This is a genomic window from Agrobacterium sp. FDAARGOS_525, assembly GCF_003938925.1.
Lineage (GTDB): Bacteria > Pseudomonadota > Alphaproteobacteria > Rhizobiales > Rhizobiaceae > Agrobacterium > Agrobacterium pusense.
In genome coordinates this window covers 1-227,443 of sequence record NZ_RKIU01000005.1, presented here as the reverse complement: position 1 = coordinate 227,443, position 227,443 = coordinate 1, and the positions used below count along the sequence as shown (strand labels likewise).

Annotated in this window: 202 protein-coding genes, 25 pseudogenes and 1 riboswitch; of the genes and pseudogenes, 117 read left to right on the top strand and 110 right to left on the bottom strand. The window is 58.5% G+C overall.

Features of this window, described 5'->3' with window-relative positions:
• The first annotated feature begins 68 nt into the window (after window positions 1–68).
• The 3 genes from istA (EGT36_RS27980) (at window position 69) to EGT36_RS27970 (ending at window position 3,672) form a co-directional block, all read left to right on the top strand.
• Complete coding sequence (gene istA, locus EGT36_RS27980; RefSeq protein WP_125270226.1) at window positions 69–1,574, top strand: IS21 family transposase; 1,506 nt, start codon at window positions 69–71, stop codon at window positions 1,572–1,574.
• On the top strand, window positions 1,571–2,464 hold the full coding sequence (gene istB, locus EGT36_RS27975) for an IS21-like element ISRel5 family helper ATPase IstB (protein ID WP_037095010.1): 894 nt from the start codon (window positions 1,571–1,573) through the stop codon (window positions 2,462–2,464). Before istA (EGT36_RS27980) ends, istB (EGT36_RS27975) begins: the two co-directional genes overlap by 4 nt.
• Window positions 2,465–2,613: 149 nt before the next feature.
• A complete protein-coding gene (locus tag EGT36_RS27970) occupies window positions 2,614–3,672 on the top strand; it encodes a flavin-containing monooxygenase (protein WP_112828969.1) in 1,059 nt (352 codons plus the stop codon).
• A 2-nt stretch (window positions 3,673–3,674) separates the two neighbouring features.
• Here the strand turns inward: EGT36_RS27970 and EGT36_RS27965 are convergent, their stop codons facing one another.
• The 3 genes from EGT36_RS27965 to EGT36_RS27955 form a co-directional block, all read right to left on the bottom strand.
• On the bottom strand, window positions 3,675–4,598 hold the full coding sequence (locus tag EGT36_RS27965) for a cation diffusion facilitator family transporter (protein ID WP_112828968.1): 924 nt from the start codon (window positions 4,596–4,598) through the stop codon (window positions 3,675–3,677).
• A gap of 23 nt (window positions 4,599–4,621) precedes the next feature.
• On the bottom strand, window positions 4,622–5,128 hold the full coding sequence (locus EGT36_RS27960) for a DsbA family protein (RefSeq protein WP_286084366.1): 507 nt from the start codon (window positions 5,126–5,128) through the stop codon (window positions 4,622–4,624).
• Window positions 5,129–5,280: 152 nt separating this feature from the next.
• Window positions 5,281–5,706 carry a disulfide bond formation protein B gene (locus tag EGT36_RS27955; RefSeq protein ID WP_286084370.1) on the bottom strand — a complete coding sequence of 142 codons (426 nt, stop codon included), beginning with the start codon at window positions 5,704–5,706 and terminating at the stop codon, window positions 5,281–5,283.
• Window positions 5,707–5,942: 236 nt separating this feature from the next.
• Here EGT36_RS27955 and EGT36_RS27950 point away from each other — a divergent pair, with 236 nt between their 5' ends.
• The 4 genes from EGT36_RS27950 to EGT36_RS27935 all read left to right on the top strand — a co-directional run bounded on the left by EGT36_RS27950 (window position 5,943) and on the right by EGT36_RS27935 (window position 9,521).
• The gene (locus tag EGT36_RS27950) at window positions 5,943–6,557 is read left to right on the top strand and encodes an SCO family protein (RefSeq protein ID WP_112828966.1); all 615 of its coding nucleotides are present in this window, start codon (window positions 5,943–5,945) and stop codon (window positions 6,555–6,557) included.
• Between the two features lie 31 nt (window positions 6,558–6,588).
• Window positions 6,589–7,290: a L,D-transpeptidase gene (locus tag EGT36_RS27945; protein ID WP_167495009.1), complete on the top strand. Its 702-nt coding sequence runs from the start codon at window positions 6,589–6,591 to the stop codon at window positions 7,288–7,290.
• 300 nt (window positions 7,291–7,590) lie between these two features.
• Entirely contained in the window at window positions 7,591–8,187 is a 597-nt protein-coding gene (locus EGT36_RS27940; protein WP_113462171.1) for a DedA family protein, read from the top strand.
• A gap of 350 nt (window positions 8,188–8,537) precedes the next feature.
• Window positions 8,538–9,521 carry an arsenic resistance protein gene (locus EGT36_RS27935; protein WP_125271566.1) on the top strand — a complete coding sequence of 328 codons (984 nt, stop codon included), beginning with the start codon at window positions 8,538–8,540 and terminating at the stop codon, window positions 9,519–9,521.
• Between the two features lie 85 nt (window positions 9,522–9,606).
• On the opposite strand, the gene EGT36_RS27930 is transcribed toward EGT36_RS27935, so the two are convergent.
• Window positions 9,607–11,592 (bottom strand): heme lyase CcmF/NrfE family subunit, encoded by a 1,986-nt coding sequence (locus EGT36_RS27930; RefSeq protein ID WP_125271565.1) that lies wholly within the window; start codon window positions 11,590–11,592, stop codon window positions 9,607–9,609.
• Window positions 11,593–12,339: 747 nt separating this feature from the next.
• On the opposite strand from EGT36_RS27930, the pseudogene EGT36_RS27925 reads away from it, so the two are divergent.
• The 5 genes and pseudogenes from EGT36_RS27925 to EGT36_RS27905 form a co-directional block, all read left to right on the top strand.
• Window positions 12,340–13,365: pseudogene (locus EGT36_RS27925) on the top strand (plasmid partitioning protein); the annotation flags it as partial.
• Window positions 13,362–14,255, top strand: a complete 894-nt coding sequence (locus EGT36_RS27920; RefSeq protein WP_112831536.1) for a DUF7007 domain-containing protein — start codon at window positions 13,362–13,364, stop codon at window positions 14,253–14,255. The pseudogene EGT36_RS27925 and the gene EGT36_RS27920, both read left to right, overlap by 4 nt.
• Window positions 14,252–14,563: a hypothetical protein gene (locus EGT36_RS27915; RefSeq protein WP_112831535.1), complete on the top strand. Its 312-nt coding sequence runs from the start codon at window positions 14,252–14,254 to the stop codon at window positions 14,561–14,563. Before EGT36_RS27920 ends, EGT36_RS27915 begins: the two co-directional genes overlap by 4 nt.
• Window positions 14,564–14,955: 392 nt before the next feature.
• Window positions 14,956–15,543: a hypothetical protein gene (locus EGT36_RS27910; protein ID WP_112831534.1), complete on the top strand. Its 588-nt coding sequence runs from the start codon at window positions 14,956–14,958 to the stop codon at window positions 15,541–15,543.
• Between the two features lie 275 nt (window positions 15,544–15,818).
• A complete protein-coding gene (locus tag EGT36_RS27905; protein ID WP_125271564.1) occupies window positions 15,819–16,742 on the top strand; it encodes an ArdC family protein in 924 nt (307 codons plus the stop codon).
• Window positions 16,743–16,745: 3 nt separating this feature from the next.
• On the opposite strand, the gene EGT36_RS30710 is transcribed toward EGT36_RS27905, so the two are convergent.
• Window positions 16,746–16,919: a hypothetical protein gene (locus EGT36_RS30710; RefSeq protein WP_172965735.1), complete on the bottom strand. Its 174-nt coding sequence runs from the start codon at window positions 16,917–16,919 to the stop codon at window positions 16,746–16,748.
• A 460-nt stretch (window positions 16,920–17,379) separates the two neighbouring features.
• Here EGT36_RS30710 and EGT36_RS27900 point away from each other — a divergent pair, with 460 nt between their 5' ends.
• The 4 genes from EGT36_RS27900 (at window position 17,380) to EGT36_RS27890 (ending at window position 18,981) form a co-directional block, all read left to right on the top strand.
• Window positions 17,380–17,688 (top strand): DUF736 domain-containing protein, encoded by a 309-nt coding sequence (locus tag EGT36_RS27900; RefSeq protein ID WP_125271563.1) that lies wholly within the window; start codon window positions 17,380–17,382, stop codon window positions 17,686–17,688.
• A 320-nt stretch (window positions 17,689–18,008) separates the two neighbouring features.
• Window positions 18,009–18,179, top strand: coding sequence for a hypothetical protein (locus EGT36_RS30705; RefSeq protein WP_172965734.1), 171 nt, complete (start codon window positions 18,009–18,011; stop codon window positions 18,177–18,179).
• Between the two features lie 122 nt (window positions 18,180–18,301).
• Window positions 18,302–18,568, top strand: a complete 267-nt coding sequence (locus tag EGT36_RS27895; protein WP_112828831.1) for a type II toxin-antitoxin system prevent-host-death family antitoxin — start codon at window positions 18,302–18,304, stop codon at window positions 18,566–18,568.
• Window positions 18,565–18,981, top strand: a complete 417-nt coding sequence (locus EGT36_RS27890; protein ID WP_112828832.1) for a hypothetical protein — start codon at window positions 18,565–18,567, stop codon at window positions 18,979–18,981. Before EGT36_RS27895 ends, EGT36_RS27890 begins: the two co-directional genes overlap by 4 nt.
• An 86-nt stretch (window positions 18,982–19,067) precedes the next feature.
• On the opposite strand, the gene EGT36_RS30700 is transcribed toward EGT36_RS27890, so the two are convergent.
• The 4 genes from EGT36_RS30700 to traC are packed head-to-tail and all read right to left on the bottom strand — an operon-like array spanning window position 19,068 to window position 22,007.
• A complete protein-coding gene (locus EGT36_RS30700) occupies window positions 19,068–19,514 on the bottom strand; it encodes a WGR domain-containing protein (protein WP_112828833.1) in 447 nt (148 codons plus the stop codon).
• 10 nt (window positions 19,515–19,524) lie between these two features.
• Window positions 19,525–21,501, bottom strand: coding sequence for a Ti-type conjugative transfer system protein TraG (traG, locus tag EGT36_RS27880; protein ID WP_112828834.1), 1,977 nt, complete (start codon window positions 21,499–21,501; stop codon window positions 19,525–19,527).
• Window positions 21,488–21,703, bottom strand: a complete 216-nt coding sequence (gene traD, locus EGT36_RS27875; RefSeq protein ID WP_112828835.1) for a type IV conjugative transfer system coupling protein TraD — start codon at window positions 21,701–21,703, stop codon at window positions 21,488–21,490. The genes traG and traD overlap by 14 nt, the downstream gene beginning before the upstream one ends.
• Window positions 21,704–21,707: 4 nt before the next feature.
• Window positions 21,708–22,007, bottom strand: a complete 300-nt coding sequence (gene traC / locus EGT36_RS27870) for a conjugal transfer protein TraC (protein ID WP_112828836.1) — start codon at window positions 22,005–22,007, stop codon at window positions 21,708–21,710.
• Window positions 22,008–22,261: 254 nt separating this feature from the next.
• On the opposite strand from traC, the pseudogene traA reads away from it, so the two are divergent.
• Window positions 22,262–25,036 (top strand): annotated as a pseudogene (traA, locus tag EGT36_RS27865) (Ti-type conjugative transfer relaxase TraA); the annotation flags it as partial.
• 52 nt (window positions 25,037–25,088) lie between these two features.
• Here traA and EGT36_RS27860 read toward each other — a convergent pair.
• Entirely contained in the window at window positions 25,089–28,064 is a 2,976-nt protein-coding gene (locus EGT36_RS27860) for a Tn3 family transposase (RefSeq protein WP_065653655.1), read from the bottom strand.
• A gap of 332 nt (window positions 28,065–28,396) precedes the next feature.
• Here EGT36_RS27860 and EGT36_RS27855 point away from each other — a divergent pair, with 332 nt between their 5' ends.
• The 5 genes and pseudogenes from EGT36_RS27855 (at window position 28,397) to gltS (ending at window position 36,901) form a co-directional block, all read left to right on the top strand.
• Window positions 28,397–31,177 (top strand): bifunctional diguanylate cyclase/phosphodiesterase, encoded by a 2,781-nt coding sequence (locus EGT36_RS27855; protein ID WP_082186254.1) that lies wholly within the window; start codon window positions 28,397–28,399, stop codon window positions 31,175–31,177.
• Between the two features lie 271 nt (window positions 31,178–31,448).
• Window positions 31,449–33,233 carry a methyl-accepting chemotaxis protein gene (locus tag EGT36_RS27850; protein WP_125271575.1) on the top strand — a complete coding sequence of 595 codons (1,785 nt, stop codon included), beginning with the start codon at window positions 31,449–31,451 and terminating at the stop codon, window positions 33,231–33,233.
• A 272-nt stretch (window positions 33,234–33,505) separates the two neighbouring features.
• Entirely contained in the window at window positions 33,506–34,495 is a 990-nt protein-coding gene (locus EGT36_RS27840; RefSeq protein ID WP_082186256.1) for an IS5 family transposase, read from the top strand.
• 54 nt (window positions 34,496–34,549) lie between these two features.
• Window positions 34,550–35,584, top strand: a pseudogene (locus tag EGT36_RS27835) (ABC transporter permease); the annotation flags it as partial.
• A 117-nt stretch (window positions 35,585–35,701) separates the two neighbouring features.
• Window positions 35,702–36,901 (top strand): sodium/glutamate symporter, encoded by a 1,200-nt coding sequence (gene gltS / locus EGT36_RS27830; RefSeq protein WP_011983013.1) that lies wholly within the window; start codon window positions 35,702–35,704, stop codon window positions 36,899–36,901.
• Window positions 36,902–37,002: 101 nt separating this feature from the next.
• Here the strand turns inward: gltS and EGT36_RS27825 are convergent, their stop codons facing one another.
• Window positions 37,003–37,674: a TetR/AcrR family transcriptional regulator gene (locus tag EGT36_RS27825; RefSeq protein WP_286083359.1), complete on the bottom strand. Its 672-nt coding sequence runs from the start codon at window positions 37,672–37,674 to the stop codon at window positions 37,003–37,005.
• Window positions 37,675–37,854: 180 nt separating this feature from the next.
• On the opposite strand from EGT36_RS27825, the gene EGT36_RS27820 reads away from it, so the two are divergent.
• From EGT36_RS27820 to EGT36_RS27795, 6 genes are all read left to right on the top strand, one after another.
• Window positions 37,855–38,739 carry an HlyD family secretion protein gene (locus tag EGT36_RS27820; RefSeq protein WP_164056925.1) on the top strand — a complete coding sequence of 295 codons (885 nt, stop codon included), beginning with the start codon at window positions 37,855–37,857 and terminating at the stop codon, window positions 38,737–38,739.
• A gap of 2 nt (window positions 38,740–38,741) precedes the next feature.
• Window positions 38,742–39,950 carry an ABC transporter permease gene (locus tag EGT36_RS27815; protein WP_082179096.1) on the top strand — a complete coding sequence of 403 codons (1,209 nt, stop codon included), beginning with the start codon at window positions 38,742–38,744 and terminating at the stop codon, window positions 39,948–39,950.
• The gene (locus EGT36_RS27810) at window positions 39,947–41,050 is read left to right on the top strand and encodes an ABC transporter permease (protein ID WP_011983009.1); all 1,104 of its coding nucleotides are present in this window, start codon (window positions 39,947–39,949) and stop codon (window positions 41,048–41,050) included. The genes EGT36_RS27815 and EGT36_RS27810 overlap by 4 nt, the downstream gene beginning before the upstream one ends.
• 93 nt (window positions 41,051–41,143) lie before the next feature.
• Window positions 41,144–43,123, top strand: a complete 1,980-nt coding sequence (locus tag EGT36_RS27805; RefSeq protein WP_125269931.1) for an oleate hydratase — start codon at window positions 41,144–41,146, stop codon at window positions 43,121–43,123.
• A 66-nt stretch (window positions 43,124–43,189) separates the two neighbouring features.
• On the top strand, window positions 43,190–43,789 hold the full coding sequence (locus tag EGT36_RS27800) for a TetR/AcrR family transcriptional regulator (protein ID WP_035228312.1): 600 nt from the start codon (window positions 43,190–43,192) through the stop codon (window positions 43,787–43,789).
• 64 nt (window positions 43,790–43,853) lie between these two features.
• Entirely contained in the window at window positions 43,854–44,708 is an 855-nt protein-coding gene (locus EGT36_RS27795) for a 3-hydroxyacyl-CoA dehydrogenase (protein WP_011983006.1), read from the top strand.
• Between the two features lie 50 nt (window positions 44,709–44,758).
• Here EGT36_RS27795 and EGT36_RS27790 read toward each other — a convergent pair whose 3' ends face one another.
• From EGT36_RS27790 to EGT36_RS27780, 3 genes are read right to left on the bottom strand one after another with little or no spacing between them, the layout of a single operon-like run.
• The gene (locus EGT36_RS27790; protein ID WP_011983005.1) at window positions 44,759–46,135 is read right to left on the bottom strand and encodes a Dyp-type peroxidase; all 1,377 of its coding nucleotides are present in this window, start codon (window positions 46,133–46,135) and stop codon (window positions 44,759–44,761) included.
• The gene (locus EGT36_RS27785) at window positions 46,135–46,833 is read right to left on the bottom strand and encodes a hypothetical protein (RefSeq protein ID WP_011983004.1); all 699 of its coding nucleotides are present in this window, start codon (window positions 46,831–46,833) and stop codon (window positions 46,135–46,137) included. Before EGT36_RS27785 ends, EGT36_RS27790 begins: the two co-directional genes overlap by 1 nt.
• Before the next feature lie 33 nt (window positions 46,834–46,866).
• Window positions 46,867–47,775, bottom strand: coding sequence for a catalase family protein (locus EGT36_RS27780; RefSeq protein ID WP_286084364.1), 909 nt, complete (start codon window positions 47,773–47,775; stop codon window positions 46,867–46,869).
• Between the two features lie 748 nt (window positions 47,776–48,523).
• On the opposite strand from EGT36_RS27780, the gene EGT36_RS31585 reads away from it, so the two are divergent.
• The 3 genes from EGT36_RS31585 (at window position 48,524) to EGT36_RS27765 (ending at window position 54,687) form a co-directional block, all read left to right on the top strand.
• On the top strand, window positions 48,524–48,847 hold the full coding sequence (locus EGT36_RS31585; RefSeq protein ID WP_210210116.1) for a MucR family transcriptional regulator: 324 nt from the start codon (window positions 48,524–48,526) through the stop codon (window positions 48,845–48,847).
• 475 nt (window positions 48,848–49,322) lie between these two features.
• The gene (locus EGT36_RS31580) at window positions 49,323–49,769 is read left to right on the top strand and encodes a hypothetical protein (protein WP_082179093.1); all 447 of its coding nucleotides are present in this window, start codon (window positions 49,323–49,325) and stop codon (window positions 49,767–49,769) included.
• 253 nt (window positions 49,770–50,022) lie between these two features.
• The gene (locus EGT36_RS27765; protein ID WP_286084363.1) at window positions 50,023–54,687 is read left to right on the top strand and encodes a helicase-like domain-containing protein; all 4,665 of its coding nucleotides are present in this window, start codon (window positions 50,023–50,025) and stop codon (window positions 54,685–54,687) included.
• A 45-nt stretch (window positions 54,688–54,732) separates the two neighbouring features.
• Here the strand turns inward: EGT36_RS27765 and EGT36_RS27760 are convergent, their stop codons facing one another.
• Both EGT36_RS27760 and EGT36_RS27755 read right to left on the bottom strand, forming a co-directional pair.
• Window positions 54,733–55,029, bottom strand: coding sequence for a type II toxin-antitoxin system RelE/ParE family toxin (locus tag EGT36_RS27760; protein ID WP_125271561.1), 297 nt, complete (start codon window positions 55,027–55,029; stop codon window positions 54,733–54,735).
• Window positions 55,026–55,292, bottom strand: a complete 267-nt coding sequence (locus tag EGT36_RS27755; RefSeq protein WP_125271560.1) for a type II toxin-antitoxin system ParD family antitoxin — start codon at window positions 55,290–55,292, stop codon at window positions 55,026–55,028. The genes EGT36_RS27760 and EGT36_RS27755 overlap by 4 nt, the downstream gene beginning before the upstream one ends.
• Window positions 55,293–55,655: 363 nt before the next feature.
• Between EGT36_RS27755 and EGT36_RS27750 the strand changes: the two genes are divergently transcribed.
• Window positions 55,656–57,506 carry a ParB N-terminal domain-containing protein gene (locus tag EGT36_RS27750; RefSeq protein ID WP_125271559.1) on the top strand — a complete coding sequence of 617 codons (1,851 nt, stop codon included), beginning with the start codon at window positions 55,656–55,658 and terminating at the stop codon, window positions 57,504–57,506.
• Complete coding sequence (locus tag EGT36_RS27745) at window positions 57,493–58,194, top strand: IS6 family transposase (RefSeq protein WP_052821455.1); 702 nt, start codon at window positions 57,493–57,495, stop codon at window positions 58,192–58,194. The genes EGT36_RS27750 and EGT36_RS27745 overlap by 14 nt, the downstream gene beginning before the upstream one ends.
• Window positions 58,195–58,212: 18 nt before the next feature.
• On the opposite strand, the gene EGT36_RS27740 is transcribed toward EGT36_RS27745, so the two are convergent.
• Genes EGT36_RS27740 through EGT36_RS27730 form a run of 3 tightly spaced genes read right to left on the bottom strand, consistent with a single transcriptional unit; the run spans window position 58,213 to window position 59,803 of the window.
• Complete coding sequence (locus EGT36_RS27740; RefSeq protein ID WP_286084362.1) at window positions 58,213–58,530, bottom strand: hypothetical protein; 318 nt, start codon at window positions 58,528–58,530, stop codon at window positions 58,213–58,215.
• Window positions 58,527–59,240, bottom strand: coding sequence for a nucleotidyl transferase AbiEii/AbiGii toxin family protein (locus EGT36_RS27735; protein WP_125271558.1), 714 nt, complete (start codon window positions 59,238–59,240; stop codon window positions 58,527–58,529). The genes EGT36_RS27740 and EGT36_RS27735 overlap by 4 nt, the downstream gene beginning before the upstream one ends.
• Window positions 59,237–59,803: a hypothetical protein gene (locus EGT36_RS27730; RefSeq protein ID WP_125271557.1), complete on the bottom strand. Its 567-nt coding sequence runs from the start codon at window positions 59,801–59,803 to the stop codon at window positions 59,237–59,239. Before EGT36_RS27730 ends, EGT36_RS27735 begins: the two co-directional genes overlap by 4 nt.
• Window positions 59,804–60,590: 787 nt before the next feature.
• Here EGT36_RS27730 and EGT36_RS27725 point away from each other — a divergent pair.
• Entirely contained in the window at window positions 60,591–61,814 is a 1,224-nt protein-coding gene (locus tag EGT36_RS27725) for an ATP-binding protein (protein ID WP_125271556.1), read from the top strand.
• A 320-nt stretch (window positions 61,815–62,134) separates the two neighbouring features.
• Here the strand turns inward: EGT36_RS27725 and EGT36_RS27715 are convergent, their stop codons facing one another.
• The 5 genes and pseudogenes from EGT36_RS27715 to EGT36_RS31225 form a co-directional block, all read right to left on the bottom strand.
• Window positions 62,135–62,491, bottom strand: coding sequence for a DUF4269 domain-containing protein (locus EGT36_RS27715; protein ID WP_286084369.1), 357 nt, complete (start codon window positions 62,489–62,491; stop codon window positions 62,135–62,137).
• A gap of 571 nt (window positions 62,492–63,062) precedes the next feature.
• A complete protein-coding gene (locus tag EGT36_RS27710) occupies window positions 63,063–64,091 on the bottom strand; it encodes a methionine synthase (protein WP_125271555.1) in 1,029 nt (342 codons plus the stop codon).
• A gap of 25 nt (window positions 64,092–64,116) precedes the next feature.
• Complete coding sequence (locus EGT36_RS27705) at window positions 64,117–65,094, bottom strand: DUF1852 domain-containing protein (protein ID WP_125271554.1); 978 nt, start codon at window positions 65,092–65,094, stop codon at window positions 64,117–64,119.
• Window positions 65,095–65,196: 102 nt separating this feature from the next.
• Window positions 65,197–65,409, bottom strand: a riboswitch (cobalamin riboswitch).
• 368 nt (window positions 65,410–65,777) lie between these two features.
• Window positions 65,778–66,284 (bottom strand): DUF6985 domain-containing protein, encoded by a 507-nt coding sequence (locus EGT36_RS27700; protein WP_125271553.1) that lies wholly within the window; start codon window positions 66,282–66,284, stop codon window positions 65,778–65,780.
• 12 nt (window positions 66,285–66,296) lie between these two features.
• Window positions 66,297–66,419 (bottom strand): annotated as a pseudogene (locus EGT36_RS31225) (agmatinase); the annotation flags it as partial.
• Here EGT36_RS31225 and EGT36_RS31575 point away from each other — a divergent pair.
• From EGT36_RS31575 to xth (EGT36_RS27675), 3 genes and pseudogenes are all read left to right on the top strand, one after another.
• A complete protein-coding gene (locus tag EGT36_RS31575) occupies window positions 66,366–67,724 on the top strand; it encodes an alpha/beta hydrolase (protein ID WP_502697451.1) in 1,359 nt (452 codons plus the stop codon). The pseudogene EGT36_RS31225 and the gene EGT36_RS31575 sit on opposite strands and share 54 nt — an antisense overlap.
• Before the next feature lie 64 nt (window positions 67,725–67,788).
• Window positions 67,789–67,935, top strand: a pseudogene (locus tag EGT36_RS27680) (DUF3606 domain-containing protein); the annotation flags it as partial.
• A 3-nt stretch (window positions 67,936–67,938) separates the two neighbouring features.
• A pseudogene (gene xth, locus EGT36_RS27675) lies at window positions 67,939–68,763 on the top strand (exodeoxyribonuclease III).
• Here the strand turns inward: xth (EGT36_RS27675) and EGT36_RS27670 are convergent.
• From EGT36_RS27670 to EGT36_RS27650, 5 genes and pseudogenes are all read right to left on the bottom strand, one after another.
• A pseudogene (locus EGT36_RS27670) lies at window positions 68,764–69,099 on the bottom strand (SOS response-associated peptidase family protein); the annotation flags it as partial. It abuts the pseudogene before it with no gap.
• 695 nt (window positions 69,100–69,794) lie between these two features.
• Window positions 69,795–70,383 (bottom strand): annotated as a pseudogene (locus tag EGT36_RS27665) (flavin reductase family protein).
• Window positions 70,384–70,431: 48 nt separating this feature from the next.
• Window positions 70,432–71,286 carry an SDR family oxidoreductase gene (locus EGT36_RS27660; RefSeq protein ID WP_125271552.1) on the bottom strand — a complete coding sequence of 285 codons (855 nt, stop codon included), beginning with the start codon at window positions 71,284–71,286 and terminating at the stop codon, window positions 70,432–70,434.
• 29 nt (window positions 71,287–71,315) lie between these two features.
• Window positions 71,316–72,074, bottom strand: a complete 759-nt coding sequence (locus EGT36_RS27655) for an SDR family NAD(P)-dependent oxidoreductase (protein WP_286084361.1) — start codon at window positions 72,072–72,074, stop codon at window positions 71,316–71,318.
• A gap of 43 nt (window positions 72,075–72,117) precedes the next feature.
• Entirely contained in the window at window positions 72,118–72,858 is a 741-nt protein-coding gene (locus tag EGT36_RS27650; protein ID WP_125271550.1) for an SDR family oxidoreductase, read from the bottom strand.
• Window positions 72,859–73,095: 237 nt separating this feature from the next.
• On the opposite strand from EGT36_RS27650, the gene EGT36_RS27645 reads away from it, so the two are divergent.
• The gene (locus EGT36_RS27645; protein ID WP_125271549.1) at window positions 73,096–74,004 is read left to right on the top strand and encodes an AraC family transcriptional regulator; all 909 of its coding nucleotides are present in this window, start codon (window positions 73,096–73,098) and stop codon (window positions 74,002–74,004) included.
• 26 nt (window positions 74,005–74,030) lie between these two features.
• Here EGT36_RS27645 and EGT36_RS27640 read toward each other — a convergent pair whose 3' ends face one another.
• Window positions 74,031–74,612 (bottom strand): TetR/AcrR family transcriptional regulator, encoded by a 582-nt coding sequence (locus EGT36_RS27640; protein WP_286084360.1) that lies wholly within the window; start codon window positions 74,610–74,612, stop codon window positions 74,031–74,033.
• A gap of 125 nt (window positions 74,613–74,737) precedes the next feature.
• Between EGT36_RS27640 and EGT36_RS27635 the strand changes: the two genes are divergently transcribed.
• Window positions 74,738–75,928 carry an MFS transporter gene (locus tag EGT36_RS27635; protein WP_125271547.1) on the top strand — a complete coding sequence of 397 codons (1,191 nt, stop codon included), beginning with the start codon at window positions 74,738–74,740 and terminating at the stop codon, window positions 75,926–75,928.
• Window positions 75,929–75,969: 41 nt separating this feature from the next.
• On the opposite strand, the gene EGT36_RS27630 is transcribed toward EGT36_RS27635, so the two are convergent.
• On the bottom strand, window positions 75,970–76,227 hold the full coding sequence (locus tag EGT36_RS27630; RefSeq protein ID WP_286084359.1) for a type 2 periplasmic-binding domain-containing protein: 258 nt from the start codon (window positions 76,225–76,227) through the stop codon (window positions 75,970–75,972).
• Window positions 76,228–76,365: 138 nt separating this feature from the next.
• Between EGT36_RS27630 and EGT36_RS27625 the strand changes: the two genes are divergently transcribed.
• The 3 genes and pseudogenes from EGT36_RS27625 to tnpC (EGT36_RS27615) all read left to right on the top strand — a co-directional run bounded on the left by EGT36_RS27625 (window position 76,366) and on the right by tnpC (EGT36_RS27615) (window position 78,582).
• Entirely contained in the window at window positions 76,366–76,572 is a 207-nt protein-coding gene (locus EGT36_RS27625) for a transposase (RefSeq protein WP_125271546.1), read from the top strand.
• A 156-nt stretch (window positions 76,573–76,728) separates the two neighbouring features.
• Window positions 76,729–76,908, top strand: a complete 180-nt coding sequence (gene tnpB / locus EGT36_RS30850; protein ID WP_210211243.1) for an IS66 family insertion sequence element accessory protein TnpB — start codon at window positions 76,729–76,731, stop codon at window positions 76,906–76,908.
• 188 nt (window positions 76,909–77,096) lie between these two features.
• A pseudogene (gene tnpC, locus EGT36_RS27615) lies at window positions 77,097–78,582 on the top strand (IS66 family transposase).
• Window positions 78,583–78,763: 181 nt separating this feature from the next.
• On the opposite strand, the pseudogene EGT36_RS30695 reads toward tnpC (EGT36_RS27615), so the two are convergent.
• From EGT36_RS30695 to EGT36_RS27585, 6 genes and pseudogenes are all read right to left on the bottom strand, one after another.
• Window positions 78,764–78,938, bottom strand: a pseudogene (locus EGT36_RS30695) (IS5/IS1182 family transposase); the annotation flags it as partial.
• Window positions 78,939–79,073: 135 nt separating this feature from the next.
• A complete protein-coding gene (locus tag EGT36_RS27605; protein WP_125271545.1) occupies window positions 79,074–81,284 on the bottom strand; it encodes an amylo-alpha-1,6-glucosidase in 2,211 nt (736 codons plus the stop codon).
• Between the two features lie 10 nt (window positions 81,285–81,294).
• Window positions 81,295–82,389: a glycosyltransferase family 4 protein gene (locus EGT36_RS27600; protein WP_125271544.1), complete on the bottom strand. Its 1,095-nt coding sequence runs from the start codon at window positions 82,387–82,389 to the stop codon at window positions 81,295–81,297.
• 108 nt (window positions 82,390–82,497) lie between these two features.
• Window positions 82,498–82,900, bottom strand: a pseudogene (locus EGT36_RS27595) (hypothetical protein).
• A gap of 90 nt (window positions 82,901–82,990) precedes the next feature.
• On the bottom strand, window positions 82,991–84,619 hold the full coding sequence (gene groL / locus EGT36_RS27590; RefSeq protein WP_125271543.1) for a chaperonin GroEL: 1,629 nt from the start codon (window positions 84,617–84,619) through the stop codon (window positions 82,991–82,993).
• 59 nt (window positions 84,620–84,678) lie between these two features.
• Window positions 84,679–84,993: a co-chaperone GroES gene (locus EGT36_RS27585; RefSeq protein ID WP_125271542.1), complete on the bottom strand. Its 315-nt coding sequence runs from the start codon at window positions 84,991–84,993 to the stop codon at window positions 84,679–84,681.
• A 280-nt stretch (window positions 84,994–85,273) separates the two neighbouring features.
• On the opposite strand from EGT36_RS27585, the gene EGT36_RS27580 reads away from it, so the two are divergent.
• Together EGT36_RS27580 and EGT36_RS27575 are read left to right on the top strand one after the other, a co-directional pair.
• Window positions 85,274–85,546: an usg protein gene (locus tag EGT36_RS27580; protein WP_125271541.1), complete on the top strand. Its 273-nt coding sequence runs from the start codon at window positions 85,274–85,276 to the stop codon at window positions 85,544–85,546.
• A gap of 99 nt (window positions 85,547–85,645) precedes the next feature.
• Window positions 85,646–85,936 (top strand): hypothetical protein, encoded by a 291-nt coding sequence (locus EGT36_RS27575; protein WP_125271540.1) that lies wholly within the window; start codon window positions 85,646–85,648, stop codon window positions 85,934–85,936.
• A 78-nt stretch (window positions 85,937–86,014) separates the two neighbouring features.
• On the opposite strand, the gene EGT36_RS27570 is transcribed toward EGT36_RS27575, so the two are convergent.
• From EGT36_RS27570 to EGT36_RS27530, 9 genes are all read right to left on the bottom strand, one after another.
• A complete protein-coding gene (locus EGT36_RS27570) occupies window positions 86,015–86,344 on the bottom strand; it encodes a chaperone modulator CbpM (protein WP_125271539.1) in 330 nt (109 codons plus the stop codon).
• 2 nt (window positions 86,345–86,346) lie between these two features.
• Complete coding sequence (locus EGT36_RS27565; RefSeq protein WP_125271538.1) at window positions 86,347–87,270, bottom strand: DnaJ C-terminal domain-containing protein; 924 nt, start codon at window positions 87,268–87,270, stop codon at window positions 86,347–86,349.
• Between the two features lie 195 nt (window positions 87,271–87,465).
• Complete coding sequence (locus EGT36_RS27560) at window positions 87,466–87,987, bottom strand: ATP-dependent metallopeptidase FtsH/Yme1/Tma family protein (RefSeq protein ID WP_125271537.1); 522 nt, start codon at window positions 87,985–87,987, stop codon at window positions 87,466–87,468.
• Between the two features lie 18 nt (window positions 87,988–88,005).
• The gene (locus EGT36_RS27555; RefSeq protein WP_125271536.1) at window positions 88,006–89,391 is read right to left on the bottom strand and encodes a DegQ family serine endoprotease; all 1,386 of its coding nucleotides are present in this window, start codon (window positions 89,389–89,391) and stop codon (window positions 88,006–88,008) included.
• A 100-nt stretch (window positions 89,392–89,491) separates the two neighbouring features.
• On the bottom strand, window positions 89,492–89,857 hold the full coding sequence (locus tag EGT36_RS27550) for an SPW repeat protein (RefSeq protein ID WP_125271535.1): 366 nt from the start codon (window positions 89,855–89,857) through the stop codon (window positions 89,492–89,494).
• A gap of 32 nt (window positions 89,858–89,889) precedes the next feature.
• On the bottom strand, window positions 89,890–90,213 hold the full coding sequence (gene rpoZ / locus EGT36_RS27545) for a DNA-directed RNA polymerase subunit omega (RefSeq protein WP_125271534.1): 324 nt from the start codon (window positions 90,211–90,213) through the stop codon (window positions 89,890–89,892).
• A gap of 9 nt (window positions 90,214–90,222) precedes the next feature.
• Window positions 90,223–90,975: an NADH dehydrogenase ubiquinone Fe-S protein 4 gene (locus EGT36_RS27540; protein ID WP_125271533.1), complete on the bottom strand. Its 753-nt coding sequence runs from the start codon at window positions 90,973–90,975 to the stop codon at window positions 90,223–90,225.
• 71 nt (window positions 90,976–91,046) lie between these two features.
• Window positions 91,047–91,550, bottom strand: a complete 504-nt coding sequence (locus EGT36_RS27535; RefSeq protein WP_125271532.1) for an Hsp20/alpha crystallin family protein — start codon at window positions 91,548–91,550, stop codon at window positions 91,047–91,049.
• A 98-nt stretch (window positions 91,551–91,648) separates the two neighbouring features.
• Window positions 91,649–92,110 (bottom strand): Hsp20 family protein, encoded by a 462-nt coding sequence (locus EGT36_RS27530; RefSeq protein ID WP_125271531.1) that lies wholly within the window; start codon window positions 92,108–92,110, stop codon window positions 91,649–91,651.
• 237 nt (window positions 92,111–92,347) lie between these two features.
• Between EGT36_RS27530 and EGT36_RS27525 the strand changes: the two genes are divergently transcribed.
• The 7 genes and pseudogenes from EGT36_RS27525 (at window position 92,348) to EGT36_RS30685 (ending at window position 95,479) form a co-directional block, all read left to right on the top strand.
• Window positions 92,348–92,566, top strand: coding sequence for a hypothetical protein (locus EGT36_RS27525; protein ID WP_125271530.1), 219 nt, complete (start codon window positions 92,348–92,350; stop codon window positions 92,564–92,566).
• Window positions 92,567–92,821: 255 nt separating this feature from the next.
• The gene (locus EGT36_RS27520) at window positions 92,822–93,121 is read left to right on the top strand and encodes a DUF982 domain-containing protein (RefSeq protein ID WP_125271529.1); all 300 of its coding nucleotides are present in this window, start codon (window positions 92,822–92,824) and stop codon (window positions 93,119–93,121) included.
• Between the two features lie 82 nt (window positions 93,122–93,203).
• On the top strand, window positions 93,204–93,425 hold the full coding sequence (locus tag EGT36_RS31210) for a hypothetical protein (RefSeq protein ID WP_125271528.1): 222 nt from the start codon (window positions 93,204–93,206) through the stop codon (window positions 93,423–93,425).
• A 623-nt stretch (window positions 93,426–94,048) separates the two neighbouring features.
• Window positions 94,049–94,354 carry a hypothetical protein gene (locus tag EGT36_RS31205; RefSeq protein ID WP_286084356.1) on the top strand — a complete coding sequence of 102 codons (306 nt, stop codon included), beginning with the start codon at window positions 94,049–94,051 and terminating at the stop codon, window positions 94,352–94,354.
• Between the two features lie 351 nt (window positions 94,355–94,705).
• Window positions 94,706–95,026: an MFS transporter gene (locus EGT36_RS27505; protein WP_353505588.1), complete on the top strand. Its 321-nt coding sequence runs from the start codon at window positions 94,706–94,708 to the stop codon at window positions 95,024–95,026.
• Window positions 94,999–95,184: pseudogene (locus tag EGT36_RS31420) on the top strand (DDE-type integrase/transposase/recombinase); the annotation flags it as partial. The gene EGT36_RS27505 and the pseudogene EGT36_RS31420, both read left to right, overlap by 28 nt.
• Entirely contained in the window at window positions 95,144–95,479 is a 336-nt protein-coding gene (locus tag EGT36_RS30685) for an integrase core domain-containing protein (protein WP_353505587.1), read from the top strand. The pseudogene EGT36_RS31420 and the gene EGT36_RS30685, both read left to right, overlap by 41 nt.
• A gap of 560 nt (window positions 95,480–96,039) precedes the next feature.
• On the opposite strand, the gene EGT36_RS27490 is transcribed toward EGT36_RS30685, so the two are convergent.
• Window positions 96,040–96,975 carry a zinc metalloprotease HtpX gene (locus EGT36_RS27490; protein WP_125271526.1) on the bottom strand — a complete coding sequence of 312 codons (936 nt, stop codon included), beginning with the start codon at window positions 96,973–96,975 and terminating at the stop codon, window positions 96,040–96,042.
• Between the two features lie 187 nt (window positions 96,976–97,162).
• Between EGT36_RS27490 and ftsH the strand changes: the two genes are divergently transcribed.
• Both ftsH and EGT36_RS27480 read left to right on the top strand, forming a co-directional pair.
• Entirely contained in the window at window positions 97,163–98,995 is a 1,833-nt protein-coding gene (ftsH, locus tag EGT36_RS27485) for an ATP-dependent zinc metalloprotease FtsH (RefSeq protein WP_125271525.1), read from the top strand.
• Window positions 98,996–99,047: 52 nt separating this feature from the next.
• A complete protein-coding gene (locus tag EGT36_RS27480) occupies window positions 99,048–101,828 on the top strand; it encodes an ATP-dependent Clp protease ATP-binding subunit (RefSeq protein ID WP_125271524.1) in 2,781 nt (926 codons plus the stop codon).
• An 871-nt stretch (window positions 101,829–102,699) separates the two neighbouring features.
• On the opposite strand, the pseudogene EGT36_RS31570 reads toward EGT36_RS27480, so the two are convergent.
• Together EGT36_RS31570 and EGT36_RS27475 are read right to left on the bottom strand one after the other, a co-directional pair.
• Window positions 102,700–103,371: pseudogene (locus EGT36_RS31570) on the bottom strand (hypothetical protein); the annotation flags it as partial.
• An 852-nt stretch (window positions 103,372–104,223) separates the two neighbouring features.
• Window positions 104,224–105,330 (bottom strand): glycosyltransferase family 4 protein, encoded by a 1,107-nt coding sequence (locus EGT36_RS27475; protein WP_125271523.1) that lies wholly within the window; start codon window positions 105,328–105,330, stop codon window positions 104,224–104,226.
• A 468-nt stretch (window positions 105,331–105,798) separates the two neighbouring features.
• Between EGT36_RS27475 and otsB the strand changes: the two genes are divergently transcribed.
• Both otsB and otsA read left to right on the top strand, forming a co-directional pair.
• Window positions 105,799–106,548: a trehalose-phosphatase gene (otsB, locus tag EGT36_RS27470; RefSeq protein WP_286084355.1), complete on the top strand. Its 750-nt coding sequence runs from the start codon at window positions 105,799–105,801 to the stop codon at window positions 106,546–106,548.
• Window positions 106,545–107,921 (top strand): alpha,alpha-trehalose-phosphate synthase (UDP-forming), encoded by a 1,377-nt coding sequence (gene otsA, locus EGT36_RS27465; protein ID WP_125271522.1) that lies wholly within the window; start codon window positions 106,545–106,547, stop codon window positions 107,919–107,921. The genes otsB and otsA overlap by 4 nt, the downstream gene beginning before the upstream one ends.
• Here the strand turns inward: otsA and EGT36_RS31415 are convergent.
• Window positions 107,879–108,247, bottom strand: coding sequence for an iron chelate uptake ABC transporter family permease subunit (locus tag EGT36_RS31415; protein ID WP_210211242.1), 369 nt, complete (start codon window positions 108,245–108,247; stop codon window positions 107,879–107,881). The two genes, otsA and EGT36_RS31415, sit on opposite strands and share 43 nt — an antisense overlap.
• A 193-nt stretch (window positions 108,248–108,440) precedes the next feature.
• Window positions 108,441–108,872: pseudogene (locus EGT36_RS27455) on the bottom strand (acyl-[ACP]--phospholipid O-acyltransferase); the annotation flags it as partial.
• Window positions 108,873–109,071: 199 nt separating this feature from the next.
• Between EGT36_RS27455 and EGT36_RS31410 the strand changes: the two are divergent.
• From EGT36_RS31410 to EGT36_RS27430, 5 genes and pseudogenes are all read left to right on the top strand, one after another.
• Entirely contained in the window at window positions 109,072–109,458 is a 387-nt protein-coding gene (locus EGT36_RS31410; protein WP_125271520.1) for a transposase, read from the top strand.
• A complete protein-coding gene (gene tnpB / locus EGT36_RS31565) occupies window positions 109,455–109,619 on the top strand; it encodes an IS66 family insertion sequence element accessory protein TnpB (RefSeq protein WP_125271519.1) in 165 nt (54 codons plus the stop codon). Before EGT36_RS31410 ends, tnpB (EGT36_RS31565) begins: the two co-directional genes overlap by 4 nt.
• A gap of 60 nt (window positions 109,620–109,679) precedes the next feature.
• Window positions 109,680–109,799: pseudogene (locus EGT36_RS31560) on the top strand (hypothetical protein); the annotation flags it as partial.
• Window positions 109,800–109,873: 74 nt separating this feature from the next.
• Window positions 109,874–110,947 (top strand): annotated as a pseudogene (tnpC, locus tag EGT36_RS27435) (IS66 family transposase); the annotation flags it as partial.
• Window positions 110,948–111,027: 80 nt separating this feature from the next.
• Entirely contained in the window at window positions 111,028–111,780 is a 753-nt protein-coding gene (locus EGT36_RS27430) for an IS6 family transposase (RefSeq protein ID WP_125271518.1), read from the top strand.
• 172 nt (window positions 111,781–111,952) lie between these two features.
• On the opposite strand, the gene EGT36_RS27425 is transcribed toward EGT36_RS27430, so the two are convergent.
• The 3 genes from EGT36_RS27425 to EGT36_RS27415 all read right to left on the bottom strand — a co-directional run bounded on the left by EGT36_RS27425 (window position 111,953) and on the right by EGT36_RS27415 (window position 114,588).
• Window positions 111,953–112,552 (bottom strand): YidB family protein, encoded by a 600-nt coding sequence (locus EGT36_RS27425; RefSeq protein ID WP_125271517.1) that lies wholly within the window; start codon window positions 112,550–112,552, stop codon window positions 111,953–111,955.
• Window positions 112,553–113,654: 1,102 nt separating this feature from the next.
• Window positions 113,655–114,254 (bottom strand): general stress protein, encoded by a 600-nt coding sequence (locus EGT36_RS27420; RefSeq protein ID WP_125271516.1) that lies wholly within the window; start codon window positions 114,252–114,254, stop codon window positions 113,655–113,657.
• A 16-nt stretch (window positions 114,255–114,270) separates the two neighbouring features.
• On the bottom strand, window positions 114,271–114,588 hold the full coding sequence (locus tag EGT36_RS27415) for a PepSY domain-containing protein (RefSeq protein ID WP_125271573.1): 318 nt from the start codon (window positions 114,586–114,588) through the stop codon (window positions 114,271–114,273).
• Window positions 114,589–114,753: 165 nt separating this feature from the next.
• On the opposite strand from EGT36_RS27415, the gene EGT36_RS27410 reads away from it, so the two are divergent.
• Window positions 114,754–115,206 carry a hypothetical protein gene (locus tag EGT36_RS27410; RefSeq protein WP_125271515.1) on the top strand — a complete coding sequence of 151 codons (453 nt, stop codon included), beginning with the start codon at window positions 114,754–114,756 and terminating at the stop codon, window positions 115,204–115,206.
• Window positions 115,207–115,541: 335 nt separating this feature from the next.
• Here the strand turns inward: EGT36_RS27410 and EGT36_RS27405 are convergent, their stop codons facing one another.
• The 7 genes and pseudogenes from EGT36_RS27405 to nirK all read right to left on the bottom strand — a co-directional run bounded on the left by EGT36_RS27405 (window position 115,542) and on the right by nirK (window position 123,062).
• Entirely contained in the window at window positions 115,542–116,120 is a 579-nt protein-coding gene (locus tag EGT36_RS27405; protein ID WP_234797450.1) for a helix-turn-helix domain-containing protein, read from the bottom strand.
• Between the two features lie 557 nt (window positions 116,121–116,677).
• Window positions 116,678–117,316 carry a response regulator FixJ gene (fixJ, locus tag EGT36_RS27400; RefSeq protein ID WP_125271513.1) on the bottom strand — a complete coding sequence of 213 codons (639 nt, stop codon included), beginning with the start codon at window positions 117,314–117,316 and terminating at the stop codon, window positions 116,678–116,680.
• Entirely contained in the window at window positions 117,303–118,682 is a 1,380-nt protein-coding gene (locus EGT36_RS27395; RefSeq protein WP_125271512.1) for a PAS domain-containing sensor histidine kinase, read from the bottom strand. Before EGT36_RS27395 ends, fixJ begins: the two co-directional genes overlap by 14 nt.
• 658 nt (window positions 118,683–119,340) lie before the next feature.
• Window positions 119,341–119,885, bottom strand: a pseudogene (gene dctP / locus EGT36_RS27390) (TRAP transporter substrate-binding protein DctP); the annotation flags it as partial.
• Between the two features lie 159 nt (window positions 119,886–120,044).
• A complete protein-coding gene (locus EGT36_RS27385; protein WP_125271511.1) occupies window positions 120,045–120,746 on the bottom strand; it encodes a Crp/Fnr family transcriptional regulator in 702 nt (233 codons plus the stop codon).
• Window positions 120,747–120,893: 147 nt separating this feature from the next.
• On the bottom strand, window positions 120,894–121,811 hold the full coding sequence (locus EGT36_RS27380) for an SUMF1/EgtB/PvdO family nonheme iron enzyme (protein WP_125271510.1): 918 nt from the start codon (window positions 121,809–121,811) through the stop codon (window positions 120,894–120,896).
• A 108-nt stretch (window positions 121,812–121,919) separates the two neighbouring features.
• Window positions 121,920–123,062 (bottom strand): copper-containing nitrite reductase, encoded by a 1,143-nt coding sequence (nirK, locus tag EGT36_RS27375; RefSeq protein ID WP_003585379.1) that lies wholly within the window; start codon window positions 123,060–123,062, stop codon window positions 121,920–121,922.
• A gap of 236 nt (window positions 123,063–123,298) precedes the next feature.
• Here nirK and EGT36_RS27370 point away from each other — a divergent pair, with 236 nt between their 5' ends.
• The gene (locus EGT36_RS27370) at window positions 123,299–124,531 is read left to right on the top strand and encodes an NnrS family protein (RefSeq protein ID WP_125271509.1); all 1,233 of its coding nucleotides are present in this window, start codon (window positions 123,299–123,301) and stop codon (window positions 124,529–124,531) included.
• Window positions 124,532–124,616: 85 nt separating this feature from the next.
• Here the strand turns inward: EGT36_RS27370 and EGT36_RS27365 are convergent, their stop codons facing one another.
• The 8 genes from EGT36_RS27365 to EGT36_RS27330 all read right to left on the bottom strand — a co-directional run bounded on the left by EGT36_RS27365 (window position 124,617) and on the right by EGT36_RS27330 (window position 131,346).
• Window positions 124,617–125,150, bottom strand: coding sequence for a DUF2249 domain-containing protein (locus tag EGT36_RS27365; RefSeq protein ID WP_003585381.1), 534 nt, complete (start codon window positions 125,148–125,150; stop codon window positions 124,617–124,619).
• Between the two features lie 78 nt (window positions 125,151–125,228).
• Window positions 125,229–125,534: a DUF2249 domain-containing protein gene (locus EGT36_RS27360; RefSeq protein ID WP_037093031.1), complete on the bottom strand. Its 306-nt coding sequence runs from the start codon at window positions 125,532–125,534 to the stop codon at window positions 125,229–125,231.
• A 146-nt stretch (window positions 125,535–125,680) separates the two neighbouring features.
• Window positions 125,681–127,579, bottom strand: coding sequence for a nitric oxide reductase activation protein NorD (locus tag EGT36_RS27355; protein WP_125271507.1), 1,899 nt, complete (start codon window positions 127,577–127,579; stop codon window positions 125,681–125,683).
• Between the two features lie 72 nt (window positions 127,580–127,651).
• Complete coding sequence (locus tag EGT36_RS27350; RefSeq protein WP_003585384.1) at window positions 127,652–128,464, bottom strand: CbbQ/NirQ/NorQ/GpvN family protein; 813 nt, start codon at window positions 128,462–128,464, stop codon at window positions 127,652–127,654.
• A 63-nt stretch (window positions 128,465–128,527) separates the two neighbouring features.
• A complete protein-coding gene (locus EGT36_RS27345; RefSeq protein WP_003585385.1) occupies window positions 128,528–129,874 on the bottom strand; it encodes a nitric-oxide reductase large subunit in 1,347 nt (448 codons plus the stop codon).
• A 24-nt stretch (window positions 129,875–129,898) separates the two neighbouring features.
• On the bottom strand, window positions 129,899–130,351 hold the full coding sequence (locus tag EGT36_RS27340; protein WP_003520968.1) for a c-type cytochrome: 453 nt from the start codon (window positions 130,349–130,351) through the stop codon (window positions 129,899–129,901).
• Window positions 130,352–130,516: 165 nt separating this feature from the next.
• Complete coding sequence (locus EGT36_RS27335; RefSeq protein WP_035208380.1) at window positions 130,517–130,807, bottom strand: hypothetical protein; 291 nt, start codon at window positions 130,805–130,807, stop codon at window positions 130,517–130,519.
• A gap of 5 nt (window positions 130,808–130,812) precedes the next feature.
• On the bottom strand, window positions 130,813–131,346 hold the full coding sequence (locus tag EGT36_RS27330; RefSeq protein WP_125271506.1) for a cytochrome c oxidase subunit 3 family protein: 534 nt from the start codon (window positions 131,344–131,346) through the stop codon (window positions 130,813–130,815).
• Between the two features lie 137 nt (window positions 131,347–131,483).
• Between EGT36_RS27330 and EGT36_RS27325 the strand changes: the two genes are divergently transcribed.
• Window positions 131,484–131,639 carry a hypothetical protein gene (locus tag EGT36_RS27325; RefSeq protein ID WP_022557550.1) on the top strand — a complete coding sequence of 52 codons (156 nt, stop codon included), beginning with the start codon at window positions 131,484–131,486 and terminating at the stop codon, window positions 131,637–131,639.
• Between the two features lie 12 nt (window positions 131,640–131,651).
• Window positions 131,652–132,329: an NnrU family protein gene (locus EGT36_RS27320; RefSeq protein ID WP_125271505.1), complete on the top strand. Its 678-nt coding sequence runs from the start codon at window positions 131,652–131,654 to the stop codon at window positions 132,327–132,329.
• A gap of 4 nt (window positions 132,330–132,333) precedes the next feature.
• Here the strand turns inward: EGT36_RS27320 and EGT36_RS27315 are convergent, their stop codons facing one another.
• The 3 genes from EGT36_RS27315 to EGT36_RS27305 are packed head-to-tail and all read right to left on the bottom strand — an operon-like array spanning window position 132,334 to window position 134,842.
• The gene (locus EGT36_RS27315) at window positions 132,334–132,924 is read right to left on the bottom strand and encodes a UbiX family flavin prenyltransferase (protein ID WP_003585392.1); all 591 of its coding nucleotides are present in this window, start codon (window positions 132,922–132,924) and stop codon (window positions 132,334–132,336) included.
• Entirely contained in the window at window positions 132,921–134,435 is a 1,515-nt protein-coding gene (locus EGT36_RS27310; RefSeq protein WP_172965732.1) for a UbiD family decarboxylase, read from the bottom strand. Before EGT36_RS27310 ends, EGT36_RS27315 begins: the two co-directional genes overlap by 4 nt.
• 56 nt (window positions 134,436–134,491) lie before the next feature.
• Window positions 134,492–134,842 carry a DUF488 domain-containing protein gene (locus EGT36_RS27305; protein WP_035208386.1) on the bottom strand — a complete coding sequence of 117 codons (351 nt, stop codon included), beginning with the start codon at window positions 134,840–134,842 and terminating at the stop codon, window positions 134,492–134,494.
• A 149-nt stretch (window positions 134,843–134,991) separates the two neighbouring features.
• Between EGT36_RS27305 and ubiT the strand changes: the two genes are divergently transcribed.
• The 14 genes from ubiT (at window position 134,992) to EGT36_RS27235 (ending at window position 146,491) form a co-directional block, all read left to right on the top strand.
• Window positions 134,992–135,507: a ubiquinone anaerobic biosynthesis accessory factor UbiT gene (ubiT, locus tag EGT36_RS27300; RefSeq protein ID WP_003585397.1), complete on the top strand. Its 516-nt coding sequence runs from the start codon at window positions 134,992–134,994 to the stop codon at window positions 135,505–135,507.
• Entirely contained in the window at window positions 135,498–136,475 is a 978-nt protein-coding gene (gene ubiU / locus EGT36_RS27295) for a ubiquinone anaerobic biosynthesis protein UbiU (protein WP_003585399.1), read from the top strand. The genes ubiT and ubiU overlap by 10 nt, the downstream gene beginning before the upstream one ends.
• Window positions 136,476–136,480: 5 nt before the next feature.
• Complete coding sequence (ubiV, locus tag EGT36_RS27290; protein WP_125271504.1) at window positions 136,481–137,422, top strand: ubiquinone anaerobic biosynthesis protein UbiV; 942 nt, start codon at window positions 136,481–136,483, stop codon at window positions 137,420–137,422.
• On the top strand, window positions 137,416–137,799 hold the full coding sequence (locus EGT36_RS27285) for a hypothetical protein (protein WP_125271503.1): 384 nt from the start codon (window positions 137,416–137,418) through the stop codon (window positions 137,797–137,799). The genes ubiV and EGT36_RS27285 overlap by 7 nt, the downstream gene beginning before the upstream one ends.
• 147 nt (window positions 137,800–137,946) lie before the next feature.
• Window positions 137,947–138,930, top strand: a complete 984-nt coding sequence (locus EGT36_RS27280; RefSeq protein ID WP_125271502.1) for an ABC transporter substrate-binding protein — start codon at window positions 137,947–137,949, stop codon at window positions 138,928–138,930.
• Between the two features lie 5 nt (window positions 138,931–138,935).
• Complete coding sequence (locus EGT36_RS27275) at window positions 138,936–139,745, top strand: ABC transporter permease (RefSeq protein ID WP_125146449.1); 810 nt, start codon at window positions 138,936–138,938, stop codon at window positions 139,743–139,745.
• The gene (locus tag EGT36_RS27270) at window positions 139,742–140,494 is read left to right on the top strand and encodes an ATP-binding cassette domain-containing protein (RefSeq protein WP_003585407.1); all 753 of its coding nucleotides are present in this window, start codon (window positions 139,742–139,744) and stop codon (window positions 140,492–140,494) included. The genes EGT36_RS27275 and EGT36_RS27270 overlap by 4 nt, the downstream gene beginning before the upstream one ends.
• Entirely contained in the window at window positions 140,491–141,678 is a 1,188-nt protein-coding gene (locus EGT36_RS27265; protein WP_003585409.1) for an NnrS family protein, read from the top strand. The genes EGT36_RS27270 and EGT36_RS27265 overlap by 4 nt, the downstream gene beginning before the upstream one ends.
• Window positions 141,679–141,879: 201 nt before the next feature.
• Entirely contained in the window at window positions 141,880–142,065 is a 186-nt protein-coding gene (napE, locus tag EGT36_RS27260; protein ID WP_125271501.1) for a periplasmic nitrate reductase, NapE protein, read from the top strand.
• A gap of 7 nt (window positions 142,066–142,072) precedes the next feature.
• Complete coding sequence (gene napF / locus EGT36_RS27255; RefSeq protein ID WP_125271500.1) at window positions 142,073–142,573, top strand: ferredoxin-type protein NapF; 501 nt, start codon at window positions 142,073–142,075, stop codon at window positions 142,571–142,573.
• The gene (locus tag EGT36_RS27250; RefSeq protein ID WP_003520944.1) at window positions 142,566–142,853 is read left to right on the top strand and encodes a chaperone NapD; all 288 of its coding nucleotides are present in this window, start codon (window positions 142,566–142,568) and stop codon (window positions 142,851–142,853) included. Before napF ends, EGT36_RS27250 begins: the two co-directional genes overlap by 8 nt.
• Window positions 142,828–145,332 (top strand): periplasmic nitrate reductase subunit alpha, encoded by a 2,505-nt coding sequence (gene napA / locus EGT36_RS27245; protein ID WP_125271499.1) that lies wholly within the window; start codon window positions 142,828–142,830, stop codon window positions 145,330–145,332. Before EGT36_RS27250 ends, napA begins: the two co-directional genes overlap by 26 nt.
• Window positions 145,302–145,793, top strand: coding sequence for a nitrate reductase cytochrome c-type subunit (locus tag EGT36_RS27240; protein WP_065655264.1), 492 nt, complete (start codon window positions 145,302–145,304; stop codon window positions 145,791–145,793). Before napA ends, EGT36_RS27240 begins: the two co-directional genes overlap by 31 nt.
• 2 nt (window positions 145,794–145,795) lie before the next feature.
• Window positions 145,796–146,491, top strand: a complete 696-nt coding sequence (locus EGT36_RS27235) for a cytochrome c3 family protein (RefSeq protein ID WP_272273284.1) — start codon at window positions 145,796–145,798, stop codon at window positions 146,489–146,491.
• 220 nt (window positions 146,492–146,711) lie between these two features.
• Here EGT36_RS27235 and xth (EGT36_RS27230) read toward each other — a convergent pair whose 3' ends face one another.
• On the bottom strand, window positions 146,712–147,488 hold the full coding sequence (xth, locus tag EGT36_RS27230) for an exodeoxyribonuclease III (protein WP_125271498.1): 777 nt from the start codon (window positions 147,486–147,488) through the stop codon (window positions 146,712–146,714).
• A gap of 9 nt (window positions 147,489–147,497) precedes the next feature.
• A complete protein-coding gene (locus EGT36_RS27225; RefSeq protein ID WP_125271497.1) occupies window positions 147,498–147,674 on the bottom strand; it encodes a hypothetical protein in 177 nt (58 codons plus the stop codon).
• Between the two features lie 200 nt (window positions 147,675–147,874).
• Here EGT36_RS27225 and ku (EGT36_RS27220) point away from each other — a divergent pair, with 200 nt between their 5' ends.
• The 6 genes from ku (EGT36_RS27220) (at window position 147,875) to EGT36_RS27195 (ending at window position 151,926) form a co-directional block, all read left to right on the top strand.
• Window positions 147,875–148,774 carry a non-homologous end joining protein Ku gene (ku, locus tag EGT36_RS27220; RefSeq protein ID WP_125271496.1) on the top strand — a complete coding sequence of 300 codons (900 nt, stop codon included), beginning with the start codon at window positions 147,875–147,877 and terminating at the stop codon, window positions 148,772–148,774.
• Window positions 148,775–148,785: 11 nt separating this feature from the next.
• Window positions 148,786–149,598: a non-homologous end joining protein Ku gene (gene ku / locus EGT36_RS27215; protein ID WP_125271495.1), complete on the top strand. Its 813-nt coding sequence runs from the start codon at window positions 148,786–148,788 to the stop codon at window positions 149,596–149,598.
• A complete protein-coding gene (gene ligD, locus EGT36_RS27210) occupies window positions 149,595–150,626 on the top strand; it encodes a non-homologous end-joining DNA ligase (protein WP_125271494.1) in 1,032 nt (343 codons plus the stop codon). The genes ku (EGT36_RS27215) and ligD (EGT36_RS27210) overlap by 4 nt, the downstream gene beginning before the upstream one ends.
• A 169-nt stretch (window positions 150,627–150,795) precedes the next feature.
• Window positions 150,796–151,272, top strand: coding sequence for an Hsp20 family protein (locus EGT36_RS27205; RefSeq protein WP_003585428.1), 477 nt, complete (start codon window positions 150,796–150,798; stop codon window positions 151,270–151,272).
• A 68-nt stretch (window positions 151,273–151,340) separates the two neighbouring features.
• The gene (locus EGT36_RS27200) at window positions 151,341–151,640 is read left to right on the top strand and encodes a DUF982 domain-containing protein (RefSeq protein WP_003585429.1); all 300 of its coding nucleotides are present in this window, start codon (window positions 151,341–151,343) and stop codon (window positions 151,638–151,640) included.
• A gap of 10 nt (window positions 151,641–151,650) precedes the next feature.
• Entirely contained in the window at window positions 151,651–151,926 is a 276-nt protein-coding gene (locus tag EGT36_RS27195) for a hypothetical protein (protein ID WP_125271493.1), read from the top strand.
• A gap of 12 nt (window positions 151,927–151,938) precedes the next feature.
• Here the strand turns inward: EGT36_RS27195 and ligD (EGT36_RS27190) are convergent, their stop codons facing one another.
• Window positions 151,939–154,590, bottom strand: a complete 2,652-nt coding sequence (gene ligD, locus EGT36_RS27190) for a DNA ligase D (RefSeq protein WP_125271492.1) — start codon at window positions 154,588–154,590, stop codon at window positions 151,939–151,941.
• 278 nt (window positions 154,591–154,868) lie between these two features.
• The gene (locus tag EGT36_RS27185; protein WP_003585433.1) at window positions 154,869–155,105 is read right to left on the bottom strand and encodes a DUF6894 family protein; all 237 of its coding nucleotides are present in this window, start codon (window positions 155,103–155,105) and stop codon (window positions 154,869–154,871) included.
• A 233-nt stretch (window positions 155,106–155,338) separates the two neighbouring features.
• On the opposite strand from EGT36_RS27185, the gene EGT36_RS27180 reads away from it, so the two are divergent.
• Window positions 155,339–155,704 carry a response regulator gene (locus EGT36_RS27180; protein ID WP_286084354.1) on the top strand — a complete coding sequence of 122 codons (366 nt, stop codon included), beginning with the start codon at window positions 155,339–155,341 and terminating at the stop codon, window positions 155,702–155,704.
• Window positions 155,705–156,406: 702 nt separating this feature from the next.
• Here EGT36_RS27180 and EGT36_RS27175 read toward each other — a convergent pair.
• The 3 genes and pseudogenes from EGT36_RS27175 to EGT36_RS31190 form a co-directional block, all read right to left on the bottom strand.
• Window positions 156,407–156,820, bottom strand: a complete 414-nt coding sequence (locus tag EGT36_RS27175) for a hypothetical protein (RefSeq protein ID WP_037092998.1) — start codon at window positions 156,818–156,820, stop codon at window positions 156,407–156,409.
• A 91-nt stretch (window positions 156,821–156,911) separates the two neighbouring features.
• Window positions 156,912–157,685, bottom strand: a complete 774-nt coding sequence (locus EGT36_RS27170; protein ID WP_125271491.1) for an SOS response-associated peptidase family protein — start codon at window positions 157,683–157,685, stop codon at window positions 156,912–156,914.
• Window positions 157,686–157,744: 59 nt separating this feature from the next.
• Window positions 157,745–157,858 (bottom strand): annotated as a pseudogene (locus tag EGT36_RS31190) (non-homologous end-joining DNA ligase); the annotation flags it as partial.
• Between the two features lie 903 nt (window positions 157,859–158,761).
• Here EGT36_RS31190 and EGT36_RS27160 point away from each other — a divergent pair.
• Genes EGT36_RS27160 through EGT36_RS27150 form a run of 3 tightly spaced genes read left to right on the top strand, consistent with a single transcriptional unit; the run spans window position 158,762 to window position 164,212 of the window.
• Window positions 158,762–159,526 carry an ImuA family protein gene (locus EGT36_RS27160; protein ID WP_125271490.1) on the top strand — a complete coding sequence of 255 codons (765 nt, stop codon included), beginning with the start codon at window positions 158,762–158,764 and terminating at the stop codon, window positions 159,524–159,526.
• The gene (locus tag EGT36_RS27155) at window positions 159,447–160,958 is read left to right on the top strand and encodes a Y-family DNA polymerase (RefSeq protein ID WP_172965731.1); all 1,512 of its coding nucleotides are present in this window, start codon (window positions 159,447–159,449) and stop codon (window positions 160,956–160,958) included. The genes EGT36_RS27160 and EGT36_RS27155 overlap by 80 nt, the downstream gene beginning before the upstream one ends.
• A complete protein-coding gene (locus EGT36_RS27150; RefSeq protein WP_125271489.1) occupies window positions 160,955–164,212 on the top strand; it encodes an error-prone DNA polymerase in 3,258 nt (1,085 codons plus the stop codon). The genes EGT36_RS27155 and EGT36_RS27150 overlap by 4 nt, the downstream gene beginning before the upstream one ends.
• A 49-nt stretch (window positions 164,213–164,261) precedes the next feature.
• Here the strand turns inward: EGT36_RS27150 and EGT36_RS27145 are convergent, their stop codons facing one another.
• From EGT36_RS27145 to EGT36_RS27120, 6 genes are all read right to left on the bottom strand, one after another.
• Entirely contained in the window at window positions 164,262–164,588 is a 327-nt protein-coding gene (locus EGT36_RS27145; protein WP_003585442.1) for an XRE family transcriptional regulator, read from the bottom strand.
• Window positions 164,585–164,944 (bottom strand): type II toxin-antitoxin system RelE/ParE family toxin, encoded by a 360-nt coding sequence (locus tag EGT36_RS27140; protein WP_125271488.1) that lies wholly within the window; start codon window positions 164,942–164,944, stop codon window positions 164,585–164,587. Before EGT36_RS27140 ends, EGT36_RS27145 begins: the two co-directional genes overlap by 4 nt.
• 284 nt (window positions 164,945–165,228) lie before the next feature.
• Window positions 165,229–165,714 carry an ABC transporter permease gene (locus EGT36_RS31185; protein ID WP_286084353.1) on the bottom strand — a complete coding sequence of 162 codons (486 nt, stop codon included), beginning with the start codon at window positions 165,712–165,714 and terminating at the stop codon, window positions 165,229–165,231.
• Between the two features lie 9 nt (window positions 165,715–165,723).
• The gene (locus tag EGT36_RS27130; protein ID WP_125271487.1) at window positions 165,724–166,608 is read right to left on the bottom strand and encodes an ABC transporter permease; all 885 of its coding nucleotides are present in this window, start codon (window positions 166,606–166,608) and stop codon (window positions 165,724–165,726) included.
• A gap of 10 nt (window positions 166,609–166,618) precedes the next feature.
• On the bottom strand, window positions 166,619–167,659 hold the full coding sequence (locus EGT36_RS27125; protein ID WP_125271486.1) for an ABC transporter substrate-binding protein: 1,041 nt from the start codon (window positions 167,657–167,659) through the stop codon (window positions 166,619–166,621).
• A gap of 74 nt (window positions 167,660–167,733) precedes the next feature.
• On the bottom strand, window positions 167,734–168,123 hold the full coding sequence (locus tag EGT36_RS27120; RefSeq protein WP_125271485.1) for a Y4oE-related protein: 390 nt from the start codon (window positions 168,121–168,123) through the stop codon (window positions 167,734–167,736).
• 500 nt (window positions 168,124–168,623) lie between these two features.
• Between EGT36_RS27120 and EGT36_RS27115 the strand changes: the two genes are divergently transcribed.
• Complete coding sequence (locus tag EGT36_RS27115) at window positions 168,624–170,045, top strand: ISNCY family transposase (RefSeq protein WP_125269936.1); 1,422 nt, start codon at window positions 168,624–168,626, stop codon at window positions 170,043–170,045.
• 5 nt (window positions 170,046–170,050) lie between these two features.
• Here the strand turns inward: EGT36_RS27115 and EGT36_RS27110 are convergent, their stop codons facing one another.
• The gene (locus tag EGT36_RS27110; protein WP_125269937.1) at window positions 170,051–170,788 is read right to left on the bottom strand and encodes a hypothetical protein; all 738 of its coding nucleotides are present in this window, start codon (window positions 170,786–170,788) and stop codon (window positions 170,051–170,053) included.
• A 323-nt stretch (window positions 170,789–171,111) separates the two neighbouring features.
• Here EGT36_RS27110 and EGT36_RS27105 point away from each other — a divergent pair.
• A pseudogene (locus EGT36_RS27105) lies at window positions 171,112–171,417 on the top strand (helix-turn-helix domain-containing protein); the annotation flags it as partial.
• A 29-nt stretch (window positions 171,418–171,446) separates the two neighbouring features.
• Here the strand turns inward: EGT36_RS27105 and EGT36_RS31400 are convergent.
• From EGT36_RS31400 to groES, 5 genes and pseudogenes are all read right to left on the bottom strand, one after another.
• Window positions 171,447–171,857 (bottom strand): helix-turn-helix domain-containing protein, encoded by a 411-nt coding sequence (locus EGT36_RS31400; RefSeq protein WP_353505586.1) that lies wholly within the window; start codon window positions 171,855–171,857, stop codon window positions 171,447–171,449.
• Window positions 171,858–171,887: 30 nt separating this feature from the next.
• A pseudogene (locus EGT36_RS31395) lies at window positions 171,888–172,481 on the bottom strand (AraC family transcriptional regulator ligand-binding domain-containing protein); the annotation flags it as partial.
• 12 nt (window positions 172,482–172,493) lie between these two features.
• Window positions 172,494–173,348: an oxidoreductase gene (locus EGT36_RS27095; protein WP_125271484.1), complete on the bottom strand. Its 855-nt coding sequence runs from the start codon at window positions 173,346–173,348 to the stop codon at window positions 172,494–172,496.
• A gap of 495 nt (window positions 173,349–173,843) precedes the next feature.
• The gene (gene groL / locus EGT36_RS27090) at window positions 173,844–175,469 is read right to left on the bottom strand and encodes a chaperonin GroEL (RefSeq protein WP_125271483.1); all 1,626 of its coding nucleotides are present in this window, start codon (window positions 175,467–175,469) and stop codon (window positions 173,844–173,846) included.
• Window positions 175,470–175,524: 55 nt separating this feature from the next.
• The gene (groES, locus tag EGT36_RS27085; RefSeq protein ID WP_125271482.1) at window positions 175,525–175,839 is read right to left on the bottom strand and encodes a co-chaperone GroES; all 315 of its coding nucleotides are present in this window, start codon (window positions 175,837–175,839) and stop codon (window positions 175,525–175,527) included.
• A gap of 280 nt (window positions 175,840–176,119) precedes the next feature.
• On the opposite strand from groES, the gene EGT36_RS27080 reads away from it, so the two are divergent.
• Complete coding sequence (locus EGT36_RS27080) at window positions 176,120–176,392, top strand: usg protein (RefSeq protein WP_125271481.1); 273 nt, start codon at window positions 176,120–176,122, stop codon at window positions 176,390–176,392.
• 432 nt (window positions 176,393–176,824) lie between these two features.
• On the opposite strand, the gene EGT36_RS27075 is transcribed toward EGT36_RS27080, so the two are convergent.
• Window positions 176,825–177,262 carry a hypothetical protein gene (locus EGT36_RS27075; protein ID WP_125271480.1) on the bottom strand — a complete coding sequence of 146 codons (438 nt, stop codon included), beginning with the start codon at window positions 177,260–177,262 and terminating at the stop codon, window positions 176,825–176,827.
• Between the two features lie 404 nt (window positions 177,263–177,666).
• Between EGT36_RS27075 and EGT36_RS27070 the strand changes: the two genes are divergently transcribed.
• From EGT36_RS27070 to EGT36_RS27045, 5 genes are all read left to right on the top strand, one after another.
• A complete protein-coding gene (locus EGT36_RS27070; RefSeq protein WP_125271479.1) occupies window positions 177,667–178,461 on the top strand; it encodes a DUF2243 domain-containing protein in 795 nt (264 codons plus the stop codon).
• Between the two features lie 537 nt (window positions 178,462–178,998).
• Window positions 178,999–180,222, top strand: coding sequence for a plasmid partitioning protein RepA (repA, locus tag EGT36_RS27065; RefSeq protein WP_172965736.1), 1,224 nt, complete (start codon window positions 178,999–179,001; stop codon window positions 180,220–180,222).
• Window positions 180,219–181,247, top strand: a complete 1,029-nt coding sequence (gene repB / locus EGT36_RS27060) for a plasmid partitioning protein RepB (RefSeq protein ID WP_125271569.1) — start codon at window positions 180,219–180,221, stop codon at window positions 181,245–181,247. Before repA ends, repB begins: the two co-directional genes overlap by 4 nt.
• 197 nt (window positions 181,248–181,444) lie before the next feature.
• Window positions 181,445–182,659, top strand: a complete 1,215-nt coding sequence (repC, locus tag EGT36_RS27055; protein ID WP_125271477.1) for a plasmid replication protein RepC — start codon at window positions 181,445–181,447, stop codon at window positions 182,657–182,659.
• Between the two features lie 2,146 nt (window positions 182,660–184,805).
• A complete protein-coding gene (locus EGT36_RS27045) occupies window positions 184,806–185,033 on the top strand; it encodes a hypothetical protein (protein ID WP_286084352.1) in 228 nt (75 codons plus the stop codon).
• Between the two features lie 1,033 nt (window positions 185,034–186,066).
• On the opposite strand, the gene EGT36_RS27040 is transcribed toward EGT36_RS27045, so the two are convergent.
• The 4 genes from EGT36_RS27040 to EGT36_RS27025 form a co-directional block, all read right to left on the bottom strand.
• A complete protein-coding gene (locus EGT36_RS27040; RefSeq protein WP_125271476.1) occupies window positions 186,067–189,150 on the bottom strand; it encodes a PAS domain S-box protein in 3,084 nt (1,027 codons plus the stop codon).
• Between the two features lie 63 nt (window positions 189,151–189,213).
• Window positions 189,214–190,050, bottom strand: a complete 837-nt coding sequence (locus EGT36_RS27035; RefSeq protein ID WP_172965730.1) for a PAS domain-containing protein — start codon at window positions 190,048–190,050, stop codon at window positions 189,214–189,216.
• 303 nt (window positions 190,051–190,353) lie between these two features.
• Complete coding sequence (locus tag EGT36_RS27030; RefSeq protein WP_125271474.1) at window positions 190,354–191,508, bottom strand: site-specific integrase; 1,155 nt, start codon at window positions 191,506–191,508, stop codon at window positions 190,354–190,356.
• Complete coding sequence (locus EGT36_RS27025; RefSeq protein WP_112569269.1) at window positions 191,508–191,795, bottom strand: DUF7673 family protein; 288 nt, start codon at window positions 191,793–191,795, stop codon at window positions 191,508–191,510. The genes EGT36_RS27030 and EGT36_RS27025 overlap by 1 nt, the downstream gene beginning before the upstream one ends.
• 179 nt (window positions 191,796–191,974) lie before the next feature.
• Between EGT36_RS27025 and EGT36_RS27020 the strand changes: the two genes are divergently transcribed.
• Window positions 191,975–193,108, top strand: a complete 1,134-nt coding sequence (locus EGT36_RS27020; RefSeq protein ID WP_125271473.1) for an RHE_PE00001 family protein — start codon at window positions 191,975–191,977, stop codon at window positions 193,106–193,108.
• A gap of 19 nt (window positions 193,109–193,127) precedes the next feature.
• On the opposite strand, the gene EGT36_RS27015 is transcribed toward EGT36_RS27020, so the two are convergent.
• Window positions 193,128–193,430, bottom strand: coding sequence for a hypothetical protein (locus EGT36_RS27015; protein ID WP_125271472.1), 303 nt, complete (start codon window positions 193,428–193,430; stop codon window positions 193,128–193,130).
• A gap of 251 nt (window positions 193,431–193,681) precedes the next feature.
• Here EGT36_RS27015 and EGT36_RS27010 point away from each other — a divergent pair, with 251 nt between their 5' ends.
• The 6 genes from EGT36_RS27010 (at window position 193,682) to EGT36_RS26980 (ending at window position 202,442) form a co-directional block, all read left to right on the top strand.
• Entirely contained in the window at window positions 193,682–194,770 is a 1,089-nt protein-coding gene (locus tag EGT36_RS27010) for an AAA family ATPase (protein WP_125271568.1), read from the top strand.
• Between the two features lie 43 nt (window positions 194,771–194,813).
• The gene (locus EGT36_RS27005; protein ID WP_125271471.1) at window positions 194,814–197,189 is read left to right on the top strand and encodes a S8 family peptidase; all 2,376 of its coding nucleotides are present in this window, start codon (window positions 194,814–194,816) and stop codon (window positions 197,187–197,189) included.
• 589 nt (window positions 197,190–197,778) lie between these two features.
• Complete coding sequence (locus EGT36_RS26995) at window positions 197,779–198,909, top strand: SMODS domain-containing nucleotidyltransferase (RefSeq protein WP_286079971.1); 1,131 nt, start codon at window positions 197,779–197,781, stop codon at window positions 198,907–198,909.
• Complete coding sequence (locus tag EGT36_RS26990; RefSeq protein ID WP_113732147.1) at window positions 198,906–200,594, top strand: ThiF family adenylyltransferase; 1,689 nt, start codon at window positions 198,906–198,908, stop codon at window positions 200,592–200,594. Before EGT36_RS26995 ends, EGT36_RS26990 begins: the two co-directional genes overlap by 4 nt.
• Entirely contained in the window at window positions 200,569–201,030 is a 462-nt protein-coding gene (locus EGT36_RS26985; RefSeq protein ID WP_113732148.1) for a M67 family metallopeptidase, read from the top strand. Before EGT36_RS26990 ends, EGT36_RS26985 begins: the two co-directional genes overlap by 26 nt.
• Window positions 201,027–202,442 carry an SAVED domain-containing protein gene (locus tag EGT36_RS26980; RefSeq protein ID WP_113732149.1) on the top strand — a complete coding sequence of 472 codons (1,416 nt, stop codon included), beginning with the start codon at window positions 201,027–201,029 and terminating at the stop codon, window positions 202,440–202,442. The genes EGT36_RS26985 and EGT36_RS26980 overlap by 4 nt, the downstream gene beginning before the upstream one ends.
• A gap of 87 nt (window positions 202,443–202,529) precedes the next feature.
• Here the strand turns inward: EGT36_RS26980 and EGT36_RS26975 are convergent, their stop codons facing one another.
• From EGT36_RS26975 to EGT36_RS26960, 4 genes are all read right to left on the bottom strand, one after another.
• On the bottom strand, window positions 202,530–202,769 hold the full coding sequence (locus EGT36_RS26975) for a hypothetical protein (RefSeq protein WP_125271470.1): 240 nt from the start codon (window positions 202,767–202,769) through the stop codon (window positions 202,530–202,532).
• Between the two features lie 201 nt (window positions 202,770–202,970).
• Window positions 202,971–203,609: an HNH endonuclease gene (locus tag EGT36_RS26970; protein ID WP_113732151.1), complete on the bottom strand. Its 639-nt coding sequence runs from the start codon at window positions 203,607–203,609 to the stop codon at window positions 202,971–202,973.
• Window positions 203,609–205,114, bottom strand: coding sequence for an ATP-binding protein (locus tag EGT36_RS26965; protein WP_172965729.1), 1,506 nt, complete (start codon window positions 205,112–205,114; stop codon window positions 203,609–203,611). Before EGT36_RS26965 ends, EGT36_RS26970 begins: the two co-directional genes overlap by 1 nt.
• 444 nt (window positions 205,115–205,558) lie before the next feature.
• The gene (locus EGT36_RS26960; RefSeq protein ID WP_125271469.1) at window positions 205,559–208,525 is read right to left on the bottom strand and encodes a Tn3 family transposase; all 2,967 of its coding nucleotides are present in this window, start codon (window positions 208,523–208,525) and stop codon (window positions 205,559–205,561) included.
• 165 nt (window positions 208,526–208,690) lie between these two features.
• On the opposite strand from EGT36_RS26960, the gene EGT36_RS26955 reads away from it, so the two are divergent.
• Window positions 208,691–209,272: a recombinase family protein gene (locus EGT36_RS26955; protein WP_125271468.1), complete on the top strand. Its 582-nt coding sequence runs from the start codon at window positions 208,691–208,693 to the stop codon at window positions 209,270–209,272.
• A gap of 15 nt (window positions 209,273–209,287) precedes the next feature.
• Here EGT36_RS26955 and EGT36_RS26950 read toward each other — a convergent pair.
• Window positions 209,288–209,559: pseudogene (locus EGT36_RS26950) on the bottom strand (metal-sensing transcriptional repressor).
• A gap of 297 nt (window positions 209,560–209,856) precedes the next feature.
• Between EGT36_RS26950 and EGT36_RS31555 the strand changes: the two are divergent.
• The 3 genes and pseudogenes from EGT36_RS31555 to istB (EGT36_RS26935) form a co-directional block, all read left to right on the top strand.
• Window positions 209,857–209,940 (top strand): annotated as a pseudogene (locus EGT36_RS31555) (heavy-metal-associated domain-containing protein); the annotation flags it as partial.
• A 115-nt stretch (window positions 209,941–210,055) separates the two neighbouring features.
• Entirely contained in the window at window positions 210,056–211,555 is a 1,500-nt protein-coding gene (gene istA, locus EGT36_RS26940) for an IS21 family transposase (RefSeq protein WP_052821263.1), read from the top strand.
• 1 nt (window position 211,556) lies between these two features.
• Complete coding sequence (gene istB / locus EGT36_RS26935) at window positions 211,557–212,291, top strand: IS21-like element helper ATPase IstB (protein WP_003501246.1); 735 nt, start codon at window positions 211,557–211,559, stop codon at window positions 212,289–212,291.
• 147 nt (window positions 212,292–212,438) lie between these two features.
• Here the strand turns inward: istB (EGT36_RS26935) and EGT36_RS26930 are convergent.
• A pseudogene (locus EGT36_RS26930) lies at window positions 212,439–212,579 on the bottom strand (MerR family DNA-binding transcriptional regulator); the annotation flags it as partial.
• Between the two features lie 122 nt (window positions 212,580–212,701).
• On the opposite strand from EGT36_RS26930, the gene EGT36_RS26925 reads away from it, so the two are divergent.
• Entirely contained in the window at window positions 212,702–213,211 is a 510-nt protein-coding gene (locus EGT36_RS26925) for a hypothetical protein (RefSeq protein ID WP_125271466.1), read from the top strand.
• A 55-nt stretch (window positions 213,212–213,266) separates the two neighbouring features.
• Here the strand turns inward: EGT36_RS26925 and lspA are convergent, their stop codons facing one another.
• The 3 genes from lspA to EGT36_RS26910 all read right to left on the bottom strand — a co-directional run bounded on the left by lspA (window position 213,267) and on the right by EGT36_RS26910 (window position 214,976).
• A complete protein-coding gene (gene lspA, locus EGT36_RS26920; protein ID WP_286084351.1) occupies window positions 213,267–213,797 on the bottom strand; it encodes a signal peptidase II in 531 nt (176 codons plus the stop codon).
• Window positions 213,798–214,048: 251 nt separating this feature from the next.
• Window positions 214,049–214,654 (bottom strand): transglutaminase-like cysteine peptidase, encoded by a 606-nt coding sequence (locus EGT36_RS26915; RefSeq protein WP_112831893.1) that lies wholly within the window; start codon window positions 214,652–214,654, stop codon window positions 214,049–214,051.
• Between the two features lie 91 nt (window positions 214,655–214,745).
• Window positions 214,746–214,976, bottom strand: a complete 231-nt coding sequence (locus tag EGT36_RS26910) for a hypothetical protein (RefSeq protein WP_112828971.1) — start codon at window positions 214,974–214,976, stop codon at window positions 214,746–214,748.
• Between the two features lie 640 nt (window positions 214,977–215,616).
• Between EGT36_RS26910 and EGT36_RS26905 the strand changes: the two genes are divergently transcribed.
• Window positions 215,617–216,150, top strand: coding sequence for a hypothetical protein (locus tag EGT36_RS26905; protein WP_112828970.1), 534 nt, complete (start codon window positions 215,617–215,619; stop codon window positions 216,148–216,150).
• A 212-nt stretch (window positions 216,151–216,362) separates the two neighbouring features.
• On the top strand, window positions 216,363–217,448 hold the full coding sequence (locus EGT36_RS26900) for a L,D-transpeptidase family protein (RefSeq protein ID WP_286084350.1): 1,086 nt from the start codon (window positions 216,363–216,365) through the stop codon (window positions 217,446–217,448).
• 194 nt (window positions 217,449–217,642) lie between these two features.
• Here EGT36_RS26900 and EGT36_RS26895 read toward each other — a convergent pair whose 3' ends face one another.
• On the bottom strand, window positions 217,643–219,151 hold the full coding sequence (locus tag EGT36_RS26895) for an integrase catalytic domain-containing protein (RefSeq protein ID WP_125269942.1): 1,509 nt from the start codon (window positions 219,149–219,151) through the stop codon (window positions 217,643–217,645).
• A 245-nt stretch (window positions 219,152–219,396) separates the two neighbouring features.
• Here EGT36_RS26895 and istA (EGT36_RS26890) point away from each other — a divergent pair, with 245 nt between their 5' ends.
• The 3 genes and pseudogenes from istA (EGT36_RS26890) to EGT36_RS26880 all read left to right on the top strand — a co-directional run.
• On the top strand, window positions 219,397–220,902 hold the full coding sequence (gene istA, locus EGT36_RS26890) for an IS21 family transposase (RefSeq protein ID WP_125270226.1): 1,506 nt from the start codon (window positions 219,397–219,399) through the stop codon (window positions 220,900–220,902).
• The gene (istB, locus tag EGT36_RS26885) at window positions 220,899–221,792 is read left to right on the top strand and encodes an IS21-like element ISRel5 family helper ATPase IstB (RefSeq protein WP_037095010.1); all 894 of its coding nucleotides are present in this window, start codon (window positions 220,899–220,901) and stop codon (window positions 221,790–221,792) included. The genes istA (EGT36_RS26890) and istB (EGT36_RS26885) overlap by 4 nt, the downstream gene beginning before the upstream one ends.
• Before the next feature lie 187 nt (window positions 221,793–221,979).
• Window positions 221,980–222,627 (top strand): annotated as a pseudogene (locus tag EGT36_RS26880) (NAD(P)-binding domain-containing protein); the annotation flags it as partial.
• 373 nt (window positions 222,628–223,000) lie between these two features.
• Here the strand turns inward: EGT36_RS26880 and EGT36_RS26875 are convergent.
• From EGT36_RS26875 to EGT36_RS26865, 3 genes are all read right to left on the bottom strand, one after another.
• Window positions 223,001–223,924, bottom strand: a complete 924-nt coding sequence (locus EGT36_RS26875) for a cation diffusion facilitator family transporter (protein WP_112828968.1) — start codon at window positions 223,922–223,924, stop codon at window positions 223,001–223,003.
• 133 nt (window positions 223,925–224,057) lie between these two features.
• A complete protein-coding gene (locus EGT36_RS31180) occupies window positions 224,058–224,432 on the bottom strand; it encodes a DsbA family protein (protein WP_286084349.1) in 375 nt (124 codons plus the stop codon).
• Window positions 224,433–224,604: 172 nt separating this feature from the next.
• A complete protein-coding gene (locus tag EGT36_RS26865; protein WP_286084348.1) occupies window positions 224,605–225,030 on the bottom strand; it encodes a disulfide bond formation protein B in 426 nt (141 codons plus the stop codon).
• 232 nt (window positions 225,031–225,262) lie between these two features.
• Here EGT36_RS26865 and EGT36_RS31175 point away from each other — a divergent pair, with 232 nt between their 5' ends.
• The 4 genes and pseudogenes from EGT36_RS31175 to EGT36_RS26850 form a co-directional block, all read left to right on the top strand.
• Window positions 225,263–225,625 (top strand): SCO family protein, encoded by a 363-nt coding sequence (locus EGT36_RS31175; RefSeq protein ID WP_286084347.1) that lies wholly within the window; start codon window positions 225,263–225,265, stop codon window positions 225,623–225,625.
• Window positions 225,546–225,875, top strand: a complete 330-nt coding sequence (locus tag EGT36_RS31550) for an SCO family protein (protein ID WP_502697450.1) — start codon at window positions 225,546–225,548, stop codon at window positions 225,873–225,875. The genes EGT36_RS31175 and EGT36_RS31550 overlap by 80 nt, the downstream gene beginning before the upstream one ends.
• 31 nt (window positions 225,876–225,906) lie before the next feature.
• A pseudogene (locus EGT36_RS26855) lies at window positions 225,907–226,605 on the top strand (L,D-transpeptidase).
• Window positions 226,606–227,035: 430 nt separating this feature from the next.
• Window positions 227,036–227,443: DedA family protein (locus EGT36_RS26850; RefSeq protein ID WP_125271464.1), on the top strand; the 408-nt coding region annotated here is incomplete at its 3' end.

Genomic DNA, 227,443 nt, shown 5'->3' with positions numbered 1-227,443 from the left:
ATTTTCGGCGTCTCAAGATCGCGGTCGGTCCGGTACATTTGCGGTTTTCTGGATTGGAGAACCAGTTTGTGCCGGGTCGCCATTTAACCGATCATCAGATGAGACTCTTTATGAAGTACCGACAAACGCATTCCGTAGAGATCGCCGCGGCAAAAGCGTCGATCAGCCGAGCCACGGCATACCGCCTCGACAAGAAGGTACACCTACCATCTCAGAGCAAAGCGCCGCGTGGACGTCGCCGCCCTGATCCCCTCGAGCCGATTTTCGAGACTGAAGTCGTCCCGCTGCTGAAGGCCGCCCCTGGCATCCGTGCCGTCGCCGTCTACAACGAGATGCTGCGCCGACATCCAGAACTATCTGAAGGTATCCGCCGTACGCTTGAACGACGCATCCGGTCGTGGCGTGCTGTCAATGGCGAAGCGCAGGAGGTCATCTTCCGCCAGACGCACGAGCCAGGCCGACTGGGCCTTTCGGATTTTACCGACGCCAGCGGCCTTGGTGTAACGATCGCCGGCCAGCCGCTTGATCATCTGTTCTATCACTTTCGGCTCGTCTGGTCGGGCTTCGAACACGCCCATGTCATTCTCGGCGGGGAAAGCTTCGTCGCGCTGGCCGAAGGACTTCAAAATGCCCTGTGGTCCGTGGGTGGTACGCCGCTTTATCATCGCAGCGACAGCCTGTCGGCGGCATTCCGCAACCTCGATGCCGACGCCAGGGTCGATCTCACACACCGTTACGATCAGCTTTGCTCCCATTATCGGATGACCCCGACGCGCAACAACAAAGGTGTCGCGCATGAGAACGGCTCGATCGAAAGCTCGCATGGTCATCTCAAAAACGCTGTTCACGATGCCCTGCTGATGCGGGGCACCAAGGAATTCGACGATCTCGGTTCTTACCGCGCTTTTGTCGACGAGATCGTCAGCCGTCGCAACGCTGCCCATGGCAGGCGTATCGATGCAGAGCGGTCCCATCTGCAGTCGCTGCCTGAGCGCCGGACCACGGACTTCGAGGAGATTGTTGTCACTGTGTCCCGGACGGGCGGCTTCACCCTGCGCAAGGTCTTCTACACCGTGCCGTCCCGCCTGATCGGCCACAGGTTACGAGTTCGCCTGTTCGACGATCGGCTGGATGTCTTCGTTGGCGGTACGCATCTGATGACGTTGCGCCGGGGACGTGGCCACGCTGACGGGCGACACGACCAGGTCGTCAACTACCACCACGTCATCCATTCCCTGCGTAAAAAGCCGATGGCGCTCCGTGGCCTCGTTTATCGCGACAAGCTCTTCCCGCGAGAAGAATATCGCAAGGCCTTCGAGGCCCTGACCGAACATCTTCCCGATAAGCAGGCTTGCAAGATCACCGTTGAGCTTCTGGCACTGGCGCATGACCGCGGCTGCGAACGCGAACTTGCCGAAGAATTGGCCAGGACACTCGATGCTGGTGAGTTACCCAACCTGGCTGCCATGCGAGCGCTCTTCGGTCCGGACCCGGCCAAGCTGCCGACCGTTCATGTGCAACTCGCATCGCTTAACGGTTATGAGGCCCTGATCGGGACGGGAGAAGCCGCATGAAGAACGCACACGCCATCGATGAAGCACGGCTCGGTATCATGCTCAACGAACTTCGGTTGCCGACAATTAAAACGCTTTGGCCGCAATTTGCCGAGCAGGCGGACCGGGAAGGATGGCCAGCAGCTCGATTCCTGTCGGCTATTGCCGAGCACGAGCTGGCAGAACGTGCAAATCGCAGGATTGAACGGCATCTCGCCGAAGCGCACCTGCCGCCTGGAAAGACCTTGGACAGCTTCGCCTTTGACGCTGTACCTATGATCTCGAAGGCCCAGGTCATGGCAATTACCGCCGGCGACAGTTGGCTCGCCAAGGGAGCGAACATCCTCATGTTCGGTCCGCCCGGCGGAGGAAAGAGCCATCTTGCTGCTGCCATCGGTCTCGCGCTGATTGAGAACGGATGGCGGGTCCTGTTCACCCGAACCACCGATCTTGTGCAGAAGCTTCAGGTTGCCCGTCGAGAACTCCAGCTTGAATCAGCCATCGACAAACTCAACAAATACGACCTGCTCATCCTCGATGACCTCGCCTACGTCACCAAGGACCAGGCGGAAACAAGTGTGCTCTTCGAACTGATCTCGGCCCGATACGAGCACAGGTCGATCCTGATCACCGCCAATCAGCCGTTCGGAGAGTGGAACAGGGTCTTTCCCGATCCTGCCATGACACTCGCCGCAGTCGACCGGCTCGTGCACCATGCCACGATCTTCGAGATGAATGTCGAAAGCTATCGCCGCAGAGCAGCACTTGAGGAAAAGCGCCAGCGAGGCCGACCCGCTTCGTTTGCGACAATCAGGACCTCAACGCTGTCTGTCGCGGAGCGGCAATCAGAAAATGACGAAGAACTTGTCAGCGACAATCAGCATGATAATCTGACCCCGACCGCGACCTAAGAATCTCATCCAGATTGTCGCCCGCGTCTCATCCTAATCGCCGCGCTATACTTCTCGCATATTGGTCGAGAGGCAAGGCCTGAGCCCAATGAAACCGTAACCTCCCCAGCCGTCGATGGGTAACGACGATCTTACTTAAGAGGAATACAATGCGGACCAACATCCTGATTATAGGGGCGGGGCAAGCCGGGCTCGCTGCGGCATATGCCTTGAAGAGGCAGGGCCTGAGCTTCTCGATTGTTGATGCCGGCACAAAAATCGGAGACAGCTGGCGCAACAGATATGACAGCCTCACACTTTTTACACCTCGCAGCATCAGCGCGCTCTCGGATATGCCCCTGGTTGGTGATGCAAATGGCTATGCTGGAAAGGATGAGTTTGCTGACTATCTGCGGCGGTATGCTTCCTTCCATAAAATTCCGGTCATCAGTTCGAAGAAGGTCGTCCGACTTGAGAAGGCAGGCAGTCTCTTTGTGGCGTCAACGCAAGACGGCGATCGTCTCACAAGTCATATTGTCATCGTTGCCACGGGGGCATTTTCGACACCGCGTATTCCTGGATTGTCGAAATTGCTCCCGGCCCACATTCAGCAGATGCACGTAACTGAGTTCCGCAATCCGGGCTCGGTGGCGAAAGGCCCTGTTCTTGTTGTCGGAGATGGCGCGAGTGGAAGGGACGTGGCAATCGCGATGGCTGGGTTTCAACAGGTGCTGCTTGCACGCGGGCGAAAGCGCAGACTTTTACCGGAGAAGATCCTCGGACGCAGTTTGTGGGTATGGCTGGGGCAGCTCGGCCTTCTCCGTGCATCGGCGCAGGGGATCATCGGGCGAAGGATGAGGCGTGAAGATCCATTCCCTGTTCGTGGCAATGACGATGCTTCACTTAGGCGGTTGGGGGTAATCCTGAAGCCGAGACTGGCTGCGATCCATGATCGTAGGGCAAGTTTCGCCGACGGATCGAGCGAGAACATCAGATCCATTGTTTGGGCCACAGGCTATGCCGATGAGCTCCCTTGGATTGAAGTCGAAGGTGCAGTTGATGCTCGGGCTGCCCCAATTCACTCCAACGGGGTTTCGCCTGTTGCCGGTCTCTACTATGTCGGACGTCCATGGCAGCGGAACCGTGCCTCTGGTTTGATCTTGGGTGTGGCTGACGACGCGGCTTTCATCGTTGAGCATATCCGTCAACGGTGCCTGCAAAGTAGGTAGGCTCAGGTCGCTACAACATTATGACCGATGACCTGTACGCCGTCTTCGCAACCGTCCGCTGGCGTTTCGATCTCCAGAGTGCTGTGGTCGATACCGTGCCTGTCCCGCAGGATTTTTCGCACTGCGCCTTTCACTTCAGCAGCACTGCGCAGAGATAACTCCGTCACAACGAGATGCGCTTGCAATGCCTTGTGATCTTCATCGATCCGCCACACATGGACATGGTGGACCTCCTGGACGCCTTCGACGGAACGCATGTCCGAAACAAGTTCGTTCACATTTACGTCCTCAGGCGCCGCCATCATCAGGATCCTGATCGATCCTCCGATCTCAGTGAAGGCCTGCCAGAGTATGTAGGCTGCGATCATGAGGGTGATCGCAGGGTCAATCCATGTCCAGCCGTATAGCAGCACAAGTGTGCCGGCAATTATCACACCCACCGATCCAAGCGCGTCCGACACATTGTGCAAGAAAGCGGCGCGGATATTCATGCTGGTTTTTGAAAGGGTGTAGGTGAGCATGGCTGTGATCAAATCGATGACGAGCGCGATGCCTGCGACGATCACGACCGTCCACCCTTCGATCGGCACCGGTGCGATGAACCGCGTGACCGCTTCATACACGAGATAGAGCCCAATGACGATCAAAGTCGTGTAGTTGATCAGCGATGCGACGATTTCGGCTCGAACATAGCCGAACGTCATTCTTTCGTCAGAAGGGCGGCGCGCGATCCGACGTGCACCATACGCAATCACAAGTGATGCAGCGTCACTGAAGTTGTGGAGCGCATCCGCGATCAGGGAAAGACTGCCGGAGAAGATGCCGCCGGCAATCTGCGCAAAAGTAAGGAGCACGTTTACGAGAATTGCTCCCCCTATACGCTTGTCTCCTGCATCCGCTCCATAATCGTGGTGATGTCCACTCATGAATTCCGGTCCGGTCTCCGAGGTCAGGAACCTGCCTTGCTGGCATCGATTTCAGCCTTCACCAGGGTGAATAGACCTTGCGGACTGAACTCTGTGAGAGGCTTTTCGTTCACGAAAAATGTCGGGGTCTGTTTCACATTGTTGGCCTGAACATCGGCCATATCCTGGGCAAGAATATTATCGATCGCTGGGGAGGCCGCATCCTTCTTTCCCTGCTCGACATCAAGTCCGGCCATCGCCGCAATCTGCCATGCCTTTTCTAGATCTGGTTTGCCATGATCGGCCCAGACAGGCTGCTGTTCAAGTATCGCTTCCAGGACCGGTTCAAACAGGTTTTGTTTGCGCGCGGCCTCCAATATGCGCACGGCATCTTCGGAACCTTCGTGGAATACGGTGTATCGCAGGACAAGTCGCACGTCATTTCCGGTCTGCGTCATCATTTGCTTCACGAGCGGATAAAAGGCCCGGCATGCCTCACATGACGGATCAAAAAACTCGACAATTGTCACAGGCGCCGAAACCGGCCCCATGACCGGCGAGTGCATTCTGACAAGGGTATTGTTCCCCGGCATTGTAGAGGGCGCTGGCTCAGCGTCTGGCGTAAGCCCATCATAGAGGGCCGCGCCTCCTGCGAAAACGGCAATCGCGGCCGAAGCCGAAGCGATAACGAAAGTGCGTCTGTTCATGTTGGTGTTCTCCGGCGCACGATTAGAAGTAGGACGATGATGACAGTAAACGCGCCAAGCGACAGCAGCGGAATGGGCAGGGTTCCGAAGAGGAGCATACCAGCGCCCGAGCAGGATGGCCCCTGGCCGCAAGGCTTGATGGCCGTGGGGATGATGTTGAAATACAGAAGGTTGTGAAATGCCGCGATCGACCATCCCGCCGCTGCCAGCGGAACGGCATAGATCCAGGCGCGGGCATCAGAGCGGAAAGCGGCGACTGCGAGCAGCACTGCCAGTGGAAACATGAAGGCTCGTTGGTGCCAACAGAGATCGCATGGTGCTTGCCCCATGACCTCACCGATAAACAGTGCGCCCAGCGTCGAACCCATGGCAATTATCCACGCGCTGAAGATCGCAAGCCATGCGCCGTCGTTAGTTTTCACCACTCTCTGCCATTCCTGTCGCTCATTGATGCTAATCAGTATGAAACCTCTAGTAGCTTGAGGGTCAAGGGCGCTTTCTGTCCGACTGAAATTTCCGTTTCTGTCTGATGTGGATGACAGCGAAACGACTGAGGAGAATTTCGATTTTCTTCGCCACTTGCCTTGAACCTCAAGCTACTAGAGGGATTAGGAGTACTCCAAGGGGTTCTTCAGGGTGAATTTCGGCAGGGAATTAGATGAAAGCTCTCAGAGCGTTTCGACTTGTGGCGTGGTGTGTGGTTGCGATCTTCACATTGCTACTGATTATAGGTTATTTGCTGCAGTCGGGTGGCGGCAAACGTGGTGAGCCAGACACGTCCTCTACCCCTGCGATCGGTCGCCCATTTGAGTTGGTTTCGCACCGGGGCCAAGTGATCGACAACGCTGTCCTCAAGGGAAAGCCGTATTTGGCGTTTTTTGGCTTTACGCACTGCCCAGACATCTGCCCCACAACGTTGTTCGAGTTGAGTGACCTGATGAATGAACTCGGGCCGGCTGCGAGCGGTTTCAACGTTGTATTCATCAGCGTTGACCCCGAGAGAGATACTCAGCAGTTGCTGAACGAGTACATGACATCCTTCGACCGTCGAATCCTTGCCCTTCGGGGAACGCCGGAGCAAACAGCGACGGCTGTTAAAGCTTTCTCCGCCTATGCACGCAAGGTTCCGACCGAAGATGGAAGCTACACAATGGACCATACGGCTGGCGTATACATGATGGACGCCAATGGGAGCTTCAAAGGAACGCTCGACATGCATGAATCCCGCGAGGTTCGCATGAAGAAAATCCGCAATCTGATGACCGGCTCTTAAGCCAGAACTTCAACCTTCGAGAGGAAATACATTGCAGTCTGGGAAATTGACACGACGAGGCTTCGTTATCGGCGGTGCTGGGGCAGCGGCGGCTGTATTGACTGGCTGCTCGAGAACGACCGTGGAGACGACACAGTCTGAAATCGTGCCCACCGCCCATCCGGTTCTGGAAATCACCTATGGACCAATACTGAACGAACAGTTCCCGCTGCCTGCTATACCCTACCAGAAGATCGCCAAGCGCTATTACCGGCAGATGGTGAGTGATCCGACTGGACAGCGGCCAGGCACATTGGTCGTGGATACGGCCAATTACTTTCTCTACCTGACTTACGAGGGCGGACAGGCGATGCGATACGGCGTCGGTCTCGGCCGGCAGGGGTTCGAATGGTCGGGCAAGGGGGTCATCCAGTACAAACGTCAGTGGCCGCGCTGGACGCCACCTGACGAGATGGTCGCTCGACAGCCAGAACTTGCGCCCTATAGCATTGCCAATGGTGGTATGCCACCTGGCCTCGAGAATCCTTTGGGCGCGCGTGCGCTTTACATTTTTCAGAATGGCGAAGACACGCTATACCGCATCCATGGATCGCCAGAATGGTGGACGATTGGCAAGTCGGTATCCTCGGGGTGTGTCCGTATGATCAATCAGGACGTTGTCGACTTGTATGGTCGAGTGCCCGGCAAAACCCCCATCGTCGTTACCAGCCTGCCTCCCTTCTCTGAGGCTTAGACGGAGAAAACCGTGAAGCCCCTCAACAGTTCAGCGGCCTGAAGTCGGGTCAGGCATGCAAGGCCTGTGCCATGTAGGGGCCGACTCCGGTTATCCGCATTCTCCTGGCGCTGTCAGGTAGAGGCTGTTGGAAAACACCGGCAGCCTCAGTTCGTGCGCGGGCTCTGCCAAACTGAACCAGATGCCCGATGGTCGTGCACTCACCAGGCAGGCCATGCGAAGGAAAACATCCGATAGATCGTGTAGATCGTACACAAAAGAGTTTCTGTTTGTGCCTGCGATTTGACTTGGTGAAGCGATATGGACGGCTTGTCTGATCTACTACAAGAATACGGTACATGGATCTACATCCTGCTTTTTGCATATTGCATGCTGAAAAGCGGTAGTCTTCCATTGTTCGCGGGCTATGCGGCTCAAACACAAGCTTTGGACTTGTCCCTTGTTTTAGCCGTAACCTTTGCCGGCGGCTATCTCGGGGACGAAGCACGGTTCTTTATCGCCAGACGATACGGGGATGCGTGGTTAACGAGGTGGCCTTTTGCTGAAAAGGCCTATGCGGGCGCGAAAATCCTAGTTGCAAAGTACGGTTGGGCCTACATCTTTCTTTACAGATATCCCAAGGGTATGCGGACCATCGGCGCGCTTCCGGTTGGTCTCGGATCAATGTCATGGGCAAAGTTTACAGTTCTGAATGCAGGATCAGCAATAGTTTGGACCGTCTGCCTGGTTATGGCGGGCTTCGTTTTCGGCGCACAGATCGACGAGGCGGTGGAAACCGGCTGGGGCTTTGCAAGTGTTGTCTTACTTGCTGCAATGCTCCTCCTGTCGGTCTTCGCATGGTGGCGGATAAATCGGATAGCTGTCGGGATCCCGAAAATTGGAGAACAATCCAATTGAAGTCGTCAGTAGTTTCATGTCTGGTCACGATGGAAAGGCAGAGAATAGCGCATGAATACCGCAAAGCCTGACACGACCCGGACCGACCTATACCCAGCCCTTTGAAACTGTCACGCTGATCTGTGGCGCAGGTTGGCTTACTCAAATCCAGCGACTTGCGACATATAAGGGGAGCCTTCAGGTGATCCTGGCAATCGGACTCTGCTATCCGACTCCCTGCCCAGTTCTCCATGCCCGCCGGTCCTTTTGCTGTCTGCAATGAGCTGGCACCAGAAGTGTTCGAAGACTAGACCACCGGATAGCAAGGGTGGCCATCGCTCTCGGACTTGGCTAGCGTCATCCGGCCTGAAATGAAAACTGAAAGCGCTCCGTTGAACCTCCGTGACACCCTCGAAAATCATCAGGTCCAGATCTACTTTGGCGCAGTTGTCGTTGGCGCTTTGGCGGCTCTCTCGATCTCCGGAACAACCGCACTTGAGATCGGCATAAATCCGTCGCTGGCGTTCATGTTGTTTGTGACCTTCCTTCAGGTACCGCTTGCGGAACTTCGGGTGGCCCTCGCGCGGTTCCGCTTCATTGGTGTCCTGCTTCTGTCGAACTTTGTCGTCATTCCTGTGCTGGTGGGAGTTCTCGTCCCGGTTCTTCCACCCGATCCGATGATACGGCTTGGCGTATTACTGGTCCTTCTCGCCCCTTGCATCGACTATGTCGTTACATTCTCGCATCTTGGCCGCGCCGACGCCCGTCTCCTGCTGGCAGCAACACCTGCGCTCCTGATCGCCCAAATGCTACTGTTGCCCCTCTACTTGAGCGTTTTCCTCGGTCCCGATGCCGGGTCCCTTATCAAAGCCGGACCATTTTTCCACGCGTTCGTCTGGCTGATAGCAGTCCCGCTTGTCTTCGCCGTCCTCATCCAGTTCTGGGCCGGCCAAAGTGTGGCCGGGGAGCGTGCGTCGGCGGTTTTGGGGCTCCTTCCGGTTCCTGCGACAGCGTTCGTACTCTTCGTCGTGGTTGCTGCCGTCGTACCGCAACTCGGCCCCGCACTCGATGCCACTTTCCGTGTCGTGCCAATATACGTGGCATACGCGGTTGCTGCGCCCTTGTCGGGGTGGGGTATGAGTAAGTTGTTCCGGCTTGATGCGCCAGCGGGCCGTGCTGTTGCATTCAGTGCCGCCACGCGCAACTCTCTGGTCGTCCTACCGCTGGCTTTCGCTGTCCCGGGCGCTGTACCAATCCTTCCGGCAATAATTGTCACGCAGACACTGATCGAACTGCTGAGCCAGTTGGCTTACATTCGTCTGGCACCAAAATTTGGGCCGAGCAAGGCTGCCTGAAGAATGTAAGCCGCCTTGTGCCGGGCCGGGATGGCGCCTCCGTCTAATTCGCGCAGGAAGCGGAGGGGCCCGTCTGTTCGTGCACTCAGCTGACCCCTAACGACGGCCGTACCGAGCCCTTGGTTCGCTTTGGCGCGCCGACTCGCAAACGGCGATCAGAGAGCGAGACGATGCCACCAGCCATCATCACGATGGCACCGGACCAGATACAGAGGATCCAGGGCTTCCACCAGAAGCGTACGACAATGCCCCCGGCGGCTATTGGGTCACCCAGCGATATGTAGAGCTGGCTGAAGCCGAACGTGACGATGCCGGCTTCTGTCGTCGGCATCTGGCGGGCCGTGTAGAGCCGCTTCGACGACCAGATATCGGCCACCTCAACACCATCTTCGCGGATGGTGAAATGCCCCTGGTCTTCGCTGTAGTTCGGTCCCGTCGCGGCGCGAATGCCGTCGAAGGTCACGACATAACCGCCGGCCTCCACCGTCATGCCCGGCTTCATCTCGATCACAGTTTCCGTCTCGAAGGTGGTGACGGCCACGACGCCGAGCACGGTCACACCCATGCCGAAATGCGCAAGTGACGTGCCGAAGGCCGACCGGGGTAGGCCTTTCAGTCGACTCCAGGCGGTGGACAGCGGATGCTTACCAAAGCCTGACCGATACCAGAGATCGGATACCGCGCCGCCCATGACGAAGAAGGCAAGCGCAAGGCCTGCCACCGCCATGACAGGCCCACCATTCTGGGCGTACCAGAAACCGAGGCCAAGCATGAGCGAGACCGCCGCCGCCACGTAAAGCCGCTGCAGCGCACCAAGTAGATCGCCGCGCTTCCAGGCGAGGAAGGGCCCAAAAGGCATCGCGAGCAGGAGGGGTAGTATGAGCAACCCAAAGGTGATGTTGAAGAAGGGCGGACCGACCGAGATCTTCTCGCCCGTCAGCGTCTCCAAAAGCAGCGGATAAAGCGTGCCGATTAGAACAGACGCGGTGGAGACGGTGAGAATTAGGTTGTTGAGAACCAGCGCACCTTCACGCGAGATCGGCTGGAACAAGCCGCCGGCCTTCAGCATCGGCGCGCGCAGTGCAAAGAGCGTGAAGGCCCCACCAATGAAGATCACGAGAATGCCGAGAATGAAGACGCCGCGCGTCGGGTCGTTCGCAAAGGCGTGCACCGAGGTTAGCACGCCCGACCGCACGAGGAAGGTGCCGAGCAGCGACAGCGAGAAGGCGATGATGCCGAGCAGTACCGTCCAGATCTTCAAGGCATCACGCTTTTCCATGACCAAAGCCGAATGCAGAAGGGCCGTGCCCGCCAGCCATGGCATGAAGGAGGCGTTTTCGACCGGATCCCAGAACCACCAGCCTCCCCAGCCGAGCTCGTAATACGCCCAGTAGGAGCCCATGGCGATGCCGGCCGTCAGGAACACCCAGGCAGCTAGCGTCCAGGGCCTAACCCAGCGGGCCCAGGCGGCATCGATGCGGCCATCCATAAGAGCGGCGATCGCAAAGGAGAAGCAGACAGAGAAGCCAACATAGCCGAGATAGAGCAGAGGCGGATGGATCGCGAGGCCGATATCCTGCAGAACCGGGTTCAGATCCCGACCCTCGGCCGGGATCGGCGACAGGCGAATAAAGGGGTTGGACGTCAGAAGAATGAAGAGCGTGAAGGCCGTCGTGATCCAGGCCTGTACGGCCAGCACATTCGCTTTCAGCCGGTCCGGGAGATTGGTGCCGAAAAAGGCGACCATGGCGCTGAACAGCGTCAGGATCAGCACCCAGAGCAGCATCGAGCCTTCATGGTTCCCCCAGACGCCGGATACCTTGTAGATCATCGGTTTGAGGGAGTGAGAGTTCTCAAAGACGTTCTGCACCGAGAAGTCGGAGAAGACGTAGCCGTAGGTGAGGGCCGCGAAGGAGAAGGCGACGAGCACGAACATTGCATAGGTGCCGGTGGTACCCACCGCCATCATTGCTGCGTCACCGCGCCGTGCGCCGATCACGGGCAAAATGGAAACGACAAGACAGGTGGCGAGTGCCAGCACCAGGGCATAGTGGCCAAGCTCAATGATCATTGGATCTCTCCCTTGCCGCTGAGTTCCACCCCTTGCGCCTCCAGACGAGCGGCCGCGTCCCTTGACATTCAAGTCTCGTCATGCTGGTAGGCACTGTATCGGGACAAGGGTTTCAACCACGATCCAAGATCAGCGACCAGCCTAGCCCAAGACTTGCCCTGCGAGCAACAGCAGTGTTCATTCCCGGCGGTGTCATCGAGCTCGGCGACTGCGACACGCTTAATCGTCTCGAGGGAGAAAGATGATCCGCCTCCTCCCACGATGGATCATACATTGCCGTGCAACAAGGCAGCGATGGCGGATAGATGCCAGGCTTCTCGCAAATTTAGATTCACTGGGATCCTGTTATGAAGCGCAACGCCGTGTGTTCCCTAGCCGGGCCGATGGTGATCTCGACGAGTTCTAGCACTGGGCGAGGATCGCAAGCGAAGTATTCCGGATTAAGCCACACGCTGAGATGGATTTCGCTGTTCTCAAAGCCTTGTCCGATCAGGAGAATGCTAGCCGGGGCTGACTGGTGGGTTGGCCAGAGTGGTGCTCGGCAACAAATGCTGAACTGGCTTCCGTAACTGATCTGTGCCGTATACCTCAATTCCCGCCGAAGCAAACCAATCCCGCTTTTTATGGATGGCGTCCTGGACCATGTCCGGATCTCCGTCGATCAACCCACTATCGGGGTCGGCTAGCAAGCTGCCGCCGCTTGTCTTCGCCTGCGCGGTGATCGCGACCTGTCCTAGTCCTTTCGAGGAGCCATTTCTCGGTGCCCAGCATGAATGGATGACGAACAATCTGCCGAAGAAGGGTGCGATCGTCGATGTCAACAGCTGGGGCCAGCCGGAACTGCCGAAGAAGGCGTCTCAGGTCTACGGCAAGCCGTCCAAGTCCGACCACACTGCGATGTACCTCGATCGCGATGGCAAGGTGCAGACTGTCCATTATCGCATGCCCGAGGTGGCGAAGCCAATGAGCAGTGCTGGTGACGGCTCTGTCGGTGGCGGTGATGACGCCAACGCCACGCCGAAGGTCCGGCCCGATGTGACCCAGAAGGGCCACGACATGATCGGCGATTTCCGCACGGACGCGCTGCACGACGCGCTCGGCCGCGCTCCAATCGAGGATGACATGCTGATGGCGTTGATGGTGCTGGCCTTCGCCGGGCAGAACGTCCGTGTGGACTCCGGTGCGGACGGGTCCTTCTATGGCGGCAAGCGCTTCTCGCGGCATGCGGTCGGCCTGTTCGATCAGCATGGAAAGCTCACCTTCGATCAGGACACGCTCCGGATCGCCGTTCGCTCCGTGCTGATCGATGTTCTCTCGTGCCGTCGAGGCATGTCGAACAGCGGCATGGTTGCGCGCATCGCCGGCGAAGCGATTGGCGCTGATGAATTCCTGCCAAACATGGGGTCGGAGGACTTCCTGTTGTGCCTGTCGCGCCAGGCGCTGGAAGCATCTTGCGCCGAGGCATCGGTTCAGCCGCGGCAGAAGGTGCGCGAAACCCGCGCAGCGCTCCTCGAGCATTTTGCGACCGAACACTTCGTCCATCCTTCCGGCCGCTTCGCGCCGACGGCGGATGAGCTGCTCGACTGGATCCGCGCGGGTGCTGCCGCTGACGTCATCTGCACGGGCTCCCAGGATGACGAAGACGGTGATACTGGCGGCACTACTGAAGAGCATGAGGGGCCGGTCGAAGAGGAGGCGGGTCAGGATGATCTGAACGACGCCGAGGTCGACGATGGCCACGACCAGGATTTCGATCAGAGGGCGGCCGCATGACCGCCCCCCTTCAGATGAACTTGCAAGAACCCACCCCCGATCTTTCGGGGGTGGAGTTTGCCACTAGCGCGGATGGCTTGCCCGTCGCCCGCATCGATGATCTGGTCCTCGCCATGGTCACATCGTCCAGCGGCTTCGCCTTTCTCGCGAGCGCAGTCTTTGTTCGCCGGCCGCTCGCTGATCTGACGCGCGCCGATTTCATCGGACACGACGCCCGGGTGGCCGACGAGGCCGAGTTTCGAGCGCGTGTCGTCGAAACGGCTGGCCACAAACGGGACCTCGCTGCGCTGAACCGCGTTCAGACGCGCATGTCGGCGAGCACGCCCTGGGGCGGTTCGCAGATGGCGGTCATCTATGCCGATGGTGTCGTTGCCCATAGCACGGCCGGCCATGGCGGCTTTCACCTCTCCGCCGACCGCAATAGCAAAGTCCATTCGTTGCTGCGCAAAGACACCCCCTGGTACGAGGAGGATTGCGAATGGGCGATCGTGGCGCTCAGCTTTCCGGAGCTGTTCACCGGCTACGAGCGCGCCGCGGCGGAAAAGACCATTCGCAATACCTGGCCGGATGAATGGGAGGCGATCCACGGCGCCAAGCTGACCGAAGGCGAAAGCTGGATCAAGGATCGCCGCGCGTTTGATCAACGCCATGCGGCAGACCACGTCGTCACCTCGGCGATCTTCTCCGAGCATCACCCAGACATGACCGAGGTCGTGGCCGTCGTCGGTGGCAACCGACGATCTGACGACGATGAGCGTCGCTTCCTGGTGCCGAGCGACGAGTATGCGAGGCGTGGTCGGTTCGGATTCGTTATCGATCCCGTCCGTCACGCCCAGTATCATGGGCCGTCCTCCTTTACCGGCTGGCGAGGTCGGGAGGATGGGGCATGATCGACATCCTCGCTCCAAAGCCGCTGGACAAGGCAATTGGCGCCCGGCGTGAGACCCTGCAGCATCTCAATTGTCTGACCCGGCAAATTGCAGCGCGTGCCGGGCGGCAGGCGATCACCGTGCAGGCCCGGAGCCGGGCGCGCCGTCGGTCTGGTCTCCGTCTTTACCATCAGGAACTGGCCGATCGCCTGGCTTTCGATCGGTGGGGCGAACTCGACACGCTCGCATCTAGGCTGGCGGTGCAGGAGCAGATCATCGACGCGCTCGAGCATTGTGGTGATGCGCCTGTTTCGCCGTTGGCGGGGTAGGTGACCTCGAAGGGGCTGTGCGCTGGATGGCATCTGGTCATCTTGCGGCCACGACATCTCCAGGGTGGTGGGCTTGGCCATGTCGTCCCTCGTCGGCGCGCATCTGATATCGGACCCGTGCTGGACTGCCCTTCTTTTCGTTGCGGTCTGAACCGGCGGCCGGTCGTTTCAAGGCCGCTGGCGCGCCGCGGAGCGGCCGATCCAACCTCTCTGCGCGAGGGCAGGCTCGCGGTCTGCTCAGGTCAAGACCTGCTGGCCCGCAAACCTGCCCTGCTGGCTCAGTCGGATCGGACCTGTGAAGCCGCCCGTCCCTTGCCGGTTCTTAGTCGTCCGCATCGAAGGGCAGACCGGCACGGGCCGGAACCGCTTCGGCAGCCACGGAAGGAACAGACATGGCCAAGCCCGCCACCTCCAATCGCTCCACCGCCCGGTCGGCGCAATCGCGCCGCGGAACCACTCTTGAAATGGTCCGCCTCTCCTGCCCCGACGCCGTCCAGGCGCACAAGATCGCCGAAAGCTTCGGCACGGCTATCGTTGACAGCGATGGCATCCGCAGCCTGCATGAGCGGCTGATCGTCGAGACTGCCGAAAGCCTTTCCGAAGGCCTGGGCGAAAAGGCCATGCAGATCCATCTGCAGAGGATCGTCGGGGCCTTCGTCGGATCGGCGCATGGCGCCGGACAGTTCTACAGCCGGGCTGTCACCGAGGCGCGCGATGCAACCGCCAAGGCATCCAATGATGCGCGTGACGAGGATATCGACGGTCCGGTCGGGTATGACAGCGGCGCCCAGCGCAAGCGGCAGTTCGCGGCCGACATGGGTGTCCAGTCCCATGCGCTGCGGATGGCGGCCGAGGGAGCAGTGGCCGCCTACGAACAGGTTGTCGGCGAAACCTGGAAGCCTTTCGACCGGCCGGTGGAGAACCCCGGAGCCTCGCTCGACCGCAAGGCGGCCGAGGCTCAGATGGCGGCCTTCGGTTGATGCGCTGGTGGGGGTAACCCCGCCCTTCTCCTCGATCAGAGGCTGGCGCCCGACTGCGCCGGCCTTTTTTCGTGTCGAGAGGGAAAGCTGGAGACGTGCCTGTCGCGGTCCGTCCCGCTCGGCGGTCCTGCAGGAGCCGGGCGCCCATGCAACGGCTTTGCCGTCCTCCACGCTGTTGCGGCCGTTCCGGTGCATGGGCTCGACCTCCGGCCCCTGGCTTCGGACCTCCGTGACGGACCGCGACAGGCGCGGTCTTGAGAAAAGGAGAAGAAGCCATGGTCAGGAAAACGGATAGCGATCGTATCGACATCTATACACGCATCACTGGCAGGATAGTTGAAGATCTTGAGCAGGGTGTACGCCCCTGGATCAAGCCGTGGAACGCCGCCAATACCGGTGGTCGTATCACCCGGCCGGTGCGCCACAGCGGGCTGCCCTACTCGGGGATGAACGTGCTCCTGTTGTGGTCGGAGCAACTGTCGCGCGGCTTCTCCTCCTCGATGTGGATGACATTCAAGCAGGCGCTTGAGCTCGGCGGCGCTGTGCGCAAGGGCGAAACTGGCTCGACGGTGGTTTTCGCCAGTCGGTTCACCAAGTCCGTGGCTGACGGGAGCGGCAACGATGTCGACCGGGAAATCCCGTTCCTGAAGGCATACTCGGTGTTCAATATCGAGCAGATCGATGGTTTGCCTGACACCTATTATGCCCCACCAGCCAAGTTGCGGGATCCCGTCGAGCGCATCGAGAGTGCCGATCGCTTCTTCAAAGCGACGGGTGCAGTTATCCGGCACGGCGGCAATCAGGCATACTATTCACCCGTCATGGACTATATCCAGATGCCACCATTCGAGGCCTTTCGCGATGCCGCCGGATATGCTGCCGTTCTCAGCCATGAGGCAACGCACTGGACAGCGGCTGAGCATCGGGTCGGCCGTGACCTGTCGCGCTACGCAAAGGACAGGACGGAACGCGCACGTGAAGAGCTCATCGCTGAGCTCGGCAGTTGTTTCCTTTGCGCCGATCTCGGCATCGCGCCAGAGCTTGAGCCACGGCCCGATCATGCGTCCTACCTGCAGTCCTGGTTATCGATCCTTGCCAACGACAAGCGGGCCATCTTCCAGGCTGCCGCTCATGCGCAGCGAGCGGTGAGCTTCCTGCATTCCTTGCAGCCGGAGGCGAATCTCAAGGCTGCGGCCTGAAGGTCAGGCGCGGTCGGCATCACTGGTGGCGGCCGCTTCTTCCATATCACGCTGATCCTGGAGACCTTGTGCGATGTCATTATCCAGCCTTCCCCAGATCGACAGTTTTGTGGTGTCGGGCTTCGGTTTACGGGATGGCTTGCGTTCAATGATGAACGGCTTGGTCTGCTGACGCATTGTTCCTCCATGCTGCGATTCGCGAGCGCAACGATATCGCACCGGGCATGGCAGGCAAGCCGGACCACCGCTGTACGTGATCCACTCCCCAATCGAAGCAGGCTCCGGCGACGGGACAAGCGGAGCATCAGCCGGGTTGCCATTCTTCCCACGGGCAAATGCGGTGACCGCCTTTGCCATATCCCTTCACGACAGAGTTTCCGGCAGCCCATCTGCGGGCTCGATGGGGCATGTCTGACCGGAGACCGGCTGCGCCTCGATCGTTTTCCCGCAACGACAAGGCTTAAGATTTCTTACCCCGGCGACCTGTGGTCCCCTCCTCGCCCACTAACAAATCTGCGACTTGCCGCCCTTCATTGCATTGCGGCCTTATCAGGTGCGGCCCGATCGTCTCCGGTCTTGTCGACTGCCATCGAGGCCGCGATGGGCGCGGCCCGAACACGAGAAAAGGAATACGACAATGGCTACCATCGGCACCTTCACTTCCGAAAAGAACGGCTTCACCGGCTCCATTCGCACGCTCGCTCTCAACGTCAAGGCACGCATCTCCCGGGTCGAGAACCCCTCCGACAAGGGCCCGCAGTTCCGCGTCTATGCCGGAAGCGTTGAGCTCGGCGCCGCCTGGCAGAAGACCTCCGAGCAGGGCCGCGACTACCTCTCGGTCAAGCTCGACGATCCGAGCTTCCCTGCCCCGATCTACGCAACGCTCGCTGAGGTCGAGGGCGAGGAAGGGCTCCAGCTCATCTGGTCCCGCCCGAACCGCGACTGATCGGGATCACAAGGCTCCGCCACCGGCGGAGCCCACCTTCCTGCGGAGAGATCAAAGCCGGACCCGGCATCGAGCCAGGCCCGGCTTTTTTGGTGGCATACGGTGAGCGGAGAAGCTGCTCAGAATGCACGATTGTGCCAAGCGGCGACGCCGGCCTCAAGGATGAGCGGTTCCCCCAATTTGCTCCACCTGCCCTCACCGGCAGTTTCCGCAAATCGGCTCCCCCACTCCCCGGCTCTGCCGGTCGCTGGCGCGCTCCTCGACCCCGCCATCCCCTCTCGGGCCCGACGGTCATCGTTCACAAACGTCAGGAGACGAAGATGACCTACACACTCGAAATCCAGATCGAAGAACTGCGGGCCGAGCTACGCAATGCTGTCGATGGTGCCGAACGCCGCGATATCGAGGCCGAACTGGAATGCGCTCTGGCCGAGCTTGCAGTCATCGTCGCCGAACAGGATGGTCGCCTGGAAGCGGAGCCGCCGTTCTGACGGCGGTGATCTAACAACCCGTCCACCGTGCGACCGAGGAATACATTATTTGCAGCAATGCTGTATATGCTGTATGAATAACATTGAGACCCTTTCACCATAATCGCATTGAGGCTGGCCACATGACAAACAGGAACGGCTCCTACACGACAAGCGACCTTTCTCGGAAATCCGGAGATATCATCGCCGAGGCACTTCGACACCCTGTCACGATTACCCAACGCAACAAGCCGCGATTGGTGTTGCTGAACATAGACGATTACGAACGTCTTATGCGTCAGTCGGATCGTCGCTCTGTCGGCAGACTGGAGACAATGCCCGACGAACTGTTTGCTGAATTTGAGGAGGCCGTCGATGCCTACGCCCAGTCTGATGAGACAAGCCGATGAGCGGATATGACAATGTCCAGACGGCTGCGGTCGTTCGATATCCATATCTGTGGAGCCATGAGGCAAACGAGGGAGAAACGGAAGGGCGCAAGAACCGTCCTGTGGCTGTCGGCGTGCGGATCGCGAGGTCGGGTGGCGATCTTGTTTTGTTTTTTCCGATAACGACAAAGATGCCCGACCGAAATCGTTTTGCCGTCGAGATTCCGACTATCGAAAAGCGACGCGCGGGTCTTGATGCAGATCTTCCGCTGTGGCTCATCCTGGATGAGTTCAACAGCGATATCATAGGCCGGTCATTCTATTTGGAGCCTGAGCCTCCGCTTGGTCACTTCAGCAAGGCATTCTTTTTGCCGCTTCTGCGCGAATTTATTGCCCGTCGAAAGTCCTTTGCGGAAGTTAGCCGATCGAGATAGCGGAGTGTGGACAGCAGGGTCTCCGTTCGAGAAGACCAAGGTCCGCCCTCACATTCTCTTTCGCCAGCGGCAGTATCGTCGGGTGTTTACTGCGAAGCGACACGGCCGATTGCCCGATATCCCCGGCGGCGTTTTTGCCTCAGAAGATCAAGGAAGAGATCGATCGCGTCCTGTTCCTTTTCGAACTGATGGGTTTTCACCTGACCGCTCGTCCCAATCCGTCCCCATCGCCGCGTCAGGCATGCCTCCCCAAACAGGTTCGGCTCGATCGACATCGCGTAGAAGCGGGCCAGGTTCTTACTGGCATCCTTGCGTTCGACATAGAGGTGATAGGTTTGGGCGAACATGCTCCCAGAATCGCGTGAAACATGTCCTGCGTCCAACGAGACTTCTGAATCGTTTGCTGGTGATCGATTCAGTTCTGTGAAGAATGGGTTGCGATCAGATTGGGCGGCCCGCCTTCGGCGTACCGCTCTATTCGCCAGCGAGAACGAAGCCGGCAAGCGGGCTTCGCCGATTCCGGTGACGATCATCCCGCAAGTGTCAGATTGGATCGCGCATTGGCTGTTCAGACTGTTCCTTACTCAAGAGATGACTCGATCGAGCAGCCGATTCATGAAACCGGTTTTGCCCGACGCAGTTTTTCATGTCGTTGCGCCGGAACCAGATGGCGCGACCGCATCTAAGCGGCGGATTGCCTGCGGTAAAGACGATCTGCTCATCGGCTGGCATTCGCAGCACCTCATGCGGCTGGATCAGCGGTCTAGCAGCCAGTTGCTTGGATCGTGTTCGCGACGAGCCGCGTGCCTGATAGTTGCGGCTAACCTGGTCGATCTCGACCGTCGTCATGCCGCAGCGGCGCGATATGTATTCCGCCGTCTCCGGATCATTGATGGCAGCAAACGAAATCCAGCTCGCGCTCTCGAACCATTTGCTCGATGCGTCCCGACCACCGTATGTCTCGCGAAGTTGGCCTATGGACTGATAGATCAGGGTCAGGGTGATGCCGTATTTGCGGCCGGCATCGCGCGCTGTCTCCAGGATGCGCATGTAGCCTAGCCGCGCCACCTCATCGAGAAGGAAAAGGGCACGGCCTTCGATGTGTCCATCCCGATTGTAAATCGCGTTGAGGAACGAGCCGATGATGACTCGCGCCAGCCCCGCATGTGTCTCAAGCGTCTTCAGGTCGATATTGATGAACACGTCGGTCTTTCCCGACGCGATATCGTCGGTGGAAAATGCAGAGCCGGACACCAGAGCTGCGTAGTTCTGGTAGGATAGCCAATGCGTCTCCTTTATCGCATTGGCATAGACACCGCTGAATGTTTCCGGTGTCATGTTCACGAAGGCGGCGACGTTCTCTTTCACGAAGTCCGACCCAGAATTGTCGTAGATGTCCTGCAGCCGCTTGCGCAACTGCGGTTCCGGCTCCGACAGGTTGGCCCGCACCTGACGAAGCGTCTGCTGCTCATTTGGTGTATGGCCGGAAAGGCAGACGTCGGCGATCATCGCCGTCAGGAGCTGAAGACCGGACGCTCGAAAGAAGTCGTCGCGAACGCCGCCCGCGCGGCCACTCTCGCTCATGATCCAGGACGCAACAGCGGCTATGTCCTCTTCTTTCGTGCCACCGAACTTTCCGATCCAGGCCAGTGCGTTGAAGCCGATCGCTGGATTGCGGGGATCAAGGATCCGGATCCTTCTCCCCGCACGCTCGCGATGCTGCGACACCACCGGCGCGACCTCGTTCGAAGGATCGAGCACGATCAACGAACCACCCCATTTGAGCGCGGTCGGGATTGTCACCGACGTCGTTTTGAAACCGCCGGAGCCGGCAAAGACAATCCCATGGGATGAACCGAATGAGCCATCGAAGCAAAGCAACGGCGCTTTCCCTCCTTCACCCCAGGTTTCCATGTCATCGGCGCGAAACCCATGAATGGTTCTTCCATCACGATCGACACGGTATCGCTCGCCAATCACGATGCCGCCAGCTTCACCGAACAGCCGCGCGGCCTCGGTCAGTTTCATCCACGCGGCCTCTCCGTGCAGCGCGCGTTTGCCGATGATCCGCTTGGGTTCGGGCCGGACGAAAGCCGTGTTTCCGATCAGCGCAACACGAAGCGCGAAGCATCCTGTTATCAGCATACTAGCCGCTCCGATCATCGTTCCTGGATCGAGATAGACAAGTATGGATTGTCCCTCGGAAACCTTGTCGGCAAATCCAGCGAGGCGCGATGTCTCGCGCGCCACCGCAATCAGGATGTTGCTGCCACTACCAGCGACCGCGCTCCAGCCAACAAGTCGGATTGTTGCCGATCCTGCCGCCGCGAAGAGAAAGATGATGCCGACCGCAGCGGCGGCGACATAGGGTGCCGCGATGCCGATCCTGGCGAACATCAATCGCTGGGCCTCGTTTTTGCCAAACGGCGCAAGAAATTGTTCAAGACCTGTCAGACCGATGGCGACTGCGATGATCAGCACGGCTGGTACGGTGGCGAGAAGAACTCTATTCGCTGTCATTGCCAAAGGCCTCGGCGCCGATAGAAGTCAGTCGCGCGCGTTCGCCCGGATCCGCTTTGAGCCGGCCGGCAAGTTCGAGCAACGCACCCAGCAGCATTGCTCGCTTCTCAAACCGAAGGCCTGCTTTCACGATCAGGCCCCCGAGCTCGATCTTCTCGCGCGTGTCCTTCTTGCGGGCGTCCGATGTCGTGGTCCTCGCCATGCGCTCAAGCCTCGCCAGGGCTGCCCGGAGCCTCGCCAGCCGGGTTCGCCGAAGCCTGCCCGGCGCCCGTGCTTCCTCTCCCTTTCCCGTTCGGTCCGGCGCTTTGTGCTGTCGGACCGCTGCGAAACCGTTTCGCCACTTCCTCGAAGGCCGTCTGAAGTTCGCTCTCGTCAATCTCGAATTCGCCAAGACCAGCGCGCAATGCGATGCGGCCGATCCGTTCGGCCTCCCTGGTTTCTGCTGCCTTGAGCTGATCCTGGAGCTTGGCGATTTCTTCGCGGATTTTCGAAGAAGGCTTTTTCATTCCGCTCGTATCCTTTCGCTGAACGTCGTTGCCGTCAGGCAGAAGATTTCAGCCCGGAGTGCGGAACGCACTACTGTGAATCCTACAATCGCCAATGGTGATGCTTTTGTGAATGATCCCATCCGTTCGCAAGGACGGATCCGAAGGGCGCAATTATACGTCGCTGATGCGACGCTCTGCTTTTGCCCCCTCGCGGGGCCTTCCGCTCCTGACGAACGCATTGATTTTGTTCGATCGAAGGAGCTTGCCTCGTCATGGCCGTCCCGCATTTCTCAGTCAGCATCGTCGCCCGCGGCTCCGGCCGCAGCGCGGTGCTGTCGGCGGCCTACCGGCACTGCGCCAAGATGGACTATGAGCGGGAAGCCCGGACGATCGACTACACCCGCAAGCAAGGCCTGCTGCACGAAGAGTTTGTCATCCCCGCCGATGCGCCTGAATGGTTGCAATCGATGATTGCCGATCGGTCTGTCTCGGGAGAGTCGGAAGCCTTCTGGAACAAGGTTGAGGAGTTTGAGAAACGGTCTGATGCTCAGCTTGCAAAGGATGTCACCATCGCCCTGCCGATAGAGCTGTCGGTCGAGCAGAACATCGAGCTCGTGCGGGATTTCGTGGAGAGACACATAACGGCCGAGGGCATGGTGGCTGACTGGGTCTTTCATGATGCACCAGGCAATCCGCACATCCATCTGATGACAACCTTGCGGCCGCTCACCGAAGACGGTTTCGGTTCGAAGAAGGTGGCCGTCGTGGGACCGGACGGCAAAGCGCTGCGCAATGACAGCGGCAAAATCGTCTATGAGCTTTGGGCCGGTGGGCTTGATGATTTCAACGCGTTTCGCGACGGATGGTTCGCCTGCCAGAACCGGCACCTGGCACTTGCCGGTCTCGATATCAGGATCGATGGTCGGTCCTTCGAGAAGCAGGGCATCGACCTAACGCCGACCATCCATCTCGGCGTCGGCACGAAGGCGATCGAGAGGAAAGCAGCCCGTGGGAATGGACCTGCGGGAGAGAAGGCTGCGCTCGAACGGCTGGAGCTGCAGGAAGAGCGGCGAGCCGAGAATGCCCGCCGGATTCAGCGTAGTCCAGAGATCGTACTCGACCTGATCACGCGGGAGAAGAGCGTATTCGACGAACGCGATGTCGCCAAGATTCTGCATCGCTATGTCGATGATGCGGGCCTCTTCCAGATCCTGATGGTACGCATCCTTCAGAGCCCGGAGACGCTGCGGCTCGATCGGGAGCGGATGGACTTTGCCACCGGAGGCCGGGCGCCGACAAAGTACACGACACGTGAGCTGATCCGGCTCGAGGCTGAGATGGCGAACCGCGCGATGTGGCTCTCGCAGCGGTCTTCGCATGGCGTCCGGAAACCGGTGCTCGAGGCGACCTTCGCGCACCATGAACGACTTTCCGATGAGCAGAAGGTCGCCATCGAACATGTCGCTGGTGTTGAGCGGATTGCAGCCGTGATCGGCCGCGCCGGCGCCGGCAAGACCACGATGATGAAGGCGGCCCGTGAGGCCTGGGAAGCGGCCGGCTATCGGGTCGTCGGTGGTGCGCTTGCCGGCAAGGCGGCTGAAGGTCTGGAGAAGGAAGCGGGCATCGTCTCCCGTACCCTGTCGTCCTGGGAACTCCGCTGGGATCAGGGTCGCGGGCAGCTCGACGACAAGACGGTTTTCGTTCTGGACGAGGCTGGCATGGTGTCGTCGCGGCAAATGGCGACATTCGTCGAAGCTGTCACCAAAGCTGGCGCCAAGCTCGTGCTTGTCGGCGATCCTGAGCAGCTTCAGCCGATCGAGGCGGGTGCTGCCTTTCGCGCCATTGCCGATCGCATCGGCTATGCCGAACTCGAAACCATCTATCGCCAGCGTGAGCAATGGATGCGCGACGCTTCGCTCGATCTCGCGCGTGGCAATGTCGGCAAAGCCCTCGCAGCCTATCAGTCCAACGGCAAGATGAACGGCTCAGAGCTGAAGGCCAATGCGGTCACCAACCTCATCTCGGACTGGAACCGCGAATACGATCCTGCCAAGTCCACATTGATCCTTGCGCACCTGCGCCGTGACGTCCGCATGCTGAATGAGCTGGCGCGCACGAAACTGATCGAGCGCGGCATCATCGAGCAGGGCTTTACATTCAAAACCGCCGATGGCGTTAGAAGCTTTGCTGCCGGCGACCAGATTGTCTTCCTGAAGAACGAGAGTTCGCTCGGCGTCAAGAACGGCATGCTGGGCAAGGTCATGGAAGCCGCACCTGGTCGCATCGTCGCCGTGATCGGCGATGGCGAACATCGCGCCCAAGTAACGGTCGAACAGCGCTTCTACAACAATGTCGATCACGGCTACGCAACCACGGTGCACAAGAGTCAAGGGGCGACGGTGGACCGGGTCAAGGTGCTGGCGTCCCTCTCGCTGGATCGTCACCTCACCTATGTGGCGATGACCCGTCACCGTGAGGATCTCGGCGTCTATTATGGTCGCCGATCTTTCGCCAAGGCTGGCGGTCTGGTCGAGATCCTGTCGCGCCGGAATTCCAAAGAAACGACGCTCGATTACGCTGGCGGCATCATCTACCGGCAGGCACTGCGATTTGCCGAGGCGCGGGGCCTTCACATCGTCAACGTTGCCAGAACCGTCGCGCGTGACCGTCTCGAATGGACGGTCCGGCAGAAGCAGAAGCTCGTCGACCTTGCCTGCAAGCTTGCGGCCATCGGCGCCAAGCTCGGCTTTGCAACATCGACGGCCAGAACAGTTCCTGTTGCAGAAAAGGAGACCAAGCCCATGGTGGCCGGTATCACCACCTTCCCGAAATCGATCGATCAGACCGTTGAGGATAAACTCGCCGCAGACCCAGCGCTCAAGAAGCGATGGGAAGAAGTCTCGATGCGCTTCCATCACGTCTACGCGCAGCCGGAAGCAGCATTCAAGGCAGCGAACGTCGATGCGATGCTGCGCGACCAGTCGGCTGCGGAAAAGACGATCGCCAGAATTGCCAACGAGCCTGAAACCTTCGGTGCCCTCAAGGGGCCAGAACAAGAGCAGTCCGAAATCGTACGCTAAGGGCGAACAGATTGAGAACTTATGCGACCCGCCGCAGCCCGGCTGGCATACGAAGCGATCGAAATCCGTTCGGCATCTGATGTTCGGCATCCCAAGTGTAGATGCCGGTAAGGTTGATGTGTTCCCAACTGAGCGGCGAGATGTGCTTCGACAGAGTATCAGGAATGTCTCGACCCGCTCGCTTCAGCTGTGTGATTGCACGGTCGAGATAGACGGTATTCCAATGGACGATCGCACTGACGACGAGGTTGAGACCAGAGGCGCGGAACGCTTGGCTCTCGAACGACCTGTCGCGAATCTCGCCTCGCTCGTGGAAGAAGACAGCGCGTTTGAGCTTATGGGCGGCCTCACCTTTGTTGAGACCCGCTTGGCATCTCCGCCGTAGTGCCGGACTTGAGTACCATTCGATCATGAAGAGCGACCTCTCGATACGGCCGAGTTCGCGGAGCGCCCTCGCAAGATGGCTTTGCTTCGGAGATGCGGACAGTTTCTTGAGTATCGTAGACGGGACCACGGACCGCGTCGTGATCGACGCCGCGAGATGGAGCAGATCGTCCCAATGATCGATGATCAGATTGGCATTGATCGGCGCCCCGATGTGGTTCGACAGCGCCGGATGTGCATCGCCCTTGTCGAACGTGTGGAACTTCCGGTCTTTGAGATTACGCAGTCGCGGTGAGAACCGCTTTCCGATCAAGGCGAACAGCCCGAAGATATGATCACTGGCACCGCCCGTGTCGGTAAAGTGCTCCTGGATGTCTGGGACCGTGTCCTGATCGAAGAGCCCATCGAGCACATAGGCCGCCTCGCTCTCGGTTGGACTGATGGGCAAAATACTGAAGTAGCCGTACTGGTCTGACAGATGGCTATAGAATTTCGATCCGGGCACGCTGCCGTAATGCAAGTTGATGTCGCCGCGCTTTGCAGCTCGATCGCTCGCACGGAAGAATTGGCCATCGGACGATGACGTTGTGCCATTGCCCCAAAGGCGGGAATGTGGATGCTGGGTGTGGGCATCGGTGATGCATGCTTGCGCCGCGCGGTAAGTCTCCGATCGAGCATGGAATGTGCGCATCCACCCAATCTGATGAGCGCTGATCCCCTTGGATGCGCCAGCCATTCGCTTCGGCCCGAGATTGGTCGCATCCGCCAGGACGCCCGCCAGCATGGCAGAGACATTTTTCGGAACGTCGCCGGTGCGAACATGCGTGAATGTATCTGCAAAGCCGGTCCATTCATGCACCTCCCTCAGCAAGTCGGGAACCTCCACCAACGGATACATGTCGCTGATCTCGGCATTCAGCTCCTCGGCGGCTGCGGGGACTTCGCTGGCGGTTGGTGTGACAATCAAGGTTCCTGCCTCGAGACGAACTCCCTCGAGCTTTCCAGATCGTGCTCTGTGCGCCAGACGCGTCAGGTTGAAGTCGAGCATCTGACGCGCTTCGGCAAGCCACTGCGCGCCGTCGCTCTGGACCCCCAAACCGAGACGATCGTCTTCCTTCATCGAGATGAATGTCGACCGCGGCATCAGATGCTCATCAATGGGCCGGAAAGATCGGCTGCCATCGACCCAGATCTCCGCAGATCTAAGCCGGTCTCGCAAAGCCGCGAGCGTGGCGATCTCGTAGAGACGGCGATCGGGTTTACCCTGTTCGAAGATAAGCCGTCGATCAGTTTGGCTGAGGTGGGTGATCGGCAAGCGATCCGGGAGTGTCCGCCGCTTCTCGGTATAAAGCCGTTTCAGTAGCGCAATTGCCGCCAGAAGCGGGTCGTGGCGATGCGCCGAGCGGAACGTGAAGGCCTGAAGGAATGCACCAACGTACTTGTGGACGGTCGAATATTGCTCGGCTGCTACGATCAACGACGGCGCCTCGTTGTCGTCGACCATCGACTCGAGCTCGGGCTTTATCCGAAGCAGCCGGTCCCAGCCGACTCTTTGGTCGAGAACATCTAATGCGTTCCGACCATAGTCGTTGGCAGACTGCAGGGCCGTGATCGTATCCAGAAACATGCGCAGCGCTTTGGCGGTGTTCGCTCTGCAGTCCATCTGCCGCTGCTTCTTCCGATTATTGGCTTGCGAGAACAACTTGCCCATCAGCTTGATGAACATCGTCACAGCATCGTCCGTGATCTTCTGGCAAAGCTTGATGACTTGAGCCACGATCAGAGCGTGGCGACGGCTGGCGTTGAATTCGTTGGCAAGCCAGGCCGGCGTTGCGTTGCCCTCCCGGATCATCTGGTCCCACCGTCCGGATGATACCCGCGCCTGCAGTTCCGGATGGATCTCCAGCCGCCGCAGAAAAGCTATTCGCTCGGTCAGCCCGACGAGGTTCGACGCAGCCGGCGCTTCTGGCGCCGAGCGCAGCCAGTGGAAGCGCGTCTTGCCGATCGACGGGTCAACCTCTAACAGCCTATCCAGTGATTGAAGCCTATCGAGCGGGATTTCTTCAATCAGAGTTTTTTCTGCCCGGCGACGGGCTATGGCACGGCCGGCAAGGCCAATGCGTTCGATCGTGTCGATCGCCGGCAGAAGAACTCCGCGTTCGCGAAATGCGGCGACAGCCGAACTGGCTATCGCAGCACCGTCGTCTGACATGGTCGCCGCTTGAATTGCCGCTAATAGCGCGGCGCGGCGATCTGGCGGCGTCGCGCTTCTCGTATCCAGATAGACCATTAGCCGCGCCATATGATCCCGACGAGTTTCTTCACGACGTGCATAGAGAGCAAATTCGTCTGGAGCGGCGCCGATCTGATCAGCAACATACTTCAGCATGGCGCGAGGCGGAGTTTCTTCTGCTCCAAGCACTCGACCTGGGTATCGCATCAGACATAGCTGGATGGCAAAGCCGAGCCGATTGTGATTACGTCTCCGCAGTTCGATCTCCAGGCGATCCGCCAATGACAACGAATAGTGGCGGATTAGGCTGTCCTCGTCGACCGGGATATCGACAAGCTTCCGGCGATCTTGATCTTTGAGAAGCTTGCGCTTTGCCATCGCCCGACCCCATTCATGACCAATCTGCGTGAAGCGTTGTCGAGTCGGGCCGGACAGAGAAATCAAAATTGGCGCATGTCGATGGCAATCCACAGAGATCGGATGTTGCACATCCGATCTACGGCATCGTTCCGGATTTGTTCGACCTTAGCGTACGATTTCGGCCTGCTCTTGTTCTGACCCCAACTTGAAATCATAATTTAACTACGATAGCCAATTTCGCGTTAAAAGGGACGATTTTCCAATCGGAATTCACTTCGTGTAACAACCTCTTAAATGAATGGTGTGCGTATATGAACTAGAATTGCTTTATCTTTAAAAATGGGCTGCGAATGTACCAAGTATTAAATTGCATTGCGTTTGAGCACGATCCTCGCCTGGTGATTTTAGCAGCAGCGCTTTGCTCTCTCTCATCGTACGTCGCTTTGAGCATGTTGCACCGATCCCGCATAGTAACCGGATCCGCAAAAGTCATATGGCTCGTCACCGGAGGAGCTGCGGGTGGTTTCGGCATTTGGGCAACTCATTTTGTTGCAATGTTAGCTTATGATCCCGGTGTAGTTGTTGGTTATCAAACTGGCTTGACCCTGGCATCGCTTCTCGTCGCTATCGTTTCCACCAGTTCAGCATGCGCTATCGCCAGTTACCGAAGCGACAAATCCGGGGTGGCTATAGCCGGAATACTTTTCGGTCTCGGTGTTTCCTCGATGCATTTCATGGGCATGAACGCGATTGAGTTTCCAGGCGAGATAGTTTGGGATCAGTTGTTGGTCGGGCTGGCAGTTATCTTTGCTGTGCTTCTCGGAATTCCTGCATTTCATCTGGTTCTGTCGGGTGAGAGCCGGAGCAAGGCAACCCTTCTGGCGAGCGTTGTAATGACGCTGGCTATTGTTCTGATGCACTTCACCGCGATGGGTGCAATAACAGTCGTACCTGATCCCTCTGCCGCCGACATGGAGCATACGATTTCCCCTGTCGTCATGATCGTTACCATCGCCACGGTCGCATTTTCGATGTTGTTTGCGGGCTTGACGGCTGCGATCTTCGCAGTCCGCGCAGAGGCGGCCGCCGCTGCAGGCGAGGAGAAGTTCCGTATCCTAGTACAGGGCGTGTCAGATTACGCGCTCTACATGCTCGATCCGGATGGTCGCGTGAGCAACTGGAACACGGGCGCGGAACGAGCGAAGGGATACAAGGAGCATGAAATCGTCGGACAGCATTATTCCTGCTTCTACACTCAAGAAGAGAAGGAGGCAGGTCTGCCGGATATCAACCTGCGCACTGCTGCCCAGACTGGAAAATTCGAAGGAGAGGGGTGGCGCGTCCGCAAGGACGGAACACATTTGTGGGCCCACGTTGTCATCGATGCTATCCGCTCGGACGATGGTCGCCTGATCGGCTATGCCAAGATTACCCGTGATCGCACAGAGCAGAGAGAGTCCGACGCGAAACTGCGCAAGGCGACGAACGACCTTCAGCTGGCACTGACGCATATGGCCAACGCCATTTGCCTCTTTGATGAAAACGGTCGATTGGCAATGTACAATCGCCGCCTCGGGGACCTTATCGGCGTTGCTGCGTCGATTGATCTGACCGGCATGACGCTCGAGGAGCTTTGTCTGATCAATCCAGAAGGATCAGAGCAGCGCTTTAAATCCTACCAATCTCTGCTCAACAAAGACGGCGGCGAGACTATTACCGAGTTGCCGAACGGAAAGATTATACGTGCGACCTACATGCCGACCGACACGAAGGCTTGGGTATTCACGGTTGAGGACATCACTGCCCGGGTAAAATCGGAGGAGCGGATCGCCCATCTGGCACGGCATGACGTCCTGACCGGCCTACCGAACCGCCGGCAGTTCATCGAGGCGCTAGATAAAGCGATTCGGGAAGCCGAGACGCTTACGACGAGCGTGGCAGTGATCAATATCGACCTGGATCGCTTCAAGGACATCAATGACACTTACGGCCATGCCACCGGTGACGAAGTACTGTGCATTCTTTCGAACAGAATGCGGCATATTCAGCAGGCCGGTGAACTTATTGGACGGTTTGGAGGTGACGAGTTTGTTGCGCTCAAATCGTTTCGGGATACCAGCGAGGTCCATGACTTCATCAGCCGTTTAAATAGCGCGCTCTCGGAAACCATCAGCCTCGAAATGACCGATGTTACGCCTGGCGCGAGCCTGGGTGTGGCCATCTATCCCCTCGATGCCCCGGACCGCGAAAAACTTCTCGGCAATGCCGACATGGCGATGTATCGCGCCAAGGAAAACTTCGATGAGACAGTTTGCTTCTACGAAGCCGCGATGGACGAAGCGGAAAGAGCTCGACGGCTCCTAGCGATGGACATCTGGAGTGGGATGAAAGAAGGGCAATTCTTCCTGAACTATCAGGTTCAGCGCGCAGCGGGCGCAAACCATATAACCGGCTACGAGGTCCTTCTTCGCTGGAATCATCCTACACGTGGCCTAGTTCCTCCAAGCGAATTCATTCCGATCGCGGAAGAATGCGGCGCTATCTCAGCCCTTGGTGAATGGGTCCTTGAACAAGCGTGCGAGGACGCCGCAAAGTGGCCGATTAAAGAGAAAATTGCAGTCAATCTCTCGCCACTACAACTCACCAACATTCAGCTGGTAGATAAGGTCCGGGATGTTCTGTTCTCCACAGGACTCTCGCCGGACCTTTTGGAGCTGGAGGTTACGGAGTCCGCGATCATCGGGGACAAACAACGTGCACTGCATATTTTGCGCCAGATCCGCTCAATGGGCGTCACGATTGCGATCGACGACTTTGGCACCGGTTATTCGTCGCTGGAAACGCTGCGATCGTTCCCCTTCGACAAGATCAAGCTCGACCGGAGCTTCGTGATGGATCTTGAAACGAATAAGCAATCGAAAGCGTTCATCCGGGCAATTCTGGCTCTCGGCAAGAGCCTCGAAATACCGGTCCTTGCCGAAGGTGTTGAAACCGAGATCCAAATGGCGACCTTGACGGAAGAGGGATGCGACCAATTCCAAGGATATTTCTTTGGACGGCCTGCCACGTTGCACGATGCTATGGCGAAAGAACGCGAAGAGGCCCGCATCAACCGGTCATCGGCAGCATGAGCATGCCGTACCAGCATGCGGCACGAGGAGGATCGTGGTCACCCGGAGCGTCTCGAAAACGCCACGGTAGGGCGTAGGTTTTCGCCCAGTTTGCATCAAACATTGAGAAGGCACGACCGAGTGGCTGGCTATCTCCATTTCGGGATATGTTGATAAATTATTTATTTAATTTTTTTCAATAAAAACAAGCATGCGCATCATTATAGCGGCGACTTCTTTGCGTCGGCAATGTGAAGAAAGGCGCTGCGCAATCATTGTGGAGACTGGACAAATGCCGTTTAAATCATTCATCGGTGGAGAATCTGCTGCTATTTTGCAGGCATTTAACCGTTCTCAAGCTATCATCTCTTTCAAACCGGATGGCACTATTCTTGACGCCAACGAAAACTTCTGTGGTGCCGTCGGGTACAAAGCCAACGAGATTATTGGCAAGCATCACCGTGTATTCGTCGATGCTAAGGAGGCAGCCTCTGCTCATTATAAAGCGTTTTGGCAGCGTCTCGGCTCCGGCGAATTCAACCAAGGTCAATACAAACGTATCAGTAAATCTGGTGACGAGATCTGGATTGAGGCCTCTTACAATCCAATCATTCGCGGTGGAAAAGTTGTAAAAATCGTCAAGATCGCGACCGACATCACTGCGACCAAACGCGACAGCATTGAAAGCCACGGTAAACTGACCGCCCTATCCAGGGCACAGGCGGTGATTGAATTTACTCCGGAAGGAGAAATTCTCTCTGCCAATGAAAACTTCCTCGACAGCTTGGGTTATGTTCGAGATGAAATCATCGGAAAGCACCACAGAATGTTCTGTGAGCCGGCTTATGTTGCTTCGCCCGACTATGCTGAATTTTGGCCACGCCTGGCAAAAGGCGAATTCTTCAGTGATGAATTCAAGCGCTTGGCTAAAGATGGTAGCTCGGTTTTTATCCAGGCAACCTACAATCCCATTATCGATGACGATGGGAAAGTTATCAAGGTCGTGAAGTTCGCGACCGATGTGACTGGACGTGTTCGTGCATTGCAAGAAGTGGGGGCAGGTCTAGAACGGCTGGCAGAATGCAATATCCGCATTACGATCGATGAGCCTTTCGTCCCGGAGTTTGACCATCTTAGGCACGATTTCAACCAATCTCTCGCCAAGTTTCAGGAAACGCTGGAAGAAGTTCTTGCAAAAACGACAATGCTGTCTGCCAAGAGCGGCGAGATGAGCGAGAGCGCCGGTGGCATTGCCCATCGCTCAGAACAGCAGGCAGCGGCGCTTGAGCAGACATCTGCGGCACTGGAACAGATCACCGTGACCGTTCGGGAATCGACAAGTCGCACCACGGATGCCCGTAACCTCGTTCGCGAGGCGCGTGCTGCTGCCGCCAAATCCGTTGATGTGGTCAATTCCACGGTCAATGTTATGGGCCGCATCAGCGCGGCCTCTCAGGAAATATCCAAAATCATTGGTGTAATCGACGAGATCGCATTTCAAACCAACCTTTTGGCGTTGAATGCCGGTGTGGAGGCTGCCCGAGCAGGCGAGGCAGGCAAAGGTTTTGCGGTCGTCGCACAGGAAGTCCGTGAACTCGCCCAGCGCTCAGCCAGAGCCGCAAAGGAGATTTCCAGCTTGATCGCGAATTCCACAAGTGAGGTTAAAGATGGTGTCCGTCTGGTTGGCGAAACAGGAGCGTCCTTGAAGAGCATCGAAGGGTTCGTCTTAAAGATCGACACGAATGTCGAAGCAATTGCGACTGCGGCGACAGAACAATCCGTCAGTCTCGCCGAAATCAATTCGGCAGTCAGCGCTCTTGACCAGATGACGCAGCAAAATGCCGGAATGGTCAGCGGTATGAGCGCTGTTGCCGAGGCTTTATCAAATGGCGCAGGCGAACTTGAGCAACTGGTCAAGCGTTTCAAACTCAATCGACGTAAATGGACCAGAGAGCCAGGTTCGGAAGCGGAGAATCGTGGTCCAGAACATCGCGGCTATGGCAAGAACAGTATCTACCTCCCAATCGTTGGCGGTAGCACTTCACATGTAACCGCAGGCTTAAGCGCGGCGGCCTGATTGCGCTTACATCAGCGCGCACCCCTGAACCTGCAGCGGTTCAGGGCCTAATATTTGAATTCGTTCGACTTCATCGAAGCTTACGACGTCGCTGCGGCGATCGTAAAGCTGGGTCGTTCTGGTCGAGGAATGATTTGCCATATATGCCGCTTTCTCAAGCGTACCACCGTTTTTCAAATACGCCGTAATGCCGGTAGCACGGCTTTGGTGCATGGATCGTTAAGCGCATTGTCGTAGGTGCTCGCGCAGCCCGACAACTGGTCTCCACCACGATGCCGTTTAAGCACAATTCCTCCCGCCGCCATCATATCAGGAAGATGAAGTTCAAAGTCACGAACTGGTCTGAATACGAGGCGGGCCTTTGTCAGCGTGGGAGCCTCACGCTCTGGATGACGCCAGAGGCATTGTCGTCCTGGCAGGCGCCGAAGCGGACAACACGCGGTGGCCAGCCGCGCTATTCCGATCTTGCGATCGAGACGGCCCTGATGCTGGGCCTGGTATTCGGCCTGCGGCTGCGTCAGACGGAGGGTTTGCTAACGTCGGTGCTGAAGCTGATGGGGCTGGGCCTTGCCGTTCCCGATCATACGACCCTGAGCCGTCGGGCAGTCAAGCCGAGAACGCCGAACAAGCTCCCAGGTGATCGCATCCCGGAGAACGGACCCATCCACGTCCTCATCGACAGCACCGGTTTGCAGATCCACGGCGCGGGGCAGTGGCTTGAGGAAAAGCATGGTGCCAAATTCCGCAAGGGTTGGCGCAAACTGCACCTGGCGCTGGATGCTGATAGCGGCGACATCGTCGCACATGTCATGACCGATCAGGATGCCGGCGACGCTTCGCAGGTGGCGCCGCTACTCGATCAGATCGACACGCCGATTGGCCAGTTCACGGCCGATGGTGCCTATGACGGTGAGCCGACCTATAGCGCCGTTACCGATCACAGTCCTGAGGCGGCGGTGATCATTCCGCCACGCGCCAATGCGGTGGATCGCAACGACACCGACCCCTCCAGTCAACGAGCCCGTCACATAGCCGCGATCAGCGCCGATGGCCGGATGAAGTGGCAGGTGGCGACCGGCTACGGGAAAAGATCTCTGGTCGAGACCGCGATCGGTCGTTACAAATCGATCATTGGACGGCGGCTGCGAGCGCGCTCATTCGCGGCACAGAAGACGGAAGTCGCCCTCGGCTGCGACGCCCTCAATCGAATGCTGGCCTGCGCGCGCCCGAAATCCGTCCGGCGCAAAACGGCTACCGAATAGCGACAGCATCAAAGACGGGAATCCGCTCTTTCAATGATCCGTGCACCAGCGCCGATCGTCTATGCTTTCACCCTGTCGATCTACACGGCCTCGACCGCGGTTCCTGAGACCTTGAACAATGCTGCGATCGCCATTGTGGACGAGGATCAGTCTCCGGTATCGTCCCGAATCCTGACGGCTTTCTATCCGCCTTACTTCAGCCCGCCGAAGCTGATCTCCCAATACGAAATGGACCGGCGCATGGATACCGGAAAGGACACTTTCGCGATCGATATCCCTCCCAATTTTCAGAGGGACCTCCTGGCCGGAAAGTCGCCGACTATCCAGCTCAACGTCGATGCGACGCGCATGACGCAGGCCTTCAACGGCAGCAGCTACATCCAGTCAATCCTCTCCAGCGAAATCAGCGAGTTCCTGAACCGCTACCGCGGATCGACGTCCCTGCCGGTCAGCCTCGCGATGCGCACCGAATTCAACCAGGAGCTCAACAGGGCCTGGTTCGGCGCGGTTACGAACGTCATTTTCTCGACGACGATTCTTTCCATCATCCTGACCGGCGCGGCGCTCATCCGCGAACGGGAACACGAGACGATCGAACACCTGCTAGTGATGCCGGTCACGCCGACGGAGATCATGCTTAGCAAGATCTGGTCGATGGGGCTTGTCGTGCTGGCTGCAACCGCTTTCTCACTTGCATTTGTTGTTCAGGGTTTTTTGCACGTCGAGATCCGCGGTTCCCTTGCGCTTTTCCTGTTCGGTGCGGCACTTCACCTCTTTGCGACGACAAGCCTCGGCATCTATCTGGCGACAATTTCCGGCTCCATGTCCCAGTTCGGGATGCTGCTGATTCTCGTCCTGCTTCCCCTGCAGGTCCTTTCGGGCGGTCTTACCCCGCGTGAGAGCATGCCGCAAGTCATTCAGGACATCATGCTCGCGGCGCCGAACACGCATTTCGTTATACTCGCCCAATCGGTGTTGTTTCGCGGCGCAGGATTTTCGGTCGTCTGGCCACAACTTCTGGCGCTGCTGACGATAGGAACGCTCCTGTTCCTGTTTTCCCTGAGGCGCTTCCGGCAATTCCTGCGGTAACGGACGGCGCTCCGGCCTTCATGCGCCCGATCATGGGCGCGTAGCGTCTCCGGAAGTCATTCTCGCCAGGCAATCAGGTTGGTTGAAGAGCGGAATCCAGAAATTGAGAAATCCATCATGCATTTCGAAGCGTTTTTCTCGTTCACGCTGGCGATCGTCATTCTGATCACCGGGAAATTCATGACGCTGCATTCCGCCACGCTCCGGAAATATGCCATTCCCGAGCCTGTCGTCGGCGGCATTCTTTGTGCGGCGATCGTCGCTCTGATCTATCCGCTTTCCGGCGTCAGGATTTCATTCGACCTGGAGGTGAAGGACTTCCTGCTTCTGCTTTTTTTCGCCGGGATCGGGCTGAAGGCCGACATCGTCACACTGCTCAAAGGCGGGCGCCCGCTGTTCGTTCTTCTCGCCCTTGCGATCGTTTTCATCTTCATCCAGAATTTCGCCGCGATCGGCATGGCCGTTCTTTTCGGCATGGAGGCGAAAGCGGGGCTGATGGCCGGGTCCATCTCGCTGACCGGCGGCGTGGGGACGACGCTCGCCTGGGCGCCGACATTCGTGGAGAGGCTCGGCATCGCAAACGCCCTGGAGCTTGGCGTCGCCGCGAACACCGTCGGCCTCGTCTCCGCATGTGTGATCGGCGGGCCGATGGCGGCGTTTCTCATGCGCAAGCACCGCATTGCGCCGGCCGGGGAAGGGCATCTCGACGTCGGCGTCGCCTATGACCGTCAACCAGCGTCCAAACTGGACTATTTCGCGGTGCTCTGGGCCATTCTCATCCTCAATGTCACGGTCATGCTGGGCATGGGCATCAACGAGGTGCTGAACAGAGGCAGTCTTACCCTGCCAGCCTTCGTGAGCTGCATTCTGGCGGGGATCGCAATGCGAAACCTGCTGCCCGGCGCCATCGGCGCGGGCATCCGCCGCATCTGGCCGAGCCTCGACGACGGTTTTTCCCTGCTTTCCGATCTTTCGCTCGGGCTGTTCCTCACCATGGCGCTCATGGGGCTGCAACTGTGGGACCTCAAGGGTATGCTCGGCTTCATCGCCTGCACGCTCGCCGTCCAGATCGCCCTGGCTGTCGTCTACGCGCTCTTCGTCGTTTTCAGGGCTATGGGGCGCGATTACGAGGCGGTCGTCATGTCCGCCGGCTTTGGCGGCATCGCGTTGGGTTCGACTGCCACGGCGATGGCAAACATGGCCGCCGTGGCCCAACGCCACGGTCCTGCTCACAGGGCTTTCATCATCGTGCCGCTGGTCTGCGGCTTTTTCATCGATATCGCCAACGCGCTGATTATCTCAATGTTCGTTGCGTGAATTCAGGGGCGATCTCACAAGGCGACCGTTGCACCCGGCCGGGCCTGCCGTTTTGGCAGCGCATCGACGCCGACCATTTCGGGCGGGTAGCGGCAGCCTCCTCAAAGTCTCGTGCACCCGTAAAGGAACATGCGGACGCAGGAGGCGGCCCATGCCTCCAGTTCCACGGCTCCCATGGGCGGCCTCAACCCCAGCAGCATCTGCCTTTGCGGACCGATGATCATGCCCCTGAGCAGATCGGCGGCCAGCGCCGGCTCGGGGCAGGCGATCTTTCCGGCGGCGGCAAGCCGCCTTATGTGCGCTTCGAGCGTATCGGACACCTTAAGGGCCATTTCCCGATAGCTGGCCCCGACTTCCGGGAATTGATCCATTTCGGCCATGACCAGCCGGGCTGTCCTGGCCGCTTCCTCGCTAAGAAACAGCCGCGCATAACCCAGAACGATCTGCGCGAGCTGCTCCTCCACGCCCGATTGCGCCGTCCCGGCCGTATCCGGCGAGCCGAGGCTCGCCTCGATCCGCCTTTCGGCCGCCATGCGAAACAGCGCCGCCTTGTTTTCGACCAGCCTGTAAAGCGTGCGCGTGGAAATGCCCACCCTGCGCGCCACCGCCTCCACGCTCGTCTGGGCGTATCCGGACGTCAGGAATTCGGTGATCGCCGCTTCGACGATCACGCCGGCCGTCTCCTCGGCGCTGCGAGCCGGCGGCCGACCCCGCCCACGGCGTTTCGCCTTGTTGTCGTCCACGATCTTGACTCCCGTCAGTTTTTGCGTCATCTGCTCTATTCGGAAATTTTCTATTTTCCAAATTATCGCAAGCAGGATTCGAGTCAAGATCGGGAACCGGAGCATGTCCGCACGCAAGGCCGTAGCAGTCGCCGCCATTGTGGCGGCAGGGGTGGGAGCTTATGTCGCCTGGTCGGTGGAGCGGCCGCGCACGCTGCTCGTGCAGGGGAGGTGGAGGCGACGCGGATCGACCTGGCGACCAAGGTCGCGGGGCGGGTTTCCTCCGCGCCGGTCAGTTTCGGCGATCGCGTGACGGCCGGGCAACTGCTTGTCGAACTCGACAGCCCGCAGTTGAAGGCCGGTCTCGACACGGCCGAAGCCAGCCTCGCCGTCGCCCGCTCCAACCGCGAGCTGACCTTCTCGACGCGTCCCGAAACCATCGCCGCGCGCAGGGCGGAGCTTTCCAAGGCCGAGGCGGATGTCGTTCTGGCCCAACGCACCTACGACCGCCTGTCCGGCCTGCTCGACCGGTCGGTCACGTCGCAGCAGGCGGTCGACCAGGCCTCCAATAGCCTGGACGCGGCGTTGCGCGCACGCGAGGCGGCGGAAGCGAACCTGCATCTGGCGGAAAACGGCAACAGCGTGGAGCAGAAGGCGGTCGCGGAGGCGCAGGTCAGGCAGGCGGAGGCGTCCGTCGCCCAGACCACGGCCGATATCGCCGAACTGACGATCCGTTCCCCCATCGACGGACAGGTGACGGCGCGTATGGCCGAGCCGGGCAAGCTCTTCAGCGCCGGTGCGCCGGTGATATCCATTGTCGACGTCGACCGGGCCTGGTTCACCTTCAATGTGCGCGAAGACCTGCTCGACGGGCTTGAGATCGGGCGGACCCTTCAGGTCCGCGTTCCCGCCCTCGGGAACCGGCTGGTGGAGGCGAAGATCACCGCGATCAACGCGCTTGGAAGCTTCGCCAACTGGCGGGCGACGAAAGCGACCGGCGATTTCGACCTGCGGACCTTCGAACTGCGCGCCGAACCGGTGGCGGCGGAACGGAACCTGCGTCCGGGCATGAGCGCGCTGGTCGAATGGAGCGCATCCCACCGGCTGGAGCGGTGACCGTGTCCGCCGCTCATCTCCCGCCCGGCTTCCGGCGCATATTCCGCCGCGAGCTGCGCCAGATCGCCGAACGGCCGGCGCTGTTCTTCATGCTCGGGCCGTTTCCGCTTCTGCTGTTTCTCATCCTCGCGGCTATATTCCATGCCGGGCTGCCGACGGCCCTGCCGGTGGCGGTGATCGACGAGGACGGCACCGGCATGTCGAGGCAGATCGTGCGGATGATCGACGCGACCCCCGAAGTCGAGGTTGCGGGACGCCTGGTCAACCTGACCGAAGGCAGAGAGGCCGTTCTTGACGGCAGGATCTATGCAGCCGTCCTGATCCCCTCCGGTCTGGAGCGGGATCTGCTCCTGGGCCGCCGCCCGGAAGTCGTGGTTTTCTACAACAACCAGTTGATGACGCCCGGAGGCATCGCCGCACGCGCCATAAACGGGGCGCTGAATACCTTCTCCGCCGGTCTGGCCGTGGAAATGCGCATCGCCAGGGGCGCCACGCGGGAAGCCGCCATCGAGGCCGCCGCTCCGGTGCCGCTCCGGCAGAGCCCGCTTTTCAATCCCACCCTCGACTACGTGCAATTCCTGCTCGCGGCGATCATGCCGACGGTGCTGCAAATCTTCATATGCGCCGGCGCCGTCCTCTCCTTTTCCCGCGACCGGCATACGAAGGCCGGAATTGCCCGGGTCCTGCGACTGGGAAAAACGCCGCTGCGGGCGACGGCGGGCAAGCTTTTGCCCTACACCTTCACCTACGGCCTGACGCTGATTGCCGCCGACGCCATCATCTTCGGCTTCTTCGGCGCGCCTTTTCATGGCAGCATGCTGCTGCATGTCGTCTCGGGCTTCGCCTTCATCCTTGCCAGCCAGCTGCTCGGCGTCCTTCTGGCCCTGTCGCTGGCCGACACGGTCGCGGCGCTCGGCCTATGCGGTCTTTTGACCGGTCCGGCTTTCGGCTTCGCCGGCGTCAGTTTTCCCCGCATCGTCATGAACGGATTTTCCGTGGCATGGGGGGCGATCCTGCCGCTCACGCCCTATCTGCAACTGCGGACCGACCAGGCTCTCAGGGGGACGCCGGTGGAGATATCGCTGCCCACCCTCGGCTGGCTGCTGGCGCTGCTGGCGGTCTATGGCCTTTTGACGCTTCTCCAGTTCCGCAGAACGGCCCGGCCCGCCGTGCGGGTGAAAGCGGAACCGCCGGTGGGAGAGACGCCATGAGATCCTTGTTCGCAGGTATTCTCGCCGCATTGCGCCAAGTCGCCGCCGATCCAGGCGCCAAGTCCACGATGATCGCCGCCATCGTCATCTATTGCGTCCTCTATCCTCAGCCTTATCTCGGAGAAGTGGTGCGCGAGGTGCCCGTCGTCGCCGTCGATCAGGACGGGTCGACCGCCAGCCGGGAATTGCTGCGCCGTGTTGCCAGCAGCGATTCCGCCGAAATTGTATCGATCGTGGCCGACCTGCCGGCCGCCAAGCAACTGTTTTATGCCCGTCAGGCTTACGGGATCGTCGTGGTGCCGCCGCGTTTCGAGGAAGACCTGCTATCTGATCGGCGCTCTGCCATCGCAGGCTACGGCGATGCAAGCTACTTTCTGCTCTACAATGCCGCGATGGGCGCCATGGGCGATGCCGCGCGCAGTCTGGGGGCCGATATCCAGTTCCAGCGCCTGAACGCAGCCGGGCTTCCGGGTGAAGAAGCGGCCGCGCTTGTCGCCCCGATGACCATTGCCAGCACACCGCTGTTCAATCCGCAGGGCGGATATGCGAGTTTCGTCGTCCCCGCCGCCTTCGTTCTGATCCTGCAACAGACCCTGCTGATGGGCATCGGCATTCTACATTCGGGCCGGCAGCCGTCGCGCGCTCCGGCCGCGGTTGCGGCGGCGCTGGCCTATATCCTTCTCTATTGTTTCTGGATCGCGGTGACGCTCGTCTTCCTGCCCTATGTCCTTGGTATTCCGCGCATCGGCGGTATCGTTACGCTCTACCTCGTGGCCGTCCCCTTCCTTTTCGCCGTCACCGCCATGGGCTTCGCCATCGCCTGGTCGATCCCGTGGAAGGAGGGCGTCGTCTTCTTCCTCGTCGTGCTGGGCATGCCACTGTTCTTCCTGTCCGGCGTTTCCTGGCCTGTAGAACAGATTCCCTCCGTCTTGCGCGAGCTTTCCCTGCTGATCCCGTCGACCACGGCGATCACCGCTATCGTCCGCGTCAACCAGATGGGTGCGAATTTCCGCTCGGTCGCGAACGATGTCGCGGTCCAGATCGTTCTGGCCATCGGATATGCGCTGCTGGCCGTAACAATCCGATGGGCGCGCAGATAATTCAAGTATCATTTGATATTTGAATTTCGAGTGATATTTATAACGTCGTACCCTGAAACGGCGCTGCGGCGCGCGGAAACGGAAAGGACGATCATGAACGACAAGACCACCTCCCTGCCGAACGGGCAGAAGCCGGGGATAAAGATCGAAGCCAATGTGGGCGAAGCCTTCTGGCGGAAAGGCCCGCAGGACACGCTGCCGCCGCCCGACACGATGGGTCCCTACATGCGCAACCGCCCGCTGCCGGTCACGCCGGTCGAAGGGCGCAAGGCCTGGATCGTCGGCAGCGGCGTCGCCGGGCTCGCGGCGGCCTTCTACATGCTGCGCGACGGCCGCATGAAGGGCGAGGACATCACCATCCTCGACACGATGAATATCGAGGGCGGCTCGCTGGACGGCGCGGGCAACGCCGAGGACGGCTATATCATTCGCGGCGGCCGCGAGATGAACTGGAACTACGACAATTTCTGGGACGTCTTCCAGGACGTGCCGGCATTGGAACTGCCCGAGCCCTACAGCGTGCTCGACGAATACCGGCTGGTGAACGACAACGACCCGAACTGGTCGAAAGCGCGCCTGATGCACAAACAGGGCGAGATCCGCGACTTCTCGACCCTCGGGCTCAGCAGGGCGCATCAGTGGGAGATCGTCAAGCTGCTCCTGAAGCGCAAGGAGGACCTCGACGACATCACCATCGAGGACTATTTCAGCGAAAGCTTCCTGCAGACCAATTTCTGGTATCTGTGGCGGTCGATGTTCGCCTTCGAGAACTGGCAGAGCCTGCTCGAGGTGAAGCTCTACATGCACCGTTTCCTCGACGCCATCGACGGCCTGACGGACATGTCGGCGCTGGTCTTCCCGAAATACAACCAGTATGACAGTTTCGTCGTGCCGCTCATCCGCCTTTTGAAGGAAAAGGACGTGAAGGTGCAGTTCGACACCCGCGCCTACGATCTCGACATGACCGAAGCGGAGGGCAAGCGGACGGTGACCGCCATCCGCTGCAAGGTCGATGGCCGGGACGAGGTGATCGATCTCGGCCCCGATGACGTGGTCTTCGCGCTGACCGGCTCGATGACCGAGGGCACCGCTTATGGCGACATGGACACCGCGCCCGTGCTTGAACGCGGCAAGGCGGAGCCGGGCGAGGACAGCGACTGGACGCTGTGGAAGAACCTGGCGAGGAAATCGCCGGTCTTCGGCAAGCCTGAAAAATTCTACGGCAATGTCGACGGCTCGATGTGGGAATCGGCGACGCTCACCTGCAAACCGTCGCCGCTCGTCGACAAGCTCAAGGAGCTTTCGGTCAACGATCCCTATTCGGGCAAAACGGTCACCGGCGGCATCATCACCTTCACCGATTCCAACTGGGTGCTGAGCGTCACCTGCAACCGCCAGCCGCATTTTCCGGACCAGCCGGGTGACGTGCTGGTGCTGTGGGTCTATGCGCTTTTGATGGACAAGGACGGCAATTACGTCAAGAAACCGATGCCTGCCTGCAACGGGCGCGAGGTTCTGACGGAGCTCTGCTATCACCTCGGCATCGTCGGGCAGATCGACGAGATCGCGGCCAACACCAAGGTGCGGCTGGCGCTGATGCCCTATATCACAGCGCAGTTCATGCCGCGCGCGGCGGGAGACAGGCCGCATGTCGTGCCGGAAGGCTGCACCAACCTGGCTTTGCTCGGCCAGTTCGTCGAAACCTCGAACGACATCATCTTCACGATGGAAAGTTCGGTCCGCACCGCGCGCATAGGCGTCTATACCCTGCTAGGTCTGCCCAAGCAGGTGGCCGACATCAGCCCGACGCAATACGACATCCGCAATATCCTGAAAGGAGCGCGGGCGCTCAACAGCAACGAACCCTTCCCCGGCGAGCGGCTCTTGCACCGGCTGCTCGACAAGACCTATTACGCCCATATCCTGCCGCCGTTGCCGGAGAAGGAGGAGACGACGCTGGAGCATGCCGAAAGCGAGTTGTCCAATCTTCTCGGCAAGGGCGGGCAGGCCGTGGCGACGGTGTTCGGCTGGCTTGAGCGGTTCCGCGAGACGGTGCGCGGAAAACGCGACTGAACGGCAACGGCACGCCGTCCCCGCAGGGGCGGCGTGCCGCAATCAGAAAAAGGCAAGGGTGCCATCATGCGCTTGACACGCAAGGAAGCTCAGGAACAGACACGCCGGCGCCTGATCGCCGCCGCGAACGCCTCGATCGCCTCGGAAGGGCTGGCCGCCGCCTCGATCCGGCATATCTGCGAGGCCGCGGGCCATACCCAGGGCGCATTCTATTCCAACTTCAGCACGAAGGAGGATCTGCTTCTGGAAATCATGCAGATGCATGTCCAGAGCGAGGTGGCCTTTCTGCGCGACATTCTTGCCGGGACCGACCGGGGCGATCTCGATGCCGCGATGACGCGGCTGGCGGCGAGGCTGGCCGAACTGGCGGCCGAGCCGCAATGGTCGCTTCTTTCGATCGAGTTGCAGCTTCATGCGCAGCGCGATGCCGCCTTCGCCAGCCGCTACAACGAATACAAGGCCGCCTGCCACGGCGAATTCACCCTGCTTTTGGAGGATCTGATCCGCCTTCACCGGTTGAAACCGGCGATGGAGCCGCGGCAGATCGCCATCGGGCTCTACGCATTGTGGGCGGGGCTGATCGTGCAGGGCAGCGTGCCGGATTCCCTGCCGCGCGACCGCATCCTGCTCGCCTTCTTCCGCGCCATCACCGGCTGCCCGGCCTGACGGGCGGCTGCCGCCGATATCCGCGCGCCGTCTGCCGGCCGCATCATCCGCAGGAGAAACGTCCATGACCATAGCCACTGTCACCGTGCTCGGAACCGGTATCCTCGGGGCGCAGATCGCGCTTCAGGCCGCCTGGCACGGATTTTCCGTCATCGCCTACGACATCGATGAGGCCGCGCTGGCAAAGGGGAGGGGGCTGGTTGACGCCTTCGCCCTGCGCTTGCTGGAAGATATTCCTGGCGCGGACGGGGCCTCGGCCGAGGCCGCGAAGGCGCGCATCGCCTGGACGGACGATCTTGAGGCCGCCGCCGGGGCCGCCGATCTGGTGATCGAAGCGATTCCCGAGAAGCTGGAGCTGAAGCGGCAGGTCTACGCCCGTCTCGGAGCCGCCGCTCCGCCGCGCACGATCTTCGTCACCAATTCCTCGACGCTCCTGCCCAGCGCCATGGCGGGATCGACCGGCCGCCCCGAGCGCTTCCTCGCGCTGCATTTCGCCAACGAGATATGGAAGCACAACGTGGCCGAGGTCATGGGCCATGCCGGGACCGATCCCGCCGTCTACGAACAGGTGGTCGCCTTCGCCCGCGCCATCGGCATGGTTCCGATCGAGATCCGCAAGGAGAAAGCGGGCTATGTGCTGAACTCGCTGCTGGTGCCGTTTCTGTCCGCCGCTTCCGGGCTTCTGGTCGACGGCATCGCCGATCCGCAGGCCATCGACAGGACATGGAAGATCGCCACCGGCGCGCCGAAAGGGCCGTTCGAGATCTACGACATCGTCGGTCTCGGTACCGCCTGGTATATCTCCTCGAACGGCGATCCGAAAGCGCAGGCCTTCGCCCGCTATCTGAAGGAAAACTATATCGACAAGGGAAAGATGGGCGTCGCCTCTGGAGAGGGGTTCTACGTCTACGGGAAATAACCTGCCGGAACGGGATGCCGGAGCAAGGCCCCCCGCTCCTGCATCCGTATTCAACCGGCCCAGCCCTCGCTTCCGATCCAGCGCAGGGCCGTCAGGGAGGGCATGAACATGTATTCGCCTCCTCGCAGACGGTTGAAGGTTGTCACCCCGTCGATGCGGCGGCGCACCGGATCGGCCGGAATGGTGAACCTGCCCGGCTCCTCATGCAGACCGACAATCGGATCTGGCTCGGTGCCGAGGTCGATGAAGTTGCCGCGGTTGATCCACTCCTGTTGCAGGAACTCCACCGTGTCATAGGCCCGCGCGCTGATGAAGATGAAGAACAGGCCGCGTTCGTCCGGCCTGTCTTCCGCCGCCGTCACGTCCGGTGTCCATTTCGGACCGAAGGTCGAGGATCGCCGGATGATGCGGTGGATGTTCTCGTCTGTCAGGATGGTCAAGTCGCCGCCGCGCGGGTTCATGCGGCGCATATGACTGGAATGCGGACAAACGAACCCCCTTACGTCACCCTTGAAATCGAAATCGTTGTTGCGCTGCCGGTCCGCGCCAAGGTCCGGATCGTCCCTGGCCGGTGATAGTGGCAGCGGCGCGCCCGAACGCCAGCGGCCGAACATCTTGGCGGCCAAGGCATGCTGCGCCTCTGCGTCCCCCGTCTGTGCACGCAGAAACTCGTTGAAGGCGCCGACGCGGCTGTCATATTTGCGCAGCACGACGAAGGAGCCGTTTCGCCCCAGAGGATCGGGCGAAGGCATCGAGATGGGCTCGCCGGTCTCGCTGTTTTCGCCCAGAACGAATTCCCCGGCGGCGATGGCGCGCTCCTGCCCCGGCTGCGGATCGACACCGGCGCCCGCCACCGTCGGCTGCGAGATGGAATCGCGAAAGCCGAACGGGTTTTCGGCATCCTCGTCGGCGCCGAACTCATGCGTGCCCACGAGCGTGACGCCGGTCGAGGCGTCGAACTCGGCCATCGCCTTTTCCACGGCAACATCCAGCGCGGGCTTGTCTGCGGCATAGATCGTCAGCGCGATGTGGCAGGTGTCGTTCCTGTAGGCGTCCTCCCAGGTCTCGGGCGCGTTTTCGCCGAAATCATGAAGCTGGGTCGCGCGCCCCGCCATGCCCTGCCGGAAGGCTAGCGGGAAGGAGGCCAAAGAGTCCTCGGGCAGGCCGAGCGCCTTAAGCCCGGCATGGCTGATCGCGACGCCGGTCCAGGCGCTGAGATCGTCGGCCCAGTCGCTGGCCGAGGGAATATATTCAGCCAGCCGGGCGATCAGGTCGCGCCCGCCCTCCGCCTCGTCCACATGCAGCATCGCATGGATGCCCACATAGGGCTCGGGTCGCGAGCGCAGGATCAGGGCCTGGATATCGTCGAGCTGGAGCGTGACCCGGTCGCGACGGAAACGGTCTTTCAGGTGTTTGAAGAAGCTCATCAGTAATCGACCCCCTGCGGAACGGCGATGGCTTCGGACAGCTTCGCGAGCGCCTTGTGCGTCGTCGCGTCCATTTCGGCATTGGCCGACATGGCGTCGAGGAATTCCTCTACTGCCTTGTCCATCCGCTGGTAGCGGCGCACATCCACGACGCTCACCTGCGGATTGGCAACGAACCAGCCCGCCGCGTCGATCTGGTGTCCGGCGATGAAATCCTTCACCTTGGGTGAGGTGATGCCGGGCCAGCCTTCGACATTGGCGAAGAGCAGGTCCATCAGTTCCGGGATCTTGGTCGCGAAATCGTTGATATAGGTGTCCCAGTCGCCGTCATAGGCGGTGGCAAAGATGATACGCGTATCGTTGTCGAAAAAGACGAAGCGCATGTTGTGCAGGGTCGAGACCCTTTGTGCACCATCGAAATTTCCGTTCGTCAGGTTGAAGAGACGGCGCAGGCGATCGGCTCCGCCGGGCTTGAGATCGGCGATCGCCGTCAGTTCCGAAACATTGCCCGACTGCCGCCCGGCGCGCCCTGCGGATTTCGAGCTACCTTCGAACAGCGGATTGTGGTCGCGGATCAGACTGTTGATCTTGATCTGGGCCAGCGTCGGCGCGTCCGCCGCGATCTCCCTGGCGATGCGGCGGAACTCGGCGAGCCGGGACTCGTCGCCCAGACGCGGGTCTTTGGTATCGTTCGACATGAGTGGGGTCTCCTGCTTGGTCGAATGTGTCGGTCAGTCGGGAATATCGGCCAGTGCCGATGGCTCGGCGCGCGGCACGGCATTCAGCCGGTGTCGCTGCGCGGAAGAGGATTCATAGGCCGCCTTGCGCACGCGCATGATCGAGCCCAGCGGACGATGCGCAGCCACGCCGTTCCAGGGATTGAAGGCCAGATGGTCGTCGCCGTGGACTCGCCGGGCCGGCGACAGCACGTCCTGCGGCTCGAACTGCAGGGTCGCGATCGGTACATGCGGCGAGGCGTCGGGATCCCACAGGATGGCGGCGTCCTCGACCGGCATGTTTTCGGCATCGGTGCAAAGCTGGGCGCGCAGTTCGTAGCTCGCGCCGGCGCGTGCGAAATGCGCCGCCACCGCATCGGCCATCGCCGAGAAGCCGTCGCCGACCTCTTGCCCGGTCAGCACCGCGACCTCGCCCTGCGGCGCTAGCGACAGCTTGGCGATGTAGTCGCCGTAGCGGATCGCGGCCTGGGTGTGGAAGGTCTCGCCCAGCACATGCGCCCGGTCGCGGGCGAGGCCCTGGAGCGTTGCGCCGGGCGTCGCGCCCACGGCCTTGACGAGACCCCGCACTCCGCGTGCGGTGGCGGCCGTGGCTTTCTGCACCGCCTCGGGCGCTTGCGCCCTGCGTTCGAGAAGCGTGAGCATCTTTTTGTATTTCTGCACGGTTCCGAAGGCGAGGATGGGAAAGTTCACCATCAGAAAATCCTGATTGGCGCCGCCAAGCTCGGGCACGAGACGTTCGCCCTCAACACCGATGATCTTGATCGCGAAGCCGCGCGGTTCGGGAATGGAGTCACTATGGATATCGCCGGGCGCCGAGGACAGCCGTGCCACCACCTCGTATTCGCGCGGGGCGGCGAAAATCCCCTGTGCCAGTTCAGGTACCAGCCCGTCATGCACCGCCATCCGCCCTTGAGGACCGCATGGCTCTTGGCGTGCGCGTCGCGATGGGCGTGCCGATGACGCTCGGCGTTGCGAGCCTGCGCCGCCGCCATATGGGAGACGATGTCACGGACGATGCGTTCTTCATCCGGCTGGAGCGTCTCGGTCGTTTCCGTATAGGGTATGAACAAATCTTGTGTCCCGCGTTCTTGCAACATGCAGGAGAAAGCCGGACATGTCCGAAGGCTTTCTCGCGCGCTTTGCGTCTTCGTGGCGTAAACGCACGGATCGATTTCAGGTTTCATGTGATATTCGAAATTTTTCCGCCAAAGCTGGAAAGTGAGTTCACCGTCGGAGAGCGGGAGCTCTTAAATCGGACAGTGGCGAGAGCGAGGATACAGCACCCGCCTGAGTGTGCCGGGCCCGCGAGGGAGGCATAGGCCGCAATTTGGGAATATGCCTTTACTGCGGCGATCCTGCCAGAGTTGCTGTAGTCGATATCAATGCGGAAGCCAAGTTCCGGCACTGTCTAAAAAAGCCCGAAGGTCTCGCTGGTGAAATGCCTTTGACATTCGTTGGAAATTTTCCCAGATTCCGCACCTCGTCTTTCTATTTCAGACTGGGAAGTGCCTGATGAAGTTCAGTTGTCGCAGGGCGTAAACAAGGGCATCGACATGAGCGAGGCTGTGAAGCCCGATCTTGCGGTCCTAACGGTTCAGCTTTGAGCGCCTATGTTAGAAACAATGCCGTGCCAGGCAGCGAGCTTGCCAATATGATTCGGACGACGAAGGCGGCTCCGTCGGAGGATGCAAAGCCTGAGGCGCCGCCGGAACCCGAGTACGTGCCAACCGTCTCCGTTAAGACAAGTCTGGAGTCGCGTGATCACATTGGCCTTCTCCAAGGCAGGCCCTGCAAGAGCCTGAAACGGCATCTGGCGATACGGGCTTACATCAGAGGAGTACCGCTTCCGGTTCAAGCGGCCGGGCGATTGTCCGATGGTAGCCCAGGATATTCCGAACAACGCCGGCAAGCGGCGAAGCGGCTCGGGCTCGGGAGGAAAAACGCGGACGGCCGATGTGTAGCAGAGTGCGGTTAATTCGAAATCTACGAGAAAGGTCGGCACCCCAGCCAGGTCGGCAGCTTCGGGAGCGATGCACATTCGGAGTGTTGGAAAAGGAAAGTGGGTGGTGAAGGAGAATGGGACCCCGCCGGCGGAATAGTCTGGAGTTTGGCAGAACGCGGTGGCTTTCACCAAAATAACGACAATGTGATGCGGGTATTCTTGTGGGTATTATGGACGACGGTGGATTTCTAGTGGATTGAAAAACAAGAGACTTTCGGGATAATATGGCAGCTGCCCCCGCAACCACCGACATTTGTAAATTCTCCCATTCGGGAAGCCGCTCGAGAAATTCCTCGCGGTAAATGTCGAGCATCATCTCCTTCTTCTCTTCACTGTCGATATCGCCGGCTTCCACGCGTTCCATGAAATCCTCGTGGACCTCCGACATAAAGCGGCTACTCATGTAGTCGAACACATCCATCTGGGTGAGGATTGCGGCGATCAAGCCATGAACCTGCAGGCTCGCCGGCTGATGGCCTGGTGTCTTACCGATGACAACCTTCTGAACGAGCTGGCGGACGATCGGCATCAGCGCGCGCTTTGCATCTTCATCCGTGCCCTTGCGCGCCATCCGCATGAACTGCCGCATCGCCATCTCTGTTTCCTGCGGATTATGGCGCCGACCCAATTGCTCGATCTTGGCAGTCATGTCCGGGCCGGTTTCCGTGAAACTGGCGATCTCCTTCTCCAGCGTCTGTCGCTCGACTTCGAGCCGGTCGAGCGTGTCGTCGAGTGCCGGCAGGCGAGGACGGCCCTCGGCCGCACGGTCACTGATCTGCTGGATGATGTTCTGCTGCTTGCCCTCGAGCTCCAAGAGCTTGCGCTTCATCTGATCGCGGTCGGCCAGCGGACGTTTGAGTTTTGCCGTCTCGTGGGCGATGATCTGTTCGGATAGCGTGTCGAAGATGCCTCCGGCAAAGAAGGCTGCGGGCAGGCAGTCCAACACGCGGCACTCCAGTTCCTGACGAATGATGGTCTTGCTGTTGCTGCAGCATGCGCCGCCAAGCTCGTCGATCGGCAGGCGTTTCTTGCGGTTGGTGCAGCTATAGCGATCCTTGCCGGAAATCGCGTAGGGGCCGCCGCACTCCTCGCATTCGAGGAGTTGGCTCAGAAGATACTCCGGCCTAGGCTCATCTCTCGAAACGGCCGTGTCCCAGAGCGATTACGCCAGCCTGTCTCGTTGCACCCAATATGCGCATTTCACGCCGGAGTTCATTATCCGCGCGATCTGGGCCGGATTGCAGCGTTTGGGCTGGCGCGGCGGCCGGGTGCTGGAGCCGGGGATCGGCACGGGCCTGTTTCCGGCGTTGATGCCGGACGCTTTCCGCGACGCCGCCTACGTAACCGGTGTCGAACTCGATCCTGTCACCGCCCGCATCGTCAGGCTTCTTCAGCCGAAGGCGAGGATCATCGAGGGCGACTTCGCCCGCACCGATCTGGCGCCGATTTACGATCTGGTGATCGGGAACCCGCCGTTCTCGGATCGAACCGTGCGCTCCGACCGAAACTATCGGTCGCTTGGCCTGCGCCTGCACGATTACTTCATTGCCCGGTCGATCGATCTGCTGAAGCCCGGCGCCCTTGCCGCCTTCGTCACCAGTTCCGGAACGATGGACAAGGCGGATGTCACCGCCCGCGAGCATATCGCGAAGGCGGCCGACCTGATTGCCGCCATCAGGTTGCCGGAGGGCAGCTTCCGCCGTGACGCCGGCACGGACGTCGTGGTCGATCTCCTGTTCTTCCGCAAGCGCAAGGCCGGAGAGGCGGAAGGTGACCAGACCTGGCTCGATGTCGATGAGGTTCGTGCGGTGGCGGAAGACGAGGGCGCCATCCGGATCAATCGCTGGTTCGCCCGCCATCCGGGTTTCGTGCTCGGCGATCATGCTCTGACATCTGGTCCCTTCGGCGAAACCTATACATGCCGTCCCCGCGCTGGTGTCGATCTCGAAACCGCGTTGAAGGCGGCCATCTCCCTCCTCCCGGAAGATTTCTATGACGGCGAGCCGACTGAGATCGACATCGATCTGGAAGACGAACTCGGCGAGATCGTCGATCTGCGCCCCGGCAGTTCGAAGGTGCGGGAGGGCAGCTTTTTCGTGGATACCAAACGCGGCCTGATGCAGATGGTTGACGGCGCTCCCGTCGAGATCAAGGTCCGCAATGGCCGTGGTGGTGAAGGTGGATCAGGCGAATGCCTGCCGGAGAAGCATGTCCGGATCATCAGCAAGCTGATCCCGGTCCGCGATGCGGTACGCGAAGTGCTGAAAGCGCAGGAGCAGGATCGTCCGTGGCGTGATCTTCAGGTCCGCCTGCGCATCGCCTGGTCGAGCTTTGTCCGCGATTTCGGCCCGATCAACCACACGACGGTCTCGATCACCGAAGACGCCGAGACGGGTGAGGTGAAGGAAACCCATCGTCAGCCAAACCTTCAGCCCTTCCGCGACGATCCTGATTGCTGGCTGGTGGCCTCCATCGAGGACTATAATCTCGAAACCGATACCGCTCGCCCCGGCCCGGTCTTTTCCGAACAGGTGGTTTCGCCGCCCGCGCCGCCGGTGGTGACATCAGCCGCCGATGGCCTGGCCGTCGTGCTCAACGAGCGCGGCCGCGTCGATATCGATCATATCGCCGAACTGCTGCATCGTGATCCGGACGCGGTGATCGCCGATCTGGGTGACGCCATCTTTCGCGATCCGGCCGATGGGTCATGGCAGACTTCTGACGCCTATCTCTCCGGCCCGGTTCGCACGAAGCTTGCCGCAGCGGAAGCGGCTGCAGACCTCGACCTGACCTACCGGCGGAATGTTGTGGCGCTGCAGGAGGTCCAGCCCGCCGATCTGCGCCCGTCGGATATTACCGCACGTCTCGGCGCACCGTGGATCCCGGCCGCCGATGTCGTCGCCTTCGTGCGTGAGACGATGAACACGGAGATCCGCATCCATCATATGCCTGAACTCGGTTCCTGGACGGTCGAAGCCCGGCAGCTCGGATATTCGGCCGTCGGCACATCGGAATGGGGCACCAGCCGCCGCCATGCCGGCGAATTGCTGGCCGACGCGCTGAACTCGCGCGTGCCGCAGATATTCGACACGATCATGGATGTGGGCGGCGAGCGCCGGGTGCTGAATGTCGTCGATACGGAAGCCGCTCGCGACAAGCTGCAGCGGCTGAAGGAAGCGTTCCAGAACTGGGTCTGGACCGATCCGGATCGCACCGACCGGCTGGCGCGGGTCTATAATGACCGCTTCAACAATATCGCGCCGCGTAAATTCGATGGCTCGCATTTGCAGCTACCGGGCGCCTCTGGCGCCTTTACGCTTTATGGGCATCAGAAACGTGGTATCTGGAGGATTATTTCCTCCGGCTCCACCTATCTGGCCCATGCCGTCGGCGCTGGCAAAACCATGACCATGGCGGCCGCCATCATGGAGCAGAAACGGCTTGGCCTGATCGCCAAGGCCATGCTCGTCGTTCCCGGCCATTGCCTGGCGCAGGCAGCAAGGGAGTTTCTGGCGCTCTATCCGTCGGCGAACATTCTTGTCGCCGATGAGACCAATTTCACCAAAGACAAGCGCGCCCGGTTTTTGAGCCGGGCCGCGACCGCGGTCTGGGACGCGATCATCATCACCCACAGCGCATTCCGGTTCATCGGCGTGCCCTCGGCCTTCGAACAACAGATGATTCATGACGAGCTGCAACTCTATGAGGATATGCTCATCAGGGTCGAGGACGACGACCGTGTTTCACGCAAGCGGCTCGAGCGACTGAAGGAGGGTTTGCAGGAACGGCTGGAATCGCTGTCCACCCGCAAAGACGATCTCCTGACCATCTCGGAGATCGGTGTTGACCAGATCGTCGTCGATGAGGCACAGGAGTTTCGCAAACTCAGCTTCGCCACCAACATGAGCACGCTGAAGGGCATCGATCCGAACGGTTCCCAGAAGGCGTGGGATCTCTATGTGAAGTCCCGCTATATCGAGACGAAGAATCCCGGCCGCGCGCTGGTGCTCGCCTCTGGGACCCCGATTACCAACACACTCGGAGAAATGTTCTCGATCCAGCGCCTGCTTGGATACGAGGCGCTGCATGAGCGCGGTCTGCACGAGTTCGACGCCTGGGCATCGAATTTTGGTGACGAGAAGACGGAACTGGAGCTTCAGCCCTCCGGCAAATACAAGCCGGTCAGCCGTTTTGCCTCCTTCGTCAACGTCCCCGAACTGATCGCCATGTTCCGCGCCTTCGCCGATGTGGTGATGCCGGAGGATTTGCGGCAATATGTGAAAGTCCCTGACATCGCCACCGGCAAGCGGCAGATCCTGACCGCCACGCCGACGGCCTCTTTCAAGACCTACCAGCGGATTCTGGAAACCCGCATCAAGGCGATCGAACAGCGCGAGGGACCGGCGAAGCCCGGCGACGACATCCTGCTCTCGGTCATCACCGACGGCCGTCATGCGGCGATCGATCTGCGTCTCGTCATGCCGGCCATGGATGACGAGCCGGACAACAAGCTCAATCTCTTGGTTCGTAACGCCCATCGTATCTGGCAGGAGACGTCGGAAGACAGCTATATCCGCCCGGACGGCAAGCCTTACGAGCTTCCTGGTGCTGCCCAGATGATCTTTTCCGATCTCGGCACGATCAATGTCGAGAAGACACGCGGCTTCTCCGCCTATCGCTGGATCAGGGATGAACTCATCCGCATAGGTGTTCCCGCATCGGAAATCGCCTTCATGCAGGATTACAAGAAGACCGAGGCCAAGCAGCGTTTGTTCAGCGATGTGAGGGCAGGAAAGGTCCGGTTTCTCATTGGTAGTTCCGAGACGATGGGCACCGGCGTCAATGCGCAATTGAGGTTGAAGGCCCTGCATCACCTTGATGTGCCATGGCTCCCCTCGCAGATCGAGCAGCGCGAGGGCCGGATCGTCCGTCAGGGCAACCAGCATGACGAGGTCGATATTTTTGCCTATGCCACACAAGGCAGTCTGGATGCGACCATGTGGCAGCTGAACGAACGCAAGGCGAGGTTCATTGCAGCGGCCCTCAGTGGCGATACCTCGATCCGCCGGCTGGAGGATCTGAACGAAGGTCAGGCCAACCAGTTCGCCATGGCGAAAGCCATTGCCAGTGGTGATGAACGTCTGATGCAGAAGGCCGGTCTTGAAGCCGACATCGCCCGGCTCGAACGCCTGCGTGCCGCCCATGACGACGATCTCTTCGCCGTCCGCCGGCAATTGCATGATGCGGAACGCGAGATTGCGACCGCCACCCGCCGTATCGGCGAAATCGGTCAGGACATAGAAAGACTGGTGCCGACGTCGGGCGATGCCTTCACCATGGTCGTGACAGGCGAACCATTCACGGATCGGAAAGATGCCGGCCGGGCGCTGATGAAGGAAATCCTCACCCTCGTCCAGCTTCAGCAACAGGGCGAGGTGCATATCGCTTCCATCGGTGGCTTCGATCTCGTCTATACCGGCGAGACGTTCGGGCGTGGCAACAACTATCATTACCAGACACTGCTTCAGCGAACCGGCGCCGATTTCGAGATCGATCTGGCGGTCACGGTCACTCCGCTTGGCGCTATCTCCCGGCTCGAACATGCGCTTGACGGGTTCGAGGAGGAGCGGGAGCGCTATCGTCAGCGGCTGGAAGAATACCGCCGCCGGCTGACGTCCTACCAGTCACGGCAGGGTGGGGAGTTCAGCTTTGCCGACGAACTCACGGACAAGCGTAAGAAGTTACGTGATGTCGAGGAGGCGCTGGCCGCATCGGTGCGAGAAGATGCCGAGGTGGAGGAGATCGCCGCCTAGCCTGGCGGCTCGGACGAGAGATTATCTCAGATCCTTCGACCGAACCTAATCACTGAACAGGATGGCGCCATAGTCGGTGGCGCCATGCAATACATGGATGATGACCACCTTCGCCGTTTCGACGCGGTAAAAGATCAGATAATTGCCATGAACGCGCCGGCGGATACCATGCTGTTCGTAGCGGGGGACAAGGGTAAAACCGTTCGGATTATCGACGAGATCCTGACACTTGCTCCGCAGCTCTCGGATGAATGAGAGGGCTCGTCGAGGATTGGCTTCAGCGATATAATCGGCGATCCGCTCAAGATCGCCTTCCGCCTCGCTGGAAAACTCAAGGATCATGCTGATTGTTCGGCCTGATCAGCCATCGCGCGGTATTTTGCCTCGAGACGGTCGAAGACATCGCTTGCCGGTTTCGTTCGGCCTGCGTCCGCGTCGGCAATGCCGCGCATGATGGAAGCATCCAGCGCGGCAAGCCGTGTCTCGCGGTCCTGGATCAGTCTCACGCCTTCCCGCAGGACTTCGCTTTTTGAGCCATAACGGCCGGTGTCCACGAGTTGCTGGATATAGGTTTCGAGCTGCTTTCCCAGATCGGCGCTGATCATGCTGCACTCCATCGAATGTGACGGAGGACAAGATAAGCCCTTTATCAACTATTATCAATCCTCGTCGCCATCGCCTCCATTCCGGATATGCGCGGCAGGATTGGGGAAGGAGGAAAAAAGAGGAAATAAACCCTCTCGCAGACCGGGCTTCCCGCCGCCGCTGTCGCTCAACCGCGCCCTGCACAACCCTGTCACTCGGCTTCACAGGACAGTCTGTCCTGCTCATCCTTCGCGGCAGGGCCGCTCGGGCGCGGTTGCGCCGGTCCGCCCGCCCTGCGGTCCGGGAAGTGTCTTCGCAAAGAACTGAAGACAGGAAGGGGCTGGCAAGGTGCAGGCTCCGCGATCCCGGAAGGAACAGATCCCATGCAGATCCTCAAACTTGATCCCCGCACGCTGAATGACAATCCTGATGATACGCGCCGGACGAAGTCGTCTCCGCAGGCCGACGCGTTGTTGCTGGCCACGGTGAAAGCCGTCGGTATCATCCAGCCGCCCGTCGTCTCGCCGCAGCTCGACGGCGGAAACGGCTATATCATCCAGGCCGGGCATCGCCGCGTGAAGCAGGCGATGGCCGCCGGTATCGAGGAAATTTCCGTCCTTGTCATCGACGCGGCCAATGACAACGGCGTCATGCGATCGATGGTCGAGAATATTGCGCGGGAACCGCTGGGCGCCGTCGACCAGTGGCGCGGTACGGAACGGCTCATTGCGCTGGGCTGGACAGAAGAGGCGATTGCCATTGCACTTGCCCTGCCGGTGCGCCAGATCCGCAAGCTGCGTCTGCTTGCCAATGTCCTGCCGGCGATGCTCGACCAGATGGCGCTCGGCGACATGCCGAACGAACAGCAGTTGCGCACCATTGCCGCCGCCGCGCTTGAAGAACAGAAAGAGGTCTGGAAGGCCAACAAGACGAAGAAGAACGAGCGGGCCGACTGGTACAACATCTCCCGGGCGCTGGCGAAAACCCGGATGTTTGCCAGGGATGCGAGCTTTGGTGACGATCTCGCCACCGCCTATGGCATCGAATGGGTTGAGGACCTGTTCGCACCGGCGGATCAGGACGGCCGTTACACCACGAACGTTGAAGCCTTCCTAGGCGCCCAGCAGGAATGGATGACGTCGAATCTGCCGAAGAAGGGCACGATCGTGGAGGTCAACGGCTGGGGGCAGCCGGAACTGCCGAAGAAGGCGGAACGTGTCCACGGCAAGACCTCGAAGTCCGACCATGTCGCGATGTATCTCGACCGGGACGGCAAGGTGCAATCAGTTGCCTTCAGGATGCCGGAAGACAAGAAGAAGACCAGGGGTGGGGCGGTCACTGCAGGCGGCGGGGCCACGGAAGATAGCGGCTCCATCATCGATGCGCCGAAGCCCCGTCCCGACGTGACCCAGAAGGGCCATGACATGATCGGCGATTTCCGGACCGACGCCCTGCACGAGGCGCTCGGCCGCGCCCCGATCGAGGACGACATGCTGATGGCGCTGCTCGTTCTCGCCTTTGCCGGCCTCAACGTCCGGGTCGATTCCGGCGCCAACGACCATGTCTTCGGGCCGAAGCGGTTCAAGCGCCATGTGGCCTCTCTGTTCTCGGAGGACGGCAAGCTTGCCTTCGACAGGGAAACGCTACGTGTCGCGACCCGCTCGATGCTGATCGAGGTCTTGTCGTGCCGGCGCGGCATGTCGAACAGCGGTGTGGTCTCGCGCATCGCAGGTGACGCCATCGGCGCTGACAGCTTCCTGCCGAACATGGGCACGGAAGACTTCCTGTTGTGCCTGTCGCGGCAGGCAATGGAGGCGGCGGCGAAGGAAGCCAAGGTGTCTCCGCGCCAGAAGGTGCGGGAAACACGGTCCGCTCTCATCGAGCACTTCAAGGACGGCCACTTCGTTCATGCGTCAGCACTGTTCACACCGGATGCAGGCGAGATCGCCGATCTGATGAAGCATGCCGAATATCTCGACAGCGATGAGACATCGACCGATACGGATGCCACGGGCTCCGAGGATGACGCTGCCGACGGCAATGTTGTCGAGCCCACCCCCGCCGACGAGGATGAAGGTCTCGATCCGTTCGAGGACGAGGATGCTCTTCCGGGCACGTTCGATGATGACGCCGACGAAGCCGATCCCGTCGACGAGCAGAACGCCTACGGGGGCATCGTCAACTTAACGGAATGTGGAACTCGATATGCGATGATGGGCCATGACAGAGCCTAATCCACTATATCGCCGCCATCGCTTTCCCGCTGAAATCATTGCCCATGCCGTGTGGCTCTATTTCCGCTTCCCTCTCAGCCTGCGAATGGTCGAGGACTTGCTGGCTGCCCGCGGCGTCATTGTCTCGCATCAAACGGTCCGGCTGTGGGCGGAGAAATTCGGACGGGCCTTCGCCAACGAGATCCGCCGCCGTTCAGTTGGTCGGCTCGGCGACAAGTGGCATCTCGATGAGGCCGTCGTTTCGATCCGTGGAAAGAAGCACTGGCTCTGGCGCGCAGTGGATCAGGACGGTTTCGTCCTGGAGGTTCTGGTGCAAAGCCGCCGCAATGCCAAGGCGGCCAAGCGCCTGATTCGCAAGCTGTTGAAGGGCCAAGGACGAGCTCCGCGGGTAATGGTCACCGACAAGCTTCGCTCCTACGATGCCGCAAAGCGGGAGATCATGCCGGGTGTCGAGCATCGCTCACACAAGGGCTTGAACAATCGCGCTGAGAATTCCCATCAGCCAATCCGACGGCGAGAGTGGATCATGAAACGCTTCAAGTCGAGGCGACATCTTCAGCGTTTCGTCTCCATCCACGATCCCATCGCCAACCTGTTCCAAATCCCCCGCCACGACATCTCCTCCGGCCATCATCGCGAATTGCGTTCAGCGGCGATGAAACTATGGGCGAAAATCGCCCGAGCGTGACCAAAAACTCGGCCGGCGTCATGGTGTGTCTTCGTTGCCGTTAAGTTTACGATGCCTGCTGGCGGAACCCGTCGGAAACGATTTGCGAAGGGCTTGATGAATCTCCCGGAGTTTGGCTTGTATGAGCTCGTGGCCCCATGCATCGTCGGTTCCGGCAAACCAGTCGATGACAGCTTCGACGATTGCTCGTGCGTATCCCCCGTTGTTCGAGCCGTTCGTGGCGCCATCAGCCACAATAGCAAGAAATTCGCCATGTCTCCCAGCGATCCCCGCATGGTCGCGATTGTCGTCGGTGCGCGTTCCTTTTTGGCTCAACCATCGGGCCTCGATTTTCATTGTGTGGGGCCATCCGCACAATGGCTTATCGAGGCAAACCTGTCCCGGACCATTTCTACACGACCGGCGGGCCCGCGGATATTGCCGTCGAGGAAATCGTCGAAGTCAGCTTGATCGAGGAGGGCCCGAAACTTTCCGGCGATGAAATTTCGAACGTTGATGTCGGAAGCCGTGATCTCGGCAAGAAGTTCCTCCCTGCCGTCGACAATAAGGAGGATGTCTTCAGCGTCACGGCTCGTGATCAAGTCGCCGTTTCCCCTTCCGGCATAGGCTTCGAGCTTCGTCGCAAGAAACATTGGCGGCGTCAGGATCCGGATCGTGAGGTCTTCCGAGAGTTGGTAGTGCTGTGCCGTCTCGATGCCACTCGCATACCATCGATTTCCGAATCCGAGGATAGTCGGATCATCCGGCATGAAGTCGACCGTGAGCTTGCCGAGACGCATGCGGCAGATCACCGCCTCGTCAGCGGCCTCCATGAAACCCCGGTGTCGAAGCTCTTCCTGGAGCTGTGCCCAGGCAGGAAGGCCCGCCAAATCAACGATCAGGTCGATGTCATCTGTGGCACGCACATCCTCGAGCGTGACCGGATCAGTGATGAACAGCGCGGTCGTGCATCCGCCGACGAAGACCAGGCGCGAGCGAAGGTCTTCGCCAAGGGCCGAGGCAACGGCTTTCATCATTTCCAGCAGTTGAGCGCGGATCGCTGTCATTTGCTCATGATCTTTGACTTGAGGTGGTCGGTCGCGAGACCGACTTCCCGCTGGTTCCCAATCCGGATCGCATCGACCAACGCGAGGTACTCATAGAGTGCGTCGTCCTTTAGGACTGCGTCCGGCACAGTCTTGAAGAGCGGCTCCACCGCCTGCCCCATCTCCCTTCCGTTGGCATAGGGCCAAACGTAGTTGTACGTCCCGCCGCTGATCAGGAGGTCCGTGAGCATAGGTGCGGCGAAGGCGGTCGGTATGCCGCGCTGCATCGGTCCAACTTGGGCGGGGAAGACGAACTTTAGCCCGGTGGTAATGAAGCCGAACAGGTTCCTTCGGCTTGGCCGAGGCTCGTTATTGTTGCCCTTTCGCGCGATGCCTGATGCGACACTGCGCTTGATCGACTGCGCTATTTCGGTCTTGCTGATCCCGAGTAGCGCCTCTAGGTTCCGAACGGAATAAGGGTCTCCCCCCACGGATTCCGATCGCAACTGATCAATGCCCTTGGTGAGTTCCTGGTCTTGCAGGCTTACCAGCTTTAGCAGGACGACGATATCTTGGCTCTTCATAAACACTGTCCTCTGTCCTAGGACTGAGGACACTTAGCCCGAAGCAATGCGGCCTGTCAATCTGTGGGCGCCGCGCCAAGGATTGATCGTCTGAAGCAAAGGGCTTGATGTGGCTCACACCAATGCATCGCCAAGGTGAAAGCTGGTGATAATCGAGGAGGCGATATTTTTTTCCAATCTATCAAGACCATATTTTGAGCCGAAACAATTCCCTTTGGTCATCTCTCGCGGGCACAGCCTCAAATACTCTCTATAATCGCGGAAAAGCGGAATGCAATTTAGCTGGAGATAACCCGTATTTCCTGAGGAACCTACCGTAAACCACGAACAGTTTCGGCTTTCGCCAAGGTAATTGCCACCGCGATTATGGCATGATGGAACAACGGTTGGATGACGACGCCACATGTCGACACAAAAAAATCATACAATATCGACATTTCAACTAAGTGGCTGTTTTATCGAGATTTCGTCTGCCAAAATTACTGGTCAAGGGTTCGAAGCCCATCAAGGCGTTGGATTCTTCCATTGTAAAGCTCAGCATCGTGTTCAGCGTAAACACAAATTGTCTTCCTCATCATTCTTGACCATCCTCTTGGCGCGTTTCAGCTAAATCAGTTCGGGTAATTGATTAGCGAGAGGCGGTGCCTGCCTGCCTCCCGCCTACCTCGTGCCACCGAGTTCGAACCTCAATTTTCAATCAGTCGCCGGATCAATTTCAAATGGTCAAACCTTGACTTTCAATTAGTCAATAATGCATTTTCAAACGGTCATTGAGAGGAATAAGGCCGTGATGCTCTATCCAAGACTCGTCGAGCAACGTGTTGCCGATGCCATGTTAGACACAAGGGTGATTATGATCGTCGGTCCCCGACAATCAGGAAAAACGACACTGGCAAAGAAGATAGCCAAAGAGGCCATGGAGTATTATACTCTAGACAATGCGACAACCCTGGATGCAGCGCGACAGGATCCAGTTGGCTTCGTAAGGCGCATAGATCGCGCCGTCATCGATGAAATTCAACGCGCCCCCGAGCTGTTGCTCGCAATCAAAGAAAGTGTGGATATAGACCAGCGCCCGGGACGTTTCCTCCTGACCGGTTCAGCTAATATAATGACGCTGCCACGCGTGGCGGACTCGCTCGCAGGACGCATGGAGGTCGTTCGATTGCTGCCGCTTGCGCAGAGCGAGATCAGAACCGCGGGCAGCAGCTTCCTGAGCGACGCCTTTCAAAATGAACCAAAGTCCGGAGAACCCGTCATCGGTGACGACTTGATGGCTGCGGTCCTCGCCGGTGGATATCCCGAGGCATTGAGCCGCAAAACGTTGAGCCGCAAACACGACTGGTATGCGGACTATATCCAGGCGATCGTTCAACGCGACGTTCGTGATGTTGCCCAAATCGAGCAGATTGCGCAAATGCCGCGCTTGCTGCGGATTCTAGCTGAGCATTCGGGACAACTCGTGAACTACTCCGGAATCGGCGCCCCCATCGGGATGAACCACGTCACAACCCAGAAATACGTCGGTATATTCGAGAGCCTGTTCCTCGCCCGAACCGTTCAACCTTGGTTTTCCAACAAACTAAAGCGCTTGACCAAAACCCCTAAAATACATTTCCTCGATTCTGGTCTGCTCGCATCTTTTCGTGACCTGTCTCTCGAGAGAATGCGGGACGACAGAGGGCAGTTCGGGGCGTTGCTTGAGACTTTCGTTTTTGGGGAGATACTCAAACTCGCCAGTGCCGCAGATACACGATTTGAGTTTTCGCATTTCCGCGACAAGCAGCAGAATGAAGTCGACATTGTCGTTGAAGACAGGCGAGGGCGGATTGTCGGCATCGAGGTAAAAGCCGCAGCATCCGTCACAAATTCCGATTTCTCTGGCTTACGAATTTTGGCCGAAGAATGCGGAGAGCGCTTCGTATCAGGCATGGTCCTTTACGACCACAACAAGGTAATTCCATTTGGAGAACGATTATCGGCGGTTCCAATTTCGGCGTTGTGGCATTAGCGCCTGGGAATTTTCTCTAGGCTCCAGACGCGCGACCGGTCCTGGAAGTCCGGCGGAAAAATGGGACTTAGGTTCGATTCCCTTCATGAGCAAAAAGACGAGCTTGATGACTTGCGCATTCGTCTCGAACAGGAAACGAAGCGAACCGCAGTATGTGCGAGTCCGAGAGGATGAGCGGGAGCAACAGAAGGCTAAGGAGGCCCCCGACGTTCAGTTTGTCGCCGATAATATTGCCGCCTGTTTGTCAAGCCTGTCGGTAGGCCACGTTGCCTATCGGATAACCGCGACGCCAAGATGACGATCTGCGGAACGATCCCGGACTATAGCGATACGGAGCTGAGTAGCTCAATGTAAGCATCGCCATCTTGCTGCAAAGCTGTCCAGAATGCGGGCTCAGTCTTTGTACCCTTCTTTCTCAACGATTTGACAGCATTTTTGAAGCCAGCATCGCCAACGGACAGTGGTCGCTTTTCGATTTCAAAGTGACGCCATCCATGCTGAAGAGACACTGGAAGCGCGCTTGCAAAAATCTCTAAATCCCAAAAACTCGCTTGAAAGGTTGCAATTACGGGACGATCGCCCGAGGTCCACTGCCAAGCTCTAAATCCTTTCATCTCTCCGAAGAGTCGTGTGACATCAGAGACGAAAGCACTAGGATCTGGAGCGTGACATAGAATATCTATATCACTTCTATCAGTGTCGACACCAAGAGGCCAGCGATGTGCGGATCATAGGCAGCTAGCGCTTCGATAATACCAAATTGCCGCAATACGATTTCAAAGCTGTCCCGTTTGATATGCTGCATCTCTATTTTCCGTGTTCGATCAGTTGCCGAATGCGACAGTTATCGTCAAGTCCGTCACGAGCGGTGTATGCTGGTTGCCACTGTGAGCCAGAACCCGGCATTTGCAGCAGGATACGTAACGTTATAACCATCAAAGCTGAGCCGCCAGCTCGTTAGAAATGCTGTGCTTGCCCCGAGAACCAGCGCCCGGCCAGACCGACTGGGCCGTGTTGCAAGGGTAGGTAGCGGGTGGAGTGACCGCCCTGTCGGCTTAAGCTTCCTCAGTCTCAAGGACTGCTTTCCCCCAATAACCGTCCTGCACTGATGCGCCAAAAGCAGCCCTCCGCCCAAGCCTTTAGGGTGATAATCGCTGCTACGCCATCGCAATCCGATAGTTTCCTACGCATACCTCGATCGAAGGTGGCGGCGAGCATCCGCCACCCGAATTTTCGATCGTCAACAAATTAGATAGCAAGCTCTCTCCGGATGATTTCTGCTCCTGCGCTCAAGGCATTCAGCTTACCTCTTGCCACGGGACGGGACAGTGGGGCCATGCCGCAATTTGTGCAGGGGCAAAGGTTATCGGCGTCGACAAACTGAAGCGCCTTGCGCAGCGTTGCAGCGACCTCTTCCGGGGTTTCGATGGTATCGCTGGCGACATCGATGGCTCCAACCATCACTTTCTTCCCTCGGACAAGCTCCAGAAGATCCATGGGGACATGGGAGTTGTGGCATTCGAGAGAAATCATTCCGATGCTGGATTTCTGCAATTCGGGGAGAGTTTCCTCATACTGACGCCATTCTGAACCGAGGGTCTTTTTCCAATCCGTATTGGCCTTAATGCCGTAGCCGTAGCAAATGTGGACGGCGGTCTCGCATTTCAGCCCTTCAATTGCCCTTTCCAAAGTGGCAACACCCCAGTCATTCACCTCGTCAAAGAAAACATTGAACGCAGGTTCATCGAACTGGATGATATCGACGCCGACAGCCTCCAGTTCCCTTGCTTCCTCGTTCAGTATACCGGCAAATTCCCAGGCAAGCTTTTCACGGCTCTTATAATGGCCGTCAAACAGCGTATCGATCATCGTCATCGGACCCGGCAAAGCCCATTTGATGGGCTGTTTGGTCTGCTGACGCAAAAACCTGGCGTCTTCGACGAAAACTGGCTTCTGTCGAGAGACGCTCGCGACGACTGTCGGAACGCTCGCATCGTAGCGATCGCGAATTCTAACGGTTTCGCGTTTTTCGAAATTGACCCCTTCGAGATGCTCGATGAATGTCGTAACGAAATGCTGGCGGGTTTGCTCGCCATCACTGATGATATCGATGCCCGCCTGTTGTTGATCGTACAGTGACAGGCGCAGCGCGTCTCTTTTGCCCTCCAGCAATTCCTCATCCTCCAGTTTCCAGGGCGACCACAGTTTTTTGGGCTCCGCAAGCCAGGAGGGTTTCGGCAGGCTGCCGGCGGTCGATGTGGGGAAAAGTGTATTCACAATAAGGACCTCTTATAAGTGTTGATCAGGCGGCGCACTGGGCAAACAATTGCTCAAGGACGGCGCGGTATGGCTTGATGAAATGTTTTTCGGTGAATCTGCCCTGATCCACCGCCAGGCGGCTGCGTTCGTCGCGGTCGTAGACGATCCGGGTCAGCGAATAATCCTGGTGTTTCAGATCGGGCTGGTAAACCGTCCCGGCCGCTGCGTTCGCATTGTAGATTTCAGGGCGATAAATCCTCTGAAACGTTTCCATCGTGCTGATGATGCCGATGAGCTCGATATTGGAATAATCCCCCAGCAGGTCGCCAACAAAATAGAAGGCCAGCGGCGCAACGCTGCCCGCGGGCATGAAGTAGCGAACCTGTAATCCCATTTTCCCGAAATACTCATCAGTGGACGAGAACTCATTCTGCCGGTACTCGACGCCCACGACGGGATGGTGATTTTCGGTCCGGTGATAGGTCTTGCTGGTCGAGGCACTAATGCAAATGACCGGCGGCTTGCGAAAGTGCGACCGGTAAGCATCCGACCGCAGAAAGGACTTGAACAGGTTCCCATGCAGGTCCCCGAAATCGGCCGGAATGCTGAAGGCAGGAAGCCTCTTGTTATACTCCGGCAGCACGACGCTGAAGTCGTAATCCCGAACATAGGAGGAGAAGTTGTTCCCCACAATGCCGTCGATACGTTCGCCGGTATTGTGATCGACGATGGTCGTCTTCAGTATCTCGATGAGAGGAAATTTCTCGCCTTCAACATTGAGGCATATTTCGACCGATATGATCTCCAGCTCGACCGAATACCGCTCCGATTTGGGATTGTCCCAATACGCGAGGGCGTTGAAACGGCTATCGATCATCCGTAGGACATTGCGCAGGTTCTCTTGGCGGTTTTCTCCTCTGGCCAGATTGGCGAAATTGGTGGTGATACGCGTATGTTCCGAAGGGCGGTAGTCCTCGTCGAAGGGTACGCTCGTGATAGTGAAACTGCAGGTCTGAGACATGTTGTGCCCCTATAAAGCTGGGGGCATGGGTCTGCGGACGCATAGCAAGACTGGCCGCGACAACGCAGCTCTGCTACGGCACACTGGGACACCCCGCCCGTGGACGTTATTTCGCCAAAGGCAGGTTTCCTGGCTCACGTTTCATCGCTTCCGTCCGTCTTCCCAGCGCAAGCCAGTGACATATTGGACTTCAGCTCAACGCTTACAGTTGCGGGGGCAGCGTCGGCATTTCCGAATGACACGGAGCACCGACTTCCCTCTTAGCGCCGGTACGTTGCATGCAACGACCGGAGAACCTTAGGCACGTTGACCTTACCGAAAGGTGAGACGTCGGTCAACATCATATAACGATATCTTTATATCGTTAAATCAAAACGCAACTGCAGGCTTAGATCTAATGGATTGCAATTGCATGCGGTGTTGAAATACTACCCTTACACGCGCAGCTTTGTACGGTTAAAACAAGTCGCTCTCAGTTCCAGCAAGGGGATATAACCCTGCGCGATAACCGCTTCGGGCCAAAAGCGGAAGCAGATCGGATCGCGTTCCCGGCCAAGTTATGCGGCTTAATCAATACAACGAATATTGATAATATTTGGGACAGCATCTCCCAGCACTCCCTGCCGAGTGCGCCGTTAGCCGCCGCTCCTGGCGAGGATTGGACAAGAATTTTGCCCGCGTTGTCAGTCAGGCTGCCTCGAAAGTCTTGTTGTGTATTCGGGGTTTCTCGCTTTGTAGACGACGTTCTCCAAAGTCCGATCTGCGTAGACGTTCACATTCGTGAGGTGACCATTGTATCCGCCGACTTTCGTAAGCGTCGCACCGCCTCGCCAAACCATCATGAGTCCGCGTTCGGCATCCCAGCCGCACTCAGCCTGCATCACCACGTACCAGTTTTCATCGTCTCTTCGCCCTTTCTCAACGGTGACGGGTCCGGGAGTGACGTGATCCCAGATATCGGCGGGTGATTGCGGAAAGCCTATTTCTTCCTCAAGCCATTCCGGCCTTCCGGCCTCTTCGTAATAGTCCCTGTAGAAGGCGAAAACGTGCCGCGTGTCCGACAGCCTGTCTGCCTTCGTCAGCGCAAGGAACGCGCCCAGGGCAGCAGCGGCAGCCGGGGCGTCAGGATCGGGCTCTTCGTCCAGTTCGACTTCAGCGCCATCAAAATAAGAAACGACAATCGTGGTCATACATCTGTACCTTCAATTTTGCCGCACAACGGCGCCGATTTCATTGACGAGCAGGCGCGACGCTGTCAGTGCCGATAAGCTATCAACATCGGATGGAAGACGGAGTTCGACAAGGTCAAACCCGACGATTTTGGCGCACATGCTGACGCGAGCGCTTCGCTTGTTATCTTCCTGCACGGCATAGGCGCGTCAGGAAGACAGCTCATGCCGCTGGCGTCATCATGGCGATCACGGCTGCCGGCAGCTCGCTTCACGGCGACGGCGCCGATGCACCACGGCTATGGTCATCAATGGTTCTCGACGGAAGGAAATGTGCTTGATCCTGCGCGGATCGTCGCAGCCCGTGATGCTTTTGATGCGGTGGTCGGCGACCTGGTATGGCGCGAGGGTCTGGATCACGCTTATGAACGGGTTGCCTTCGTCGGCGTCTCCCAGGGTGCCGTTGTTGCTTTGGACGCCGTTGCCTCTGGACGTTGGCCGGTGGGTGCGCTGGTTCCCCCGCAGACGGTATCGCCAGCGGGCAAAGACATCCCGATCCTGCTCGTGCACGGACAGAGCGAGACGACGATGGCGTCAAGCCTTGCAGCAGCCCAGTTAGGCGCTGCGGCTTCAAGATCCAACTCGCCATCGAGGTGGGTGTCGGTCAGACCACATCACCGTCGGGCGCGGATAAGGCACTCAAGTTCCTCACGGAGGCGCTGGCTTAGTTGCAACTTCCGTCATCCTAGATCGTTTCCTGCCATGGACGATGAACATGATGAGGACCACGAGAAAAGCTCGGCTTCGGAAACGGACTCGTTTCCGTTCGAGCGCATGACCGTAGCGCGGTTTCGCGAGACCTTCCCGAAGGCGCGGTGGAGCGACCGCCTTCAGGCCTGGACGGTTCCGGGCAGCACAGCGCGGCGCCGGATCGACCGGTGGCTGGCATCGGAAGCCGACCGTAAAACTCCGTTCGAGGCGGAGAAGGGACGCGACGCTTTCGAATTCGAGCCGATCCTTAGCCCATACCTGGTGGTTCACGACCGCGGTCTCCGCGTCCGAACCCACTATTTCCGCACCGTGGTCGACGAACTCCGGCAGGTTCCATTCGCCCGCTGGAACGGAGACGACAACGTCTGGGAGGTTCCTTATTCGTCCTATGACGAACTGCAGCAGCGGTGGCAAGCCATCGAGGATGCTGCCAGGTGGGCCGAACCTTCGGAGCGACGCAAAAGGGCCGAAGAGAGGAGGGGCACTGAGGAAGAGGCCAAAGCAAAACGTCGAACGTTGGAGCGACAGAAGAAGAGGCTTCCGGTCTCGGGCGAAGATCTGCCGCCTCTTGGTCGCCCGTTTGGGCAAGATGGCGCCTACCGACGCTGGAGGAGTTGGTTCACACGTGGCCCGCGCACCATGAACCCTCCGAATACGAAAAAGACCGCGAATGGTGGCAGCCGACATTGAACGAACTGCGCGAGGCAAGACGGCAGGCAAAATCCCGCGAAAGGCGCAAAGGGGCAGAGCCTAGGATCGGGCCAAAGTCGCAGCCGGACAGGATCATGAAGTCCGCTACGAGGCGAAGAAGGAAGGCGTCTCAAAGGACACGGTCAAGAAGGCCGTGAAGAGCGCCGGTAATTCTCGCAAAAAGGTGGAAGCAGAAATCGGTCGGCACTGATCGATGAAGCTTGCGACCTATAACGTCAACGGCGTAAACGGCCGGCTTGAAGTCCTTCTCCGATGGTTGGATGAGGCCGAGCCGGACGTCGTTTACCTGCAGGAACTGAAGGCGCCGCAGAATAAGTTTCCGATCAAACCGATCGGATCTGCAGGGTATGGTGCTGCTTGGCAGGGCCAGAAGTCCTGGAACTTTGTCGCGATCCTTGCCAAGGGTGAGCAGCCTCATCTCACGAGAAAAGGTCTGCCTGGTGAGCCGGACGACGAACACAGCCGCTATATCGAGGCAGTCGTCAACGGCATCATAATCGGCGGGCTCTACCTCCCTAACGGCAATCCTTACCCCGGGCCGAAATTCGATTACAAACTTCGTTGGTTCAAGAGGCTGCACGACTATGCGGCGGAACTGCTCGAACTGGAAGTTCCGGTCGTGCTCGCAGGCGACTACAACGTCATGCCGACAGAGATCGACGTCTACAAGCCGGAGCGCTGGATGAACGACGCGCTGTTTCGCGTGGAAGTGCGGGAAGCCTATAGGGATCTGGTCAATCAAGGCTGGACCGATGCTCTCCGCCATCTGCACCCGGACGAACGCATCTATACGTTCTGGGACTATTTCCGAAATGCCTATGCACTCGATGCGGGGTTGCGGATCGACCACTTCCTGTTGAGTTGAGAAGTTGCGGCAATGCTCTCTAAGGCAGAGGTCGACAGGCATGTGCGCGGATGGGAGCACACCAGCGACCATGGGCCCGTCTGGATAGAGCTTCAAGACGAACGAGCGAAGAAGCGGAAGACGAAGTCGACGCCCAATGGAAAGGCAGGCTGATTACAGCAAGCTGCCTTGCTCAACCGGCTCGCCAGATTTCGACACAATCGATGATCTATAAGGTTTACGTGATAGAATAATCAGGTCATCGTTAGGTAGTGGGCGGGTGAGATTTTTTGCTCCGTCCCATGGCGCCCGCATCCAGACGTCGGTTTCTTCCTTCGTCAGCAGCAGAACAGGCATCGCCTTTTCGTGGATTGGCTTGACGAGATCATTGGGATCCGTGGTCAGGAAGCGATAGAGATCGTCCGTGGTCATTCCATCCTTCACCTTGCGGACGCTTTTCCATTGCGGCACGTGGATGCCCGCGAAGAACATCAGAGATTTCGCCTCGTCACATCGGCAAGGAGAAAATTCACGAGGCAGCCGACAATGGGATGGCTCTTCATTATAGCCTGAAATTTACAGAGGCGGGACGTAGCCTCGACGTTACACCATTGGTCGAACTCGGCAAAATCACGGTCGTTCGGTAGAGCGCTCTTTAATTTGACAATTTAGCGTCGGTGTCTTGATAGGCTCCTCCTCAAGGAGTCCCTTTTGTACGAGCAGTCGCAGACAATATACCGAAGATTGAAATAAATCGACATCAAACGTATTGCATATCTCCCTTAACACTTTGATGCTAACATCTTAAACAGGCGCAAAAGGAATCCCGAGTACGCAATATGCCTAAAGGGCTTATTTCAGAGCTGGAGCAAGCGGCGGCAGAAGCCCATAATCTCGCACCATTTGAGGTAAGCGAGTTATTGGACAGGGCCATTGATATGTTACGGACACTCCGCCAGCCTATGCCAGAAGATCCTGTTAGTCACAGTGTGGTTATTTATCTGCGGACTGTGTCTGCTGGCGCGACCCGGCTTTCGGAGGACGAGACCGTTCATGCATTACTTGATGCAGCAGAGGCTATACGGATGCTGCTGACAAGAATAACGTGCCATTGAATCGAAGGACAAGGCATGGAGCCAGACAATTCTGTCGCTAATCACGCTGATGATGACGGCCCACGTTGCCGCAACAGTGGCAATGATCAGTCAGCAGGCAGGATGGGCCGATATCAATATTATGCCGGAGGCCCCGCTTATATTCGGCCGATGAGCAGGCGGCCCGTCGACGCTGAAGCGGCCATCGCCCTGATGGTGGATGAGCCGTTTTCTTGCCGTGTGTCATCCACCCACGTGCGCTGGACCTCCAGCACGAGCAGATTGCAGCGGTGCGACCATCCATCATCTGCGATGCGGCATTCGAGATTGGCCCAGCATTCGCGCGCAAGCGGCGCGTTCACGGTTGTTGCAGCTATTGGTGTTAGGTCGAATCGTTCGAATTTTTTGACCGTGTCTCCTGAACAATTGCCGATATCCACCACCTTTTCCGCCAGATCGAAAGCCGGCACCGCCAGCACGCATTCACGGCTTTCTAAAAGCGCCTGATGGCTGTACCCCACGGACCGATGATGGCGCCGACCAATGCCGGATCGTGGCTTATCATCATGTGAAAACCCATGGTCATCAGGTTGGCAGAATCATCCGTCCCACGCGTGGATACAAGCAGGATTGGGCCGGATTCGAGAAAACGACAGGCCTTTTCAGCCGGAAATTCGTGAGATACAGGTCCATCGTGAATTTGATGGCCCGCCGCAAGCCATGCCTGCGGAGGACCTTATTCATGCGGTTATTCGTCGAAGTCGGTGGCGTCTGATGCGCCGCGCCATGTATCGATGTCCTTGCGCACGGCTTCCATCTTTTGTTCGGCCAGCATATTGGCGATCTTGCCCGCAAACAGATGCACAGGCGGTTCGGCCACGCTCGCCGCCTGCAGGATCAGCGTTGCCACTTTCTCTGGATCGCCCGCCTGCTTGCCGTCCAGTTTATTGAGATGCAGATCGAGCGAAGCCTGAGCTTCAGTATAATCGTCGATGGAGCGCTCTGCTACGACGAGACTGTCCTTGGACAGGAAACCCGTACGCACCGGTCCGGGATAGACGACGGTCGCCTCGATACCTAGTTCTGAAAGTTCGGCGGCAAGGGTTTCGGTCAGACCGGCTAGTGCGAATTTGCTCGCGACATAACTGCCCCACCCGGCATAACCACCCTGAAAGCCGACGATGGACGCCACATTGAAGATATGGCCGCTACGCTGCCTGCGCAGATGTGGCAATGAATGGCGCAGCACATGCAGGGGCGCGAAGACGTTGACGTCGAAATTGCGGCGCAGTTCGGCGTCGCTCAGCGCCTCCACAGCGCCCTGTTGACCATAGCCGGCATTGTTGACCACGCGGTCGATGCGACCGAAGGTGGCGATGGTCTTGTCGATGGCGGCTTTCACGCTTGCCTCGCTGACGAGATCGACTTCCAGTGCCAGAAATTGTGCGCTGTCTTCGCCAAATGCTTGCTGCAGGCTTTCGAGAGTGCGCGAGGTGGCGGCCACGCTATCGCCTTTGGCCATGGCCTGCCGCGCCAGAGACAGGCCGATGCCGCGCGCAGCCCCTGTGATGAACCAGACCTTGTTTTGAGTTTGTTGCTGCATGAATGGATACTCCTGTTGTTTGTTGATTATTAAATGGCCACGCTCATCCCGCCATCGGCCATGACGATGGCTCCCACTATGTAACTTGCGCGGTCCGAGGCGAGGAAAGTGACGACTTCAGCGATTTCCTCAGGGGAAGCAGCGCGGCCGATCGGTGCTTTGCGGCCATGTTCGGCAAGATAGGCGCGGCCGTCTGGCTGGATTGCATTCGTGATATTGGTCACTGCATCACCTGAGCCGACCGCATTGACGCGGATGCCGTGGCCGATGGCCTCAAGCGCCAACGTGCGGGTGAGTTGCGCCAGCGCGCCCTTGGATGCCGCATAGGCGGCAATTCCGGGAAAGGACTGGAAGCAGGCATAGGAGCCGATATTGACGATTGCCCCGCGTCGGGCAGGCATCATCGCCCGCATGGCTTCGCGCGAAAACAGGAAGGCACCAGTTGCATTGACCGCAATAACCTGGTTCCACTCATCAAGGCTCATCTCGGCGACGGGCCTGTTGATGATGATCCCGGCATTGTTGACCAGAATATCCAACTGCCCGAATTCTGAAAGCGCCGTATCCACCGCAAGGGTGGCGCTTGCCTCCTGCGCGACGTCCGCAACCAGCGCTACGATGCCGTCGCGGGCGAGGGCCTTGACATTATCGCCGCGTCCCACCGCCACGATGCGCGCGCCCTGAGCGTGAAGAAGGTCGACTGTCGCAAGGCCGATGCCGCTGGCGGCACCGGTGACGATAGCGACCCTACCTGCAAAGGGCAGGTCGTATTGGGGTGATGTTGTCATTGTCTGTGACATGATTGTCCTTGTCGATTGGGGCTTATCGCTCTCAATGGGGGCTGGCAGTGGGGCGCACGATAATTTCGCTGACATCCACGCCGTCCGGTTGCGAGATCGCATAGGCGATTGCCTGCGCCACCGCCTGCGGGGGCAGGGCAACGCGGCGAAACTCCAGCATGGCGGCGCGCGCCGTTTCATCATCGGTGATGTGATCCGCCAGTTCAGATTGCACGACACCGGGACTGATGACGCTCACCCGAATCTGGTCGGTTTCCTGACGCAGACCATCTGAAATGGCGCGCACCGCGAACTTGCTTGCACAATAGACTGCGGAAGTGGGCGAGACTGCATGCGCGCCGATTGAAGCGATGTTGATGATGTGCCCTTTGTCCTCTGCCTGCATGACCGGCAGGACGGCTGCAATGCCGTGCAAGACCCCCTTTATATTGACGTCGATCATGCGGTTCCATTCATCGACTTTCAGCGCCGCCAGAGGGGAAAGCGGCATGACGCCGCCATTGTTGATCAACACGTCGATTTGCCCATGCCGTTCGCACGCGAAATCAACCATGCTCTGAAGGTCTTCAAGCCGTTTGACGTCGAGTTCCACGGTGTCAACCTGACGGCCTTCGGCCCGCAATTCTTTCTGCAATATTGCAAGACGTTCGGTGCGGCGTGCACCTATGACGAGATGATGGCCCAGTTGGGCCAGATGACGGGCGGTGGCTTCGCCAATGCCGCTGTTGGCACCAGTCAACAGAATAACTTTTGCATCTGGTGATATGTCCATGTTTTTTCCTCCTTTCCTGCGGCAGTCGCATGCGGCACCGCAGAGGGTGTTTGAACGAGAAAGAAGTTAGTTAGGCGGTGCGGAGCGAGCTAGACCGAAGCCTCTTGCATTGTTGCCTAAAACTATTTATTTTGATGCCTATTGCGGATAACAGGCGTTTTATTGTATCCATTTTGTATGGATAACCAGCACATAAATACGAGAGAATTCAAGTCGGATACCTCGCGGCAAGACGAGATGGCGTCGCTGATCCGGCAGCTTGCTCCGCATGAGGGGCATACGAAATCGTTGCTCGATGGCGTTCGCCTGATGCGGGCGGATCACCCGCTGGGCCGCACGCCGGTGCTGTATGAGCCCAGCATCGTAATCGTCTGTCAGGGGCACAAACGCGGCTATTTGGCCAATCAGGTCTATCATTACGATGCACAGCATTATCTGGTGCTTTCCGTCCCGCTGCCTTTCTCGACAGAGACGGAAGCCAGCCCCGAAGAGCCTTTGCTGGCTGTCTCCGTTCGTCTCGACATGACCGCCGTGGCTGATCTCATCATCGAGGTCGATCGACAGGCCACCAGTCCGGCAAGCCCGCCTCTCGGCATCATCTCCACGCCGCTGGATGCCACACTGGCCGATACGACAGTGCGCCTGCTGCGCGCCTTGTGTTCGCCGCTGGAAGCAAGGGTGCTGGGGCCTGCCATCGTGCGGGAATTGTGTTTCCGCGTTCTGGTGGGCGGGCAGGGCGGTGCGATCCGGGCCGCCTTGGCAAGCCATGGCAATTTCGGCCGCATCGCGCGTGTTCTGCGGCGCATTCATAGCGATTACGTGCAGCAGCTCGATGTGGGCTCGCTGGCAAATGAAGCGGGCCTGAGCACTCCCGCCTTCCATGCCCATTTCAAGGCGGTTACAGCAACTTCACCCATGCAATACATAAAGTCGGTTCGCCTGCATCAGGCGCGCCTAATGATGATCCGTGACGATGTAACGGCTGCGGGCGCTGCGGCACGGGTCGGCTATGAAAGCGCGTCACAGTTCAACCGCGAGTTCAAACGGCTTTTCGGTCGCAGTCCCGGAGAAGAGGCGCGCGACATGCGCTCCGCATTCGCGCTTATGGCGCCTGCGCAACTGGAAGCCGTAGCGGCTACCCATTGACCGAAAGATTCAGGCGGGCAGCGAAATCAGTCTATCTCTCCATCCAAGCACTGCCGCAGCAGTCCTGCGGCATATTGCGTGGTGGGAGGCGTTGTCGTGAACAATATCCGGTAGATCACCGGTGCCACGACCCGATCGAGCAAGGTTTCCGCGTCGGGCGGGATTGCGCCTTGCCGGACACCGCGAGCAATGATGCTGGCGAGGTTGCGCAGGATACATTCCGTGCATTGGCCCGCACGTTCGGTCGAGCTTCCGGCCAGCGCTTCGCGCAGCAATTCGCGTCCGGGGCCGGAACTCATTTCATCGACGAATTGTTCAAGCCAAAGGCCAAGGTCGCTTTGCCAGTCACCGCTATCCGGCGGCAGAGCATCAGCCTGAAGCTGCCGCACCGCGACATCGGCCAGCAATTGTGAAAGATCACCCCAACGGCGGTAGATGGTCGAGGGCGTGATGCCTGCGCGGGCCGCGATCATAGGCACGGTGATCTCGGATGCGGCCTTTTCCTGCCGCAGTGTTTCCACGGCTTCCAGAACGGCGGCCTGTATCCGCGCCGCGCGGCCTCCCGGTCGGCTGATTGGGGCAGGGGCTGTATCTGTTTGATCTCTCAAGGACAATTCAAGGTTTTCCACGGTATGGCGTGACGCATCAAACGCCACTAACGCAAATAATTTGCTTTAGTGGTCAATTTGCGCTACAAACGCAACAAATTCGCTTTTAGCATGGAATCGCTGACATGGCCACCCTTTGTAACGAGATGCGGGGCAGGGCGGAGAGATCATTCGCCCTTGCTCTGCACGGCTTCACCATCATTCTGTTTTTCGCGGCATCGAGCATGACGACGCCGCTCTTTCCGCTTTATCAGGCAAGCTGGGGCATCTCGACCTTTCTGATCAGCGTGATTTTTGCGGCCTATGTCGGGGCGCTGCTGGTCTCGCTGTTGTTTCTGGGGACTCTGTCCAACCATTTCGGGCGGCGGCCCGTGATTGTCGCGGCGCTCGCGGTGGAATGTGTTGCCCTTGTCATGTTCCTCGTTGCTGACAGCGGAAGCTGGCTGGTAGCGGCGCGACTGGTTCAGGGCTTTGCCACCGGCATTGCGACCACGGCGGTTGCGGCAGCGCTTCTGGATGTCGATCACAAGACAGGCGCGGTGATCAACAGTCTGGCGCCTATGGTCGGCATGGCATTAGGCGCGATCGGGGCAGGTGTTCTGGTCCAGTTCGCGCCGTTGCCCTTGCGGCTGGTCTATGCGCTGACCTTGGGGCTTTCCCTGATCCAAATACTGCGCACCTTGCTTTCAGCGGAGACTTTCCAGAACGGAATCAGCAAAGGCTTATCCCTGCGTCCAAAGGTCGAGATTCCGACCGAGGTGCGAGCCATGTTTCTCCGCATCATCCCGCTGAATGTTGCTGTCTGGGGATTGGGCGCGCTGTTCCTGTCGCTGTTGCCCGGACTTTTGCACGAAATGGCAGCGGTACCGTCAATGGCGTGGCTGAGCGGTGCTGCGGTCGGAATTCTGACTCTGGCGGGTGCGGGTGCCGTCATGCTGTTCCGCCATCATTCAGCAACAACGGCGCGCAACTGGGCGGCGCTGGCGATTATTGCCGGAACCGGGATCGTCCTGCTCGGTACGCTATTTCACAGCCCTGTCTTGCTTCTGCTTGGTTCACTGCCGACTGGCATCGGCTTTGGCGCCGGGTTCCTTGGCATATTGCGCGGTTTGGTGGCGCGGGCAAGGCCGGAAGAACGTGCAGGCCTGATCTCATCGTTCTATATTGCCAGTTATCTGCCGAACGCGCTTCTGGCGATGATAGCCGGATATGCCGCAGGCCACATCGGCGTTTTCCATACTGTGCTGGGGTTTGGCGCATTCATCATCCTTATGGCGGGTCTATCCCTGACCATGAACGTGAATGAGCCAAATTGAGCGGTATGGCGCGGCCTAACTGAAAGAAAGCCTCAGCCCCTCTATGAAACGGCGGGTGCGGATCGAAAGGTGACGCCTGCTGGATAAATTGCATGGATGGCGACTTCATTCGTTGCGGTCTCTGGCATTATGTCCAACAGATTGCCAAGTGCGATGTCTTTTTCAACGATGAATGAAGGCAGAAGCGCGATCCCAAGGCCCGCGAGCGCGGCCACACGGTTCGCGTCGCCGCTGTCAAAGCGGGCATAGGCACCGCCATGGATCGTGACGGGCTGTCTGTCTTCGTCGGGCAGGCTCACACCGTTGATGTTGCGCCTAATCCGTAGACCAGTCGTGAGCGTCCGGTGAGCTGTTTTTGTTGATTGGGCAAATCAGGCGATGTTCTGGCATTCGAACTAGCATTAGTGCTGACATTAATACCAGAAAAAAGATGTTTCATGGCTCGCATGGAGATCATGTCCGGTACCGAGCGCAGGCGGCGCTGGTCGGACGAGGCGAAGCTGAGGATACTGGCGGAAGCTGATGAGCCGGGTGCTCGCATTGGTGAGGTGGCTCGCCGGCATGACGTTCATCCTGGCCAGATCCGCTTGTGGCGGAAGTCGTTCAACTATGTGGATCAACCCACGGTGTTCCTTCCAGCGTAAATCATGGAGGAGGTGGGCGTAAGTCAGGCGTCTACCACGGTAACGAGGCCGGCGATCGTCGAGATATTGCTGCGAAACAGTCGGGGTCTGAAGGTGCCGATAGACGTCGAGTTGAAGCTGCTCGGCCCGCTGCTTGCTTGCGTGGAGGCGGCATGATTGGGCCGTCAGGGAATGTGCGGGTCTTTTGGCCTGCGGATTGACCGATATGCGGCGTGGTTTGATGGTCTGTCCGCGCTGGTCGAGACGGGCGTGAAGGAGGCGCCGGACTCGAGCGCAATCTTCGGCTTCCGCAGAAAACGCGCTGACCGGATCAAGCTTCTCTGGTGGGACGGCTAGGGTTTCTGCCTGTTCTACAAGATTTTGGAGCGTACATGCTTTCCCTGGCCGCCGGCGAAAGAGGGCGTCCCGCACCTGACGCAGCCCAGTTTTTCATGCTGGTTGAGGGATTGATTGGCGCCGCCCGGCATGGACGTCCGCTCGTCAGAGGCAAATCCGCTAGATTTTGCGGTGCGGAAACAGCGCCGCTGGATAGTCAGGACGAGCTCCGTTGCTTTGCGCGCACTGAGCGCCGAACAGACGGCGATATTTGAGAGCCGGAAGCCGAGGTCATCAAGCGGGACTCCATAATCGGGCTTCTTCGCGCGCAACTGGAGCTCCTCCGACATCGGTAGCATCGCGCCTCTTCGGAAAAGATCGACCGGAAGATGGAGCAGTTCCAACTGATGCTAAAGGAGATTGAGGCGTCCCGTGCCGAGGCTGAACTGCGCTCTGGGAAAACACCTATGCCGAAGTTGGATGACGCCACGGACAAGCCGAAGCGCAAACCATTGCCCGATGATCTCGCCACCGAAGATCTGATCTATGCGGCTCCCTGTAATTGCCCGACCTGCGGGGGCACCCCGTCCTGAAGGCGCCCGACAAGTGATTCAGGTGCTGGAACACGTGCCGGCGTCGGTCAAGATCGTCCGCGATGTCGAAAACCGTATGATCTGCAGGGAATGCGATACGACGGTGGCTGGCGAGATGCCGACTTTGCCGATCGAGCGCGGCAAACCCGGTCCAGGACTGCTCGCCCATATCATGATCGCCAAATTCGACGATCACATCCCCCTATCGCCTTGTCCGAGATGTACGTCCGATTGGGGATAGACGTCTCCAGATCTGTGATGGCCGACTGGGTCGGCCGCGTATCCGCATTGCTGACACCAATCTTGCTGTTGATCCGGGGCCATATCGCAGCACTCGACCGAATACATACAGAGGATACCCCGGTCGATGTTCTCGATCCCGGATGGAGAATACAAAGACTGGTCGGGTCTGGGTGTATGTCTTCGACGGCAGTGGCTATCAATCCGCCACTCCAGCAGCCATCGCCTATTGCCACAGCCCTGACCGCAAGGGCGCGCCGGCTGACCACCTGGCAAGCTTCAGCGGCGTCATGCATCCCGATGGCTATGGGGGGGCTACAAGAAACGGCAACCAGATGGTTGAGGCCGCCTACATGGCGCATGTGCGCCGCAAATTCCATGACGTGATCAAGCTGAAGCCTTCCCCGAACGCTGAGGAAGCATTGTCGCGCATCGGAGCGCTCTACGATTTCGAGAACCGTATCTGCGGCATGTCGGCTGACGAGCAGCGCACTCTTCGTCAACACCATGCCCGGCCCGTTCTGGACGAACTCAACGCCTGAAACGAGGCAACACTCTCGACTTTGCCACAGAAGCAGGGGCTGGCCGAGGCGATGCGATATGCTCTCTTGCGGTGGGCTGCGTTGAGCGCTTACATCGGCGATGGCCGTGTTGAAATCGACAACAATATAGCCGAGACCGCTCGGAATTGGCGCATTGCCAACATTCTGACAATCATCGAGACGGTCAAACTGCAAGGCCATTATCCGGAGGTCTACCTAACAGCTGTTCTGACCCGATGCAGGATCATCCCAAAGATCGAATTGAATACCTGGTGCCGTGGGTTTGGACACCAGCAAACGCTCGACACGAGGCCGCGTGATGGCCCGCTTGAGGTTCATCTATACGCTCAGGCAAGTCGCCGGGATGATCGGCGAAAACCTCGAACTGATCGAAGAAGTAACCGCAAACCCGGACAACATCTCCGAGGGCGAACTGGTTTACGTCAGCGATGGCACTGAAGATGGCACGAAGGGTCTGACCGGGAATGACATCCAAGACTTTCAAAGCCTACTTGCCAACATCAGGACGTGGGGGTGGCGGTATCCGCAAGTTTCTCAGCGACACAGACTGCGATCCTGAAATAATCGACCACGTCATGGCCGATGAAATGAAACGCGGCTCATAGCTTCCATCTCTCCACACCCGAAAACGCTTTCGCCGGACGCTCACGACCAGCCCCGCTTGTGAGGCGCCAGATCGGTTAAGTGGCCTACCGCCCGTTTTGCGCAGTCGTCCACTGCTGGTTTTAAACCCAGAGTAACCGGAACAAGTATGGCGCTCCACCATCCCGCCATTAAGATGCTGCCTCGTCTACAATTTAGTGATTACCAGAAGATCGCCTCGTCGATCGACGACATCAACGACAACATGTCCGCCGGACCGGCGAACGGTGACATCGGCGGTGCCATTGCCGATCTGCAGGCGGCGCAGGGTAACCTCGTCGAGAAAAGACGGCAATTGCGGCTCATTGAAGCTGATATGCAAGGCATTCGGATCGAAGTCGAGACCGAGGCAGGATTGCAACAGGAGAAGTGGCGCTGCGGTTGCCCAAGCCTGCGGGGAACATGCGACCGGATAGAAGGTCGGCCCCTGGGCGCGCTGACGCGGCAATCCGCAAAAGAGTTCTGGAAGGCGGCGCAGGTCGATATAGGTCGAAGCTGCAAACAGGCCCTCGAAGATCCGTGCCGCTTCAGCCCGATAGCCATAACGCGCAAGCCCCCTGGCGATCAGAGCATTATCATGTGGCCAGATCGAGCCGTTATGATAGCTCATGGGATTGTAGCGCGCCTCGGTCGACGAGACAGTGCGGATGCCCCATCCGCAGAAGGACGAAGCGCTCATCAATGTGCGGGTAACCTGCGCGGCTCTTTCGGGATAGGCGATGCCGGTCAACAGTGCGTGCCCAGCGTTGGAGGAGCGTACCCTGCAAGGGCGCTTTTCTCCGTCGAGGGCTAGCACAAATGTACCAATTTCCTCATCGAAAAAGGCGGTATCGAACGCGCGGCGCAGACCTTCCGCCCGACCAAGGAATTTTGCCGTGCGTTCCGGCTGGCCAAGTTGCCGGAAGATTTCCGCCGCCGCCTCCCAGGCGCCGTAGACATATGCCTGGACCTCGGCGATCGCAATTGGTCCCCTCGCCAATGTACCGTCGATATGGAAGACGGAATCGTGGCTATCCTTCCAGGCCTGGTTGATCAGCCCTTCTTCCGTCAGCCGCCCATATTCAATGAAGCCGTCGCCATCACGATCGCCGTATTCATCGATCCAGGTCAACGCCGCCTCGACATTGGGCAGGAGCCGCTGGATCGTTGGAAGATCGCCGGTTCGTTTGAGATATTCGCCAGCCAGCATGACGAAAAGCGGGGTGGAGTCGATGCTGCCGTAATAGCGGCGGAAGGGAACCTCGCCGAGTTCAGCCATCTCGCCATAGCGTACTTCGTGCAGGATTTTACCAGGCTCGGCGTCGGCAGCCGGATCGACCTCCGTCGCCTGGTTGGCCGCCAAATGTCCGAGCACACCGCGCGCGATGTGCGGATCAAGCCAGAGAGTCTCCAGAGCAGTGATGATGGCATCGCGGCCAAAGACGGTGCTAAACCACGGAATGCCGGCATAGGGATATGGACCCTCCGGCTTGTCGGTCATCAGCATGTAGAGGTCGGAGATGCCGCGGCGCGCGACTTCGTTGAATATCTCGTTGGATGTCACGATTGATGTCGCGCGCGAGGACGAGGCACGCAACGCGCGGCGGGCATCCCGCAGGGCCTGGAAGAAGGAGCGATGGCTCGATTGGTCGGCGACTGTCTGGTCACACGCAATCTCTATGAAGAACGACCGCGCTTCGCGAGGGGCGAGGACGAGGTCATAGACGACGAGATCGTTACAAATTTTATCGGGGCAGGGATTGAACAACAGCGACGTCGATCGTTTCCGCTCATCAAGTCCGATATAGGACAATACGACCGAACCCTGCTCCACCACGGAAGGAAGAGCATGCCCTCTTTTAGCTCTCGCGGTTCCCCGGACCTCGAACAGATCGGCGAAGTCCGCGCCGAATGCGATCTCGATGCGAATGTGTTGTTGCCGATCGTCGTAGTTCCGGATGGCCAGCCGTTCATAGCAACGGGCATTCCACAGGAAGCGGGACCTGCGCAGATGGATGAGATCATGCCCGAGTATGAGCTTGCCCCTCTCGTCGAACAGATCGGGGTTGGTGAGATCGCAGGTGAGCGTCGCATTGTCGTCGCGCAGCGTCGACGACAACAGCATCGGCCGCTTACCGTTGATGGTCAGGTAGAGATGCGAGAGATAACGCGTGTCCCGGTGAAACAAGCCTTCCGGGCTCCCTGGCCCGGAAAGCGCATCACCATTGTGGTCGAAGACGGCAAAGGTATCGCCATGCTTAAGGGTGCGCGGCCGTCGCTCCTGCAGCGAGGCGGCCGCCGGGATGAAGAACTGTGCCACCGGCGCGGCTGGATCTCCGGATCCGACAGATGGCTGGCTATCCACAGATGCGGTCGACATGCACTCCCTCCTATGCCACGACTTGGAGGTCCAGGCCTTGACCATTGGCGCGGCGCAGCGGGGCTGCGTTCATACGGACGCCCGGGAGGTTGCGATAGATGCCGAGATAATCCCGCGCCATCCGTTCGGCGCTGAATCGCTTTTCGAAGGTCGCACGAACTTTCTTTCGATCCATCCTGAGCGCCCATTCGACGTTCTCGGCCGCTTCCGTGACGCTGTCGACGACGATCCCCGATGCACCATTGTCGATGACTTCAGGCACCGAACCGCTTCCGAACGCGATGACGGGCGTACCGCATGCCATGGCTTCAATCATGACCAGTCCGAACGGCTCCGGCCAGTCTATGGGGAACAGCAAGGCGCCGGCATTGCCGAGGAAGTCGGCTTTCTGGTGCTCGTTGATCTCGCCGATGAATTCGACATTCGGATGGCTCTTGACCATCGGCTGGATCACAGTCTCCCAATAGGCCTTGTCGGCATTGTCGATCTTGGCGGCGATCTTCAGCGGCATGCCGACCCTGGCGGCGATCTCGATGGCCCGGTCCGGCCGCTTTTCCGGCGATATCCGCCCCAGGAAGGCAAGGTAGTTACCCTTCGGCTTTTCCGTGAACGGAAGGAGATTGGTGGGCATGCCATGATAGACCGTTCCTGTCCAGTTCACCGGTGGCATCGGGCGGCGCTGGTCGTTCGAGATCGAAACCAGCGGAATGTCGGGGAAAGCCTTGTAGAACGGCTTGAGGTCAGGCAGGTCGAGTCGGCCATGCAGCGTCGTGACGGTGCGGTCGGCGAAGTCCCGGATCAGCGGGAAATGCAGGAGATCGATATGGAAGTGAAGCACATCGAATTCGTGCGCCCGCCGTCGGATCTCCTCCAGCATCACGGCCTGATGCGGCAGGTGATCCCTGACATCCGGGTTGAGCCTGAGGGCTACGTCCGAGCACGCCACCAGCCTGGCGTCGCTGACGGAATCGCCGCTAGCAAAAAGCGTGACGTCATGGCCCTGGGCGACAAGTTCTTCGGTGAGATAGGAAACAATGCGCTCGGTTCCCCCATAGAGCTTGGGCGGAACACTTTCGGCGAGTGGTGCGATCTGGGCGATCTTCATCGGCAAAACCTCCGCAAATGAGCAAAGAGTGGTCGGCAAAAAATCATTCACATGTCGGCTAAAGGAGATGCGGACCGTTCGTAACGGTGACCAGACCTTGAAGAGCTTTCAGCAGCGGTCTCCTTTCCGATAGCTATACAGGCCAAGGCTACCAAACCGGCGCGATCGCGACCAGCGACGACGGCCTCTGTGAATGTAGGGAATTGACTGCGCCCTGATCTTCGGGTTGCCGATCAGGTTGGTCCAACGTCTTTAGCGCTTCGATGATCTCGTCATAGGAGACGGCCTTATCCGTGCCAGGATAAAGGCGAAGGGCCGGAATGGATTCGATGGCAAAGATGTCGGATGCCCATGATGCAAGAATGGCGCGCTTCTCGTCTATGCCGATATCGTCCGCGGCAAGAACGTCACGGGGATGACCAAAGTGCTTGGCCGGATGAAGCAGATGTTCGGCGCTGATCGCGGCCGTAGCTTCCTCCGGTATCGAATTGCTGATGCTTTCCTTTCTCATGGCTTGGCTCCATTGATCTTGACCGATGGAACTTGGTTCGATGCGTGCTTATGAGGCCCGCGCCTGGCGGAAGGCGCGGGCTCCTTCGCCTTAGAAGTCCATGCCAGCGCCCGCGGGGATGGCCGGTACGGCTTCCTTCTTCGGCTTCTCGGCGATCATAGCCTCGGTCGTGACCAGCAGGCCCGCGACTGAAGCGGCATCCTGGAGCGCTGTGCGCACGACCTTGGCCGGATCGATCACGCCCTGGGCATAGAGGTCGCCATATTCGCCGGTCTGGGCGTTCCAGCCGTAGGAGAAGTCGGTATTCTCGCGCAGCTTGCCGACGATCACCGAACCTTCGGCGCCGGCATTCTCGGCAATCTGGCGCACCGGCGCTTCGATCGCGCGGCGGACGATTTCGACGCCGACCTTCTGGTCCTGGTTGGCGGTTGTGAGATTGTCGAGTGCCTTGACGGCGCGGAGCAGCGCCACGCCGCCGCCCGGCAGGATTCCTTCCTCTACAGCCGCGCGCGTGGCGTGCAGCGCGTCATCGACGCGGTCCTTCTTCTCTTTCACCTCGACTTCGGTCGAACCGCCGACGCGGATGACGGCGACACCGCCGGCAAGCTTGGCAAGACGTTCCTGCAGCTTCTCACGGTCGTAATCGGAGGTCGTCTCCTCGATCTGCGCACGGATCTGAGCGACGCGTCCGTCGATCTCAGCCTTGGAGCCGACACCATCGATGATGGTGGTGTTTTCCTTCTCGATCGCCACCTTCTTGGCGCGGCCAAGCATATTCAGGGTGACGTTTTCCAGCTTGATGCCGAGGTCTTCGGAGATGACGGTACCTCCCGTCAGGATGGCGATATCTTCCAGCATGGCCTTGCGGCGGTCACCGAAGCCCGGAGCCTTGACGGCAGCGATCTTGAGGCCGCCACGCAGCTTGTTGACGACGAGCGTTGCGAGAGCTTCGCCTTCGACGTCTTCAGCGATGATGACCAGCGGCTTGCCGGACTGTACCACGGCTTCGAGAACTGGCAGCATGGACTGCAGATTCGAGAGCTTCTTTTCGTGAATGAGGATATAGGGATCCTCGAACTCCACGCGCATCTTGTCGGCATTGGTCACAAAATAGGGGCTGAGATAGCCGCGGTCGAACTGCATGCCTTCGACGACTTCGAGTTCGGTTTCAGCTGTCTTGGCTTCTTCAACGGTGATGACGCCTTCGTTGCCGACCTTCTCCATCGCCTCGGCAAGATAACGGCCGATCTCCGTATCTCCGTTGGCGGAGATTGTGCCGACCTGAGCAATTTCGGAATTGCTGGTGATCTTGCGGGCCTTGGTCTTCAGTTCCTTGACGACAGCGTCAACGGCAAGATCGATTCCGCGTTTCAGGTCCATCGGGTTCATTCCAGAGGCGACCGCCTTGGCACCCTCCTTGACGATGGCCTGGGCAAGAACCGTCGCGGTGGTCGTACCGTCCCCAGCCAGATCATTGGTCTTGGAGGCAACTTCGCGCAGCATCTGCGCGCCCATGTTCTCGAACTTGTCTTCCAGTTCGATTTCCTTGGCTACCGAGACACCGTCCTTGGTGATGCGCGGCGCGCCGAAGGACTTGTCGATCACGACGTTACGACCTTTGGGGCCGAGGGTGACCTTCACGGCATTGGCGAGCACATCGACCCCACGCAGCATGCGTTCACGGGCATCGGTGTGGAACTTGACTTCTTTCGCAGCCATTTCTTTAACTCCTCAATAGGCAGCTATCTGACTGATGGGTTGGATGGACTGGTATCGCCTCAGGCGGCCTTTTTCTGCTCGGCCTGGGCTTCGATGATGCCCATGACATCGCTTTCCTTCATGGTCAGCAGGTCTTCGCCATTGATCTTGATCTCGGTGCCTGACCATTTGCCGAACAGGATGCGATCGCCTACCTTGACGTCGAGCGCCTGGATCTGTCCGGACTCATTGCGCGCGCCGGGACCAACGGCGATGACCTCGCCTTCCTGCGGCTTTTCCTTAGCGGTGTCGGGAATGATGATGCCGCCCTTGGTCTTTTCTTCGGATTCGACCCGGCGGACGAGAATGCGATCATGTAGCGGTCGGAACGACATGTTTTCCTCCAATGGACAAACAATGATGACGTTGTTCCCCCTGGCCGGACCGGATGACCAGTCCGGGCGAGTGCAAAACCTCAATCGAGCGTTTTGCGCGAGAAAATCTGGTTTCACGATTTTTCGATTTCAAGAGTGAGAAAAGAAAAAATAGCACTCACACAAAACTGCTGCTAACACGCTGGAAAGGAAAGACAAAGTGGGCCTGGCGTTGAAAAATCCGTTGATGGCAAAAAAATTTTACGCCACATTTCATAATGTCATGAAACGGAGATGAAGCATGCAATTCTCATCCGATCTCGAACGGCAACTGAATGGCTACGGCCTGACCACTGCGCACATCCTCTACCGCATTCCCGATTTCGAATCCGTGCTGCAGACCTATGTCTGGCAGGACTACGATCTGGTGCCCGATTTTCCGGAGATGCACAAGTTCCTGGACTACTGGCAGACCACCCTCGATGGCCCCCTGCATTCCGTACGCTATACCCATCAGCGCCTGATTGGACCCAACGAATGGCGCCGTGTCGAAGGTGAGTTCAAGTTGCACTGAGAGGTCTTGAATCCGGATTTTTCTTTTCCTAGCTCGTGTCGTGGCCGAGGCTCAATGAGCTCGGATAGCATCGCACGTCTTTACGGAGTGAGATTAAGAATGGAAGAGAAGATCAAGATAATCAAAGACCTCAGCATTGAGGAACGCGAAGAGGTCTTTGTCGATGTCGCGCGTATCCTGGAGGGGACCGCACACGAGGCCTATGTCGAGGGCAACCGCCACTTTGCCGCGCTGTCGGCCAACATGGCGCAGGCGATCCGCGTCAATGCCGATGAGTTGGCCCGCGACGATGTCAAAAACGCCGAGCGCGTGTTGCTTCAGGCGACGGCCATGATTTCGCAGTTTAATGCTGCGCATCCCCACCGCTTGGTCAGCCATTCCGTCCATTAGATAGTGTGTCGCCTCAGTGAGACTTTTAGAAGCGGTATTGGCGAGCGAAACCTTTTAAAATCCAAAGAGTCGCTTCAATCAGAGGCGACTCTTTGGGAGTTCATCCAACGCGGTGAGCAACCGGCGCTGTACCGCGCGATCCTCTTTACCAATGGCCTGGAGGATGTCACGCGTCACGCGGCGGAGACTATGGAGTTGGTCAACAAGATCCATGACGATGTCAATGCCCGCTCGGTTGACCCCCATGTCTCGCGTTAGATCGAGAATCAGGCGCGCGCGGGCAACATCGGCGTCCTGAAAACGGCGCTGGTCCCCGTCGATCCGCGGCGCAATCCAGCCTTCCCGTAGCCATAATTCCAGCTCGCTCACCTCGATTTTGAGGCGATAACGGAACTCATGATCGTCCATGATCAGCCCTCCATGCTCTTTCTCGGATTCTGTGTTGTCCCGGGCGTCCAGCGTTTTACGAAGCTGGCCAGCTCTTCGTCCGGGCGGTCCGGCAATACGATCTTCAAGGTCACGTAGATGTCGCCAGCACCGGCATTTGCGCGCGGCACACCCTTACCCTTGATGCGCAAGACCTTGCCGCTGCTCGAATTGGGTGGCAGCATCAGGTCGATTGGGCCGGAGGGCGTCGGTACGCGGACCTTGCCGCCAAGCACAGCCTCGCCAAGCGTGATTGGCAGTTCGAGGCGGATGTCGTTACCGTCTCGGGTGAAGAATCTGTGCGGCCGAACCTTGATCTCGATCAGCGCGTCGCCGGAGGGACCGCCTCCAAAGCCGGGTTCCCCCTTGCCACGCAGCCGAAGCGTTTGGCCATCACGCGTCCCCGGAGGAATCTGCACGTCGAGTGCGGGCCCATCAGGCAGATGGACCTGAGTTTTCGTTCCATTCACCGCCTCAAGAAAATCGATTTCCATCGAAAAATGACGGTCCCGTCCCGGCGCGCGAAACGGTGTCCCGCCGCTGCCTGCGGCGCGGCGCGAGAAAAAGCTCGCAAATATATCGTCTGCGTCGCCAAAATCGGCAAAACCGCCACCATTGTGGTAGGGGGCTCCAGGATCGCTCGCCGAGGCGTAATCTCGATAGAAGTTGCGGGACGCCTGTTCGGGCCCCGTCATATCGATCTCGCCGCGGTCGAAGCGGGCGCGCTTCTCGTCATCGCTCAAAAGCTCGTAGGCCGCGGCAATCTCCTTGAACCTCGCCTCGGCATTTTTATCCCCGGGATTCAGGTCCGGGTGCAACTTCTTGGCCAGCTTGCGGAATGCGTTCTGGATCTCCTTTTGCGACGCATTCCGTTTCAGGCCCAGAAGCTCGTATGGATCTTTACTCATACATGTCTCCTGTCACAGGCAAATGCTGCGATGAATTCCAAGCTCATAATGTAAGGGGTCCGGTTTCCCTTTTGGAGGGCAACGCGTTGCCGCATCACCCTGTTCGTGATCGGATAATCTCGGACTTTATATAACGGTTGGTCGCTATCCTTTACTCAGCTGGCTTTGGCGCTGACGAAGCTCCGCAGTCGGTGTTCATCGATCGTTTCCTTCTCCAGCGCAACATGCCCCAGCTTCCCGGTCATGCCATATCGGGACGATCGCGCGTCCGATGTTGGTGACCTTGACGAGATCGTCCGCGGCGCCCGTCGGAAGGCGCTCGCCGCCGAGTCCACCGTCCATGCGCCTGATCATGAACATCCAGACGAAAAGGGCGAGTGGTATGATCCATGACAGAAGATCGCGGAGGAACGTGCTCTCTATTTGCCCTGTCACCACGACGTTGTATTGCTGCAGTTGCTGTGCAAGGTCAGGCTCGACGCGCGTCGTGACGAACATCGGCGTGCCGTCCTGCGGCTCGGTGAAGCGGCCCTGGATAAACCGGTCGGAAACCTGTACCTCGGCGATCTTGCCATCCCTCAGCAAGGTCTCGAACTGGCTGTAGGGAATCTGCGCCACCTGTTGGGTCGCGACATAGATATACTGGATCGCCATCACCGCGAGAAATGCAATGATCCAGTACCAGATGTTGAACTGTGTTTTCCTGTTGGTTTCCATGGTCGCTGTCCCCCTGACTTAACGGACGACGAGAAGAAGAGGGGAGCCATCGCGGATCAGTTCGAGCGCGAGGATCGCCGGCTTGTCGGCAAGCGCCGTGCGCAAATCGGCCGTCGAAGAGACCGGCGAGCGATTGGCCGCCACGATAATGTCACCGGCCTGCAATCCGTTGCGGGCCGCCATGCTGCCCGATGTGACACCTTCGATCAAAACGCCTGCAACACCGGCCTGGCGAGCCTCTTTGGCAGACATGTCCCGCACTCTGGCGCCGTCGAGGGGCGTACCGGAAAGGTCAGTTGACGACCGCTCTTCCGCTGTGATCTTCACAGCGATCACCCGCTCGCCATCGCTTCGCTTTACCGTCACGTTGACCCTGGTTCCGACCGGGGTGAGGCCAATCCGGTTCCTGAGATCTGTTGCGCCGTGGACGGGGCGGTTGTCGATCGCCGTAACCACGTCGCCTGTCCTCAATCCGGCCATCGCGGCCGGGGAGCCGGCTTCGACGCCGGCGATCAGCGCGCCGCGCAATTCGCCGAGCTTCAGCGCCTCAGCCACGTCGGGCGTCAGGTCCTGGATGCCGATGCCGAGTCGGCCGCGGCGCACCTCGCCATGGTCCGCCAGCTGGTTCATCACCGACAGCGCCATGTTGCTGGGGACCGCGAAGCCGATGCCAACATTGGCGCCGGCTGGACTAATAATCGCGGTGTTGATCCCGATCAGCTTGCCGTCGAGCGTCACGAGCGCCCCTCCGGAATTGCCGGGGTTGATCGATGCATCGGTCTGGATGAAATCCTCATAGCCTTCGATATTGAGCCCGCTCCGACCGAGCGCGCTCACGATGCCGGACGTAACCGTCTGGCCAAGTCCAAAGGGATTGCCGATGGCGACGACATAGTCTCCGACCTTGAGGGCATCAGAGTCTCCGATCTGAATGGCCGTCAGGTTGTTAGCATTGATCTGGAGCAGCGCGATGTCAGTCTCCTTATCGCTGCCGACCAGTTTTGCCGGGAGCTGTCGGCCATCCTTGAGCGTCACCGAGATTTTTGAACCGCCGTCAACGACGTGGTGATTGGTCAGCACATACCCTTTGTTGGTATCGATGATGACACCGGAGCCGGCGCTCATCCTCGCCTGCTGTTGTTGCTCGGGTAGATTGAAGAACTTTCGGAAGTTGGGGTCGCTGTAGAGAGGATTGTCTTGCGCCGGTGCTCGGGAGACGACCGCGATGTTGACGACGGCAGGGGTGACCTGTTCCAGCATCGGTGCCAATGTCGGCAGGCGGGTGGACGAAGACACCGGGACTGTCATCTGCGCAGGCAGCGGGCTTGTGGTGAAGAAAGCGGCTCCGGCGGCGACAGTTGCCGAAATCGCGATGATGCGAAGCCGCGGGACGAGATCGAACATCGGTTGCTCCTTGAATCAAACGATTTATCTCCCTCCGGCATGACGCACGAAGGACGTGAAAAAGAAGCGGGTCCGAACATCCGGACCCGCTTCCAATCGATCAGGCGGTCGAGAGCGGGTGGTTATGGCTGAACCAGATGTTGCCAGCGGCAAGCACCGCGACAACAAGACCGGCTACGATATGGACCCCCGTTGCGGTCGTCACGGCCGAGAAGCCGAGAACCCATGGCGCCACTACGGTCCAAATGCCGAGCGCCAGGTTGCCCCATTCCTCCGCCTCATAGAAGGCATAGAGCGCCGCAGCGGCGATCACGGCGATGGCCGCACCGACGATCCAGGCGTTCCAGGCGGCATAGGTCTCAGTGGCGAAGCCAAGGAACCAGGGCGAGACCAGAAGGCCAAGACCGGCAACGATATTGACGATATCGAAAGCCGTCCGGCAATTCGAATTTAGGGACTTCAGCATCGTTCATTTCTCCTTATCGGTTGGTTGCGTCATCAGTGAACCGTCTCCTGTGCAGAGGAGCGGGGTGCGGCGGCAGCGCTTGCCGCGCCGTCGCCACGAAGCTCGGTTGCTGTTGGATCGGAAGCCGTCAGACGTGCCGGTGACGTCAAGGCGGGCAGGAATGGCGCCAGTTCGTCTCGACTGAATGCGCCCTTGGCGACCTCACGCAGCGCAAGATCTTGGACGCCAGAATCCGGCAGATCGACCCTCGCCTCTGCACCGCGGTTAAGGGCACGGGCGCGGGCGGCTGCGACTATTGTCAGCACAAACCTGTTGGGTACAATCTCCTGGCAATCGAAAACGACATGTGGGTCCATGGACGCACCTCATGCAGCTTTCCAATTAGCAGTCGTAAGATCCTGTGTGCTCTCGACGTCTCGTTCGAGCGCAAGCAGGGCCTGCTCGACCTCGTTAAGGCGCGACGGACGCCTGTTCTCCGGCATGCCTTCGTTGGTCGCCTGGTCGATCAGGTATTCCGTCCAAGCCCAGTTCATCAGGATCGAGCGCTTCGCCACGAGCGATAGCGCCGGATCGCGAACGACGTCCATCGGTGCGGACCAGTTGGCTGGGCCGGAGGCATCGTTACGATTTGCCGCGCCATCCATGGCCTGTCCGTAACTTTCCTGTAGTCGAGCAAGACCCAGCCGCTCCAATGTCGCATCGGAGAAAACATGGGATGACTGGTTCGTCCGGTGGCGAATTGTATGTTTTCCCGCAGACGCGACTCTGCTCGGCAAACGCTGCACGACATAGGGCAAGCCCTGCCTCTGCGCATAGCGGATGGCGGATCGCAGCGTCGGAAATTCCAACTCTACCTGCGTCAACGGATCGGTGCTGCCGGTATAGCCCATTAAAGGCTCAATGAATGGGGCTTTGCGGCGCTCGAACACAAGCCGCCATCCTTTCGTCCGCGCTTTACCCGATGTTGTCACCGATCGTGACGGCTTGAAGATCCGCGCGACCGCGTCGTGGGGAAACAGCGAGCGTCCGAAGGCAAGGCTGCGCCGATTGTCGTTCGTGGCGCGGACCGTGGCATCCGGGGTTTTGAGTCCTGGTTTCGTGTCTCTTGCAGTCTCCATCCTTTATCCCTCCCTGTTGGCGGAGGATACTGGCGGCCGCCATTGGGCCGGCCGCCAGGTGGGTTACTCGATTAGCTCTTGATGGCGATGCGCTTGACCTGCGACTGCGCCTTCTCCGTCTTCGGCAAGGTCACGGTCAGCACGCCGTTCTTGAAGCGGGCATCGACCTGATCATCCTTCACCTCGACGCCGACCGGGATGCGGCGCTCGAAGCGGCCGTAATAACGCTCGGTGAACTGGCGATCCTTGTCTTCGTTTTCTGAGCGCTTCTCGCCCTTCAGCGTCAGCACCCCGTCGTTGAGCAGAACTTCGATGTCCTTCTCTTCAAGGCCAGGCACCTCGGCGGTCACCTTTATTTCCTTGTCGGTATCGGAGATCTCTACACTCGGCCAGCCGGCACCGACAGAACCGCTCCCGAAGGCGGGCAGGCCGGAGCCAAAGCTGCGGAAGACGTCGTCGAACAGGCGATTAACCTCGCGATGTAGCGACAGGAAGGGATCCCGGTCGTCGTCGCGCAGGGCAGTGGGCACCTGATTATTGTTACGGCCCCAGGGAATCAGATCACGAACACTCATGGTTTTCTCCTTTCTGTTGGTTCGATTGGCAAAGCTTCTCTAGAGGCACCGGACGATATGCCCGGCGCTGTGTTTGCCGACTGTGCTGTCGTTGGAGCTTATGCCGCCTGCTTGTCGGCCGGGATCTGCTTCGTCTCGACCTTCGGCAGAGCCATGTCGGTCGAAATCGCGATCTGGCGCGGTTTCATCGCTTCAGGGATTTCGCGCTTGAGATCGATAGTCAGCAGACCGTTGACGAGATCGGCGTGATCGGCGAGTTCGAACCGGCGCTGGAACGACCGGCCGGCGATGCCACGATGCAGATATTGAACATCGTCGGCATTTGCCTTCTGGCCCGACACGAAGAGCATGTTTTGCTCTTGGGTAATCGTCAACTCCTCCTGCGAGAAGCCTGCCACTGCCATGGCAATGCGGTACTCGTCCTCACCGGACTTGACGATGTCGTAAGGCGGCCAGTTGTCGATCGTTTCGACACGGCTTGCAGCCTCGATGGCGTTCAACATTCGGTCGAAACCGATGCTCGACCGGAACAGTGGAGAGAAGTCGATAGTGGTTCTCATAGCCACATCCTCCTTTTGAAGCAACATGGGTACAAGTTTCTATTCCCGTCAGCGATGGCATTCATCGTCCGAGGGGCCAGACCCCTATGGGCGTCCGGCCACTGCGATTTAAGTTTGGCAATTTGCCTGTTCAAGAGGTTGTCGACCGTAATGTGACACTTTTTTCTGTGACCGCGCCGCCTATCTTATAGCGAGATGGATGATCGGGATAGCACCCGAAATACAGGAGGTAACTAAATGACGCTGGATGAAATTACTTCTGTCCTCGGTCCGGTAGACTCCAGTCTTGTTGCGGAAATCAACCGAACCGGTGCGTCAGCGGCCGAACTCGCCGAAGCGTGGGCCTGGTGTAATGCTGACGAAGCGTTGGTCAACGAGGGACGATCGTTGCCGTCAGGAAAAGTCGCAGAGCTTGTTGGAATACTAGAAGTGGCAGAATTGACCGAGGATACTTAAGGCGGGAAGGGCGCCGGAAGTGGATAATCTTTCCTTCGCGATCAGCGCTCGCTTCTTAACTGCGCTACGAGGTTTTTATTCGGCGCCCTTGAATCCGGGGATCTCAAAACCAAATCAGTGGCCGCCAGCTGCTGAAGACAGGGCTGGTCTTGGTGCGAATTAAAGAGCAGTGGCAACTTGATTCGCATTACGCTCGAGCACGCCATCGTTGTTATGGCGCCGATTAATATTCCGGGTTGAGGAAGGAGAGAGTGAATGAAACCCGATATGTTCAAGCAGCCCGTTTCAATTCTTGTCGGCCTAGGCTTTCCGACGCAAGTTCTCGGTGTGCTGGACGCCTATAAAATTCTCGTTGAATGGCCTGTTTCGTCAAGGGACGCAGCGCACTCGGTCGCGCTAAAGGCGTGTAGAGCCGCGTTGCGCGGTGAAATTGAAGCAGAGACAGCGCGCGCCCTGTTCACCGGCTTTGCTGAGAAACACGACCTTCTTGCTCCCGAAATTGACGCCGTCGCTGTATCTCGCATTCGGCGTGACAAAGATCCGCACGTGAGTTGAGACGGAGCGGATGCCCCCGCCGGCCGGCATCGGAGTATGATGCCTGTCCAGCGCCATGATGGCGCTCACGAAGGAAAGGCAGATGACACAGGTCCAAATCCTTGCGATCGACCTCGCGAAGCGCAGCTTCCAAGTCTGTGGAACGGATTGCGGCGGGGCGGCTCTATTCAACCGGATGCTTTCGCGTGCTCGATTGCAGCAGCTTTTGAGTGAGCAGTCGCCTTGCATCGTCGCGATGGAGGCCGTGCTACCAGTCATTTCTGGGGCCGCTTTGCTCAACGCTGTGGCAATAATGTATGGGTGATTCCGCCGGTCTACGTGAAGCCGTTTGTTAAACGTCACAAGAGCGACGCAGCCGATGCAGCAGCGATGGCGGAGGCTGCACAGCGACCGAACATGCATTACGTCGAGGTTAAAAGGCTAAGCATCAGGCGCGTGCGGTGGCGTTTCGAACGCTCCAGTGCTTCGTGCCCCAGCGCATTCTTTCATCAATGCATTGCTCGGGGACCGCAGCGAATTCGGGATTATCGTTGCTCAAGGACCAGCCAATCTCATGGCTGTAGTGGGCATTTTTGGCCCATGAGACCAATGACCTCCCTGCCGGAGTGTGAGAGATTGGTCAGCTTTACCTCGACCCAGATCAGGCTGCTACCCGAGAAGATCGACGGGCTGATTCTGAAGCTTCGAGACGCAACCAAGGCAATGAAGATATGCGTCGACTTTGAACCGCTTCCGATGTGGGACCCGTGACCGCCCGCGCGATCCTCTCATTCGCGCTAGATCTTTGCGCATTTAAGAGCGGCCGGAATTTCGCTACTTGGCTTGGCCGTGTGCCCAAGGTAGCACTCCACGGGAGGCAAGACCCGACTGGGTGTTGTCAGCAAGATGGGGCAAATCGATATCCGAAAGCTACTCATCGTCGGAGCCATGAGCCTGATCCACTGGATCGTGCTCAAGCCGGACAACTGGTTGGGAAGCATTCTGGGCAGAAAGCCTCGAATAGTGGCTGCTGTCGCGCTCGCCAATAAGATGGCGCGCATCATTCGGGCAATGAGGACTAGGGCGCAGAATTCAGAATGGCGTGATCCGCTGCCTTTCTCGAAAGGCAATGCGGCTATGCCTAGGGCCAAAGCCTTGGCAGAAAGATCGACTGACGGAGCTGCGGTGTGGAAAGGATTTCAATGTTCAGAATGGGGCAAACCAGTCCCGGCGCTCAAGCACAAAGCTCTGTGAACCGATGTGGCCACTGTTCTTCGAACTGCATCCCGGTCTGTGCCTGATAGGGCCACATCGAGAGGCCTGACACACGACCGATAGATTCCTTGTTCGCGGACAGCTGTCAAAAAAATCTTCTTGCCAAACCGGGGGCCACACACCGGTTTGGCGGAGTTTCCTGGATGCCCGGGTTCATGCAAGCGGTTTTCGGACATTTCCGGCATGTGATCGGGTGCGCGCATGCGTCAGGCCTTGCGCACGACATGAGACGCAGGGGCTAGCCGTCATGGAGATAAGCGGATCAGGCGCAAATCTACTTAACGAGCTTTCCACTCTTAGAGCCTCGGTGCATTTCTTGATCCCGATCATCTGGCGGATCGCATCGGCGGCACACGCGTCGCACTTGTCTCGCTGGCGATCGAAGCGTACGGACAATATCTTCTTTGGCTCGCGCCGGGACCTTACGCGGCGCTTGCAGGCGCATTGCTGACCGGTCTTGGCTGTTCAATGGTATTTCCGGCCATCAGCACCGAGGTCGTGAAACGGGTGCCGCCGCAACTGCGCGGCACAGCGATCGGTGGATTCGCCGCGTTTCAGGATCTCGCTTATGGCGCGACCGCTCCGGTGGTGGGGGTATCCCGTCACGGCCTGACATGGTCTGAGTGGCCGACTTCACATACATCCGCATAGTAGTCGGCTATTGCTATCTCGCCTTCATTCTCGACGCTTGCAGCCGGAAAGTCGTCGGCTATGGCCTGTCAAAACGCCCGGATACGCCGCTGGCATTGGCAGCGTCTCGTTCGGCCCTTGAGAACAGAAAGCCTCCACCCGGCTGCATCCACCACACGGACCGCGGATGCCCAATACGCGAGTGGGACCTATCGACGAGCGCTCGATGCCGCCGGTCTGCAGGGTTCCATGAGCGCCGTCGGCAACCCTTATCACAATGCTCAGGCAGAGGGCTTCAGGAAGACCCTGAAAGTCGAGGACGTCTACATCGCCGGCTACGAAACATTCGCAGATGTGACAGAACGCTTGCCCAGATTCGTTGAGGAGATCTACAATGCCAAGCGGCTGCACTCGGCCCTTGGCTACATGTCGCCAGCAGAATTTGAAACCCAACTCGCCCAGCAGGCGGCTTAGTTTGAAGCGCCTCGCTGGTCCAGCCCGAAGGCTTCACTCCAACGCCGGGTCAGTTCCGCGCGGAAACCAACAGCCTTGCACTCAAAGGAGAGCGTCAGGACATTCTCCTTCGCCGAAATACAGATGTTAGCCTGGTTGACGCCAGAGAAGTACTGCAGTGATTGCGATTTCCTCGCAGTCCTGCCGAACATTCACGGCCGGAAAAACGGGTTGCGTCACGCGAGCTGGAGTGCTCCTGTCAACATCGCACTTTCGAGCACATCGGCGCAAACCGATCGCTGCGATGTGTGTAGGTGGGATAGAGTATGTATCGCCTTCGTCGGCGTGGCGTTGTCGCCACGCCACTGAACGCCTGTGGAGAACGGACATGCTTCAAGGTTCCCCATCTCGGAAGCGTTCTGGAGCGCCTAAGTCTGCCTTGCGTTGCCGTCGGGTGAACGTCAGGCGGTCGGCTGTATCAGCTGAACCTATCGCGTGTCCGAGAAACCCCAACTAGACGTTTCGCTGCGGATAAATTGTCGGTCATTCGAAACATCAATACCTCGATTCAAAAAATGTTCTCATCGATAAACGCCCCAGGGCCCGAACCGCGGCGTGGAGACACGCACATCCCGCGGTGCGTTCAGTGGACCGGGCGGTGAGATCGGTCGGCGCGGGCCGGAAAGTGAGCGTAGCCGCCGGACTCGATCCGCAGTGGGCGGGTGAGTTCGCAGTAGCGAAGGTTCGGGGATGCGGCGTCCAGGAAGGAACATCTCTTCCCAGGCGCGCCCAACGCGGCGTTCAAGCTTGAGCAGGGCTGAAGCCAGGCCATCGGGATCGCCGGTCAGTTCAGCCCCGCCCCGATCTGCATCGTACTCTCGAGCCCGCGACAGTGCGAGCTGAAGAAGGGCCATAATGGTGGGTGAAAACATCAGCACGAGCGGTACCTGCCAAGGCACATAAGCAGCACCGGCCAGGATGAGTGGCAAATTCAGCAGCAGGATTAGTTGCCCAACCCAGGACGCGAGCGACACCGCGCGCGACATCGCATCGGCCAAACCCATGATCCAGAGATCGCGGTTCGCAATGTGAGCAATTTCGTGCGCCAGGACACCGGCGAGTTCGCGGTGGTCCATCAATCGCAAAAGACCATCACTGACGCAGACGGCGCTTTCATCCGGAGAGCCCACAGCGAAGGCGTTCGGCATCTGGCTCGGAATGTAGTAGAGTTCCGGCACACGCGGCAGTCCGGCGCGGCGTGCAAGTTCAGCCAGTATAGCGATTCCGTGCGGAAACTCCCGCCCGCTGAGCCTGCGTGCACCATAGGCGTTCAGTAACAGGCGTTTCGGGATGCCGGGTGCCATCAGCAGTCCCAGCAAGGATACGATGACGATCGCAATCGCCAAGCCCTCTCCAGCAATCGCTGAAACGATGAACCAGGCGATGACCGCCATACCCGCCAAAAGCAGGATGGATTGGAGCAGGTTCAGGAATTGATGGCGTGGCGTCGCAGTCATAACGGCTACAAATTTCACTCGCGGCTAACGGGAAGTGACACGCCTCAAGATGTAAGAATTTTGGGCGACTTTGCTAGTCTCGTTCTTCATTTCTGAGCCCTCTTGAACTCGGATCAGGCAATACCAATCTTGCAACTCGCGATAAATCAACAACATCTCTGTGAGGCGGCGCCGAGGAGGGAAAAGGATGGAGAAAAGAACTCAATACAACATCTGGTACTGGGTCGTGGCTTTCGTGGCAGTGCTTTTCTTTCAAGCCGTTATAGCTGATTGGCACTCTGTCGCGCCAATCAGCTATAGCCAGTTCGAAAGCTATCTGGAACAGGGCAAAGTCGCGTCAGTCGCTGTCGGCCAGGACACAATCGCCGGCAGGTTTACTGCACCTGTGGACGGAAAGAGCCAGTTCGTCACGACCATCGTTGATCCCCAGATTCTTGATCGTATTGACAAATCGGGAGTGGAGATAACCGGTGTGCCACAGAATACCTTGCTGGGCACGCTGATCTCCTGGGTGGCCCCCGCACTGGTGTTTTTCGCGGTCTGGATGCTGCTGTTTCGTCGCTTTGCCGACAAGCAGGGCTTTGGCGGTTTCCTGCAGGTCGGCAAGAGCAAGGCCAAGGTGTATATGGAGAAGGAAACCGGCGTCAGTTTTGCCGATGTGGCCGGCGTCGACGAAGCCAAGGCCGAGCTGGAGGAAGTGGTCGACTTTCTGAAGGCGCCTGAAGAGTACGGGAAGCTCGGTGCGCGCATCCCGAAGGGCATCCTGCTTGTCGGCCCGCCCGGCACCGGTAAGACGCTTCTGGCGCGGGCCGTAGCAGGTGAAGCGGGCGTAACCTTTTTTTCCATCTCTGGCTCGGAATTTGTCGAAATGTTCGTGGGCGTCGGTGCCGCCCGGGTACGCGACTTATTTGAACAAGCCCGCAAGAACGCACCGGCGATCATCTTTATCGACGAACTCGACGCGCTCGGCCGCGCCCGCGCCTCCGGTCAGATGGCCGGCGGGCATGACGAGCGCGAGCAAACGTTGAACCAGCTTCTCACTGAGCTGGACGGGTTCGACCCGTCGTCGGGGATCGTGCTGCTGGCGGCCACCAACCGGCCGGAAATCCTGGACCCCGCGCTGCTGCGTGCGGGCCGCTTCGACCGGCAGGTGCTGGTGGACAAGCCCGACAAGAAGGGCCGCATCCAAATCCTTGGCGTGCACATGAAGAAGGTGACGCTCGCCCCCGATGTGGCCGCCGAGAAGTTGGCTGCGCTGACGCCTGGGTTTTCAGGCGCGGATCTGGCCAACCTAGTCAATGAGGCTGCACTTCTGGCTACACGCCGCAAGGCTGATGCCGTGACCATGGACGATTTCAACAACGCGGTGGAGCGGATCGTGGCGGGTCTGGAAAAACGCAACCGTGTGCTGAACACACGCGAACGGGAAATCGTCGCGCATCATGAAATGGGGCATGCGCTGGTCGCAATGGCGCTCATCGGGAGCGATCCCGTGCACAAGGTCTCGATCATCCCCCGCGGGATCGGCGCGCTCGGTTATACCATCCAGCGCCCGACTGAAGACCGCTTTCTGATGACCCGCGAGGAGCTGGAAAATAAGATTGCCGTTCTTCTGGGCGGGCGCGCGGCCGAGAAGGTCATCTACGATCACCTCTCGACTGGTGCCGCGGATGACCTGGTGAAGGCGACCGACATTGCCCGTGCCATGGTCGCGCGTTACGGCATGGACCCCGATCTGGGCCATGTCAGCTACGACAACGAGCGGCCCGGCTTCCTTGGCATGGGTGATCAATCCGCCTGGCTCAACCGCCGCCACAGCGAGGCAACGGCCGAGCAGATAGATGTAGCTGTCAAGGCAATCATCGATGACATCTTCGCGCGTACGGTCGCGCTTCTTGAGGCGAACCGGGCGCTGCTGGAGGAAACGTCGCGCGATCTGCTCGACCGCGAGACGCTGAACGAGCCCGACCTTCGGGCCATCGCAGAACAGGTCCGCGCTAAGAAGGGAGAAGCGGCCTGAAAACATAGTTCCAGCCCGGATTGTTCGACTGGGAACCTGACGGAGGTAGAAAATGGCAAATGGTATCTGTGATATCTGCAAATCCCGACCTGCCAGCTTTCGTGCGCAGGTCTCTGCAAACGGTGAACGCAAGGTGATGGAGCTTTGCGACGAGGACTACCGCAGGATCGCCCGACGGCAGGGCCGCAGCGCATCGCCGTTGGAATCCCTATTCAGTGGGCGCTCGCTCTTCGATGAATTCTTCGGCGATAGCGGTGGCCTTTTCGACCGCTTGGGCGAGGATCAGGGGCAAGCCGTCCCGATCCGCCAGGTGGGACGCGGCGCGCGGCGCGGCGGCATCAATATTGCCGACCGCTTGAGCGAACAGGCTAACAAGCTTTTGCAACAGGCGGGCCAGAAAGCGCACGAATTCGGCCGCAACGAGGTCGATACGGAACACCTTCTGCTGGCGCTGACCGGCTCCGACGTTGTCCGCACGGTGTTGGGGCAGGTCAAGATCGACGTCGACGATCTACGCCGCCAAATCGAGCGCGAGGCGAAGAAGGGCGACGTCGCTCACGAGGATCGCGAGATCGGGGTCAGCCCGCGGGTCAAAGATGCGCTGAACCGCGCTTTCATAGCCTCAAACGAGTTGGGCCATTCCTATGTCGGCCCCGAACACCTGCTGATCGGCCTTGCCGAGGAGGGTGAGGGCGTGGCGTCGAGCATCCTGAACCGGCTGGGCCTTACGCCGCAGGCGCTACGCCAACAGGTGACGAAGGCCGTCGGTCAGGGGGCCGAGGAAGGCCGCGTCGAGACCCCGTCGAGCACTCCCGATCTCGATGAATATAGCCGCGATCTGACGAAGTTGGCGCGCGAGGGCAAGCTTGACCCGGTGATCGGTCGGGCGCGAGAGATCGAGACGACGATCGAGGTTCTGGCGCGTCGCAAGAAGAACAATCCGGTTCTGATCGGCGAACCCGGCGTCGGCAAGACTGCAATCATCGAGGGACTGGCGCAGCGCATCGTGGCGGGGGAAGTGCCCGAGGCGCTACGCGACAAGCGGCTGGTCGAGCTCAATATCAACTCGATGGTCGCCGGGTCCAAGTATCGCGGCGAGTTCGAGGAGCGAGTCCAGAAGATCCTGAAAGAGATCGAGGCCAACAAGGCCGACATGATCCTGTTCATTGACGAGATCCACACCATCGTCGGAGCTGGGCAGGGCGGCGGCGAAGGTGGGCTGGACATCGCCAATACGTTCAAGCCGGCACTGGCTCGTGGCGAGTTGAATCTGATCGGTGCGACCACGTTGAACGAGTACCAGAAGTATATCGAGAAGGACGCCGCGCTGGAGCGCCGCTTCCAGCCGGTATATGTGGACGAGCCGACGGTGGCACAGACGATCATGATTCTGCGCGGCCTTCGCGACACGCTGGAAAGCCACCACAAGGTGACGATTACCGACGAGGCCATCGTCGCAGCAGCCGAGCTTTCCGACCGCTACGTCACCGGCCGTTTCATGCCCGACAAGGCCATCGACCTGATAGACCAGGCCGCCGCCCGGGTGAAGATCAGCGCCACCGCGCGACCCGTCGACGTGCAGGAACTGGAAGCTGAGGTCGCTCAGATCAGGCGCGAACAGGACTACGCCGCCGGTCGCAAACAATTCGATCGCGCTGGAGAGTTAAAGAAGGAACTGGAGGCGAAACAGGCCGAACTCGACGAATTGACGGCGACCTGGAAGCGAGACCGGGCCTCTGCCACGGCCGAGGTGCGCGCCGACCACGTGGCGCAGATCGTCTCTAAATTGACCGGCGTGCCTGTGAGTGAACTGACCACGGAAGAGCGCGAAAAACTCCTGAATCTAGAGGACAAGTTGCATCAGCGTGTAATCGGCCAGGAAGAGGCCATTCATGCCGTTGCCGATGCCGTGCGACTGGCGCGCGCCGGACTGCGCGAGGGCTCCGGCCCGACCGCAACCTTCCTGTTCCTCGGCCCGACCGGCGTAGGCAAGACCGAGTTAGCCAAGACCTTGGCCGAGACGATCTTCGGTGATCAGGACTCAATGATCCGCATCGACATGTCCGAATATGGCGAACGTCACGCGGTCGCGCGGCTGATTGGCGCCCCGCCGGGCTATGTCGGCTACGACGAGGGCGGGCAGTTGACGGAACGGGTCCGGCGTCGACCATATTCTGTCGTGCTGCTCGACGAGATCGAGAAGGCGCATTCGGATGTCTATAACATTTTGCTCCAGGTATTCGATGAAGGCCGCCTGACCGATGGCAAGGGTCGCGTGGTGGATTTCACCAACACCATCATTATTGCCACGTCTAACCTCGGCTCTGACATCATCCAGCGCAACCTACGTAAGCGCGGAACCAAGGAGTTCGACGAGGCTGGCCAAAAGGCCGAACTGATGGACGTTCTGCGCGTTCATTTCCGACCCGAGTTCATTAACCGAATCGACGAGATCATCGTCTTCCATTCGCTGAATCAGTCGGAAATTCGGCAGATCGTCGAGCTGCAACTGGCCCGTGTCGCTCGCACGGCGATGACCCAAGGGGTCGAACTCGACTACGATAAAAGCGTTGCGGAGCATTTCGGAGCGGTGGGCTTCCGACCGGAATTCGGAGCCCGCGAATTGCGACGGCTAATCCGGTCGCAACTTGAAACCGAGCTCGCCCGCGAGATGCTTTCGGGCCGGATCGAGGACGGCGACAAGGTACGCGTCAGCTGGATCGTGGATGATCGGAAGATCGTGTTCGAAAAGCTGGAGAGCGCAGGAGAGACCGGAGCCCCCGACAAGCCCGGCGATCGCGATGGCAAAGAGGTTGAGCCTGCCGCCGAATGATCGCTCTCGCACCGGCGGCGTTGACGCCGCCGGTGCTTCAACCCGAAAGAGGTGAAACCATTATGAAAGGACACAACAGCGCCCCGTTTCGACCGAAAATCCTCGGAACTGCCCTGACACTTTCCAACCTGTTGACCGCATTAATCTACAGGCCAGGTCGCTCGTCCCACACCTCCAGTTAGCCGGGGGCAATACTGGATACTCGGGTTTGACTCGGCTCGAGCGCCGGCCATCGAGATTCTTATGGGCTGGGCCGCAACCGACCAGCCCTATAGTCCCATCCGCTTGACATCCCTGATCTCGACAGTGCCCTCGCGGAGCAAAACGGCTGGCAGTTTATAGTGCACACAGAGCCGGTCAAACGTCGGCTCGTGCCACCGGAAATTCTAGTGGGAGAAAGTGCCAAACAGCAACGGTACCGATGGATGCTCTTGGCGCCCACCGCATAGTGACTGGCCACCGATCGAGTTCCGGGCACCGGCTTCACCGACGCATCGGCGCCGCCAGCGTTCGGGATCTCGCTGCGGAGCTCGCGAACGCTACAGATCCGGCAGTGAAGCGAGCACTGAGTCCTTCCCCGCGTCCGACCCAACGGCGTGGATCGGGGCAACTGTCTATAGAAGCTGGCAGCGGTGCGCTTGGAACGCTTCAGGGAAAGGTCGTGATCGATGTCTGCTGTTTCAGGATCTGGCGGCCGTCTGCTTTGTGGCGTTTCATGATGATCGCCGAGGGCGGACGCTCGCCGCCAATTCGTGGAAGACAGGCTGTTTTACGATTTGTTAGTCGGGGCGTTCGTCATAAGTATCGGAACTCAACTTATGTTGTGTTCGAAGGAGGATATCGACGGAACAGCGAAATCATATCTGGGTCGGACGACATTCTCGGCGCGTGCCGGAAAAGCAATCCCCGTGAATAGCGCATGACCGGCATTAGACGATCGGACGCGGCAAGAATTTTGCTGGCCCCAGAGAGCCAGGATATAGGTTTGTAGTTCTTCGTCAAAGAAAGCTTTGTCGAAGGAAATACGCAAGGTCTCGGCCATTCGGTCGGAACTCAAGGCGTTATCGTCCTTATCCAACTGGCGGGCAATGATCGCGGCCGCCCGCCAAGCGCCATATACATTGTCCCGCACCTCCGTCAGACCGATCGGTCGCGTCGCACGCCTGCGTCCTTAGGGAACACGAAGCCGTGGCTGTCCCCCAATCCTGATTGGCCTTCCCGGTGCGAACACCATATTCACCGAATACGTCACTGTCCCGGTCTCCAAACGGGGTAATCCAGTTCAGCGCAGCGGATATATGGGGCCGTAGGCCACGCAAGGTTTCGCGGTCACCTGCGCTTTGCAGGTAGGCGCCCGCCCATGACAAAAAGCGATATCGAATCAATGCTGCCGTAATAGCGACGGAAGGGAACTTCACCTAGTTCTGCCATCTCGCCGAAGCGTGTCGTGGAGGATCTTGCCTGGTTCGGCGTCGGCTTCTGTATTAAAATCAACCGCCTGCTTGGGGGCGAGAGGCTTTAGGACGCCTCGGACGATTGCGGGGTGGAGCCAAAGTGTCTCGAGGGCGGTTATCAGCGCATCGCGACCAAAGATTGTGCTGAACCTAGGGCATGCCGCCATAGGGCTATGAGACCCTTCGGGCCTGTCGGTGATGACCAAATAGAGGTCCGCCACGCTGCGGCGGACGGCTTCATAGAAAATTTCGTTGGAGGTCACCACCGAGGCGGCATAAGCCGACGAGCGTCGCAGTGCTCTACGCACCCGACGCAGTGCGGAGACAAATGCCTTTCAGGGTGGCGTCTCTCTTCACTGCTCTCGTCACAAATAATCTCGGTGAAGAGCGAAATGGCTTCACATGGCCCAGGGTACTGATAACGGGAATGATCTCGCGCAATTGACGAATGGTCGGGCTCGAAACGCCGACTCTTTGCAAGTGTTCGCTCAACGAGACCGAGGTAGGAAAAGCAGACGCGATCAGCCTCCACCTCAGGCCGGGCCGATTGCCCGCGTATGGCGCGGAGCGTGTCGCCATCAGGCTCAACGACAATGTCAGGACTGGTAAGATAGTAAATTAGCGAGGCGTTGTTGTCACGTAATGTCGAGGACCGCAGTAACGGATTGAGTCGGTTGATCGTCAGGCTGCGATAGGACAGGTGGCTCGTAACCCGATGGACATCCGCTCCGGGTTGCCTAGCCACGAAACTGCATCACCATTATTGTCAAACACTGCGAATGTGTCAATGTATTTCAGTGTTCGCGAACCGCGTTCATAGCGGATCGCGGCATCGGGAACGCCGCTCGTCGGCATGGCGTCGGAGCCGGCGTATGCCGGCCCCTTTTGTCGGTCAATGTGAACGCGGAATCCCTGGCTGAAAATCCGATATAAGACGAGGGTCAGGCTGTGTCGCCGATGGCAAAGGTCGCAGCATTTCCATTGGCAGCATGAAGCGGCATTTGTCCGACGTTGTTGTATTTGTTAACGAGTGAGCGGTAGATGTCGACATAGGCATTGGCCATCCTCCTTGCAGTGAAACGCTTGTCGAACGTGTTGCGGACAGTTTTGCGGTCGAGCTGATCGAGTTTGCCGACGGCATCCACGGCTTCATCAATATCGTTGACGATAAAGCCGGATACATTGTCGTCAATGACTTCGGGTACCGAGCCGCATTCGAACGCAATGACAGGCGTACCGCAGGCCATGGCCTCGATCATGACGAGACCGAAAGGCTCGGGCCAGTCTATCGGGAACAGAAGTGCTTGCGCATTTCCGAGAAAGTCGGCTTTCTGCGTCTCATTGATCTCGCCGATATATTCGACATTCTTGTGCTTTTCGATCATGGGCGCGATTTCGTTTTGCCAGTAGGCCTCATCGGCCTTATCAACTTTAGCAGCAATCTTCAGCTTCATGCCGGTGCGCGCGGCGATCTCGATCGCCCGGTCCGGGCGTTTCTCTGGGGAAATGCGTCCTAGGAAAGCGAGGTAGTCGCCCTCCGGCTTTTGGGTGAACGGCAAGACGTCCGAGGTCAGCCCGTGGTAGACAGTACCTGCCCAGTTGACCGGGGGCATGGGCCGGCGCTGATCGTTGGAAATCGAGACCAGCGGCACGTCCGGAAAAGAAGCGTAGAAAGGTTTGAGATCCGGCAAGTCCAGCCGTCCGTGCAGCGTGGTGACTGTCTTGCCAGCGAATGGGCTGATCAGCGGGAAATGCAGAAGATCGACATGAAAATGCAGGACGTCGAACTCGTCGGCGCGCTTGCGCACTTCTTCCAGCATCATGACGTGATAGGGGATAGGGTCTTGAACGGCGGGGTTAAGCCTTAGCGCCAAATTCGAACACCGCACGAGCTTGGCGGATGTAATGGAATCACCGCTTGCAAACAGCGTGACATCATGCCCCTGACGAACGAGTTCTTCTGTCAGATAGGAGACGATGCGCTCCGTTCCGCCATAGAGCTTTGGCGGGACTCGTTCGGCAAGGGGTGCGATTTGTGCGATTTTCATCAAAACCTCCTTAAGAAGCGAAGTTCGGACATGAACATCAAAGACCGTTTTTTGCGATCTTCGATCCGGGCACCTTAGAGGCCACCCTAAGCCATTTTCTTCGGGAGATTTTGCATGCTACCAGTAGGGCCGTTGCGCCCGCACTGTCGCACCGCCATTCAGAACATGCCAACAAGGCTCAGGCGGATACGCTCGCAAACGCTCCTTCCGATCAATGACAACAATGTTATGAGCACTTCGCAATTTGCGAAGCGGATGAAGATTTAGGGAGCGGAGGGCTCGCTTCAAGAGGGGCGGTATAATTTTTTTGCATTCTAGTAGAAGGAGTGCCAGAGCGATATTGAACGCGCCACCATGCGGCTTACATCTTTCGCGCCACAGAAGAGGACGAAAAAGATGTGCTTGACACACATGACATATCCTACGGGTGAGGTTTGCAAAAAGCGGCCCGATCCACTTGAATGGCTCATGACCTCGCCGGAGCGCTTCGCACTGTTTCTGGACATCGACGGTACGCTTCTAGATATCGCGCCGACGCCGGGGGCAGTTGCGGTACCCGGTGATCTCGGCCGCGATCTTGCTTCGCTATCCCGACATCTGGATGGATCACTTGCGCTAGTGACCGGACGTAGTATCGCGACGGTTGACGCGCTTTTTGCCCCCCAACGCTTTGCCGTTGCCGGCCTTCACGGCGCGGAGATGCGGTTCGCGGATGGAACCCGATACGGGACCGCGTCATCAGAGTCCTTCAATAAGGCAAAAGCGCTGCTCAGGTTGCGGCGGCCAGAGCCGGAAAAGGTGATTTTCGAGGATAAGGGTGCCGCTGCGGCACTCCACTATCGCCTGGCTCCCGCAGCGCAAGACGCGGTAGAAGCGTTAATGGAAGAGGCCCGGCGCGTGGCCGGTGATAATTGGGACGTCCAACGTGGCAAGATGGTGATCGAACTGCGGCCAGCAAAGGCAAATAAGGGCGATGCGCTCAAAAGTTTCATGGAAACCGCGGAGTTTTCGGGCCGACTGCCTATAGCAATTGGTGATGACCTTACGGACGAAGATATGTTCGTCGCAGCTAAACAAGGGGGGGGCGCGGCAATCCGGGTTGGCAGTGAACCAAGTATTTCGTCGGCCGATACCGTACTGCACTCTCCCGCCGACTTGCGTTCTCGTCTGGGCTCTATTGCCTGCTCGAGGCTCTGCAGTCAGGGAACTTCGAGATGAGCCGGCTTATCGTTGTCTCAAACCGGGTCCCGCTACCCGACAAGAACGGCAATCCTCCGCCAGGTGGACTTGCGATAGCGCTCCATTCAGCCCTGCAGAAACATAATGGTCTCTGGATGGGATGGTCGGGCAAACAGAGCGCGGAGACTTATCCACCCTCGCTTTCGAGACAGCGGATCAGAAACATTGAGTACGCGCTCACGGATCTGACGAAGAAAGATATAGCCGAATACTACAATGGCTTTGCCAATCGGGTTTTGTGGCCGACCTTTCATTGTCGGCTGGACCTCAGTGAATACGCCCGTAGTGAGATGTCAGGATACTATCGAGTTAACCGGCTCTTCGCGGACCTGCTTATGCCGTTGATCGAACCAGATGATATCATCTGGGTTCACGATTATCACCTAATTCCGCTGGCGGAAGAATTGCGCATACGCGGTTGCGCCAACAGGATCGGCTTTTTTCTTCATATTCCCTGGCCTCCGGCGGACATCCTGTTTGCCATGCCCGTCTACGACGTGATCCTGCGGGGGCTCTCGTCTTATGATCTGGTAGGCTTTCACACCCGATACGATCTCGACAATTTCGCCGAATGCCTGCGTCGAGAGGGGGCTGGAGAGCTATTAGGCAACGATCTTTGCCGCGCATATGGCAGAGTGTTCCGCTGCGGTGCCTTTCCCATCGGCATTGATACAGCGGAATTCGAGCGCGTGGCAGGCGACGCGACGAACGATCCTCTGGTTGCGCGCACAAAGGCAAGCCTTGGTGGCAGCGATCTCGTGATCGGCGTCGATCGGCTGGATTATTCCAAAGGGATCACTCAGCGTATCGACGCATTTCATCGTTTTCTGCAGATGAATACCATGCGCATGGGGCGCACAACTCTGTTGCAGGTCACGCCAACATCACGTTCGAACGTGCCCGAATATGCGGCCATGAAAAAAGCGGTCGCCGAATTGGCTGGCCGAGTGAACGGAGAACTCGGCATGGTCGATTGGTCACCGGTGCGCTATATAAACCAGTCTCTCGGTCGCCAATCCCTGGCCGGGCTCTATCGCATTGCGAAGGTCGGGTTGGTGACGCCGTTGCGCGACGGCATGAACCTGGTAGCAAAGGAATATGTTGCGGCGCAGAGACCGGAAGACCCGGGCGTTTTGATCCTTTCGCGCTTTGCCGGCGCCGCTCGTGAACTCGACAGCGCGTTGTTGGTCAATCCATTTGATCTCGATTCCATGGCCTCGGCGCTTGAAGTTGCGCTCTCGATGCCACGCGAAGCTCGCGTGGAACGCTGGAAGGCGATGATAGAGAAATTGCGAACCAACGACATCTTTCACTGGTGTCGGAGCTTTCTCGACACCTTGATGCGCGATTGACATGGGTGGACTTCTTTCGAGAGACTATTGGAGATCGGAATGATATAAAATTCCGCCAATGATAGGCGAGACGCATATTCTACGTAGTCCAACATTCCGATGCCGATATAGCAATGACAAGCAGTGCCCAGCCGGTAGCCACCCGTAACCCCCTGCTTGACGGACAGAAGGTAGACGAGGGTTGCACTCACCAGCCCACCAAGAACTGCTGACAATTCCACCGCAAGCGGTCCGCCGCCAAGAATCACGATCTGTGCCAATGCGCCCGTCGCCGCACCGGTGGTAAAACCAATAACGTCGGGAGAGCCAAGCGGATGGCGCGACACTCACTGGAACACGGCGCCTGAGACACCTAGTGAGGCTCCCGCGAAGACGGCAACGAGACCGCCGCAATAACGTCAATGAAAGGTATCTGAAAACGGCCAAGCGTCATGGCAAAGAGTGCCGCGAGTACGGTGGCTGTTGCAAGCAGAAGAGAGATGGCGACCGGAAGCATCTCTACGGCGAACGACACGCGCCTTCCTCGGTCAGTGCCAGAGCGAGCGGACCGTCGAGGAAGGAGACGTGGTTGAGCGCGTGGATCGGGGCGCGTCCGGCTTTCCGGATATTTTCCAGCCCGTCGACCTCCAGCCGCAGGAAGGCGCGGAACAGGATCGACACGAAGTCACGGAAGGCATTGGTCGGAAGATTGCGGAACATGAGCCACGCGGCGACCGCATTCAGAACGGCAAGTGCGAACAGGAGCGTCGGAATGGTGATGCCGAGCGACTGAAGCAGTGCAACCGTTGCTCCCCCGACCGTCATGAAACCGGCCTGCACGACGTTGGCTGCACCGGTGACACGGGCGCGGCGATCTTCATGTGCCCAGGCCTGAAGCGCGGTGAAAGAGGGCACCACGAGAAACGCGCCGGCAATCGCCATATCAGCAAGGTCAATTGCGATGCGGACAGTGTCTGGATGGGACAAAAAGACAGTGCCCACCTCCAATGACCGCATGGCAGCGCATCCATGCCGCCAACGCGGAACCGATAAACATAGAAATGTCGAAGATACCCAGATAAAGTAAGCGGCAAGCAAACCCCATCTGGCAGGGATAATGACCATCAGGCTATGGCTTCAGGCATGTGATATTCTCTGATTGTGAGGATCTATGTCTACGCCTGCGGCTAGCCCTAGAATGATCCATATGATTGAAGCCGTAACGGATCGACTTGAGGGGGCTCCCCGGCAGTTGCGCCGTTTTTGGTCCGACGAGTTCAAGCTTGAGGCCGTTGAGGAGGCATGCCGACCTGGAGTGAACATCTCGGCGATCGCACGACGGATCGGCATAACTCCCTCGCAGCTCTATAGGTGGCGGCGAGAACTTGTGACCGAGAGCGCCCCGGAGCCATCGGAGTTGGCAGAAAGCCAGATGGGATCTGTAATCGCGGCCAACTCGGCCATCGAGATCATTATCGGCGACGTCGTTGTCCGGGCGGGCGTGGATGCCGATGAAGCACACCTCCGTCGTGTAATCAAAGCGGTGCGGTCGGCATGATCCCGTCGAACGTAAAAGTCTTTCTTGCGAGCCATCCGATCGACTTCCGTAAGGGGCCAGACAGCCTGCTGTCGTTGGTGCGCGATGCTGACAGTGATCCGTTCAACGGAGCTCTCTATGTCTTCCGGGCGAAACGAGCAGACCGGATCAAGATCGTATAGTGGGATGGCTCCGGTGTTTGTCTTTACGCCAAGCGGCTTGAGAAAGCGCAGTTCTGCTGGCCGCGCATCGGACACAGCCGGGTCCAGCTCAATCATGCCCAGCTCTTGGCCTTGGTCGACGGAATGGACTGGAAGCGGGTTCGCTTCACGCCTGTCAAGCCGCCCGAGTTTGTTGGGTAAAACCACTGCGGCGAAATGAATCAGGGGCCTGAAACTGCGGGCGGGTCACGGCGAAATATGCTCTGATCAGGTCCATGACGCGACCCGAGATTGAGCTTCCGGATGATTTTGAGGCCCTCAAGGCCATGGTCCTCGCGATGGCCGAAAAGGCATCGCGCGTCGAAGCTTTGGAGAAACAGGTCGATGACCTCGAGGCCCGGAATGCTGATGCCGATGAGCGCATCGAGCGGCTGACCCAGATCCTCAAAGCCTTTGATCGGGCTCACTTCGGCCGGCGCTCCGAAAAACTAGTAGCAGCCGCCGTCGATGATGAGCAGCATGCCTTTGTCTTCGAGGAGATCGAGACCGGCATTGCGGCGATAAAAGCCCAGGTCACGAAAGGTGGCGCGAACCCGGATGGCAAACGCGCACCGCGTCCACGCAAGGGCTTCGCGCCGCATCTTGAACGCATCGAGGTGGTGATCGAACGGGAAGAGTTGCCGGAACACGCAGGTAAGCAGAAGATCCTGATCGGAGAAGACGTCTCCGAACGACTGGACGTTGTTGCGGCCAAGTTCCGTGCCATCGTCACGCGTCGTCCCAAATACGCTTTTAAGAATGAGGATGGCGTCATCCAGGCCGCGGCCCCGCCACACATCGTCGAAAGTGGCATTCCAACAGAAGCGCTCCTGGCCCAGATCGCAGTCTCCAAATATGCCGATGGCCTCCCCCTCTATCGCCAGGAAGCGATCTACGCGCGTGACAAGGTCGAACTCGACCGCAAGGTCATGGCCCAATGGATGGGCAAGCTGGGGTTCGAGCTCGACATCCTCGCTGATTATATTCTGAACGAGATCAAGAAGGCCGAACGGATTTTTGCCGACGAAACGACCTTGCCGACGCTTGCGCCCGGATCCGGGTCTGCAAAGACGGCTTGGCTATGGGCATATGCCAGGGATGACCGGCCATTCGGAGGCAACGGTCCACCGATGGTGGCCTATCGCTTCGAGGACAGCCGAGCGACCGAATGCGTTGCAAGGCATCTCAGCGGCTATCGCGGGATCCTGCAGGTCGACGGATATGGTGCCTACAACAAACTCGTCCGCAAAGATGGAGGCAATGACGGCGTTGTCCTGGCTGGCTGCTGGTCGCATAGCCGCCGGAAGTGGGCTTGTCGCAAATTTTCTTGGTTAATTCGCTGTTGACCACGACGGGGGAAATTCCGCTCCTCGTGTAGCGGAGCGTAGCCATGATTCTGAACGCCATTGCCGAAAAGTTGAAGCGCCAGTCTAAGGATGATTTCAAAGGGCGACATTTCGAGGCATGGCTCATCGTTCAGGCGGTGACATGGTATCTGCGGTACCCGCTCAGCTACAGAGATCTCGAGGAGATGTTCCGCGAGCGCGGCTTCGAGGTCGACCATAGTACAATCAACCGCTGGGTTCTCGCCTATGCGCCGCTGATCGAGAAGCGGCTCCGTCAGTTTCGTCGGCCTCATTGCGGCTCAATTCGGATCGACGAGACTTACGTCAATATCCGTGGCAAATGGCGTTATCTGTACCGGGCGATCGACAAGAACGGAAATCCGGTCGATTTTCTGTTGACTGCAAGGCGCGATCTTGATGCCGCAAAGCGCTTCTTCCGCAAAATGCTCAAGGATGAGCCCTTGCTCTCGCCGGAAAAGATCGGCACGGATGGTGCCAATACGTTCCCATCCGCGATCAAGACATCGGTTGACAACGGACTGCTGCATCCCGATCCTGTGCACTATGTCACCAAGCATCTGCAGCAAGGCATCGAGAGCGACCACTTCCGTGTGAAGAAGAACATGCCAAAGATCGGCGGCTTCCAATCTTTCAAAACGGCGCGCCGCACAATCGCCGGCTTCGAAGCCATGCTCTGGCTCAGGAAGGGCTTCGGCTTCTCTGGCGGCTGGACCGTCAACGTTCAGAACGATCTGCTTGCGCACCTCTTCGGACTTCAAAAGGTTAACAAAGCATAAAAATGCGGCCGATAACGGGGTGGCTTTGACCTTCTCGAAAATTTGCGACAAGCCCGTTTACTGTCGCGATGAGAACCGCGGCGTTTTGACCGATGTTTCCTGATCAGCGCAAATGAGGCCTGCCGCCTCCATTTTCCTGTTGCTCCAGAGAGTAAAAAACATCCGCAACATCTTATATGCCGACCTCACGCGGCGAGCATTTTCTTAACAGATCAAGCAGCACAAAGCGTGTCAGCGCTATCCGGCAAGGATTTATATCAGGTCTTCGGAACCTGCTGGTCGGATGGAATGGTCCATCTGGCGTCAGTTCATCGACAGCCTGCGGTAAATCCTTGCTAAGACGCGCCAGTATCTCTTCACGTGACAGACGTGTCTTCGCGGCCAATTCATCGAGAACCTCCGGCCCGATCGCCTCTGAGAGTTCGTCGGCATTGATGTCGTCGTTTGCCCCCGGCTTGATCCAGGACTCCGCCTTCTGCCCGAAGCCGTTTTGTTGGAACGTCTTGAGAAGGTCACTCAGACCACCGCTTAAAGTCCCTCCTGAGGTGAGCCCGTCAAAAATAGATCCGATGCCGCCCGGCTCCCTGCCGCCACCGAGCTTGCTGGGTAGGTCGCCACCGCTTGCCTGGGTGGAGGACGCTTCTTCATCCCGGTTAGCTCCTAAGGTCTGCTGCGTGTTCAACCCCCGCAGAAAATCCGCGATTTTCTCCCTGTTCTGATAGCCTGCTACCGCAAGTACACCCAGCAATGCTTTCAGTTGGCCGCTCACCATGATTTTTCTCCTTGTTTTCCTGGGCCCCGAGAAAACATGGCGACGTGGCCCTCTCGCAATAACAAAACGATTCGTCGGCAATGAGGTTCCATGAGGTCAATGGATGGAGACTGGCAGCCGCTTCTTCTGATAAACGCGCTAATGAACGGGCTGGGAGGGAGAGAAACGGATGTCCGATAGCGGCGCCATGCGGGTGCGCCCCTGAGAGCAAGCTACCTTCCGCTCATGTCGTTCACTTCGTTCGGCGAGGTCGAGACGCCATAGGATTTGCGCCCAACTTGGATCGTCCGGCAATGACGGCAGTCCTGCACCATGCCTGGTCGAGCGGAGGCTTTCGGGATCTTAAATGCAGGCGCGGGGAAATTTTTCATCATCGACAGGAGAGCGGCAGCGCGAAAATTGGTAGCGTTTCAGGCTGCGGCTGGCCTGGTCCGATTTTGAGGATGTGCCCGCATTTTGCGCGTCATGATGAACCCATTTGAAGAACGCGTAGACGGGATAAAAATGACAATCAGGGTGAGGATTGAGTCGAGCATCTGCATTCGACCTTCGCGAGACGGCAATGTCGCGATCGCAGTTAGAGCTTATAAGCTGTGCCAGGGGCGAGCGTTATTTTGCTGTCCCAACTCGCGATCCAATTTGTCTCTGCTGCAATCACTGCGATCAGCATGGCCGCGAATATTGTAGACAAGGTGACGATCAGCAAAAGTAAAATCTTTCGGAAAATGCGAGTGTCTCCGACGGGAACGCGCGGACGCTATACAAGCCGCGCCATATTATAATTGACGGCAATGGTTAAAACTTGGTTTGCAATATTCCCTGCGTGGACGGACGGTGCCGAAACGGGGCCCGCACGGAGTTGCAAGGTTTTGCATGCCGATCGATTTCAGGCTTCAAACGGCTGACGAAGGGGCGAGGGGCTCTTACGGCCGGCTGGCTGTCCCGCTTACGAATTCTGCATACTAATTTGAGCGGGTGGAATGAAATCTATGTCGCAGACCGTTAAATTAATCGCGGCAATTGTCTTACAAACGAAATCTTTATCAAAGGCGGTATCGGGCGTCACTGAAGGGGCGCCACCGTGGCGCCCCTCCTGAAACTCTCACATACCATTGCGGCGATAGCGAAGCCGTTCCTGCTCGATCTGGTTGGCCTCGTAGGGCGAGAGCGTTTCGTCGAAATGCGTCCATCCTTGCTTTTCGTAGGCGGCGCGACGTTCTGTCGGATCGACCCAATTCGAGCGTTTGAGAATGGCTTCAGCCTCCGGCGCCAAGGCGCCATCCACTTTTGCGGTGACGAGGGTGCCACCCCGGCGGACGCCTTCGGCGTAGAAGTGGGCATCTCGTTCCGGGACGCCGGAGCTCGTCAGTGCGCCAATAATCCCACCAGCGGCCCCACCTGCAACCGCACCGGCTGCCGCGCCAGCTGCAGTCGCAGCAAGCCAGCCGGCTGCAACGACCGGACCGACGCCCGGAATGGCCATCAAGCCAAGGCCGGTGAGCAGGCCGCCCGCGCCGCCGACGACCGCACCGATCCCCGCGCCAGTTCCGGCCCCTTCTGCGGCATTCGACTCTTCGTGCCGCCGATCGGCGTTATTGGAAACGATACTGATATCGCTGGATGGTACGCCCAGAGCTTCGAGTTCACTGACGGCGGAACTTGCGTCTGCGTAATCGTCAAAAAGTCCGGTAACAGTTCTCATAACATCCTCCTAGGGGTTACTTGGCAACAATATTGCCCTGATAATCGAGAGCGATCGAAACAGTTTTGCCGTCCTTCATGCCGGTAGCATTCCAAACGCCCCTGTCGTCTTTCTTGAGATCCTTCAACCCCGTATAACCCGCTTTTTCGATCCGATCCTTTGCCTGGTCCTCAGTAAAACTGTTGGCGCCCTCTACCGGGGCCGTCGGGTTTTTCGTGTCGGGGGTCGCAATCGCCGGCGTGTTTCCGTCGCTGTTGGCCGCGGGCGCACCTTGAGCATGTGCTGTAAGGGCCGAGGCACAAATGAGGGCGGCTGTGAGAATAGTGTTTTTCATGGTTTTCTCCCTAGCTCGGATCTGCGTAGTTTGATCCACGTGATTAACCCTTTGATGTTCTTTTGGTTCCAGCATCGGAGGCAAAGTGCTCAACAAGCATGGCGGCGCGTCGGGCATACGAGCGACCATGCAAGGGTCTGGACAGTGGCGTAGGCGAACGGCCGAATGAACCTTCCGGAGCTTTTTCATTTTGGCACGTGGATAGCGCAGAATATCGGCGATTTTCGTCTCATCGCGGGCAAACCATGCGTTAGGCACAGAGCCGCGTTCCTGTTTGTTCGTCAGATCCCGTTCGGCAGAGCTGATAACCGGACCACGAAAAGCACGGACACCTGGTTCTTCCAAAACCACGACGGAAAGACAGGCACTGCTGGTGCGACCAACGGCGATGTCTCAGGGCCGCCGCCATCTGCGGCGACAAAAGAGCAGAAGGCCGGTTCGCAAGTGAACGTCAATGTCACGACCGGGCAGCGCACCGAAATCCGAAATGTCATTATCGAAAACAAGGTTGAACCCGTCCGCCCGATATTCAGCATTTCCGTTGGAACCGCGGTTCCAGAACCGTTAGGTTCACAGGCTCCCAGCGCGCGTGATCCAGATCGTTCCGCAGTACCGTGATTACGAATATATCGTTCTTGCTGACGAACGGATCATCGTCATCGATCCTGCGACCTACGAGATCGTCTACGTTCTCACGATCTGACGACCGTCGTTGCCATTTGTCCTGTTGGTTGCACCGTGCAGTGCCGTTTCGCGCGCCGATGACAGCCACCGATCTTACAGGGTTCAATGACCCCAGCCTCGAATAACCGCGTCCGCGGTGTCCGGCCAGGGCGCCATACAGCTCCTGCACCACCTGACAACACCAAGGAGAAGAAGGCGGAGGGTGCCAGACTGAGGTCGGGTGATGGCAGGTCCTGCATGCACTCCCCCTCACTCGGGCCGGGAGCGGATTACTCGCTGATCGCCTGGAGTTTGTCGCGTCTGACTATTTCGATACAGCGGGCGTTCTTCAGGCGAACAATACCCTTCTCGCGAAGCCTGGACATGCTCCGCGATACCGTCTCAACCGTCATCCCGAGATAATCGCCGATATCCGTTCGCGTCATCGGCAGATCGATAATTCCTACATCGCCTTGTCGACGATCAAGGTCAACAAGGAATACCGCAAGTTTCTCGAGGGCGCTTTGGCGGCCAACCACGAGCAGATGCTCCTGAGCCCGAATCATGCTTCGCAAGGCGAGCGCCATCAGTTCGCCGCGGTGAATTTCGTTTCCTTCTGCCTCGATCGACGTCAATCCGGTTGGCACGATCGCCTCGGCGTAGAAGCTTCGACACCCCCACGCCTCAAAACCGAATGTTTCCCCTTGCACATGGAACGCGACAACCTGCCTACGGCCGTCCGTAAGCAGACGGTAGATGCGCACAGCCCCGGACTCGATCCTGTACAGAGATCCAGACTTTTCGCCCTGCGCATAAATCTCACTACCGGAAGCATGGAAAGTGACAGGGCGCGGGCGGACAACCGCCATTGGTAGACCGGGTGACGGAGACGAACCAAGGGAGGAATAACTGGCGGAAGCCGTAGCGAGCATGTGAGCTGACCCTCAATTGGAATGCCCCGACTATGCCGCAGAGCGACGCCTGCCAAAATTCGTTCGTTCCACTAAGGGTTTTTACCTAGCCGCATCAGCGCACTCACGATATCCGTGCCCGTTAGCGGCTTGTGAAGGATTTGTATGCTTGGCCTCTCGTTGCTGAACGTCTCGTCTTCTGCAAGAAAAAGGACAGGCGTCTTTACGGGGAGGGTTGCGAGACATGCTTCCCTCTCGCATTCTGGAAGGGAGCCGTCGAGAATAACACAAATCGCTCCACCGACCGATTCTCCGGCATGCTTCCAGGACCGGAATGACGCGACGTCATATCCGTACGCGCGCAGGGCGAACGCCAAGCCGCGCGACAGTGCGGGGTCCGTCACAATCGAAGTTATATGTCGTGTAGTCGGCAAATTTGACACCGGGAACATTGCAATAACGCGACAAGCAGGGCCAGTTGAACAGCCTCTTTACCTTGCGCGCCTTGTTCTGAATCAATTTCCGTCGGAGTTTCCAAAGTCCGCGATTTCAATCGAAAGTGACATGCGAACCAGCTCGGGAAGGCTTCTAGCTTTCATTTTTCCCATGACGTTAGCTCTGTGGACCTCCACGGTTCGCGGGCTTATGTCGAGATTGAAGGCTATGGATTTATTCGGGTGCCCCGCCACCACCGCCGCAAGAACCTGCCGCTCGCGTTCGCTCAGCGTCTCGAGTCTTTTGCGTACTTCTTCTGCCGATTCCGTTTCGGGAACACGGGGATCCAGACGGGTAGCCGCACGGTGGATCGCGTCGATGATGACCGTATCGGCAAATGGCTTTTCAATGAAGTCAACGGCTCCGGCCTTCATTGCCTCCACCGCCATAGGCACATCGCCATGGCCGGTAATCACTATCGACGGTATACGCACCCCCTCTGAGCGGATCCGTCGGATCAGCTCAACACCACTTATGTCCGGCATGCGCAAATCAGTAACCAGCACAGCGCGGTGAAGTCTTGGTGCAAGCGATGCGAAGGCGGTAGCCGTATCATGCACTCTCACGCCAAGACCGCTCATGCTGAGCATAAAGGCGAGCGATTTCCTGACAGCTTCCTCGTCATCAACGACGTGCACAGTGAAATCATCGTTCGCCATTTTCTTCCCCATCATAGGCTGGCAGTGTGAATGTAAATCTTGCTCCTCCGAGCTCGCTACGTGACACGGTTATCTCTCCGCCGTGAGCCTCGATGATACGCTTCGATATGGACAGCCCGATTCCCATTCCGCCAGCCTTAGTCGTGACAAAAGGCCTGAACAACTGGTCGGAAATCTCATTGGGAATGCCAGCGCCCGAATCTTCGACTATCACTGCGGCTTTGCCGCTTTCAGCAGCCTTGATGCTCACCCGAAGGTCTTTCTTTAGGGACTCGCCCATCGCCTCGACTGCATTGCGCATCAAGTTCGTGAGTACCTGCTGTATCTGAATTCGGTCGACCATGACCATATCGTCGCTAGCAGCAAAGTCAAAGACGGATCGCACACCTTTTTCTCTTGAACCCATCAGCGCCAGTGCACCCGCCTCCTCAACCAGATGCCGGAGTTTGTGAGGCAGCTTCTCAGTCTCACCCTTGGTAACGAATTCTCGGAGATGGCGAATGATTTGACCTGCCCTGACACTTTGTTCACCTGCTTCCCTCAGGGCTTCGTGCAATTGCCTGTCCCTTTCGCTTTCGGAGCCCTGTAGCAAGCGTGCGCAACCATGAACATAGTTGGCAATCGCCGAAAGCGGCTGGTTCAGCTCGTGGGCCAAGGTAGATGCCATCTCTCCCATTTCGTTCAGCCGTGCCAATCTTGCCAGTTCAGTCTGAATCTCCTGTAGGCGGGCTGCTGATTCCTCTCTTTCGGTAAGATCTCTCACGAAACCGGTGAAAAACCGTTTGCCCCCCCGATGTGTTTCTCCAACCGCGAGCTTCATGGGAAATGTCGATCCGTCCTTGCGCTGGCCCACCACGACCCTATCGGTTCCGATAATGCGTTTTTCGCCGGTCGCGAGATAGCGCTGGAGGTAGCCGTCGTGCTCGTGCCGATAAGGTTGTGGCATCAGCATTCGAAGATTTTGTCCAATTGCTTCGTCCTCAGAGTACCCGAACTGCCTGACGGCGGCTGCATTGAAAGAGACAATCGTGCCATCCTGCTGGCTGACGATCGTGGCGTCGAGCACAGTATCGAGAATAGACCTTAGGTGTGCCTCGCGCGTGTTCAGCGCTTCTTCTGAAGCCTTATATTGATGCCTCAGGCGTTTGAGCGACCCGCCGAGGTACGCAATTGCAATGCCGACCGCTCCGAAAACCAACAACTCGGGGACTTGGGCGCCGCCGGGGGTAAGCGATCTCAGATAGCTTGCCGAGCAAAACGCCAGGAAAAATGCGAGCAGTCCAAGCCGCAAACCTCCGGTTATTGCGGCCAGGAGAATTGGGGGAACAAACAGTATGGAGATAGCAGGGGCGTCGAGTAGATCCATGAAAAACACTCAAAATAAACAGAACGAAAACGGATGAAGCTGCGATAGAATTCCCCTGCGTTTGTTGCAAAGCGAGCGCAACCCGCCATTGGATCTTTTCCGGTCCCTGATCGGCATCATTCTTTTCGCGTCCGCCATCGAGGTGCCCATCCTGTCGCTAACCATATGTCACATTGGCATAGCGCGCTGGCCGGCGGCGGGCAATTGCTTCATGTGTCGGGAGATCACGCCAAATTTACGGACCACAGACGGCCGTAGAAAGTGATATACCATTCAGCGGCGACGGGACGAACTACCAGAGCTTGCCATGCCTGGATAAGTCTGCGCTGGCTTTGCGCACGAGGTTGCGATGAGGACGGCACATTCATGCGTGACGGACACGTCGCGATCAACATGTCGGCGGCGCGAATCTTGAACATGCAGACTGACGTCTCGACTTTGATGTTATTGCCACCCAGCCCAAGGCCTTCGATCAGGCCAGGCCGATCCACATGGTTGCGCACATCAGGGTGACTAGGGTGTCGGCGAGTCACACGCTGCTCGAGTCCCGGCAAGCTGAAGATTCAAAATTGTTTCGAGATTCTTCGGTCGACGTAAGGAGCCGGCAGACGATATCCTTTTCCACGGTGTCCGGCGGGGAGATACCCGCCGGACACCTAACGGCGTCAACGACGTCAGCACCGATTTCAGCCTTGTGCTTTTCGTAAACGACCATCGACTTTTCGCGAATACGCGCCTGCTCTTCAGCAGACAGCGTGTTCACCTCGAGGCCGGCAGCCTTGATCTTTTCCAGGGACTTCTGGTCAGTTCGCGGATGACCTTGCGCTCTTCGTCACGGCCGACAACTGCGCATTCGCGCAGGGCTGCCTGTTCTTCCGGCGTGTAGCTGTCGAAGATCGGCTTGGAGAAGAGGAAGAGGAACGGCGTGTAGGCGTGGTTCGTCTCCGTGAAGTACTTCTGTACTTCGTAGAACTTGGAGGTGTCGATCGTCACATAGGGGTTTTCCTGCGCGTCGATCGCGTTGGTCTCGAGCGCCGAGAAGACTTCGCCGAAAGCCATCGGCGTAGCGTTTGCACCGAGGTTCTGGAAGGTGTCGAGGAAGATGTTGTTCTGCATTACGCGGACCTTGAGGCCCGAGAAATCTTCCCACTTGTTGACGGCATGCTTGGAGTTCGACAGGTTGCGGAAGCCGTTTTCCCAGAAATACGCGGGTGACATGGGGCATGGTTCGCTCCCTTCAGTTCTACCGCTTTTATAAAAATCATATGTCCCGCGACTTAAACTAGCAACCTCCCTGTAACCGACAGAGCGTAAGAAACGCGCAAGAGCAGGCTGCCGCAATGAGCGAGGCCAGCGCTCGCCCTAGACTTGACTGATATCGCCGTCCGCCAGTTGAGCAAGGCCCGGGAGATCGCATACGAGAAGTTTCTGCCGGCCGCCCTGTACCAGGCCCTTGCTCTCCCAGCTGGACAGGATGCGAGAAACGGTGTGGAGCGTGGTGCCGGTCATTTCCGCTATATCCTGCCGCGAGATCGGGAAGTCAATTCGAATACCGTCCAACTCCTTGCGCCCTGCCTGTTGCGAAAGGCGCAGTACGGCGTGCGCCACCCGACGCTCTACCTCTTGCGTCGACATTTCGCGGATGCGCGTATGCGCTTCCTCAAGACGTTGGCCAATGGTCTGCATGGCGGAGACGGCAAGGTGCGGGTTCTGCTCGACGAAGTGCGGCCAGAGGTCTGTCTGCCAGGAAAGGATCACGCTTTCGGCGGCCGTGGTCGCGGTGCCGGGATAATCGGACCGCTGCAGCGCCCGGGCGAAACCGAAGAGATCACCGGGATGCACCACACGAACGATGATCTGCTGGCCATCGTGCGTGACCTGCGTCACCTTCAGGCGGCCATGAATGAGCAGGAAGAAATGCTTGGCTGGCTGGCCCTGCTCGAAGATGGCTTCGCCCGGCGGCACCAGCCGAGATGTGGCGTGCTTCAGCAGTCCGTCCAGCTCATCGTCGGCCATCCTGGCGAACAAGGCCAGCGACCGGATGACGCTTCGGTCAATCTTCACTTGCACCCTCTCCGGTTAACTGGCACCGCGCGCTCCCCGCCAGGAGAAACATGATGCGAGCATTCTGTATTTTCACGACACAGCTCTACCGATCGGGCGAAGAAGAACAAATGATATAAATCAACTGGATGTTTTAAGTGACGACTATCACGTAGCCAGACCGGCTGCCCGGAGCTTTTCGACAAGCGGAGCATACCAGCGCGTATCCTTCACCAGCCGGAAGCCGAGATTGTCAGGCGGTACTCCGACAGCGCAGCCTCCGCTCTTCGGGTTTTTGACGAAGGCGCTCATGGCCGCCCGGTGTTTTCCCGACGCGACCGGGATACCGCAGGAGGCAACGCTATCGATCGCCTCACCATCCTTGCCGAGCGTCACGCGGTGGCTGCAGCTCGATGTCCATTCCCAGACATTGCCCCCGAAATCGGCAAGGCCATATTCGTTTTCGCCAAAGCTGCCATAGGATTGCGGCATCGGGTTGCCCGAGGCTTTACGCCTGGTCTGCCGCTCGTAATCGGCCAGCCAACGCAAGGCCGGGTTTTCGCTGTCCGCGTCGACACCCAGCGTCTCATCCGGGAAATGCGACCCGGCGGCGAAAGCCAGTTCAGCGTCGCTCGGCAGGCGCCAGACCTCGCCTGTCCGCTCACTCAGCCACGTCGCATAAGCGCGGGCGTCATCCTGACTGATACCGGTTGCCGGTATCTCGCCGCCGATCGGTGCGGCAAAGCCGGGTTCCGGCTGCTGACAGCCGCCTTCCGCTACGCAGCGCGCATAATCGCCGCTCGATACCTGATATTTCATGATCGTGAGACTTTGCCGCATCGCCACGTCGACCATCGGGCCATCGACGGCATAACCATTGCGGAAATATTCGCCCTCCGCCCGGTAGGTGAAATGTCCTGCGGGCACTGTAACGACCTGTGGAGCCATCATGGCCGCACGGTCATCAATGCCGCTGCGGATGATCCCCGACTGGAAACCGATGGCCGTTGCCAGCAGCGTTGCAATCGAGAGCGGGAGAAGAAGCGAGACGGCGTTTGGGAAGTGGCTGTTGCCGGGAATGCCCATGGGAACCTGCCTGCGTCGAGAAGACGCCAAAGTTCGGGCCTGCTTTCAGGCCGTATAGCAGAAGGGGAGCGCGCCGCGACCGCTGGCGGCGGCGCGCTTCCGCTTGTGTCAGATGCTCGACGGGGCGAGCACCGCCTGCATCAGGCTGTTATTCCACTCGCCCGTCACCTTGAAATGGGCGGCCGCGCCCAATTCGAAGGCTTCGATAAGGTTGTGATTGACATAGGCGTAGATGCCGGGCTGCTCGAAGGTATAGAAGGCCGCGCCCGCCGTGCCGCCGGGGATGAACCATGTTTCCTGGTCGAGATCCGGCGGGTTGCGGAATTTACCCGTTGCCCAGACATAATCGCCATGGCCGCCGATAAGGTGCGGGCGGGTATCACGGTTCGCCTGCGAATGCACGATCAGCACCTTTTCACCCACGGCGGCCTGAAGGGCGTGTTCTCCCGTTAGCGCGCCGACTGCACCGTTGAAGACGATGTGACTCGGTGTCAGCTTGCGCATCACCTCCAGCGTGTCGGCCATGGCGTCGCCGGCGCTTTCATATTTTTTGAAATTGCCGTTCTCGTCGCGCGGGATGTAGAAGTCCTGCTCGCCGACATAATAGATCTTGTCATAAACAAGCTCCTTGCCGTGGCCATCCGTCAGGCCCTCACGCGGCAGTACCATGATCGCGCCATTCATGCCCGAGGTGACGTGCCACGGCACCATGCCGGGAGGTGCGCAGTGATAGACGAAGACGCCGGCCTTGGTGGCCTTGAAGCGCAGGATCGCCTTTTCACCGGGGTTGACGATGGTGAGCCCGCCGCCGCCGAGCGCGCCGGTGGCCGAGTGGAAATCGATGTTGTGCTGTAGCTCATTGGTATCGGGGTTGATGAGGGTCAGTTCGACATAGTCGTCCTGGTGCACCACCATCAGAGGCCCCGGAACCGAACCGTTGAAGGTCATGGCGTGGACCTCGGTGCCCTTGTCGTCGAGGATCATCTTCTGCTCTTTGATCGTGAGCGTGAACTCGACGATCTTCGGCCCGCCTTCGGCTTTCTGCGTGTGAGCATGCACGAAGGGCGGCTTGACGAGATCAACTTTTACGCGAGGTAGTACTCCAATCTCCGCCTTCGTCAATGGCTTGGCCGCAGCCTTTTTTTCCTCTGCCGCGCTCGCTGTCGATGGCATGATGACGGGAGCCAAAGCCCCTGCAAATGCCGCGCCTGCGAGAATATTACGCCGTGTGATGTGGAAGGTTTCCGTCATCATATTTCTCCTGTCCCTCTTGGGGCAGAGCATGCTTTGCTCTGTCACAGCATTTGTAGTGGAGGTACGGAAATACAATTTGAGATGGAGCAAACTGCACGTCGCGCCACCTGCGACATTTTGGCAGGCGGTTACGGCTTCATGCGGACGGGTAGCACCTCCTCTTTGCCTGTTCGCAAAGAAGCGAGACGGGATTGCGTCTAGACATATGTCAAGACCAAATGAGGAGCATTACAATGAGTGGCAGCCAAACCGTTCCCACCCAGGGGCGCAGCCGGCCAAAAGGCGGCATTCCAAGGGGGCTGGCACGCAGCGGCCCGGTTATCTTTTCTTACGGTTTCCGTCCGTTTTTCCTCGGCGGCGCCCTCTGGGCCATCGTGGCGATGGCGTTGTGGATCGCAGCCCTTTCGGGCTTCATCGACCTCGGCGGGGATTACGGCGCACCGAACTGGCATGCCCATGAGATGCTGTTCGGTTTCGCTTCGGCGGTGCTGTCCGGCTTTCTACTGACGGCTGTGCCGAACTGGACGGGGCGGCTGCCGGTGTCGGGCAAACCCTTGGTGTGGCTGTTTGCGCTCTGGTGCGCCGGCCGGCTTTTCCTGCTTGTGCCGGACACGGTGGGCGTGGTCACCGCCGCAGCCGTGGACGGGCTTTTCCTGCCGGCACTTCTCACGATCTGCGCGCGCGAGGTCATTGCCGGGCGCAAATGGAAAGACCTGAAGGTGCTGGGCGGGCTGCTGGCGCTTTCGGTCGCTAACATCGTATTCCATGTGGCGGCGATCGAAGGCGACCTCAGCCAGATGGCGACCCGCCTCGCGGTCTCGGCCTACACCGTGCTTGTCATCATCGTCGGCGGCCGGATCGTGCCGAGTTTTACCCGCAACTGGCTGAACCGGTTTGGCCGCACGGATTTTCCAGTCCCCTATAACGGTTTCGACACCGCAGCCATCCTGACCAGTGTCGCGGCGCTGGCCGTCTGGACAATAGAGCCCGAGAGCATCGTGGCCGTCCCAACGGCGCTTCTGGCGGCTTTCATGCACGCCGTGCGTCTGGTCCGCTGGCGCGGCTGGACGACCTGGCCGGAGCAGGTGCTGGTGGTGCTGCATGCGGCCTATGCCTTCATTCCCGCCGGTTTCATCACCATAGCGCTGGCGGCGCTTGACGTCATGGACACGCGTTCCGTCCTGCATGTCTTCACCGTCGGCGTCATCGGCTGTATGATGGTTGCTGTCATGACGAGAGCGAGCCTTGGCCATACCGGGCGCAAGCTCGCGGCCAGCAGGGTCACCATCGCCGCGTACGTGGCGCTGATCGCCTGCGCGCTGTTGAGACCGGCAGCCGAGTTCTTCCCCGGCGCGATGATGCATCTCTACGCCTGCTCGGCGCTCCTCTGGATCGTGGGTTTCGGTCTGTTCTGCTTCGAGTACGGGCCAATCCTGATGCGCGAGCGCAAACCGCTCAAAGCCTAGAAGGCCTCCTTGCCATACCGCCAAAACAAAACGCCCCGGAAGCAATTTCAGGGGCGTTTTGTTTTCCGGGAGTTTGACTTCTGGTTCAATGCGCGCCGGCACCGGCGCGGATGAAAATGCGAAACGCCGTACGCGCCTCGTCGAAATTTCCGGCCCATTGATGACCCCGGGCCAGAAGCTCCGGGTAGAGGAAGGTCGGTTCCTGCGGCATCAGCAAGAAGATCACGGAACCTAGGGGAAGACGGTCAAGTGTGGCAAGCGTACGGGCCGTTTGACCCCCGGTCGCCTCATCGCGCAGATCGAGATAGACGACCGGGTCGGGCCATATCTGCGGCTCCTCCGCGTTGCCCGCAAGTGCGGGCGACACGGAAATCTGCTCGGCTTCACTGGATCGCGGCGTGAACAGCACCTCCCAGTCGCCGCCGCCAATTTCCCGGACCTGATGGTCGAAACCGCGTTCGGCCATCACCTTGAACAGTGGACTGGGCCGGAAGGTGGCGTATAATCGCAGCGCCTCACCGGGCGCAAGCCCTGCCACGGCTTCCATGATGGCCGGAAAAGGCTCGCCGCCGCTCAGCAAAAGCGGCCGGACATCGAGTTCCCTGATCATTTCCGTCATTGCATCACCTCATCTGTCGGCTGGCGGCGGCAGGGGCCGTCCGCCAGAGGAATTTTCACCATGCCGCAGGCGCTGGGCTCAATGTTCGGATCCGCAGCAGCATTCGCAGCCGGAGATATCGTCTTCCGAACCTTCGGCCTGTTCTTCCAGGCGGCCGATATCGAGGCGCCAGACGTCCGGACCCTGTTCGAGATATTCCCAGCCGAACTGGCCAGGGAAATTGGTGGCCAGCTGGTAAAGCAGCGGACGGGGATCGTGATCGCTGGTGATCTGTAGCGATTGCCCCTCGGTCAACGCGCCGAGCGCACCGAAAATGCGCGGATGGCGTTCGCGATGCGGAATGATGCGCACATCGATATTGGTTGCGGTTTGGGCTTCGGACATAGGCTGGCTCCATGGCCGCGGATGGAATGATGCCCGGCGGTGCGGCCGGCCGGCGGACTGGAAAAACCTATCCGCCCGGCGGTCGGGAGACATTGTCGCCGCGCAAATAAACCTGAGATTCGTCAGGTCCGTCTGCGTGACATGCGTCAGCCGGCAAGGCTGCGATAGATTGCCGGCAGCGCAGATGGCAGCTTGGCGATCCTGTTGACGATGGCATAACCGTTCTGGCCGAACATGGCCGGAATATAGGATTGCGCCTTGCTGTCGACGGTCACGCCGAAGACGCTGACGCCCGAGCGCCGCGCCTCGGAAACCGCACGGCGGCTGTCCTCGATGGCGAAGCGGCCCTCATAGTGATCGACATCGTTCGGCTTCCCGTCCGTCAGCAGCAGAAGCAGCTTGCGCCGTTCCGGTCTGCCATGCAGCTTGGCGCTGGCGTGGCGGATGGCAGGGCCGATGCGGGTGTAGAAACCGGGCTTCAGCGCCGCGATGCGACGCTCGATAGTGTGGCCCATTGGCTCATCGAAATCTTTCACCGTTTCCACCCGCACCCAGGAACGGCGGCGGGAGGTGAAGGTCAGGATGGAGTGACTGTCACCGCAGGCGGAAAGCCCGTGCGCAAGCACCAGCAGGGCTTCCTTCTCCACATCGAGCACCCGGCGATTGTCGAACCAGGCATCGGTGGACAAGGACACATCGACGAGGATCGTTACGGCGAGATCATGCGCCTGCGGGCGACTGGCCATATGAATGCGGTCGCTGCCCTGTCCTCCGGAGGCGATATCACTTCTGGCGCGCACCACGGCGTCAAGATCGAGATCGTTGCCGTCAAGCTGGGCGCGCAGCATCTCGTGGCGCGGTCTCAGCACCTCGAATTGCCGCCTGACCCGGCGGATGAGGCTTTTGGTGTCCGGGTCGGGTTCCGGTGCCGTCTCCGCGTCTTTCGCCGGACCGGCGATGACCCGGCAATGATCGGCGAGATAGCTGCTGCTGCGATAATCCCATTCGGGATAGGTCAGTTCCGCCGTCAGCGCGGTATGGTTCAGTGCTTCGGGCGGCAGGTCCAGATCGAAGCGGAAGCGGGCGGAAGGCCGCCCTTTTCTTTCTCCCAGCGTCATGTCGTCGAGCTCGTCGGCCGCACTGTCGTCGGCATCGTCGCTATCGTCACCGGAACGATCGACATTGACCATCTCCGCCATGGCGAGGATTTTTTCGAAACGGTTGAGGATGAAGGGGCTGCGTTCCGTCTGCCGGTTCTCCGCCTTTTCACGCACGGCGATATGACGGGCCGCTTCCGCCCCCTGTGGTGCTGCGCTCGCCGCCGGCTGGTCTTCGCTTTGCCTGGCCTCGGATGTTTCGCGCAGCAGCGTGTCCGGCCACAGCGGAACAGGCAGCATCGGCAGATAACGCGGCGGCGCTTTGGCTAGAAGACCGACGGGCGGCGGATAGCCTTCGATCCCTGCCGCATCGGCCAGCATGGAAAGCACCCGCTGTTCCACCTGCTGTTCCGCCTGCGGCAGCGGCCGCTTCTGCCGCACCGCGAGCATGGCGGCGCAAAGCCGGCGATAACGGGTCTTCATGCCGGGAAAAGCATGGGTTACGGTCTCTGCCAGTTCCGTGGCGCGGTCGAGCCGGGCAAGATCGTTGCGCAACGGGTCGGCGGCCATGACTGGTTCAAGCGGCATCATCGCCATGGCGGCGGCGAGCCAGAAATAAAGATCGCGATTGAGGTGGCGGTCGGGAAATAGATCGAGGAATGGCGGCAGCATCAGCGTGGCATGATCGCGTCCGGGCTGGGCAAGCTTTTCTTCGCCAAGGCCCATGCGCTGGCGAAGCCTCAGCCGGTGTGTGGAGGTGCGGGCGCGCGCCGGGGCGATCTGCACCGCGTGTTCACCGCCAAAACCGCGGAAACATATGGCCAGCACGGCCTGCATGTCTTCCAGCCTGACGGCGTGATCGGGAAAGCGCAGCCATGTGCCGGTTTCGCCGATCAGCCTGTGCCAGGCGCGGCCGACGGTTTCTTCCAGTTCCAGAAAGTCCAGCATGGTTTATCCTCATGGCATCGAGCCGGAATGCGCGGGTAATACCGCGCATTCAGATATTGATATAAATGTGCCTTATCGTATGACCGCATCCGCGACTTCATGCAGCGCGGCCTTCACATCCGGCTCGTCGGACAGCGGTTCGATCATCGCCGCGCGCACGGCCTGACGGGCGGGAAGGCCGGTATCGATGAGGCTGGCGCAATAAACGAGCAGGCGGGTGGAGACGCCTTCTTCCAGATCGTGGCCTTTCAGGCCGCGCAGCCGGTGGGCGAGATCGACGAGCGGCTCGACATCGCGCGCATCGAGCCCGCTTTCATGCGACACGACGGCAATCTCCTGCTCTTTGGGCAGAAAATCGAATTCAATGGCGACGAAGCGCTGGCGGGTGCTGGGTTTCAGGCTTTTCAGCAGGTTCTGGTAGCCGGGATTGTAGGATACGACGAGCATGAAACCCGAGGGCGCTTCCAGCACCTCGCCGGTGCGCTCCAGCGGCAGGATACGACGGTCGTCGGTGAGCGGATGCAGCACAACGGCCACATCCTTGCGCGCTTCCACAATCTCGTCGAGGTAACATATGCCGCCCTGACGCACGGATCGTGTCAGCGGGCCGTCCATCCACACGGTTTCACCGCCTTTCAGCAGGTAACGACCGGTCAGATCGGCGGCGGCAAGATCGTCGTGACATGAAACGGTCGAAAGCGGCAGGCCGAGTTTTGCCGCCATATGGCTGACGAAACGGGTCTTGCCGCAACCTGTCGGGCCTTTCAGCAGCAGCGGCAATTGCCGCACCCAGGCGCTTTCGAACAGCGTGCATTCATTGCCAAGCGCGGTATAGAACGGCGTGTCCGGCAAAGGCTGCGGCGGGGGGCGGAAAATCGTATTCATGGTCATCTCCATGGTTGGTGGTAAGGACCGGCTCTCGGGGGAAAAGGAGAGCCGGTCCGTTTCTCATTCGGCGGGCTGCACGAGGCGGGCGACGTCGCCCTGTTTCTGCTTGCCCGGCACCAGGACTGCCCAGATGAACATGACCGCCGAAATGAGAACTGCGAAACCGGAGCCGAGACGGATCCAGTAGAAGATCGCCAGCTGGTCCTGCACATCCATGAAGCTTTCGCCCATGACGCGCTGAAGCTGGATCTGCACCACGCCGGCAAAGGTCAGCGCGAAGGTCATGACCGACATGGCCGTGCACATCACCCAGAAGCTCGTCATCGAAAGCCACTGATTGTAGGGCGCGCGTTTCTTCATTTCGGGGATGGCGTAGGCCATCATCGCAAGGTTCAGCATCACATAGGCGCCGAAGAAGGCGAGGTGGCCGTGGGCGGCGGTAAGCTGCGTGCCGTGGCTGTAATAGTTCACCGACGACAGCGTATGCAGGAAACCCCAGACGCCGGCGCCGAAGAAGGCCATGACCGAGCAGCCGATCGACCACAGAAGCGCTGCGCGGTTCTCATGCTTGCGGCCGGCCTTCCAGGTCATGACGAAGGTGAAGATGACCATGGTGAAGAAGGGGGCCACTTCCAGCGTCGAGAACAGCGAACCGATCCATTGCCAATAACCGGGCGCGCCGATCCAGTAATAATGGTGGCCGGTGCCGAGAATGCCCGAAAAGAGGGCAAGGCCGACGATGACATAGAGCCATTTTTCCACCACTTCGCGGTCGATGCCGTTGAGCTTGATCATAAGGAAGGCGAGGATTGACGCCATGATCAGTTCCCACACGCCTTCCACCCACAGATGGATGACGTACCACCAGTACATCTTGTCGAGCGCCAGGTTCATGGGGTTGTAGAAGGCGAAGAGGAAGAAGATCGCCAGCCCCCAGAGTCCGAAGAGCAGGATGTTGATGACGGTGGTTTTGCGGCCCTTCAGCGCTGTCATGGTGATGTTGAACAGGAACATCAAAACGACAAGCACTATGCCGACCTTGATGGCGAAGGGCTGTTCGAGGAACTCGCGGCCTTCATGGATACGGAACATATATCCGACCACGGCAACGGCTGCGGCCACCAGGAAGATCCAGAACTGCGCGATGGCGAGTTTGGGGCTGTAAAGCTCGGTTTCCGTCTCTTCCGGCAGCAGGTAGAAGGTCGACCCCATGAAGCCCATCAACAGCCACACGACCAGCGCATTGGTGTGGATCATGCGCACGATGTTGAAGGGCAGAAGCTCTGAAAGCGTATTGGGAAGCACGTAGATCGTGGCGGCGACGACGCCGAACAGGATCTGCGCCACGAACAACCCGATTGCGCCGTAAAAATACAGCATGGCGACTTTTTGCGTCTGGTATTTCATCTCGTCATCTCCTTGCCGTCAGCCTCAACCCGCATCGTTCGGCGGCCAGTTCTGCGTCTTGATCCGGCTCGTCCATTCGAGGAAGTCGACGAGATCATCGAGTTCCTGTTCGGTGAGATTGAACTGCGGCATCTGGCGGCGGCCTTCGATGCCGGTGGGCTGGGCGGCCATCCACGCCTTGATGGAATCGCGCGCCGCTTCCTTGTCTTCCACGCCGCCATAGCGCTTCCAGACATTGCCGAGTTCGGGCGCGAAATAGGCGCCTTCGCCGAGCAGCGTGTGACAGTTGATGCAGGAGTTTTTCTCCCACACATGTTTGCCGCGCGCGACGCTTTCGGTCAGCGTGCTTTCATCCGTCGAGGTGGTGCGCATGTAATAATGGCTATGGGCGGTCAGCCCGACGAATATGGCGAAGAAGAAGATGGAGCCGCCGTAAAAGACGTTTCGCGCTCCTGTTTTGGTCAGGCGTTCTGCCATGCCAATGGTCCTTTCCATCCGGAAGACCGCTTATGCGGACTGGCTTGATCGAACCCTCTTGCCGGAATTTGCCGGCAGCTTCGGGTCTCGCCCCTTTCTAGCCGCTGGCCGCCGGCGTTCTTTGCCATTTGGCAAACAAGTGGGGAGGTGGTGTGGTCCGCCTTTTCAGAGCGACAAAATGCCCTGCAGGAGCGCCCGCAGCAGGGCTGCGGCGGCAAAGATGGCCGGCCATGCCAGAAGTGCTGTGCGCAGCAGGCCACGCTCTTCGCGAAAGCCGAGAAAGTCGTCGATGACGCGTCTGGATTTCAGGAGCGCGAAAAGCAGCATCAGGCAGGCGACGGCAACCGGCGGCAGAAGCGCCGCCTTCCACGAGGTGACGGCGGCCGTACCGGCGAGAACGAGAACGGCGAGTGCTGCAAAACTTCTTGCAAGCTGGCGGGAGGTGCGGTGGATCATGACTGTCAAACCAGATAGACGATGGGAAAAATGACGATCCAGACCAGATCGATGACATGCCACAGCGTCGTCACCAGCGTGACGTTCTCGTTTTTCGGGAAGACTGCGACGAGAAACAGCAGCACGGCCACGAAGACGACATGCAGCAGATGGAAGCCGGTGAGCAGGAAATAAAGCTCGAAGAAAGCGCCATAGGCGGGATCGGAGGCGAATGCGATTTCGGTGGAGTATTCATAGAGTTTTACGCCGACGAAAACGAAGCCCAGCAGGCCGGCAAGCGCGAGCGCCCGCCTTCTTCCCGGCAGCGCGTTGTGGCGACTGGCCGCAACGGCCGCCTGCCAGCCGCTCGTCAGCAAAATCAGCGTATTGAGACCGGCAAGCTGCGGCTGCAGATGTTGGCGCGCGGCGGCGAAGGCCTCGGGCTTGAGGGCGAAGGCAATGATGAAGGCGCCGGTCAGCGCGCCGAAAGCGGCAAGTTCGCTCCAGACCAGAATCCACAAAAGCAGGCTTCCGCTTTCCTCTTCCGTATTGATCGCCATGGTCTTGTCCGTAATTGTAAAACAGCAAGCCACGCTTAGGCGTCCTCAAACCCCGCTTCTTTGCGGTCGGTCAAAGAAGGGAGCGTGCAAAGTCCTATTGTCATGACAAAGCGCAACTCTGGAAAATGGAGCTTCCCATGAACGACGCGCAGGTCGGGCTGATTGTCGCAACCCCTATTATCGTTGGCTTTGCGGTGCTGTTGTACCGTATGGGTGTGTTGCAGCGCATGGGTGCGGTTTCCGCCGTGCTTGCCTCCGTGGCCATTGCTTCGGTGCTGTTCCTGAACCAGTAAGAAGGCAGTCACATGCTTGAACTTGTCGCCGCTCTTTCGCTTTTCGTGGCGCTGCATTCCATTCCCGCCGTACCTGCCGTGCGCGGCCGGCTGATTGCGGCCATCGGCAGGCCCGCCTATTTCGGGAGTTATTCCGTCGTCTCGCTTCTGACGCTGGGCTGGGTATTTTATGCCGCGCTGTCGGTCGATTATATTCCGCTTTGGGATGTCGCGCCTTGGCAGGCGCATGTCACGTTTCTCGCTGCTCCAATTGGCCTGTTTTTCGTGCTGGCCGGCCTTTTCAGCGTCAATCCGCTCTCCATTTCCGTGTGGCAGGGAGATAAACCGGGGGCAATCGTGCGCATCACGCGGCATCCGGTGCTTGTCGGTTTCCTGTTTTGGTCGCTCGGCCATGTCGTGCCGAATGGCGACCTGCGTTCCGTCATCCTGTTCGGCGGTTTTGCGCTGTTTTCGCTTGGCGGAATGGCGATGACTGAAAAACGCGCGCGGAAAAGACTGGGTAATGCGTGGAGCGCGGCGGCTGCTAAAAACGCAACGATCCCTTTCGCAGCAATCCTTTCCGGCAAGACGCGCCTCGCCGTGGACGGGCCGATGCTGCTAGCCGCGGTACTGACAGGGTTGACGGTCTGGTGGCTGCTGGCCGGCGGCCATGCCGCGCTCTTTGGCGCAGACCCCATGGCCTATTTCTGATCGCTCACGATGTCTTCACCACATGCGGCTGCCATATCGGCGCCTGCGGCGCGGGCGCGATACCGAGCTGATCGATAGCGCGGGCGGCGAGCTGATCGACAATATCGAAGACGCTTTGCGGCCTGTTGTAGAAGGCCGGCACCGGCGGCATGACGATCGCACCGGCCTCCGTGACAGTGCACATATTGCGCAGATGGATGAGATGCAGCGGCGTCTCGCGGGTCATCAAAACCAGTTTCCGCCGCTCCTTCAGTTGCACATCGGCGGCGCGGGTGATGAGATTGTCTGAAAGTCCGGTTGCTATGGCGGCAAGTGTACGCATGGAGCACGGTGCGACGATCATGCCGGCCGTTGGGAAGGAGCCGCTGGCAATCGCCGCACCAATATCATCGACGGCATGATTGACGCTGGTGAGCGACAACATCCGCCCCATGGCTTGCGCACCTTCCTCATGTAGCACGGTGCGTCTGGCGGATTGCGACAGGACGAGATGGATTTCGACGCTTTTCATCGCGGCGAGGCGCTCGACGATGCGCAGGGCGATGCCGGCACCCGAGGCGCCGGTGACGCCGACCACGACGCGGCACGGGGTCATGGCCGTTCTCCAAGTCCGAGATCACGCCACATCAGATCCACCTTTGCGATGACGTCTGGCGTCATGGACAGCACGCGGCCCCATTGGCGCTCCGTCTCCGGCGAAAGCTTGCGGGTCGCATCCAGCCCCATCTTGCCGCCGAGCCCGGCTTTAGGAGAGGCGAAGTCGAGATAATCGATCGGCGTATCGTTTATGATCATCGTATCGCGCGAAGCATCGAAACGGGTGGATAGCGCCCAGATGACATCCTCCCAGTTGCGCACATCAATGTCGGGATCGACCAGAATGATGAGCTTCACATAACTGAACTGCGGCAGCATCGACCAAAGGCCCATCATCACCCGCTTTGCCTGACCGGGATAACGCTTGTCGATGGAGGCGACCATGATGCGGTAGGAACAGGCCTCCGGCGGCATCCACAGATCGACGATTTCCGTAAACTGCTTTTTCACGAGCGGCAGGAAAATCTCAAGCATGGCCTCGCCGAGAACCGAAGGCTCATCCGGCGGCCGGCCGGTATAGGTGGAAAGATAGATCGGATCGCGACGCATGGTGATTGCCGAGAGCGTTATGACCGGAAAGGATTCGACCGAATTATAATAGCCGGTATGGTCGCCATAGGGGCCTTCGAGTGCCGTTTCCGTTCCCGAAACGGTGCCCTCCAGTACGATCTCGGCATTGGCCGGCACCGGCATCGGCACGGTTAAAGCTTTTGCGATGCGGCTTTTCGAGCCGCGCAGCAGGCCGGAGAAGCCAAGCTCGCTGATATGGTCGGGAAGCGGCATCACGGCGGCGAGAATGGTGGCGGGATCGGCCCCAATGACGACGGTAACGGGCATATCCAGCCCGCGCGCCTGCCACAGCCGGTGGTGATGCGCGCCGCCGCGATGCGCCAGCCAGCGCATGATCACCCTGTCCGGCCCCAGCACCTGCATGCGGTAGATGCCGACATTGATATCGTCGGGATCGTCAGGCGAACGGGTGATGACCAGCGGCCAGGTGATGAGCGGGGCCGGCTCGCCCGGCCAGCACCACTGCACCGGCAGGCGGGCAAGATCAACTGCATCACCCGTCAGTACCTTTTCCTGTACCGGCGCGCGCGCGACGTTGCGTGGCCGCATGGACAGTGCGGCCTTCAGCAAAGGCAGCTTACCCCATGCCTCGGCCATGGATTTCGGCGGCCGTGGTTCGCGCAATTCGGCAAGCTTTTGTCCAAGCGCCGGCAGGCCGCCCGTTTCCAGCCCCAGACCCCATTCGATGCGTTGCCGCGTGCCGAAGAGATTGGCAAGCAGCGGCATGTCCCGCACCTTGCCCTCATGGTCGACGGGTTGCTCGAACAGCAGCGCCGGCCCGCCATCGGCGAGCACGCGGCGGTGGATTTCGGTGATTTCGTGCACCAGCGAGACCGGCTGGCGGATTCGCCGCAGCTGCCCGCGTTCTTCCAGCAACCGGACGAAACCGCGCAGATCGGCTGCGTGGGCGGGTTTAGTTTCTGTTTTCTCGTCTCTCATGCCGCCTGTTTGCCGGTGGCGGTGCGGCATGTCCTTGCGCTGCCGCAAATGCGGCTTCAGTGCGAACGAAGATAGTCGGCGAGAACGAGGGCGTGGTTGTGTTCGGTATCATGGGCGGCATAAAGCAGCGTGACGCGGCCCTTTGCTATTAGCTCCTTCATGCGCGCCACGGCATCGGGATTGGCGGCCAGCTCCTCGTGATAGTGCCGGGTGAATTCCGCAAAACGCGACGGCATATGCGAGAAATTCTTGCGCAATTCGTTGCTGGGCGCGATTTCCTTCATCCACAGCGAAAGCTGTGCGGTTTCCTTGCGCATGCCGCGCGGCCACAGCCGGTCCACCAGAATGCGCGTGCCGTCATCATCGCTGGCGGCATCGTAAATCCGTTTGATCCTTATATCGGACATGGGCGGCCTCCTTCGCTTCGCAAGTGAATGATTTATAGCGGCTTTTGTGAAGCCGCACCCGAAAATCTCTCTGTCTTTGCGTTCGCTCAAACCGGTGCCGGCGTGCTGCGGTTAGGTTCCTGCCCGCAACTGACCTGACAGGACCATTTATGAGACCGTTTCCCGCCGCCATCGCTACCCCCATGAATTTTCTGCTCCTTGCCGTGGTGCAGCGAGCGACGGCGACGATGCTGGCGCAGATCATGAAACGGCACCCTGATCTGTTCGGCCGGCTCGGTGAGCATAGCGGCAAGCGCTATGCCTTCCTGCCCGTCGATCTACCCTTCGCCTTCATGGTCGAGCCGGCGCGTCCGGCCATCACCGTCAGCCGAAAGGGCCGCTTGCCGAAGGTGGATGCGGCGGTGGAAGGGCCGCTTTTCATGCTGCTGGCGCTGATGGAGGGGCGGCAGGATGCCGATGCGCTGTTCTTTTCGCGTGATCTCAGCGTCACCGGCGACATGGAGGCGATGCTGGCACTGCGCAATGCGCTTGATGACAGCGGCATTGATCTGCCGCGCGATCTCGGTGCCTTTGCCGGGCCTTTCGCGCCGGTGGTAACGGGGCTTGCGAACCGCCTGCGCGGCCATGTTCTATCCGAAACGCGTGGAGGTGCGGCATGGAGCTGATCTGTCCTGCGGGAACACCCGCCGCCTTCCGCGAGGCCGTAGATGCCGGCGCGGATGCCGTCTATTGCGGGTTTCGCGATGAAACCAATGCCCGCAATTTTCCTGGCCTTAATTTTTCCCGCGAGGAACTCGCCGAGGCCATCGTTTACGCGAAAAAGCGCGGTGTCCAGACCTTTGTGGCGCTCAACACCTTCATGCGCGCCGGTAGTGAGGATATCTGGTATCGCGGTGCGGCCGATGCCGTGAAGGCGGGAGCGGACGCGCTTATCCTTGCCGATTTCGGTCTGATGGCGCATGTGGCGGAACATCATCCGCAGCAGCGCATCCACGTTTCCGTGCAGGCCTCCGCCTCCAATGCGGACGCGGTGAATTTCCTCGTCGATGCCTTCGGCGCGAAACGTGTGGTGCTGCCGCGCACCCTGACGATTCCCGACATCGCCCGGCTGGCGCGGCAAATCCGCTGCGAGATCGAAATCTTCGTGTTCGGCGGTCTTTGCGTCATGGCGGAGGGGCGCTGCTCGCTATCCTCCTACGCCACAGGCAAGTCACCCAACATGAACGGCGTCTGCTCACCAGCAAGCCATGTCCGCTACCGGCAGGACGGGCAGGAACTGGTGTCGGAACTCGGCGATTACACCATCAACCGTTTTCCCGCCGGGGAGGCGGCGGGTTACCCGACGCTGTGCAAGGGCCGTTTCGAGATCGCCGATGACAGGTCCTATGCCTTCGAAGATCCGGTGTCGCTTGACGTGATGGACCAGATCGATGCCTTGCGCGAGGCGGGCGTCAGCGCGCTGAAGATCGAAGGCCGCCAGCGCGGCAAGGCCTATGTGGCGGAAGTGGTTTCCACCCTGCACCGGGCGCTGGCCGCCAGTGCCGAAGAACGGGGACGGCTGCTCTCGCGCCTGCGGCTTTTAAGCGAAGGCCAGCGCACCACCGTTGGCGCTTATGAGAAACGCTGGAGATGATGGCGATGGCACATACTGCAAAGGCCACATTGGCGCTTGGCCCGGTCCTCTATCTCTGGCAGGGCGAGAAATGGCGCGATTTTTACTTTCGCATCGCCGATGAAGCGCCCGTCAGCCATGTCTATCTTGGCGAAACCGTCTGTTCCAAACGGTTTCATTTCACCGAGCCGCATCTGGCCGACGTGGTCGAGCGGCTGAAGAATGCGGGAAAACAAGTGATCCTCTCGACGCTTTCGCTGGTGACGCTGGAGCGGGAAAGCCGCCATCTGCGCGGCCTGATCGCCGATAGCCCCTATCCGGTCGAGGCGAACGATCTTTCCGCGCTCGGCATGTTGCATGGCACGCCGCATGTCGTTGGGCCCATGGTGAATGTCTATAATGCCGCCACCGCGCGGTTGCTCGCCTCGCGTGGGGCAAGCGCCATCTGCCTGCCGCCGGAACTGCCGACGACCTCGGTGGAGCGCATCGTGGTGGAGACGCCTGATGTGGACTTCGAAATCCTTGCCTTCGGCCGCCTGCCGCTCGCCATTTCGGCGCGCTGCGCCCATGCCCGCGCCAAGGGCAATATCAAGGATAATTGCCAGTTCGTCTGCGGTGACGACCCTGACGGATTGCCGGTGCGCACGCTTGACCGGCAGTCGTTTCTGGCGCTGAACGGCGTGCAGACGGTGTCGCACACCTGCCAGTCGCTGCTTGGCGAATTGCAGGATCTGGCCGCCGCCGGCATTTCCCGCTTCCGGCTGTCGCCGCAGGACTGCGACATGGTTGCGGTGGCGCAAATCCATGACGATGTTCTGGCCGGCAGGCGGGAGGCGGAGGACGGTCTTGCCCATCTCGGGCAAATCTATCCGGACGTGCCCTTTTCCAATGGTTTTCACCACGGGCAGGAAGGGGCGGCCTGGATCGCCCGCGCCCGCAACACGGCGCATGGGGTGAATGCATGGTGACGAACGGGCAAAGTGGGCAAACGCTGTCCGCATCAGCACCGGGCGGAGCGGATATCGCGGCGGCAATCCATCTGGTGCGCGATATTGTCTTGCAGAGCGCGCTTGATTGCAGCTGCCGCGACAGGGTGCACGAGGCGCTGCGCGAACTCGAGGATTTCGAGCGCCAGCGCAATATCGTCAAGCTTCTGGCCGCCGCCCGCGAGGAGCGTCGCAAGATCGCGCTCTTGACCGAGATGCTCTGCGATTTCGCCGAAGACGACACGGTGGATCAAGGCGTGGTTGAAACCGCAAGCCTGATGTTTCTCGATATCGCCGCCGCCGCTCAGGAGGGCTCGCGGCTCCTGCGGGACGCGCTCTCACTCAAGAAGGGTGAATAATCCCTGTTTTTGGCCCTGTTTGATCCTGCGCAAAGAGCGGGCGCTTGCAAAATGTCATTTCCGGGGTGGTGACGCGCCGGGATCGGAAAACGGTCTGAGCGGGCGTCACGCGCATCATGGCGCTTCCGGCGCGAAAGGATCAGGACCATGGCCCATCTCACCCGTCGTCAGGCTCTTTCGGCCTTTTCCGGGCTCGCGGTCGCGACACTTGCCGCACCGCATGTTGCGAAGGCGGAAGCGCCGCTCACCTTTTATGGCCCTCCGGCCGCACCGTCGGCCGTGCTGGCCCATGCGATAAAGGGCGGGTTCCTGAAGGATGTCGCACCCGGCGCCGTTTTCAAAGTCTGGAGAACGCCGGATGAAATGCGCGCCGCCGTCGCCTCCGGCTCCATGGGGGCGGTGGTGATGCCGAGCTACGGCGTCGCCAATGTCCATAATCGCGGTCTCGGCCTTGGGCTGTTGAACGTGCTGACCACGGGCCTGCTCTATATCGTTTCGAAAGACGGGACGCTGAACTCCCTGCAAAGCCTTTCCGGCAAGACGCTCGCTTTGCCGTTCAAGAATGACATGCCCGATTTCGTGCTGCGCCGCCTTGTTGCCGAAAACGGCCTGAAGCCCGGCGACATCACGCTGGAATATGCCGCCTCGCCGCCGGAAGCCGTGCAATTGCTGCTGACGGGACGGGTGGATGCCGCCCTGCTGAGCGAGCCGGCCGCGACCGCCGTGCTCATCAAGGCGAAGTCTTTTTTCATGACCGTCCATCGCACCATCGATATCCAGCGGGAATGGGCGAAGGTGGCCGGCAAGGCTGAAATTCCGCAGGCTGGCCTCGCCTTGACATCGCCGGTCCAGCAAAAACTCGGCAGGGCCGGCATCGAGGCTTTGCAGGACGCCGTGGAGACGGCGCTTGCCAGCGCCATGGCCGATCCGAAGGCGGCGGCCGCTGCGGCCGCCGATGCCTTGGGTTTCCCGCCGGAAATCATCGCGGCCTCCTTCCCGACAAGTCATCTTTGCGCCCTGAAGGCGAGCGCTGCGCGCGCCGATCTCGAGGCATTCTACGATGAGCTTGCCAGGGCCGACCCGGCAATCATCGGCGGCCGGCGGCCGGATGACGGGTTTTATCTGGTGTAGCAGGCATGAACCGCATTCTCGAAAGTCTTGGCTGGATGGGCCGCTATCTGTGGGCGGGCTGGGCCGGGCTTTCAGGTATTTTCTGTTTTCTCGCCGCCTGGCAGGCCGGGCATGAGATTTATGGCTCCTTCATCCTGCCTTCACCGGGGGAGACCTTCGCGGCAATGGGGCTTCTGGCGGCGCGGCCGGATTTCTTCGCCATCCTGTCGCAGAGCGCCGTCAGGGCCTTGACCGGCTTTGCCATCGCGGCCGGCATCGGCACGGTGGCGGGCGTGCTGGCGGGCTATTCCTTCGCGGCCATGCGGTTGATGAAGCCTGTTGTCACCGTTCTGCTCGGCGTGCCGCCCATCGGCTGGATCGTGCTGGCGCTCATCTGGTTCGGCTCGTCCGGCGGCACGGCTGTCATGACCGTCATCATCGCCTCGGCTCCCGTGTCCTTTGCCGGTGCGCTGGAAGGTGTCGCCAAGCGGGACCGTCAGCTGGAGGTGATGGCGCAGGCTTTCGGCGCTCCGTGGTTTTACCGGCTGCGCACCGTCACCATGCCGCATGTGCTCTCCTACCTCTTCCCGGCCTGGACGACGACGGCGGGAAGCGCGTGGAAAGTAACCGTCATGGCCGAGCTCCTTTCGAATTCAGGCGGCATTGGCGGCGAACTGGCCACCGCACGCGCGCTGTTCGATATCGCACAGGTCAGCGCCTGGCTCGCCATCACCGTCGCGCTGGCGCTGCTGACCGATTACGGCCTGCTGCATCTGCTGCGCGAGGCGCTGGAACGCTGGCGCGCCGCCGGGTTGCCATGGGGTGTAAAACGATGAGCGACCGTTCCATCCTGCGTTTCGAACATGTCGGCCACGCCTTTCTCGGCCGCAGCCTGTTCGAGAATTTCGATCTCGGCATAGCGCCGGGGGAAACCGTGGCGCTGCTCGGCCCCTCCGGCAGCGGCAAGACAACAATTTTACAGATCGCGGCTGGTATCATCGATCCTGTTCGCGGGCGCGTGCACCGCCATTATCGCCGGCAGGGTCTGGTGTTTCAGGAGCCGAGGCTGCTGCCGTGGATGACGCTCATCGACAATATCGCCTACGGCCTTGCGGCGGCCGGCATGCCGAAACAGGAACGGCGCGAAAGGGCGGGCCGTTTTGCGCTGGAGGTCGGTCTGGAGGCGGCTGATTTCGGCAAATATCCGGTGGAACTCTCCGGCGGCATGCGCCAGCGCGCCGGCGTGGCGCGGGCGCTCGCCGTGGAGCCGGACATGCTGTTTCTGGATGAGCCCTTCAGCGCCGTCGATGTCGGCCTGCGCCGTCATTTGCAGGAGCTTCTGGTGGGCGCCGCCCGTCGGCGCGGTTTTTCCACGCTTCTCGTCACCCATGATCTTCATGAGGCGTTGCTTGTTGCCGATAGGCTGATCGTGCTCTCCGGCGTCGATGGCCGAGTCGTTGCCGCGCATAAGCCCGCGGGTTCGCCGGGCCGGCGCATGGCGCGTGCGGTTTTCGACGAAGCGGAACGCCTGTCCGAGAGCCCGGCCTTCGCCGAACTGTTTTCAGCAAGGGAGCGGGTGCGATGAGGCAGCCCCCCATCCTTTCCGAAGCCCTGCGGCTGTTTTTCCCTCTGGCCGCCCTGCACGGCGCGGGCTGGCCCTTCCTGTGGATCGTCATCGGTGGTTATGCACTGCCTTTCGCCGATACGGTGCCTGCATCGCAATGGCACGCCCATGAAATGATCTTCGGCACCTATGGCATGGCGCTTGCCGGTTTCCTTGGCTCGGCGGTGCCGGAATGGACGGATACGAAGCCCGCGCAGGGACGAACGCTGCTTCATCTCGCCGGTCTCTGGCTGCCGGGCCGCCTTATCGGCCTTCTCGGGATGGAGGCATGGAGCCTGTTTGCAGGTTTTTTCGATCTCGCCTTTCTGCTCGCGCTCTCTGTTCTCATCGGCAGGGCGATGCTGGCGCGGCGCACGATGAAACACCTGGCATTCCTTATCTGGCTTCTTCTGTTTACGGCGGCTGAAGCGGGTGTGCGTTATGCCTGGTGGAGCGGCGATCTCGAACTTGCATCCCGCTTGCTGGAGGCGGCGCTGTGCATTTTCACCGTGTTGTTTTCGCTTTCCGCCGCGCGTATCAATGTGGTTGTCATCAATCTGGCGCTCGATCCGGGTGGCGAGACCACGCCTTACCGGCCCCATCCAGGCCGCCAGCATATGGCGGGCGCCATGGTGACGCTTTACATGGCGGCGAAACTTTTCTTTCCGCAGAGCGATGTCTGCGCCTGGCTTTCGCTTGCGGCCGGCGCCGCCTTTTTCGACCGGCTGGCCGAATGGTTCATCGAGCGTGCCGTCTTCAAGACCGAGGTGCTGTTGCTTGGCCTCGGCAACGCCTTTGCGGGCGCGGGTTTTCTGGCGCTCGGCGCGACACGGCTCGGTTTTTCCGTCACGCCCGCCGCAGGGCTGCATCTGCTGTCGGTCGGGGCGCTGGGATGCGCCATCATGGCCGTCTTCATCATTGCCGGGCTGCGGCATACGGGCCGCAATCTGACGCATCTGCCATGGCAGGCGCATGTGGCCGCCCTTCTGATGGCGATGGCCGGTCTGGTCCGCATCCTGCCGGAATTCGATTTTGCCGCAACATTATCGCCCTATCACCATGGCCTCAGCGCCGCTTTGTGGGCGGCGAGCTTCTGGGTCTGGTTGCAGGGCTTCCTGCCTTTCATGCGCGCGCCAGGCGTCGATGAGGCGGGCGCATGCGGATGAGACAGACCTTGCCCCGCTGCGTCGACATCACTGTTCCGACGATTTTGTTTATTTTTTCGGCAAAAGCACAATGTGAAATCAGTGGCTTAGAGGAGGGATATTGATGAATGTTAGTTTTAATAAATAATCAATAAAATCAAGTGGTTGAACATATTTTCTTTTTGGTCGATTATAACTCCAACCGAATAGGGAACCGCGAATATGCCTAAAATAGTCGCGCCTCAACACGCAGATGAAAAGCCAAGCCGGACGAGGGAACTTGTGACCTTCGCCGTTCTGGCCTTCGGAATCTGGCCCATTCTGGCGGTCGGATTTGTCGGAGTCTATGGTTTTATCGTCTGGATGTTCCAGATCATTTACGGCCCGCCGGGGCCGCCCGGACATTGAAGGCGAGATGATGATGGAAATCTCTCTCAGCCGGCGCGATTTCCTGCGCGGCGGGCAAAAAAATAGACCACGCATCTGTCCCCCCGGGGTCGCGTTGAGCGACCTCGCCGCGTGCAGCGGTTGTGCAAAATGCGTCGAGGCCTGTCCCACCGGCATCATTGCCATGGCGGACGGTTTGCCTTGCGTGGATTTCTCCGCCGGGGAATGCACCTTCTGCGGCAAATGCGCGGAGGCCTGTCCCGAACCGGTTTTCGCCGCTCCTGCGGCACAGCGCTTCGATCATATCATGGCGATCGGTGAGGGGTGTCTCGCCTTCGGCAATATCGATTGTCAGGCCTGCCGCGATGCCTGCCCGACCGAGGCTATCCGGTTTCGGCCCCGCCGTGGCGGCCCCTTCGTTCCGGAACTGCTGGAAGATGCCTGCACCGGTTGCGGAGCTTGTGTGTCTGTCTGTCCCGTCAGTGTGATCGAGATCAAAGAGAGAGCCACGGAGATGCAATATGCCTGAAAATACAGGCCGGTATCATGTTTCAAGCGCCGTGGTGGCGGTGATGCCCCAGATGCGGGACGCCGTGCTGGCAACGCTTTCAACGCTCGACAATGTCGAGGTTCATGGCGAGGGCAACGGCAAGATTGTCATCGTCATAGACGGCACGAGCACCGGCATGCTGGGCGATACGCTCACTTATATTTCGACACTCGACGGTGTGATTGCCGCCAACATGGTTTTCGAACACGTCGACACAGAGGAGACAAGCGGCGATGAGCAGCGAACTGACGCGGCGTGATCTATTGAAGGCCCATGCCGCCGGCATTGCGGCGGCAACGGCGGGCATTGCGCTGCCGGCCGCCGCCCAGCCGGTGCCGGGCGGGGTTTCCGCATTGCAGATCAAGTGGTCCAAGGCGCCCTGTCGTTTCTGCGGCACGGGCTGCGGCGTCATGGTCGGCGTCAAGGAAGGCAAGGTCGTCGCCACCCATGGCGACATGCAGGCGGAGGTCAATCGCGGTCTCAACTGCATCAAGGGCTATTTCCTGTCCAAGATCATGTATGGCAAGGACCGCCTGCAAACCCCGCTTCTGCGCAAAAAAGGCGGCGTCTACGCCAAGGACGGCGAGTTCGAGCCGGTGAGCTGGGATGAGGCTTTCGACGTGATGGCGCAGCAGTGCAAGCGCGTGCTGAAAGAGAAGGGGCCGACGGCCGTGGGCATGTTCGGCTCCGGCCAATGGACGATCTTCGAGGGCTATGCGGCCACCAAGCTGATGCGCGCCGGCTTCCGCTCCAACAATCTCGATCCCAATGCACGCCACTGCATGGCGTCGGCCGCTTACGCCTTCATGCGCACCTTCGGCATGGACGAGCCGATGGGCTGTTACGATGATTTCGAACATGCCGATGCCTTCGTGCTCTGGGGCTCGAACATGGCGGAGATGCATCCCATTCTGTGGACGCGCATTGCCGACCGGCGTCTGGGCTTCGACCATGTGAAGGTGGCTGTGCTTTCGACCTTCACCCATCGCAGCATGGACCTTGCCGATATTCCGATGGTCTTCAAGCCGGGCACGGATCTCGTCATCCTCAATTACATTGCCAACCACATCATCAAGACCGGGCGCGTCAACGAAGACTTCGTGAAGAACCACACGAAATTCGTGCGCGGTGTCACCGATATCGGTTATGGCCTGCGGCCCGACAATCCGGTGGAAGTGAATGCCGCCAATTCCGCCGATCCGACCAAGACCGAAGCGATCGATTTCGAGACCTTCAAGGAATTCGTCTCCGAATACACACTGGAAAAGACCGCCGCCATGACCGGCGTGGAAGCCGGTTTCCTGGAGGAGCTGGCCGAGCTTTATGCGGACCCGAACCGCAAGGTCATGTCGCTGTGGACCATGGGTTTCAACCAGCATGTGCGCGGCGTCTGGGCCAACCAGATGGTCTACAACATCCATCTTTTGACCGGCAAGATTTCCGAGCCTGGCAACAGCCCGTTCTCGCTCACCGGCCAGCCCTCGGCCTGCGGCACGGCGCGCGAGGTGGGCACCTTCGCCCATCGCCTGCCGGCCGACATGACGGTGACCAACCCGGAACACCGCAAACATGCTGAGGAAATCTGGCGCATCCCGCACGGCATCATCCCGGAAAAGCCGGGTTACCACGCCGTGCAGCAGGACCGCACGCTGCATGACGGCAAGCTGAATTTCTATTGGGTGCAGGTCAATAATAACGTCCAAGCCGGTCCCAACACCAAGAACGAGACCTATCAGGGCTATCGCAACCCGGAAAACTTCATCGTTGTTTCGGATGCCTATCCGACCATCACGGCCATGAGCGCTGACCTCATCCTGCCCGCCGCCATGTGGGTGGAGAAGGAAGGCGCCTATGGCAATGCCGAGCGGCGCACCCATGTCTGGCACCAGCTTGTCGAGGCCTCGGGCGAGGCGCGTTCCGACCTCTGGCAGCTGGTGGAGTTCTCCAAGCGCTTCACCACGGATGAGGTGTGGCCGGCGGAGATACTGGACGCCAATCCCGCCTATCGCGGCAAGACGCTGTACGAGGTGCTCTTCAAGGACAGCGATGTCGGCAAGTTCCCGTTAAGCGAGATCAACGGCGAATACGAGAACCAGGAAGCAAAACACTTCGGCTTCTATCTGCAAAAGGGTCTCTTCGAGGAATATGCCGCCTTCGGGCGCGGCCACGGCCACGATCTGGCGCCTTACGATGCCTATCACGAGGTGCGCGGCATGCGCTGGCCGGTGGTGGATGGCAAGGAAACGCTGTGGCGTTACCGCGAAGGTTACGACCCCTACGTCAAACCGGGCGAGGGCGTGAAGTTCTACGGCAACAAGGACGGCAAGGCGGTCATCATCGCCGTGCCCTACGAACCGCCGGCGGAATCCCCGGATGCGGAATTCGATACCTGGCTGGTGACGGGCCGCGTGCTGGAGCACTGGCATTCCGGCTCCATGACCATGCGCGTGCCGGAACTCTACAAGGCTTTCCCCGGCGCCCGCTGTTTCATGAATGCCGACGATGCGCGCAAGCGCGGGCTCAATCAGGGCGCGGAAATCCGCATCGTTTCGCGCCGTGGCGAAATACGCTCCCGCGTGGAAACGCGCGGCCGCAACCGCATGCCGCCCGGTGTCATCTTCGTTCCGTGGTTCGATGCCAGCCAGCTCATCAACAAGGTGACGCTCGACGCAACCGATCCCATCTCCAAGCAGACGGATTTCAAGAAATGCGCAGTCAAGATAGAGCCGGTCGCATGATCAGGAAACACGGATGGATGATCGCCGCTTTCGTCGTTGCGACGGTGGCGACGGGGGCCGTTGCGCAGATGGTGCCGGAATTGTCCGGTCCGCGCGGCGATGCCATGCAGACCGAACCTGCGAAACCCCTGCCGAAATGGGTGATCGACGATTTCAGGCGCATGCGCGCCTATCCGGAGCAGCCGCCGGTCATCCCGCATTCGATCGACGGTTACCAGCTTTCGGTCAATGCCAACCGCTGTCTCTCCTGTCACAAGCGCGAATTCACCCAGGATTCCGGCGCGCCGATGATCAGCGTCACCCATTACATGACGCGCGAAGGCCAGATGCTGGCGGATGTTTCGCCGCGCCGCTATTTCTGCACGGCCTGCCATGTGCCGCAGGCCGACACACGGCCGCTCGTGCCCAACACCTTTCAGGACATGAGCGAAATGGGCGTCAAACCGGCGGGTAGCGAATGATGATCGCCCGTGTGAAAAAACTTCTCGCCTGGCTCTGGGCGGTTCTGACGACACCGGCCGGCACGCTCAGCCTCGCCTTTCTCACCCTTGGCGGTTTCGTCGGCGGGGTCATGTTCTGGGGCGCCTTCAACACCGCACTCGAAATGACCAACAAGGAAGCCTTCTGCATTTCATGCCACGAGATGAGGGCGAATGTTTATGAGGAACTGACCCGGACGGTGCATTTCTCCAACCGCTCCGGCGTGCGCGCCTCCTGTCCGGATTGCCATGTGCCGCATGAGTGGACGGACAAGATCGCCCGCAAGATGCAGGCCTCGAAGGAGGTCTGGGGCAAGATTTTCGGCACCATCGATACGCGCAAGAAGTTCCTCGACAAGCGGCTGGAGCTTGCCCAGCACGAATGGTCGCGCCTGAAGGCCAATGACAGCCTGGAATGCCGCAACTGCCATTCCTCCGCCGCCATGGACTTTACCAAACAGACACAGCGCGCCGCCGATATTCATTCCAAATATCTGCTGACGGGCAAGGCCACCTGCATCGATTGCCATAAAGGCATCGCTCATGAATTGCCCAATATGGAAGGCATAGACCCCGGCTGGAAAATGCCGCCGGCCCTCGACGGTCACCCAGGACAGACGGCATCTGCGATCGATGATTTGCGACGGGCGATGAGTGATGTGCACCGGAACGTTTTCTAGGAACCCCCCTCGTTCCAAAGACGAGCCTTCGATCGCCGCGGCGTCTGTGCGGGCGTCGAAGCCTATGGGTCCGTTCGGTCCAAAGGCGTCGACATATGCTCGATTATGGACAAAGACCTTTCCAGCCCGTCCGCCTAACAGCGCTCATGCGAAAGCCTCGGTCCGCCCTTCGCCGCCAGCAGGGAGGCGCGCGAAGCATCCTTATCCGCTCTATGGGTCTCTATCGGTCGTCCAGTACAATCCAGGCGGGGGCGTGATCACTGGTGTGCTCCCACGCACGCGCAAACTTGTCGACCCCGCACGCCTGCAATCGTTCCTGCACGGATGGGGTCAGCAGGAAATGATCAATGCGCAGACCCGCATCCCGCGCAAACGCGTTCCGAAAATACTTCCAGAACGTATAGATCCGCTCATCCGGATGCAGCAGTCTAATGGCATCCGTCCAGCCCATTGAAATTAGGTCGGCATAGGCTGCGCGAACCTCCGGCCGAAACAGGGCATCGTCTCGCCAGCGCTCCGGTTTATAGACATCGAGGTCGGTCGGAATGACATTAAAGTCTCCAACAAGGGCGCATGGCACGTCCAGCTCAAGCAGTTGACCTGCGTAGAAATGCAGCCGCTCAAACCAGCGCAGCTTGTAGCCAAATTTCGGCCCGGGTGCCGGGTTGCCGTTGGGCAGGTAAAGACAGCCGATGATCATGCCATCGATGGCAGCCTCGATATACCGGCTATGGCTGTCGTTAAGGTCACCAGGAAGTCCCCGGTTCGTCTCGAAAGGTTCCTGATCCCGGGCAAGGATTGCAACGCCATTCCATGATTTCTGCCCATGCCAGATGGCGCCGTAGCCGGCGCGCTCGATTTGGCGGCGCGGAAACTTTTCGTCCTGCGCTTTCAACTCCTGCAGGCAGACGACATCGGGTTTTGCCTGACCGAGCCAGCGGAGCAGGACTTCGAGCCGGCCGTTAATGCCGTTGACGTTGTACGTGGCGAGCTTCACCGGGGTTCGTCAGTGTCTGCGATCACCCCGGTCACCCTGGCCCGGCTTCGCATCATGCTTCGCATCGTGGCGCGCGTCGGCAGAGAGCGATCGGGAGACGTCAACGCTTTCCTTGAACTTGCCGTCCTTATCGCGGCGCACATAACGCTTGTCGGTTCCGGTATCGATCAGTTCACGCTTGCTCATGATAGGCCTCCTTTTCGCGTTTCGTGACGAGGAAACGTTCGTCGCCGCAAAAAGATGCACAGGAATCAAGCGTCTAGCGCAGACTCGCAACGCCAGTTGTGATCGTGGCCGTAAGTCCTTGAAAAATGATTCGTTTTGACTCGGAACAAATGCATGCTGATTCGCTTGAATCGCATTGGTTGTGGCAGGAGTTTTGCGTCATGGTTGCCCCGCGAGCGAATTGGAAGGGCTTTATCAAATTTGGAGAAGTCGCGTGTCCTGTGGCTCTCTATACTGCGGCATCGTCATCTGAACGGATCGCTTTCAACACCCTCAATCGCCGAACCGGCAACCGGGTGAAACGCGAATTCATCGACAGCGAGACCGGCGATCCGGTGGAACGGGACGCCCAGGTCAAAGGCTATGAGATCGAGAACGGCCAGTATATCGTTCTTGAGCCGGACGAGGTTGCTGCGGCCGTGCCTCACAGCGACAAGACGCTGAAGATCGACGCCTTCATCCCCTGCAGGGAGATCGACAGCGTCTATTTCGACAAGCCGTATTATCTGGCGCCCGACAGGATGGGGACGGACGCTTTCGTTCTTTTGCGCGATGGCATGAAAAGAGCCAAAGTTGCTGCGATCGCCCGCACCGTGCTCTTCCGACGCCTGCGTACGGTGCTGATCAGGCCACACGGGAAGGGCCTGATCGCCACGACGCTCAACTTTGACTATGAAGTCCGATCGTCGGCGGAGGCCTTCGAGCAGTTGCCGGACCTTAAGATCGAAGGCGAGATGCTTGAGCTTGCCGAGCACATTATCGGCACAAAGAAGGGGACCTTCGACGCCAGCACGTTCGACGACCGTTATGAGGCCGCCGTTGCGGAGCTGGTGAAGGCAAAGATCGAGGGCAGGGCCCTGCCGAAGAAGAAGGCCGCAGCGGTCCCCCGGCAAAACGACCTTTTGCAGGCGCTGCGTGAGAGTGCTGGCGTGGGCACCAAATCCAGCCAGAAACGCGCCGCTTCTAACGCCAACAAGAGTGCTGGCCGTCAGAAGGCTTTAAAACCGGGTGCTGCTGCCAAATCAAATGCGGTCTCTTCACAGACGCGCCGCGCCGGCTGACGGAGGAAATCATGGCTGTCCGTCCCTATTGGAAAGGTTATCTGAAACTCTCGCTCGTCACCTGTCCCGTGCAGATGATGCCGGCAACGTCCGAAAGTGAGAAGGTCCGCTTCCACACCCTCAACCGCGATACCGAAAACCGGGTCGTCAGCCACTACGTCGACAGCGTTACCGGAAAAGAGGTGAGGGAGGAGGATGAGGTCAAGGGCTATGAGCGTGGCGAGAACGAATACATCATCCTCGAAGACGAAGAACTGGAAAACGTTGCGCTCGACAGCACAAAGACCATCGACATCTCGACGTTTACCCCCCGCGACAGCATCGAGTGGATATGGCTCGACACGCCCTATTATCTTTCACCCAACGATGCCGTCGGCCAGGAAGCATTCTCGGTCATCAGGGATGCGATGGAAGCGCAGAACATGGTGGGGATTTCACGTCTGGTAATTACCCGCCGCGAGCGCGCCGTCATGCTTGAGCCACGCGGCAAGGGTATCGTTCTGTGGACGCTGCGCTATGGGGATGAAGTCCGTGACGAGGATACTTACTTTGGCGGGATCGAAGAGGATGAAACGGCCGATAGCGAGATGATGCGTCTCGTGCAGCAACTGATCAAAAAGCAAACGCAGCACTGGGACCCGAAGATGGTCATCGATCCCGTTCAGGACCGGTTGCTTGACATCATTGCCGCCAAAAAGAAAGCGCTGAAGAAGTCTGCAAAACCCAGGACATCCACACCGGCGAAGTCTGCACCCAGCAACGTCATCAATATCATGGACGCGCTGAAGAAGTCGGTTGCCGCCGAGAACCGGGCGGGCAAATGAAACGCCCCGCCAAGCCGCTTCTGCAGAATGACAGCCTGACGGCAAAATCGCAGCCGCGCCGCAGGCGCGATCCGGCTCAGCCCAATCTGCCGCTCGACCCGATGCCAGATCGCGTCGAGCCATGTCTGGCGCTCCTGAAGACGGCCCCGCCGTCCGGCTCCGAGTGGGTCTATGAAATGAAGTGGGACGGCTATCGGCTCGCGGTCCATATCGAGCCGAAGGGTGTGCGGATCATTACCCGGGGCGGCCACGACTGGACGCACCGGTTTCCCGCTATCGCCGCAGCGGCCAGGGACCTTGGAATTGCAACAGCCATCCTTGACGGCGAAGCGGTGGTGTTGAACGGCGAGGGTCGCTCCGATTTCGGCGCTCTGCAACGCTCGCTCGGCGGGCGAGGCGGCAAACGGGCGTCGACAGAAGCCGTACTCTTCGCCTTCGACCTTATGTATTTCGATGGTCACGATCTCACTCGTACCGAGCTTTCGGTCCGCCGGCACTTGCTGGGGGACCTGCTGGAAGACGCGACCGGCGCAATCCAGCTGTCCGAAGAAATAGAAGCGGACGGCGCTGAATTATTGGCGAGCGCGTGCTCCCTCGGCATGGAAGGCATCATCGCAAAACATCGTGACAGCCCTTATCGCTCGGGCCGGACCGGAGACTGGCTGAAGATCAAGTGTGTTCAAAGCGAGAGCTTCATGATTGTCGGCTACGAGCAGTCGGCGGTGGCGCGCGGCGGGATTGGCAGTTTGCTGCTGGCGGCGAGACGTGGCCATGACTGGGTCTATGTTGGCGCCGTTGGAACCGGGTTCAAGGAGAAAGATGCGGCGTATCTGAAGAAGACCCTGGATAGGCTGAAGACGAAGACACCGGTCGTTCCGCTCAAGGGCAGGAATTACGTCTTCGCGCAGCCGACGCTCATCGCCGAAATCGAGTTCCGTGGCTGGACCGACGATGGCAACCTGCGTCATGCCTCCTATAAAGGACTGCGCGAGGTACAGGACAATGCCGCGGTCCATGAACTCGACTGAGTTGGTCTTGGCCGGCGCCAGGACGTCAATTTTTTCTGACGGCACCCTTGAAACGTAAATTTCCGAAAACCAAATCGATTGCCGCCAGCTGCTGAGACAGGGCTGGACTTGCTGGAAGCGCCGCGTTTCGGCGCTTCTGTACCCATGTTGCTTCAAGGAGGATATGGCTATGGCAACATCTTATGACTACGCACCCTTGTTCCGCTCGACCGTCGGCTTCGACCGGATCTTCAATCTTCTTGAAAATGCCCAGCGCGCCCGCTCGATCAGCGACTGGCCGCCCTATGACATCGTCAAGACCGGCGATGACAGCTACCGGATTTCGGTCGCGGTCGCAGGGTTTGCCGAGGACGAGCTAGACATCACCTTTCAATCCAACCTTCTCACCGTTACCGGCAAGAAGCAGGACGCTTCCGCCGATGAATACCTTCATCGCGGTATAGCCGGACGGCCCTTCGAACACCGTTTCGAACTTGCCGACCATGTCAGGGTGAATGGCGCCGATCTCCGCAACGGTCTTCTGTCGATCAATCTCGTTCGTGAGATTCCTGAGGCCTTGAAACCGCGCAAGATCGATATCCAGACCAGCCCGGCCCTTCAGCATAAGGTTGCCCCGGCGCAGATCGAAGCGCAAAAGGCGGCCTGATCGATTTATAAAAAACGGGCGCCGTTGCAGCGGCGCCCGTCAACATCGGGGGTAGGAAGGAGATCGCGATGAAACCCGATATGTTCAAAGAGCCCGTAACCATCCTTATCGGCCTTGGATTTCCGACCGAGGTTCGCAGCGTCATCGACGCTTACCGGCATCTCGCCGAATGGCCTGCATCGATGCGCGATACGGCGCATTCAATGGCGCTGAAGGCCTGCAGCGCGGCATTGCGCGGTGAGATCGAAGCGGACACCGCCCGGGGTCTGTTTGCAGCCTTTGCCGCCAAACACGATCTGCTGGCCCCGGACGTTGATGTCATCTCCGCGTCCCGTCACTCGCACGACAAGGATCCGCACGTTCGCTGAGGAAGCCGACATGCATGAGAATCCGCAGCTTGCCGCGAGCGATATCGCCCTGATGGGCACGACAATCCTGCTCAGGGGTATGGAAATTGCGCGGCCGATCGATGTGGTGGACGCAACCACGCTCAAGGTCGACGAAAAACGGACCATATTGGCCGCCTGGGCTTCGGACCTCTACCCGATCGACTCAAGGCCGGCATACCGCCATATGCCTGGAACGCCGGAGCCTGTCTCAATCGATGAGGTTCAGGCTGCGCTGAGCGACCTTGACCGGCGCTATGGGTCTTGATCCAGGCCGCTCTCAGGCGGCCTGTTTCATCGACTTCGTCAGCCGCTTGATGGCCTGCTCCAGCGAACGCTGCCCGTCGCAGTAATCCTCCCAGGCGGTTGTCTTCGACAAAAGCGCCGGTACGGTGCGAATGGTGAAGCGTTTCGGATCCAGATCCGCTTTTACCTGCTTCCAGGTCAGTGGCATCGATACTGGTGCGCCTGGCCGGGCGCGCGGTGACAGCGGCGCAACAGCAGTCGCCATTCGGTCATTGCGCAGGTAGTCGAGGAAGATCCGGCCGTTGCGCTGGTTCTTCGCCATCTTGATCAGGTAAAGGTCAGGGTTGTCACGTGCCATCTGCAGGCAGACATCGTGTGCGAAGCCTTTCGCCTCCGGCCAGCTCAGCTTCTTTCCCTTCAGTACCGCAAGTGGGGTGACGACGTGAAGGCCCTTGCCGCCGGTGGTCTTGCAGAAGCTGACGAGGCCAAGTTCCTCCAGCCGGTCGCGCATTTCCCGCGCGGCTTCGACCACGGTGGAGAAGGGTACGTCCGGACCCGGATCAAGGTCGAAGATAAGACGACCGGGCACCTCCGGTTCGTTGGGCTCGCAATTCCAGGGATGCAGTTCGACGCCGCCGATCTGGGCGATGGCGGCAAGGCCCTCAACGCGATCAATCTGCAGATAGGGTTTCTTGTCGCCGAACACCTTGACCAACTCGAGCAGGTTCGACGTTCCCGGCATCGCGTGTCTCTGGAAGAACTGCTCTCCACCGATGCCGTCAGGCGTCCGGATTATAGAGCATGGCCGTCCCTTAATATGGTCGATCAGCCATGGACCAACGGCCTCATGATAGTGCGCGAGATCCTCCTTGGTGACCGGCTCACCGTCATTTGCATCGGGCCAGAGCGGCTTGTCAGGGCTGGAGATCATCACGCCCATAACTTCTGCCTTGGTGTTCTTGCCGCATGCCGGTCGCGACGGCTTTGTCGCGGCCGGCGTCGGAGTATCGGTCTTTCCCGGCGATGCCGGCGTTTCGGCCTCGACCTCCTTCGCCGGCTTGTCTTCGCGCAAACCCTTGAAGGCTGCCTGACGGACCAGTCCGTCCGCAGTCCAGCCGGCGAACTGGATCTCGGCCACCAGTTCGGGCTTGACCCAGACGATGTTGGGTTCCTTTTTCGGAGCGCCTATTCCGGTAAAAGACGATTTTGAGGTTTCCAGTTCCCGGAGCTTCGGCAGGATTGCATCCACCGTTTTGGCACCATAGCCGGTCCCGACCCGCCCGACATAGACGAAGTGATCGTCCCTGAAGACGCCGACAAGAAGTGAACGAAACTTGCCGTTGGTCTTGGCGTAGGCGCCAATGACAACCTCATGTCCGGCGCGGCATTTGGATTTCGCCCATGTGTCGGTACGCCCCGACTGGTAGGAGGCATCCGCCTGCTTCGAGACAATGCCCTCCAGCGAGAGCTTGCAGGCCGATTTCAATACTGCATCGCCGCCGGTCTCAAAGTGTTCGACGAACCGCAGGCGCGGATCTTCTCCCGACTCGCTCAGAAGCGCTTCGAGCCTTTTCTTGCGTTCCGTAAGCGGCAGTTGCCTTAGATCCTCACTCCCCTCGCACAGCAGGTCAAAAGCAAAATAGACGAGCGCATCCGTTTTACCTTCTGACAGCGCCGCCTGAAGTGCGGCGAAGTCCGGGGCACCGTTTTCATCGAGCGCACAGATCTCACCGTCGATGATGGCATCAGGCAAGCTTGCGGCCGATGTCGCAATCGCCGGATACTTGGCCGTCCAGTCCAGCCCCTTGCGCGTCTTCAGCGTGACTTCGCCGTTTTCAATGCGCGCCTGAATACGGTATCCGTCGAACTTGATCTCGTGGATCCAGCCATCGGCCGAGGGTGGGCGCTCGAGCGTTTCGCAAAGCTGCGGAGGTATGAAGTCGGGCATCGCGGACTTCGCTGCTTTCCGCGCTGCCGGGCGCCTTTTCTTCGTATCCGCCGCACGTTTGTCTGCCGCCAGTCCATGATTGCTGTCCCAGACGGCGTCGGCCTGCACATCGCCGCTCTGCACCATGAACGGTTTTGGTTTCTTTCCTTTACCGGCGGCGATGGCGGCCATGGTTCTGTCCGAGGCAACCGACGTGTTGTTTTCGTCAAGGATGGCGGCGCCGTTTTCTTCGACCGAGAAGTCGTCGCGATGCTTGATCAGCAGCCAGTTCGTCCGCTTGCCACCCTCACGGTCGTTGCGCATCCGCACCAGCACGAAACTGCCATGCAGCCGCTCTCCTTCAAGGGTAAACTTGAAGTCGCCCTTGGCGAGAGCCTGCTCGGGCGTCCTGTTGCCTTCCGGCTCCCAGTAGCCGCGATCCCAGAGCATGACCGTGCCGCCGCCATACTGGCCTTTGGGAATCGTGCCTTCGAAGTCACCATAGTCCAGCGGGTGGTCTTCCACCTCCACAGCCAGGCGCTTGTCTTGGGGATCGAGAGACGGTCCCTTGGTCACAGCCCAGGACTTGAAGACGCCGTCGAGTTCGAGGCGCAGGTCATAATGGAGCCGCGTGGCGTCATGTTTCTGGATGACAAAGCGCCTGCGGTTTGAAGCTTTCAGCTTCGTTTTTCCGCTTGGCTCCTGCGTCTTCTGAAAATCGCGTTTCTGCCTGTAGGTCGAAAGCTTGTCGTTGGCCATGGGTATCCCCGGTAAAATCCACCTCCCGCTTCGAAGGAATACGGGATGAGGCACGGGCCGGACAGGTGGACGCGCAATCGTCTTTTCGTTGTGCGGGATGAGAAACGGGTTCGCATTCATCACCCTGTTGCGTCCGGTGCACACAGCCCGCGAACTCAACGGTGAAAAGGCAACGGTTATGGTTTGGTTCCATACAGGGGCCACCAAGGCGGGATGGCAGTGCAAACGGACGACCAGGCCGAGGTGAGTGTTGTCTCGTTATCGCCAGGCAGAAAGGTTCATTCAAACCGGACGACAGATTTCAGGGGGATTTTTGCGACGAGCACACCGTCGCCTCTGACAACCTCGAACTCTGCACCGTCCACGATCTCGTCCTTGAGAATTTTTTCCGCCAGCATTTCTCTTGCAGCCTGTGCGGCCTCGATATACGCGCGCTCGTCGTTTGCCAGCATGGTTCCCTCAGTGTCTTCGGAGAGGCCGTCAGCGTCCCGAACATGGAAGTAATACCGCTGCATGTCTTAGCTACCTGTTTTGTCTCGTAGATTTTTCAACCGCCTTCAAAGAACATGGTTCCATCGGACCCTCTGAAAAGGTATCGTCTCAGCGGGAACCCTCATCGCTATGCGCGGTTTGGCATGAATGCCATGACAGCAGTCGCGAATTGCCAAGCTGCAAGCCATGGATAACACGAGAATCGACCGCGTCTTCCGCTCGCAGGTGGTTCATCGCGCAAACAGAGGATATCTCTATGTTGCGAGCGTTTCGTGGGAAAAAGCTGATCATCGTAGAGCAACGCCTTATGCTGACATTTGCGTGCCGTCAGCGGCTGCAGGCAGCAGGGGCCACCGTCCTGGGATCGGTTCGATTGACACGATGCCTGCTCGATGCGTTACTGGAGTGGGATGTGGACGCCGCAATCGTCGACGTGGAGATCGACGACCGGACGTTACTGAATGTTTCGATTGCACTGGAGAACGCCAATGTGCCGTTCGTTTTCGCGAACCGGGCCAAATCGAACGACCGCGGTTACTCTGTGAGTGGCGATAGCGCGGAGCTTCGGGAAATTGCCGACGCGCTTTTCGGTCCACCCGGAACGTCGACCACTCTTCACTGACCGTCGCTCGACAGTTGGTCGTTCCCGGAACGACGCTCAACGCTTGGGCGAGGACGAGCACTGAATTCCTGTAAAGCGACGCCTCGCAAAGTCGCGAGAAGCTCTACATCGATCCTGGAGTCGTGATCGGCCGCTGGAAAATCCCGGATGATCTCGCCAATGGTTTTTTCAACAAGCCGGCTCTGCACTCGCTCCTCAGCGGTAAACCGCGCGGCCCAGCGGAAAAGGAGGCGTCGAAGCGGACAGTCGGGGAAATTTGATGGTTTGGGCACGCAGCCGTCCTCCATACGATATAGGCGGGAGCACGTAGTAACCCTCAGGTGCCACCGCCTATGAATTCGGTTGGTGGCAATGAAAAAAGTCTAACACCTCTCGTGGAGGAGTCGAGCGATTAGATTTCAAGGGTAGAGAGTTGTAGCCCGGCAGCAGGCTATCGGAGCCGGTCTGAATGGTTTTGAGGGCATAATTTGCGTGCGATGTGAGCAAAAAGAAACCCTCCAGAGCGGAGGGTTCCAAGCTGTGCAACCGTGACAGGCTGCAAGAGCAGTGGACGGGGGAAGACCATCCGCCTGCCTTACCGTCGCTACGATGAGCTGTTCCGAAAATTCGATCGTCAATTGAGGTTATTGCGGCGCTTGCAGTCGGCATGCGTGCACCACTGGTTTTCATAAATGCCTTCGCCGGCCTTACTGCTTCCAACGCTCACTGAGGTGCGCCTCCGATTATATCGACTGGTCCTCTCGATGTTTCCATCAGCGGCCAGCGGACCTTCCTCTTCCATTCGGTCAAGGCATCGGCGGGTGAGGTGCAGAACACCCACTCAATGAAAGCATCGGATATGTTGGGATGGTCATAGAGGAGGGCGGCGATGCCTTTCCGCTCGCTGAACAATATCTCGATCTTCGCTCCCGTCGGAATGTCGTCATCATCAGCCCAGAGTTCCATGGCAACATATCCGGAATAGGCAGTCAGGTCGGATTCCCGATCGACTTCGGCGACCAGCCGCTGGTCGAGATTATCGTGAATGGATTGCCGCATGCCGAAGAATTGACCATCCTCCAGAAATCTCTTTGGATAGACACCATGATTCTCGAGAATGTAAGGGTGGATATGCATCTTCCTTCTCCTCTCTCCGAACAGTTCAGCGGGTTTAGTCTCCTCATCGATAGGGCCGTAGCCCAGGCAGTGATCAGGTAATGGCCGCCGCTTATAAAAGGCGTCCTTGCTCCGCCGGTTCTCCACTTTGCGAAACGATCGTTGATCCGTACGGTTCGCGTGATGAAATGATCAGCGCGTCGTTCGGTAGCGGGCGGGCGAGCTCCTTTGCCTCATTCCACGGGCCCCGCATCCAGACTTCGGTTTCTTCCTTCGTCAGCAGCAGGACCGGCATGGCCTTCTCGTGAATCGGCTTCACGAGGTCATTCGGATCGGTCGTCAGGAAACCGTATAGGTCGTCGGTTGTGAGCCCGTCCCTGACTTTGCGGACGCTCTTCCATTGCGGCACGTGGATGCCCGCAAAGAACATCAGCGATTTCGCATTATCGCGGGCAAACCAGGCATTGGGCACATTGCCGCCTTCCTGTTTGCTCATCGGATCCGGTTCGGCAAAGCTTGTGACCGGGACAAGACACCTGTGCTCGACGCCGAACCATCGCGTCCAGTGAGGCAGGTTGAGCTTGCGGACATTCGTCACGCCACGGTCCGGTTCCATGCGGATGAGCTCATCCATATCGATGGTCTGACCTTTGGACTTCAGTTTATCCGCTCTCGCCTCCGCAGCCTTCTTCTGCACGAAGATCGGTGAGGGCAGGCCCCATCGTGCATGAACCAACTGCTTCTTGCCGTCCGCCGTGTTTCGAACGATCGGCCCCATCTGGTCGGGGTTCATCTGATAGGCCGGCATGAGGTTGATCAGGCTTTCGGCGTCCTGGGCCCACTTTGAGACCCAGTCCCTGTCTTCCATCCGATAAAGGTTGCACATGGCAGCAATTCCTCCGTTGCGACCGAATGCAGTTTGTCCGTTGACTTCCGCCTGCGTATCTAGTCGAGCTTGTAAACGTCGGCATTGTCCTGCCGTTCCCGCAGGCCCTTGCAGGAAGCATGGCGGAGTTTATCGTCGCCCGTCCATGCCCTAAACTTGATCTCGGCGATCAGGCACACGCCTATCCTCTGGTCTCCATCGGCCGCGGATGCGATTGCCCGCTGGGCTAGCGCCGTGGAGGAACGCTGCATGTCAAGGCGCAGGCGCTATTCCGCGGCCCGTTTAGGTCGCTTGATGCCACCGCATTAGCCGGTCAGTCCCGACATTCTCAACAGAGCTATTCCGATTGCAGCGGAGATCACGGTCAGTGATATACATGCAAACAACCGGTAAACTCTCTCCTTTGACGTCAAGAGGAGATAGACCGAAGCGATTCCCAGAAAGCAAATCATCGCCAGGGCGCCATAAGCTCGATACTCGCCCGAATAAAGCCACGTCCCCAAAGCCACAAAACCACAAATAACAAAAACAAGTTCGAGCTTTTGCAACGCAGCACCCCAAGAAGATTTGAGCGGGATTTTAGGGAATTGATCTCACAGGTCAACTTTGCCATCGCCCTGCATGCGGCGGGGCTTAATGCATCCGCCTAGACGTCCGATGTTCATATGGCCTCAAGTCTAAAAGCTCCCGTATCGGTCGCACGCCATTGATGCAATCAACCGCAGCGACGCGGCACTAAATAGAGCTGGGCTTCGGTATTACGATCGAGCGGCTTTGTCTCGATGGCTTCGTCATCCCAAGAGTTCAGCACGAAAAACCTTAAGAGGATTGTGACGCCGCTCATCTATCCCCGCTATCACGATCTGGAGCCCGACAAGAGCGGAGTGCGGTAAAAATTCTTGTTATCCCTACAGCCTTGAATCTTTTTTGAATCTTCGGTTTTGCTAATGTTGTGATAATATTGCTCAACCCAGCGGCGCTTGACTCTCGTGCGCAACAAGAACAAACAATGAACAAATAGCCTGTACGACATGATGTCGATCCTTTGAACACGACCTTGAAGGGAGCCGTGAACGATGACCGCTGCGCGCCCCAAGGGGGTGTCTGATGTGATCTGTGATTTGCGTGGCCGCATCGCCTCGATGGAGGGCGCAGCTGCGAAGCGGGCCGGAACGCTCGCTTTCGGTGTCCCCGAGATCGATGCGTCCTTGCCTGGCGGCGGGCTTGCCTATGGAGCCCTGCATGAGTTTGCGGGCGGAGGATCCGGTACAGTCGATGGTGCAGCCGCCGCGCTTTTTGTCGCCGGCATTGCCGCCCGGACTAAAGGCCCCGTCATCTGGTGTCTGACGAGACCGGATTTGTTCTTTCCGGCGCTTGCCCAGGTCGGTCTCCATCCCGACCGCGTCATCTTCGTCGAGTCCGACAGGGAAGAGGATGTGCTGGCCAATATGGAGGAGGGGCTGTCGTTTGGCGGTCTCGGGGCGGTCGTCGGCGAACTTGTCCGCCTGCCGATGGTGAGTTCCCGCCGATTGCAGCTGGCCGCCGAGCGAACCGGGACTATGGCGCTCGGCGTTCGGCGATGGCGGCGGCAGACGGAGGCGAATGATTTTGGCCAGCCAACGGCGTCAACGACGAGATGGCGGGTCAGCGTCATGCCGTCCGAGGCACTGCCGGTCCCGGGGGTGGGCAGGCCTCAGTGGTTTCTGGAATTGATGCGCGTGAAAGCGGGTGAGTGTGCTGAGTTTCTCGTGAGAGCGTGTGATGACAAGGGTCGTATCCATTTATCTTCCGGATCTGCCGACGGATCGAATACGGCGCGCAGATCCCTCCATTCCGCCTGAACAGCCAATCGCCGTGATTGCAAGAAGCGGTTCGAAGCGATGGGTTTCGGCTGCCGACCCGGCTGCCAGAGCGGCAGGCGTACATGCCGGCATGCCGGCGGCAAAGGCGCAGTCGCTGTTTCGCGGCCTGATGATGGTCGATGCAGATCCCGGAGCCGATCGCGTGGCACTCGAACGCATCACGCTCTGGGCGCTGACGATCTATTCGCCAATCGTTGCCGTCGACGGGATCGATGGCATTGTCATGGATACCGAAGGTGCCGACCACCTGCAGGGCGGCGAGCTGCCGATGGTGACGAAGATCGCCAACCAGTTTCTGGCCAGGAAGCTGACAGCCCGTGTGGCGGTCGCCAACAGCTGGGGTGCAGCCCATGCCTGTGCCCGCGCCATCAATCGCGAAACGATCGTGGTTAAGCCGGGTGAGACAGTTCGGGCGGTCGAAAAGCTGCCGATATCGCTCCTGCGCCTGCCGTCCCAGATTGTCAGCGATCTGCGCATCCTTGGTTTCCAGACCATTGGCGAGCTTGCCAACACGCCACGTGCGCCACTGACGTTGCGCTTTGGACCGGAGGTTGGCCGCCGTCTTGACCAGATGCTCTGTCGTCTCGCCGAGCCTATCGAGCCGATCCGTACGCCTGAGTTGGTTGAAGTCTCGAAAGCCTTCGCTGAACCGATTGGCGCTGCCGAAACGATTAACAAATATGTCGGCCGCCTCGTCGTCCAGCTGGTCGATGAGCTTGAGAAGCGCGGCCTTGGGGTGCGCCGTGCCGACCTGATCGTCGAAAAGGTCGACGGTACCAGGCAGGCCATTCGCGCAGGCACCGCCAAGCCTGCCCGCGATATCGCCTGGCTGACGAAACTGTTTCGGGACCGGACCGAAAAGATCGAGCCGGGTTTCGGGATCGAGAAGCTCACCCTTGTCGCCGTCATGGTGGAGCCATTGGAAGAGGCGCAGAAAGCCTCTGCTCTGATCGAGGATGACATCACCGATGTGACGCCGTTGATCGATATCTATGGAAATCGGGGCCAGCGGGTCTACCGCGTCGCACCGGTCGCCTCCGATGTGCCGGAGCGCTCTGTCCATCGGATCAGCCCTGTCGCTGAACCGATCGCCGTTGCCTGGGTGAGCCATTGGCGCCGGCCGGTCCGGCTTTTACCACGCCCCGAACTGATCGAGGCAATCGCGCTGATGCCTGACCGGCCGCCGGTCTCCATCGTCTGGCGCGGTAAGCGCCATAAGGTCAAACGCGCCGATGGCCCGGAACGCATTTTTGGAGAATGGTGGCAGCGTGACGCCGAAATGGAGGCGGTACGCGACTACTTTGTCATCGAGGACGAGGCAGGCGAACGCCTGTGGGTATTCCGCTCCGGCGACGGGGTCGATCCCGAAACCGGCTCCCATCGCTGGTTCTGCCACGGGATCTTCGCATGAGCTACGCCGAGCTTCAGGTCACGACCCACTTTTCCTTTCTGCGCGGCGCCTCGTCTGCGCAGGAATTGTTTGAAACCGCCAAAATCTTGGGGATCGAGGCACTCGGCGTCGTCGATCGGAATTCTCTGGCAGGCATCGTCCGAGCACTTGAAGCATCGCGTGCAACGGGTGTGCGTCTTGTCGTCGGCTGTCGCCTCGATCTCGCCGACGGCATGTCTGTGCTGGTCTATCCGATGGACCGTTCCGCCTATTCGCGCCTCACGCGGTTGATCACGCTGGGCAAATCGCGTGGCGGCAAGAACAACTGCATCCTGCATTGGGACGATATCGCCGCTTACTCCGAGGGCATGATCGGCATTCTGGTGCCGGATCTGCCGGATGCCACCTGCGTCTCGCAGCTCCGAAAAATGGCTGAGCTGTTTGGTGATCGCGCTTACGTCTCTCTCTGTCTGCGTCGGCGACCGAACGACCAGTTGCGGCTGCATGAGATTTCCAACATGGCGGCGCGGTCCAGGGTCAGAACTGTCGTCACCAATGACGTGCTGTTTCATGAGTCGGGCCGGCGGCAATTGCAGGACATCGTCACCTGCATCAGGCACAACACCACGATCGACGATGTCGGTTTCGAGCGCGAACGCCACGCCGACCGCTACCTCAAGCCACCGGAGGAAATGGCACGCCTGTTTCCGCGCTACGCGCAGGCACTCGCGCGAACCCTTGAAATCGTGCGTCGCTGCAAATTCTCGCTCGAGGAACTCACCTACCAATACCCGGAGGAAGCCATCGTACCGGGCAAGGATGCCCAGGCCTCGCTGGAGCATTATGTCTGGGAATGTGCGCCCGATCGTTATCCGGAAGGCCTGCCACCGGATGTTTTAAAGACCGTTCGCCACGAGCTCGATCTCATCCGCACCATGAAATACGCGCCTTACTTCCTGACCGTGTTTTCGATCGTGCGCTTTGCCAGAAGCCAGGGCATTCTCTGTCAGGGCAGGGGGTCCGCCGCCAACAGCGCCGTCTGCTATATTCTCGGCATCACCTCGATCGATCCCTCCACCAATGACCTCCTCTTCGAACGCTTTGTCAGCCAGGAACGCGACGAGCCGCCGGATATCGATGTCGACTTCGAGCACGAACGGCGCGAGGAGGTCATCCAGTGGATCTACAAGACCTATACCAAGGACAAGGCGGCACTCTGCGCCACCGTCACCCGATACCGGGCCAAGGGCGCAATCCGCGATGTCGGCAAGGCGCTCGGCCTGCCGGAGGATGTCATCAAGGCGCTATCGTCAGGCATGTGGTCCTGGTCGGAAGAAGTACCCGACAGAAACATCAGGGAGCTCAATCTCAACCCGGACGACCGGCGCTTAGCGCTGACCCTGAAACTCGCGCAGCAGCTGATGGGCGCGCCGCGTCATCTCGGCCAGCATCCCGGCGGCTTTGTCCTCACCCATGACCGGCTGGACGATCTCGTGCCGATCGAACCGGCGACGATGAAAGACCGGCAGATTATCGAATGGGACAAGGATGACGTTGAGGCATTGAAGTTCATGAAGGTGGATGTCTTGGCGCTCGGGATGCTCACATGTATGGCCAAGGCTTTTGATCTCATCCGCGAGCACAAAGGGCAGGATCTTGATCTCTCGAAAATCGAGCAGGAAGATGCCGCCACCTATGCGATGATCCGCAAGGCCGATACGCTCGGCACGTTCCAGATCGAAAGCCGCGCGCAGATGGCGATGCTGCCGCGGTTAAAGCCGCGCACCTTCTACGATCTGGTCGTGCAGGTGGCGATCGTCCGGCCCGGTCCCATCCAAGGCGATATGGTGCATCCCTATCTCCGTCGTCGCGAAGGCAAGGAGCCTGTCGAATATCCCACACCAGAGCTTGAAGCAGTCCTCGGCAAGACGCTCGGCGTGCCGCTGTTTCAGGAAAGTGCCATGCGGGTCGCCATGGTCTGTGCCGGTTTCACCGGCGGCGAGGCTGATCAGCTGCGCAAATCCATGGCCACGTTCAAATTTACGGGCGGTGTCTCTCGCTTTAAAGACAAGCTCGTCTCCGGCATGGTGAAGAATGGCTATTCACCGGAATTCGCCGAAAAGACCTTCTCGCAGCTTGAAGGTTTTGGCTCCTACGGCTTTCCGGAAAGCCACGCAGCCTCCTTTGCGCTGATTGCTTATGCCTCGAACTACATCAAGTGCCATTTTCCAGACGTGTTTTGCGCCGCACTGCTCAACAGTCAGCCAATGGGCTTCTATGCGCCCGCCCAGATCGTCGGGGATGCGATCAAGCATGGCGTTGAGGTGCGGCCGGTCTGCGTCAATCACTCTCGATGGGACTGTACGCTCGAAAGGATCGGCAACACCGGTCGGCATGCTGTCCGGCTGGGGTTCCGGCAGGTGAAGGGGCTCGCGGTCGCGGAGGCGGCGCGGATCGTGGCGGCGCGCATGAACAACCGGTTCGCCTCAGTCGATGACATGTGGCGCCGGTCCAGCGTGCCGACCGAAGCACTTGTTCAACTCGCGGAGGCCGACGCCTTTCTGCCATCGCTGAAACTCGAACGACGCGATGCGCTTTGGGCGATCAAGGCGCTGCGCGACGAGCCCTTACCGTTGTTTGCAGCCGCAGCCGAACGCGAGGCGACGGCGATTGCCGAGCAGCAGGAGCCAGAGGTTGCGCTCCGGCAGATGACCGATGGCCACAACGTCATCGAGGACTACAGCCACATCGGGCTGACTTTGCGCCAGCATCCGGTCGCTTTCCTGCGCAAGGATCTGTTGGAACGCAACATCATCACCTGTGCCGAGGCGATGAATGCACGGGATGAGCGATGGGTTTACACGGCGGGACTTGTGCTCGTGCGGCAAAAGCCGGGATCGGCTAAGGGTGTGATGTTCATCACCATCGAGGACGAGACGGGACCGGCCAACGTCGTTGTGTGGCCGTCGCTATTCGAGAAGCGTCGGCGTATCGTACTGGGATCCTCAATGATGGCGATCAATGGCCGAATCCAGCGAGAAGGGGAGGTGGTCCATCTCGTCGCCCAGCAACTCTTCGATCTCTCAGCCGATCTGGTTGGCCTTGCCGATCGGGATACGGAGTTCAGGCTGCCGGCTGGTCGCGGCGATGAATTTGCCCATGGCGGCGGCGGGCCGGATTCACGCGACAGGCCGAAGCCGGTCGTCCCGCGGGACATGTTCACGCCCGATCTTCATATCGATACACTGAAGGTGAAGAGCCGGAATTTTCATTAAGCGATTTAGGTAAGTGTGTAGTCGGAGGCCTTATTGCTTCCAAGCGTTGTTACTTCTCAGCGGCCAACTCGCTGAAATTCTTGATGTTGACCGAGGCGTCGGGAAACTTCGCAGTAATCTCCAACGTGCCACCTAATGCTTCGATATAGCGTCGCAAATTGCTGACATAAATATCGGCGCGCTGCTCCAGCTTTGCGACAGCTGGCTGCTTCACATGGAGTGCGCGTGCCACATCCTGCTGAGTTTTTTCACGGGCCACGCGCAGCTCGTGTAACGCCATGTCTTCGAGAATTGCCTTGGTCGCTTCATCGTTGCGGGCACGGCGTTCGGACGACATTCTGTTGCGCAAGTCGTTAAAGGGGCGATGTCCAGTCATATCAAACCTTCCTTCCCGATCTCGATCAGGTAATTGTCATATAGTCGATCAGCGACCGGAACCATGATTTCATAAAAGCGGTCGTCGCCGGTTTTATTTCCACCGACGAGCAAAATAGCAGTGCGACGCGGATCGAAAGCGTAGAATACCCGGTAGGGTTCTCCGCCGCTCTGAATCCGCAGTTCCCGCATATGTTCGTGCTTTGAACCTTCGATGCCGGATGAGTAAGGGAAGGGAAGTTGCGGTCCTTTGGCTTCTAAAAGTCCGACTACCCTTACAATATCGTCTTGAACGGCCTCGATCAGCGTCGTGTACCACTCACCAAACTCATCGGTATATTCAACGCTCCAACTCATCGGTGCTCCAAATGTATTCCATTTGTGGAATATTTCAAGAGGTATTCCGCAGACGGAATAACGCGACCCCTCAAAGTTGACAAGAGGACTGCGCTGAGCCGGTGGCGCGCACGACGATCGTTCCAGCGAACTTGTGATCTGGAGCCTGCGTGAGAGCGACGTCAGACCTCGATGCGGCTTCCGCAACCGTCCGGAACACTCAGCTTCGGGCTGCATGCGGGCCGTCTCCAGCAGTTATACCCGTCGCCCCCAACGCCGGAGCGTTGAAACAACCGGAAAGGCGATCAGGGAAGGCGAGGATCCTCATCAGCATGATTACTGTGGATCCAAGGCAAGGCGTATGGGGCATGCCAATCCCGCTCTTGATGGATGGCTTCCTGGTCCGGGCCCGGATCTCCGTCGATCAACCCTCTGACGGGGTCCGCTAGCAAGCTGCGGCCGCTTTGGCTCTCGCCTTTGCGGTGATCGCGACCGGTTCCGGACGCTGACGGGAGCCATTTCTCGTAGGCGACGGCAAAAGCTGCGAGCAGCCCGAATAGCCCGCTGAGAACCGTGACGATCAATGCGAGTTCGACACTCAACAAAAATGGGTCAATCCAGCGACTGGACATGAGGGCGCCGTACCATTTTGTCGTCCAGAGCGATGGCGAAAAAACAATCCTCGCCGTCGGACTGACGGAAGCCACAAGCACGACCAGCAGCGGCAGCGTGATGAATGCGAGGATGAGTCCAAGCGAGGTCCTGAACGTCATCGATAAAAACCTGTTCACGACCGTCTCCTACAGATGCAGTTTATTGTGGAGCCGCGCCTCAATGCGCGAGCCGATGAAGACGGCGACGAGCATTGCCACAAGCAACACATTCGCCATCACGGCCGCGAACGGCCAGTCGATGTAGAAAAGCACCTGCTCGTAGACCATCGTTGCCAGAACCTTGAAACCCGCGCCGCCAAGCAGCGCTGGTGTCGCGTAAGCGCTGGCCGCCATTGTGAAGGCAATAAGCAGGGAACTGACGATCCCCGGAACGGAAAGCGGCAGAACAATGTGGCGCAGCACGGCTGGCCGGGAAGCCCCCAGAACCTGCGCGGCCTTTTCAAAATTGGGGTTGATGCCTTGCAGGCTCGTCATCAGGGAGAGGACGCCGAAAGGCAGAACGACATGCGTCAGACCGGCGACGACGCCAAACATGCTTCTCGACAACGGCAGCGGTTCGGAGATCAACCCCGCCCACAGGAGCATCGAGTTTACAAAACCCCGGTCCTCCAGGATCACGAGCCATCCATAGGTGCGCAGGACAACACCGGCGAGTTCCGGGGCAATCGCAAGGGCGAAGACAACCATGCGCCATCGGGACGTCGCACGAGCCAGATAATAAGCAAGCGGATACGCCATGACAGTGACGCAAATCGCGACGAGTCCCGACATCAGCATCGTGCGCCCGAGACCCGCCATCATCAGATCGTCAGCAAAGAACCTTTGATAATTGGCAATAGTCCACTCCTGGCCGTCACTCCCATGGAAACTCATTCCAATCATCATACCCATTGGCAGAGCGAAGAAGAGCAAAAGGACGGTTGAAGGGGGAACCAGCGAGGCATAGGGCCTGAGTGTGAATCTCCGATGGCGGCTTGGTTCGATTGGCGACTGGAGTTCGATTGTTGTCATGATCGCCCCCTTATCGCCCTGCCGCGATCACTTCCCGCTCCCAGCGCGCACCCCATTCGGGCAACTTGGCTGCGAGGCCCGACAGGTCGGGAAGAAGAAGTGTCTTCAAGTCGGCTTCGGTGGTGATTTGACGCGCGCGGACGGCATCGGGGACCTCAATATCGGTGCGGGCGCTGCCGACGTTGTAGCCGGTCACCCAAGCTTCCTGGCTGGATTTTTCAAGGAAGAAATTGACGAACCTGTATGCCAACTCCTTGTTTCGAGCGCCAACCGGCACATTCAAGGTTGCGACGAGGGGGATGGTCCCTTCCGCCGGCCTGACATAGTCAACCGGCAGGCCGCTGTCGACGAGGAGCTGTGCACGCCCGTTCCAGAACGGCATCGCCCAGACTTCGCCCTCCTTCAGGTAATTCTCCATGATGGAAGAAGACTGCTCGAAGCCCATCGATTGCCTGGCGAGCCTGCCCATGGCCTCGAAACCTGGGTCAACGTTGTCCATGAGATCGCCCCCATTCGCGACGGACATGATCTGCATGAGATATGCCGCCATGATGTTCTGGAAAGTCGGAAGGATCACCTTTCCCTTTAGTTCTTCATCAAAGAACGCCGACCAGGAGACGGGCGCTTTCGCGAGCTTGTCCTTGCGCCAGAGAAGAGAAAGATACTGGACCTCGTGGACGGCTCCGCAGGCGCCGGCGATGCCGCTGATATCCGGATTCAGTTTCGCGATGTTCGGTACGGTTTCGGTTGAGAACTTTTCGAGGAGGTTATCGCGACACCCGTCGAGCGACTGAGAGGCAGTCATGACGACCACGTCAAAGCCCGGCCGGCCGCGTGTCGCCTTGATTTTCGCGTAATCTTGCGACGCGGACCCCACGGCGTCATAAATAACCTTTACATTGAACTCTTTTTCGAAGGGTTCAATGATCCGGCTGCGGATAATGTCTTCGTAGGGTCCGCCGTAGCTGTTGACGATCAACTGCTCGGAACTCGCCTTATCGGCCATAGTCATTGTTACACTTAATGTAACAAACAGGATTTTCCATTTCATCGTTCACCCTCACGTTTGTCTGGTTGACTGGCGTTTCGGAGACTTTGCGAAAGAACTACGCCCCAGTTCCAATATTAGTTTTCGATGATTGATCGAATTTCACGAATAATAGCGTTCCCGATATCCTTGGAGTGAAGCAGGCGATCAACATCGCCACCCCTGCCGTTTGCAGACAGGAGATCCGTTCCTTCAGGGAAGAACGGCCGCAGTTTGGAGGCCGTGGGTAGCACGAGAGAAAAGACAGGCGAGGCCTTGCGAAGGTCGCAAAACACGCCGAACCAGAAACGGTACCGGTGCTCATCACCTTGGGTGCGCGCGTCGATGGCGCACCACGCCGCGATTGTCGCGGCCTGCAGGCTATATTGATCGCGCAGCACCTCGAAGGCGACAGCAGCATGTATTCCGTCGCAAACATCGACGGGCGTAAAGGGCAGGGACGGGAATGCAGCAGATTGTTCCGACATGACGACTCTCCAATGAGAGTCCGGCCGAGTTTCGAAGTCGCTTGTGGCCGGACATTGCCTTGGCGACCCTCGCCGTCCGGATGCACATCGACTGTCATGTCGGCTAACAGGATAGATCAATCCGGCGCTTGGGTGAAGCCAGTTTATGTCAAGCAGCGTACTTGCGATCGATCATCAAATGAGGAAGACGATCGCCTCTGGTCGGTCGAGTGGCGTTCAACTGCTGATGAGGGCGGAAGTTTGCATGGTCCGACTGCCGGTCTTTCCTGGCGTTTCCACGTGCGTGATCGTCAGGTCGCACGTCCCTGTGGGATGAGAGCGCGGTAAGTTCCATAATATTGATTATGCAATTATTGTATGTAAGGGCTATTTAGTAATGCGACAGTTGGGCCAGTTAGAGATGCGACAGTCTCGCCTCTCGACGCACTGGTCAAAGCTAACGTTGGGAGCAAGGATGACGATCTTCAGCCTGGTTGAGACCATGAGCGGTCGGAGTCGTCATGTCCTTTATGATCACCATGTCGCAGAAAGAGTTGCATCGCCTCGACATCATCCAGAAGATCCGTGACGAACGCCTGAGCGTCGTCGAGGCTGCCGAACGGCTCGGCCTAAGTCGAAGCCAGGTCCATCGGCTGCTACAGGCCTATGACCGGGATGGTCCGGCTGGCCTTGTTTCCAAGAAGCGATCACGGCCGAGCAATCGGCGCCACAGCGAGGAGTTTCGCAATGCGGCGCTGGATCTGATCCGCGAACGCTATCTGGATTTCGGTCCGACGCTGGCGCGTGAGAAGCTGATCGAGCTGCACCGGATCTCTGTGGCTAAGGAGACGCTGCGGCAATGGATGACCGAGGCTGGTATCTGGGTCTCACGTAGAGAACGCAAGAAACGGGTTTTCCAGCCACGCGGCCGACGTGATTGCTTTGGCGAACTGGTGCAGATCGATGGCTCGCATCACTGGTGGTTCGAGAACCGTGGGCCCAAATGCGCCCTACTCGTCTATATCGATGACGCGACCGGCAAGCTGCTGCATCTACGGTTTGCCGGATCGGAGAACACATTCGACTATCTGCGCGCGACCAAGGCATATCTGCAGCAATGGGGCAAACCACTGGCCTTCTACAGCGACAAGCACGGCGTCTTTCGTTCGACCCATGCGTCGCAGAAGGACCGGACGAGCGGCCTGACACAATTCGGCCGGGCGCTTTATGAGCTGAACATCGACATCATCTGTGCCAACACCCCGCAGGCCAAGGGCCGTGTGGAACGTGCCAACCAGACATTGCAGGATCGGCTGGTCAAGGAGATGCGGCTTCGCGGCATCGACACGATCGAGGAAGCCAACGCGTATGCGCCTGAGTTCATTTTAGATTTCAACGCGCGTTTCGGCAAGGAACCGCGCAATCCGAAGGACATGCACCGGCAGTTGGCCGGTCACGAGAACCTTGATGGCGTCATGTGCCGCAAGGAAGTTCGCACGCTGTCGCAGGCTTTGACGCTGCGCTACGACAAGGTGCTGTTCATTCTCGATCCGACCGACGTTTCCAGGCCTCTGGCCGGCCAAAAGGTGATTGTTTGCGATTATCCGGACGGTCGCCTCGAGATCATGCACGAGAGTTTTGCCCTACCCTACAGAACCTTTGACAAGCTGCGGTCGGTCCATCGCCCGGAAGTCGTCGAGAACAAGCGTCTGGACGACATGCTGTCGATCGTCGCCGAGATGCAGGCTGGACGAGAACAGCAACGGAGCAAAAGCGGCCCTCGCCGCACCGGGCAGACGGATCATATGTTCGGCATTCGCGACGGCAGCACGGGGAACGGCTATCAGAAGCGTGGCCGTAAGCCGAGGACAGATTACATGAACGATCCGGCGGTGATTGCACGGCGAGAGAAAGCGTTATTGAGGCAACCAGCGGCGGAATAAGATTGTCAGTGCACGCCGATGTCGCTTTGTGTATCTGATTCCAGCTGCAGGCAGGCGGACCAAAGCGGCGTCTTGTGGAAGGCTCCGTCTTGAAGAAGCGTGAGCCCTTCTCGTGCCTCATAAAGCAGGCCCAGCCAGCACAGGCGCCGCAGGACACCATATTGGAGATCGGATTTTAGCTCCCAGGCTTCCAGTGTCATTTCGGTCTCAGATAGGGGCTCGAAGTCTGGGTGGAGGATCTTCACAAGCTCCAATGGCGTGCACCCTTCTCTGGCCTTGATATTGAGAAGGTTGAGGAACATGCGCCACCAGCGTAACCGCGCTTGGACCTCCTCTTTGCGCTCCGTGGCGTGGACATAGGAATAGAGATAATCCGTGGCGACGAGATCGAAGAAGCCTTGCGGGTTCACCAGGAACTCCCGGCCGCGTCTGGTTGGCAGCAGCACATCCTTTTTCCGGCGAAGAAGCTTCAGATGACGGGTCATGTCGCGCACGACCCAGAGCGGTGGCATGTCGCGCTCATTGAGCACCTTGTTCATGCTGTAGAGATCCTCAGCTGTGAACCCTGGCCAGAGAAAGTGCACAGCGGCCCAATGCACGAACTTGCGGTTCATGGCGCCGGTGGCTGTTAATCCGATGCCACCCTCACCGTCAGCATAGGCAACGGAAAGAAGCATACCTCGAAGAAGTGGTGACAGCGCGGCGACATCGACTTCACGCTGCAATTTGATTTCCGGAAGCATCGTGTGGCTTTGACCCCTACCTGCCCCACGCAGGTGCAAAAGAGTATCAGGCGGCGACGGAACAATTGCTACTGAGAAAGCTAAAGCAGGAAGGTGTCCCTCACCCGCCCCCGCTCCTTCCTTGCAACCCGGACCAGCCGGTCGGATCGGGGGCTGATCGTCAGAGCCAGACGAGATGCCGAGTGTCGCATTTCTAACTGGCTGGCGACGTCGCACCTCTATTCAGCTTTGACATTGTATGTAAGGGCAAAGTTAAAGTGTCGTGTTTCTGCAAAGTTGGAATGTCACACTCCCCGCATCTGATTGACGTCTGGGAGATGCAGATGGGATTGATCACGATGAGCGAGCGCGATTTGCAGCGGATCGAGGTTTTGTCGAAAGTCGTTGATGGCCGCATGACCATTGTCGCAGCGGCACATGTACTGGCAATCAGCGTCCGACATGTTCAGAGACTGATTGGTCGTATTGAGGCTGCCGGCGCTGCCTCGATCAGGCATAAAGCGATCGGTCGGCCGTCAAACAATAAAATAGCCACCGGCGTCAGTGATTATGTTTTGATGCTGGTGCGAGAACGCTACCTTGATTTCGGACCTACGTTCGCGGCCGAGAAGCTTCAGGAAGAGCATGGCAGTCCCTGAGGGAGAACTGTCTTATGAGATCAGTGAAGCTCTTTCCCTATCGTGTCGTTTGACACGGACCTGTTCATCTCACGCCATCTATTCGGGGGCATGCCCTCCCATTCGCGGAATGCACGATAAAACGAAGTGGTGTCTTGGTAGCCAAGTAGACAGGCTACTTCCTCGATGTCGGTCGAAGGGTCGGCCAGCAGGTGGCGTCCAAGGTCTCGGCGAGCGTCGGAGACTAGCCCGCGAAAGGTTGAACCCTCATCGGTGATGCGTCGTTGGAGTGTGCGCTCGCTCAATCCGAGTTGTCTCGCTACATCGTTGAGCCCCGGCTGACCGCTAGCGAGGCTGCGCTTCAAAACTATTTTCACTTGTTCGGAGATGGTATTTTGCGCCTCAAGTTCACTAAGCGCTGCACTCAAAGCGGGTGTCAGGACTTCAAGCATCTCGGGATTATAACCTGGAAAAGGCCTTGTGAGATCGGCGGCATCCAACACGAGTTTGTTTTGCGACGTGGTCGTGCGTATTTGGCAACCAAAGTACTCCTCATGCTCCTTTGAGATCGCGCCGGTTCGCGCCAGTTCGAGACGGCGCGGAACGATGTAACGACCTGTTGCTCGACGTCCGAGCTCCACCATTGTCGCGAGAGTAATGTCCACCTAGATCGATGGTTCGACGACCGTTGCGAAGGGCCATTCGCTCGATATCGAACACTCGCCGTTCACCTCAACGAGTTCCAATATTTCTGGCGTGCAAAGTCGTTTGAATCGAGCAAGTCTGGTGAGTCCGTCTCTGTAATCACGAGCATAGAACGCAGCAAGGCTGGACGGCGGGTGCAGCGCCGTCTCGACAGCCTGCACCATTTTGATGCCGATCGCAGGATCACCAGACAAGTCCGTCAGGGCCTGCATCAAAGAAAAATACTCCATCGTGGTGACAAAACTCTGTCCGCCAAGATGCAGAGTGGCTGGCAACCGAGCCTGCCGTAACAGCGCAGCAGGCCGGAGACCAAAATGCTCTATTGCCCTCCAGAAGGCATTCGGGATTTTGCATTTGTCGATTTGCGCCATGCAGAAATCCTCCTACGCCTTCTGCGATTTCAGAGCTTTGCTAATCCCAGTCGCCATACCCATCATTTCGTCGAAGGCTCGATCAGACAGGACATTGCGCATGAAGATCATGGGACGTGCTCCAAACCCGATCGCATATCGGGTCTTCGGCCTTTTCGCACTCACCGCATTGGCAATGGTGTCAGCGATGAGTTGCGGTGGTGATTGCCGCTTCATGCTCGCCTCGCCTACCATAGTCTCCGCCATGGCGTTAGCCTGAACTGCATAGGGGCCACTTCCAGACGTCTTCCGTAGCTTCTCGGCAGCGATGCTTGCCCACTCGGTCCGTATGCCCCCCGGCTCTATGACAACGACGTCGACGCCAAAGGGCTTCAACTCCATGCGCAGGCAGTCGCTGATTGCCTCAAGCGCGAATTTCGTGCCGTGATACCAAGCACCGAGCGGAGTGTGAATCTTTCCTCCCATCGATGTTATGTTGACGATAGTTCCAGAGCGCTGCTGGCGCATATACGGAAGCGCAAGCTGAATGAGCCTTACCGCTCCGAAAACGTTCACTTCGAACTGTGCTCGCGCCTGGTCCATCGTAACATCCTCTACAGCACCATACGATCCATAACCAGCATTGTTGACAAGAACATCTATACGGCCTGCCTCAGCGATGATCGTATCAATACCCGCCTTGATGGATTCATCATTCGTGACATCCATAGTCAGAATGTTGATGCCGGTTTTGTTTAGATGCTGCATTCGCTCGACACGTCGTGCGACACCGTACACCGTGTAGCCCAAGCCTTTGAGTTTCAAGGCCGTAGACTGTCCGATACCTGACGATGCACCTGTGACAAGCGCGACTTTTTTGTGGGTCATGTGTGTTGCTCCATTTTGCTCAGCAGCGCGCGGATTGTTGGTGTCCGCTTATGTTCGCTGGCAAGGAGACTAGCGAGGCCAACGACATATGCCATTGGCATTAGATGCCAAGTGATTTGCAATTTATGCCAAACCCCTTTCAGAACGAACAAAACACGATGTCTGTCACGTCGCTCTAGTTCATCCCGACGTGGCCCATTCCCGTACCGTTCGAGCGGGCCGGACCTCTGGTGATAAGATACACGGAAGTTGGGGGAATTTTCAGCATTGTCTTGCCGACAAAGTTCGCCTTGAGACCGAGCCTGTCGCGAATGGGACGTGACAAACGCCACGCGAAGTCTGGGCGACGATGACGTTAGCCTTTGGATCAGAGAGGAGACTGGACGAAAATCCGATGGAGGAGCGGTTGAGACAGCATTCATATGTTCTGTCGGCCAGGCTTCGTTGTGCAAGGAAGCAGCAAAAAAGGGCGCCCCTTAGGGCGCCCTCTTGCCATCAAAAGTCCATTCCCCCGCCGACAGGGGCGGTTGCGGCATCCTTCTTTGGCTTCTCCGCAATCATCGCTTCCGTCGTCACCAGAAGGCCTGCGACAGAAGCGGCATCCTGGAGCGCGGTGCGAACGACCTTGGCCGGATCGATGACGCCTTGCGCGTAGAGGTCACCGTATTCGCCGGTTTGCGCGTTCCAGCCAAAGGAGAAGTCCGTCTTCTCGCGCAGCTTGCCGACGATAACCGAGCCTTCCGCGCCGGCGTTTTCAGCGATCTGACGGACGGGTGCCTCGATTGCACGGCGGACGATCTCGACGCCGACCTTCTGATCCTGGTTGGCCGTACCGATATTGTCGAGTGCCTTGACAGCACGCAGCAGCGCGACTCCGCCGCCAGGCAGGATCCCCTCCTCTACCGCCGCGCGGGTGGCGTGCAGCGCGTCATCGACGCGGTCCTTCTTCTCTTTCACTTCGACTTCTGTCGAACCGCCGACCCGGATGACGGCAACACCGCCGGCGAGCTTGGCAAGGCGTTCCTGCAGCTTTTCGCGGTCGTAGTCGGAAGTGGTTTCCTCGATTTGGGCGCGGATCTGCGCGACACGGCCATCGATCTCGGCCTTGGAACCTATGCCGTCGATGATGGTGGTGTTCTCCTTCTCGATCGCCACCTTCCTGGCGCGTCCGAGCATGTTAAGCGTGACGTTTTCGAGCTTGATGCCGAGGTCTTCGGAAATGACGGTACCACCGGTCAGGATGGCGATGTCTTCCAGCATGGCCTTGCGGCGGTCGCCGAAGCCAGGTGCCTTGACGGCAGCGATCTTGAGGCCGCCACGCAGCTTGTTGACGACCAGCGTTGCGAGGGCTTCGCCTTCGACGTCTTCAGCGATGATCAGGAGAGGTTTGCCCGACTGGACCACGGCTTCGAGAACCGGAAGCATCGCCTGAAGGTTCGAGAGTTTCTTTTCATGGATAAGGATATAGGGATCCTCGAGTTCGACCCTCATCTTGTCCTGATTGGTGACAAAGTAGGGCGACAGATAGCCGCGGTCGAACTGCATGCCTTCGACGACTTCGAGTTCGGTTTCTGCGGTCTTTGCTTCCTCGACGGTAATCACGCCTTCGTTGCCGACTTTCTCCATCGCCTCGGCTAGATAACGACCGATTTCCGTATCTCCGTTGGCGGAGATTGTACCAACCTGGGCGATTTCGGAATTGCTGGTAATTTTGCGAGCGTTGGTCTTCAGCTCCTTGACGACTGCGTCGACGGCAAGATCGATTCCGCGTTTCAGGTCCATCGGGTTCATGCCGGAGGCTACTGCCTTGGCGCCTTCCTTAACGATTGCCTGGGCCAGAACGGTAGCCGTTGTCGTGCCGTCGCCGGCAAGATCGTTGGTCTTGGAAGCAACTTCGCGCAGCATCTGCGCTCCCATATTTTCGAACTTGTCTTCAAGCTCGACTTCCTTTGCGACCGAAACGCCGTCCTTGGTGATGCGCGGCGCACCGAACGACTTGTCAATCACCACGTTGCGGCCTTTCGGGCCGAGCGTCACCTTTACAGCGTTGGCAAGAACATCGACCCCACGCAGCAAGCGTTCACGGGCATCGGTGTGGAACTTGACTTCCTTTGCAGCCATTTTTTCAAACTCCTCAATAGGCAGCTATCTGACTGATGGTTATGCCGTTGGATTTTCAGGCGGCCCTCTTCTGCTCGGCCTGGGCCAGGATAATGCCCATGACATCGCTCTCCTTCATGATCAGCAGGTCTTCGCCATTGATCTTGATCTCGGTGCCTGACCATTTGCCGAACAGGATGCGATCGCCTGCCTTGACATCGAGCGCCTGGATCTGTCCGGATTCATTTCGGGCGCCGGGGCCGACGGCGATGACCTCGCCTTCCTGCGGCTTTTCCTTGGCGGTGTCGGGAATGATAATGCCGCCTTTGGTCTTTTCTTCGGATTCGACCCGGCGGACGAGAATGCGATCATGCAGCGGTCGGAACGACATGTTTTCCTCCAATGGACAAACAATGATGACGTTGTTCCCCCTGCCCGGACCGGATGACCAGTCCGGGCGGGTGCAAAACCTCAATCGAGCGTTTTGCGCGACATGATCTGGTTTCGGGATTTTTCGATTTCAAGAGGAGCGACCGGAAAAATTAGCGCTCGCCTCATGTGGCTGCTAACACGTTGGAAAGGAACAACTATTAAGCTGGCGCGTTCGAGAAATTCATTGATGTCTGCGAAATTTTGCGACACCTTGATAATTTCACGACAGGAGATGAAGCATGCAATTTTCATCCGATCTCGAACGGCAACTGAATGGCTACGGCCTGACCACCGCGCAAATCCTCTACCGCATTCCTGATTTCGAATCCGTTCTGCAGACGTATGTTTGGCAGGACTATGATCTGGCCCCTGAATTTCCCGAGATGTACAAGTTCCTCGATTTCTGGCAGGCGAGTCTTGACGGCGCGCTTCATTCCGTCCGCTACACTCACCAGAGGCTGATCAGGCCGAACGAATGGCATCGCATTGACGGCGAGTTCCGCTTGCACTGAGCGGTGGACGCAGGGCAAGCCTCTTCTTCGATTCCAACATGTGTCGGTACCGAATTCTGTTCAAGCCTAATCCAAAACGATACGTGTTGCATCCTTCCGATCTGTGGCCGGAAAGACTGCTTACGAGTATTAGAGGCTGTCCGCCGAAATCGGTCTCGCAATGCCGATGAGAAACAGGTGTTGGTGGACTTCCGGCACCAATTATACATGATGGTGCAGGGCCGTAGCTGCCAGCCGATCCGGTTTCTGGCCGCGGCTCGCCGTCCTTCGGTTCCGCCGTGGAGCCGCGACGGTTACAAATGAACTCTCCCAAGGAGAGCCGAACAAATCAGAGTTTGACTGCAAACATATGCAGCCACCCGCTTCGCGGGCAACGACTGTTTGCAAATGGAATATTAAAGCAGCAGCCGATCATCCTCATCCGTCGCGGGGCTAGGTTCCGACCTGTTTGCTTTCGTCCTCGTCGCCCTTCTCTTCCGTTGCAGCAATAATGGCGTTCTTGATCTCGTCCTCGATTGCCTTGCGCTCGTCGGGCGACATTGCCGCAAGGTCGCTCTCCGTCAATCCGCGCGCCTCCAGATACTGCGCTCTGATTTTTTCGCCGAGGGTCATATGAGCCCATTTGCCAAGTTCTTCTTCAGGACTTGGTCCACCATGGTGCAGCGGCGCCTCTTCAATATGTCCGGCTGGTTCTCCCCGAAGTGACCAGAGCGCATTCGCAAGGTTGGAAGAAAGGGATGCAGGGGCACCTCCAATTGCTGTCGAGACTGGCCGTTCGGCGGACTGGTCTAGCGCTGTACGAGTGACCTCCTGAGGCCGTGGACGTGCGTAAGTAATGGCCGTGATGCCGATCCGGTCAATTGCAGACATTGGAATCTCCTTTGCGCTTAACTTCGAGCAACTCGCTTGCGTCTGGCTTGCGAGGTGTCCCGGTCGACATTTGCACGCGGGTAGCATCTCGCCCGGCGGCGGTCGCCAGACGCGCCGCTGCTTGCAAACGTCGCAAGCAACCTCCCTGGTCGGCCTCAAACCGAGCTTCGCTCTGGAATTCTTCAATGTTTCGCATTCGGCAGGGTGCCGCGGGCACCTTGACGCCTCGCACTCATTGGTGCCAACGGGTGACCTTGTCGTGAATCTTGCCGTCAGGATCCCATTGATTGCTGGACAAATAACGCACTCACCAAGCGGATCGCAAACGACTCACGTCAAATTCAAGCACTGCGGAACATTAGCTTCTTCCGGAGGTTCGAATCGCGACGGAAAGGAGGCGACAGATGTTGAACGCGGAAGCTGAACAGGACCCCCTCCCCTTTTCCGGAGCGCTTAAATGGGCTGGTTACATGATAGGCTTTGCGCTCGGTGGCTTCTTCGATGGCATTCTGTTGCACCAGTTGTTGCAATGGCATCATTTGTTAAGCGGCCTGGAGCAAACACGGCTGGACATTCGCGTTCTCGTCTTTTGGGACGGTATTTTTCATGCGCTGATGTACACCATCGCCATCATTGGTGTTTGCTTGTTGTGGCGAGCCCGGAGCGATTGCCCTGCGCGGGGAACGGATCGGCGCATCTTTGCTAACGCCCTTATTGGCTTCGGTGCCTGGCATCTCGCCGATAGTATCCTGTCACACTGGCTTTTAGGCATTCACCGCGTCCGTATGGACGTCGACAATCCGCTTTTTTGGTATTTGCTCTGGTTTGCAGTGTTCGGAGTAATTCCCTTGACCATTGGCTGGATGATACGTCGGGGCGGGCCAAAAGGCGGCAATCGAATCCTGAGATCACCGCCTATCCTCCTCGCGGCGACCCTAGCCGCAGGCCCGCTCGCCGCACTGCCGCCCTCCGGTCAATCGCAGGTGACGGTACTTTTCTCACCCGAGACAAGCGAACTGGAGGCGTTTGACGCGATTGCTGCGGTAAACGGCAAGATAATCGCCTCTGACGCGTCGGGCCAGTTGTGGGCAGTGGATATGCCGGCGGATGGAAATCCCTTGGGCCTCTATCGCCACGGTGCACTATTGGTAAGCAACTCGGCTCTGCCCCTCGGCTGTTTCAACTGGACCAGAGCCTAGTGAAACGGCTTATCCGGCTGAACAAGGAGCTCGACGGCTGCCCTCCCCGGGGTAATCAATGCTGACAGTTGCAGTCGGGAGCCATGGACGGTCGGTCCAAAACTGGCTCGCCGATTATCGGTGCTTGTCATTATGGCTTCGGCTAGATGTTTTTGCGCAGTCCGTTGCGATCTTAATTCCGACGGCCTCGGTTCCCAGAAGGCCCATGCGTATTAGCTTCGAACCGAACCCTTTTGCCTCCGAGCGTACCCAACGCCTCCTAGACGATCCGGCCGATAAGCATGCCGCGGTCTCCGCGTTTCGACGACGTGTTCAGGTGTACCCTTGGGGGCTGGGCTAACAAACGAGGATCAATGCGGACTGTTCTGCAACGCATTGGAGATAGAACCAGGGATTGCATCAAGGCATTTGAAGAGCAGGCCCGGCTAGTCCTTAAGAGTTCGTTAACCCTTAATCTCTGGACGTGACGCGAGAATCGTGTTGTATCTTTGGCGGGCTTTGGGCGGCAAACCGAACCTTGTCCGCCAAGGGGGCGATATGGCGATAGCGAATAAGATCGAAGCGGCGATTGTGCAGAAGGAAGATGCGGGCGGCAAGATAGCCCGCCACGCAAGCCTTTTGTCGCAGCAATTGCAGCAACTGCGAACACGCATGTATCCGCCGAAATCGGAGAAAAGCCTGCGCCCCTTCCTGACCAACGAAGTGTCCAAGCTAACATCCATACCTGATTCCACGCTCAAACTCCTGTCAAGCGAGGGGCGTGGTCCGATTCCCGGGCGACTGGAAAACAATCATCGCGTCTACACCCTGGCCCAGATCAACGAATTGCGGGAGCTTTTCGCAAGCCAGAAGCCTGCCGATGCATTGAGATTCTTGCCCCGGCGCCGCGAGGGTGAACACCTTCAGGTGGTGGCAATCGCCAACTTCAAGGGTGGCAGTGCCAAGACCACGACCTGCGTTCACCTTGCTCACTATCTCGCCTTGCAAGGCTATCGTGTCCTCGCACTGGACCTCGATCCGCAGGCGTCACTCTCCGCTCTCTTCGGCGCCCAGCCTGAATTTGACGTCGGCGCCAATGAGACCATCTATGCGGCGTTGCGCTATGACGATGCAGAGCATCGGCCGATCCGCGACATCATTCGCAAAACGTACTTCGACGGCATCGACCTGATACCGGGCAACCTCGAGGTCATGGAATATGAGCACGAGACGCCCAGGGTTCTGGCGCAGAAATCCGGTTCAGGGGCAATATTCTTCGAGCGCTTGAAACTGGCATTGGCCGAGGTCGATCAGGATTACGACGTCGTCATTCTCGATACCCCTCCTTCTCTGGGGTTCCTCACCCTCAGCGCGATCTACGCCGCCACCAGCATGATTATCACCGTCCATCCGGCAATGCTTGACGTGGCTTCCATGAGCCAGTTCCTGTTGATGATGGGAGACCTGATCAGCGTGCTGAACGAAAGCGGCGCACAACTCGATCAGGATTTCATTCGCTATCTGGTTACCCGCCACGATCCGAACGACGCGCCGCAGTCGCAGGTAGTCGCGATGATGCGTCATCTGTTTGGCACGGATGTCCTCCTGCCAACCTTGATCGAGAGCACGGCTGTGGAAGCGGCGGGGCTTGCGAAGCGCTCCATCTATGAACTCGAAATGGGCCAAATCGGCCGTGACACACATAAACGCGCTCGCGAGGCGGTTGACGCCGTGAACGAAGCGATCGTGAAACTCATCAACACAAGTTGGGGGCGCAAATGACGGGCAAGTCATCGCGTAAATCCATCGTGGCGAACTTTGGGCTGCTCTCTGCGGAGTTGGAAAACCGGCTCTCGACCGAGAACCCGGCCCCTGCTCCCCAGCCCGTGCCGACTGCGCGAGTGGGCGCAGGCGTGATCGGTGCGGCGCATCGGGCGATTGACGACATCAAATCTGAACGCGACCGCCTGAAGGCGCTGGTCGAAGCCGGCGGAGGCACGATCCGCGAACTCGATCCCTTAAGTATCGACCCCTCGCCTTTTCCTGATCGTCTTCCTGACGATGATGCGTCCGATTTCGAGGCTTTCCGGAACTCGATACGGTCCGAAGGTCAAAAGGTTCCCATACAGGTCCGTAAATCACCTTCGTCTCCTGATCGCTATCAGGTGATCTACGGCCACCGCCGGCTCCAGGCAGCCAGAGACCTTGGAATTCCGGTCAAGGCGATCGAGGTCGAGATTTCCGACATCGAACTTGTTATCGCTCAGGGTATTGAAAATGCTGATCGACAGGATCTGACCTGGATCGAGCGCGCCCTCTTCGCCCGCCGCATGGATGATGCTGGTGTAAAGCCTCGGGATATCAAGGCTGCCCTGTCTATCGATGACCCCGAACTCGCTCGCATGCGGTCCGTTTATCGTGTCGTCCCGACCGAAATCATCGAAGCAATCGGGCGGGCGGGCAAGGTCGGTCGTCCGAGATGGGTCGACTTTGCAAAGACCTATTCTGAACGGCCGGATCTCCACGATGCATTGAGCAAGGTTCTATCCGGCAGCGCCGAAAAGCACCTTGGATCGGACCAGAAGTTTCTTGCAGCATTCAATGCTCTTAAACCGAAATCCCCTCCGAAGGAGGCTGATGAGGTGATTGCTGGACCCGCAGGCGAGCAACTGGGCAGGCTTGTGCGTACGGCCAACGAGGTTCGTATTTCAGCGCACACAGCGTCCGCGAAGGAATTCCTGAGCTTTATTGAATCGGAGTTGCCGGCGCTGGCTGAGCGCTTCAGTCGTGAGAAGTCTAAGAACTGATCGAGGCCGCAAGCGGATTTCGACACGAATTAAGGAAGGAAAGCGAGCAAAAGAAAAAGGCCCCCGAAACGTTGCCGTCATGGAAGCCCTTCTCGTTGTGTGAGAGCTTGAGAATCGCATTTCCATGAATCCTAGTCAAGAGTCTTTGGCACCGTTTTGGTGAGCGTTGTTCTTTTGCCTTTTTGAGAGGCGAGGACATGGAAGGTGGACAAGTAACGACGCCCTTTGGGCGGCGACAGGTTACCCTTGCGCTTGTGAGGCGGCAAATCGCCACGAGCAGGATCGAGGAAGGTAAATCGGCAAACAAGTGGAAGGTTTTTCGCGACGCATCGGAAGCTCGAGAGGTGCTTGGTCTGCAGGATCGCAGCCTTGCGGTTCTCGATGCCCTTTTGAGCTTCTATCCGGAGAACGAACTGCGCCAAGACGCGCAGCTCGTTGTCTTTCCCTCGAACATTCAGCTGTCAATTCGTGCCCATGGCATTGCAGGCGCGACCTTGCGTCGGCATCTTGCGGTCCTCGTTGATTCCGGCTTGATTATCCGCAAGGATAGCGCCAACGGCAAACGCTACGCCAGAAAAGGCGACGATGGCTCGATCGAGCACGCGTACGGCTTCGACATATCACCTCTTCTTATGCGAGCTGAGGAGCTTGCGTGCCTCGCCCAGCAGGTCGCTGCCGATCGGATCGCCTTTAGACAAGCAAAGGAAAATCTGACGATCTGCCGGCGGGATATCCGTAAGCTGATCACTGCAGCTGTTGAAGAAGGGGCAACAGGCGATTGGGACGGAATAGAGGAGCGCTATATCGCGATCGTGGGAGAAATCCCGCGCAATCCCAACTTGGCTGAACTCGAGGACCTCGGTCTCAAGATGAGCAGTCTACGAGAGGATATCGTTAAGCTTCTGAATTCTGAAGGCCTTTCGTCAAAAATGAACGCCAATGATGCTCATATTGAGCGGCACATACAGAATTCAAATACCAACACTCCTAATGAACTTGAACCTAGCTCTCGAAAAGAGCAGGGAGCGAAGCCGAGTGAAGACAAGCAGCCGCAGCATGTGCCGATCAAGGCTTTCCCAATCGGACTTGTCTTGCGCGCCTGCCCTGAAATTTCAAACTATGGGCCCGATGGTCAAATTCGGAACTGGCGTGAACTCATGACAGCCGCAGTGGTCGTCAGATCCATGCTTGGGATTAGCCCCTCCGCATATCAGGAGGCCTGCGAGGCAATGGGCCCAGAGAACGCGGCAGTCACGGTTGCCTGCATTTTGGAGCGCGGTGGTCACATCAATTCGCCAGGCGGATATCTCAGAGATCTGACGAGCAGGGCGAAGCGCGGTGAATTTTCACTCGGACCGGTCCTGATGGCTTTGCTGCGTGCCGGCGGCCACAACGTCAAAGCCACCGGGTAATATTGGGTCTCATGGATGTGGGCGAGAACAAGAATTGTTCCTCCAGGCAAAGTGAGACCGAACGGACCGTGAATTTTATGCTGAGCGCAGGATATAGTGCCAGTGCCGTCGGTCGAGGAGACATCCTCAATGATCCCCGAGCCCGGATCGCAGGTGAGGATCGATTCGTTGGCAGAGCGATCTACGCCGGCAGCGGGTCGCAGACTGCGGATAACTGTGATGCTCTTCCCGCCTTCTGCCGTGCATCGATCTAGTCATCGACATCGAGAGCCATAATTGCCCTTGCTCCGGCAACGGGCTTCATCGGGTCGGCGAGAATATAATCGAGAAGCTCTACATCGTTCTGGCCCCGTTCCGCGTTTGGTGACGAGCTGTTACAAATTCGCCTCCAGTCGTCTGGCGCCGGCTGCCGCGCGGTTGAGCAGAGCAGGCTTTGCGACCGAAGGACCCTCGCCACGGCGCCGGTCTCCAGATCTGCCGATCACCTGCCGCTTTACAGCGAAGCGTAAATTTTCATGCTCCATGGAATCGAGTTCGATCGTCTGACAGTTGCCGATTGGGTCGGTCGCGCCGCATGGCATCTGCGCCCGGTTGATCAAAGGTTGCTCGAACACCTTAAGACTCCTCCCAGCTCTTAGATGACGAGACGACAGCCCCGATGCGTGATCCGGGTCTGCGGAACAACAAGTATCGGTGAGTTGCGAGGGGCATGTCGCGTACTGTCAACCGTTCGCGAAATTGTTGAACACCGGAGTGGTGCGGAGCTACCTGAGTTGCTCGCACCTAATCCGCGTCTAGCAGAACGTGTCCGAAGAGTGAACTCAACCTAAAGCGGAACTGTATGCATCGAGCGCTCGTTGTGATTGAGTATGGGAGAGCGGCCGTACTTTCCTGTCTTCTATGAAGGAAGTTCGGGCGGCGGCCAAGACCAGGGGACCTCCATGCGCTATCCATATGACGCGTAAAGGATATGTTGTCCGGTATGACGAGCATGCAGTTCTTGTCGCCCTCGCCGGTTCAAACGGGTTTTGTTTATCAGCGGATCCAACCAACCCAAAGCGCGCAAAGTCAGTGCGATGATCTCGCAGAGGAAATGTGTGGTCAGGATTACCGCGAGGAAACTTGCGACCAGGCGACCGACTGTTGTGCTGGTTTGCCACGAGTGTTTGCGGTTCGTTCGATTTCGACCTGCATCCGGGACAGATATTGTTCCAACCGCAAAGATGAAACCCTTAAGGTGCTCACAAATGATGACTGGTAACGTTGACCAAAATCACACGGCCTCTGCAGGGCAAATCTGCCGCCCTTCCCTGCCCCGAATGGCCGCTATGTCGTTTCGCGCGCCTTTGCGAGAGAAAGAGCGTCGTAACCATGCCCCGTAGCGAGCGGCCGCTGAGCCCTACGCGATGATTGGAGATCGGCTGCTTGCGTTAGGTCGCCATCCGATCGACGTTGATGATCGGGCGAAAGCGTGAGGAGCGCGCCGCGGAAACGACGGAGACATTCCCGAGGGGAGCGAGCAAAAAAACGCCTACGTCTTGTAGAGGAGCGATATTTCGTTTGCGATCCATGCCGGTACTGGCGTCGACATCAATGGTTCTGAATTCCGAGGTGTGCCGGTCTTGGCGCGTTACGATGCATGGGAAAGTAGTGCGCGCGGTGGGAAAATTCTGCGCAGCGGGTTCGCACTCGGTCTGGGTGCCACCCAGAAGGGCAGCAGGTGCCAGGCGCCCTCTTGGCTTCATCCTGACAGGTGGCGAAGCTTCGTATTACGATGTCACCGTTCGCGATCTACTAGCCATGCCGGTTGCCACCCCGAGCCTGTTTCTCACTGACAAGGGTCACGACAGCGACGCTCTGCACCAAGAGTTGCTGATCCACGGGATTAGGCGGTTTTCCCTCCGAGGGCTAACCGCGAGACCCCCTCGCCTGTGGCTTCAGAGCCTAGAGGGACCGAAATCGTATCGATCGGATGTTCAATCCGCTGAAGCAACTTCGTCGTGTCGCGACCCGATACGATAAATCCCGAAATCCTTCGCTGCCTTTCTCGCGTCGGCCGCCGCAAGAAAAAGGCTTGCCACACTTGCTCCGTTTCATGAGCTTTGCACCTTAGTTAAAAAGCACGCTGCAAAAGAGGAGAAAAGTCTTGTATGACTTCAATCGTTTAGATCGCATAGCGAATGACCTGATCGCAACTGGAAAGGCAGCGGACGCAATCAAGATCTATCTTTTCATGGCAGATGGCGACCAGTCGCTGGATGCCGGATATATCGGGGAGAGCGGTTGGGAGAATGTTATGAGAAGATTGGTGACCTGCATGCCGCAAAATACTGGTATGGAAGAGCGGTGGAGGAAAATCCCGACGTTAGGCTGATTTCTGTAGCAGCGCTCAAGAGGCTACACGAAGTCGGCATCGAAGCCATTTCGGGCGACGGAGAAAAGTAATCCTTCAGCGAGCAGTTCAAGCTACTTTGTCAACAGAACCTAGTCCGAAAGATCACATCAATATTGCCTCGTCAAACAGTGCCGTCAGCGCGCACCGTCCCGTCGTCCTTTGCTGCTCGGTCGGCATCCTGCGGAAGCGTATCGCCCGGCGCCGATTGGATGGTGTGACGTTGCGTTTGTAAACAGGACAAGGAGGCTCAGCACGGGTCGACCTCGTTCGATCATCGATGGCCGTAGGCCTGGAGCGAGCGTCTCGCCCGGCCCTCCCCTCCCCCGCGGGGACAGCGTCGCAGGGTATCTGCGTCATTCACATGTTTTTCGCGTGTGGTAGCGTGGGACATGGATTTCCCGCGTAGAGCACTTTCGATCGGCAAGCTCAAGACAGTGTCGCCGCAGGCTTAACGCGCCTTTGGCACGATGAGTTTTGGAACCGGTTCCGAGGCGGAATGGGCGGAGTAGCAACGTTGAAGGGTACTCCCCTCCCCCTTGGGGCGCCTTCCACATCTTCCTCAGCGCGAGCCAAACTGCATAGCAGCTGGTGGAAAATTGGACCCGTTAACTTGCCCATTGGGACTATTTGAAATTGTTGACTGCCTGACGTCAGCTCGCGAACAGGTTCAGCTTTGCCGGCCTTAAACCTCTTGAGCTTACAAGTCTGAGGCATTCTGGTCTCATACGCATTGTCGAATACAGCGCGGTCATGAACCGGTGCGCGCCGGGTCAGAGAAAACCTTGTCAGCTGACAAGGTTACGCAGTGGTAGGCTGGCCCCCAACCGCATCATCAAAGTGCCGCGCGATGATGAACCGGTGCATACCAGGCCCGGCAAAACCTTGTCAGCTGACAAGGTTTTGCCGCGTTGGTCGGTCCGGGCCGCCCCAGAAAAGTATCATCGGGTTGCGAAGCTGTGCATGCTCCGATGAGGAAAACTTTGTCAGCTGACGAGATTTCTTAGTGGAAGTCTCAAAGCTTGCTAACGACCTCGACAACATCACGCAAAGCGACCGGCTTTTGAAGCCTCACGATAAATGCGAGTTCATCCGGGATTACGTCAGGATCGTATCCCGTCAAGAACACGAAGGGTGTGCCTTGCTTGACCAGCTTGTGGGCGATTTCAAACCGGGGGCCACCGCCGCCAAGATTGAGATCGAGTACGACGGCGGTCGGTGTCTCCTCTCCAAGCACGCGTAAGGCGTCGTCCTCGGTAGGGCAGGGGCCAAGCACTTCTGCACCTGCGCCTCGCAGGGCCGCCGCGGTGTCCGATGCGACATAATAGTCGTCCTCAACTACGAGAACGATTTTTCCGGTCAAGTCCGGTGCTCCGGTCATATCTGCGGTTCCTCCGTATAGCCTGGTCGGCGCAGGTGCGTCTGTTTCAAGAATGCTCTCGGCTTCGCGAAGCGGAAACTCAATATGGCAACGAGCACCGCTCGGCTCGATCGTCGTTTTGCCCGTCCCACGCAGTTCGTAGGGAATCTTCGCTTCGATCAGCTCCGAACCGAAGCCGCGGCGTGTCGGTGGTGGGCGCGATGGCGCGCCTTCCTCCACCCAGTCGATGGCGAGCCAGGGCTTTTCCCCCCTCTCGAAGGCTGTCCAGGTGACCGAGATCTTGCCGGTCGCGACCGACAGCGCGCCATACTTCAACGCATTGGTGGACAGTTCGTGGAAGGTGAGGGTCAGGACTTCGACGGCCTTGGGCGACAGCATGACGTCGGGTCCGGTCAACTCATACTGATTTTCGGAATGCGCCTGCGCTTCGATCTCGCTTTCGAGGATGTCGCGCAGTGATCCGCCTGCATTGGCCTGGCGGGTGAGCAGTGTCTGAACACGGGCCAGGGCCAGAAGCCGACCAGCGAGCGACGTCTTGTAGTCCTGGACATCGATCGCTCCGTCGGCGGACCTCACCACGGTGGAGCGGATCATCGCCATGATGTTGCGCACCCGGTGTTGGAGCTCGGCCAGCAGCACACCCTGATGCTCGACGGCCATTTTGGCCTCTGTGACGTCTTCAGCGATGCCGCCGATGCGCTCCACGTCGCCCTTCTCGTCATAGAGCGGGAAGTCTGTGTTCCTGACCCAACGGAATGAGCCGTCGTCCCGCCGAATACGAAATTCGTGAATGGCGGGCTCACCGTCACGAGCACGCATGATGTGATTGACCGCAGCGTCGCGATCTTCAGGTACGATCATCGCGCCACAGCGTTCAATGCCTCCGATCAACGCCTCCGGCGCGGTCCGGTAGATTGTGGCGACGGCCGGGCTGACAAACTCCATGTTCAGGGTTTCTGCATCCCTGATCCAGATGCCGGAAGCGGAAGCTTTGGCGAACTGCTGGAAGCGCTCCTCGCTCTCGCGCAGCGCCGCTTCTGCGCGTGTCCGGACGATGAAGTCGGCGGCGAGGCGGGCCAGGATGTCCAAGAAGCGATAATTGGCATCTGCAGGGACGTCTCGCCGATGCCAATGGGTCGACATCATTCCAACGACTTCGCCGTTGCGCGCCACCAGCGGTGTGGACTGAACCGAAAGGATGCCGGATCGGCGATACGCTTCCACATCAAGAGGATCCGCTTCGAAGAGATCCATGTCGGGCACGATTACACGTTCGCCTGCCGATAGCGCACGTCCACAGGAGCTGCGAACGCCGGCGTCTACCCAGTTCCAGAAGGCGGCGGAGTCAGGGTGGAAGCCCACATGCCCGACGAGCTCCAGCCTGGCGGTGACGTCATCATACACCTGAATACTGGCGCAGTCCGAACGCATGAGCGCGCGGGCCGCCTCGCAAAACTCGTCGAAATGTCCATTCACGCCCGGTTTGGAGATCAGCTTGTTGCTGATGTTCTGGAGCACCTGGGTCGCCTCGAGGTCATGGGCCAGCCGAGCTTCACTCTCGCGCAACGCAGCCTCAGCGCGCTTGCGTTCCGTAATGTCATCGAACACAACAGCGACTTGTTGATCCTGCCCTGCAACACGGGAGATGTGAACGCTGTACCATCGGTCAGTGTCTTGATTATAGTTCTCAACGCGCTCGGGGACGCCAGTGCGGGCGACACGGTCGTACGTTTCGAGCCAGAAAGCCTCGAGATTTGGTAGGATTTCGCTGCCGAGCTTGCCGACCATCTCCAATCCCAGCCCGGTCTGTCGGGTGTAGGATGGATTAGCCTCCAGCATCCTCAGGTCGATCGCCCGACCAGAACCGTCCCGGATCATCTCGTTGATCAGGAACGCTTCGTCGATACTCTCGAACAAGGTGCGGAACTTCTCTTCACTCCGACCTAGGGCGGCTTCTGCACGGGCGCGTTCGATGGCGGCCCAGGTACGCTCAGCCGTCTCCTCGACCAATGCGATCTCCGCAGGTGTCCAATGCCGTGGTCGAGACGATACCGCGGCCATTGATGCGAGCGGGGTCTTTTTTCCCCTCCGAACGGTCGAAGCAAGCATTGCTCGCATCCCCAACGCCGTGCTGTTGGCACGCTCAGCATCTGACAGGCCACGTCGCTCGAAATCGTCGTCGATCACATAGGTTTTTTCGAGCACCTGCCGGTAGGCGTCGGGAAAATCGGACAAGCGGACGGTGGCTGGAAGCGGTGGAACAGTGTCGTTGCCGATCTGATACGGAAAATCGGCGGCGTCGTCAGCGGGCCTATAATAGGTAATGTAACAGCGGTCGAGGCGCAGATTGTCAGACAGCATCGTCAGTGCGCGATACGCTACCGCATCCGCATCGGGTTCGGCCCGCAGCGCGTCGGAGAGTCTCAGCAAGAAGGTTTGCCGCTCATCGCTTTCGCGTATGGTTCTTTCGGCTTGTTTGGCCATGGTGACGTCGTGGAACAACAATGCGACCTGTCCTGCGCTTCCGGTCGCCGATGCTTCGATCTCATATTCGCGGTCGAACACAAACGCGGTGAACCTCTCGCTCTCGCCGCCGTCCGCTACCCGAGCGTGGCCATCCAGGTTGGCTTCCCCAATCTCGGGGACCATCTCGCGCATGGTGCGGCCTACAACATCGTCGATGCCGGTTTGGCGCGCGAATGCGGGGTTTACCGCCAAAAATTGAAGTCGATCCGAGCACCAGATACGCGCTCGGCGATACAGAAGCCTTCATCGATAGACTCAAACAGTGCGATAACGCTCTTCGCTCTCGCGCAATGCGGCCTCAGCTGCGCGGCGTTCCGTGACGTCGCGGAAGTAGCACGCAAGTCCGCCGCTGGCCGCGTCGGGATAGAGGCTCGCCTCCATCCAGCGACCGAGAACTGGTGAAAATCCCTCGAATTGCGCCGGCTTCCGGTCGCGCATCGCGGCAAGGTGCTGCGCGTGTGGCTCGCCGCCGATTGCCTTGGGAAATTCCGACCATAGGTTCTGGCCGATGAGGGTCTCGCGTGGTCGTCCCCACAACGCCTCTGCCTTGGCGTTCACATAGGTGAAGCGGAAGTCGCCATCTACGGCATAGAAGGCATCACCTATGCTTTCCAAGGTAGCGGTCACCTGTGCGCGCGCCGCTTCGCTGGCGGCAAGCAGGCACTCCTCCGTACGCGAAGTCGTCTCGATTGAAACGCCATAGAAGCCGCCAACAGAACCGCCCTCGCGACGGACCGGCGTCCATAAGCTGGACCAGATAGTCGCTAAAGTGGGGCGCTCGCGCGATTGCTGGGGAAAAGTCAACCGCAGCGACTGCCCTGCCATGACCGCAGCCGCCTCATATTGAAACTCCCTCCAGGTTTCCGACCAAACCTTGTGACAAGGCAAACCCAAAGCGGACAAGTGCCTGATCCCCAGAAGAGAGATAAATGCATCGTTGTATAGCAAAACCAGACCCGGTCCCCAGCCGATCATGGCCGGCTGTAGGTTCGCCAGCATGAGGTCGACAACAGTTTTGAGACTTTGTGGCCAATCGTCGATAGGGCCAAGCGGAGTTGTCGACCAGTCGAACGCACGGATGCGCGTGGCCATGTCACCTGTACCTGAAGGCCACTGAAACATCGTGCTATAGCACTCCAGTTTAAGTCAATTCACGCCCAGCCTGTGAGACGCGCAGAATACGCTTTCCAGCCGTTAGTGCAAACTGAGGGGAGTCAGGGGAGTTGCTTTGTCACCCAAGCTGATCGAGATTCAATTCTGACAGACGCTGCGGTTTCTAGACGTGGTTCCGAATGCATCGAAGATCCCCCGGGCTGCTGCAGGTTTTTTCCGCGCGTCAATACGCTGTCATGCTCCATGATGGCGTCGGGTTGAGGTCCGCTTTCGCAGCCGGGTTCAGAGGAGCCGTGCTGCGCGTCCGGTCCTCCTCGCAGCGTTATTGTAGTAGCTGGATGCCTGCTGCACGGATCGATGCCTCGACTGCTCCATCGCCTCAGGCAGCGGAATGCCACGATTGGCGGCCTCGGTCAGGTACCCTGACCGCAGCCCATGCGCCGAAAACTCCCCGGGATCCAGTCCAGCCATTTCCGCTCGATGTTTAAGGATCGCGTTGATCGACTGCGGATCGAGCGCCCGGCGCGAGACCGCTCCCCACCTTCCGATCCCCCGAAACACGCTTCCCTTGTCGATCCTAGCGGCAGTCAGCCAGGCATTCAATGCCTCGACAGGCCGGCCTGTGAGATAGACGACGTCGTCGTCCTCTCCTGTCGTCGTTTTGGTCCGCCCAAGATGAATTGCCAAAGAGGGAAGGGGAGGGATGTCTGGCATCTCGATCGGTGTTTCCTCGGTCAGTTGCTCCAGGCGGAGGCCCGCGATCTCGCTACGCCGGCGACCACCTGACGCAAAGGCGACCATCAAAATCGCCCGGTCCCTGATGTCACGCAAGCTGTCACTTGCACACGTGGCGAGCAGCATTTGCAGGATGTCCCCCGTGACCGCTTTTGCGCTTTTTCGACGACGCTTTCGTGGAACGGCGCGGACCGCGAGCCGGATCGATTGTTTGAGGGCAGGGGAGGAGAAGGCTCCGGACAAGCCGCGCCATTTTGTCATGGTCGACCAACTCGCAAGCCGGCGCCGCACCGTATCGGGGGCGTGCGGGCCGATGGATTTCAGGAAGCCTTGGCCTCTGAGGTTCTCGTCAACGTCAGCAGGCATGCCGTGGTGGGGGTCGCTGGCGCGCCTTTCGGGATCCCACAGGTGGTGAGCGACGAATTTGAGCAGTAGCGCCTCTGGCGCCGGCCAGGGCAGGGACTGCCCGGTGGCAGCAAGACCCCAGGCTTCGAGATAGGCGAGATCGGAGGTCAGCGCCCGCAGCGTGTTGTCGCCCATGCCCTGGTTGACCAGATGTTTTAGCGTTTCGACATCCTGGTCAGTGAGAAGTTCGGCAAGTTCGTCCCTGCGCTCGATTGGCAGCACCGATGCGATCGTGTCGAGCTCGACAGCGCGCCGCTCGATGTTAGACAGGGAAGCTGGCCTGCGCGGTTTCGACATTAATCGATCTCGACGTCCGGCCGCCAGCGGCGAATGATTTGAATGATCTCCGGTTTGTATGCCTCGGGGTAAACGAGATCCTCTTCGCGGGCGAGAAAAGTGAAGACTGTCACCATGTCTTCGCAGACGTCGCGATCGACATCGGCCAGGTCTGTAAGATTAAAGCCGCCATGCACGTCTGCATTCCACCAGGCAAGAATGAAGTTGGCGACGCGCCGGCTCTGACCGGTATCGCCGTGGGCGACGTTGAGCAACTTTTCCAGCGCGAAGCGGACGCGATCTTCCATGTTTTGAAGCCTTTGCAGAGCGTGATTTGGCCTAGGTTAAGTGAATTTGGGGCCGTTGTCGATCTACCATCGATAAGAGATACTTATCGGCGGCCAGGCATGACCTGGAGCATTCTATGGGGTGGCGAATGCTAATGCATAGATAGATTTCGCTTAACGAATCATTTACCGTAAATTCAATGTCTTACGATCTGTCCAAATTGCCCATCCAGAGCCTGCTGCGGCCGATCTCCGAGGCCGCCGTCGCGCTTGCCCGCCTCGACGAGCGCATTGCCCGCTCCCCCGTCGGAGAGGGTTTTCTCGAGCGCTCGCATTTCCTCGAGGCGCATGCCTCGCTCTGGGTCGACGGTGAACTCGTTCATCTTGAGGATCTCGTCCTGCATGACGCACTTCGAGACATCCGCGCGCCCACCCACGAACTCACCATTGCCCGCGACATCCTGAAAACCCGACGCCGCATCGCCGCCCATCCACCTGGTTGGGCTCTCTCTGCCCAAGGCCTCGCTTCGCTGCGCGGGCGGGCGTGGCCCGCTGCATCATCGGGAGGAGACGGGAAGGGGGTGCCGGATGGCAATGTTGAGGTGGGGTGCACTGGGGCTGGGGTAGGAGAGGCGGAGGACGCCGAGGTTGATGGTCTGGGTGATGCGCTTGCCACGATCGATGCGGTGCTTGCCCGATCCGGGGCCGCGATCGAAGAGGCGAAGAAGCCGGGGCGCGCCCAAAACGCTCCGGACAAGGATCCATTCGTCTACGATCTCGACTGGGATGAGGACGAGCGGCTGGGGGAGTGGCAGGCCGTGTTGGCGCGCGCCCAGGATCTGCCGGCGGTGCTTCAGGCCATCGTGGCACTCGATGCCTGGAATGAGATCGCCGTGCTCCAGCATGCGCCCTGGCTCGGTCGGCTACTGGCCGCCTCGGTCCTGCGCGGGGGCGGCGTTACCACCGGCACCCATCTCGCGGCGATCAATCTTGGGCTTAAAGCGATCCCTATCGATCGGCGCCGGCACCGTGATCGCGGGACACGATTGCTGGCGATAGCAAGGGCGCTGACAATCTCCGCCGAGACGGGGCTGAAAGAACATGACCGGTTGGTGCTGGCGCGGCAGATGATGATGCGCAAACTCGAAGGACGGCGAACATCATCCAGGCTGCCGGAGCTCGTCGAGCTTGTCATGGCGCGGCCGTTGATCTCCGCTGGCATGGTGGCGAAGACGCTTGAGGTCACACCGCAAGGTGCGCGGCGCATCGTTCAGGAACTGGGGTTGCGGGAGATGACGGGCAGGGGGAGGTTTCGGGCGTGGGGCGTTATCTAGAAAGCAGCCCGAAGTCGAGTTATCGTAACAGGCGCGTCAGCTCCTTGACGACTTTCTTTCGAGGCAGATCTTCGTGGGAGGTTCCCGTGCTCGACTCCTTCGAGAAGGTGATATCCTTTTCGCCGATCAGCACCGAGCGATTTTCGTCGAATGTCAGCGTTGCTCCAACTGGTGCGTTGATGATTTGCTGCGCCTGATCGCGGGAAAAGTTGTCGGACCAAGTCCAACCAAACCCGGTATCCATTGAGAAATAGAGTTGCTGTGACAACACACCGACCTTCTGATCTTCGGAATAGCCTGAATCTGTTATCGTCGCATTCATCGACGGTAGCCGTTTAGTTGAGGCGTTATAAGATTTAGTTATCTCAACGGCGGCATTCGGGGCGATCAGGGTTGTGGCAGGTGAACGGCGCCAGCGCGATTTGATGCGGGCTGGTGGCGACGCTATAAATTCATGTATAGACCTGCTCTGCGACCCGCCACCGGCAGGCGTGAGAAGACTTTTTCAACTATTTGAGTTACGATTCGCGTTGCCGCGAGTTTAAGTTCAGAACCTTCAGAAACGTGACCGACATGGCCCGAAGCGACCTTCTCATTTCCCTTGTGCGCGCCGGTGCGTCCGGCGATCGGGCGATGCTGAAATCTGCTACGGAAGCGCTCGTTGCCGAAGAGCGGGCGCAGAATCACCACATCGTTGCCGATCGACTCGAGCGGGCCCTCTCAACGGTCGCGGTCACTCCGCCGGCGCTGACCGCCGCCTCGAGGCCTGCCGGCTCCGGCAAGGATACGATACTTGAGCTCGAACCGCGGCTTCAGCTCCAGCAGCTGATGCTTCCGCTTCCTGTCGAACAGGGCGGCCGTCAGCTCATCGAAGAACACACGCGCGCCGATGTCTTGCGCGCTCATGGCTATGAGCCGCGCCATCGGGTTCTGCTCTCCGGACCACCAGGGAACGGCAAGACCTCCTTTGCCGAGGCGATTGCGGAGGCGCTCGGGCTGCCATTTTTTGTCGTTCGGTACGATGCCCTGATCGGAAGCTATCTCGGCGAGACGAATACGCGCCTTCGCAAGCTCTTCGACTATGTCCGCACGCGGCCGAGCGTTCTATTTTTCGACGAATTCGATTCGATCGGCAAGGAACGCGGCGATACCCACGAGACCGGCGAAATCAAGCGCGTGGTTTCGTTCCTGCTGATGCAGCTCGACCAGCTGCCCAGCTACGTGGTCGTGATCGCCGCAACCAACCACGCCGAGCTGCTGGACCGTGCGGTCTGGCGCCGCTTCCAGATGCGGTTGGCTTTCCCGGCCCCGGACCGGCAGAGGATCGGGGTCTTCCTCGACCGCATTATCTCGCAATGGCCCGATGCGCCCAAGGCTGCGGCGAAATCGATCGCCGCGAAATTGGGTACCGTAAGTTTTGCAGAGGCTTTGGATTTCTGCCAAAACGTGCGAAGACGGCAGATATTGGGCTTGGGGGAGCTTTCCATCGACGATGCACTTCGTTCAGAACTGGACCTCTGGGCAACAAGAGTTAGCCCCGAGGTTTTGAATGGCGAGCGATCCGACCAAACCGATACTGAGACTGCATCCGAGCGCCCCGCAGCCAAGAGCCCCCGGCCGTCAAGCGGTCGTACGCGGCCCTCAACCAAACTCGACCGCTGACCAGAACCAGCGCTTTGGCCCGCAATTTAAGCGCCTGACAGACGTGCTGCAGCGCGACCCGGCGGGTCTCGCGCTTCGCGCTGATCCAGCAGCGCTGGCGCCTGAGCGACTCCTCGTATTCGAAGTGAAGGGAAGCATTGCGGCCTTTGCCCGGGCAATCAACAACGTCCCGGGTCTCGAACTTATCGACGAGGAAGAGCTGCCGGACGATGAGGACAAGGCACCTGTCGCCTATCTGCTCGTGCCGGACCTGCGGGCGCTGCGGCAAATCGAGTCGCTATGGCGCACGTGGGTGGCGGGCCGAGTGTTGCCACAAGGATTCACTCCCTGGCGGGACGTTTTCGCCTGTCTTCGTGACCTTCGTGTTTGGGGGCCCGCCGACCGTGTCCAACCGTTGGATGTGGATGTCCTCGTTGAGGAGATCGAAGGTCGAGCAGATGACGAGCTCGTTCCTCTCGAAATCGAACTCGTGTTCCGTGCTTCTGCCGAGGCAGGTGCGATCAGTGAAGCGACGGTAACGGCAGCGATCAGGCAAAGCGGCGGTCGCGTTCTCAGTCGCTCTAGGCTCGACGACATTTCCTACCACGCTATCCTGGCCGAACTGCCTGTCGCAGCCGTTCGAATAGTGGTCGAGCGTGGTCCTGGCGGCTTGGCCGGCGTCGACCCGATCATGCACATTCGCCCGCAAAGCGTGGTGACGGAGATTGACGCTAACGATCTTCTGCCGGCTGCTCCCGCCCCCGCCCCGGGGCCTGTCACCGCGGACCCGATCCTTGCACTTCTTGACGGTGTTCCCGTCGCGGGGCACCCGCTGCTGCAGTCCCATCTGAGCGTCGAAGATCATTTCGGGCTTGAGCCCGGCACGCTCGTCGCTCAGCGCGTCCATGGGTCGGCCATGGCTTCCCTCATTGTTCATGGGGATCGCAACAGACCAGAACCACCTCTGCCACGCCAGGTGCATTGCATTCCCGTGCTCAGCAAGAATGATCGCTTTCCCTCGGACAGGCTAATCATCGATCTGATCTATCAAGCGGTCATGCGTATGCGTGCTGGCGCTCAACCGTCGGCACCGCACGTCATCATCGTCAATATTTCGCTCGGCAATGTCAGGCGACCATTTTACGGGCAGCTATCGCCCTGGGCACGACTTCTCGACAGGCTAGCGTTTCGGTTCGGCATCCTGTTCCTCGTCAGTGCCGGCAATATCACGGCGCAATTTCCTGTGGCCGCCTTTGCAAACAGGGTCGCGTTCGAGGATGCCAACGCCGATCAGCGCGCACGTGGTGTTCTCAACGCCGTCGCAACTATCGTTGCCGACCGCCGGTTATTGTCTCCGTCAGAGACCATCAATGGGCTGACGATCGGCGCCCGTAACCTCGATTGGGTGCCGGTACCTGAGCGGGCCCTGGCGCGCGCGAACGTAAATCCGTTCTCCGACCTGGACACGGCAAACCCGTCCAGCGCTTTGGGGCCGGGTTTCGCCGGCTCGGTAAAGCCAGATATCCTGATGCCGGGTGCGCGAGAACATCTTCGCGTCGTAGCGAGCGCGGAGAGCATCATGGTCGCGCCGGCGGGTCCAAGTCGAGGAGCGGGGCTGAAAGTCGCCGCGCCGCCGCGGCCGGGCCTTGAACATGCCGAAGGGTTTACCAACGGCACAAGTGCGGCAACCGCGCTCGCTTCCCGCACGGCGCATCGCATTCACGACGCCCTGGAGGCGGCTTACGGTCAGGAGTTCCTTCAGCTGACGAATGTGCAGCGGGCTGTTCTGATCAAGGCCCTGCTTGTGCACCCCGCGCGTTGGCCGAATGCGGCGGCCGATCTCGTCAAGCAGCTCCTTGGGCCATTTGGGCAGGGTCAGGCTTCGCGACAAAAGGACAACATCCGCCGCTTCCTCGGCTATGGCGTATTTGACAGCGACGATGCGGTTGCCTGCGCTGCGGACCGCGCCACTTTCTGGTGCGTTGGTTCGCTCGGCCGTGAACGCAGCGTCGATGTGCTGGTGCCGATTCCGGCTGCGATCGGCGGGCAGGCACGTGCTCATTCGCTGTCCGCCACATTGGCCTGGTTCACACCGGTCAATCCCGGCCGGAAATCCTATCGCGCTGTCAGGATGAAGATCCTCGATCCAGCCGAAATCGCAGGCCTTGGCGTTTCCGCGGACGCCTGGCAACCGGACGGCAATCAGACCAATCGAGGCACCGTCTTCACTCGGGTGTGGAGTGGGGTGCAGGCCGCGGTCGTCGCCGACGGCATGAACTTACGCCTGAAAATCCAACGAGAGCCTGATCCGGCTTCCCCCATTGACGATCTGGTGCCTTTTGGGCTGGCTGTCACGCTAGCAATGCCCGGCGAACTCAGGCTTTATGATCAGGTGAGAAACCGGGTTCAGCCGCGTCCGGCGCAGCTGGCCGCTCCATAGTCGAGGAAAGTGAACATGGTCGAGATACCGTCAAACTTCATCGGCGATTTCAAGGTCGGGAAACTCGTTTACAACGCCGGTGTGCTGCGCTCGCTCTGTGAGCACATGGCGACGGCTGCCTGAATAAGTTTGTGGTTGTGCAGGTCGGAGCTATCCTCGAGGTGGCCCTCAGGCAAAGCATCTAGTGCGCACAGAATTTCAAACGGGAAGGCGTGCCCAGCATCGCCGAAGCGGACCTCTGATTGCCGTGGCCACGATTGCGCGGGTATTGATTTCCTGTTCCTTTCGCCAGTAGGCGCGTCGCGCGGCCACGGGCATCATGGGGTGTCGCCGAACGTCAGCAGCCACCTTCCAAGAGGTTGCCCAATATGGGCCAGGTCCCGTGGGTTACAGTTGACGAGCTCCTGTTCGGGCAGGAACATCAGCCAGAAACGCATCCGATCTTGCTGCTTCCGCAGCGGGATCTCGCCCTCGTCTTCCCGCCAGACGGCAATCGGAGGCCGCGCCAAACCGCTGTGAATCGACCGATCGTTCTTCCGGCGGGCCGACGGGAGTTACCAAAATTGTGATATTAGGATGCCATGACACAATGACATTGAAATTCGCAACGCTGGGTTGGAATTTCGCTCGCGGAATTCCTATGTTGTCAGCGAAGGTTAATTGGCTGCGAAAGGGCCGTCAACTCGGCCGCACTCCAGAGGTATATATGGTCCCGAACGCACGTTTTCTCGAGTTTCTGCAAGATATCGAACCCAGCCCCACCACTGTGAGCAATTCATCAAAAGCCCATACGGGTGTCCGTAGTCATCTTAAAGCGCAAGACGACTTCAAGGCGAAGATCGAAGGAGACTTCCTCTCTGGAAGTTATGCGCGCAACACCTCCATCCGACCCAAGACGGATGCCGACGGCGTCGTGCGTCCTGATGTCGATATCATCATCGTGACCAACTACACGGAAGATGACGAGCCGGACGACGTCCTGAACGATCTGTGCGCCGCTCTCGAGGGCGGAGGTGACGGCTACGTGGTCGAACGCATCAACAAGCGGTCGATCAAGCTGATCACGTCCCTTGCCGAAATGGATGTCGTGCCGGTGATCGAATGGGGGGAGCAATACAAGATCCCCGATCGTGAATCGGGCGAATGGAAGCTGACCGACCCGCCGGGCCACATCAGCTGGAGCCGCGACCGCAACAGCGATTTCGGTGGACGCCTCAAGCCGCTGGTCAAGCTCTTCAAGTGGTGGCGCCGCGAAAACAACTCAGGCAAGCGGCCTAAGGGGTTCGTGCTCGAGGTCCTGACCGCGCTCCATGCGCCGCAGAACGAAACCCACTACGGCGAGGCCTTCGCCCAGATGCTCGAGAACATCCACAAGGCTTATGCGTTCCAGGCGGAGATGGATATCAAGCCAATCATATATGACCCTTCTGTCGCCGGCAGCGATATCCTTGCGAAGGTGTCGATCACGCAGTGGAAGGCCTTTATAGCCAAGGTGAAAACCTATGCCGACTACGCGCGGAAGGCCCAGTCGACCGACAACATGGACGACGCGACCTGGTACTGGCGCAAGGTGTTCGGCAGCCGGTTCCCGGCGACCGAAACGGAGAAAGTCGCCAAGGCAAGCAGCCTTCTTGAGAAAGCGGCTGCTACGGCAGGCACATCGTCATATGTGTTTCCGGATGCCATGGCCGCACCGACCAAGCCGCGCGGATTTGCATGAGCATCTGGTGGCTTAATAACACCCTCCGCGTTGCTCGGGAAAAAGAAGCGGTAGAGAACCTGGCGATCGAAAACAAGTGGTTCGTTTTCGATCGCTGGGAGATACACGATTACAAGTTTGCGGCTGCCGGTTCGATCGTGGCGCACGGCGCCACCTATCCCGTCCGTCTCGTTTATCCGGACAACTTTCCGCTCGTGCCCGCCTGGGTGGAGCCGCAGGACCCTGAAGCGAAATGGTCCTATCACCAGTACGGCAAAGGCGGTGCCCTTTGTCTCGAGCTGCGCCCCGATAACTGGACGTCCCGCGCTAGCGGGGCAGATGTTCTGCGTAGTGCTTTTGGCTTGCTCAACCTCGAGAACCCTTTGGGAGACGGGGAGAAGGGCAAGGTTACCTCGGCTCATAATGTTGGTGAGATCCAGAAATATAACTGGGGCGAGTCACCGGTCTTCATCGGGCATGAATGCCTTGAACGGCTCTTGAAGGGCGACATTCAAGACGTTCACGCACTGCGGTGGTCGGCCTCGGACAAAGTTTGGCCGATCTTTCTCAGCGACGCCATTGACCGTGAGGGTGTTCAGCGGCCACCATCGGTGGATCTGGACACTTGGCGGTTTCCCGTGCCCGTAGCTCTGGTCAGTGGGAAAGTGCCCGATGGTCTTCCGTTAGAGCGAACCGCCTTCACATCCACTCTCTGGGAGAGTTCGCCGGTGGAAGGCGAAGTGCACTTCGTGACTGTGTTCATCGAAGATGATGGCATCAACGTCTTCCATGTGCTGTCGGACGATGCCTATCACCGCAAGGTCTATATCCTGCCTCCCGAAACGGGTCTGCGCGCCGGTCGGGCACCGTCTGCACAAGGCAAGAAGGTCGCCATTGTCGGTGCCGGTTCGGTGGGCTCGAAAGTTGCTGAAATGCTGCTGCGTAGCGGGATCGACACCCTGCGTATCTTCGATGGCGACGTGTTCCTGCCGGGCAATCTGGAGCGCCATGTTCTCGACTGGCGAGACGTCGGATATCACAAGGTCCACGGGCTAAAGCGCCGGCTTCTGCATATCGTCCCGGGCGCGAATATCATGACCGTTGACCAGAACCTGAACTGGCAGAAATCAGCTAGCACCAACGCGGCTCATTTCGATCTGATTACGGCCTGCGACATCATCGTGGATGCCACCGGCGATCCTGCGACATCGATGCTGCTTGGTGCCCTGGCTTTCGAAAACCAGAAGCCATTCGTTTCCGTGGAAGTGTTCGAAGGCGGAATCGGGGCCTTGGTTGCGCCTTCCGTACCGAAGCGAAATGCCGCTTATACCCTCGGCCGAGAGGCCCTCCTGAACTGGACAGATGAAAAAGGGCGCGTCGTGCCGCTTTCGGCCGGCGATGGGGCTTATGAGGCAATCAGCGACAACGGCGAGATCATCGTAGCGGATGATGCTGCGATCAGCATGGCCGCCTCACATGCCGCCCGCGTTGTGCTCGACATCCTTGACGACAAGCTTGACGATTTCCGGTGGTTGCTGATTGGTTTCCGGAAGGAATGGGCCTTTGACATGCACGGCCATGTGATCGCCCTCGATGTCGGCGGTCCGTCAGAGTGGAATAGCAATACCGAGGATGCCGAGGCCCAGAAATTCGTAATCGAGATTGCCGGAGAATTGCTGGATGCTCTTAAAGCTTTCACCCAGTGAACTGGCAACTCTGACGACTGCCCTCAAGCGTGCCGGCGACAAGGAAATCGGGGGCCAGCTGTTCGGCGAACAGATTGAGCCCTCGCGCTTCCGCGTATCCACAATGACGCTTCAGGCCCGGCCCGGCACCTTCAGCCGGTTCCTGGTCGACATCCTTCAGGCCGTACGCGATGCAACGCGGTTCTTCGACCGGACTCATCACCAATATCGCCGCTACAACTATATCGGCGAGTGGCACAGCCATCCCAGCTTCGAGGTCCGCCCTAGTGGGGTCGACGTCCAGAGCATGCGGGATCTGGTCAGGGATCCGGATTTCAAGGGCAGCTTCGCAGTGCTGATGATCGTTCGCCTGCGCGCCGACAAATTCGAGGCGGGCGCTTGGCTCTTTGATCCACGCGGCTTCGAGCAAGACGTAAAATTGGAAATGGACGCATGACCGACAAGCAGCCAGCGCCAACGCTGACCGATTACAAAGGTATGGGTGGCGTGATCGCCCAGGATGGTTTTGAATACCAGATCTGGGACGGCCTTGCGCGACTGCCGGCCTGGCTCGTGAATCCCGCGTTCGAAGGCATGATCTTCGAAGGTCTCGAAGATCTCGAAGCCCGCTTTTTTGCGCCTCTGACGCCACACGGCTCAGTCATCGACCGACATCAGGCCAAGTCGGGTGTTCTTAAGCCGGCCGACGTCAAGGAGATCGTGGAAAGGTTCTCTCATTATCACGATAGCTACCCTGATACCGCGAGAACCCATATTCTCGTCACGCCGCAGATTCCGGCCACCTTGGCTTACATGGCGAAGGACCGGGACCGGGTCCGGAAGGCGCGCCCATTCTATGACCCGTTTACGGAGATCAAGGCACAGTTCGATGCCAAGTTCCGAGCCGATGTTGTCGCTCAATATCCGGATCCGCTTGGCGGATTCGTGGTCGATTTTGTAGACTTTGACGAACGCAACATACCGGACGAAAACACAGCCCGAAGCCTGTTTGCTGGTGCGTTCCATGAGGCGTTTCCCGCCTTGGACCTCAAGTCCAGCCAGCTCCGGAAGATCTTCGACGATCTTCTCGCAATGGCCAAGGCGAACCACAACATCGGCAGTTTCCTGACCCGATCGGCCTTGGTTCAGTGTATTGAAGCGGCGATGGGCGAAAGCCTGCCTTTGCCACCCTTCGCGCTGCATATTCTCTCCGACCGGAAGGAGAGTAATCCCTCGACGCTGGAACTGGACGCCGCCGCTTTTTCGGCCGGCGCCGGCAGCACGGCCGACTGGCATGAAGGATTGCTCAAGCCTCTGCAGCGAACGGCCACCTGGCTGAAGCAACAGGGAGCGTCCCGCCTGACCCTGCAGGGATCCTATCGTCTTTCGGCCGGCTTTGCTCTCGGATGGTCGTTTCGATCAGCCTCCGGCTTCGACATCGATATCATGACCCGTGACGGCGTATGGGCAACGGACGATCGTCCTGAGGCAGGCGCTGCATATCCTCAATGGGACGTGTCGGAGCCTCAGCTGGATCTAGGTGATGTTTTGACCGTCAGCATCGGGATACTCCGGGACCCTTTCGGCGATCTGGTCTCATCGGGGATTCCTCCCGAAAAAATCCAGCGCTTCCACCTTTCAGTGCCGGTTACGTCGGCCAAAGAAATGCAGGCGATCGTCGGGCAGGTCAAAGGGCGCATTGCCGGTCTTGCGGCAAAATACCAGCTAAAGCAGATCCAGTTCTATTATGCCGGTCCATCTCAGTTCGCCGTCGCGCTCGGCCACCGGTGGAATACCATGCCTGAAACAGTGCTCCACGAGTTCAACGCCGGAACCCGAGAATATGTGGCTACGCTTACGCTCAAATAGGCGGCCAAAAACTTTGGCGGGCAGGCAATGGCGCGGACGTCACGATGGGAGGCAAGCTCCCCAAAGCCACCTGCGGTTCTTGAAATGTCATCCGGCATAAGCCTTGTCACGCCCGTCAACCAGCATTCCAAGCCAGTTTTCCAGGCCGTCGAGATAATCGGCCAGCTTCTCCATATGTATGGCAAACCAGCGGATACTAATATGGACGAGATCCGCCCCCAGCGTGCGAGTTGCGTCGCGACTGCGCGCGTAGCGGAAGCTCTCCCCTCGTGGATCCCGCTCATTTAGCTGGCGCATGTAGGCTTCGATACCGTCGAGATCTTCCACGGGCAAGTGGTCGACTCCTGGGAGATCGCAGATGGGATCAAGCATGTTCCACAGCTGCGCAAGATCGTGCCGACCCAGATGCTTTTCCTGACTTCCCCATATCGCATCCCATAGCCGTGCTCTGTTGGACTAGGCTCGACAGCATGTTCGCCACTTTACAAGCACATTGCGACTGCCGCTTGCCAGAGAGTATACCCTCGACTAATCCTGCGGAACGGTCTCAAGGTATGCCTTGATGCTGGCAAGTGCTACATGCATATCGATCCGATCTGAAAAGGGATCCATAAGGATACCGATTTGCTTGGCCATGGCAGGATGGATCGGCACCTTCTCTGCTCCCGCCTTTTTCTTTCCGTAGCGACTCAAGCCGCACATTGCGACGGTTTCGATACCCTTGTCCGTGAGAGGTTTGACGACTTTCCCGAACCACTGGATGTGATCGGCGTAGTTGTCAAAGTGGGGATGAACAATTTTATATTGCTCAGATCGAGTTGGGAACCGCTTGAGCGAAGGATTGACCCTGACCTCTTTCTCCTTCTTGGCAAGATTACAATCCTTGCAGGAAATGCTGAGGTTTTCAGGTACGAACATGAATCTGGCCGCTGCGTCACGGGATATGATGTGTTCCCCGTCCCAGACAGCATTATTGTTGGTCGCGATCTCAAAGGCGCAATAGCAGCACCGCTGACTCTGTTCAGCGATGTAATGATCTTTGATTTGTTTTCTTACTGGAGCTACTTCATCTTCACCCCAATAGGATCCAATCTGATCGACGGCAGGTCGGGTTTCGAAATCATTGACAATCAGCTGGTTTGCGTCGGAATATACAACGGGGTTCATTACGACGCCTTCGTTCCCGCAGCCCGAGCGACGTTAGCGATATCCCCGATGATATCCGCAATCGGATCATCCGGTTTCAATTGCTCACTAATCTTCTGAAGATCGGCGGTCACTTCATTGAATTCAGGAGACTTCGACTTGCCTTCCGAGATGAGGCCAAGTGCTGCAACGACCCTTTCCCGGACGTAGAGGTTCCCGGGCATTGGCGTTCCGAAAACTTCCGCGAGCAGGTAGTCTGCCGATTGACCGGTGATATCTTCCGTCGCGGGGAGAGACGGTTGGTCAAGCGCGATGACGTTCGCGTGCTTGGGAAGCTCAGATATGACCATCGGAGAATGTGTGGCAATAACGAAGTGGCATCCATTGAAGCGGGCGAATGTCTTAATCAAAAGGTCGACGTAATCGACCTGCCATTCGGGATGGAGGCTGAGTTCCGGTTCGTCGATCAAGACAAGGCTTGCATTGTTGATGACCGATGCCAGTGCGAGCAACGCGCAGATCATGCTCAGCTGGCCGGAACTGGCACGTCGCAGGTTCGAAACCGGACCGTTGATTTGCTTAACCTCGACGCCCGATAGCCTGAGAAAACCTGCTCGCCGTAGCGGTTGCAGGATGCGAAACGTTTCGTCGAGATCGCCTCCGTAGTTGAAGTCGGCGACTGTCCTGACGAAACCGTCCTCCGCGCGCGCCATCGCCAGCTCCAGAAGATTGTTCAACTCTACCTCGTCAAAGCCGCTCCGAAGCATTTCCTCGACATTACGGCTCTCCGAAAAGTTGCCGACCGATTTCCAATCGACCCTTTCTCCACGTTGCAAACGCCGCAATACGGACGAATGGATTCGTATCTTGTAGATGACGGTCAAGATCGGCTCTAGGCCGAGGAATTGAAACACCGAACCAATGTTGATGCGACGAAGAGCTTCGTTCTCCCCTTCCTCGAACAGGTTGTTCAGGGAACGGAACAGAAGCGATTCCATCGACGCTTTGCCGAATTGATCGCGAAGACCCAGATATTCGTAGACCGATGGATCAACCGGCTTCACAGAATGCCTTAGGGAGCGGGGAACTGGGAATTTGTCGAAGGGGCTGATGGTGAGGGCGACCACGCGCCTTGGGAGTGGCAGACCGTAAATTGGTACATGCAAGTCATCGACATGGCATTCCAGGCTTTGCTTGCCATGGTAGTCAATCGTGCAACGCCGACCATCGATCATGTACGAGAGGTGCTCGAGAGGAAACTCTTTGATCGTGCGCCGCTTTCGCGTCTGCAACTGCTCCAACGTGACGAACGTCTGGACGATGGAGCTGAGAAGATGCGACTTTCCAGTTCCGTTCTTGCCAATCAGTGCGGTAATGTGTTCCGAAGAAGATGACCGAAGGCTTTGAGGCGGCTCGCTAAACGAAACATGGGGATTCATCCACTCTCGTTGTCGACGCCAGGGAAGGTCTACCTGGACCTTCGCCGTGCGAGCAGCCAGCAGCTGAAAATCGTCCCGTGCGTACATAGATCCCCTCACACTGACCCTGTGGGTCATGCACCTGAATATCCATTCTTTGCTGCCTACTAAATCACGTTGACAGGTTGTAGCATGGCCATCCACAACAACATTGAAGATAGGAGCCGATAAGCGTCATTGACGACGGCGCCGCGCCATCTGCGGGCATGACATGTCGATGCTCCAGCTGAGGATTGAGGTTTATTGCAGGACGACCAGGGCTAAAACGAAACAGACTCAGGAATAGCAAGCCACGGGTGAAACTAAGCGTCTGCAAACCAAAGGAAATTTAGAGTGCAGTGCGTCGGAAATTGGCCAGTCGTTTGTTCAGATCCCTTCAAGGCGAAGGCGATGAGAGCTATTGCTCCAATAGAAGACATTCGGATGACCGGACTTATAGGCGTCCCTACACGAAAGTGGTGAATCTGTCCGACATTTGAGAACATATGGTGATCACGCAGCGAGGATGGAGGTTTCCCGCCGCAGCGGCCTGAGATCGGGGCTGTCCGTCGGGGTCCAGATGTAATCTCCGGTCAGACTGATATGCTGCCAACCGAGCGGGGTGATATGTTTGATCACATCAGGAGGCGTGGCGATGCCTTCACGATTGAGCTGGGCGAAAGTCGGTTCGAGATAGAGCGTATTCCAGTAGACGATGGCATTGATGAGTAGGTTCAGTCCGGACGCCCCGTAGAACTGGCTCTCGAAGGTCCTGTCCCGCAGTTCTCCGAGGCGATTGAAGAACAGCGCGCGGGCCAGGGTGTTCTGCGCTTCGCTCTTGTTGAGGCCGGCGGTAGCGTTCCGGCGCATTTCTGGGTTCTGCCACCATTGCGGCAGGAAGATGGATCTGTTGATGCGTCCGATATCGCGAAGTGCGAGCGCCAGTCCGTTTTGACGCGGAAAGGCGGACAGCTTCGCCAGCAAGGTCGAAGGCCGGACCTGGCCGGAACGGATCGTCGTGACGAGGCGGAGGATATCGTTCCAATTTGCCTTGATCCGCTCGATGTTGATGGGCTCGCCAACGAGCGATGCAAGATTTTCGGGCGGCGTATCGCCCGGGAAGAGATAAAGCTTGCGATCCTTGAGGCCGCGCAGCCGAGGTACAAGCTGGAAACCAACAAAGTGGCAAAGCGCAAAACTTATGTCGCTGACCCCGCCGGTATCGACATAGTGCGTTTCGATGGCGAGATCGCTGCCGTGATAGAGCAGTCCGTCGAGAACATAGATGGCCTCGCTCGCATTGGCGTTCATGGCGATGATGTGGAAAGCGCCGTACTGGTCAGACGTAAAGCGGTAAAATTTGGCGCCGGGGTTGGGGCCGTACCGCGCGTTGAGATCGCCAATCGCCTCGGCATGGCCTCCCGCCGGAAAATATTGTCCGTCTGAGGATGATGTTGTTCCATCGCCCCACAGCTTCGCGAGAGGCAATTGCTTCTGGGCGTTGACGAGGATGGCGTGAGCGGCGTTGTAGCCTTCCTCGCGAATGTGCCAGTCATGCGCCCAGGCGAGTTGACGCATCGTCAACCCGGGTGAAACATCGGCCATTCTCGTCAGGCCAAGATTGATACCGTCCGCCAGGATTGCGGTGAGCAAAGCGAGCTTGTCGTCGGCCCACCGACCGGTGCGTAGATGTGTGAAAGCGTTGGAAAATCCCGTGCGAGCATCCACCTCGAGCAAAAGATCGGTGATGCGGATTGCGGGCAAACGGCTTTCCACTTGTCGCTTCAGCGACTTGGCGATGTCTGGAAACATCGCCTTGTGCGGCGTGACACTGAATCCAGCCTCGGTCAGTTCGACATCATCGAGTTCGCCGACGGCTGCAAGACGGGAGAGGTCAGCCAATCCCTCATTCATAATCTTGCGCTGCTGGCTGAGATAGGTTTCCACGTCGGTATCGACGGCGACCGGAAGTGGACCTTCCTCGCGCATCAGCTCAAATGTCGGCGTGGGAATGAGAAAGCTTTCGAATGACTGGAAGCGCTTCGCCCCCTCCACCCAGACATCACCCGCATCAAGCCGGCGCTTCAACTCGCTAAACAGGCAGAGTTCGTAAGCCCGGCGATCAATCTTGCCATCCTGAAGGAGGAGCGGCATCCAGCCTTTCGGTGCGAAGGATGTGGGAGCGTTGTCCGGTATAGCCCGTTTCCCTGTGCGGTAGAGATCGGCAATCACGGAGAGCGCGCGCAAGAGATTCGCCGCCACGGCGTGCCCGCGGAACACGAGGGTCGAGAGGAATTGCGGCGCAAGTTTCCGGATCGTCGGATAGCGCTGGAGCATTTCGATTTTACCGTCGATGATATCCGGCGCGATCAGCGTGTCGACCGCCTCGACACTGGCGGCAAAGGCTGGCCATTGAACGACCTGTTCGAGCGCCTTGGCGATATCCTCGCCTTTCTCCTTGGCCTTGATGATCGCATGGCAAACTTTCGAAACGTCCTTCAGTGGCTTCTGCACCTCCCGCACGGAGCGGGTGACGCGGGCGGCCGCCTGACTGTCGGCCCGCCGCGTCAACATACCCATGAGTTTCTTGAACATGTCGATGGCGCCGTCGGTCAGGTGGCGGGAAAGATACAGCACCGTCGCCGCCAGCACGGCATGCCGGCGTTCGGGGTTGAGGTCGCGCAGATGTTGGGCACTCATTCGCATCCCCTCCGCGGCGAATTCATCAAAGACCTTGGCCGGAATGCGCTCCATCAGCGTCGCCGGCAGGTTTAGGGACCGAAGGAAGCGAATTCGCTCGGCTATTCTGTCAAGGTTGGCGGCGGCTGGTGATAATGCTGGTGTCCTCGCCCAGGCGAGAATGGTGACGCTCGTCCCCTCACGCGGGTCGAGAAGTTTGTCCAGGTCGAGCTTTTGGCCCTCCGACAATCCGCCCGCCAGCGCCCGGTGGGCTATGCGAATCCCGCGCCGGATTGCCAAATGAAGGATGGCTTCAAGGGCTTGGCGCGCAGGCAGAAGAATGCGGCGACGGCGCAATTCCTCCACCACCATATCCGCCAATGCATCGGCTTGGCGCAGGCTTTGCGCGGCAGGCGTCAGCCAGCCGGTAAGCGCTTTCACGTCCGCGGGCGCAAAAGGACGCATCTTCATCCTGTCGAAAAGCAGGGCGAGATGCTCGCGCCGGGTCTGCGGGCGCTCGAAATAACGATCGATCTCGCGGTGATCGACGCCAATCTGCAGTGCCAGAAACCGCAAAACGCCAAACGGCAAGACCTCGCCATCCGCAAGCGGCCGGCCGGGATAACGCAGCAAGGCTATGACACAGGCAAGGCCCAGCCTGTTCGAGGCCTTGTTCTGCCGCATGATCAGGTCGAGATCCGGCCGGTCCAGCGTGTAATGTTTGGCGATCTCCCTTTCGTCCTGCGGGATGGTTGTCGCCTGTTGCCACCATATCTCGCTCAGCAATGCTCTTCTGGCCATTGTCTCGGCTTCCAGTTTCGTTGCGGAAACCGCAGCGAACTGGAAAACACATGTCCGACAAACGACCGTTTCGCGGCATCCACAGTTTTTGTCCGCAAACCTTGTTCTTGAACGGCAAATCGGACATTGTCCGAGTTCAACGAGAAAACGGACAAACCACGTCTCATGACCTCTATCGGCTATGCAAGGGTCTCCACTGGCGACCAGGACACTGCCCTGCAACTCGACGCTTTGCGCAAAGCAGGCTGTGAAAGACTGTTCGAGGATAAGGCATCCGGCGTGAAGACTGACCGGCCCGGATTGGCCGAGGCGATCCGCTACGTTCGCGACGGCGACACGCTCATAGTCTGGAAGCTCGACCGCCTCGGTAGGTCGATGAAGCACCTCATCGAGATCATCACAGAACTGGAGGCCAAAGGCGTCGGCTTCCGATCCATCACCGAAAACATCGACACCACGACATCGGGCGGTCGACTGGTTTTCCACCTGTTCGGGGCGCTGGCACAGTTCGAGCGCGATCTGATCAGGGAACGAACACGCGCCGGCCTACAAGCCGCAGGGGAACGCGGTCGACGCGGTGGTCGACAAGTCGTCGTAACCCCGGAGAAACTTGCCAAAGCCCGCCAGCATCTGGCGGCCGGTTTGAACGTCCGGGAAGCTGCGGCCCGCGTGAAAATCGGGAAAACCGCCCTCTACGAAGCTCTCAGGGCCGAAAAAACAACGACATCTACGGTTAAACCGACCTGAGTTCAGGATACGTTCTCAAAAGTCGGACAGATTCACTACTTTCGTGTTGTGACGCCTTATAGCTACTACGAGATCCAGGGCGCCCACCGTTTCCTTCAGGCAATGATCGAGATGGTCCTGGTTCAGGGTGCGCTTGGCGTTGCGGACTGCCTTCTCGACGGCATCCAGTTGTTGGGTGATGTCGAGACAGGGTATGCCCGCCTCGAATATGGCGGTGACACTCCTCAGATGGCGTTCGCACGCTTGAGGCGCTTGTCGGAATGCGTTTCGTGTCGATGTTCGCTCATGAAGATTTCCCACCCCCTGGAGGGGATATGTCAATCGGCTTTCTTGTTTCCGCCAAGAAACAGAGCAATCGCGTCGGCCATGAAGTTTGGGGTGGGCGACACTTCGGATCCGCTCAAGGCGTTTCGAGACTTGGTCACGCCCATCAGCTTTTAAGCACCGCTGTGGCGACATTGCAGGGGCTCGCGGCCCTCGGACCAATTAGTCGATATCGAGCGCCCCTGTCGAACCAAGTTTTTGCTTGCACCTCTAGTGGCTAGAGGTCGTAAGGTTAATCTTTCACAATGTGAGGATTTCCAGTGAGCGACTCGTTACAAACTCGTTTCCGGGTAACCGGAATGGATTGCGCCTCGTGTGCAAACAAGATCGACACTGCCGTGAGATGTGATTAGGCATGGAATAAGGACCCCGCACATGGGGTGATCGGCGTCCAAACGGGACCCCCATTTGCAATGGGGTTACAACAGCCTCCGGTTTCATCGGAGGCTTTTTGTTCGGATGCTTATTGTGGAAACAATTCTGAAGATACGGCGGCTAGCCCATGTTCAGGGCAAGTCGATCAAGGCGATCTGCCGGGAGTTGGGCATATCGCGGAAAGTGGTGCGGAAGGTTTTGCGCACCGATGAGACGGAGTTCAAATACGAACGGACCCGTCAACCTCAGCCGAAGCTCGGCCCCTGGCGCGGTCAGCTCGATGGAATGCTCCTCGCCAATGAGGCCAAATCTTCTCGCGAACGGCTGACACTGATCCGGATATTCGAGGACTTGCGCGACCTCGGCTACGAGGGCGGTTACGACACAGTCCGGCGTTACGCCCGAACATGGGCGAAGGAGCGCGGGTCCGTGACGGCGCAAGCCTATGTGCCGCTCTATTACGCGCCGGGCGAGGCCTACCAGTTCGACTGGAGCCACGAGATTGTCGTGCTGAACGGCGTGACGACGACGGTGAAGGTTGCGCATATCCGGCTCTGCCACAGCCGGATGATGTATGTGAGAGCCTATCCGCGCGAGACGCAAGAGATGGTCTTCGACGCCCATGACAGGGCGTTCGCTTTCTTCGGCGGGGCCTGCACGCGCGGCATCTATGATAATATGAAGACCGCGGTGGAGACGGTCTTCGTCGGCAAGGAACGGCAATACAATCGCCGCTTCCTACAGATGTGCAGCCATTACCTGATCGAACCGGTGGCCTGCACGCCGGCGTCGGGGTGGGAGAAAGGCCAGGTCGAGAACCAGGTCAATCTGGTGCGCGAACGCTTCTTCACGCCGCGACTGCGCTTCAAATCCTACGATGAACTGAATGGCTGGTTGCTGGACAAGTGCATCAGTTACGCCCGCGCTCATAAGCACGTCGATCAGACGGAGCGCACGATCTGGGAGGTGTTCGATGCGGAGCGGCCGCACCTGGTCGGCTATCCCGGCAAATTCGACGGCTTCCACGCTGTGCAGGCCTCGATCGGCAAGACCTGCCTCGTGCGTTTCGACAACAACAAATACTCGGTACTGTCTACGGCAGTCGGCCGCCCTGCCGAGATACATGCCTATGCAGATCGCATCGTCATCCGGCAGGATGGCGTGGAAATCGGCCAACACGATCGCTGCTTCGGCCGTGGCGAGACGATCTATAATCCCTGGCATTACGTGCCGGTCCTGACCCGCAAACCGGGAGCACTGCGCAACGGTGCGCCGTTCCACGACTGGGTTTTGCCCGCCGCCATGGAGAAGGTGCGCCGCCGGCTGAAGGCAATGCATGACGGCGACCGGCAGATGGTGTCGATCCTCGAATGCGTGGGCCTGGACGGGCTCCCCGCCGTCGAAGCGGCCTGCCAGGAGGCGATCGATCAGGGCGTGTTCTCGGCCGCCGTCATCATCAACATTCTGGCCCGCAAGCGTGATCCGCAGCCGGCCGCCATCCTTTCCATCCCCGATGCGCTTCGCCTGACCCATGAGCCTCTGGCCGACTGCGCCCGTTACGACAGCCTGAGGAGGGCAAGCTGATATGGAACGATCCCAAATCCTCGACATGATGGGCACGCTGAAGCTGTTCGGCATGCGTAGCGCCTATGACGAGATCATGGCCTCCGGCATCAAGCGACAGCACGAACCGCCGCGCATCGTCGGTGACCTGCTTCAGTCGGAGATCGCCGAGAAGCAAGCGCGCTCCATCAAATACCAGATCACCGTCGCCAAGCTGCCGCTGGCCAAGGACATCGACGACTTCGACTTCACCGACACGCCGGTCAACGAAGGCCTGGTGCGCCAACTCGCAACCGGGGCCTTCCTCGCCGAGCAGCACAATATCGTTCTGGTCGGCGGAACCGGCACGGGAAAGTCTCACCTGTCCATCGCCCTTGCTCGTGCTCTGATCCGCAATGGCGCACGCGGCCGCTTCTTCAACGTCGTCGACCTCGTCAATCGGCTCGAGACGGAGGCACGTAGCGGCAAACAGGGACGGCTGGCCGACTTCATCACCAGGCTCGACTTCGTCATCATGGACGAACTGGGCTATCTCCCATTTGCCCAGGCGGGCGGCCAGCTCCTCTTCCACCTCATCAGCAGGCTCTACGAGCGGACGTCCATCATCGTCACGACGAACCTGGCCTTCGGCGAGTGGCCGGCCGTATTCGGCGACGCCAAGATGACCGCCGCTCTGCTCGACAGGCTCACCCACCATTGCGAGATCGTGGAAACCGGGAACGAATCCTGGCGCTTTAAAAACCGCTCTCAAAGCTAAAGCCGAAAAGACAAACAACCCGCGCCCGCAGGCCCTTGCGCTAAATGGAGAGCCCCGGGCCTACGCGCGCTGACCCGATGCAACTAGAGGCAGGGGTCCCTTTTGGGAGCCGATAAGGGGTCCCGTTACGACGCCGATTGACAAGGGGCGTTCCCGCTCGGTCTTCGAGTAGCGTCGTTGATTGCCCTCAGAACGCTCTGGCGGCGAAAGCAGCCCCATCTGCTCATAATATCTGATAGTTGGAACCTTGACACCGGTGGTCCTAGACAGATCTCCAATTGTAAGCATGCTCGCTCCCTCTCCAGACGCGGCTAGTGTTGACTGCGGCAAACTAGACCATCACACAAATCTGATCACCGACCGAACCGAAAGATATATAGCAATGGTCCGGCACATGTGAGGATTTACAAATGGCAAATCAAGCAAAACGTTGGTGTGTGGCAGCCACTGCATTTCTTTTCGCCGGTCAAAGCAGCGTCCTGGCTAACGTGACAAATGAACCTCATCAAATCAAATACGACTCCCTGACCATCGAGCATGCAGAATTGGTACTGGCGCCCAACGGGGTCACTGATACTGCATATGTCACCGTCTACAACGGTACGGGCGATGAGATAGCGATTGTCTCTATCGAGGTTGCCGGGTATTCGACCGCTACACTCGAGAGCCCGATGTCTGATTCCAAAGGCTTCGAACGGGTACCGCTATCGGATGCCTACGTCGTGATACCCCGGAATGCGGAACTGGACATGGATCAGGACACAGTTTTCATTTCACTGGTGCGAAGTTCGGGGCCTCCGAAAGCCGCAACGATGACGCTAAAATTTGATAACGGAACCTCGCGTGCTGTCCCGCTTGAGATCCTTGCTCCAGGTTCTGCGGAAACCAATCATCACCATGGAGAACCAGATCGCGAATGAAGGCCGCCAAGAAACTGAGAGTTGAGGCTTTGCCTTCTCTTTGCGCCTCACCCCGTCAGGAATTCGTGGACGCATGCTTGTTTTTGGTCTGAACTACCGACGCCGCCACAAGGACAATGGCACCGCACACGATGAACACATCCGCAATATTGAAAGCAGGCCATGACCACCCGTAAGCGTGGAAATCCAGATAGTCGGTAACCCTCAAGTGCATAAAGCGATCGACCACATTTGCGCTCGCACCCCCAGCCATTGCCGATATGGCCATTCCCTCCAGGACACTGTTGGCGAATATTGCCCAAACGACGAGTCCGACAACGATGCCCCCTTGAAGTGTGGCGAACAACCGGGGTGCTGACGCGATGGTGTCGGAAAATAGCCCGAAGCTGACACCCGTGTTGTAGGTGAGCGTCAGGTTGAAAAAGGGGGCCAACTCAATGGTTCCCGTTGGGGCTGCCAGAAGCTCGGCCATGACGGATTTAACCGACAGATCGATAACGCAGATGGCAATAACCCCAAGGACGATAAAGATAAGCCTGAACAGGCGTTTGTTCGAGAATAGCATTTTCAGTTCCAGGCTGAGCACGCTCTGACTTGCGCGACGATTTTGGCAGATTGGCCGCGAGCGGGTTTCACGCTCACAGGGTTTTTGCCATACGGCCTCTAGCAACTAGAGCTTCAAGCGCAAACTTGGGCGTCAGTTGCTTCATCAAGGAAAGTTTAGTGGCGGGCGGGGCTCATCATCTGAGCTAGGGGGCCAATCATTGCCAAGTTTCACCTCGCCACGTATCCCGACTGACTGCAGCAAGGTCGGCCGGTCCAAATTGGTTCGTCAGATTAGCGAATACCGCTGACCGCCGTTGTGTCTCGACCGTCCTTGATCTTCACCCATTTGCCAGGATTGCGAGAATCCTGACGCTTGAGATAGGTATATTCTGTTTCAGACCAATTTCTGATTTCAGCACGCAAGTTGTCGAGAATGAAGTCGCCCATCTGTGACCGCACCGTCAACACAGCATGCCCGGATCCGTCCGGCTGGAGTACGACAGTGATCAGCAGGTTGGAGGCCGAGATCCCGCGTCTCATCAGAAGCTTGCGTTTTAGAAGAACAAAGTCCTCGCAGTCGGCTGCGGTGGTCGGATAGTTCCAGAATTCCTCGACACCATAGATTTCGATGTCCTCGATGGCAGGGATTGTATTAACGACCTGATTGACCTCAACGAGGCTATTCCAGAGTTCCTCTGTGAGCTTCAGGCGTGCGCGGTCTGCAGCGATCGGCTGGCACTCTTTCTTGTATCTTTTGCAAAATTCAAAGTGGCCTATCGGTTGTGACGTCGCTCCGGCGACAGGCATAGAATGCAACGTTGCCCCCTTTGGTTTCCAGGCAGCGCCTGTCGAAATGATCGTTATGGCGAGAATTGCGAGCAAAAATCTGGAGGTCATAAGTCGTCCCTGTGTCTTGGGACGAGTTATGCGGATCGAACACGATCATCACGCAAAGAAATTCAGTGCAATTTTATCGGCCTGTGTCGAATTAAGGCACTTTTTTATGAGATCGCCAGCTTGTGAACGACAGATAGGCCTCTATGCCGATCCAGCCCCCAAGGCCGATGGATGAGACGATGCCCGCGATGGCCTCGAAGGAGTCATGTCCTATGCCCCAGCAAACGACGGCAAAAACAACCTTGACGAACACAAATCCCACCAGCGAAAACGCAGCGATCATGCCAAGTTTTTTTGCGATACGTGCGACTGAACCGATCATTTCTCGACTCTAGAGGCTATGGTCACATACGGGGAAATCAATTCTTATTGTCTGCGTCCTCCATCGTGCGGCGGTGCGTGTGCACCAGCTTCAGGCAATCTCAGACAGGTTGAGTGTGACGTGTGATGATGTCGCGGCTCGGAAAATCGATTCGGATTTTGTGTGTGGCACTGCTGTTGGCAGTCGCCATTGCGGGTCCGCATGGATCAGTCGCACGGAATGTCATTTCCGGGGCGACGATATCCAGAACCGTCCATCAAGGGACTGTGTCTGCTGGTGCCCACGCGAAATGCCAGCATCTGGTCGAGCATTCTCACGAGCTTCTGGCTTGCCTGCAGGAAAGCGCTGCAATTTCGGAACGAATGTTCTCTGCCTACAGAGTTTCACCAAATCGGTTCCGTGTCTTTGCAGGCATTGATCCCCTTGATCCTCCTCCCCGAGCCTGATCTTACCGTTAAAACCGCCCGGAGATCGTCAACAAGTGTCTGCTGTGTTGGACTATGTCCAACACGCGGCTTGAAAGCGGCTCTCATCGACTAAAGGATCGAGCACTGTCCAATCACGCCTGAATGCGATGACAGGACATCGATCCGTGGAGGACCCCGGCGTAGCTCCGGTTGATCCTCATGGAGATCAGTAAATGTGGAAGATTGCATTCTCCGGAGCGTGGTGTGTCTTGGTGTGCCTGGTTGCTGTCTACGCTGGTTTCCAGTGGGCCCCGGCGCCCAAACAGGTTGAGGCGCAGTCTCCCGGGCTCACCGAACATGAGGTGGTCAAATCGGCGATGGTGACCGTCCCGATTATTCGGGAGAAAAAGGTGGACGGATACGTCGTTGCAGAAGTGACGTTGACCGCAAATGACGAGGCACTGCGTGCTAGTCCCAGCCCGGAGGCAGAACTGACGGACGAATTGATCGCGGCACTGGTGTCCGGACCGGTTCTCACAGATCCCGAATTCACGGTCGATGCCCTGAGGTTAGATCTAGTGGAGCGGATGAACAAGCGGATTGGTCTGCAAGCATACTATAAAACTCTGATGACCAAGCTCGATTACCTGACTGCAGCAGATCTGGAGCGGATGCGCAGCTCCGGAGCAACCCCAATGAAGGTAACCCCCCTGGTTGATAAATCTCTGCTCGATGTTGTGCCTGATCCCGTGCCCAAAGATGAGTAGATGATTAGGTGGGAGGAGCATCCAGCATTTCCTGGGGCTGCCCTTGTAGCTCTAGTTACTTGAGGTTCTATATTTGGACCGGTGGCTAAGGACTTGTTCGATGCGGCGTCGTGCGGTCGTGCCCCCTTCCTGTATTGCCGGCTGCCGTGGTGCGCTCGGCACCTTCTTGATGATGTCGGCACGGTTTCATTGAAAGCGCGAAGAGTGACGAAATGGATTGGTTTCAGAATTTGAACGAGCGAGCACTCCTGATCGCGCGGAATGCCTGCATCGGAGCCTTTGTAGCTGTCTTGCTATCCGGTTGTGTTTCAGACATGGGTCTGGACGACCTGTCCAGCAGCGCACCCGAACTGTCGAGCAAGATGCTGGCAGAAATGTCAAAGAAGGGGATGGCAGCGGAAAGCCCCGTCCTGATCAGGATCTTTAAGCAGGAAAGCGAGCTCGAGGTCTGGAAAATCGACCGAAGCGGACGCTACGCACTGCTAAAGACATATCCGATGTGCAGGTGGTCAGGGAAGCTAGGCCCCAAGGTCAAGGAAGGTGATCGCCAAGCGCCCGAGGGATTTTACCATGTCTCCAAAGGCATGCTGAACCCTAAATCGCAGTACTATGTATCTTTTAACCTCGGCTATCCAAACAGGCTGGAGTCGGCACTCGGCTATACCGGCGAGGCGCTGATGGTCCACGGTGCTTGCTCCTCTTCCGGTTGCTTTGCGCTGACAGACCAGGGCGTCGGTGAGATATATGCAATCGTCGCCAAGGCACTTTCATCGGGACAGGAGCGGTTCCAGGTCCAGGCCTATCCTTTCCGGATGACGACGGAAAATATGGCGCTGCACAAAGACAATCAAAACCTGTCGTTCTGGCGGACTCTGAAAGAGGGATACGACTTTTTCGAACTGACCCGTCAGCAACCAAAGGTCTCGGTGTGTGGCCGCCGCTACATGTTCAACAAAGAGTTCGTGGGCGGAGAGCCCCGCTACCCACTGGAGGCTTGCCCCGCAAGCGCCGCTTCTCCTGATCCCGCACTGATGGCCCGCATGGCCGAAGAAAACCAAAGGCTTGAGGCTGCGCTTCAACAGGCCGGCGGCACCACGGTGTCGTCCTATGTGGATGGCGGGATGCATTCAAGTTTCCGCGCACTCCTTAAAGAAGAGGGTCCAGACCGACTTGCGGCTCGCATCTCGGGCACAAAATATCCGGTTAGCAGACCAGAGGCGGCGCTGGCTGACCCCTTCCAGAAGAAGAAGGCCAGGTCCGGCGACTGGGTGAGCACCCCAAGTGTGGCAGGAGAATGAATTATGGCCCAGCCCGATGATCGGATTAAGAAGATACGACGCAATAACTGGATTGTGTTGGCGGTGCTCACGATTTTCGTTATCGCGGTGTTTCTCTTGAGCTTCTCTGCATAGCGGCAATCAAGGTGAGATTCGTATTGCCTCATCGAAGAATGCTCCCGAACGGATAGCATATTGCCTCACCAGAATGCTCCCTATGCCCTGCTGAGCTCTGGTTGTTGTTCATCTTCGCCAGGCTCGTTTCCGAATATCATTCTATGCGCGCGATCGCGACGCCAACCTTTCACCCGTCGTTGCACCGTACGGATTAGTCCATTAGGATACTCGCCGGGATAGATGCTTTGAAGTCGCTCTAGTAGCTCGCGGCCGGTTCTCCATGGCTCTGCTTCAAACCAACTGTAAAGATCATTCGTGACGTTAACCAGCGGGTCAGGCCGCCGTCGCTCGCGTTTTAGTTTTGGCTTTGCTTTCGCGGTCGGACGAACTTCGCCCTCCGTCCACGCGATACGCAGGCTTCGTAAAAAGCTCTCGATATCAGGAACTTCGCTTAAGGGTGTTCCCTGATGCACAATGTCGGCAAGCCGCTGTTGTCCTGCACGAATGTTTCGGAGAAGCGTTACAGGATCGAGTTGTTCGCTCATGCGCACCAAGCGGTCGCGTACCTCCAGTCCCGTCCTTGCATCCGACAAAATCCGTTGATGTGGCGTCGCGGGAGAAGAGTAGAGCTTCTTGACCATCGCTCCGTTTCGCTGCTTTTCGAGCAACTTAAACGACGGCTGAAAGAAGTTCACGAACAAGCGCACCGAACGATAAAGCTCTGCAAGTGTTGCCGCAGCTTCAACTCCCTCATACCGATGATAGCCAACAATGCGGCGGACGACCGATCCGTTTTTCTGCTCCACATAAGCCTGATCATTTTTACGATATGGCCTACAGCGAGTGAATTCTATATCTGAATCAATACAGTAGTCCCTGATTGTCTCGTTGATGAATACGCTATCATTGTCCGTATCAAAGCCAAGCAACGGGAAGGGCATTACGCGGCGAAGCTCGGTCAAAACTTCCGTCAAAAGCTTCTGTTCGCGAACAAGCAGAGGGGCGCATTCGGTCCAACCGGTCGCAATATCTGTAAGGACAAGAGTTTGAATAAAGCTGCCGCGTGCGTTGGGACCGGAGTGCGACACCAGATCGGCCTCGATGAAGCCAGGTGGGGGATCACCCCAGTCGGAGAATTTTCGAATTGGGATACTCCGCTTCAATGCTGATGAAGCAACGGAACGTCGGCGTCGACGGCCGCCTGCTGTTTCTCGCACGCTTTTCAATGCACGGTCGATGGTAGCCGCACTCATCTGTAGCAGAAGTGTGCGGACCTGATCGTCTAACCTCAAATGGCTATGTTGTTCCATCGATGAGATCAAAATTGGCAGCAAGGGCTTCAATCGCTTGCCACAGATGCGGTCGGAGGCTTCCCACAAAACAATAAGAGCCTGTCGGGTCGCCTCGTCATAAATCTGCGCCCGCGTTCGCGATTGCGGTTGCTTATCCGCCCCCCGCAATAAACGCATCGCGTGTTTGCGATGCATCCCACTAATCGAAACGAACTGATCGAGGATCCGCGATTTTTCCTCCCGCTTTCCGGCCGCATAGCGCTTTGCCAGAGCAGCAACCAATTCCTTCTTCGTCGTCACGCTGATCAGCCTCATCTGATTTGCTCCGCACCCACAAATGCTGGGAGCAAATCAGATGAGGCAACGGCCAACAATCAGGGAACATTTCTAGTGAGGCAATGCGGATTCAGCGTCAATCAGGATGAGACTTGCGCCGGGGTGTGACGAAGTGAGGGCGTAGCCCGATCGTAGTCATACCCCGGCGTGGCGCAGATTTTCGGCGTCTCAAGATCGCGGTCGGTCCGGTACATTTGCGGTTTTCTGGATTGGAGAACCAGTTTGTGCCGGGTCGCCATTTAACCGATCATCAGATGAGACTCTTTATGAAGTACCGACAAACGCATTCCGTAGAGATCGCCGCGGCAAAAGCGTCGATCAGCCGAGCCACGGCATACCGCCTCGACAAGAAGGTACACCTACCATCTCAGAGCAAAGCGCCGCGTGGACGTCGCCGCCCTGATCCCCTCGAGCCGATTTTCGAGACTGAAGTCGTCCCGCTGCTGAAGGCCGCCCCTGGCATCCGTGCCGTCGCCGTCTACAACGAGATGCTGCGCCGACATCCAGAACTATCTGAAGGTATCCGCCGTACGCTTGAACGACGCATCCGGTCGTGGCGTGCTGTCAATGGCGAAGCGCAGGAGGTCATCTTCCGCCAGACGCACGAGCCAGGCCGACTGGGCCTTTCGGATTTTACCGACGCCAGCGGCCTTGGTGTAACGATCGCCGGCCAGCCGCTTGATCATCTGTTCTATCACTTTCGGCTCGTCTGGTCGGGCTTCGAACACGCCCATGTCATTCTCGGCGGGGAAAGCTTCGTCGCGCTGGCCGAAGGACTTCAAAATGCCCTGTGGTCCGTGGGTGGTACGCCGCTTTATCATCGCAGCGACAGCCTGTCGGCGGCATTCCGCAACCTCGATGCCGACGCCAGGGTCGATCTCACACACCGTTACGATCAGCTTTGCTCCCATTATCGGATGACCCCGACGCGCAACAACAAAGGTGTCGCGCATGAGAACGGCTCGATCGAAAGCTCGCATGGTCATCTCAAAAACGCTGTTCACGATGCCCTGCTGATGCGGGGCACCAAGGAATTCGACGATCTCGGTTCTTACCGCGCTTTTGTCGACGAGATCGTCAGCCGTCGCAACGCTGCCCATGGCAGGCGTATCGATGCAGAGCGGTCCCATCTGCAGTCGCTGCCTGAGCGCCGGACCACGGACTTCGAGGAGATTGTTGTCACTGTGTCCCGGACGGGCGGCTTCACCCTGCGCAAGGTCTTCTACACCGTGCCGTCCCGCCTGATCGGCCACAGGTTACGAGTTCGCCTGTTCGACGATCGGCTGGATGTCTTCGTTGGCGGTACGCATCTGATGACGTTGCGCCGGGGACGTGGCCACGCTGACGGGCGACACGACCAGGTCGTCAACTACCACCACGTCATCCATTCCCTGCGTAAAAAGCCGATGGCGCTCCGTGGCCTCGTTTATCGCGACAAGCTCTTCCCGCGAGAAGAATATCGCAAGGCCTTCGAGGCCCTGACCGAACATCTTCCCGATAAGCAGGCTTGCAAGATCACCGTTGAGCTTCTGGCACTGGCGCATGACCGCGGCTGCGAACGCGAACTTGCCGAAGAATTGGCCAGGACACTCGATGCTGGTGAGTTACCCAACCTGGCTGCCATGCGAGCGCTCTTCGGTCCGGACCCGGCCAAGCTGCCGACCGTTCATGTGCAACTCGCATCGCTTAACGGTTATGAGGCCCTGATCGGGACGGGAGAAGCCGCATGAAGAACGCACACGCCATCGATGAAGCACGGCTCGGTATCATGCTCAACGAACTTCGGTTGCCGACAATTAAAACGCTTTGGCCGCAATTTGCCGAGCAGGCGGACCGGGAAGGATGGCCAGCAGCTCGATTCCTGTCGGCTATTGCCGAGCACGAGCTGGCAGAACGTGCAAATCGCAGGATTGAACGGCATCTCGCCGAAGCGCACCTGCCGCCTGGAAAGACCTTGGACAGCTTCGCCTTTGACGCTGTACCTATGATCTCGAAGGCCCAGGTCATGGCAATTACCGCCGGCGACAGTTGGCTCGCCAAGGGAGCGAACATCCTCATGTTCGGTCCGCCCGGCGGAGGAAAGAGCCATCTTGCTGCTGCCATCGGTCTCGCGCTGATTGAGAACGGATGGCGGGTCCTGTTCACCCGAACCACCGATCTTGTGCAGAAGCTTCAGGTTGCCCGTCGAGAACTCCAGCTTGAATCAGCCATCGACAAACTCAACAAATACGACCTGCTCATCCTCGATGACCTCGCCTACGTCACCAAGGACCAGGCGGAAACAAGTGTGCTCTTCGAACTGATCTCGGCCCGATACGAGCACAGGTCGATCCTGATCACCGCCAATCAGCCGTTCGGAGAGTGGAACAGGGTCTTTCCCGATCCTGCCATGACACTCGCCGCAGTCGACCGGCTCGTGCACCATGCCACGATCTTCGAGATGAATGTCGAAAGCTATCGCCGCAGAGCAGCACTTGAGGAAAAGCGCCAGCGAGGCCGACCCGCTTCGTTTGCGACAATCAGGACCTCAACGCTGTCTGTCGCGGAGCGGCAATCAGAAAATGACGAAGAACTTGTCAGCGACAATCAGCATGATAATCTGACCCCGACCGCGACCTAAGAATCTCATCCAGATTGTCGCCCGCGTCTCATCCTAATCGCCGCGCTATACTTCTCGCATATTGGTCGAGAGGCAAGGCCTGAGCCCAATGAAACCGTAACCTCCCCAGCCGTCGATGGGTAACGACGATCTTACTTAAGAGGAATACAATGCGGACCAACATCCTGATTATAGGGCGGGGCAAGCCGGGCTCGCTGCGGCATATGCCTTGAAGAGGCAGGGCCTGAGCTTCTCGATTGTTGATGCCGGCACAAAAATCGGAGACAGCTGGCGCAACAGATATGACAGCCTCACACTTTTTACACCTCGCAGCATCAGCGCGCTCTCGGATATGCCCCTGGTTGGTGATGCAAATGGCTATGCTGGAAAGGATGAGTTTGCTGACTATCTGCGGCGGTATGCTTCCTTCCATAAAATTCCGGTCATCAGTTCGAAGAAGGTCGTCCGACTTGAGAAGGCAGGCAGTCTCTTTGTGGCGTCAACGCAAGACGGCGATCGTCTCACAAGTCATATTGTCATCGTTGCCACGGGGGCATTTTCGACACCGCGTATTCCTGGATTGTCGAAATTGCTCCCGGCCCACATTCAGCAGATGCACGTAACTGAGTTCCGCAATCCGGGCTCGGTGGCGAAAGGCCCTGTTCTTGTTGTCGGAGATGGCGCGAGTGGAAGGGACGTGGCAATCGCGATGGCTGGGTTTCAACAGGTGCTGCTTGCACGCGGGCGAAAGCGCAGACTTTTACCGGAGAAGATCCTCGGACGCAGTTTGTGGGTATGGCTGGGGCAGCTCGGCCTTCTCCGTGCATCGGCGCAGGGATCATCGGGCGAAGGATGAGGCGTGAAGATCCATTCCCTGTTCGTGGCAATGACGATGCTTCACTTAGGCGGTTGGGGGTAATCCTGAAGCCGAGACTGGCTGCGATCCATGATCGTAGGGCAAGTTTCGCCGACGGATCGAGCGAGAACATCAGATCCATTGTTTGGGCCACAGGCTATGCCGATGAGCTCCCTTGGATTGAAGTCGAAGGTGCAGTTGATGCTCGGGCTGCCCCAATTCACTCCAACGGGGTTTCGCCTGTTGCCGGTCTCTACTATGTCGGACGTCCATGGCAGCGGAACCGTGCCTCTGGTTTGATCTTGGGTGTGGCTGACGACGCGGCTTTCATCGTTGAGCATATCCGTCAACGGTGCCTGCAAAGTAGGTAGGCTCAGGTCGCTACAACATTATGACCGATGACCTGTACGCCGTCTTCGCAACCGTCCGCTGGCGTTTCGATCTCCAGAGTGCTGTGGTCGATACCGTGCCTGTCCCGCAGGATTTTTCGCACTGCGCCTTTCACTTCAGCAGCACTGCGCAGAGATAACTCCGTCACAACGAGATGCGCTTGCAATGCCTTGTGATCTTCATCGATCCGCCACACATGGACATGGTGGACCTCCTGGACGCCTTCGACGGAACGCATGTCCGAAACAAGTTCGTTCACATTTACGTCCTCAGGCGCCGCCATCATCAGGATCCTGATCGATCCTCCGATCTCAGTGAAGGCCTGCCAGAGTATGTAGGCTGCGATCATGAGGGTGATCGCAGGGTCAATCCATGTCCAGCCGTATAGCAGCACAAGTGTGCCGGCAATTATCACACCCACCGATCCAAGCGCGTCCGACACATTGTGCAAGAAAGCGGCGCGGATATTCATGCTGGTTTTTGAAAGGGTGTAGGTGAGCATGGCTGTGATCAAATCGATGACGAGCGCGATGCCTGCGACGATCACGACCGTCCACCCTTCGATCGGCACCGGTGCGATGAACCGCGTGACCGCTTCATACACGAGATAGAGCCCAATGACGATCAAAGTCGTGTAGTTGATCAGCGATGCGACGATTTCGGCTCGAACATAGCCGAACGTCATTCTTTCGTCAGAAGGGCGGCGCGCGATCCGACGTGCACCATACGCAATCACAAGTGATGCAGCGTCACTGAAGTTGTGGAGCGCATCCGCGATCAGGGAAAGACTGCCGGAGAAGATGCCGCCGGCAATCTGCGCAAAAGTAAGGAGCACGTTTACGAGAATTGCTCCCCCTATACGCTTGTCTCCTGCATCCGCTCCATAATCGTGGTGATGTCCACTCATGAATTCCGGTCCGGTCTCCGAGGTCAGGAACCTGCCTTGCTGGCATCGATTTCAGCCTTCACCAGGGTGAATAGACCTTGCGGACTGAACTCTGTGAGAGGCTTTTCGTTCACGAAAAATGTCGGGGTCTGTTTCACATTGTTGGCCTGAACATCGGCCATATCCTGGGCAAGAATATTATCGATCGCTGGGAGGCCGCATCCTTCTTTCCCTGCTCGACATCAAGTCCGGCCATCGCCGCAATCTGCCATGCCTTTTCTAGATCTGGTTTGCCATGATCGGCCCAGACAGGCTGCTGTTCAAGTATCGCTTCCAGGACCGGTTCAAACAGGTTTTGTTTGCGCGCGGCCTCCAATATGCGCACGGCATCTTCGGAACCTTCGTGGAATACGGTGTATCGCAGGACAAGTCGCACGTCATTTCCGGTCTGCGTCATCATTTGCTTCACGAGCGGATAAAAGGCCCGGCATGCCTCACATGACGGATCAAAAAACTCGACAATTGTCACAGGCGCCGAAACCGGCCCATGACCGGCGAGTGCATTCTGACAAGGGTATTGTTCCCCGGCATTGTAGAGGGCGCTGGCTCAGCGTCTGGCGTAAGCCCATCATAGAGGGCCGCGCCTCCTGCGAAAACGGCAATCGCGGCCGAAGCCGAAGCGATAACGAAAGTGCGTCTGTTCATGTTGGTGTTCTCCGGCGCACGATTAGAAGTAGGACGATGATGACAGTAAACGGCCAAGCGACAGCAGCGGAATGGGCAGGGTTCCGAAGAGGAGCATACCAGCGCCCGAGCAGGATGGCCCTGGCCGCAAGGCTTGATGGCCGTGGGATGATGTTGAAATACAGAAGGTTGTGAAATGCCGCGATCGACCATCCCGCCGCTGCCAGCGGAACGGCATAGATCCAGGCGCGGGCATCAGAGCGGAAAGCGGCGACTGCGAGCAGCACTGCCAGTGGAAACATGAAGGCTCGTTGGTGCCAACAGAGATCGCATGGTGCTTGCCCCATGACCTCACCGATAAACAGTGCGCCCAGCGTCGAACCCATGGCAATTATCCACGCGCTGAAGATCGCAAGCCATGCGCCGTCGTTAGTTTTCACCACTCTCTGCCATTCCTGTCGCTCATTGATGCTAATCAGTATGAAACCTCTAGTAGCTTGAGGGTCAAGGGCGCTTTCTGTCCGACTGAAATTTCCGTTTCTGTCTGATGTGGATGACAGCGAAACGACTGAGGAGAATTTCGATTTTCTTCGCCACTTGCCTTGAACCTCAAGCTACTAGAGGATTAGGAGTACTCCAAGGGGTTCTTCAGGGTGAATTTCGGCAGGGAATTAGATGAAAGCTCTCAGAGCGTTTCGACTTGTGGCGTGGTGTGTGGTTGCGATCTTCACATTGCTACTGATTATAGGTTATTTGCTGCAGTCGGGTGGCGGCAAACGTGGTGAGCCAGACACGTCCTCTACCCCTGCGATCGGTCGCCCATTTGAGTTGGTTTCGCACCGGGGCCAAGTGATCGACAACGCTGTCCTCAAGGGAAAGCCGTATTTGGCGTTTTTTGGCTTTACGCACTGCCCAGACATCTGCCCCACAACGTTGTTCGAGTTGAGTGACCTGATGAATGAACTCGGGCCGGCTGCGAGCGGTTTCAACGTTGTATTCATCAGCGTTGACCCGAGAGAGATACTCAGCAGTTGCTGAACGAGTACATGACATCCTTCGACCGTCGAATCCTTGCCCTTCGGGAACGCCGGAGCAAACAGCGACGGCTGTTAAAGCTTTCTCCGCCTATGCACGCAAGGTTCCGACCGAAGATGGAAGCTACACAATGGACCATACGGCTGGCGTATACATGATGGACGCCAATGGGAGCTTCAAAGGAACGCTCGACATGCATGAATCCCGCGAGGTTCGCATGAAGAAAATCCGCAATCTGATGACCGGCTCTTAAGCCAGAACTTCAACCTTCGAGAGGAAATACATTGCAGTCTGGGAAATTGACACGACGAGGCTTCGTTATCGGCGGTGCTGGGGCAGCGGCGGCTGTATTGACTGGCTGCTCGAGAACGACCGTGGAGACGACACAGTCTGAAATCGTGCCACCGCCATCCGGTTCTGGAAATCACCTATGGACCAATACTGAACGAACAGTTCCCGCTGCCTGCTATACCCTACCAGAAGATCGCCAAGCGCTATTACCGGCAGATGGTGAGTGATCCGACTGGACAGCGGCCAGGCACATTGGTCGTGGATACGGCCAATTACTTTCTCTACCTGACTTACGAGGCGGACAGGCGATGCGATACGGCGTCGGTCTCGGCCGGCAGGGGTTCGAATGGTCGGGCAAGGGGGTCATCCAGTACAAACGTCAGTGGCCGCGCTGGACGCCACCTGACGAGATGGTCGCTCGACAGCCAGAACTTGCGCCCTATAGCATTGCCAATGGTGGTATGCCACCTGGCCTCGAGAATCCTTTGGGCGCGCGTGCGCTTTACATTTTTCAGAATGGCGAAGACACGCTATACCGCATCCATGGATCGCCAGAATGGTGGACGATTGGCAAGTCGGTATCCTCGGGGTGTGTCCGTATGATCAATCAGGACGTTGTCGACTTGTATGGTCGAGTGCCCGGCAAAACCCCCATCGTCGTTACCAGCCTGCCTCCCTTCTCTGAGGCTTAGACGGAGAAAACCGTGAAGCCCCTCAACAGTTCAGCGGCCTGAAGTCGGGTCAGGCATGCAAGGCCTGTGCCATGTAGGGCCGACTCCGGTTATCCGCATTCTCCTGGCGCTGTCAGGTAGAGGCTGTTGGAAAACACCGGCAGCCTCAGTTCGTGCGCGGGCTCTGCCAAACTGAACCAGATGCCCGATGGTCGTGCACTCACCAGGCAGGCCATGCGAAGGAAAACATCCGATAGATCGTGTAGATCGTACACAAAAGAGTTTCTGTTTGTGCCTGCGATTTGACTTGGTGAAGCGATATGGACGGCTTGTCTGATCTACTACAAGAATACGGTACATGGATCTACATCCTGCTTTTTGCATATTGCATGCTGAAAAGCGGTAGTCTTCCATTGTTCGCGGCTATGCGGCTCAAACACAAGCTTTGGACTTGTCCCTTGTTTTAGCCGTAACCTTTGCCGGCGGCTATCTCGGGGACGAAGCACGGTTCTTTATCGCCAGACGATACGGGGATGCGTGGTTAACGAGGTGGCCTTTTGCTGAAAAGGCCTATGCGGGCGCGAAAATCCTAGTTGCAAAGTACGGTTGGGCCTACATCTTTCTTTACAGATATCCCAAGGGTATGCGGACCATCGGCGCGCTTCCGGTTGGTCTCGGATCAATGTCATGGGCAAAGTTTACAGTTCTGAATGCAGGATCAGCAATAGTTTGGACCGTCTGCCTGGTTATGGCGGGCTTCGTTTTCGGCGCACAGATCGACGAGGCGGTGGAAACCGGCTGGGGCTTTGCAAGTGTTGTCTTACTTGCTGCAATGCTCCTCCTGTCGGTCTTCGCATGG

What these genes read in the sequence shown, in the direction of transcription:
- istB (WP_037095010.1), top strand. Translation starts at nt 1,571, where the DNA reads ATGAAGAACGCACACGCCATCGATGAAGCACGGCTCGGTATCATGCTC.
- EGT36_RS27970 (WP_112828969.1), top strand. Translation starts at nt 2,614, where the DNA reads ATGCGGACCAACATCCTGATTATAGGGGCGGGGCAAGCCGGGCTCGCT.
- EGT36_RS27965 (WP_112828968.1), bottom strand. Translation starts at nt 4,598, where the DNA reads ATGAGTGGACATCACCACGATTATGGAGCGGATGCAGGAGACAAGCGT.
- EGT36_RS27960 (WP_286084366.1), bottom strand. Translation starts at nt 5,128, where the DNA reads ATGGGGCCGGTTTCGGCGCCTGTGACAATTGTCGAGTTTTTTGATCCG.
- EGT36_RS27950 (WP_112828966.1), top strand. Translation starts at nt 5,943, where the DNA reads ATGAAAGCTCTCAGAGCGTTTCGACTTGTGGCGTGGTGTGTGGTTGCG.
- EGT36_RS27940 (WP_113462171.1), top strand. Translation starts at nt 7,591, where the DNA reads ATGGACGGCTTGTCTGATCTACTACAAGAATACGGTACATGGATCTAC.
- EGT36_RS27935 (WP_125271566.1), top strand. Translation starts at nt 8,538, where the DNA reads ATGAAAACTGAAAGCGCTCCGTTGAACCTCCGTGACACCCTCGAAAAT.
- EGT36_RS27930 (WP_125271565.1), bottom strand. Translation starts at nt 11,592, where the DNA reads ATGATCATTGAGCTTGGCCACTATGCCCTGGTGCTGGCACTCGCCACC.
- EGT36_RS27920 (WP_112831536.1), top strand. Translation starts at nt 13,362, where the DNA reads ATGACCGCCCCCCTTCAGATGAACTTGCAAGAACCCACCCCCGATCTT.
- EGT36_RS27915 (WP_112831535.1), top strand. Translation starts at nt 14,252, where the DNA reads ATGATCGACATCCTCGCTCCAAAGCCGCTGGACAAGGCAATTGGCGCC.
- EGT36_RS27910 (WP_112831534.1), top strand. Translation starts at nt 14,956, where the DNA reads ATGGCCAAGCCCGCCACCTCCAATCGCTCCACCGCCCGGTCGGCGCAA.
- EGT36_RS27905 (WP_125271564.1), top strand. Translation starts at nt 15,819, where the DNA reads ATGGTCAGGAAAACGGATAGCGATCGTATCGACATCTATACACGCATC.
- EGT36_RS30710 (WP_172965735.1), bottom strand. Translation starts at nt 16,919, where the DNA reads ATGCGTCAGCAGACCAAGCCGTTCATCATTGAACGCAAGCCATCCCGT.
- EGT36_RS27900 (WP_125271563.1), top strand. Translation starts at nt 17,380, where the DNA reads ATGGCTACCATCGGCACCTTCACTTCCGAAAAGAACGGCTTCACCGGC.
- EGT36_RS30705 (WP_172965734.1), top strand. Translation starts at nt 18,009, where the DNA reads ATGACCTACACACTCGAAATCCAGATCGAAGAACTGCGGGCCGAGCTA.
- EGT36_RS27895 (WP_112828831.1), top strand. Translation starts at nt 18,302, where the DNA reads ATGACAAACAGGAACGGCTCCTACACGACAAGCGACCTTTCTCGGAAA.
- EGT36_RS27890 (WP_112828832.1), top strand. Translation starts at nt 18,565, where the DNA reads ATGAGCGGATATGACAATGTCCAGACGGCTGCGGTCGTTCGATATCCA.
- EGT36_RS30700 (WP_112828833.1), bottom strand. Translation starts at nt 19,514, where the DNA reads ATGATCGTCACCGGAATCGGCGAAGCCCGCTTGCCGGCTTCGTTCTCG.
- traG (WP_112828834.1), bottom strand. Translation starts at nt 21,501, where the DNA reads ATGACAGCGAATAGAGTTCTTCTCGCCACCGTACCAGCCGTGCTGATC.
- traD (WP_112828835.1), bottom strand. Translation starts at nt 21,703, where the DNA reads ATGGCGAGGACCACGACATCGGACGCCCGCAAGAAGGACACGCGCGAG.
- traC (WP_112828836.1), bottom strand. Translation starts at nt 22,007, where the DNA reads ATGAAAAAGCCTTCTTCGAAAATCCGCGAAGAAATCGCCAAGCTCCAG.
- EGT36_RS27860 (WP_065653655.1), bottom strand. Translation starts at nt 28,064, where the DNA reads ATGGCAAAGCGCAAGCTTCTCAAAGATCAAGATCGCCGGAAGCTTGTC.
- EGT36_RS27855 (WP_082186254.1), top strand. Translation starts at nt 28,397, where the DNA reads ATGTACCAAGTATTAAATTGCATTGCGTTTGAGCACGATCCTCGCCTG.
- EGT36_RS27850 (WP_125271575.1), top strand. Translation starts at nt 31,449, where the DNA reads ATGCCGTTTAAATCATTCATCGGTGGAGAATCTGCTGCTATTTTGCAG.
- EGT36_RS27840 (WP_082186256.1), top strand. Translation starts at nt 33,506, where the DNA reads ATGCCGTTTAAGCACAATTCCTCCCGCCGCCATCATATCAGGAAGATG.
- gltS (WP_011983013.1), top strand. Translation starts at nt 35,702, where the DNA reads ATGCATTTCGAAGCGTTTTTCTCGTTCACGCTGGCGATCGTCATTCTG.
- EGT36_RS27825 (WP_286083359.1), bottom strand. Translation starts at nt 37,674, where the DNA reads ATGACGCAAAAACTGACGGGAGTCAAGATCGTGGACGACAACAAGGCG.
- EGT36_RS27810 (WP_011983009.1), top strand. Translation starts at nt 39,947, where the DNA reads ATGAGATCCTTGTTCGCAGGTATTCTCGCCGCATTGCGCCAAGTCGCC.
- EGT36_RS27805 (WP_125269931.1), top strand. Translation starts at nt 41,144, where the DNA reads ATGAACGACAAGACCACCTCCCTGCCGAACGGGCAGAAGCCGGGGATA.
- EGT36_RS27800 (WP_035228312.1), top strand. Translation starts at nt 43,190, where the DNA reads ATGCGCTTGACACGCAAGGAAGCTCAGGAACAGACACGCCGGCGCCTG.
- EGT36_RS27795 (WP_011983006.1), top strand. Translation starts at nt 43,854, where the DNA reads ATGACCATAGCCACTGTCACCGTGCTCGGAACCGGTATCCTCGGGGCG.
- EGT36_RS27790 (WP_011983005.1), bottom strand. Translation starts at nt 46,135, where the DNA reads ATGAGCTTCTTCAAACACCTGAAAGACCGTTTCCGTCGCGACCGGGTC.
- EGT36_RS27785 (WP_011983004.1), bottom strand. Translation starts at nt 46,833, where the DNA reads ATGTCGAACGATACCAAAGACCCGCGTCTGGGCGACGAGTCCCGGCTC.
- EGT36_RS27780 (WP_286084364.1), bottom strand. Translation starts at nt 47,775, where the DNA reads ATGGCGGTGCATGACGGGCTGGTACCTGAACTGGCACAGGGGATTTTC.
- EGT36_RS31585 (WP_210210116.1), top strand. Translation starts at nt 48,524, where the DNA reads ATGATTCGGACGACGAAGGCGGCTCCGTCGGAGGATGCAAAGCCTGAG.
- EGT36_RS31580 (WP_082179093.1), top strand. Translation starts at nt 49,323, where the DNA reads ATGAACCTGCAGGCTCGCCGGCTGATGGCCTGGTGTCTTACCGATGAC.
- EGT36_RS27760 (WP_125271561.1), bottom strand. Translation starts at nt 55,029, where the DNA reads ATGATCCTTGAGTTTTCCAGCGAGGCGGAAGGCGATCTTGAGCGGATC.
- EGT36_RS27755 (WP_125271560.1), bottom strand. Translation starts at nt 55,292, where the DNA reads ATGATCAGCGCCGATCTGGGAAAGCAGCTCGAAACCTATATCCAGCAA.
- EGT36_RS27750 (WP_125271559.1), top strand. Translation starts at nt 55,656, where the DNA reads ATGCAGATCCTCAAACTTGATCCCCGCACGCTGAATGACAATCCTGAT.
- EGT36_RS27745 (WP_052821455.1), top strand. Translation starts at nt 57,493, where the DNA reads ATGACAGAGCCTAATCCACTATATCGCCGCCATCGCTTTCCCGCTGAA.
- EGT36_RS27740 (WP_286084362.1), bottom strand. Translation starts at nt 58,530, where the DNA reads ATGAAAATCGAGGCCCGATGGTTGAGCCAAAAAGGAACGCGCACCGAC.
- EGT36_RS27735 (WP_125271558.1), bottom strand. Translation starts at nt 59,240, where the DNA reads ATGACAGCGATCCGCGCTCAACTGCTGGAAATGATGAAAGCCGTTGCC.
- EGT36_RS27730 (WP_125271557.1), bottom strand. Translation starts at nt 59,803, where the DNA reads ATGAAGAGCCAAGATATCGTCGTCCTGCTAAAGCTGGTAAGCCTGCAA.
- EGT36_RS27705 (WP_125271554.1), bottom strand. Translation starts at nt 65,094, where the DNA reads ATGTCTCAGACCTGCAGTTTCACTATCACGAGCGTACCCTTCGACGAG.
- EGT36_RS27700 (WP_125271553.1), bottom strand. Translation starts at nt 66,284, where the DNA reads ATGACCACGATTGTCGTTTCTTATTTTGATGGCGCTGAAGTCGAACTG.
- EGT36_RS27660 (WP_125271552.1), bottom strand. Translation starts at nt 71,286, where the DNA reads ATGCAGCAACAAACTCAAAACAAGGTCTGGTTCATCACAGGGGCTGCG.
- EGT36_RS27655 (WP_286084361.1), bottom strand. Translation starts at nt 72,074, where the DNA reads ATGACAACATCACCCCAATACGACCTGCCCTTTGCAGGTAGGGTCGCT.
- EGT36_RS27650 (WP_125271550.1), bottom strand. Translation starts at nt 72,858, where the DNA reads ATGGACATATCACCAGATGCAAAAGTTATTCTGTTGACTGGTGCCAAC.
- EGT36_RS27645 (WP_125271549.1), top strand. Translation starts at nt 73,096, where the DNA reads ATGGCGTCGCTGATCCGGCAGCTTGCTCCGCATGAGGGGCATACGAAA.
- EGT36_RS27635 (WP_125271547.1), top strand. Translation starts at nt 74,738, where the DNA reads ATGGCCACCCTTTGTAACGAGATGCGGGGCAGGGCGGAGAGATCATTC.
- EGT36_RS27625 (WP_125271546.1), top strand. Translation starts at nt 76,366, where the DNA reads ATGGCTCGCATGGAGATCATGTCCGGTACCGAGCGCAGGCGGCGCTGG.
- EGT36_RS27605 (WP_125271545.1), bottom strand. Translation starts at nt 81,284, where the DNA reads ATGTCGACCGCATCTGTGGATAGCCAGCCATCTGTCGGATCCGGAGAT.
- EGT36_RS27600 (WP_125271544.1), bottom strand. Translation starts at nt 82,389, where the DNA reads ATGAAGATCGCCCAGATCGCACCACTCGCCGAAAGTGTTCCGCCCAAG.
- groL (WP_125271543.1), bottom strand. Translation starts at nt 84,619, where the DNA reads ATGGCTGCGAAAGAAGTCAAGTTCCACACCGATGCCCGTGAACGCATG.
- EGT36_RS27585 (WP_125271542.1), bottom strand. Translation starts at nt 84,993, where the DNA reads ATGTCGTTCCGACCGCTACATGATCGCATTCTCGTCCGCCGGGTCGAA.
- EGT36_RS27580 (WP_125271541.1), top strand. Translation starts at nt 85,274, where the DNA reads ATGCAATTCTCATCCGATCTCGAACGGCAACTGAATGGCTACGGCCTG.
- EGT36_RS27575 (WP_125271540.1), top strand. Translation starts at nt 85,646, where the DNA reads ATGGAAGAGAAGATCAAGATAATCAAAGACCTCAGCATTGAGGAACGC.
- EGT36_RS27570 (WP_125271539.1), bottom strand. Translation starts at nt 86,344, where the DNA reads ATGGACGATCATGAGTTCCGTTATCGCCTCAAAATCGAGGTGAGCGAG.
- EGT36_RS27565 (WP_125271538.1), bottom strand. Translation starts at nt 87,270, where the DNA reads ATGAGTAAAGATCCATACGAGCTTCTGGGCCTGAAACGGAATGCGTCG.
- EGT36_RS27560 (WP_125271537.1), bottom strand. Translation starts at nt 87,987, where the DNA reads ATGGAAACCAACAGGAAAACACAGTTCAACATCTGGTACTGGATCATT.
- EGT36_RS27555 (WP_125271536.1), bottom strand. Translation starts at nt 89,391, where the DNA reads ATGTTCGATCTCGTCCCGCGGCTTCGCATCATCGCGATTTCGGCAACT.
- EGT36_RS27550 (WP_125271535.1), bottom strand. Translation starts at nt 89,857, where the DNA reads ATGCTGAAGTCCCTAAATTCGAATTGCCGGACGGCTTTCGATATCGTC.
- rpoZ (WP_125271534.1), bottom strand. Translation starts at nt 90,213, where the DNA reads ATGGACCCACATGTCGTTTTCGATTGCCAGGAGATTGTACCCAACAGG.
- EGT36_RS27540 (WP_125271533.1), bottom strand. Translation starts at nt 90,975, where the DNA reads ATGGAGACTGCAAGAGACACGAAACCAGGACTCAAAACCCCGGATGCC.
- EGT36_RS27535 (WP_125271532.1), bottom strand. Translation starts at nt 91,550, where the DNA reads ATGAGTGTTCGTGATCTGATTCCCTGGGGCCGTAACAATAATCAGGTG.
- EGT36_RS27530 (WP_125271531.1), bottom strand. Translation starts at nt 92,110, where the DNA reads ATGAGAACCACTATCGACTTCTCTCCACTGTTCCGGTCGAGCATCGGT.
- EGT36_RS27525 (WP_125271530.1), top strand. Translation starts at nt 92,348, where the DNA reads ATGACGCTGGATGAAATTACTTCTGTCCTCGGTCCGGTAGACTCCAGT.
- EGT36_RS27520 (WP_125271529.1), top strand. Translation starts at nt 92,822, where the DNA reads ATGAAACCCGATATGTTCAAGCAGCCCGTTTCAATTCTTGTCGGCCTA.
- EGT36_RS31210 (WP_125271528.1), top strand. Translation starts at nt 93,204, where the DNA reads ATGACACAGGTCCAAATCCTTGCGATCGACCTCGCGAAGCGCAGCTTC.
- EGT36_RS31205 (WP_286084356.1), top strand. Translation starts at nt 94,049, where the DNA reads ATGAGCCTGATCCACTGGATCGTGCTCAAGCCGGACAACTGGTTGGGA.
- EGT36_RS27490 (WP_125271526.1), bottom strand. Translation starts at nt 96,975, where the DNA reads ATGACTGCGACGCCACGCCATCAATTCCTGAACCTGCTCCAATCCATC.
- ftsH (WP_125271525.1), top strand. Translation starts at nt 97,163, where the DNA reads ATGGAGAAAAGAACTCAATACAACATCTGGTACTGGGTCGTGGCTTTC.
- EGT36_RS27480 (WP_125271524.1), top strand. Translation starts at nt 99,048, where the DNA reads ATGGCAAATGGTATCTGTGATATCTGCAAATCCCGACCTGCCAGCTTT.
- EGT36_RS27475 (WP_125271523.1), bottom strand. Translation starts at nt 105,330, where the DNA reads ATGAAAATCGCACAAATCGCACCCCTTGCCGAACGAGTCCCGCCAAAG.
- otsB (WP_286084355.1), top strand. Translation starts at nt 105,799, where the DNA reads ATGACCTCGCCGGAGCGCTTCGCACTGTTTCTGGACATCGACGGTACG.
- otsA (WP_125271522.1), top strand. Translation starts at nt 106,545, where the DNA reads ATGAGCCGGCTTATCGTTGTCTCAAACCGGGTCCCGCTACCCGACAAG.
- EGT36_RS31410 (WP_125271520.1), top strand. Translation starts at nt 109,072, where the DNA reads ATGTCTACGCCTGCGGCTAGCCCTAGAATGATCCATATGATTGAAGCC.
- tnpB (WP_125271519.1), top strand. Translation starts at nt 109,455, where the DNA reads ATGATCCCGTCGAACGTAAAAGTCTTTCTTGCGAGCCATCCGATCGAC.
- EGT36_RS27430 (WP_125271518.1), top strand. Translation starts at nt 111,028, where the DNA reads ATGATTCTGAACGCCATTGCCGAAAAGTTGAAGCGCCAGTCTAAGGAT.
- EGT36_RS27425 (WP_125271517.1), bottom strand. Translation starts at nt 112,552, where the DNA reads ATGGTGAGCGGCCAACTGAAAGCATTGCTGGGTGTACTTGCGGTAGCA.
- EGT36_RS27420 (WP_125271516.1), bottom strand. Translation starts at nt 114,254, where the DNA reads ATGAGAACTGTTACCGGACTTTTTGACGATTACGCAGACGCAAGTTCC.
- EGT36_RS27415 (WP_125271573.1), bottom strand. Translation starts at nt 114,588, where the DNA reads ATGAAAAACACTATTCTCACAGCCGCCCTCATTTGTGCCTCGGCCCTT.
- EGT36_RS27410 (WP_125271515.1), top strand. Translation starts at nt 114,754, where the DNA reads ATGAACCTTCCGGAGCTTTTTCATTTTGGCACGTGGATAGCGCAGAAT.
- EGT36_RS27405 (WP_234797450.1), bottom strand. Translation starts at nt 116,120, where the DNA reads ATGGCGGTTGTCCGCCCGCGCCCTGTCACTTTCCATGCTTCCGGTAGT.
- fixJ (WP_125271513.1), bottom strand. Translation starts at nt 117,316, where the DNA reads ATGGCGAACGATGATTTCACTGTGCACGTCGTTGATGACGAGGAAGCT.
- EGT36_RS27395 (WP_125271512.1), bottom strand. Translation starts at nt 118,682, where the DNA reads ATGGATCTACTCGACGCCCCTGCTATCTCCATACTGTTTGTTCCCCCA.
- EGT36_RS27380 (WP_125271510.1), bottom strand. Translation starts at nt 121,811, where the DNA reads ATGGGCATTCCCGGCAACAGCCACTTCCCAAACGCCGTCTCGCTTCTT.
- nirK (WP_003585379.1), bottom strand. Translation starts at nt 123,062, where the DNA reads ATGACGGAAACCTTCCACATCACACGGCGTAATATTCTCGCAGGCGCG.
- EGT36_RS27370 (WP_125271509.1), top strand. Translation starts at nt 123,299, where the DNA reads ATGAGTGGCAGCCAAACCGTTCCCACCCAGGGGCGCAGCCGGCCAAAA.
- EGT36_RS27365 (WP_003585381.1), bottom strand. Translation starts at nt 125,150, where the DNA reads ATGACGGAAATGATCAGGGAACTCGATGTCCGGCCGCTTTTGCTGAGC.
- EGT36_RS27360 (WP_037093031.1), bottom strand. Translation starts at nt 125,534, where the DNA reads ATGTCCGAAGCCCAAACCGCAACCAATATCGATGTGCGCATCATTCCG.
- EGT36_RS27355 (WP_125271507.1), bottom strand. Translation starts at nt 127,579, where the DNA reads ATGCTGGACTTTCTGGAACTGGAAGAAACCGTCGGCCGCGCCTGGCAC.
- EGT36_RS27350 (WP_003585384.1), bottom strand. Translation starts at nt 128,464, where the DNA reads ATGAATACGATTTTCCGCCCCCCGCCGCAGCCTTTGCCGGACACGCCG.
- EGT36_RS27345 (WP_003585385.1), bottom strand. Translation starts at nt 129,874, where the DNA reads ATGAAATACCAGACGCAAAAAGTCGCCATGCTGTATTTTTACGGCGCA.
- EGT36_RS27340 (WP_003520968.1), bottom strand. Translation starts at nt 130,351, where the DNA reads ATGGCAGAACGCCTGACCAAAACAGGAGCGCGAAACGTCTTTTACGGC.
- EGT36_RS27335 (WP_035208380.1), bottom strand. Translation starts at nt 130,807, where the DNA reads ATGATCCACCGCACCTCCCGCCAGCTTGCAAGAAGTTTTGCAGCACTC.
- EGT36_RS27330 (WP_125271506.1), bottom strand. Translation starts at nt 131,346, where the DNA reads ATGGCGATCAATACGGAAGAGGAAAGCGGAAGCCTGCTTTTGTGGATT.
- EGT36_RS27325 (WP_022557550.1), top strand. Translation starts at nt 131,484, where the DNA reads ATGAACGACGCGCAGGTCGGGCTGATTGTCGCAACCCCTATTATCGTT.
- EGT36_RS27320 (WP_125271505.1), top strand. Translation starts at nt 131,652, where the DNA reads ATGCTTGAACTTGTCGCCGCTCTTTCGCTTTTCGTGGCGCTGCATTCC.
- EGT36_RS27315 (WP_003585392.1), bottom strand. Translation starts at nt 132,924, where the DNA reads ATGACCCCGTGCCGCGTCGTGGTCGGCGTCACCGGCGCCTCGGGTGCC.
- EGT36_RS27310 (WP_172965732.1), bottom strand. Translation starts at nt 134,435, where the DNA reads ATGAGAGACGAGAAAACAGAAACTAAACCCGCCCACGCAGCCGATCTG.
- EGT36_RS27305 (WP_035208386.1), bottom strand. Translation starts at nt 134,842, where the DNA reads ATGTCCGATATAAGGATCAAACGGATTTACGATGCCGCCAGCGATGAT.
- ubiT (WP_003585397.1), top strand. Translation starts at nt 134,992, where the DNA reads ATGAGACCGTTTCCCGCCGCCATCGCTACCCCCATGAATTTTCTGCTC.
- ubiU (WP_003585399.1), top strand. Translation starts at nt 135,498, where the DNA reads ATGGAGCTGATCTGTCCTGCGGGAACACCCGCCGCCTTCCGCGAGGCC.
- ubiV (WP_125271504.1), top strand. Translation starts at nt 136,481, where the DNA reads ATGGCACATACTGCAAAGGCCACATTGGCGCTTGGCCCGGTCCTCTAT.
- EGT36_RS27285 (WP_125271503.1), top strand. Translation starts at nt 137,416, where the DNA reads ATGGTGACGAACGGGCAAAGTGGGCAAACGCTGTCCGCATCAGCACCG.
- EGT36_RS27280 (WP_125271502.1), top strand. Translation starts at nt 137,947, where the DNA reads ATGGCCCATCTCACCCGTCGTCAGGCTCTTTCGGCCTTTTCCGGGCTC.
- EGT36_RS27275 (WP_125146449.1), top strand. Translation starts at nt 138,936, where the DNA reads ATGAACCGCATTCTCGAAAGTCTTGGCTGGATGGGCCGCTATCTGTGG.
- EGT36_RS27270 (WP_003585407.1), top strand. Translation starts at nt 139,742, where the DNA reads ATGAGCGACCGTTCCATCCTGCGTTTCGAACATGTCGGCCACGCCTTT.
- EGT36_RS27265 (WP_003585409.1), top strand. Translation starts at nt 140,491, where the DNA reads ATGAGGCAGCCCCCCATCCTTTCCGAAGCCCTGCGGCTGTTTTTCCCT.
- napE (WP_125271501.1), top strand. Translation starts at nt 141,880, where the DNA reads ATGCCTAAAATAGTCGCGCCTCAACACGCAGATGAAAAGCCAAGCCGG.
- napF (WP_125271500.1), top strand. Translation starts at nt 142,073, where the DNA reads ATGATGATGGAAATCTCTCTCAGCCGGCGCGATTTCCTGCGCGGCGGG.
- EGT36_RS27250 (WP_003520944.1), top strand. Translation starts at nt 142,566, where the DNA reads ATGCCTGAAAATACAGGCCGGTATCATGTTTCAAGCGCCGTGGTGGCG.
- napA (WP_125271499.1), top strand. Translation starts at nt 142,828, where the DNA reads ATGAGCAGCGAACTGACGCGGCGTGATCTATTGAAGGCCCATGCCGCC.
- EGT36_RS27240 (WP_065655264.1), top strand. Translation starts at nt 145,302, where the DNA reads ATGCGCAGTCAAGATAGAGCCGGTCGCATGATCAGGAAACACGGATGG.
- EGT36_RS27225 (WP_125271497.1), bottom strand. Translation starts at nt 147,674, where the DNA reads ATGAGCAAGCGTGAACTGATCGATACCGGAACCGACAAGCGTTATGTG.
- ku (WP_125271496.1), top strand. Translation starts at nt 147,875, where the DNA reads ATGGTTGCCCCGCGAGCGAATTGGAAGGGCTTTATCAAATTTGGAGAA.
- ku (WP_125271495.1), top strand. Translation starts at nt 148,786, where the DNA reads ATGGCTGTCCGTCCCTATTGGAAAGGTTATCTGAAACTCTCGCTCGTC.
- ligD (WP_125271494.1), top strand. Translation starts at nt 149,595, where the DNA reads ATGAAACGCCCCGCCAAGCCGCTTCTGCAGAATGACAGCCTGACGGCA.
- EGT36_RS27205 (WP_003585428.1), top strand. Translation starts at nt 150,796, where the DNA reads ATGGCAACATCTTATGACTACGCACCCTTGTTCCGCTCGACCGTCGGC.
- EGT36_RS27200 (WP_003585429.1), top strand. Translation starts at nt 151,341, where the DNA reads ATGAAACCCGATATGTTCAAAGAGCCCGTAACCATCCTTATCGGCCTT.
- EGT36_RS27195 (WP_125271493.1), top strand. Translation starts at nt 151,651, where the DNA reads ATGCATGAGAATCCGCAGCTTGCCGCGAGCGATATCGCCCTGATGGGC.
- ligD (WP_125271492.1), bottom strand. Translation starts at nt 154,590, where the DNA reads ATGGCCAACGACAAGCTTTCGACCTACAGGCAGAAACGCGATTTTCAG.
- EGT36_RS27185 (WP_003585433.1), bottom strand. Translation starts at nt 155,105, where the DNA reads ATGCAGCGGTATTACTTCCATGTTCGGGACGCTGACGGCCTCTCCGAA.
- EGT36_RS27180 (WP_286084354.1), top strand. Translation starts at nt 155,339, where the DNA reads ATGTTGCGAGCGTTTCGTGGGAAAAAGCTGATCATCGTAGAGCAACGC.
- EGT36_RS27175 (WP_037092998.1), bottom strand. Translation starts at nt 156,820, where the DNA reads ATGCATATCCACCCTTACATTCTCGAGAATCATGGTGTCTATCCAAAG.
- EGT36_RS27170 (WP_125271491.1), bottom strand. Translation starts at nt 157,685, where the DNA reads ATGTGCAACCTTTATCGGATGGAAGACAGGGACTGGGTCTCAAAGTGG.
- EGT36_RS27160 (WP_125271490.1), top strand. Translation starts at nt 158,762, where the DNA reads ATGACCGCTGCGCGCCCCAAGGGGGTGTCTGATGTGATCTGTGATTTG.
- EGT36_RS27155 (WP_172965731.1), top strand. Translation starts at nt 159,447, where the DNA reads ATGACAAGGGTCGTATCCATTTATCTTCCGGATCTGCCGACGGATCGA.
- EGT36_RS27150 (WP_125271489.1), top strand. Translation starts at nt 160,955, where the DNA reads ATGAGCTACGCCGAGCTTCAGGTCACGACCCACTTTTCCTTTCTGCGC.
- EGT36_RS27145 (WP_003585442.1), bottom strand. Translation starts at nt 164,588, where the DNA reads ATGACTGGACATCGCCCCTTTAACGACTTGCGCAACAGAATGTCGTCC.
- EGT36_RS27140 (WP_125271488.1), bottom strand. Translation starts at nt 164,944, where the DNA reads ATGAGTTGGAGCGTTGAATATACCGATGAGTTTGGTGAGTGGTACACG.
- EGT36_RS27130 (WP_125271487.1), bottom strand. Translation starts at nt 166,608, where the DNA reads ATGACAACAATCGAACTCCAGTCGCCAATCGAACCAAGCCGCCATCGG.
- EGT36_RS27125 (WP_125271486.1), bottom strand. Translation starts at nt 167,659, where the DNA reads ATGAAATGGAAAATCCTGTTTGTTACATTAAGTGTAACAATGACTATG.
- EGT36_RS27120 (WP_125271485.1), bottom strand. Translation starts at nt 168,123, where the DNA reads ATGTCGGAACAATCTGCTGCATTCCCGTCCCTGCCCTTTACGCCCGTC.
- EGT36_RS27115 (WP_125269936.1), top strand. Translation starts at nt 168,624, where the DNA reads ATGTCCTTTATGATCACCATGTCGCAGAAAGAGTTGCATCGCCTCGAC.
- EGT36_RS27110 (WP_125269937.1), bottom strand. Translation starts at nt 170,788, where the DNA reads ATGCTTCCGGAAATCAAATTGCAGCGTGAAGTCGATGTCGCCGCGCTG.
- EGT36_RS31400 (WP_353505586.1), bottom strand. Translation starts at nt 171,857, where the DNA reads ATGCTTGAAGTCCTGACACCCGCTTTGAGTGCAGCGCTTAGTGAACTT.
- EGT36_RS27095 (WP_125271484.1), bottom strand. Translation starts at nt 173,348, where the DNA reads ATGACCCACAAAAAAGTCGCGCTTGTCACAGGTGCATCGTCAGGTATC.
- groL (WP_125271483.1), bottom strand. Translation starts at nt 175,469, where the DNA reads ATGGCTGCAAAGGAAGTCAAGTTCCACACCGATGCCCGTGAACGCTTG.
- groES (WP_125271482.1), bottom strand. Translation starts at nt 175,839, where the DNA reads ATGTCGTTCCGACCGCTGCATGATCGCATTCTCGTCCGCCGGGTCGAA.
- EGT36_RS27080 (WP_125271481.1), top strand. Translation starts at nt 176,120, where the DNA reads ATGCAATTTTCATCCGATCTCGAACGGCAACTGAATGGCTACGGCCTG.
- EGT36_RS27075 (WP_125271480.1), bottom strand. Translation starts at nt 177,262, where the DNA reads ATGTCTGCAATTGACCGGATCGGCATCACGGCCATTACTTACGCACGT.
- EGT36_RS27070 (WP_125271479.1), top strand. Translation starts at nt 177,667, where the DNA reads ATGTTGAACGCGGAAGCTGAACAGGACCCCCTCCCCTTTTCCGGAGCG.
- repA (WP_172965736.1), top strand. Translation starts at nt 178,999, where the DNA reads ATGGCGATAGCGAATAAGATCGAAGCGGCGATTGTGCAGAAGGAAGAT.
- repB (WP_125271569.1), top strand. Translation starts at nt 180,219, where the DNA reads ATGACGGGCAAGTCATCGCGTAAATCCATCGTGGCGAACTTTGGGCTG.
- repC (WP_125271477.1), top strand. Translation starts at nt 181,445, where the DNA reads ATGGAAGGTGGACAAGTAACGACGCCCTTTGGGCGGCGACAGGTTACC.
- EGT36_RS27035 (WP_172965730.1), bottom strand. Translation starts at nt 190,050, where the DNA reads ATGGCCACGCGCATCCGTGCGTTCGACTGGTCGACAACTCCGCTTGGC.
- EGT36_RS27030 (WP_125271474.1), bottom strand. Translation starts at nt 191,508, where the DNA reads ATGTCGAAACCGCGCAGGCCAGCTTCCCTGTCTAACATCGAGCGGCGC.
- EGT36_RS27025 (WP_112569269.1), bottom strand. Translation starts at nt 191,795, where the DNA reads ATGGAAGATCGCGTCCGCTTCGCGCTGGAAAAGTTGCTCAACGTCGCC.
- EGT36_RS27020 (WP_125271473.1), top strand. Translation starts at nt 191,975, where the DNA reads ATGTCTTACGATCTGTCCAAATTGCCCATCCAGAGCCTGCTGCGGCCG.
- EGT36_RS27015 (WP_125271472.1), bottom strand. Translation starts at nt 193,430, where the DNA reads ATGAATGCGACGATAACAGATTCAGGCTATTCCGAAGATCAGAAGGTC.
- EGT36_RS27010 (WP_125271568.1), top strand. Translation starts at nt 193,682, where the DNA reads ATGGCCCGAAGCGACCTTCTCATTTCCCTTGTGCGCGCCGGTGCGTCC.
- EGT36_RS26995 (WP_286079971.1), top strand. Translation starts at nt 197,779, where the DNA reads ATGACATTGAAATTCGCAACGCTGGGTTGGAATTTCGCTCGCGGAATT.
- EGT36_RS26990 (WP_113732147.1), top strand. Translation starts at nt 198,906, where the DNA reads ATGAGCATCTGGTGGCTTAATAACACCCTCCGCGTTGCTCGGGAAAAA.
- EGT36_RS26985 (WP_113732148.1), top strand. Translation starts at nt 200,569, where the DNA reads ATGCTCTTAAAGCTTTCACCCAGTGAACTGGCAACTCTGACGACTGCC.
- EGT36_RS26980 (WP_113732149.1), top strand. Translation starts at nt 201,027, where the DNA reads ATGACCGACAAGCAGCCAGCGCCAACGCTGACCGATTACAAAGGTATG.
- EGT36_RS26970 (WP_113732151.1), bottom strand. Translation starts at nt 203,609, where the DNA reads ATGAACCCCGTTGTATATTCCGACGCAAACCAGCTGATTGTCAATGAT.
- EGT36_RS26965 (WP_172965729.1), bottom strand. Translation starts at nt 205,114, where the DNA reads ATGTACGCACGGGACGATTTTCAGCTGCTGGCTGCTCGCACGGCGAAG.
- EGT36_RS26960 (WP_125271469.1), bottom strand. Translation starts at nt 208,525, where the DNA reads ATGGCCAGAAGAGCATTGCTGAGCGAGATATGGTGGCAACAGGCGACA.
- EGT36_RS26955 (WP_125271468.1), top strand. Translation starts at nt 208,691, where the DNA reads ATGACCTCTATCGGCTATGCAAGGGTCTCCACTGGCGACCAGGACACT.
- istA (WP_052821263.1), top strand. Translation starts at nt 210,056, where the DNA reads ATGCTTATTGTGGAAACAATTCTGAAGATACGGCGGCTAGCCCATGTT.
- istB (WP_003501246.1), top strand. Translation starts at nt 211,557, where the DNA reads ATGGAACGATCCCAAATCCTCGACATGATGGGCACGCTGAAGCTGTTC.
- EGT36_RS26925 (WP_125271466.1), top strand. Translation starts at nt 212,702, where the DNA reads ATGGCAAATCAAGCAAAACGTTGGTGTGTGGCAGCCACTGCATTTCTT.
- EGT36_RS26915 (WP_112831893.1), bottom strand. Translation starts at nt 214,654, where the DNA reads ATGACCTCCAGATTTTTGCTCGCAATTCTCGCCATAACGATCATTTCG.
- EGT36_RS26910 (WP_112828971.1), bottom strand. Translation starts at nt 214,976, where the DNA reads ATGATCGGTTCAGTCGCACGTATCGCAAAAAAACTTGGCATGATCGCT.
- EGT36_RS26905 (WP_112828970.1), top strand. Translation starts at nt 215,617, where the DNA reads ATGTGGAAGATTGCATTCTCCGGAGCGTGGTGTGTCTTGGTGTGCCTG.
- EGT36_RS26900 (WP_286084350.1), top strand. Translation starts at nt 216,363, where the DNA reads ATGGATTGGTTTCAGAATTTGAACGAGCGAGCACTCCTGATCGCGCGG.
- EGT36_RS26895 (WP_125269942.1), bottom strand. Translation starts at nt 219,151, where the DNA reads ATGAGGCTGATCAGCGTGACGACGAAGAAGGAATTGGTTGCTGCTCTG.
- istB (WP_037095010.1), top strand. Translation starts at nt 220,899, where the DNA reads ATGAAGAACGCACACGCCATCGATGAAGCACGGCTCGGTATCATGCTC.
- EGT36_RS26875 (WP_112828968.1), bottom strand. Translation starts at nt 223,924, where the DNA reads ATGAGTGGACATCACCACGATTATGGAGCGGATGCAGGAGACAAGCGT.
- EGT36_RS31175 (WP_286084347.1), top strand. Translation starts at nt 225,263, where the DNA reads ATGAAAGCTCTCAGAGCGTTTCGACTTGTGGCGTGGTGTGTGGTTGCG.
- EGT36_RS31550 (WP_502697450.1), top strand. Translation starts at nt 225,546, where the DNA reads ATGAACTCGGGCCGGCTGCGAGCGGTTTCAACGTTGTATTCATCAGCG.